We start from the raw sequence: 230,686 nt of genomic DNA on the forward strand, positions 1-230,686 counted from the left end.
CGCCAGCGCCGGGCAGGCCTTTGACCATTTCCAACGAAGTGTCATAGTCTGGGTCGCCCGCCATCACATAGGTGACGAAGGCCTTCTTGCCCGCTGCAGACAGTTCGGCAAACTTGGCGTCGATACGTGTGGTGGGACGGGTCATGTGCGGGCCTTCTGAGATCTCTGTTGCTTGGTTTGATGTGCCGAAACTTCCCGGCAAAATCAATCCCGACGAGACCTCAGGGCGATGTTTAACTTTAAGCCGTCTTGGAAAGCTCAGTTTCTTGCGCGATGTCGCAGGGGGACGTGAAGGCGCAAACTGATGGCGTTGAGGCCTGGATTCTGGTCGCCGATGGAGGCGTTGGAGATATGTGTGAATGCCAGCGTCAGACGACGCCCGCCGCGCAGCTCGCGCCCGATACCAACGAGCGAGCGGATCTCGAAGGTAGATCCGAGATCATTGGCTTTTTCCCCTTCGAAGAACGCGCCCGGCATCACGCTGGCCTCGATAAACCAACGCTGTCCCAGGTCGCGCTGGGCCTGAAGGCCGCCGCCGAGGAAAATGTCACCCGTTTCATGCACCAGTGCGGTGACACCAAGGCCGGCATCAAACCCGAGTAGGCGCCAGTCTCGCGTGCCGAGGTAATCGGCTGAAAGATAGGCGCCATCGTCGGCCTGTTCCGCAAGGAAGTCGGCATGCCCGAAGCCGAAAACAAGCTCCTGAGCCTGTGCTACAGATGTGAAGAGCAGAGACGGGAGAAGGGCAAACGTGGTTGCAAGTCTGCGCATGAGATCCTCGCGAACTGGGGCTGCCGGCGCGTGGCGCATCGGCCTGCGGGTTGCGTGAAATCAGGATAAAGGAATGTGACAGTTATGTGTCAACTGTTATGAGCCGCCTGCTCAGACGCTGTGCGCTTGCGAAAATGGTAGATAGAGCCTAAGTGCTGGCTCCCAAATGGCATCAGGAGGCCGGTATGGGCTTTAAAATGGGAATCGTGGGTCTGCCGAACGTCGGCAAGTCGACCCTGTTCAACGCACTGACCAAGACCGCATCGGCGCAGGCGGCAAATTTTCCGTTCTGCACGATCGAGCCGAACGTGGGCGAGGTGGGGGTTCCCGACGCCCGATTGGAGAAACTGGCCGGGATCGCGCAATCGAAATCGATCATCCCGACGCGGATGACGTTTGTCGATATTGCAGGCCTTGTGAAGGGCGCCTCCAAGGGCGAAGGGCTGGGCAATCAGTTCCTTGCCAATATCCGCGAAGTGGACGCGATCGCCCATGTTTTGCGGTGTTTTGAGGATGGTGACGTCACCCACGTGGATGGTCGCGTCGATCCGGTTGCAGACGCTGACACCATCGAGACCGAGCTGATGCTCTCCGACCTTGAAAGCATCGAAAAACGCCGCGCCAACCTGGTGCGCAAGCTGAAGGGCAACGACAAGGAGGCCCAGCAGCAGGACCGGTTGCTGGCCGCCGCGCAGGCGATGCTGGAAGACGGCAAACCGGCCCGGCTGGTGGAGGTCGACGCGGACGACCAAAAGGCCTGGACGATGCTGCAGCTTCTGACCACCAAACCGGTGCTTTATGTCTGCAATGTCGGTGAGAGCGAGAGCGTTGACGGCAACGCCCATTCCGCCAAAGTGGCAGAGATGGCGGCGGCCCAAGGTAACAGCCATGTGATCATTTCGGCGCAGATCGAAGAGGAAATCAGCCAGCTGGAATCGGAAGAGGCGCAGATGTTCCTCGACGAAATGGGGCTGGAGGAGGCGGGTCTCGACCGTCTGATCCGCGCAGGCTACGAGTTGTTGCACCTCGAGACTTATTTCACCGTAGGCCCCAAGGAAGCCCGTGCCTGGACTATCAAGACCGGCACTGCCGCGCCCCAAGCGGCTGGTGTGATCCACGGCGATTTCGAGAAAGGCTTCATTCGTGCCGAGACCATCGCCTATGATGATTTCATCGCCTGTGGCGGCGAGAGCGGTGCCAAGGAAGCGGGCAAGATGCGCGCAGAGGGCAAAAGCTACATCGTCAAGGATGGCGACGTGCTGCACTTCCTGTTCAACACCTGACCGGCGCGCTCTGAACCGAATGGTCCGCAATGCCCGTCTTTGAAAAAAGGCGGGCATTTTTCTGGTGCTGGTGTTTCGCCTCGCCGAACGCGGCAGGCGCTTGAGTTGCCGCTAACACATTGCTACACCCATCCGATTATTCAGTGGTAGGGATAACAATGACAACAAAACTCATCATCGACACGGATCCCGGCATCGACGATGCCATGGCGATCTTCTATGCCGCCGCCGCCCCGGATATCGAGCTTTTGGGCCTGACGACGATCTTTGGCAATGTGACCACCAAGACCGCCACCCGCAACGCGTTGCGCCTGCTGGAGGCAGCAGAACTGGACCTGCCGGTGGCCCATGGCGCCGAACAGCCGCTGGTGCTGCCGCCGTTCGAGCCCTCTGCTCATGTGCATGGTGATGAGGGCTTTGGAGAAATACCCGCCGCCACGCCCAAGGGCGCCGCTGTGGCCGAAGACGCCGCCGATTTCCTGATCCGCATGGCGCGGGAGCACAAAGGCGAGCTGGTGGTGTGTCCTATCGGCCCCTTGACCAACATCGCCGTCGCCATCCAGCGTGACGCGCAATTCGTCAAGAATTGCAAACGGATCGTCATCATGGGCGGCTCGCTCGAGGCGGGCGGCAACATCACTCCTCACGCCGAAGCCAACATCTACCACGACCCGCATGCGGCGGAAGTGGTGTTCGCCGCGGCTGCGGGCAAGGTGGTCATGGTGGGCTTGGATGTAACGCTGAAGATCCTCTGCACGCCCGAGGATTTCGACGCCATCAAGGAGCGTTCGCCCGATCTAGGCGGCATGCTCAAGGAGATGAGCGTCTTTTACATCAAATTCTATCAGGAGGTTGCGAACCTCAATGGCTGTTCCCTGCACGATCCGGCCGCAGTGATCGCCTGCACCCATGCAGAGCTGTTTGAGACGCGCGCGGTGAAGGTCACGGTGTCGACCGAACAAGTAACATCCGGTGAGACCCGCGTTGCAGAAGATGCTCGCGGCGACACGCATGTGGCGATGGGCGTTGATGCGGAGGCTGTGAAATCCCTCTTTCTCAAGCGCTTGTCACTTCTTCCCTGACATTGCATCTCTTCAGCGGAAGGTGATCCTTTCGCTGAAGAGGCCCGCGAATTTGTCGATTTTATCGACCAAGGGACCTGCAAAGCTTCGCTAATCTACTGCACGAAGCCTGTCGCTTTTTGGCGGAGGCGTATCCTCGCGTTCTTCAGGACTTTTCTGAGTCGGATCGTGTCATAGCCCCCCCCCGAGCATCCATCTGACCTTTGGCAGGCCGCGGCACTAAGTCCGCGTGCCGACGTGATCGCTGACCTGTCCGGCGTTTCTAAGGGCTCCCATGGCTGTTGCAGGTGGCATGCAGTTTCATGTTCATGACGCCCTTCGTTCGGCTGTTGAGGTGCCCACGCCTCACTGTTTCATCGCGAGGCTGGCCGCCGTGCGCTGCGCTTTGCGATATGTTGCTTCGCTCATGATAGTTCTCTTTTCACCATGATCGGCGGGCAAGCTGGCCAGCCTCTGCGCGACGATGCCTCTATCGCTTCAGCACTTCTGCTTCTGTAGGGCATTTCAGGGACCTACGTGGCCCCAATGGAGCCACGGTCCCCTCAACTATGCCGCTCCAGGTGCGCAGATCATCAATGCAGGAGGTGCCGTGGGTCTCCGAAAAGACCAGCCCTCAGACTCTGCAATTGCGCTTCATTCAAAAAGCTGAGGTTGCTCATTGATCAGATCTGCATGAGCAGCCTCAATCATGCCAATTGACAAAAAAACAATGAACTTTGAGTTTGAGAGATTTCTTAATGGGGCAATTGACTGCTGGGGGTTGTGTGAAATATCAATTTTGAGGTGCGTAAGTAATCAACTTGAGATTGTTACTGTTGGTGTGATCTTAAATCGCCGTCTTGGGCAACCTCTTAAATGGAACTGGCAGACATGACGTTCTCGTTTGGATATTTGATTGCGACATTCCTTGGGCTAGGACGCGGCAACGGCCAGACCTGTCAACGCGCTCGCCTGATATCCAGGCTGACGCGAAACTGCCTCCCGACGCTCATTGGCGTGATGCTCTGGTTCACGGCAGCGGTGCCCGCGCAGGCGCAGTACAACGATTGTCCTCCACTCAATAACATCCCGCCCAACGGTGGAGAGGTCTGGTTGGACCTGACTCTTGATCAATGCACCCACGCCGAACCTGCAGCGACCTCGGATGTGATCCAAATCCAGTTTGACGCGATTAATGGCGACTTCAATGTCGGCTACTACGAAGCTGTCCCGGCCAATGCCACATCGTTCGGCGCGGTGGTGTTCGAAGGAATTACGCTCACGGAAGGCGTGCAAATAAACAATATCTCTTGCTCGGGTGCTGGTACCACACCTGACTGTGATCTGTCGGGCACCTTTGACGGGTCTCCCATCAGCGCAACTGCGTCAGACTCCGATGGCTCGGTGGGGTCAACACCGCCCGCCAACGCGGCGCCGACAGCGAATGCGGGTGCGGATCAGTCGGAGGTCTCGGGCACGGCGGTGACGCTGGACGGCAGCGGCAGCAGCGACAGTGACGGCACGATTGCAAGCTACGCCTGGAGCCGCACGGGCGGGACCGGGACAGCGGGCAATGCGGTGCTGTCGGATGCGACGGCGGTCAACCCAAGCTTCACGGACGCCTCACTGACCTCGAACGACGGGGCGGTGACGCATATCTTCGCGCTGGTGGTGACCGATGACGACGGCGCCACCTCCGTGGCGGATAGCGTGACGGTGACGATCACTCCGCCCGCCAACGCGGCGCCGACGGCGAATGCGGGTGCGGATCAGTCGGAGGTCTCGGGCACGGCGGTGACGCTGGACGGCAGCGGCAGCAGCGACAGTGACGGCACGATTGCAAGCTACGCCTGGAGCCGCACGGGCGGAACCGGGACAGCGGGCAATGCGGTGCTGTCGGATGCGACGGCGGTCAACCCAAGCTTCACGGACGCCTCGCTGACCTCGAATGACGCGGCGGTGACGCATATCTTCGCGCTGGTGGTGACCGATGACGACGGCGCCACCTCCGTGGCGGATAGCGTGACGGTGACGATCACACCGCCAGCGAATGCGGCGCCGACAGCGAATGCGGGTGCGGATCAGTCGGAGGTCTCGGGCACGGCGGTGACGCTGGACGGCAGCGGCAGCAGCGACAGCGATGGCACGATTGCAAGCTACGCCTGGAGCCGCACGGGCGGGACCGGCACGGCGGGCAATGCGGTGCTGTCGGATGCGACGGCGGTCAACCCAAGCTTCACGGACGCCTCGCTGACCTCGAATGACGCGGCGGTGACGCATATCTTCGCGCTGGTGGTGACCGATGACGACGGCGCCACCTCCGTGGCGGATAGCGTGACGGTGACGATCACACCGCCTCTCGACACGGAGCCCCCAGTCATTGACGAAATTGCGGATGTCGCGGTGGACACAGATTCCGGGGTCAATACGGCCTCGGTCGCGCTTGTCGCAAATGTCGCCGACAATTCCGGTGAAGTCATAGCCGCCGACTTTTCGATTGATGGCACAGTGATTGCCAGCCCGTATGATTTCTCCGTCGGCACAACGCAGGTGACCGCGACGGCGCAGGACAGCGCGGGCAATGCGGCGACGCCGCAGACCTTCGAGGTGACGGTCACTGACACGACACCGCCCGAAGCTCCGGTTGTCGCAGCCCCGACCACAAGGTCGGACGGCCGAGCAGAGGTGGCCGGCACTGCCGAGCCGCTCAGCACCGTCACCGTTACCTTTCCTGATGCAAGCGTCGAGACTGCCGCGGCGGGCCCCGGTGGTACCTTCGAGGTCGTGTCCGCGACGGCCCAAAGCTCAGGCGAGATCAAGATTGTGGCCGAGGATTCCGCCGCAAACAGATCGGAGACAACGACCATAGCCTATGTTGGTGATGATACACGGCCAACACTCACCATCAGCGCGTTGACCGGGCCGAGCAACGGAACCTTCAGTGCCGCGATCACCCTGTCCGAGGCGAGTACAAATTTCGATGCCAGCGATCTTACACTGACAAATGCCAGCGCAACTATGACTGGATCAGGAACGCAGTACTCCGTCGTCCTGACCCCGGATGCGGATGGCACGGTTGCTGTCTCAGTCGGCACAAACAGGTTCAGCGATGCCGCCGGAAATGGCAATGAGGCGTCAAACACGTCGAGTGTCGAGTACGACGGCACTGCCCCCACGGTCAGCATCACCGGGGCGCCAGAGGTTTTGGCTGGAGCCTCCTTGATAAACGTGAACGTTACATTCTCTGAAAGCGTAACAGGCTTCGCCGCTGGCGATATCACCACCACAAACGCAAATGTGGTCGGCCTAAGCGGCAGTGGTTCGGATTATGTGGCGACCCTTCGCGCATTCGGGACCGGGGCCGTCGGGATCACCGTTCCCGCCAATGTGGCCGTGGACGCGGCTGGCAACGGCAACCTGGAGTCCAATGCGGTTACGATCGAGGATCAAACAGTCGAACAAACACAGCGCCTTATCGCCTCGTTCATGCAAAGCCGGGCCAATCAGTTGATCAGCAATCAACCGGATCTCGTGCCCTTCCTGTCGGGGAGCAAGCAGGCGAGCTTTGGCCTGATGGCAACACGGGGTGTCGGCAATTTCAATGTGGCAACGGGGACGAAGTATCCGGTCTGGGCCCAGGTGAAAGGGGCGTGGTCAAGCAGTGGTGATAGCGATAGCACCTATGTCTTCGGCGCGTTTGGGGTTCATCGGGCGATCAGTAAGAACGTGTTGCTCGGTGCGACGCTGCAATTCGACCATATTGCTCAGGACACCGGAGCCTCCACGGTCAGCGGAACCGGTTGGATGCTTGGGCCTTATTTCGTCGCGAAGAGTTCAAACCATCCGCTGTATTTCGAAGGGCGGCTTCTTTACGGCGAAACGACGAACGACATTTCTCCCTTCGGCACATATGAGGATCGGTTCTACACGACCCGTATGCTTGCCAACCTGAAAGTCGCGGGCGACCTGTCCATGGGCACCACGATCCTCAGCCCGTTTCTGGATGCCTCTTACTCGACGGAGGATCAGCACAGCTATGTAGATACCCTGGGCAACACGATCCCCGGACAAGACTTCAAGCTGGGCCAGGTCGAGGTCGGTCTTGATTTCAGCCAGATGCTTTCGGTGAACACGGGTGAGTTGGAGCTGTGGGGCGGGGTCTCTGGCATCTGGTCCTACAGCAACGGCACGGGATCGGTAACGACCGCGGATCCGGCGTATGAGGGCGGCCGCGCGCGGGTCGAGCTGGGGTTCAATCGCCAGATCACCGCGGGACAAAGCGTCACGGGGGCCGCCTTTTATGACGGTATCGGTGCAGCCGGGTTTGAAAGCTATGGGTTGAGCCTGGGCTACCAGCTGCAGTTCTAGGCATCTCTGCGGAGCGGGGGGCGCCAAGCGCGGCCCCGCCCGTGAACCAGATCGTGGCGGCAAGCACACCCTGGCGTACCCCAAGCACGCAGGCGTCGAACCGGGAGGGCAAAATGGTGGGTAGAACGACGTCGAACCAACGTTCTATGCTGATGAGGCAAAGACCCGAAGCGATTTAAATGCAGCCTTGTACCGAAGCGTATATTAGGGCTCTTCGGATGAGGCGAAACAGACGCAGTCTTACGTCAAACTACGAAAAGAGGATGTCCATGCCAGACCCGACGAATTTGACCGCAGCGGATTTTAGCCCGCTTGAAGGGGACGCTGTAAAGGTTGAGGCCGACGGCATCGGGATTGAAGCGACGCTGTTGGAAATCACGACGGGGGGCAGCGCCTTGCGTGACGGCGGCGGTTTTGCACTGCTGTTTCAGGGGCCTGCCGAACCTGGTCTGCCACAGGCCACCTATCAGGTGTCGCATGCTGCCATTGGGACGCAGCAGCTCTTTCTCGTGCCGGTCGCCAAAACCGAGGCCGGTTATCAATATGAGGCGATTTTTACCTGATCGCTTTGGCGTCCGTTGACCGGCGTAGCAGGTCATAGACACCTTTGTCCTCGACGGTGACAAAGCCCAAGCGGTGGTAAAGCGCCATCGCTGGGTTCGCTTTTTCGACGTGGATGCCGACAGCTTTGTTTGCGGCTGATGCTTCGTCCGTCAGGTCGCGCAGAATAGCGCCGCCGATACCAGCGCCGCGATGGGCGGGCAGTAGGGCGATGTCGATGATGCGGTGCTCGCTTTGCCAACGTTCAAGATAAAGACGGCCTATTGCTTCGCCTGATCGCTGAATGATCAACCAAAGCGCGTCGGGGTAGTGGGCCTGATAATGCTCGTGCTGCGCGCGAAATTGCATTGAAATGAAGGCGTGCTTTTGGTCTTCATTCCACGGGGTAAGCGCCAGTTCCTCTTCGCGGGTCGAACGGTAGACCTGCGCGAGAAACTGCATATCACGCGCGGTCATCTCTCGGAGTGAGATCCCCAAGGATGCCGCGTGTGTCAAAGCCGGTATCGGCGTTGCCGATTTAAGGGTCATGGGTGCTCCCGACTGTATCGCCTTTCCATCGGATGCTGCAGCATTCGGGCCATGATTAGCTACGCGACGGATAGATGCCCTGAAGCGCGATGATGAAGTTCAGCGCAAGATAGGGCTGCATGTTGTCATGCGCCTGATTGCCGCCTGATGCTTGAAGTGTCTCATCTGCAAGCGGCACGAGATTGGAGGTGCCAGCGGAATAGAGGGCGTCGCCGCGTCCACCAGTTGCAGAAAGCGATGTCGCATTCGATGGCACAGCCTCGCCACCCGGAGACAGATTTGCGCGCACCGGGTGATTGTGCGACGGTATCTGACTTTCGCTCAGCGTCACGGTCGAAGACCCTAATTCTTCACCCAGCCTTCGTGCGGTCAAACCGGGACCGCGCCCTTGCTCCATCGGCGCTCGGCCCTTCATATTGGGAAGGGCGGTGGTGTTTCTTCCATCGCCGCCATAGACTGTACCGATCAGCGAAAACAACGCAGTGTTGTTTGCAATGGGCAAAAGTTGCCCGTCGCAGAACGCCCAGCCTCTGGGCGCGAAATCACCTGCAAAAATGCGGATTTCGGCAATAAAAGGTTCTGACATGCCTTATATCTCCTAACTACGGCTGGGGTAGACGCCGAACAGTGCAATAATGAAGCTGACACAGAGCGATGGCATCATGTTGTTGTGGCTACGCGAGCCGCCTGAATTCGTTGTCGCGTTATGGGCGAACGACGTGTCCGGCGATGCATTGCTATAGAATGTCGTGCCAACGCCCTGGGCGACGACCTTGCCTTGCGGCGACTGATCGGTGGCAAGTTCGGTGTTGGCCAAGAAGTCATGAGTGTGGCTTGGCAACTGATTTGTGGTCAGCGTGACATGCTCTGCGCCACTTTTGCTCCCCAAGCGGCGTTCGCTCAGACCGGGTCCGTGCCCCTTGTGAATAGGGATTCTGCCGCGCATATCGGGCAGACCGAATGTGGTGCGACCGTCTCCGCCGTAGATCGTTCCCAAGAGGGAAAAAAGCGCGTCGTTCTGTGAAACCGCAAGCAGTTGCCCGTCGCAAAAGGCCCAGCCGCGTGGGGCGAAATTCCCCGCAAACATGCGAATCTCACCTACATATGGTTCAGACATGGAATAATCTCCGGTATCTTAATTGCGCGAGGGGAATAGGCCGTGCATTGCTATGCAGAAGTTCAGCGTCTGATAGGGCTGCATGTTATTGTGGGCTTGTCCTCCGCCAGACGCGGCCACAGTTGCGGACGTCAGCGGCGTCATGTTGGCGGCCTCAGCGTCGCGATAGGCGGCGTCTGGTAGCACCTCCGCCGCCAGCACATGATCGGTCGGAGACCCGGACTGCGCCTGGCTCGCCGAACTCATCGCCGCGTGGGTATGGGTCGGAATTTCCGTCTTGGACAGCGCTACGCTCTCCTCGCCGGATCTGGCGCCCAGCCGGTAGTCGCTGTCTCTGTGAATCGGTGTGCGGCCCCTCAGATCAGGCAGAGCAAAGGTGGTGCTACCATCCCCGCCGTAGGTCGTGCCAAGCAGTGAGTAAAGCGACTGGTTCTGGTTGATCGGCAGGAGTTGCCCATCCAGAAACGCCCAGCCCCGTGGCGCAAAATCAAAGCCGAACATGCGAACTTCGGCAAGAAAGGGTTCGGACACGAAATTCTCCTTTAATAAACTGTCGGCGCGTTCAATTTATGGCGATAAAACACCGATATCTATTATCAACCATGCGTTGCGTAAAAAATAAAGCAAGGAAAAAAGAAAATTTAGTTGGACTGAACAGTTTAGATTTCGGCTTTTGATGGGGCTTCACTTTTATCGATGACACTATGCCAAGCGCCTAATCTGGGCGGTGCCGAATGCGTTTAAGGAGTTGATGAGGGCGATGCCGACGTTGAATTCTGCGGCCTGCCTGTCTGGGCTTAGCGAGCGATGCGCGCGACAAAGGGCCAAAGGCATCGCATTTTCGCCGCGCGCCTGTTTTGTGAGTGGTGGCCTGAGCCGCGCTTCCAGATCGCGTGACCAAGGTAGCAGGTCGCGCTCATGGAACCCTTGCGGTGGGGCAACGCCTTCTTTTTAGATCGTGAAGGGGGCGCCGCCTTCTCCGTGCAAGGAGGGCGGACGCGCCGCCTCTAAACTGAAAATGCAGCCTTGAATGCCGCAAGGGCGTCTTCCTCAACACCTGAGGCAAACGCCTCCATCGCGACGGGGCCGGTGTAGCCCATCGCGTTCAATGCGCGGGCTATGCCGGGGTAGTTGATTTCCCCGGTTCCGGGTTCAAAGCGGCCCGGTACGTCCGCAACTTGGATCTCGCCGACCCAGGGCAGGCACGCCTGGCAAAGCTCGATCAGGTTCCCTTCGCCGATCTGGGCATGATACAGGTCCAGATTAAGGCGCAGTTCCGGCCGGTTGACTGCAGAGACCAGTGCAAGAGTGTCTTCCGCGCGGGCAAATGGGACGCCTGCATGGTCAGTCGGGAGGTTGAGGTTTTCGAGCGTGAAAACCACCTCCAGCTCTTCTGCAAGGTCACAGATGCGATTGAGCGTATCCAGTGCCTTCACCCATTTGAGCGGCGTTGCGGTCTCAGCTTGTTTGGGGCGTCCGCCGTCGCCAAGCCCGGTGCCGTGCAGGTTCAATCGCTGGACGCCGAGCCGTTTGCCAACAAGGGCGGCCTCTCTTGCCGACGCCAGTAGCGTGTCAGCGCCATCGTCGTCCGCCAAGCGCCCGTCCAGATAGCCGTTCATGATCGAGAACGTCGCGCGCGACTTTGCCAGAGCTGCGATGTCGTGATCGGCCCAGTTCCACAAGCCGACCTCGAACCCCATCTCGTCAAGGCGCGCGCAGCGCCAGTCTATCGGTCTGTCGCGCCAGAGCATTTCGGCGCAGGCGGCAAGGGTAAACGCCATGCCTCACGCCTCCGACAGGAACGGGGCCACCTCAACTGGCCGTCCTTCCGCCAAGGAGCGATTGGCCGCCTCGGCCAGTGCCAGCGCGTTGACGCCGTCTTGGATTGTTGCGGGCACAGCCTTTCCATCCACGACGGCATCTACAAAGGCGGACCATTCGATGGAGAAGGCGCGCATGTAGCGTTCGAGAAAGAAATACACAGGTTTTGCCGAGATGACGCCCGCGCTGGTGGATTTCACGACGGTGTTTTCCAGTTCGTTGTCGGCGGCCAGTGCGCCGTCAGAGCCCAGAACCTCAACCCGCTGATCGTATCCGTAAGGAGCCCGGCGAGAGTTGCGGATCGTGGCGATCCGGCCGTCGGCGTAGGACAGCACGACGACAGCTGTGTCGATGTCCCCAGCTGCGCCGATTTCGGGGTCAACAAGGCAGGAGCCATGTGCTGTCACGGTCGTCGGCATGCCAAACAGAAACGAGCACATGTCGAAGTCATGAATCATCATGTCGCGATACAGCCCGCCGGATACCTTGATGTAGCTGACGGGCGGCGGGGCAGGGTCGTAGGATGTAACCGAGAGCAGCTCACTGTTGCCGATTTCTCCCGCATCGAGTGCTGCCTTGAGTGCTGAGAAATTCGGATCGAACCGACGGTTGAAGCCCATCATCATGGGTTTGTCATGATTGGCGACGGTTGCGGACACTTGCAGCGCGCGCTCCAGCGACAGGTCAATCGGTTTCTCGCAAAAGATCGCCTTGCCAGCCTTCGCGCCGGCTTCGATCAGGTCGGAGTGGGTGTTGGTCGAGGACGCGATCAGAATGGCGTCAATGCTGGTGTCGGCGAGGATGTCGTCGGCGCTGCGGGCCTCAATGCCATGGTCCTGTGCCAGAGCCTCCGCGGCCTCTTGCATGACGTCGGTGACCGCGACCAGCTCAGAGCGCGGATCCATCTTGATCGAAGCTGCGTGGACCTTGCCGATGCGACCGGCCCCGAAAAGAGCGACTTTCATATGCGTATTCCTTTCGTGGAAAAATCAGAGAGTGACGCGGCGGCCTTCGCGGGCCGATATGTCGATAGCGTGAATGATGCGCTCGAACTCCAGAGCGTCGGTGAAGCTGGGTAACGCGTTCGTGCCAGCGGTGATGGCGCGCAGGAATGTGGCCACCTCGATGGTCTTCAGGTCGCCAAATCCCAGCTGATGGCCGGGTGCTGGGCAGAAGCTATCATAGGGTGCATGCTCCGGGCCCGTCAGGATCGTACGAAAGCCCTGCTGCGATTTTGGGCCGTCATTGGTGTAGAGCTGTAGCTCGTTCAGCCGTTCCTGACTGAAGGTGAGCATGCCTTTGGTGCCATGCAGTTCCCAGTCAAGCTTGTTCTTGCGGCCCCAGGCGGAGCGAGACGTGCAAACTGTTCCCTGCGCGCCCGTCTTGTAGCGCAGAATGGCAGAGGCGGTATCTTCATTCTCAACTGTGCCACGGCCTGATCCATCGGGCAGGGGGCGGGTGTCATGGATGATCTGTGTGTCGGCAATCAGGCTCTCGATCTCGCCCATCAGAATATGGGACATGGAGACGAGATGGCACCCGAGATCCCCCAGCGCACCAAGGCCGGCGTCCGCGCGTTTTGCGCGCCAGGTCCAGGGAAGATCGGGGTCAGCCTGGTAATCCTCATCCACCCAGCCACGAAAATGAACCGGCTTGCCGATCACACCTTCACTGATGAGGCGACGCGCATGGGTGATCGCCGGATTATGGATGTAATTGTAGCCCACCATGGTGCGCACACCTGCGGTGCGAGCGGCGGCCTCCATCTCCTCTGCGTCGTTGATCGTCAGGGCGAGGGGTTTTTCGCAATGCACGTGTTTACCCGCGGCGATGGCGGCCAGTGCCATTTCCTTGTGGAGCGCGTTGGGGGTCGTGATGGAGACGATGTCCACGTCAGGCGCGGCGATCAGCGTGCGCCAATCGTCGGTGGCGACATCAAAGCCAAACTGTGTCGCATATCGCCTCGCATTTTCGACAGGCGTGTCACAGAGCCTTGCAAGCCGCACCGGCGGCACATCCCCAAAGACAGCTTCTGCGGCGCGATAGGCCAAGGCATGAGCCTTGCCCATGAAGCCCGTTCCGATCAAACCAAGGCCTAGAGACATGTTTTCCTCCGTTATGGAATTTTAATTCCAATTTCGGTGATGCGGGATTAGAGTGTCTCTGTCAAGCGAGAGGGGTGTAAATGATAGAACGCGAACCGCAACCAGAGACGCCGGAAAATGTGACGCAGACCATCGCACGTCTGGATCATGTCATGGACACATTGCCAAAGCGGCTACGGCAATGTGCGGTCTTTACCCGGCATCACCTGCATCTCATTGCTGTGTCGACGGTCTCTGACATGGCGTCGGCATCTGGTGTGGCGCCGTCTGCTTATATCCGCTTTTGCCAGGCGGTCGGCTTCTCCGGGTATTCCGAAATGCAGACCCTGTTTCGGGCGCAATACACCAGTTTCCGGCCGGACTATGAGCAACGGCTTGCGCAGTTGTCACCTGATGTGTCTCAGGGCAGTGGTGAGCTGTTGGCCGAGTTCGCGGAGTCAGGGCATCAATCATTGATCGGTGTCGGTAATTCGGTTGCAAATGAAGGGCTTGCGAGGGTCGCGTCCGGTATGGCGCAGGCGCGTATTGTTCATCTTGTCGGCCTGCGGCGGGCGTTCGCAGTGGTCAGTAACATGTCCTATCTTCTCGGTAAGTTGGACGTCCCAGCCGTGCTTCACTCCAACATCGGCAATCTGCATGCCGGGCTTGTGGCGGGGAGTGGGGATGTGATGTTTGCCATTACATTTGCGCCGTTCTCTGAGGAGACAATCACGCAGGCGCATGCTGCAGCGGAGCGGGGTGTGACGGTCTATGGGCTGACCGATGCCGACGACTGTCCGCTCTTTGAATTCGCCGCTGAGGTGCTGGTCGTGAAGGAGCACGAAGTGGCAGGGTTCCGGGCGCTCAATGCATCCATCACGCTGACCACTGCGCTGTCGGTTTTGGTTGGCGCGCAGCGCGCGAAAACTTGACACGGAGCCTCTAAAACGGAATGAATGTTCCATAGGTGTGATTCGAGATTGAAGCGCATCGACCGGTGGGAGGCCGGTCTGGAGGAGGCCCGTTTGCGTGAAGGCATCGGATATCGGGCTAAGAGCCGGCTTGACCGGTCAACTGTCTAAGGGAGGATAAATTGAAAACACTTATCAAAACTGCCGTTGCTGCTGCCAGCTTCGCACTGGCTGCCCCAGTTATGGCGCAGGACATCATCGTGGTCGCGCATGGTCAGGCCAACGATCCATTCTGGTCGGTCGTCAAAAATGGTGTCGAAAAAGCTGCTGCCGATACGGGTGCCAGCGTGGATTTCCGTTCGCCGGAGACGTTTGACATGGTGCAGATGAGCCAGCTCATCGATGCTGCTGTGAATCAGGAACCTGACGGCCTGGTGGTTTCGATCCCGGACGCGGATGCGTTGTCGCCGTCGATCCGCCGTGCGGTCGAGGCTGGTATCCCGGTCATTTCCATGAACTCTGGTTCGGATGTGTCCAAGGATCTCGGTGCGCTGCTCCACGTGGGGCAGGACGAATACACGGCGGGCAAGGCCGCCGGCGAGAAACTGGCTTCGATGGGCGGTACCGTTGGCATCTGTGTGAACCAGGAAGTGGGCAACGTCGCGCTCGATCAGCGTTGCCAGGGTTTCTCTGACGGGTTCGGTGGTTCTGTCGAGGTGATCCCGACCCAGAACGACCCGGCCGAAGTCGAAGCGAAGGTGAAGGCGGCGCTGGAATCCAACCCCGACATCGACACCGTGATGGGCCTGGGTGCATCGCTGGTGGGTGAGCCTGCCGTCCGTGCCGTGGCTGCCGTGGGCCGCACCGGCGAGGTGAACGTGGCGACCTTCGACCTGTCGGCCAGCTTCCTGGAAAGCGTGGCCAAGGGCGACGCGGCCTTTGCTATCGACCAGCAGCAGTTCCTGCAGGGCTACCTGCCGGTGTCCTTCCTCGCGCTCAACGCAAAGTTCGGCCTGATCCCGGGTGGCAACGTGCCGTCTGGCCCGAACCTCATCACGCAGGACAAGGCGTCCCAAGTGGTTGAGCTGAGCGCCCAGGGCATCCGCTAACCCACTAAGGCACAACGCTGAATCGCTGAAGGGGCCGTGGCGCAAATGCCGCGCCACGGCCCCTCTTTGTCTCAAGGAGGAGCACGCCATGGCCGACGCGGCCCAAACCGTCGATGACGAACGCCTGAAGAAAGAAGGGCTTGGTGCCCGGTTGATGAAGCGCCCCGAGCTTGGCGCGATCGCCGGTGTCATTCTTGTCACCACTTTCTTTTTGATCACCGCAGACAGCAGCATGTTCACGCTGTCCGGTATCATGAACTTCATGACCCCTGCGGCGCAGCTGGGCATTCTGGCCATCGGTGCGGCGATGCTGATGATCGGCGGCGAGTTCGACCTGTCGATCGGCTCCATGGTGGCCTTTGCGGGTCTGATCTTTGGCGCCTGCGTAGTGACGCTTGGGCTGCCGCTGATCCTGGCGATCCCGCTGACGCTGGCCGTTGCGGCTGGCCTTGGGGCGCTTAACGGGACCATCGTGCTGAAGACCGGCCTGCCGTCCTTCATCGTGACACTGGCCTTCCTGTTCATCCTGCGCGGCGCATCGCTGGTCGGGCTGAAACTGGCCTCCGGCGGCTCCACCCAGCTGCGCGGCGTGCGCGACGCGGTCGAGGGCGACTGGCTGGCGCCGATGTTCTCGGGCGATGCCTTTGGTCCTGTCTTTGCCTGGCTGGCACAAGTCGGGGTGATCGACACCTTCAAGAACGGCACCCCCAAGGTGCCCGGCATCCCGGTCGAGATCCTGTGGTTCGTGGCGCTGGCATTGGTGGCAACCTACGTGCTGCTGCGCACGCCACAGGGCAACTGGGTGTTTGCCTCCGGCGGTGATCGCACTGCGGCCTCCAACTCCGGTGTGCCGGTGCGCAAGGTGAAGATCTCGCTCTTCATGGTGACCGCGATGTGTGGCGCGCTGGTGGCGATCATCACGGTGATGGATGCCGGATCGACCGATGCGCGGCGCGGCTTCATGAAGGAGTTCGAGGCCATCATCGCAGCGGTGATTGGCGGCTGCCTGCTGACCGGCGGCTATGGATCTGCCATCGGGGCATTCTTTGGCGCCATCATCTTTGGCATGGTGACGATCGGGCTGACCTACACCAACTTCGATCAGGACTGGTTCCAGATCTTCCTGGGCGGCATGCTTCTGATCGCGGTGCTCTTCAACAACTATATTCGCAAGCGCGTGACGGGGGAACGCTGAGATGACCCAGGACACGACATTTCACCACGGTGATCCGCAGGCCGCGACCCAGCCGATCATCAAGATGCAGAACATCGAAAAGCACTTTGGCAACATCATCGCGCTGGCGGGCGTCAGTTTCGACGTGAGGCCGGGCGAATGCCACTGCCTGCTGGGCGACAATGGGGCTGGCAAGTCGACCTTCATCAAGACGATGTCAGGTGTACACAAGCCCACAAAGGGCACCATCACCATCGACGACCAGCCGATGAATTTCGACAGTCCGCGCGATGCGATGGAAGCCGGGATTGCCACCGTCTTTCAGGATCTGGCGATGATCCCGCTGATGAGTGTGACGCGGAACTTCTTCATGGGGCGTGAGCCGGTGAAGGGACGCAAACCCTTCCGCCGCATGGATGTCGAGATGATGAACGAGACCGCGGTGGAGGAGATGCGCAAGATGGGCATCAACCTGCGTGGTCCCGATCAGGCGGTCGGCACGTTGTCGGGCGGTGAACGCCAGACGGTGGCGATTGCCCGCGCGGTCTATTTCGGTGCGCGGGTGCTGATCCTGGATGAGCCCACCTCAGCGCTGGGCGTGCGGCAGACCTCGAACGTGCTGGCGACCATTGACCGGGTGCGCAAGCAAGGGGTGGGGGTGGTCTTCATCAGCCACAACGTACGGCACGCGCTGGCGGTCGGGGACCGCTTTACCGTGCTCAATCGCGGCAAGACGCTGGGCACGGCGGAACGGGGCGACATCACGCCCGAGCAACTGCAGGACCTGATGGCGGGTGGCCAGGAAATGGCGCAGCTTGAAGGCTCGCTCGGGGGCACCGTCTGATGGCAAAGGATCTGGACCTCATCACCATCGGGCGCTCGTCGGTTGACCTTTACGGCGCGCAGATCGGTGGCCGTCTTGAAGACATGCGCAGTTTCGAGAAATACGTCGGCGGATCGCCCACCAATATGGCGACGGGCACTGCCCGGCTGGGGCTGCGCTCGGCCCTGCTGACCAAGGTCGGCGACGAGCACATGGGCCGCTTCCTGCGCGAGGAACTGGTGAAGGAGGGCGTCGACGTCACCGGCGTTCTCACCGATCCGGAACGGCTGACGGCGCTGGTGCTGCTGGGCATTCGCGATGAGGACCAGTTCCCGCTGATCTTCTACCGCGAGAATTGCGCCGATATGGCGCTGAGCGCACAAGACGTGGACGAAGGGTTCATCTCCCGGGCGCGGGCGGTTGTGGCCACCGGCACCCACCTCAGTAATCCGCGTACCGAGGCAGCAGTGCTGAAGGCGCTGGAACTTGCCCGCAAACACGGCGCACAGACCGCGCTGGACATTGATTTCCGCCCCAACCTCTGGGGGCTCTCCGGACATGGCGACGGTGAAAACCGCTTTATTGCCTCAGCAGCGGTGACGGAAAAACTGCAATCCACCCTGCATCTGTTTGACCTGATTGTCGGCACCGAAGAAGAATTCCACATCGCAGGCGGCACCACCGACACGGTCGCAGCACTGCGGGCGGTGCGCGCGGTCTCGGGTGCGACGCTGGTGTGCAAGCGCGGTGCCGATGGCGCGGTGGCCTTCACCGGCGCGATCCCGGACAGGCTGGACGAGGGTCAAAGCGGCCCCGGTTTTCCCATCGAGGTTTTTAACGTGCTCGGTGCTGGTGATGGCTTCATGTCCGGTCTTCTGAAGGGCTGGCTCGACGGCGAAGACTGGCCCACCTCGCTCAAATACGCCAATGCCTGCGGGGCCTTTGCCGTCAGCCGTCATGGCTGCACCCCCGCCTATCCCAGCTGGGAAGAGCTGCAATTCTTCCTCCAGCGCGGCGTGGTGGAGAAAGCCTTGCGCAACGACACCGCGCTGGAGCAGATCCACTGGTCCACCACCCGCAAGCGTGACTGGGACGATCTGCGGGTCTTTGCCTTTGATCACCGCATGCAGATGGAAGAGATGGACGGCGCCACGCCCGAGCGCATCGGCGCGTTCAAGGAGCTTTGCCTCAGGGCCGCCGTTGCGCAGGCCGCAGGCCGCCCCGGTCACGGCATCCTCTGCGATGGCCGCCTTGGCGCGCGCGCGCTCTATGCCGCAGCGGGGCAGGGGCTTTGGATCGGCAGGCCGGTCGAATGGCCCGGCTCTCGCCCCTTGCGGCTTGAACCGCAGGTGGGCGAGGATGCAGGCGGGCTGAAGGAATGGCCCGGCGAACATGTGGTCAAATGCCTGTGCTTCCCGCATCCCGACGATGACGACGCGATGTGGGCCGACCAGATCGCCACCATCACCCGCGTGTTCCAATCCTGCCGCCGCAACGGGCTCGAGTTTCTGCTGGAGGTGATCCCCTCCAAGGTCGGCCCCTTTGACGATAAAACTACGCCAGATGTCATTCAGCGCGTGTACGATGCCGGCATCTACCCTGACTGGTGGAAGCTTGAACCCTTCCGCTCCGAGGCCGCATGGTCTGCAAGCTGCGATGCGATCGAGCGCAACGACAAACGCACCCGTGGTATCGTGGTGCTGGGTCTGGACGCCCCGGAGGACGAGCTGCGCGAGAGCTTTGCCCTCGCCGTGCGCTTCCCGCTGGTCAAGGGGTTTGCCGTCGGGCGGACGATCTTTGGCGATGTGGCCCGCGACTGGTTTGCGGGCCGCATTGACGACGACAGCGCCGTGGCGCGCATGACAGAGAATTACGCCCGGCTTTGCGATGTCTGGGCGCAGGCACGCGCACGCACAATGGAGGCGGCACAATGAGCACGATCCGGCTAACCGCAGCGCAGGCGATGGTGAAATACATCGCCGCACAACTGAACGAGGAGGGCGAGCCCTTCCTCGCCGGGATCTGGGCGATCTTTGGCCACGGAAATGTGGCCGGTCTGGGCGAGGCGCTGCATGGCGCGCGCGAAGAATTTCGCACCTATCGCGGCCACAATGAGCAGACCATGGCCCATGCGGCGATTGCCTATGCCAAGCAGTCCGCGCGCAAGCGGGCGATGGCGGTCACCTCCTCCATCGGCCCCGGTGCCACCAATATGGTGACAGCGGCGGCACTGGCGCATGTGAACCGGCTGCCGCTCTTGCTGATCCCCGGCGATGTCTTTGCCAACCGGGGTCCCGACCCTGTGTTGCAGCAGATCGAGGATTTCGGCGATGGCACCACCAGCGCCAATGACTGTTTCAAACCGGTCACGCGCTATTTCGACCGCATCATGCGCCCCGAGCAGCTGCTGACCGCCCTGCCGCGCGCCTTTCGCACCATGACCGATCCGGCAGACTGCGGCCCGGTCTGCCTGTCGTTCTGTCAGGACGTGCAGGCAGAGGCCTACGACTGGCCCGAGGCCTTCTTTGCGCCGCGCATCTGGCAGACCCGCCGTCCCCGCCCGGATGAGGGCGAGCTGGCGCGGGTTGCCGACCTGCTGAAAGCGGCGAAATCTCCGGTGATCGTGGCCGGGGGAGGCGTGCATTACGCGGACGCCTGCGCCGCGCTGCAACGCTTTGCCGAGGCGCATCAGATCCCGGTTGTCGAAAGCCAGGCGGGCAAATCCGCCCTCGCGTGGGATCACCCGCTTAACCTTGGCCCCGTCGGCGTGACCGGTGCGGGCTCCGCCAATGAGGCCTGCGCCGGGGCCGATCTGGTTCTGGGTGTTGGCACAAGGTTTCAGGATTTCACCACCGGCTCGTGGAACCTGTTCCAGAACCCGGCTCGCACGCTCGTCTCGCTCAATGTTGCCGCCTATGACGCAATGAAACATGGCGCAGAGCCGCTCTGCTGCGATGCCCGCGTCGGGCTGGAGCTGCTGGGCGCGGCGCTTGCTGATCTGCAATTCGCTGCCCCCTCCACCGCACTCAAGGAGGCGTGGTTCAGCGCGGTTGACCCGCTCACCGCCGCCCCGCGCGAGGACATCCAACTGCCGACCGACCAGCAGGTGATCGGCGCGGTGCAACGGGCCTCTGGTCCCGACACGGTGGTGATGTGCGCGGCAGGCACCATGCCGGGCGAGCTGCACAAACTCTGGAAAGCCCCGCGCCCCGGGGCCTATCACATGGAGTACGGCTATTCCTGCATGGGCTATGAGATCGCCGGTGCCATGGGCATCAAGATGGCGCAGCCAGACCGCGATGTGGTCTGCATGATCGGCGACGGCAGCTATATGATGGCCAATTCGGAACTGGCGACGGCGGCGATGCTGGGCATCGACATGACCGTGGTGATCACCGACAATCGCGGCTACGGCTGCATCAACCGGCTGCAAATGGGCACCGGCGGGGCAGAGTTCAACAACCTCCTCGACCACTCCCATCACGTGACGCCGTCGAACATCGACTTTGCCGCCCATGCCGCATCTATGGGCGCGGCAGCCGTACATGTCAGCAGCATTGCAGAGCTGGAAGAGGCCCTCAGCCGCGCAAAATCCGCCAAAGGGCCGTTTGTGGTGGTGATCGACACCGACCCCTACCCCTCGACGCCCGATGGTGGCCATTGGTGGGACGTGGCGGTGCCCGAAGTGTCCGAGCGGGCCGAGGTGCGCGCCAAACGCGCCGAATATGAAAAACAGATCAAGGCCCGCGCGCTCAACTGACGCCCGTGGCCTGCCTTTCCGGAGTGCGTCCTCCCGCGCGTCGGAAAGGCCCCAGTTTTGGATCAGGCGCGGACATGCGCCCACAACGAAAGATACCGCCCATGAGCGTCAAGATCGGCATCTCCCCCATCGCATGGCAGAACGACGACCTACCCGACCTCACCGCCGCCTACACGATGGAACAGGCCCTGAGCGAAGCGCGCGAGATCGGCTATACCGGGGTCGAACGTGGCCGCCGCATGCCCCAGGACACCGAAGGGCTGCGCAAGTATCTGAACGAATACGACATTTCGCTCTGTGGCGGCTGGTGCTCGGGCAACCTGTTGGTGAATGACGTCGACACCGAAAAAGCCGCTATCGCAGAGCAGGTCGAACAATTCGCCGCTTTGGGCGCGCCCTGTCTGGTCTATGCGGAATGCTCCAACACCGTGCAGGGCGACCGCACGACCCCGGTGAACAACCGCCCCAAGCTCGCGCGGGACGACGTCCGCGCCTATGCGGCCAAGCTCTCTGAACTGGCCAAGTGGATGACCGACAAGGGCCTGCCTCTGGCCTATCACCACCATATGGGGGCCTTTGTCGAGGATCAGGACGACATCGACTGGCTGATGGAGGCCAGCAGCCCCGAGGTGACGCTGCTTTATGACACCGGCCATCTGGTCTTTGGCGGCGGCGATCTTCTGGGCACGCTCGACAAATGGGGCGACCGCATCCACCACGTCCACTACAAGGATCTGCGCGCCAATATCGCTGCGCAGGCCCGCACTGAGAGCTGGTCCTTTCTGGATGCGGTCATCGCCGGGGCCTTCACCGTGCCGGGGGATGCCGAAGGGTCCATCGATTTTGCCGCAGTGACCGAACGTCTGGCCAAAATGGGCTATCAGGGCTGGATCGTGGTCGAGGCCGAGCAAGACCCCGCCAAGGTCGCGCCCTATGCGGCCTCAAAACTGGGCTATCAGACCATTCGCGACCTCTGCGCGCGCTATGGGCTAGAGGTTGCGGGTTAATCCCCGCGCCCCAACAACAGGAGGCAAGACCCATGAGCGATCTGCTGCGCAAACCCTTTGGCACCCATGGCGAGGTGCATCGCATCACACCCGAAAGTGCAGGCTGGCGCTACGTGGGCTTTGCCCTGCACCATCTGCGCGCGGGCGAGACCGTGGCTGACGTCACCGGCGACCGCGAGGTGATCCTCGTGATGGTGGAAGGCAAAGCCAACCTGACCGGCGCGGGACAGGACTGGGGCGAACTGGGCGAGCGCATGTCGGTGTTTGAGAAAACCCCGCCCCATTGCCTGTATCTGCCCAATGGCAGCGACTGGAGCGCCGAGGCCACCACCGATTGCACCATCGCGGTCTGCTCCGCACCGGGCAAGGGCGGCCATGCGGCACGCCGGATCGGCCCCGAGGGCATCACCCTCACAGAGCGCGGCAAGGGCACCAACACCCGCTACATCAACAATATCGCGATGGAGAACGAGGACTATTGCGACAGCCTGCTGGTCACCGAGGTCTTCACCCCCGCCGGCCATTGGTCGTCGTTCCCGAGCCACCGCCACGATGAGGATGATTTCCCCCGGATCACCTATCTGGAGGAGACCTACTATCACCGCCTGAACCCGGCCAGCGGCTTTGGCGTCCAGCGCGTCTATACCGATGACGGGCAGCTGGATGAAACCATGGCAGTCGCGGATGGCGATGTGGTCCTGGTGCCGCGCGGCCACCACCCCTGCGGCGCGCCCTACGGGTTTGAGATGTATTACCTCAACGTCATGGCCGGCCCCTTGCGCAAATGGCGCTTTGTCGCCGCCCCGGAGGTCGAATGGATCATGGAGCGCGACAGCTGACGGCGCACAGGCTTGGGTGGGACAGAAGCTTCCGCCATGTGAACCTGCGACGCGCGCTGAGCGGGCGCGCGTCGCAGGTCAATCATCGGTCAGAAACCGGAACTGTGTCAGTGACGCGGAGACCACCTGCCTGGCGTCGTCTTGCCGCCCCGGCTGAGGGGGCGGCGGAGCAACGCGCTGCGGCAAAAAAACTCTGCGGATAATCCGGAGTTTGCTTGCCGACCCAACCGAAACGACGCTACCGTCTCGTTTCATCATGAACGCGACACATCACCCTTCATCTGACAACGAACAGCGCGAAGAGGCTTCGATCGGGCCCCGGCTGACCGTTGAACTGTTTGTACAGCCGGGATTCTCCCATTTAGAGCTGTCGTCGATCATCGCTGTCTTGGACGCTGCCAATACCCTTGATGCGGGCACTTGGTTTTCGTGGTGCATCACCTCGGACTCGCCCGGCATCGTTGCAAGCAATTCCGACCTGCTGGTGCGCGCAGATCCTGCGATCGGTGTCCAATATCTCAAGGACGTTCTGTTCGTCGTCGGGGGGCATAACTACGGCGGCGGGAGTTGGTTGGCACGGATCCGCGCCATGCAGAAACTGCGCCGTCCGGCGTTTCTGTTGTCCGAGGCCGCAACCTCTTATATCCGGCGCTCTGCACCACTTTCAGGGCCGGCAACCACACATTGGCTTGATGTGCGCACGTTGCGCGAGGCTGGCGATTATCCGACGGTCAGCAATCGGTTGGTTGAAGACAATGCGGGAATTCTCACCTGTGCCGGTCGCTCACATACCGCTGAACTTGTCATTCGGTTCCTCTCGCAATTCTTGTCCCCGCAGCACTGCGCAGAGTTGGCGAGCATTTTGATGATCGATACGGCGCGGGGTTATTCGGGTGAGCAGCCCAAGGGAGCCGCGCGCAACACCAACCTGTTGGAGGGGCGCCTGGTCAAGGCCATGGCGGTCATGGAAGAGTGTATTGAACACCCGTTGCCGACAGCAGAGATCGCGGAGCGGGCAGGGGTGTCGGTGCGTCACCTTGAAAGGCTGTTCCTTGCACATCTCAACACCACACCCGCAAAGCACTACATGCAGTTGCGGCTGAAGCTCGCAAACAAGCTGATCACCGATACCAACCTTCCGATTGCGGAGATCGCATTTGCCAGCGGCTTTGCGTCTTCGACATCGTTGTCGCGTGCTTATCGGCGTGAATACGGGATGACGCCCTATCAGGTGAGGGCGCGGGATCGTGCGGGGGCCAGCCTGCGCGGCGCATGATCGGAGTTGGCCGCGCGGCGTGAGGCTGAACGGGCGCCAGCTGCCATGCTTCGGGTGGCACACGCTCACACAAGGCTTTGAATTCAGTGCAAGCATTCGTATTGATTGCAAGGAACACAAGTCAGGCGCTGTGTGTATCCACTGAAATAGGCTGGCAAAGGATAGAGACATGAAGGCAAACCCGATCTCCCCGACGATTCCACTGGATCAGGACGGTGTGCACCATGGGTTTCTGAAATTGCCCTACAGCCGCGACGACAGCGCCTGGGGCTCGGTGATGATCCCGATCACGGTGATCCAGAACGGGGCAGGCAAGACCGCGCTATTGACCGGGGCCAACCATGGCGACGAATACGAGGGCCCCGTGGCGCTGCAAGAGCTTGCGGCCACCACGCGCGCTGAGGATGTGACCGGGCGGCTGATCATCGTGCCCTATTTCAACTATCCCGCTTTTCGCGCCAGTGCGCGGACCTCGCCCATCGACCGGGGCAACCTGAACCGCGCGTTTCCGGGCCGCCCCGATGGCACAGTCACGGAAAAGATCGCCGACTATTTTCAACGCACGTTGCTGCCGATGGCAGATGTGGCGGTGGATTTCCACTCTGGCGGAAAAACGTTGGATTTCGTCCCCTTCGCTGCCGCGCACATCCTTGAGGACAAGGGCCTTCAGGAGGCCTGCTACGCTGCGATGCAGGCCTTTAACGCGCCCTATTCAGTGCAACTGTTGGAGATCGACAGCGAAGGCATGTACGACACTGCCGTCGAGGATATGGGCACGGTGCTGGTTACCACGGAACTGGGCGGCGGTGGCATGTCCACGGCGCGCAGCAATGCCATTGCCAAGAAGGGCCTGCGCAATGTGTTGATCCATTTTGGTATTCTGCAGGGCGAGATGGAGATTGATCCCTCCGTGACCCTCGATATGCCGGATGGGGATTGTTTTGTGTTCAGTGAGCACGACGGTCTTTTTGAGATCATGATCGATCTTGGCGATCATGTGGAAAAGGATGATGTGGTCGCGCGCGTCTGGTCGCCGGATCGCACCGGGCAGGCACCGGTAGAGTATCGCGCGCGCCGCGGTGGCGTGCTGATCAGCCGCCATTTTCCGGGCATGATCAAATCCGGCGACTGTGCCGCCGTGATTGGTGTGGTCGAGGGCTGACATGCATCTGGATCAGCGCGACCTCGAAATTCTCCGCATTCTGTCCCGCGATGGCCGCATCACCAAGGCGGCGCTGGCCGATCAAGTGGGCCTGTCGCCCACCCCCTGCTGGGAACGCCTGAAGAAGCTGGAGAAGGCCGGGCTGATCGAAGGCTATAACGCCCGCATCAACCTCAAGAAAATCGCCCCGCACGTCACCGTTTTTGTGGCTGCCGAACTGACCGATCACACCGCTGCCAGTTTTCAGTCCTTTGAGGCGGCGATGCAGCGCTATGATGAGGTCGTGGCTTGCTGGGCGCTGGGCGGTGGCTTCGACTATCTGTTGCAGATCGTCACCTGCGATATCGACGCCTATCAGAGATTGATCGATGCGATGCTGGATGCGCGCATCGGTTTGAGCCGCTATTTCACCTATATCGTGACCAAACCGGTAAAGGGGGCAGGTGTGCCGCCTTTGGAGATACTACTCAACGGCAGTTGAATCCTCTGCCTGCCGGGCAAACTTCAGTCACATCTTCTGAAAGGAACCCTGCACACTCCTTGATAGAATTTCAGGAGGAGCAGACATGTCGTTAACGGCCCTGTCCGCGCGTGCGGAGATCAATGACAAATCGCTGGTGCGCTCATTTTCCTACATAAACGGGAAATGGTGCGCCTCATCCAATGGTGAGGTTGTCGCCGTTCATGACCCCGCCACCGGGGATGTCATAGGTGATGTGACCGCAATGACGGCAGAAGATTCCTCTGCTGCGGTGGATGCGGCGCATGCGGCGTTTGCCAGCTGGGCGCTGATGCTGCCGCAGGACCGTTGCGCCATCCTGCGCCGTTGGTTCGAGCTGATGATCGAACACAAAGAGGACCTTGCCCGGCTGATGGTGCTTGAGCAGGGAAAACCCTTGTCCGAGGCACGCGGCGAGATCGATTACGGCGCGGCCTTCCTTGAATTTTATGCCGAGGAATCCAAACGTCCCAACATCGAGGGCGTCACCAGCCATCTGCCGGATGCGGAGGTTGAGCTGTGGCGCGAACCGGTGGGCGTGGCCGCACTGATCACGCCGTGGAATTTCCCGTCCGCGATGCTGACGCGCAAGGCCGCGGCGGCGCTGGCGGCGGGCTGCACGGTGGTGGCACACCCCTCAGGCGAGACGCCTTTCAGTGCGCTGGCGTTGGCGGAGCTTGCCGAACGGGCAGGCATCCCAAAGGGTGTCTTCAACGTGGTCACAGGAAAAGCCCCGGTGGTGGTGGAACCTTGGACGCGGGATGCGCGGGTGCGGGCTTTGTCCTTCACCGGGTCCACCGAGGTGGGCAAGCTCCTGTACCGTCAGTCCGCCGAGACGGTTAAACGGCTGGTGATGGAACTGGGAGGTCATGCGCCGGTCATCGTCTTCAAGAATTGCGATCTGGATCGCGCGGTTGCCGAGACCATGAAGGCGAAATTCGCCACCTCCGGGCAGGATTGCCTCGGCGCGAACCGCATCTTTGTTGAGCGCGACATTTATGATGAGTTCTGCACCCGCTTTGTGGCCGCCACGCAGGCGCTTACTGTGGGGAAAGGGATTGATGATCCCGACATTGGCCCCTTGATGAATGAAAAAGCGGTGCAAAAGCAGGAACAACATGTGGCCGACGCGCTGGAAAAAGGCGCCACATTGGCCTGCGGAGGCAATCGTCACCCGCTGGGGCCGCTGTTCTATGAACCGACCGTGTTGACTGATGTGCCTGCAGATGCGGCCATCCTGCACGAGGAAACTTTTGGCCCGGTCGCGCCGATCACGCCGTTTGACACCGAGGATGAGGTGATCCAGCGTGCGAACGACAGTGAATATGGCCTTGTCGCCTATGTGCACAGCCACGACCCGCGCCGGATCTATCGCCTGAGCCGCGCGTTGCAGTTCGGCATGGTGGCGGTCAATCGCACCAAGGTCACCGGCGCGCCGATCCCCTTTGGCGGCACTAAACAGTCCGGCATGGGGCGCGAGGGCGCACGGCTGGGCATGGAGGAATTCACCGAGATCAAATACGTTTGTCGCGACTGGGCGTAACCCTCGGACCACGCGAGATTTTCCACCCCGCGGGTGGAGCACGGAAATAGGAAGGACACGAAATGCTGAAGAACGATCAACTGGACCAATGGGACCGCGACAACTTCTTTCACCCCTCGACCCATCTGGCGCAACATGCGCGCGGTGAGAGCGCAAACCGGGTGATCAAGACCGCCTCCGGCGTCTTTATCGAGGACCGGGACGGCAACAAGCTCCTGGATGCCTTTGCCGGGCTTTACTGCGTGAACGTCGGCTATGGCCGTCAGGAGATTGCCGAGGCGATCGCCGATCAGGCGCGCGAGCTGGCCTATTACCACTCCTATGTTGGTCACGGCACCGAGGCGTCGATCACGCTCGCGAAGATGATCCTGGATCGTGCGCCCAAGAATATGTCGAAGGTTTATTTCGGCCTTGGCGGCTCCGACGCTAATGAAACCAACGTCAAACTGATCTGGTACTACAACAACATCCTTGGCCGCCCCGAGAAGAAGAAAATCATCTCGCGTTGGCGCGGCTACCACGGTTCCGGTCTGGTCACCGGCTCCCTGACAGGGCTTGAGCTGTTCCACAAGAAATTCGATCTGCCCGTCGAGCAGGTGATCCACACCGAGGCACCCTATTACTTCCGCCGCGAGGATCTGAACCAGACCGAAGAGCAGTTCGTGGCCCATTGCGTGGCCGAGCTGGAAGCGTTGATCGAGCGTGAAGGCGCAGACACAATTGCGGCCTTCATCGGCGAGCCGATCCTGGGCACCGGGGGTATCGTGCCGCCGCCCGCAGGCTATTGGGAGGCGATCCAGACAGTCCTGAAGAAACACGACATTCTTCTGGTTGCGGATGAGGTTGTCACCGGCTTTGGCCGTCTTGGCACCATGTTCGGCTCTGACCATTACGGCATCGAGCCCGACATCATCACCATCGCCAAGGGTCTGACCTCGGCCTATGCGCCGCTTTCCGGCTCCATCGTGGGTGACAAGGTTTGGAAAGTGTTGGAGCAGGGCACCGATGAGAACGGCCCCATCGGCCACGGCTGGACCTACTCCGCGCATCCCATCGGCGCGGCAGCGGGTGTTGCCAACCTGAAACTCATCGACGAGCTGAACCTCGTGAGCAATGCTGGCGATGTCGGCACATACCTCAATGCCACCATGGCAGAGGCGCTGGGCGAACATGCCAATGTCGGTGATATACGCGGCGATGGCATGCTCTGCGCGGTGGAATTTGTCAAAGATCGCGACAGTCGCACCTTCTTTGACGCGGCTGACAAGATTGGCCCGCAGGTCTCCGCCAAACTGCTGGAGCAAGACAAGATCATCGCGCGTGCCATGCCGCAGGGCGATATCCTGGGCTTTGCGCCGCCCTTCTGTCTCACACGCGCCGAGGCCGATCAGGTGGTCGAGGGCACTGTGCGCGCGGTGAAATCCGTGCTGGGCTGATCTGCGGTTTCGACCCTGGTCTGATGTCAGAAAAACCGTCCACGCCCTTGGCGTGGGCGGTTTAGTCTATGCGACCCATGGGTTGCAGTCGATGTTTGAGAGGCGTGCGGTGTCTTGTTGTTGCGCCTCAAATATTCGGCTTTTGGTTTTTAACCGCTATTAACCGTTCTCCTCTATGGTTCTCCAAGCGGCATTCCGGTCTGCAGTGGCTCTGCCTCCGAGGTGCCGCAGCGAGGTGTGGTTGACCCGGGGCGTGTTGGTGTCCCCTGTCAGGGCTGCCGCCCATTTGGATGTGAGCCCATGCAGTGCAGTGTGAAAGGGGGCGTGCGGAAATAAGATGACAACTTATGTCGTAACAGCCACCAACTACCAGGACCCTGCGTTCTGGTCTGCAATCGTGGAAGCGAGCAGCGGTCACACGCTGGATTTCAGTACCCTGCCTTCGGGGTATGAGCTGAGCATTGATGCTGAGGCCCATACGATCTCGATCTGGAATGGGTCCTCTTGGTATCGTGTCGGCGAAAGTGGGAATGCTGGTACTGATGCAACGCTGGGCAGCCCGACAAGTATTCAACATTTCACCACGATTGTCGGAACCGACGGTGGCGACTATGTCGAGGCGTCAGATAACGACGATAACCTGTTCGGAAACTCCGGCGATGATACCCTTTCGGGCGATCAGGGCGATGACACAATTCATGGCGGGGCGGGCAACGACATCCTTGCAGGAGGTGATGGACGAGACATTATCGTCGCGGGAAGCGGGAATGACTCGATCTATGGGGACAATGCCTGGGCAACCTTGGGATCTGCCGCGTCGGGGCCGGGGACGACCCCGACAACTTTGACGGTTACCAATTCAGCTGATGGCCCGATTGAACTGTGGTGGGTCGATACCAGCGGTCAGCTGCAATACTATGCAACGATCGAGCCTGGCGATACGTGGAACCAGAGCACCTTTGAAGATCACAACTGGGAGCTGCGGCATCCAGATGGCTGGTATCTCGAAATGATCGAGGGTGGCAGCAATCTTACGGTGGATTTTGGTGCTGAGGGTTTGAGCGACACCGTGATGGCTGGCGATGGGGATGATCTGGTCCTCGGAATGTACGGTGACGATATTCTCTATGGTGAAACGGGCCGCGATACCATTCACGGGGACTATGGAAACGATACGATCTGGTCCGGCGCCGATGCTGACAGTGTGACCGGCGGAGAGGGCGATGACTACCTGTCAGGGCAGGAAGGCGACGACACGATATATGGCGGTGCCGGCGCTGATACGCTGGTCGGGGGCGCGGGAAACGATCAACTGAAGGGGGATGCAGACGCTGACACTTTTCAGATCTTCGACAACTCTGGTGACGACACCATTCTGGGTGGCGAAACGGGAACCGATGATGATGCAATCGACCTGTCTGCTCGCAGCAGTAGCATCAATGTTGGCTATACCGGCAATGAGGCGGGCATTATTCAAGGTGGCGGGGATACCGCCTATTTTCAGGAGATTGAGCGACTTCGGCTGACCGATCACGATGACAGCCTCGACGCCAGCGCAGCCTCGTCCGGCGTGAATGTGGACGCCGGCGCCGGCGATGACACGCTGACCGGTAGCGGTGGTGACGATACGCTCACGGGGGGCGATGGGGACGACCGTTTTGTGATGACGACGTCCGGCGGAGCTGACACCGTATCTGACTTTGATGTGACGGACGATGACGCGGATGGCTTCTACAACGATCAGATCGATGTCAGCGGCCTAACCGGCGGCTCCGGATTGGGGGGGCTGGTCACTGCGGCCGACGTCGTGGTGACCGATGACGGGTTTGGCAATGCGACATTGACCTTCCCTGGGGGTGAGCAACTGGTTCTGACCGGGGTTGCCCCGAACCAGATCAATACACAACCTCAGCTCCATGCAGCGGGTATTCCCTGTTTCACACCGGGTATTCGTGTTGCAACGTCACGCGGTGCTGTGCCTGTCGAGGAGGTCCGCGTCGGCGACCTGCTGCAGACGGCAGACAATGGGTTTCAGCCGGTGATCTGGATCGGGCGACGGGACTTGAGCGCGCTGGAATTGGCTGAAAAGCCACATCTCCGCCCACTTCTGATCCGCCCCGGTGGTCTCCTCGCGAACGAACGCCCGCTTCTGGTGTCTCCACAGCATCGGTTTATGCTGAACCGTCGACGGCTTGGCGAACTTGGCTCCATGCATGAGGCCTTCGTGCGGGCCCGATTGCTGGAAGGCCTGACCCCGGCCTCTGTCGCGGTGGCTGAAGGGGGGGCTGGTGTCAGCTATATCCACCTCATGACAGAGCATCATCAGGTCATTTTTGCCGAAGGTGTTGCGACCGAGACGTTTTGGCCGGGACCAGAGGCGTTGCGTGGCATCTCAGCCGAAGGCCGCAGAGAGTTGTTCGACCTGTTCCCCGAACTTTTCTTGGCCAATAACCTCTGCGGAAAGCTCGGTCGACATTACGTGGCCGAGGCCTACTGCCAACTCGCTCGGGTGGATCTTGGACGTGGTGACTTGAAGGCGCTGCATGGTCGCACGGCGGCTTGAAGCGATGTGCCGGCACTACTGCGCAGCGAGGCGCCGCAAGTAGCTGCAGGTGACGCGAATCGCGGCATCCATATCCGCATCGGACGCATATTCTTCCGGACAATGGCTCACGCCATCCTTGCATCGTACAAAAAGCATCGAAATGTCGCACAGGTCGGCCATCGCCGAGGCATCATGGGTCGCCCCCGAAGGCAGGCGTGGGGCATTGATGCCCTCGTCCGTTGCCGCCGCCTCGAGGCAGACCATCAAGTCGGGATTACAGGGCACTGCCGCCTGATCGTATGTGCGTGACATCGCAAAGGACACGCCGCGCGCGTTGGCGATTTCCGTGCCAAGGACCTGAGCGGAGGCGGCAAACTCCGTGCGAACCTGATCCGAAAGAGCGCGCATTTCCAGTGTGAGTTGGGCTTCCCGTGGGATTGCATTCACGACATCTGGCTTCAGGGAGAGGGTGCCAACTGTGGCGCGAAGCCCGTCGATCTGGCGGGCCGCATCATGGACGCGAGTGATGAACTCTGACGCCGCCACCAATGCATCACGTCGGCCATTCATCGGCACAGTGCCTGCGTGGCCTGTCTCGCCGCTGAAGGTCACGGTGTTGCGCTCAATGCCGCAGATCCCGGTGACGATACCGCAGGGGGCGTCGCTTTGCTCCAGAACTGGCCCTTGTTCGATATGGACCTCGAGATATGCGCGCACGGCATCTTGCGCGCGCTGTTGCGTGGTGACTGCTTCCGGGGTGCCGCCAAAATCCGACAACGCGGACTGCAAGCTGACGCTGTTTGCATCCTGCATGTCCAAAACCGACGGGTCGAACCGACCGGACAGCGCGCGTGGACCTATGAGAGCAGTTGGGAAACGAACGCCTTCCTCATCAGCGAAGGCCAGGACCTCGACCGGGAAGGGTAGTTCAACCCCCTCAGAGGCCAGACGTTCCAGCGCAAGGCAGCCGATCAAGACCCCCATGATGCCATCGTAGCGACCGCCCTCACGCACGCTGTCTTGATGTGATCCGATCAGCACGGCCGGTCCATTGGCAGCAGACGCGCTGGACCCAACCAATGTTGCCGCGGCGTCCAGTCGCGGTGTCAGTCCGGCCTGCCGCATCCAGTCACTGATGTGTTCCAATGCGCGCGCATGTTCAGGGGTGTAGGGGAGGCGGGTCACACCGGGGCCTGCCGTGCTGCATTGTGCGATTTTGCTCAAGCGATGCTGCGCTTCTTGTCCCCAGTTCATCTGTGACCTCATAATTTATCGTGATTAATTAGAGGTCTATCCCCGGAACGCTTTCCCGTCTATATTTTTATCATGATAAAAGAGCGCCAAACTATGAGCATAAAAACATCATCCTCAGGTCAGCCAAAACGCTCACGCCCGGTGCGCGTTGCGGATGAAATCAAGACCTGGGTGGTGGAGCGAGATCTCCAGCAGGGCGACAAACTGCCCAACGAAACCGAGATGATCGCGCAATTCGGCGTCTCCAAGGGCACCGTGCGCGAGGCCATGCGCATTCTCGAAGCGCAAGGCCTGATCGTCACCCGTACCGGGCCCGGCGGCGGCAGCTTCGTCGACAAGGTCTCTGCCAAGCGCGCCCGGTCGCTGTTGGCGAATTATTTCTACTTTCAGAACCTGTCGATTGCCGACATCTACCAGATGCGCCGGGCGCTGGAGCCTGAGCTTGCAGCGAGCCTTGCGGGCCAGTTGAGTGATGCGCAACTGACCGAGATGGAGGTCCTTGCGGCGCGCTATCCGGAACCGGCGCAGTCGGCAGAGGAGGAGAAGGAGCAACATGTCTCTTCGCTCGAATTCCATGCGCGGTTGGCGGAGTTTTCAGGCAATGCGTTGTTGGGATTTGTGATTTCCTTCATGGCGCGGGTGCTCACTGATATGACCATCTATCGCAAACTCTACGAGCCACCGAACCCGGAACTCTGGCGGCGCGGGCGCGAGCATCAGATGCAATTGGTGAAAGCCCTGCGCGATGGCGATGCGGGGGCTGCGCGGCAGATCATGGCCTCGCATATGCAGGGCGCCGAGGAGCAAATGCAATCGCAAGAAGCGCAACTGGCGCGGCGTTTTATTGGCGAGCAGCGTTAGCTGGCATCCGGCAGCACCGCGCGGTAGCGATCCTTCAAGACCGGAACCTCTGTAAGCCAGTCGTAATAGGGCGAGCGATGCGCCCGCAGGCACAGGGTACGCAAGGCGGGTAGCGGGTCGTCGCTATAATCGATTCTCAGGTCCAGCGGCGGGCGCTCCGGTGACAGCACCAAAAGGGCTGCGGATTGCAGCCCGCGCGCGTCCCCCCCAACCGTTGCGGCGGCATCCAGAACTGCCAGCATCCGGTCAGATAGCGTAGCATATTCGCCCTGTGCCGCCTCATTCATCGCCGTCAAAACTTGAGGTCCTGCCAGCATATTGCCAGCGATCGCCAGATCGCGATCTGTCATATGGCCTGCGTAGCTTACGCTCTGCATGCCAGTGAACCCGCCAGTGCCGCCGCAACGATCAATCGCCAGCAATTGCCGATGTCCGCGCCCCGGATCCGCATCTGTAACCTGCGCCACCGCCGCTTCTGCCCGGTCTCCGCTATACATCCGCCGCAGCACGTCATCGCGCCAGAATGTACTGGGTGCGGTTCCCTGCGAGGCCACCAGCCCTGATTCGATATCTCCGCGCAAAACCCAGCCCCCGACGCATAGGCTGCCGGTCGCCGCCGCCGCTGCAAAACTGCCTGTCTCACGGTCATACATCAGGATTGAAAAGGTCATTGTGGTCTCCGGACGGGGGTCTTGCAGGTTTAGACTTGTATTTATCATGAAAATTTGCGTGGATACAATTAATCATGAAAAATAAATCTCAGCAGAGAGGATCCAACATGAAATTTCTTGAGATGACGCGGCGCGGCGCGATGGCCGCAATGTTCGCGACGACGGCTCTGGCCGGTGTTTCGATGGGGGTGGCACCCGCGGCGGCGCAGACACCGCCGGGCGTGTTGATCGTCGGCCAGATCGCAGAGCCGAAGGCGCTTGATCCGGCGGCGGTGACGGCGGTGAACGATTTCCGCATCCTGATGAACGTCTATGACGGCCTCGTGCGCTACAAGGACGGCGCGTTGGAGGTGGAGCCCGCACTGGCCACCGACTGGAGCATTTCCGAGGATGGCACCGAATATACATTCACGCTGCGCGAGGGCGTATCCTTTCACGATGGCAGCGCCTTGAATGCCGAGGCGGTGGTGTTCAACTTCGAGCGGATGCTCAATGAAGACCACCCCTTCCACAACACCGGCCCGTTCCCGCTGGCCTTCTTCTTCTCCGCCGTCGAGAGCGTCGAGGCGGTCGATGACCTGACGGTGAAATTCAAGCTGAACGCGCCCTATGCGCCGTTCCTGTCGAACCTTGCCTACCCAACGGGCCTGATTGTATCGCCCGAGGCGGTCAAGACCCATGGCGTGGAGTTTGGCCGCAACCCCTCCGGCACCGGCGCATTCAAATTTGCCGAGTGGCGCTCGAACGAGGCCGTGGTGGTTGAGAAAAACCCCGACTACTGGGACGGCGCGGCAGAGCTGGACGCGGTGGTCTTCCGCCCGATCACCGATGCCAACACCCGCACGGCAGAAATGCTGGCCGGCGGTATTGATCTGATGGTTGAGGTGCCGCCGGTGGCGCTGTCGGAATTTCAGGGCGATGCTTTCACCGTGCATGAACAGGCTGGCCCGCACGTTTGGTTCCTGATCCTCAACGCCAAGGAAGGCCCCTTTGCCGACAAGCGCGTCCGCCAAGCGGCGAACTACGCGATCAACAAATCCGCGATCGTGAACGATGTGCTTGAGGGCACCGCCGAGGTGGCCGCAGGCCCGACCCCGCCCGCCTTTGCCTGGGCGTATAATGAATCTCTGGAACCCTATCCATATGACCCCGACAAGGCGCGCGAACTCCTGGCCGAGGCGGGCGCCGAGGGGGCGGAGCTGACATTCTATGTGACCGAGGGGGGCTCTGGTATGCTTGATCCTATCGCCATGGGCACCGCCATTCAGGCGGATCTGAGCGCGGTGGGTTTGGATGTGAAGATCGAAACCTACGAGTGGAATACCTTCCTGGGCGAGGTCAATCCGGGGCTGGAGGGCAAGGCCGACATGGCCGAGATGGCCTGGATGACCAATGACCCGGACACATTGCCTTTCCTTGCGTTGCGCACAGATGCATGGCCCGACAAGGGCGGCTTCAACTCCGGTTATTATTCCAACCCGAAGGTGGATGAGCTTTTGGAAGCGGCCCGCGTTGCAACCGATCAGGACGAGCGCGCCAAGCTCTATCGGGAGATGCAGACCATCGTGCAGGAAGATGCGCCTTGGGTCTTTGTCGCCAACTGGAAGCAGAACGCGGTGACATCGGAGCGGGTGGGCGATTTTGCCTTGCAGCCTTCGTTCTTCCTGCTGCTCGATGATGTGACCAAGAACTGATGAGAGGTTTCGGATCGGGCTTTGCCCGATCCGACCCGCGCGCGCCCCTGCGGGGCGCGCGCGGGCCCTGTTTCCCCGGAGTGTCGGCTAAAGTCTCCCCGGAAACACGCTCCCCCCAATCGGCAGAGCAGGAAGGCACGCCATGACTGGCTACATTATAAAAAGGCTCATCTCCGCGGTGCCGGTCCTTCTGGGGATCTCGGTCATCGTGTTTCTGATCATGGCAATGATCCCGGGCGACCCGGCTACGGCGATCCTTGGCTCTTATGCGACGCCCGAGAATGTGGAGAAGCTAAATCGCGATCTCGGTCTCGATAAGCCCTTGGTGCAGCGGTACTTTATCTGGCTTGGCAATATGTTGCAGGGCGATTTTGGACGCAGCTTCTCGCTCAATCGCGCGGTTCTGGACGAGGTGCTGGAGCGGTTCAATGCAACGCTGGTGCTGGCGGGCACGTCCTTTGTGATCTGTTCGATCCTTGGCGTTGCTGCAGGTGTGGTCTCGGCGTCGCGCCAATACGGGCTGGCGGATAAGGCGATTACATTTGCGGTGCTTCTGGGCATTTCGATCCCGTCGTTTTTCCTCGGCATGATGATGATCCTGATTTTCGCGGTGAATCTGCGCTGGTTCCCGGTCTCCGGCATGTGGCCGATCTACGGGGCGCGGGATCTCTCGGCCCTTGTTAGCCACCTGACCCTTCCGGCCATTGCGCTGGCGGTGGTGGCCACTGGCGTCATCGCGCGCCTGTCGCGTTCCGCCATGCTGGAGGTCCTGCGACAGGATTTCATCCGCACCGCCCGCGCCAAAGGCGTGCATGAGCGCAGCGTGATCTGGCGCCATGGTCTGCGCGCGGCGATGGTGTCGATCATCCCGGTGCTGGGCATTCAGGCCGGGTTTGTGCTCTCGGGTGCGGTTTATATCGAGATGGTGTTTCAGTGGCCCGGCGTCGGGCGCATGCTGGTCGATGCCATCCTCAAACGCGACATCCTGTTGGTGCAGGGCGGCGTGGTCTTTGTGGCTGCCTGCTATGTGCTCTTTAACATTGCCGTCGATGTCGCCCAAAGCCTTCTGGACCCGAGGATCAAAGCATGAGCTTCCTGCGTCTTTTGTCTCGCAACCGTCTCGCGCTGGCGGGGCTTATAGTGATGTCCGTGGTGGTGCTGCTGGCGGCGCTGACACCCCTCCTGCCGCTGCCCGACCCGGATGTGACCAACACGGCAGAGCGGTTCAAGAAACCCTTCAGCGAAGGGGCCTTGCTTGGCACTGACCACCTTGGTCGGGATCTTGCCAGCCGCCTGATGTGGGGCACGCGACTGTCGCTGGCGGTGGGCTTTGCGGCGGCGGTGGCGGCGGCCACCATCGGTGCGGCCATTGGCGTGATCGCGGGGTTTTACGGCGGGCGCGTGGACAATGTGATCATGCGCGGCGTCGATATGTTGATGGGCTTTCCCTATATCCTGCTGGCGCTGGCGATTGTCGCCGCGCTTGGTCCGGGGCTGATGAACGCGCTGATCGCAGTGGCCGCCGTCAACATCCCCTTCTTCGCGCGCAACATTCGCGGTGTCACCGTGGGTATCGCGCATAAGGAATTTGTTGATGCGGCGCGGCTGTGCGGGATGTCGAATGCGCGCATTATTATCACCGAGGTGGTCCCGAATGTGATCCCGGTGATCGTGATCGCCATGTCCACCACCGTCGGCTGGATGATCCTTGAGACGGCGGGTCTCAGTTTCCTCGGTCTTGGCTCGCAACCGCCGCAGGCGGATCTGGGCTCCATGCTGGGGGAGGCGCGTTCGGCGCTGATTACCAATCCGCATAGCTCCGTGGTGCCCGGTGCGATGATCCTTGTGATCGTGATGGCGATCAATCTTCTGGGCGACGGCGTGCGCGACGCCCTTGATCCGCGTCTGAAATCCGGCGCGCTTAGCCGCCCGATGCCCACCACCATGGTGCGCCGCACAGACCCCGTGCCGCAGCCCGAAGGCGACGGCATCCTGAGCCTGCGCGACCTGCAAACCCAGTTCCACGTCAAGGATCGCATCTACAAGGCCGTGGGCAGAGTGGACCTCTCGGTAAGGCCGGGCGAATTCCTTGGAATCATTGGGGAAAGTGGCTCTGGGAAATCCGTGACGGCGCTGTCGATCATGGGGCTGGTGGCCTCGCCTCCCGGTGTCATCACCGGCGGTGCCGTGCATTACAAGGGCGAAGACCTAATCGGTGCCCCCTATGCGACCCTGCGCCGTCTGCGTGGTGATCGTGTGGCCTATATCTTTCAAGATCCACAGGCGACGCTGCACCCCCTCTATACGGTTGGTGCGCAGCTCATCGAGGCGATCCAGAGCCATCATCGCACCAGTACCTCCGAGGCCCGCGCCCGCGCGATTGAGTTACTGAAATCCGTGCGCATCCCCAATGCCGAGGCGCGCGTGGACAATTACCCGCATGAGATGTCGGGCGGCATGCGCCAACGGGTCGGCATCGCCGTGGCGCTGGCCAATGACCCGGAGGTCATCATCGCGGATGAACCCACAACCGCGCTCGACGTGACGGTGCAGGCGCAGATCCTTGCGCTCCTCGGTGATTTGCGGCGCGAGCGGGGCTTGGCGATCATCTTCATCACCCATGATTTTGGCGTGGTGGCGCAGCTCTGTGATCGGGTGGCGGTGATGTATGCGGGCCGCATTGTCGAGGAAGGCCCCACCGATGCCATCCTCAATGCGCCCGCCCATCCCTATACCGCGCGGCTGATGGCCTGCGTGCCGGAACTGGGTCAGGGCAGACGCCAATTGGCAGCCATTCCCGGTCTGCCGCCGGTGGTGGACAAACTGCCCGCAGGCTGTGCCTTTGCTGATCGCTGTCCCAAGGCCGCAAGTGCCTGTCGCAGTGGGGATATTGCGCTTGGTGCCTTGGGGCCTGCGCGCAAGATCCGCTGCATCGATCCTGAAATCCCAGTGCAGGAGGCCACGGCATGAGCGCGGCACTGAAACTCACCGACCTCAGCAAGACTTTCCCGGTGGGCAAACGCCTGTTCGGCGCACCCAAGGCGGGCGTCAAGGCGGTGCAGCCGCTCTCGCTGACGGTGGAAAAGGGCGAAACCCTCGGCATCGTAGGTGAGTCAGGTTGTGGAAAATCCACATTGGCGCGGATGCTGGTGGGCTTGCTGCCGCCCACCACCGGCCAGATTGAGATCGACGGCGCGCCGCTTGATAACGCGGACCCGGCCACCTTTGGGCAGAAGATCCAATATGTCTTTCAGGACCCGATCAGCAGCCTCAACCCGCGCAAAACCATCCGCCAGATCATGGAATCCCCCCTGCGTTATCTGCACGGCATGGATGCCAAGGCGCGCACCGCCCGCATTGCGGAGATCTTTGCCGCGGTGAACCTGCGCGAAGAGTTTCTTGATCGCTACCCGCATGAATTCTCCGGCGGACAGGCGCAGCGGATCGGCATTGCGCGCGCCTTGGCAGCGGAGGCGCGCATTCTGATTCTGGACGAGCCTGTCTCGGCGCTGGATGTCTCGGTGCAGGCGCAGGTGCTCAATCTGCTCGCTGATTTAAAGAAGAAATTTGGCCTGACCTATATCTTTATCAGCCATGATCTTGCGGTGGTGGAGGCTGTGAGCGATCGGGTTGCGGTGCTGTACTTTGGCTCTGTGGTGGAGGTCGGTCCAGCGGATCAAGTCTTTGCCGCTCCGCGCCATCCGTACACCAAGCTACTCGCTGACAGCGCACCTGTCGTAGGGCGCCCGCTTGCTGTGCCAGAAGCCAAGGAGACCGAACTACCAGATCCGCTCAATCCACCACAGGGCTGTGCCTTCCGTGCGCGATGCCCCCGTGCGACGGAAGTTTGCGGCGTCGCGATGCCGCCCCTGGAAACACATGATGATCGCGTGGCGAGCGCTTGTTTCTATCCCTATTGAACACTGTAAAAGGTTAGAAAACCGCATGTTGGGGCCCAGTCAGACTCGACGAAGACTTCGCAATCTATGTGTTTGGATGAAGAATGCGAGTGCTTAGGCATTTTCGCATAGGATCTTGATCAGTCATTAGCGCTGGCATTCCCGGGCTGAGATCGCTTCCTCTCGTCCACTGACCCGGCTGCATGATCCGGTCTGAATGAATGTGGAACCCGTGCGTAACTCAGGCGTCGCCAAGGGGTGCAGCTCACTGTTGGTCGAGTTTTAGATGGGAATTCCTGTGGAGACGCGGCTGACGCAGGTTCGCCGGGTGTTAGCTTTGGCGACTGACGCACGCAAAGTCTGCCATCTTGTAGGCGAGCATGCGGTTGAGATACGGGCAAGGTGATGCCCCCCGTTGCGAATGTCTTGTGTCGATGTACGCAGACCCCGCCGGATTGCGATGGTTTGTCTGTTTCTGGATCGGAGGTCGCGATTGCTGATCTATATCCGGCTCTTAGGGCGGTGTTTCGTCTCTGCGCGTGGTCAGGCCTCGAATGGCCAGGGACCGGGGAACAGGCCCGTCGGAATGACCTCTGAAACCAGTCCTGCTCCGGGTTGGTCGAGCCATCGATGGACCGTCACGGCGCCCGGTTCGAGCACCAGCTGCGGGGCAGGCCCGGTCCGATGATCGGTCAATACCGCGTGGCAGGTCGCAGGGGCGATCTGGCAGGTTACGCGACCGATTTGGCCGGTCACCGCGCGGTGGACGTGGCCGGACAGCATGCGAACCGGCCCTCGATGCGCCCCAAGTCGCGCGATCATCGCAGCACCGTTGCGCAGATTGTCCGCATCCATGGCGGGAAGCCCTGCATGCATGAAGGGGTGATGCGTGGCCACGATGGCGGGTTGAGCACCGATGGCGGCCAGTGTCGTGTCGAGAAAATCCATGCCCCCCTCGCAGAGCATCCCATGATGAGCGCCTTCCAGCAGCGTGTCGAGGCCGATCACCGAGAAGGCGCCGAAGTCCCGCACCCAATGCACGGGACCTGTGCTGGGCATCCAGGGCGCATCCGAAAGCGCCGCGCGCATCGGTGCGCGCTGATCGTGATTGCCGGGAATGGCAATCCACGGCAGGGCGAGTTCGTCCATGATCGACAGGAAATGCGCGTATTCCTCGGGCGTGCCATGATCGGTCAGATCGCCGGTGACGATGGCACAGTCGATCCCCTCCCACAGTGGCAGCTTCGCGTTGATCGTCTCGACCGCGCGGCGCAGTGCCTGTGCCGTATCCGAATGCCCGCAGACCAGGGTGCCGGGAGCAACGATATGCGTGTCGGTAATCTGAATGAATCCATGTATCATGCGGCCATCTCCATCGGCAGAACCAACAGAGCCTCTGGTGGGATAGACAGGCGCACCTCGTCTCCGGGCTTCGGTGCGCTGAGCCCCGCATGCAGCATAAACAGCGGCCCGGCCATCACGCCGGACAAGGCGATGCGGTAATGCGTGCCAAGAAAGGTCACGGTCTCGACCCGACCAGTGATCGGGCCTTGCGGATCGATGCTGATATCCTCGGCACGGACCAGGACTTGCTGACCGTCGCCGGCCTGAGGCAGCGTCAGGACACCCCCCGGAAGATGCATGTGAGCGCGCTCTATGCGCCCCTCCAGAGGCATCGCATCGCCGACGAAGCGGGCCACAAAGCCGGTCGCGGGATTGCGGTAAAGCGCCTCGGGCGTGCCGATCTGGGCAACCTGGCCCTGGCTCATTACGGCCACGCGGTCCGCGATGGCCATCGCCTCGTCCTGATCGTGGGTCACGAAGATCGCGGTGATCCCGAACTGGCGCAACAGCAGCGCCAACTCGTCGCGCAGATGGTTGCGCAGCGCGGCGTCCAGCGCCGACAGCGGCTCGTCCAGCAGCAAAACTCGAGGACGCGGCGCCATCGCGCGCGCCAGCGCGACGCGCTGCTTCTGACCACCCGAGAGCGCGGTGACTGCCCGGTCGGCATAGGGGGCCAGCTGACACAGGCCAATGACCTCGTCTACCCGCGCGGCAATTTCCGCCTTCGGAAGCTTCTGCATCTTCAGGCCGTAGCCGATATTGCTGCGCACCGACATGTTCGGAAACAGCGCGTAGGACTGGAACACCATGCCGATCTTGCGGCTTTCGACGGATTGATGTGTCACATCGTCGCCGTCAAAGACGATTGAGGCGCCGGGGTCCGGTGTCTCCAACCCCGCGATGATGCGCAGCAAGGTGGATTTGCCGCAACCGGACGGTCCAAGCAGCGACAGGATCTCGCCCTTGGCGATTTCCAGATCAGTGGGCAGCAATGCCTTCGTGCCGCCGGGGAAGGTCTTGGCGATATTGGTGAGTGTCAAAGTCATTGCATGATCCTTTGTGCGCGGGCGCTGGCCCATTGCATGGCCATCAGAAGCGGGACGATCATCACGAAGAAGACCAGCGTGTAGGCCGAGGCCACTTCGAGCCGCATCGAGGCATAGCTGTCGGCAAGACCGACGGGCAGCGTCTTGAGGTAGGGTGTGTGCAGCATCCACGTCAGGTTGAACTCGCCGATGGACAGGGTCACCACGGTCAGCGCACCGGCAAGGATGCCGGGCATGGCGTTGGGCACCACGACGTCGACAAAGCGTCGTGCCGGGCCTGCCCCAAGGCTGGCTGCCCCTTCCTCAAGCGTTCTGAGGTCGATGGCAGCCAGAACCGACAGGACAGAACGGACCATGAAGGGCAGCGTGTAGAGGACATGCCCCACAAGGATGAAGGTCCAGCTGGTGCGGAACCCTTGAACGGTCCCGTACAGCTGCAGTAGCGCCAGCGCCAACGCGAGGCCCGGAATGGCCAGCGGTAGCGAGATGAATTCTTCCAGAACGCGGGTGATCCGGCCAGGGTTGCGCGCCAGCACATAGGCCGCAGGGACCCCGATGACGAGCGTCGCCGCCAGACAGGTCAGTGCCAGCCAGATCGACAGGAATATGCTGTCGGAGTACAGCTCCCAGACTTGAACGATCCATTTCAACGTCAGGCCCGAGGACAGGCCGCGGAAGTAATTGACCGTCAGCCCGGCCAGGATCGACTGGATGATCGGGATCAGAAGGAAGGCGCAGGCCAAAAGCGTGACGGCAAGCGGGACGTGGCGGGTTATAAGTCTCATCATATCAGCCCCCCGCCGCGACGGCGCCGCCAGAGAAGCTGCGCGCGATCAACAGCATCGCCCAGGTCACCAGCCCCAGAACGACCGACAGAGCCGAGGCCATGGCGATGTTCGCCGACAGGGTGAATTCGGTGTAGATCACCATCGGCAGCACGTCGATGTCGGTGGCCAGCGTAAAGGCGGTGCCAAAAGCCCCCATGGCGGTCGCAAAGGCGATGGCCCCGGCAGCGATCAGCGCGGGCGCGAGCGCGGGCAGCAGCACATCCGTCACGATCCGCCAAGGCGACGCCCCAAGCGTGCGCGCGGCCTCTTCCAGCGCGGGGTCGATCTTTTCCGCCGCGGCCATGACAGTCAGCAACACCCGCGGGATCGAGAAATACAGATAGCCCAGGAACAGCCCTATGATCGAATAGGCAAAGACCCAGTACCCGGGCAACAGTTGGTTCACCAGGCCTTGGCGCCCGCCCAGCAGGATGATCATGAAGCCCACCACGACGCCTGGAAAGGCCAGCGGCAAGGTCAGGATCGACAACAGCACGTTGCGCCCAGGAAAGTGGTTGCGCACCAGGTAAAGCCCTGCCGTGGTCGAAATCGCCAGAGCCGCGACCGTAACGGCGAGCGAGACGACGACAGTCTGGCCCAGCGTCGACAGGTAGCGCGGGGTTTGCAGGATTTGCAGGTAGATCCCCCAGCCTGCCTCGCTTTCGCCTGACGCCAGGATCAACCGCCCAAGCGGGATCGCCAGAAAGGCCAGGGTAAAGATCGCCAAGGGCAGCAGGCAAAGCGATATGAAGTGTCGCTGTGTCATGAATGGTCCGATTTGAATGGGGCCGAGCAGGGAAAGACCCCTGCTCGGCTGGCTGAGTGCCGTTACTTGACTTCGTTCAGGTAACGTTCGCCAAAGGCGGCCTGTGCGCGCTCCATTTCGGCGTAATCCACCGCGACGGCGCGTTCGTAGTCGGAGGCCGGCAGGAACTTCTCGGCCACTTCTGCGGGCAGCTCGACCGGGCGAGCAGGCTGAAGATAGGCGTTGGTCCAGATCGCCTGGCCCTCATCCGACAGAATGAAATCCAGAACGCGCTTGCCGGCATCCGGGTTGGGCGCGTCGGCGACGAGGCTCATGACATAAGGCACGCGGACCGAGCCTTCGCAGGGCAGCACGAATTCGAAGTTCCCGTCCTCTTCATACTTTCCGCGATAGGCGTTGAAATCGTAGTCGAACAGGATAGGGATTTCGCCCGACACCACACGTGCATAGGATGTCTGCTTGGGCACGATCGGATCGTTCTCGGCCAGGGTGTTGAAGTACGCGATGGCCGGGTCGAAATTGCCCAGGTCGCCGCCATTGGCGAGGTTCACCGCCACTGCACCGGCATAGCCGACGAAGGCCGATGACGGGTCAAGGTATCCTACCATGCCACGATATTCAGGCTTGGTCAGGTCGGCCCAGCACTGCGGGACGGGCGCACCGGCCAGCGCGTCGACGTTCACGAACATCCCCAGCGTACCGTAGTGAATGGCGAACCAGTTGCCCTCTGGGTCTTTCAGGCCTTCGGGAATGTCTTCGAAGCCTTCGGGCTTGTAGGGCTGAACGACCCCTTCTGTGCCTGCCTTGATGCCGGTCGTGACGCCGTAATAGGCTACGTCGGCCACTGGTGCGGCGCGTTCAGCCAGAAGCTGGCTCAGGGTCTGGCCCGAGTTCTTGTTGTCATGCGGCATCTGGATGTCGAGCTTGTCGTCGATGGCTTCAAGCATCGAGGCCCAGTCGGCCCACTGCGGCGGGCAGTTGTAGCAGATGGCATCCTCGGCCAGCACCGGCGCGGCGATGGCGGTTGCGAAAAGCGCGGTCAATACAGTATGTTTCATGGGTTCATCCTTGTTTGAGATCGGTCTCGAGCGAGTGAACTGACGGCGGCCAGGTGGCACCCTGGTCGTCGTCGCGGAATTCCGGGCGGGGCGGCGCAAGCGTAGCGCCCGCACGGAAATTGAAGGGCAAGGGCGGCTGCTGTGCGCAGTCCTTGCCTTGGATCAGGTCCAGAAGGGTCTGCGCGGCCTGACGGCCAATTGCGTCCGGCGCGGTTTCGATCGTGGCGAGGGGCACATCAAGCAGCCGCCCGATCTCGATCCCGTCGAACCCGACAACCGACAAATCCTGCGGCACCTTCTTGCCTCGCAGGCGCACGGCCTTCTGCACGGCGATGGCCAAGAAGTCGTTCGAGGCAAAGATCGCGGTCAGCCCGTCCAACTTCCCAAGGAGAGTGGCCAGCAGTTCGGGTGTGTTGGCCTCTGCCTCGCTCAGCTCGATCAGCGCGGGGTCTGGCAGACCGCACGCCCGGCAAGCGTCGCAAAACCCCGTATAGCGGTTGCGCGACCGGTCCGAACTGGAGAACCTCAACGCCAGAAAGGCCGTGCGCCTGTGACCCAGATCGGCAAAGCGGCGGGCCACCTCGCGCGCAGCTTCGAAATTGTCGACATGGGCGGTGGGCAGGCCATCAATCGGGTCGTGGAACATCAGCGACAGCGGGATGCCACGCGCACGCGCCCGGTCGAGCGCGGCGCTGCGCTCGGGTGCGACCATAGTCAGCACCAGACCCTCGACGCCTTTGTCCAGAAGGGTCGAAATGGCCGCACAATCTGCCTCACCGTCGTAGTTCGAGCTTGCGATTAAAAGCTGGTAGCCGGTCTTGCTCAGAGCCTCCTGCACGCCCTGGACGGCTTCGGCAAAGACCGGGTTGGCCAACGAAGGCACAAGGCAGCCGATGGTCATGCTGCGACTGCTCTGCAACGCACGCCCGATTGCGCTGAAGGAAAACCCCAGTTCGCGCGCTGCCTCCTCGACCCGTCGGCGTGCCTCGGCGCTGGTGGGCCCGGATCGGTTCAGCACCCGGCTCGCCGTCGCAATGCCGCAGTCGGCCTTCCGCGCGACGTCCTTGATGGTGATCTTCTGCCTTGAGCTCACGTGCGTCATCCGTGTGAAAACGTTTCCACACGTCTGCTAAAGGACATTCGTCACAAGAGTATGACAGCGAAGTTTGGACACCGAACCACCTCACCCAGTGGCCAAGATCGCCGGAAACGTCACCTGCGCGCTGATCAGATTTGGTCGCGAGTAACTTTTTGGTGGAGGATCAGCACCAGCAAAGGGGCGCCGATCAAAGAGGTGTAAATGCCAGCGGGCATTAGGGCGGAGGGGGCGAATATGCGTGTCGCTATATCGGCGAGCGTGACCAATCCAGCACCGCAAGCTGCTGCTGCGACCAAGTTGACCTGTCCCCGCCCTATTTTTCGCGCAAGTGGGCCTGATACAAACGCGACAAAGCTAAAAGTACCGGCCAACGCTACCATAGCCGAAGCGAGAAGAGCCGCGCTCAATAAAAGGAGGGGGCGCAATCGGTGGATTGCAAGACCCCAGCCACGCGCCGGGTCATCACCGAATTCCAAGCGGTCAAGGGAGTGGGACGCGGGCAGTAAGACGAGCGCGCCTACCGCAAGTGAGAGAGCGGCAATCTGAACCTCTTGCCAGCCCATAGCGTTAAGGGACCCTGCGAGCCATGCCATAGCCTGTGCTGCTGCCGCGTCGCCAGCCCGGATCAACAGGATGCTGAGAGCGGCGGAGCAGGTGATACCAACTCCAATCCCGTAGAGGATCAACCGGCGCGGATCGAGGCCGGCCCTACGAGAAAGCGACAGCACAAAAATCAAAGCCGTGGCCAACACACCTCCGCTCAGCGCACCCAGCATTGTGACCACACCGGCAAGTTGGGCTGCCACCCCACCCAGCGCAGCCCCCTGAGAAACCCCGATGATGTCGGGCGAAGCAAGCGAATTGCGCAGCAATGACTGAAACACCGCGCCCGCTAAGCCCAGGCCCGCGCCTATAAAAAGCCCCGCGAGGGCGCGCGGCATTCGCAAATGCCACAGCAACACATCTTCCTCAGGTCCGGCGCGTAGGCTCACCAGAAGCTGATCGGGCGAAAGCCAAAGTCGCCCTGCGGAGAGCGCGAGCATGAACAGGCCAAACAGGGCGGCGATGCCAAGTGCGGTTTTCATGTCCGTTTCCCCAGAATTTTCGAAAGCAGGACCATAAATGCGGGGCCGCCGATCACGGCCAGAACCAGTCCTATCGGAACTTCCGAGGGGCGCGCAGCGACGCGGCCAATTGTGTCACACGCCAGCACAAGTATAGCCCCCATCGGACCGGCAAACGCGAGGGTGGTGCCAAGACTGGCTCCGGAGATTGCGCGCGCGATATGCGGGATGACGAGGCCGACAAAACCGATAGGCCCAGCCAAGGCAACGGCGCCCCCCGACAGAAGCGTTATTGAAATAAGGGCGAGGGTTGCGACCAATGCGGGATGCACCCCAAGACCGGATGCAATATCCCCCCCAAGCGCCATTGCGTTCAGACCTCGGCAGGAGAGAGCTGCCAGTCCAATGCCACACAAAAGGAATGGTAAAACAAAAGTTAGGGTCTCAAAATCAGTTTGCCCAAGCGCTCCCACCATCCAAAACCGATAAAGTTCGCGACTTTCGGTTTGCAGGAGGACAATGGCTGCAACCAGAGACAGACACAGGCTGCTGATTGCAGTACCCGCAAGGGGGAGCCGGATTGAGAGGCCATTACCAACCGTCGATTTTGTGCCACCCGCCAGCAACCATACTGTGAGCGCGGCAATCCCCGCGCCGAAGCTGGCGGTCAGTGTCAGGATTGTTGTGGGTTGCGGTCCAAGGCTCCATGTCAACAATACCACAGAGAGAGCAGCGCCAGCATTGACCCCCATCAGCCCTGGATCTGCCAGTGGATTGCGCGTGAGGCTTTGCATCAGCACACCCGCAATGGCGAGGGCAGCACCACAGGCAGCAGCGGTGAGGGCACGTTGTAGTCGTAGGCCACGCACCAACGCATGCAGTGGATCAGAGGCGTCGAAGTGAATTAGAGCATGCCAGACCACGGCGGCTGGTACATCTCTTGCACCAAAGCTCAGGGATGCGATCATCCCCAGCCCGAGGGCCGTAAGGCAAAGACTGCCTTGAAGAGGGATCGCGATTTTGGAGCGAGAGACTGAGCCGCGCAATACCAGAGAACCTGTCTGACAATTCTTGAGAGGGAAGCTGGCGAAAGCTGGCCGCGCCTGAGTGAACCAAAGGTGTGGTGCGGTCAAGCAAGATGGCAGCGCAGGTTTGGCTGGGCAGGGCTTGACCCGTGCTGTGTCGCCACGTAGCCGTTACCCGTTCCCAGCCAGCGCGAGACTGCGCATCGCCAGGTCTGCTTGATGCTTCATTGGGAACGGCTATGCGGATCTTTATCTTCCTATTTTTATCGCTCGCGGCCTCTGCTCAGGCTGCAGATTTCCCGGTTCGGATCGAACACGCCTATGGCGAGACGGTTGTGCAGGCCGCGCCTCAACGCGTGGTTTCCGTTGGGTATCATGAGCAGGATTTCCTTTATGCACTGGGGGTTGCGCCGGTTGGCGTGCATGAGTGGTTTGGCGGGCACGCTTATGCGACATGGCCTTGGGCAGAGCCTGCCCGGTCTGAGCTCGCCGCTACGCCGGAGGTGCAGAGGGGGTTTGAGATCGACCTTGAGTGGGTCTTGTTGCAGCAACCGGATTTGATTGTCGCAACATTTGCACCACTGGATGAGCGCACCTACGCAATGTTGTCGCGTATTGCGCCAGTGGTGGGGCCGCCCGCAAATTTCCCGATGTGGGGGGCGCCTTGGGAGGAGGAGCTGCGATCGATTGCGGCGGCGACGGGGAAAGTGTCGACCGCAGAAAAGATCATAGCCGATCTGGATCAACGTATATCGGCAATTGCGGCACAACATCCGCAGCTGCAAGGGCTGAGCGGCACGGTTGCCCATTTTGCCGGGGGGCAGATCGTGGGGTATCGATCTGAGGATGGCGGCAATCGTTTGCTGCACCGTCTCGGAGTGGAGACCCCCGCCACCTTTGACCAAATGGCCGGGCCGGGGGGCAATTTTACAGTCAGCCCAGAGCGAATCGATCTCTTTGATCTCGACGTTGTGCTTTGGCTGACGGATGAACCTGCGCGTGCGAAGATTGAGCGCCTGCCGGGTTATGACGCATTAAGGATCACGCGGGAAGGGCGGTCTATTTGGGCAGAGGAAACGCTGACCGGCGCGCTCAGCTTTCAGTCGCCATTGTCGATAGAATGGGCGCTGGATCAACTGGTCCCGGCATTGGTGGCTGCGACAGATGGCAATCCAAACACTGAAGCGACAGAATAGTCCCGTCGACGTCATGAGATGCGTTGACCGCATAGGGATAGTGCAATAGCACCGGCTCAACCGAGGCGTGGAAGCGATATCCCACCAAGGCAGTCCTGAGGGCATGCGTGCCCTGAAATGCAACTGCCACTGGCCCGGTATTCTCCCACTCTTGCGACCTTGTCGTGGAGACACCCAGTCGGCTTGATTGAGACTGGATCGAAATGACCAATAATTCTATCACCCGCGCCCGCCCGCGCGTTTCCAAACTGGTGCTGTTTATGGGCACCACTTTGTTGAGCAGCGCAGCGTTTGCGCAGGACACGACAATTGTACTGGACCCTATCGTGGTGACGCGCGCTGATGAGGCGTCGCCACTGTCGGGTGGTACCGGATATACAGCGGAAGAAACCACCGCAGGTTTCAAGGGTGGGGTGCCACTCGTTGAGGTTCCGCGTTCGGTCTCCGTGGTCACCGCACAGGAAATCGCCGATCGTGCGCCCGTGCAGATTGAGGATGCGCTGGCCTATACACCGGGTGTCAGTGCCTCCAATTGGGGGGTGGATGATCGATACGATCAATTCACCATCCGTGGTTTTGACACCGGGTCGAAGGGGATCTACCGCGACGGGCTGATCCAGAAGAGTATCAACTTTTCTGGTTTCAAAACCGACCCGTGGATGGTGGAACGCATCGATGTGCTGCGTGGTCCGACCGGTGTCATGTATGGCCCGGGCGAGGCTGGCGGGATGGTCAATATCGTCAGCAAACGTCCGCGGTTTGAAACATTCGCTGAAGGGCGCTTGCAATATGGCTCTCATGACACTGCACAGGCAGCGATTGATCTGGGCGATAGCAATGCCGCAAGGACCCTTGCCTGGCGCTTGACGGGGCTCATGCGCAATGGCGGCAATGAGGTGAAGAACGCACAGGATGACCGTTTTCTTGGTGCATTTGGTGTGACGTGGGCGCCGACCGATCGCACCGAAGTGACGTTCCTCGGTCACTATCAGGAAGATAACCTTGCACCAAATATGTTCCTGCCTGTCGCAGGCGAAGACTATGATGCGAGCTTTGGTGCTTTGCCGCAGAGCTTTGCCGACAGTCAGCACGACTTCAATCAGCTTGATACCGAAGGCTGGTCCATCGGCTATCAGGCGCGCCATGAGGTGAACAGCCAACTTACCCTGCGCCAAAACCTGCGCTACAGCGAGCAGGATACAACTTATCGCCACCTCTATTATAGCGGTATGGCCAGCGCCACTCAGATGCAGTTTTACGATTTCACTGTGTTTGAGGACGCATCGACCTTTGCAGTGGACACGCAGGTCGAATATCGCGCGACTTTGGGTGCCGCCGAAAACACTCTGGTCGCGGGGCTCGATTATACCCGTCAGATTGTGGATGGCACCCAAGGTTTCGGCGCTGGCTACCTGATTGATGTGACCAACCCGAGCTATGGTTTTGGTGTCAGTGATCCGGGAAACTACATCGACCGCAAGACCACCGAAGATCAGACCGGGCTCTATGTGCAAAACCACACACGGTTCGAGAATGGCGTTGCCCTGACAGCGGGTCTGCGCAAATCATGGGTCGAAACCGAGACCGAAAACCGCCTCACCAATACCACCAGTACGCAGGATGATGATGCGCTGACCATGTCACTTGGGGCAACCTGGGATCTCGGCAATGGCTATGTGCCGTTTGCCTCTTATGCCGAAGGGTTCACGACAAACATCGGAAGCAGCTTTGACGGGACTGCCTTCAAACCAACCGAGAGTGAACAATTCGAGGTTGGTCTGCGCTATCAGCCGGTGGGGCGTAACCTGATGCTGTCGGCGGCGGTGTTTGACGTGACCAAGACCAATGTTCTGACAGCCGACCCCTTCAATTCGAATTTTCAGGTGCAGACCGGTGAGGTCCGACATAGGGGGGGGGAACTGGAGGCGCGTGGTCAGTTGACTGAGCAATTGGCGGCGATCTTCAGCTATTCGTACATTGATGCGAAGATCACCGAGTCCAACAATGGCGACAGGGACAATACTGCTGCCAAAGTGCCCGAACACCTCGCGTCGCTCTGGCTGGACTATGCTTTTGCCGGAGGGCTCGAAGGGCTGAAATTGGGCGGTGGTGTGCGCTATGTCGGCGAGAGCTGGGGCGACAACGCGAACAGCCGCAAAGTCGATGACTACATCCTCGCGGATGTCGCTGTCAGCTACGCGTGGGATGATTATCGGGTGTCGCTTGGCGTGACCAATCTCTTTGACAAGGATTATGCGGCCACATGTGAAACCGTTTCTTACGGTTGTATCAGTGGCGAAGGGCGTGAGCTGACCCTGGCCCTGAGCCGCAAATTCTAATTCCAGCCCTGCGGAAGCAACGGCCTCCGGTGTAAAGACCGGGGGTCTTTTGCGTTTAACTGTCAAGGATACGTTCAGAGCAAAACGGTAGGTCGGCTTTTTCGCGCTCGGTCATCCGAGCGATGTCCGGGTGCGACAGTGGATCACGATCATACACTGATCTGCTCGGGTATGTTTTTATGTGCGTTTTGCATCTCAACCAGAGGGCCATAAAGCGGAAGAAAGAAACCTGTGTCATGGGTCCACTCTGGCTCAGATGGGCATGGATGGCTATCGACTTCGCGAAGGCAAGTGTTTAGTTTATCTAAATGCATAATCTGAACAGCATTCCCCTCTCTGCGTTACGCACCATTGAGGCAATCGCGCGTCATGGAACTCTACGCGCAGCCGCTGAGGAGCTGGGCGTCACCTCCGGCGCGCTGAGCCAGCGCCTTGGTAAGGCGGAAGAGATTTTGGGGCAGGTGCTGTTTCACCGGACCTCAAAGGGTCTGCACCCAACAGAGATTTGCACGCGGATCGCCCCCCGGCTGTCCGCCGCAATGGCAGAGCTGTCTGCCGTATTGAGCGAGGTGCGAAACCGGCAGGGTGATGCGCTGACGCTGACGGTGGCACCGATCTTTGCCAGCCGATGGTTGATCTGGCGGTTGCGGCGCTTCAATGACACCAATCCGCACATCCGGCTCAGCGTTATACCCACCGCGGATGTGATTGATCTGAATACCTCTGACGTCGATATCGGTATCCGGGTCAGCGAAAGCGGTCCTCTGGGCGCAGAGGCGACGCCGCTGTTGGTGCAGCGGGTGTTTCCGGTTTGCGCGCCTGAGATCGCAGCTCAGATCCGCGCACCAGAAGATCTGTTTCGTTTTCCAGTGATCCGGGAGGATGCGCGGCTCTATGGCTGGGCCTCTTGGCTTGCGCACATTGGATTGGCGGAGCAGGAAATCCCTGCCGGACCAACGTTTGCGGATTCCTCGCTCTGCCTTGATGCGGCGATGACCGGGCAGGGTGTGTTCATGGCATGGGAAACTCTGGCGTGCGACGCGCTGGAGCGGGGGCAGGTTGCCGCTCCTCTTGCGCATCGCGCCGACACAAAGGCCACCTATTGGTTTGCCGTCGCCCCCCATGCGGCGCGCAACCCAGCGGTAAAGGTATTTCGGGTGTGGTTGGAGGCAGAACTCGCATGTTCGATGGCGTTCTGGGGCAAATCTTAATTCAGCGGGCCCAGAGACTAAGGCCCGCTGAATTAGCGACATCACACATCGTATGCTTGATCCAGATCTGTGCGGAATTGTGCGTGGAACATCTGATCGCCAATAATGTGCAGGTGGTTGGTTCCCGGCACTACCGTGGCTGCTGACGCACGCGGGGAGTAGCGCCGCCAGTCTACCAGATTGAGGCCACGGCTCAGACTGTCTCCGGCACTGTAAGAACGCACCGGGACATCCAGGCGCGACACCTGATAGCGCCGAAATACCAACGCGTTGTCGATCAGCACCCAAAAGGTGTGCTCTCGGCTCGACACCTCTGGCCCATCAACGGGTAAAGGGTCCGCCTCATTGCCGATAAAGCGCAGGAATTGCGCATAACACAGCTCATCCATCGCATCGATCAGCGCATCCCACTGAGGGCGCATCCGGGTCTGAGCCAGCCAGCGCCGCAGGTCCACCTCCAGTTGCTCCCGTTCGCCGGGAGCGAACTCTGGCACTGCGCCCGGCGCAAAATCGCGACCCAGATCGCAGACATCCACCATTCCCACCATCTGAATATCGACGTCATCGTGCAACTGCCGGGCCGCTTCCCAAGCAAGAAGGCCACCCCAACTCCAGCCAAGGAAAGCACAAGGATGCCCTTTGCTCTCGCGGCGAATGTGATCAACGTAGTCCGCAACGACCTCCGGTACCGAGACATTGAGGCGCTTTTCCTCGTTGAGCGAATGGCAGAGAAAACCCGTGACAGGCTGATCCGCGTCCAATGCAGCGGTGAGGCGCATGTATTCGCGGGTGGAAACCAAAAGCCCCGGAAAACAATAAAGCATCGGCCGATGGCCGGTGCCGCGCAGTGCAATGGCCTGCCGTCCTGTGGAACGCCCCGTTGCGATCCGCGCGGCCAGTTGCCGCACAGTGGGCGCATCAAACAGATCCGCGATGGTCAACGGCGTTGCCGGCCAGTGCTTGCGCATTTCGGCAATCACCTTGAGCGCAATCAGGGATTTGCCACCACACGCAAAAAAGTCATCGGTGACGCCAAGCGCTGAATTGCCGATCTGCGTGCGCCAGATCCGGAACATTACGGTCTCGGTCTCGCCGTCTGGAGCCACATTTTTGGTGGCGTTCTGGCGCGTTCCGGGTAAGGGCAGGGCAGTGCGGTCGAGTTTGGCATTGGCGTTGGTCGGCATCCGGTCCAGTACCACAATCGCTGCGGGGATCATGTGGCGAGGCAGTCGCGCTTCCAGCGCCCGCATCAGATCTTCTTCCTGCACCTGAGGCGGCGCGACCACATAGCCAACGAGACGTTTGTGCCCGTCATCTTCGCGCAACAGCACCAGAGCCTCCGAGACATCTGTCTGGTCCAATAATGCGGCCTCTATTTCACCGGGCTCAATACGATACCCGTTGAGTTTGACCTGCAGGTCGACGCGGCCCAGAAACTCGATGGTGCCATCCTCACGCCAGCGTCCAAGGTCGCCGGATTTGTAAAGACGCGCAGCTTCCCGTCCATCCAGATCGGGCGCAAAGGGATCGGGAATGAAACGCTCTGCGGTGGTGCCGGGGCGGTTTACATAGCCGCGCGCGACACCTTCGCCACCAAGATGGATCTCACCCACGACACCGATTGGGCAGGGCATCATGTTTGCATCAAGCACATAGGCGCGGCGGTGCCCCACAGCGCGACCCAGAGGGGCGTAGGCGCCCTCGAATTTAGTACCCGCCCGCACCTTCCAGACCATCGGCGTCATAATCGTCTCGGTAGGTCCGTAGCCATTGATCAGAAGGGGCGCGCGCAGTTCATCTGACAGCAGCTCAAAGGTGCTTTGGGCCAGCCCTTCACCCCCAAAGGAGAAAAGCCGCATATCCGGAGCTTCGCCAGTTTCGCGCGCCCATTCGGCCAGTTGCTGCAGGTATGTCGTCGGGATCGAGGCATTATTGCAGCCATGGGTTCGCATCGCGGCCAAGGTTTGCTCAGGCGTCCAAAGCGGGCCATGCGGGATCACCGCTGAACCACCCATCATCAGCGGGTTCATCCAGCGTTCGTGACCACCGTCCGAAGAAAACGGCAAGAAGGGCAGCTCTCGGCTCTCGGCGCTCATCTCGTAGACACGAGCGGTGTCTTGCAGGTGGTCACTCAGAGGGCCGTGTTCCACCGCGACCCCCTTCGGTTTGCCGGTAGAGCCGGAGGTATACATGATGTAAGCGATTTGATCGCGGTGGATGGGGACCTCGGGGTTATACTCTGGCTGGTCCGCGCCGGGTTCATCATCAAGGCACAAGACATGCGCCGCGATCCCCTGCGGGAGGCGGTTCAGATAGCGGCGACGGGTCACCACAACGGCGACACCCGCATCCGTCAAAATATGGTGATTGCGGCTCTCCGGGTGGTCTGGTTCGACTGGAATATAGGCTCCACCCGCCTTCAGCGCGGCAAGGATCGCCATCACAGCGTCGATCCCGCGTTCCACCATAATCGCCACTGGCATTTCTGCGCGCACACCACGCGCGATGAGGTGGTGAGCCAATTGATTGGCGCTGCGGTTCAGGCGATCATGGCTCCAGGACTCGCTATCTGAAATCAGCGCGGTTTTTTCCGGTGTCAGGCGCGCGTGCTCTGCGATTAGGTCATGAACCGGACGGGGATCGTTCTCCGCGTCGTCTGCATAAGGCGCAGAGAGATGGTCAAGCTCATCCTCCATAAGAAGTGGAATGCGCGCCACCGGGAGTTCGGGTTCCTTGAGGCCGGTGCACAAAACCCGCGCCAGATGGGTGAGCAGCCGCTCGATAAGCGCGGGTTCGAATAGGTCACGAGCGTAATTGGCGTGTAGTGTAAGACCGCCGTCTTGGTGCCGTTGCGCAATCAGTAGGCACTCGCCCTGTGTGGCAGGTTGCGGCGGATCAAGGCGTCGCAGCCCCTCTGGCAGGGATTGATAACCCACGACATGCAGCGTGACCGCCCCCATGACATGACGATCTGCCCCATCCCTGCGCAACATGTCCTGTACCAGTTGCGCAGACGAAAGGGGCCGCGCGCGCGCCTCTGATATAGCGCCTGCCGTGTGGCGCAGCGCTGAGGGGAATGATGCATAAGGGGTTAGCGCAAGACAAAGCGGCAGGAGATCCTCGCTGCGGCGCTGGCTGAAGGGGCGGGTCTCACCAAGCGCAAAGCGCAGGCGGCTTTGACCGCTGTAGCGCATCAGCACAATGCCAAGCGCAGTGGCTATCGAGGTTTCCGCCGTGGTGGCGTCAATCCCAAACGGGGAGAGGGTCTCGGCGTCAATCGAAAGCTGTGTATGGCCGCGGAAGGTGCCTTCTTTGCCGTTGTAACGCTGTGGCAAGCGGACATTCAGGATTTCGGGGTCTTGCAGCAGCTTACGCCAGTGTTCGAGGCGCTTGCGTTCTGCCTCGGTTGATACGGGGATCGGTTTCGGCAGATCTTCAGAAGATGTGCTTTCTTGGGTTAAGGCCTGCGCAAAACGGGCAGCAATTTGATTAAGGACACCCTGATCCGCCAGAACCGGATGCAAGGCGACGCCGAGGAGGCTGCCTGTTTCACCACTGCCGACGTAAACGGCGGCCAGCGGCCCCGAGTCGAGAGAGAAACGCGCGTTCGTAAGGGTGGTTTCAAACTCCTCTATTGGGACTTCGCTCACCGCGATCTTATGAGAGGCAATTTCCTTGCGCCGAAAGGCACCCCCGGCCTGGCGGACCAGACGGGTGGCAAAAACCGGATTATTCGCAATCATCTCCGTCGCAGCGCGGCAGATATCGGCGACACTCCACCGAGGATCAATGGCAAGACGCAGGCGCTGGATCACAAAAGGCGCCAGTTGCCCCACTTGATCATGGGCACAAATCTGCGCCTCCGCGTGCGAGAGTGCATCATGCGTGTGGGGGAGGGTGGTATCCGTCGTCATGCCATAGCCTCCTTCAGCGCAGCAGGGCGGGGATCCCGCCAGTTCTGCTCCACCCTCGCAAGGCAATCGGCGTGACATTCGGGTGCGCCTTGTGCCTGCCAACCTGCAGGCACCGGTAGCGCGGCGGGCCAGACCGACCAGCGGTCTTCGGTGTTTTTCACGCAGATCCAGAGTTCGGGGTCAGGGTGCGTCATCGGGCTCTCCCATTAAAAACGTATCGAGTCTGAGACGTCAGCCGCCGCGTGAAATTCACCCTTCGGGAGAGATTTTCTCGGGCCAGAGTGAATTTTCGGGCCGCTCTTGCGTCCTATTGGGACGAAACCCGCTCCGCGCGACCCGATGCCCATATTTATTTGGATTTTGCTCCCATGCCGCACCTGAGCCCTATTGACCTTGGCAGCCCGCGACTGGGGCGCACCTTGTTGCGGATTGCATTGCCAACAGTCGGAGGTCTTACGATCAACGCGACCCATCAGGGGGTGGATGCTTATTTTGTTGGGCAGCTGGGACCCGAAGCTCTGGCAGCTGTCAGTCTGGCACTGCCGCTTGCGGGGGTGACTGCGGCGCTTGGGGTCGGGTTGGGGGTAGGCTGTGCCACCCATGTCGCGCGCGCGCTCGGCGCGGGGACACGCGCCGAAGCCGGGCAGGTGGCCTCTGCGGCAATGGGACTGTGTCTGCTTCTTGCGACGATCCTTGCCGGTGTCCTTTGGAGCGGGCGTGGGGTGCTGCCGGATCTGCTTGGCGCAGCAGAGGGCGTCGCAGCTCCTGCGCAGGCCTACCTTTCGATCATGGCGTTTTCCGCCGCTTTGGGCATGGTGCAAATCCTGTGTGATTTCATAGCGATAGGCGAGGGGAATGCACGGTTTAGCTTACTGACGCTTTGTCTGTGCTTTGGTCTCAATATCCTGCTCGACCCGCTTTTGATCTTTACCGCGGGGCTTGGCGTTTCGGGCGCAGCCCTTGCCACGGTGCTGGCGCAGCTTGCGACGTTGATGCTCTATGTGTGGTATTTCGCGCGCCAGCGCGGCGCATTGCGTCTGCGCCCCAACCTCAACCCTGCGGCGCGGGCATGGCTTTGGCCGGTGCTGCGTGTCGGGTTGCCAGAGGCGGGGTCGGTCCTGCTGACGAGCCTTGCGTTTGTGGTGATGTACCACATGGCAGGTCGGCTTGAGGGGGCAGAAGGGCAGGCGGCGATGGGGATCGCCCTGCGGCTCTGGCTGATGGCGAGCCTTCCGGTTGAGGGTTTTTGCCTCGGAGCGCAGCCGTTGCTGTCACATGCCGCCGGGGCTGGAAACCTGCTCCGGTTGAGCTGCGCGATGTTCTGGATCGTGGGTGTCTCCGTTTCTGGCGGTGTGCTGATGGCGATATCAGGGCTGCTGGCACCTCTACCTCTCGTTCAGCTCTTTACGGGTAACGAGACCGTCACAGCACTTGCCGTGCCCGCTGTCTGCCTGTTGTCGATGTCGCTGCCTGCCGTCGCCCTGCGGCATGCCACGCAAGTGCTGTTGCAGGCCACGCTCAGAGTGCGGCTCGCTGCTGTATTGGCACTGGCTCCACTGGGTTGGTTGCTTTTGCCGCTGCTCATCTGGTTGGTTCCGCGATTTGGCTTTGACGCTCTCGCGCTCAGCCTTGCTGCCGCCACGCTTTTGACCGGCGTCGGTGCGGCGCTGATCCTGTGGCGCATGCCACGCCCCTCAAACTCCGGAGTTCTCGCATGAAAGATCACGAAATCCAGCACTTCAGCGATCTGGATCGCTTGACTGAACCCTTGATTGGACCAGAGACCGCGATGCCCCATGATGCCAGTTCAGTGCCAATCTTCCAGACGTCCTCATTCCTGTTTGATCGCTATGAAGACATGGCCGCAGTCTTTGCAGGTCAATCTGATCGCTACATTTATACCCGAGGTAACAATCCCACTGTAGCAGAACTAGAGGCGCTGATCGCCCGCATGGAAGGGGTCGAGGCCGCGCGTGGTTTCGCCTCTGGCATGGCGGCGATTGCATCTGCGGTGCTGCCCTTTGTAGAGGCGGGCAGCCGGGTGGTGGCTGTCAATAATCTCTATTCTGATGCCTTCCGCCTGTTTGAGTGCGTGCTGAAAAAATTCGGTGTTACCACAGATTACGTGGATGGCACCGATACAGAAGCTGTTCTGGCAGCCTTGCCCGGTGCCAGCCTGATCTATCTGGAAAGCCCCGCCTCATGGAGTTTCACCACGCAGGATCTGCGCGCCATAGGGGCCGAAGCACGTAGGCTTGGGGTGGTCTCGGTGATCGACAACAGCTGGGCGACACCGCTGTTTCAGCGACCGGCAGAGTTTGGCGTCGACCTCATCGTACACGCGGCATCCAAATATCTCGCCGGACATTCCGACACCATTGCTGGGCTGGTGGCAGGGCCAAAGGCCCTGATGGACCGGATCAATCATGAGGCTTATCACTACCTTGGTGGTAAAATGTCTCCCTTTGACGCGTGGTTGGTGCTGCGCGGTATGCGCAGCTTGCACCTGCGGATGGCGCGCCATTGTGCAAACGGTCTGGCGTTGGGGCGCGCTCTGAGTGCCGATGCTGCGGTGACTCATGTGCGTCATCCGGCCTTTGAGGCGAACCCCGGCAACGCGTGCCTGTCAGGCTATGGCGGGCTCTTCGCCTTTGATCTGGATGACAGCGTCGATATCGCGCGATTTACCAACGCCTTGCGGGTGGTGAAAATCGGCGTGAGCTGGGGTGGGCCAGAGAGTTTGGTGATCCCGGCGCAGGCTGCATTAGGGCTATCTGGTGCGGCCAATGTGTTCCAGCGATTTGGCACTCCGGCGGGATCGGTGCGCATCGCAGCGGGGCTTGAACAACAAGAGGCCTTGGTAGAGGACGTGCTGAACGCCATTGAGGAGGGTCGCAGGTGACAGAAATCAAACCGCTAGCCGAGGGCGAAGCATGGGCCGGGGCAAAATGGTACGACCTTGCAGATCGCGAAAGCGGCGCGGTGCGACGTGTCTTCCTCTGGGTGCCGCCTGAGGCCGCAGGACAAGCACCGACCGAGGGTTGGCCTGTTCTCTATATGACCGACGGCAATGCGGTGATCGCGACAGCAATCGATGCAATGCGCGCACAGGCCTGCTACCCGTCGGGAACCAACACCGGCTGGGGTGTTCTGGTGGCGATTGGCTATCCCACCGACGACGCCTATGATCCTTTTCGGCGAAGCTGGGACCTCGGCCCGCCACCGGGGCAAAACTACCCGCCTTTCTGGGATGACGGTGAGGAGGTGCGCACCGGCGGCGGCGGCGAAATGGCGCGGTTCCTGCTGGAGGATGTGCGTTCTTTCGTGGCCGCCAAGGTCCGGGTCAATCCAGAGCATCAGGGGTTATTTGGTCACTCCTTTGGTGGTCTGTTTGCGCTCTGGCTGCTGTTTCAGAACCCCAAGGCCTTTAGCCACTGGATCGCGGCCAGCCCGGCGATCACCTGGGAGGAGAGTTTCCTGCTGGATCATTTGTCTCGCTTTTATGCGGGCGCGGCGCAAGCCTATGTGCATTTGTCGGCGGGCGAATGGGAGGGCGACCATCTGGCCCCCTTTCAGACCCAAGCACCCGAGGCTGCAGAGCGTTTGAAAGAGAAGGCAAAGACCCGCACAATTGCCGCCGCACAAGAGATGGCCGCCACCCTGTCAAAACATCCGGGCCTAACCGCAGACTACGAGACCTATGGCGGGGAAAACCACATGTCGGTGCTTCCCGTGGCTGTGAACCGCGCGATCCAGCGGGTATTTGCCTTGAGTTGACGTCTGCGCAAAAGGTCACGTGTAAATCTGATTTTTTCTGCGAAGTGTGACTGAATTTCTGCCGACTTCCTCCGTCCCTTTAGCAAGCCTGCCCGATTGAGCAGGCGATTGCTAACGGAGGATGATTTGTCACTGGATACACTCACTTCACAGCCCTTGCCGATCCACGCCCGACGACACGGCGATGTGGTTCAGGTTCGTGGCAATGGCAGAGAGATCAACCTGCCGGTTGCCCATCTGGGCGGTGGGCGGCTGGCGCTGAGACCCGCTTCAGAGGGTGTGCCAACCCACAATGAAACGCTTGCGGCCTGTGAAGCTCTGAGCAATCACGCCACCGAAGAGGTGCTGGTGGTTCTGGACCGTGCGCTCTGGAGCGCGCGTGAGGCGCAACTGCTGAAATCCGGCTGTGCTCAGGTTCTGGATGGCGACACTCTTGGCGTTTTTCCCGAGCTCTTGTGGCAATTGCCCGATCTCTGGCTCCCCGAGCCACACACAGTGTTCCCGCAGGTGATGATGCCGGGTCCGCATGGCGCGCATCCGCTGCGCCCGGCAAAGCCTATTGGTACGCTTTATCACCGGTATATCCCTTGGCTCGATCAGGTGTTCAGCCTGCGCGCATTGGAGCGCGAAGCGGATCTTCCACTGTTTCACCGCTGGATGAACGACACCCGCATAGCCGCTTTCTTTGACGAGGCCGGAACGATGGCGGAACACCAAGGCTACTTGGCGCGTATGGCTGATGATCCGCACATGATGCCGGTGTTTGGGTGCCTGAACGGGGTGCCGCTGTTTTACTTTGAGCTCTATTGGGCGCGCGAAAATCGCATTGGTGCCCATTATGAGGCCGGGGCCTGGGATCACGGTTGGCATGTTCTGGTCGGTGAAGAGCACGCCCGTGGCGCTGACTATATCACCGCATGGTTGCCGTCCCTGATGCACTACATGTTCCTTGCAGAGCCTCGGACGCAGGCGCTGGTCGGAGAGCCTGCAGCGAGCCATCACCAGCAGATCCGTAATCTGACGCGGTCGGGCTTTGCCCGCGTGAAAGATTTCGATTTTGCGCATAAGCGCGCGACGCTTGTGCGTCTGGAACGTGACTATTTCTTCAAATCCCGCCTCTGGGCGCGCCCGGATCCAGAAGACCCCGGTCGCCCGTTGCGCCTGTCCTGTTCTGCCCTGTTGACCCGAGGAAATACGAAATGACAGATCTCCACACGCCCTACGACATGATTGGGATTGGGTTTGGCCCGTCGAACCTCGCCCTTGCGATTGCACTGCAGGAATGTGCCGCACCGCTCAACGCCTTGTTCCTTGAGGCCAAGCCTGAGTTTGCTTGGCATCCGGGCATGCTGTTGGATAATTCCGACATGCAGGTATCCTTCATCAAGGACTTGGTGACACTGCGAAACCCGGCAAGCCCGTTCTCTTTCCTCAGCTACCTCCATGCCAAGGGTCGGATTGAGCGGTTCGTGAACCGCAAGACCTTTTTCCCAAGTCGCCATGAGTTCAACGACTACTTCACATGGGCGGCGGACCAGATGCAGGACGTCTGCGTCTATGACCAGCGCGTTGAGGCAGTTGCGCCTGTTCAGGGAAACAGCGGCACTGTTGAGCTGCTGGACGTCGTGACGACGGATGCAAGCGGCAGAGAAAGCCGCCGCCGCACCAAAGATCTGGTTCTGGCCATCGGTGGCGCACCTAATATTCCAGAAGCCTTTGCCAACTTGCGGCGAAACTCAGCGGTTTTGCACAGTTCGTCCTATGTGACCCAAGGCAAACCGAAACTGGCATCTGCAGAACACCCATTGCGTATTGCCGTGATCGGCAGCGGGCAAAGTGGCGCCGAGATTTTCTGGGACTTGGTCAACGATCCAGCGCAACCCAATGTGGACCTGATTTTCCGCGGTCAGGCTCTGAAGCCCTCGGATGACAGCCCCTTTGTAAACGAGATTTTCGATTCTGCGTTTACCAGCGACATGTACAACCGCCCCAAGGCGGTGCGCGAGGCCTTTCTGACGGAATACGCCCACACCAATTATGCCGTGGTCGATGGTGATCTGATCGACCAGATCTATGGCGTGTTTTATGAACAGGAGGTCAGCGGCACCGAGGCGCATAGACTGTGGCGCAATACGCAGGTTCATTCCGCACTGGCGGTGGACGATGGAGTCGAACTCACGCTGAGCCAGCGCGGTGACGTGTCCCGGCAGCGATACGATCTTGTCATTCTGGCCACCGGATACACGCGTCGTCTTGATGACACGATATTGTCGGACTTAGCGCCGTGGCTGACCGCAGAGGAGGCCGAGCGCAGCTATCAGGTGCCGACGCGTGAGGGTTTCCAACCGCGCCTTTTCCTGCAGGGATACTGCGAGGCAACCCATGGGCTGAGCGATACGTTGCTGTCCATTTTGCCCCGACGCGCCGAAGAAATTACGCATCGCCTGATATCTGGCAACGCGCCGATGCAGAAGGCTTTGACAGCGGCGGAGTGATGATAAGACATGGCGATATCTGGCTGACTGCTGTTGATCGCAACAGGAACCATTTGACCGGGAAACCGCGAGCTAGTATCGAACGATATACAACCTAGGGATGATTTCACCTCAGGCAGTTTTCGCCCGTTCTGAAAGCCGGCCGCGTTCTGTTTCGGCCATCTGACCCTAGGATTCGCCATGTCTCTCCCGCACCAAGACCCGGTGTGCGAACTGCTCATTCGTGAGCTGGTTGCGCGCCGAAAACTGCACCTTTGCGAAGCATTGAAGGTCGTCAAACAGAGGGAGGCGGCCGAAGACGTGCTTCAAAATACCGCCCTCAAATGCATGATAAAACCACCGAGCCAAGCTCCGAGCAATCTAAAATGTTACATCGCAAAAATGGTTCGCAACGCCTCTATCGACTACCTGCGCAAACACAAACGAGAGTTGCCAACGGATTTTGATGATGAGGCAGTGACGGGCTGCGCAGAGATAACGTCGATTTGCGGGCGCGTGCATCTGGAGGATAAGCAAACGCTCTGCGAGGTGATAAAGGCGCTCTGCGCTCAATCAGAGCGAAAGCAGGACATATTCCTGCGTTGTCGTCTAAAGGACGAGCGGCAGAAGGATATTGCCGCCGAGCTGGGTTTATCTCCTGCCAGGATCAACGGTGTGGTGAAGCAGGTTGAGGGGGCTTGTAACGCAGCCATTGCGCGTACCGAGATGTAGGGGGAAACAGGTTTCCGATATGCGGCGTGATGATTTGACGGTGTTGCACAGATTGGCGTCTGATCAAAATCAATGCTTCCGATGTGATCTGACATCTGGGCGTTTGGCAGGTCGCGTTTAGTTCGGGAACTTTCCCCAGATTTCACCTCGATCATGGTCTGGGCTGGCGTCTTGCCACAACACATCTTGCCCTGATGACCGGGCATGTGGTGGGTATGCTACAGCCATTCCTCTAGATCGGCCTGCAGCGTGTTGATGCTGTCATAGAGTTTCTTGCGGAACGCCACCTTATCTCACTCCTGCAGGACGGTCTTGTGGAGGGGGCATTTTCGCCAGTACCTTCTTTGGGCTTGCGGCCGAGGAGCCCGAGGTGAAGACGGGGATAGTCGACGCGACCTACCGCAACCCATATCACGGAGATCAGCCTGAGATTGAAGTAAGAAGAGGATGGCGGGCTGGTCGTGCGGAGTTTGAAGGATCAAAATTGGATCCAGTGGGCGTTGTTTCAGAACTTTGACGCCTGAGACTTAACGTCGCGAATTCATGCGGCTACATGGGCCGCACACGCAAACTCCTTCGCACCGGCGGCTATCGCACGACGAACAGGTCTAGCTGCAACGTGTCGGTGCGTAGGCGGGGGGCTTTGCTGAACTGGGTCGACGAGGGCATGATCTGGCGCACGTCGCGTTACGGCTCGGGGCACCCGCCGTTGTTTTCGGCGCTGCTATCCAGTTTTGCCTGTCCATAAATCTGCTGAAAGGGATTCGAAGCGCTTTTGCCGGAAAGGAGATCGACCGAATGGTTTGCAAAGCCGAAGCAGTTGAGTGCCGTTTTCTCGGTGGGGCGCCCATGCAAAAAAATTAGAAGCTGAGGATTTTCGCCTTGTAGTACCTACGTTTTCTTGGCTATACGCGTCAGCGGAGATGTGGCCGAGTGGTCGAAGGCGCTCCCCTGCTAAGGGAGTAGGCCCGGAAGGGTCTCGTGGGTTCGAATCCCATCGTCTCCGCCAGAAACCCTGTTTCTGGTCCCTGATTTTGCGGAATGCCCTAAGTTTTCCGCAGTTTGTCCATCAAATGGGCGCTGTTGCACAAATCAGCTAACAGCCAGAGTTCCCCTTTCCCCGGACACACTTATCCTAGGGCCAAGGTGACAGGGATGCCGAGGACGGTGAAGCGGTTCATGACCGCCGCACGGATCTGAACTTCGGCGACCTGGCGGTCGAAGTCCCGTGACATTAACCTCTGGCCGAGCAGCTTCACGCAGTTCATTTTCGTCTCCACCCTGCTGCGGAGGTGATATCCGCTCCAGTTTCGCCACAGCGCCCGACCCAAGTGCTTCGATGCACGCAGGATCCCGTTTCGCGCCCGGGCTCCGGCCGTGTCCGGCTTCCAAGGCCTCGCAGTCCGCCTCGGCGGAATGACCGCCGCCGCGCCGCGGGCCGCGATGGCATCATGGCAAGCGCGGGTGTCATAGGCGGTGACGGTGGCGATCTCCTCCTCCGCCGGGAGCTGGGCAAGCAGGTCCGGCAGCATCGGCGCGTCGCCGATGTTGCTGGAGGTGACCTCGACCGCCCGGATCTCCAATGTTTCCTCATCGATCCCGAGGTGGATCTTGCGCCAAACCCTGCGTCGCGAGCCACCCATTGCCCGGCAACATATGCTTGCATGTGTGAGAGGGATGCTTGCGCGTGTGCCACTCGCCTTCACCTTCCACCTTGATGCCGGTACTGTCGACGAGCAGGTGAAGCGCGCCCTTGGAGCCCCGATACGGGATGGTGACGTCCAAGGCTTTTTGGCGACGCGACAGGGTGCTGAAGTCAGGCACGGACCAGCCAAGGCCGGACAGTTCCCGCAAGCTCGCAACGAACCCTGTCGCCTGGCGGAGTGGCAGCCCGAGGAGGACCTTCAGGGTCAGGCAGGCCTGGATCGCGGCGTCGCTATAGGACTGCTGGCGTCCGCGCCGCCCGGACGGCACCGCCTCCCACTGCATAGAGGGATCGAACCAGACGGTCAGCGAACCGCGCTGCCTCAGCGCCTGATTGTAGCTCTTCCAGTTGGTCGTCTTGTATGTCGTCTTCGGAGGTCTGCTCATGCTGCACAGCTAGCATGCTGGATTCACAAGATGAATCCCCAGGGTTTTCCGCAACAACGCCGGTCACCGGTAGCAATATCGGAGATGCACCTGTTCTACCGGAGCTGCTCAACCAGATCCCGACCGGCGAAGAGATTGGCTCCGTGACGGCTGGCGACGCCTACGACACTCGGAAGTGTCACGAAGCAATCGCCGCCCGTGGTGGCGCCGCGCTCATCCCATCACGCAAGAACGCGAAACCCTGGAAGCCGACGAGCCCGGGCGCGGTTGCACGAAACGAAGCCCTGCGCGCATCAAAGTATCTGGGCCGCGCAATCTGGAGACGGTGGAGCGGATATCACCGCCGGAGCCGTGTCGAGGCAAAGATGAACTGCATCAAGTGGCTTGGCCAATCACTCATGGCCCGTGACTTCGACCGCCAGGTCGCGGAGTTGCAGGTTCGTATCGCCGTGCTCAACGGGTACACCGCGCTCGGCATTCCGGTCACAGTGGCTGTAGGGTAAATCCGTCCGAGGAAAGGGGAACTGTGGTCAGGCCTCGATTTGTGCAACAACGCCACGCGTCGGTCATCGACGTGAGGTTTGCCGTGAGCCTTTAGAGAGAAAGGTTTCAGCCCTGCCATCTGCGCGTCGGTTAGCCAGAAAAGGTTGCTCATGCCGCCGCTCCATTCTTGAAATCGTGACGCACGTTCTGGCGGGAATTAATGCATCCTGAACCTAGGGGACGGAGCGAAGGGGGGAGCAATTAGATGTTTCAAATCTCGCCGCCTTAGGTCAGTGCGGGCGAGGTCTCCGTAACCGCTTCGCACGATATCACGGCCGTGCGCGCCCCGCAGGGTCAGCGCCGCGTGCAGATCCGGAAACAGGTCGAAGACTTCTCGACGATCAGCGCTGCTCAGGCTGCGGAGCGCTTCCGGGCCGGGCCAGAAGGTTTCGGTGGCACAGCCGTCGGCAAAGATCACTTGATGGGCTTCCGTCATCAGGTGAATGTAGCAGGTCGGTGCGTCGTTTCGGTCAGTCATGACGTGTTCTGGATCCAACTCCTGCAGCAGACGGGCGCGCACGAAGGGCATGGGTTCGGGCAGGCTGCCCTCGCGGATGACAAAACGATGCTGTGGTGACACGCGCATCAGACGTTCATTGCCAGCCCGCCCACCAGGGCGCAGCAAAACAGGCCGCAGGTGAGGGTTGCGACGCAGTTCCGCTCGGGTCAATCGGCGCTTGCCGGCCCAGATGACTGGCACCAACCCATTGTCGGCGGTCTGGAGCATGTCACCGGTGCGGATGTGCTCGACTGGAATCTCGCCGTTTGCAGTCAGGATCCGTGCGCCGGGGGTGAAGCAGGGAATCCCAGCGGCAAAAAGCTGATCGTGGGTGGTCATCTGGTTCGGGGCGACGCCCTGCAGCACCAGTTGTTCGCCGTCCGGAAACGTGAGCAGTGCATTGCCGAAGCCGTCGTCGGACGTGCTGACGTCGGACGTCCGGACCATGCCGCCTTGCCCGGAGCCACCGCTTAGCTCGGAGACGTCGAGCTGATCGTTGTAGAACCCATTCGCGTCATCATCGCTGAGATCGAAATCAGTGATGGCGTCGGTGCCGCCCGAAGCGGAGAGAGTGATTTGATCGTCGCCCAGTCCACCAGTAAAGCTGTCATCGCCGCTGCCCCCCTGCAGCGTATCATTGCCGTCACCCGCGTCGATATTAACGCCTACGCTGTCGTTACGCGCATCCACCACATCGTCTTGATCGGTGAGAACGAGTTCTTCGATCTCGGAAAACTGGATGGTGTCAGTGCCGTCGGTGATGAAGCCTGTCTCGTTGCCCGTATAGGTCACCGTCACAGGGCCAGTCATATAGGATAGGTCGACTATATCCTGATCGTTACCAGCCTCGCCCCCGACGATCGTGTCGTTGCCGAAGTTGTCCTCGATGCGGAAAGTGTCCGCGTCCGCCTCGCCGTACATCTCGTCATCACCGGTGCCGCCGACCAGGAGATCCGCGTCATTGCCACCGTACATGGTGTCATTTCCGGTGCCGCCCTCGAGAGTATCATCACCGTCGGTGGCGATGATACTGTCATGTCCGCTTCCGCCCACAAGGCTGTCGTTGCCGGCGGAGTTGCGCAGCGTATCGTCGCCTTCGCCGCCATAGAGGGTGTCGTTGCCGAGGCCGGTGGTCAGGCTGTCGTTGCCGGCACCGCCATAGATCAGGTCATCGCCGTCACCGCCCGAGATGGTGTCGTCGTTGTCGCCACCATCAATGGTGTCATTGCCGGCGCCGCCTTCCATGTAGTCGAATCCTGCGCCGCCGGACATCGTGTCATGCCCTTCCTCGCCGAACATGCTGTCATCGCCGGTGCCGCCAACCATGCTGTCGTCATCGACGCCAGCATACATTGTGTCATTGCCGTCGTCGCCTTCAAGCGTGTCGTTGCCTTCGGTGGCCACGATGCTGTCATCGCCGACGCCCCCCACGAGACTATCGTCCCCGGCGGAGTTGTGCAGGGTATCGTTGCCCTCGCCGCCCAGAAGCGTGTCGTTGCCGATGCCGGTGGAGAGGCTGTCGTCCCCCTCGCCGCCGTCGATCAGATCATCACCGTCGCCACCGGACATGGTATCGCCACCGCGTCCCCCGATCAGGGTGTCCGCGCCGATGCCACCTGAGAGAACATCGTCTCCGTCGCCACCGTCGATACTGTCGTCGCCTTCGCCGCCATCCAGCAGGTCATTGCCGCCCTGACCAAAGATCACGTCCGAACCCTGTCCGCCCATCAGCGTGTCGTTGCCCCCATCAATGGGGGTGTAGACGGCGTCTTCGATCAGATCGCCAGAGAGAGTGAACCCCGAAGGCGTGTTGCGCGCTTCAAGGGTGAAGTTGATCGAGGAACGGCCCTCGAACTCGGCTGAGAACCAGGCGTCCTGATCGTCGGGGCTGTTCTGTTCTGTGCCTGCCGCCCGAATTGTGGTGCCGTCGTTGCTGACGTTGAGGCTGCTGTCATCGGAGGTCCCAAAAGCACTGTATTGGTCTGTGTCTAGCGAGACCGCCTCGACGTCGTAGTTGTAATAGTTCTGGTCCAGGTCATTGAAGGTGGCGGTAGAGTTGAGCGCGACCGCCTCACCTGTGGTCGGATCAAAAAACTCCAGCCGGAATTCGGCGGTGTCGCCGTATCCGTAGCCGTCAATGAGGAGTTCTGCGCCGCGTTCTCCAGAGAGATCAATTTGCATGTTCGGGTCAGACGCGCCGACCAGTACGACACGCCCCCAGACGGATGTTCCATCGTCGAGAAATGCGACATCGCGGTAAACGGCGGAATCGCCGACCCCAGCGCTGTTTGTGGTGTAGGTCTGGCTCACCAGGTTGTTGATGTCGAGGACCAGTGGCGTGGCATCTGCACCTTCGGAGCCGCTCTCATCGCCCATCAGCGTATCATTGCCGGCGCCACCGGTGACATGGTCGTGGCCGCGCCCCGCAAGGACCGCATCGTCTTCGTTTGTGCCGCTCAGCGTGTCGTCCGAGTCTCCGCCAAAAAGCAGCTTGTAGAGACCGTTGCCGTTGCCGTTCCCATTGCCAAGGCCATAGGCGTTGCTGTTCCCATTGCCGAGGCCAAGGTTCACAAGGACGTTTTCGATAAGCCCGTTGTCCTCGTCTTCTTCCTCTTCTTCCTCTTCTTCCTCTTCTTCCTCTTCTTCCGGTTCGACCAACTCGTCCCACGGGGCAAACGCATCCACCTCGAAGGTTTCAAGCTCCGTCAGCCAAGCCGGGTCTGCATCCTGCAGGGCGTCGCAGTCTGCTGCCAGGGTCTGAATGGGGTCTTCGGAGGCGGGTTTGGTCATCGGGCGTCTCTTGTATGGCAGAGACCACAGCGCCATGGTGGCGCTCCGGTCAGATTGCAGGCAGCTAGATAGGGAACATATTCAGCTTGCAGAAATTTTCGGTTAATTCCGCTGCTCTGGTGTCAGCCCATAAAAAAAGGCCCCGGAAACCGTCCGGGGCCTTTGTGGTTTAAGTGATGCGGCGCAGGTGTGGCGCGGATCAGGTCTCTTCCAGCAGGCAGGCCACCTTGGCGTTTTCCGGGCCTTTCAGCTCCGGACGGATGCTGCGGCAGGCATCGATTCGCTTCGGGCAGCGGGACTGGAACAGGCAGCCCTGCGGCAGGTTCAGCGGGCTGGGCAGGTCGCCGTTCAGCACCTGTGGCGTGGTTTTCACCCGCGGATCCGGCACCGGCACCGCCGACAACAGCGCCTGGCTGTAGGGGTGGCGGGGGGTGTCAACCACCGCGCCTGCCGGGGCTCTTTCCATCACACCGCCCATATACATCACCAGCACGTCGTCCGAGATATGGCGCACCACGCCAAGGTCATGCGCCACAAACACCAGCGTCAGCCCCATCTCATCCTGCAGCTCTTTCAACAGGTTGATGACCTGCGCCTGAATCGACACATCCAGCGCCGAGACCGGTTCGTCACACAGCAATACCTGCGGCGTCGAGACCAGCGCCCGGGCGATGCCGATGCGCTGACACTGGCCGCCGGAGAATTCATGCGGGAACCGGTTGAAGTTGCGCTCCGGGATGCCGACACGATCCAGCATCTCGCGGGTGGCGCGCTTGCGCTCCGCGCCGGACATGTCGGGGCGGAAATAGGTCAGCGGTTCGGCCACGATATCGCGGATGGTCATGCGCGGGTTGAGCGAGGCAATGGGATCCTGAAAGATCATCTGCATCCGGCGACGCAATTCCTGCATGTCGGCGCGGCGGCTGTAGTCCATGGTGCGCCCGTCCAGTTGCACGGTGCCGCCGGAAGGTGTCACCAGCCCGGCGATGGCGCGGATCAGGGTGGATTTGCCGCAGCCGGACTCGCCCACGATGCCCAGCGTCTTGCCCCGGTGCAGGTCAAAGCCGACGCCATTGACGGCATGTAGCGCATTGGCCGGGGACCAGGGCCATTTCTTACCCTGATTGATGGCAAAGGTGACCCTGAGGTCGGAGACGGAAAGGATCGGATCGGTCATGTCAGCTCCTCCACGGGGCGGATGCAGGCGCGTTGCTGGCGGTCTCCGGTTAGCTCCGGCAGGGTCTGGTGGCAGCCGGGGATGGCGTCGACGCAACGCGGTGCAAAGGGGCAGGCGACAGGGGCGCGTGTCTGGTTCGGCGGGCTGCCGGGGATCGCCGCAAGGCTGGCGCTGGCATCGCTGATATTGGGCACCGCGCGCAGCAGGCCACGGGTGTAGGGATGACCCGGCGCGTCGAACAGGTCGAGCGTCGGTGCCGCCTCCATCACCCGGCCCCCATAGAGCACCAGCGTGTCCTCGCAGAACCCCGCCACCACGCCGAGGTCATGGGTGATCAGCATCACGGCGGTGCCAAGCTCGCGCTGGATCTCGTCCAGTAGCGACATGATCTGCGCCTGCACGGTGACGTCGAGCGCGGTTGTCGGCTCATCCGCGAGGATCAGTTTCGGCTTGCAGATCAGTGCCATGGCAATGACGATCCGCTGCCGCATGCCGCCCGAAAACTCGTGCGGATAGGCGGTCAGGCGGTTCTTTGCATCCGGGATTTGCACCGCCTCCATCACCTCCAGCACGCGCTTGCGGGCATCGCTGCGTGACAGCCCCTCGTGCTGTTCCACCACTTCGCCCAGCTGGCGCTCGATCCTCATGTAGGGATTGAGCGAGCTCATCGGGTCCTGAAAAATGATGCCGATATCCTTGGCCCGGATGCGGTTCAGTTTGGCGGAGGGCAGGGTCAGCAGGTTTTGCCCCTCGTAGAGCACTTCGCCCTCGGCCTCGGCGTTGTTGGCCAGAAGCCCCATGATCGACATGGCGATCTGGGACTTGCCGGAGCCGCTCTCGCCCACCACGGCCAGTTTCTGGCCCTTGGCGATGTCGAAGCTGACGTCATTGACCGCATGCACGTAGCCATCGCCGGTGCGGAAGCGGATGTTCAGGTTGTTGACGGAAAGAAGGCTCATGTCTCAGCGGTCCTTCGGGTCGAGGGCGTCACGGAGACCGTCGCCGATGTAGTAGAGGGAGACCTGTGCGATCACGAAAAAGGCAGCCGGGAAGGCCAGTTGCCACAGGGTGCCAAAGGTCATGGTGCGGGCCCCTTCGGAGATCAGCGCCCCCCAGGAGGTATTGGGCTCCTGAATGCCGACGCCGAGGAAGGAGACGAGGCTTTCCATCATGATGACCTCGGGGATGACGATCGAGGTGTAGATCACGATCACCCAGAGGATATTGGGCATCAGGTGTTTGAAGATGATGGCAAAATCGCTCATCCCCAGCATCCGGGCGGCATCCACGAATTCGCGGTTCTTCAGCATCATCACCTGACCGCGCACGATCAACAGGCCAGCGGTCCAGTTCACCAGGATGATCACCAGGATCATCTGCGTCAGCGAGCGGCCAAAGAAGGCCTGCCAGACCACGAAGAAGATGATGTAGGGGATTGAGAGCCAGATGGTATAGGCGCCCATGATGATCTGATCGGTGCGGCCGCCGAAATAGCCCGCCGTGGCACCGAGGACAGAACCGAGGATCACCGAGGCGGTACCGGCGAGGAAGCCCACCAGCAGGGAGGTCTGGCTGCCCTGCACGACGCGGGCATAAAGGTCGCGGCCCAGCTCATCGACGCCGAAGTAATGGCCATTGGCCAGCGTAGGGCCGCCCTCGGTCTTGACCTTTCCGAGGACGTTCCAGTCGATTTCCTCGTAGCTCCACTGCGCAAGGCTGTGGCCGAAGATGGCGAACAGCACCAGCAGCACCAGCATCAGCACCGAGACCACGGCCATGCGGTTCTTCAGAAAGCGCTGCCGGGCATCGGCCCAGAACGAGCGGGAGGTGATCATCTCCTCCGCGGCGGCCTCGGCATAGGCGGGGGCGTTCATCTGTTTCTTGGCAGTACTCACAGCTTGCTCCGCACTTTTGGGTCGATCCAGGCGTAGGCAAGGTCGAGCAACAGGTTCAGGGTGAAAGTCAGCACCGAATAGAGGATCGCAAGCCCCAGCAGCATGGAGTAGTCGCGGCTATAGGCGCCGTCGATGAAGTCCTGCCCGATGCCGCCGGTGGAAAAGAACACGTCGATGAAGACGGAGCCGGTGATCATGTAGACAAAGACCGGCCCCATGTAGGTGAGTGTGGGCAAGAGCGCGGGTTTCAGCGCGTGGCGGATGATGATGGTGCGTTCCGGCAGGCCCTTGGCGCGGGCGGTGCGGATGAAGGGTGAATTCATCACCTCAAGGAAGGAGCCCCGCGTCAGGCGGGCCACCCCGGCCATGTAGGAGGTGCCGAGCGCAACCGCCGGCATGATGATGTATTCCCATTGGCCGCCATTCCAGCCGCCGCCGGGCAGCAGCCCCCAGGACAGGGTGAACAGCAGCACCATGATCGGTGCCAGCACGAAATTCGGGAAGATCTGGCTAAAGATCGCCAGCCCGGTCATCGAGTAGTCCCAGAACGAATTGTGCCGAAGTGCTGCGATGATGCCGAGCGGGATGCCGCAGGCCAGCACGAAGACCGCCGACCAGAACCCGTAGGTGAGCGTCACTGGAAAACCCTGTGCGATCACGTCGTTCACGGTGCGGTCCTTCTGGCTGAAGGAGGGCCCGAAATCGAAATGGAAGACGATGTTCTTGATATAGGTCCAGAGCTGCACATGGAGCGGCTCGTCCATGCCGTAGCGTTCCAGCACATTGGCCATGACCGAGGGCGGCAGGGGTTTTTCGGAGGTGAAGGGCCCGCCGGGGGCGAGACGCATCAGGTAGAACGAGAAGACGATCAGAACCAATAGCGTCGGCACCACCGTGAACAGGCGGCGCAGGGTATAGTTCAACATGTAACTGCCTCATGACGCCCCGGCTGCGCGATGGCGACCGGGGCGATGGGTTGTTGATGTTTCAGAAGGGGTTACTCGGCGACCTTGTAGAGGTCCTTGGAGTACCAGTTCTGCTCGACGTTGTGGATCGGCCAGCCCTGTACTGAGCTGTCGAGCATGATGTTGGTCGAGTAGTGATAGACCGGCACAACAGGCATCTCGTCCGCCAGGATCTTCTCGACCTCGGCATAGAGCGGGGTGGTGTCCTGCGAGGATTTCGCCTCGGTCATCAGGGCGTCGACTTTCTCGTTGGAGTATTTGCCGTCATTGTAGCCGGAGGGCGAAGTCAGCAGATCGAGGAAGGTGGAGGCCTCGTTGTAGTCACCACACCAAGCGCCGCGCGCCATATCGAAGTTCTGGTTGCCGCGGGTTTCCAGGAACACCTTCCATTCCTGGTTCTCCAGCGTCACGTCGACGCCGAGCTTCTGCTTCCACATCTGCGAGGCAACGATGGCCACCTGCTGGTGCGATTCAGAGGTGTTGTAGAGGTAGTTGAAGGCAAGCTTCTCTCCATCGGGACCATAGCCCGCCTCGGCCAGCAGTTCCTTGGCCTTCGCGTCGCGCTCGGCTTGGGTCATAGTGGAATACTCGACCTCGGGCACCTCGAAGTCGGCTGTGGCACCGGGGGTGAAGGTGAAGGCCGGGAACTGGCCGCCCTGCAACACAGCGTCGGTGATCACGCTGCGGTCAACGGCGTAGGAGAGCGCCTGACGCACGCGGGCATCCTTGAACGCCTCGGGGCCGTTCTTGACGTTGAAGGTGAAGTAATAGTTGCACAGGCGGGGCAGGGCATAGGCCTCGTCGGGGAACTCTTCCTTCAGGGTCGGATACTGGCCTGCGGGGATCTCTGTCTTGTCGACCTCACCGGCGCGGTAGCGGGTCAGGCCCTGGGCCTCGTCGCCGATGTTGAGGGTCACGACCTTGTCGATCACGGTCTTGTCGGTGTCCCAGTACATCGGGTTGCGCTCGCGCACGGAGCGTTCCTTCAGCACGTGTTCCGTCAGCATATAGGCGCCGTTGGAGACCATGTTTTCCGGCCGGGTCCATTCGGAGCCATGTTCCTCGATCGCCCATTTCGGCGCCGGGAAGGTGGTGGCGTGGCTGACCATCTTGTCGAAATAGGGCAATGGCTGGCTCAGTTGCACCACCAACGTGTGATCGTCAGGGGCGGAGACGCCCAGATCGGTGATCGGCTTCTCGCCCGCAATGATGGCGGAGGCGTTGTCGATCGACATCAGCTCCATGTACCACGCATAGGGGGAGGCCAGCTCGGGCTCTACCGCGCGCTGCCAGGCGTAGACAAAATCCCCCGCAGTCACCGGCTTGCCGTCGGACCATTTGGCGTCGTCGCGCAGCGTGAACGTGTAGGTCATATTGTCTTCGCTGACCTCATGGCTGAGCGCGACGCCGGGGACGTTGTTGCCGTCCGCATCTTGGTTGTAGAGCCCTTCGAAGAGGTCACGCACCACTTCGGCGCCGACGACACCCTCGACGACCTGCGGGTCGAAGGAGGAGAATTCATCCATGACACGGTAGGTGAAGGTCTGGTCGGCGGCGAGGTTGGCATCTGCAGGCACGTCGGCGGCAAAGGCCGGGCTGAGCATGGTGCCGGACAGCAGGGCGGGTATGAGAAGCGATTTGTAGGACATGGGTCTCCCTCTTTATTGATTGGTTATTGTATCCAATACCCTGCCTGAGGAGCTAGAAACTGAGAAGCGTTAAATTACCGCAATTCTTCGAATGAGGCCGGTAGTGTGCAAGTTATTGCCGAAAAATGCGGTACTTGGGCGCGTAAACGGTTCCGCTACGTCAATTCTACGCACGGCCTTTCCTGTTCCGACAGCGTATTGAACAAGCGCCAGCGGGCCAGATTCCCAGAGGGAATGCAAGCTGACGCGCATATGCGGCAGCGCAAATTGCGATAGATTTATGGAGGCGCGCGACGTCGCGCCTCTCACGGCATGATTGCCCAGCGGATCGCCATGGCCACGACACCAAGCATCGCGACGCTGAGACACCATAGGCCAAGGAACCAGAGCCAGCGGCGCATCAGTGATATCCTTCGCTCGGGTCCATTTTGCCGCGAAACACCCAATAGGCATAGGCGGTATAGGCGAGGATCACCGGGAGCAGGATGGCGGCACCAACCAAGGTGAAGGACAGGCTTTTGTCTGGTGCTGCGGCGTCCCAGATGCTCAGCGATGGGGGGACCATCATCGGGTAGAAGCTGACGCCGAGGCCAATAAAACAGGTGGTGAAAATCCCCAGTGCCGCAAAAAAGGGCTGTTGGTCTTTCCCGCTTTTCAGGCCTGAAAACAACAACCAGATCAGAACCGCCATCAGAGCCGGGACGCAGAAGCTCCAAAGACTGCCGGGCAGGTTGAACCAGCGCGCAAAATAGACCGGGTCCAGAAACGGTGTCCACAGGCTCACGACGCCAATCAGAGCCAAAGTGCCGATTGCCAAGGGCACCGCCAGACGCCGCATGTGGTGATGGATGTCCCCTTCGGTCTTCATGATCAGCCAGCAGGCGCCGAGCAGGGCATAGCCCACGGCCACGGCCAGACCGGTTGTCAAGGAGAAGGGGCTGAGCCAGTCGAACCAGCCACCGGCATAGGCGCGGCCTTCAACCTCGATCCCCTGCACCAGCGCCCCGAGGGCGATGCCCTGACAGATGGCCGCCAAGAGCGACCCGCCGGCGAAGGCTGCGTCCCACACCCATTTGTATCTCTGCGCACGCCAGCGATATTCGAAGGATACGCCGCGAAACACCAGCGCCAGCAGCATCAACATGATCGGAATGTAGAGCGCCGGCATGATAACGGCATAGGCCAATGGGAACATGGCAAACAGTCCACCGCCTCCCATCACCAGCCAGGTTTCGTTGCCGTCCCAGACCGGAGCGACGGAATTCATCATCAGGTCACGTTCCTCGTTCGATTTGGCAAAGGGGAACAGGATTCCAAGGCCAAGGTCGAAGCCATCGAGGATGACGTAGGTCAGAACTGCAAGGGCGATCAGGCCCGCCCAGATGAATGCAAGGTCGAATTCCATGGTGCGGCTCCTCAGTTTTGAGTCTTCGGGGTGAGCGGTTCGATCTCGCGCGGCGCAAGCATACCTGCAGCGCGCACCGGCGCATTGCGCAGGCCGAGGCGCAATGTTGCAGGTCGTTTGTTCATCATGGCGAGGATATATGCAGTGCCCGCGCCAAAGACGAAGAAGTAGACCACGACGAAGGCGATCAACGAGGTGGCAACCGCAGGTGCCTCGACCGGTGCTAGACTGTCCGAGGTGCGCAGCAGCCCATAGACCGTGAAAGGTTGACGTCCAACTTCTGTGGTGATCCAGCCTGCAAGCACCGCCACAAACCCCGACGGCCCCATCACAAGGCAGGCGCGATGCAACCAAGGGCTCTCGTAGAGGCGCCCACGCAGCCTGGCGGCACCGCTCCAGAGCCCAACGGCCAGCATGGCAAAGCCAAGCCCCACCATCACACGGAAGCTGAAGAATACGATGGTGAGCGGCGGTTCGTCCGCGTCCGGCACGGTATCGAGGCCCTCCATCGGCGCGTTCAGATCATGTTTGAGGATCAGGGAGGACAGCTTTGGCACCTCAATGGCATAATCAATGCGCTTCTCCTCCGGGTTCGGGATGCCAAAGAGGATCAGAGGTGCGCCGTCGGGGTGGCTGTCATAATGGCCTTCCATCGCCATGACTTTGACCGGCTGATGCTCCAGCGTGTTGAGGCCGTGGGCGTCCCCCATGAAAATCTGGAGCGGTGTCACGATCAGCGCCATCCACATCGCCATCGAGAACATTCGCCTGGCTTCCTTGTCGGCACGATCGCGCAGCAGATGCAGGGCACCCACCGCACCGACGACAAAGGCGGTGGTGAGGAAGGCCGCCAACACCATGTGCATGAGCCGATAGGGGAAGGAGGGGTTGAACACGATCTGCCACCAGTCTTCGGGCATGAACTGGCCATTCGCGGCTATGGAATAGCCCGCGGGCGTCTGCATCCAACTGTTCGCCGAAAGGATCCAGGTCGCGGATACCAATGTGCCGAAGGCAACCATGGCGGTGGCAAACATGTGCAGCCTGTCGCCGACCCGCTTGCGTCCAAACAGCATGATGCCGAGGAAACCCGCTTCAAGGAAGAAGGCCGAGAGCACTTCATACGCCATCAGAGGTCCAATGATCGGCCCGGCCTTGTCGGAGAATACCGACCAGTTGGTGCCGAACTGATAAGCCATCACGATGCCAGAGACGACGCCCATGCCAAACGCGACGGCGAAGATCTTTTTCCAGTAGTCGAAGAGAGTAAGATAGGTGTCGTTCCGGGTGCGCAGCCAGAGCGCATTCAGTACAGCAAGAAAACTTGCCAGCCCGATCGAGAACGCCGGAAAGATGATGTGAAATGATACGGTGAAAGCGAATTGTATACGCGCCAAAGTTTCGGCTGTGGTGCCGTCCAGCATAGGAATCTCCTGCCGTAGATCTTTGGGCAACTTCTACCCACCCGCCGTTAAAAACAATCTGTCACATGTGCCTTTGCGCGCCCATGTCGCGCGTCAAGCTGTCGCTTGCGGCCGAGCGTCACTCGATCAGTATCTATCTAATGTGATGTTTTGAATGAAAAAATCTCAATTTCAGCTATGCAATCTGTTGGCGAGCTATGCCCTGAAGAACGCGCCATGTGGTGGCCTCGCGCCGCTAGGGGCGTTTTGCAGCGAAGATGCGGAAAAGTTTGTCAGGAAAGTTGAAAAATGTTAGCGCCCACATTTGCGGGCGGCTAAACTGTGCTTGCAAGTTGGCTCTGCGCGGGCCGGTTTCATCGAAAAGAGGGCAGGACCGAAATAATGATCTTATGTTGTGGCGAAGCGCTGATCGACATGATCCCGACGGGGACGGCATCCGGGCAGGACGCCTTTGTGGCCCATTCCGGTGGCGCAGTTTTCAACACGGCGATTGCGCTGGGTCGTCTGCGGCGCAAGGTTGGGCTGCTGAGCGGCGTGTCGAACGACCTTTTTGGAACGCAGTTGGCGACGGCGCTGGGCGACAGTCATGTTGCGGTGGACTACCTCGTCAGATCTGACAGGCCGACAACGCTGGCTTTCGTCAAGCTCGAGAATGGCCACGCAAGCTATGCATTTTATGACGAGAACACGGCTGGTCGGATGATCACGACAGATGTGTTGCCAAAGGTCACGCCTGACGTTGGCGCGTTGTTCTTTGGTGGTATCAGCCTTGCCTGCGAACCCTGCGCCGATACCTATGCCGCGTTCCTTGACCGAGAAGGGGCGGAGCGCGCGGTTGTGCTGGACCCCAACATTCGGCCCGGGTTCGCGCCGGACGAGGGGCGGTATCGGGCGCGGCTGATGGCCATGCTGGCACGGGCGGATATGGTAAAGGTCTCGGATGAGGACCTGGCCTGGATCATGCCGGATCATGCGGGCCTGCAGGCACAGGCCGTGGCGCTGCAGGCCTGTGGTCCGGCGGTGGTTCTGGTCACGCGTGGCGCTGACGGAGCAATCGGCTTGTTGCCAGACGGCGATATGGTTGAGGTCGCGGCTGAGCGTGCGGACGTGATTGATACCGTCGGTGCAGGTGATACCTTCAATGCTGGCGTGATGGCGCGGCTTGATGAGATGGGGCTTATGACAAAGGCAGCCGTGCGTAGGCTGGGGCCAGAGGATCTCAAGCAGGCCTTGTCCTTCGGGGCCAAGGTTGCTGCGATCACGGTGTCGCGGGCGGGGGCAAACCCGCCTTGGCTCGACGAACTCTGACGCAAGCAGTGGGCTGGACCCGAGGCGGTGAGGTCAGCGTCGGGTCTGCATGTTCTGAACCAGCCCGGCACAGGATTGGGTGATGTGAACTCGGGTCAGCTCCGCTGCGCGGTCGGCGTCACCGTCGGCGCAGGCCTGCCAGATCGCCAGATGCTCCGCATTGGATTTTGCCACATTCCCCGACCGGATCAATGCAGCGCGCAAGTAGCGGTCCACACGATCCATCGCTTTGTCGATGGCGTCCTCGTGATAGGGCAGGCGTGCCGCACGGTAGAGGCGTTCATGGAAGCCGCGATTAAGATCCCCCCAGGCGATGGGGTCGCAGGTGGAGTTCAAACCGTGGAAGAAAGACTTGGCCTCTTCTAGCGCCTCACCATCCATGCGGGGGACGGCGCGGCATATGACCTCCGGTTCGATCAGGGCGCGGTATTCAAAGATTTCGCGCAGCTCATCGAGGTCAAGTCCGGCGACGACGGCGCCTTTGAACCGCTGTGAGGCGACCAGTCCCTTTTCTTCCAGCCGAGAGATTGCCTCGCGCACTGGAATGCGGCTGGTATTGAACAATCGGGCGATCTCGTCTTGGCGCAGCGGCGTGCCTTCTTCCAGCTCACCCTCGATAATGGCCTTGCGCAGCGCATCGAACACGATCGACGCGGCAGAGGCTGTTTTCGAAATATCGATGGGCTGCAGTTTCATGACATGTCTCTCCTCGAGCGGTTCATAGCGAGGAAGGCAGGGCAGGGCAAAGCGTTTGGGTCTTGAGCAGGGCGATTTACCGAGGGCTGTTGCTGTCGACCCGGACTTAATTGGCGGAGGTCGCAAAACCCGCGTTCAGTGCCGTCACCGTGGCCTGCGCGCTGCTGCGGTTTGCCATACGCTCAAGGTTTACGATGGTCGAGAGCATGATGCGATCATGGCTCCAATCACCGGGGCGCTGGATCAGGAAAGCCGTGGCCAGAACCGCTCCGGCAATGACAGCGGCGACCGCGCCCCAGACCATCCCTTGGCGTCCTTCGGGACGACGTTCCGTGATCGCGATGATGCGGCGGGCAAGGATCGGTGCCCGAAGGATCTCGCGCCGGTCCAAAAGCGCCACAGAGGGGCTGCGGGAGCTGAGGAAGATCGGCGTCCGGCGGGCCCGTTCAGAGGCGCGGATCAGGCATTCGCAATAGCTGCGCAGGTCAAAGCGCGCGCGGGCGCCCAGGGCCTGATCGCAAGCAAACTCCCGCACCGACCGCATGTCCCGGCGCCACAGGTAATAGGCCGGGTTCCAGAATAGCAGCGGACGCAGACATTCCATCAGGAAGGCGGTTTCAACGTCCTTCTGGCGGAAATGCTGCAACTCATGCGCCAGCGTCAGACGCAGATCCCGCGGATCGTTCAGCAGTGAGGTCGGCAGCACCACGTAAAGACGACGCAGACCCCGAGTGGAATAGGCCACGGCGGTGTGGTCGCTGAGCAGCAAATCGACGCGACCAATCCGTTTCCACAGGTAGGCCGAGGCAAGGGCACTCCGCAGCCGCAGGATGGCATGTCCCAGCAGCACGGCAGAAATGGCGGCTCCGCTGATGAGCAGCACAGCGACGCTGCGGCTCCAGATCGCCTGGCTGGCGGTGAGATCCCGCACCAGATCCTCGCGCATGCCGATCATCGCTTCGAACTGCGTGGCGGACATGTTCACATTGCCCTGCAGGTATTGCGAGACCAGCATGTCCGACAGCGTCGGCGGATGCCCCAGACCGCTGGCGTTCATGATCAACACCAGCACGGGTGTCAGCGCCAGCAGCACCGTCATGCTGTTCAACAGTCGCAGTTGCGGGCCGTAGACGGTGGCAAGGGAGGTCCGTCGCAACCCTGCGCGGGCGGCGAGCCACAGCAGCGCACCGGCACCCACCAGAAGGTTCAGATCTATGTAGGCGTTCAGAAGCGCATCAGATTTCATTGTCCCCCAGCCTTTCATTGAGAAGGGCACGCATTTCTTCGAGCATGTCATCGGTGATGTCCTCATCATCGACCAGCCGGGCCACGAGGGCCGCAGGCGTGCCGTTGAAAAGCTTGCTCGACAGGTTTTTGAGCGACGTCTTTTGATAGTCTGCCTTGGGAATGGCCGGGCGGTAGACGAGGGAACGGTCGACCCGCTCGCTGGTCAGAAACCCTTTCTGTTCCATGATCTTGAGAACAGTGGCCACGGATGTGTAGGCGCGCTCTTGCAGTTTATTCAGCTCGGCAAGGATATCACGCACGGATCCCTGACCCAGATCCCAGACCACGGTCATGAATTCGAGTTCGACCTCGGTCAGAAGGGAATGGTCCTGTTTCTTGCGCATATGTCCAAGCTTTGCTGTTCGGGCCGCGACCGGGGGAGAAGTCACGGTGATCTTCAAGGGATCAGATGTGATGCTAGGGGAATTTGGCTTTGACGAAAACTATTTTTTTAGAAGATGCGTGGGGGACCTGCGCCGGGTTGTAAAATTGTGCGCTTCCGCGCGCCGATTCTACGTCTCAGGAGAGGCGATGGCCGGACCGCCGGCGGCGCGTGTGAGGCGGCGCGGTGACGGTTTGCCGAGATGGTCCTGAGGTGCAGATGAGCCCTCAGGACCGTTCTTAAGTGTGTCTGGAATGGCGCGTTACACCTTCCAGAAGCTGAAGATTCCCCAGGCGATTGCCAGACCCAGTGGAATCCAGAGCGGCATTCCCACCAGCCCCAGCCAGGCCAGGAAGATGTAGGAAGTGCCCAGAAGCGTGATGAACAACCGGTCCCCTCGGGTCGTGGTCAGGCCGAGGATACCTTTGCGGGCATCGCCGCCGGGGGTGCGGATTTCCAACAGGATCAGCACGCCGATGGCAGAGAAGATCCCGATGAACACAAGGGCGGTGGGCCAGGTCCAGGCCATCCAGCTCAGCATATCAAACTCTCCCCATCGCGAAGCCCTTCGCGATGTAGTTGCGGACGAAATAGATCACGATGGCGCCCGGAATGATGGTCAGTGTACCCGCCGCCGCCAGCAGGCCCAACTCGTAGCCTGCAGAGGATGCGGTCTTGGTCATGGTGGCGGCGATCGGTTTTGCCGCGACGGCGGTCAGGGTCTTGGCCAGGAGCAGTTCGACCCAAGAGAACATGAAGCAGAAGAAGGCCGCCACGCCGACGCCGGCCTTGATGGCAGGCAGGAAGATCGACACGAAGAAGCGCGGGAAGGAATAGCCGTCGACATAGGCCGTCTCGTCCAACTCTTTGGGCACGCCGCCCATAAAGCCTTCGAGGATCCAGACCGCCAGCGGAATGTTGAACAAGCAATGCGCCAGCGCCACCGCGAGATGGGTGTCAAAGAGCCCCACAGCGGAATAGAGTTGGAAGAAGGGCAGGGCAAAGACCGCCGCCGGGGCCATCCGGTTGGTGAGCAGCCAGAAGAACAGCTGCTTGTCGCCCAGAAAGCGGTAGCGCGAGAAGGCATAAGCCGCAGGAAGCGCTACGCAGACCGAGATCACCGTGTTGATCGATACGTAGAGGATCGAGTTGATGTACCCCCAGTACCAGGTCGGATCGGTAAAGATCACCTTGTAGTTTTCCAGCGTGAAGGTCTGCGGAAACAGCGAGAAGCCGGAGAGGATTTCATTGGTCGTCTTGAAGCTCATCGCCACCAGCCAGTAGATCGGCAGCATGAGGAACAGGATATAGACGATGGGGACGATGGAACGTTTCTGCATATCTGGTCCCTCCCTTAGTTCTGATCGTCTTTGGTCATCAGCGTGTAGAACAGCCAGCTGACCAGAAGCGTGATTGCAAAGTAGATGAGCGACATCGCCGCGGCGGGACCAAGGTCGAACTGACCAAGGGCGATTTTCACCAGGTCGATCGACAGGAGCGTGGTGGAGTTGCCGGGGCCACCGCCGGTGAGCACAAACGGCTCGGTGTAGATGTTGAAACTGTCCATGAACCGCAACAGGATCGCGATGGTCAGGACGGTCTTCATCTTCGGCAGCTGGATGTAGCGGAACACCGACCAGTTGGACGCGCCGTCGATCTTGGCCGCCTGGTAATAGGCGTCAGGGATCGATACGAGACCAGCATAGGACAGGAGCACCACGAGCGAGGTCCAGTGCCAGACGTCCATGGTGACGATGGTCACCCAGGCGGCGATCGGGTCCTGCGTCATGTCGTAGTTGATGCCCAAGGTATGGTTCAGGAAGTACCCCAGAAGGCCGATGTCGGGCAGGGTGAAGATGTTCCACATCGCGCCAACCACGTTCCACGGGATCAGCATCGGCAGCGCCATCAGGACGAGGCAAACCGGCACCCAGAAGCCCTGGCGCGGCATCGACAGCGCGATGGCGATGCCCAGCGGCACCTCGATGATCAGGATCAGGAAGGTGAACAGGAACTGCCGGCCAAGGGCGGCGTGGAACCGGTCCGAGCGCAGGATCTGTTCGAACCAGTCCAGGCCCTGCCAGAAGAAGACGTTGTCGCCAAAGGTCTCCTGCACGGAGTAGTTGACGACGGTCATCATCGGGATCAAGGCGTTGAAGGCTACCAGCAGCAGGACCGGCAGCACAAAGAACCATGCTTTTTGGTTTTCGGTTTTCATTTGCTGTTACTCCGGGTCAGTGGCGAGCCAGCCGTCGACATAAAGCCTGGTCTGGTCTTGGCGGAAGGCGAGATGGGTGCTGTCGCCCTTTTGCGGCGCAGCGCCTTCCTCGATCACGGCGTTCACCTTGTGGCCGAGGCAGTCGCATTCGACGACGGTGTGGCGGCCCACATCGGAAACCTTTGTGACCGTGGCGGGCAGGCCGGTATCAGAGAGCGAGACGAATTCCGGGCGGATGCCGATTTCGGTCTGGCCGGTGGGGGTGCCGCGCACGGGACCTTCCAAGGTGACGGGCTGGCCCTCGATCTTGGCGCTGCCATCGTAAGAGCAGGGGATGATGTTCATGCCCGGCGAGCCGATGAAGTGGCCGACGAAAGTATGCGCTGGGCGTTCGAACAGCTCCACCGGCGTACCGATTTGAACCACTTCGCCCAGCTGCATCACCACCACCTGATCAGCAAAGGTCAGCGCCTCGGTCTGGTCGTGGGTGACGTAGATCATCGTCGCCTTGACGCGCTGGTGCAGCTCCTTGAGCTTGGAGCGCAGTTTCCATTTCAGATGCGGGTCGATCACGGTGAGCGGTTCGTCGAACATCACCACGTTGACGTCCTCGCGCACCAGACCACGTCCCATGGAGATCTTCTGCTTGTTGTCGGGCGACAGGCCAGCGGCTTTCTGGTCGAGCATCTCGGTGACCTCCAGCATCTCGGCGATCGCCATGACGCGAGTCTTGACCATGGCCTCGTCGCGGCCGCGATTGCGCAGCGGGAAGGCGAGGTTGTCGTAGACGGTCATGGTGTCGTAAATCACCGGGAACTGGAACACCTGCGCGATGTTGCGCTGGTCGGGGGGCAGTTTGGTGACGTCCTTGCCATCAAACAGGATCTGACCCTCGGAGGGCACCAGCAGGCCTGAAATGATGTTCAAGAGGGTGGATTTGCCGCAACCGGAGGGGCCGAGCAGGGCATAGGCGCCGCCGTCGTTCCAGTCGAGGTCGATCTCCTTCAGCGCGTAGTCGCTGTCGGATTTCGGGGTGGACATGTAGCTGTGCCGCAGTTTGGACAGGGTAATCTTGGCCATTTTATCGCCTCATGCCACGCGGGAGCCGTCGGGGGCAAAGACATAGGCCGCCCGGGGATCCATATAGAAATCATGCAGTTCGCCCACCTCGTAAGGGTGCACGCCATGGCTGAGCGAGACCCAGTAGGTCTCCTGGCCGGAGGCGGCGAGGTCGAAATGCGCGGAGCTCTCGGAGCCGGAGAGCTCCGTCACTTGCACCCGGCCGTTGAGCTTGACCAGACCGGCCGCCTCGGCCACCGGAACCACGTGATGCGGGCGGATGGCGATGGTATAGGTGCCGTCCTGCAGGCCAGCCGCTGCGCCTTCGAGCGTCCAGCGGACATCCGCGCCCAGACGGGCCTCAGATCCCTGCTTGGTGATGGTGGCGGTGTTGATCGGCGGATCGGAGAACACCCGCGCCGCCTCGACGTTTTCCGGGTTGCGGTAGATATCGGCGGTGGGGCCGAACTGGGTGACGCGACCATCACGCATCAACGCGGTCTTGCCGCCCAGCAGCAAGGCCTCTTCGGGTTCCGAGGTCGCATAGACCACCACGGCGCCACGACCGGCAAAGAGCTCGGGCAGCTGGTCGCGCAGCTCCTCGCGCAGTTTGTAGTCGAGGTTGGCCAGTGGTTCATCGAGGAACACGGCCCGGCTTTCCTTGGCGATGGCGCGCGCCAGCGCGGTGCGCTGCTGCTGACCACCAGACAGTTCATGCGGGCGACGGTGCAGCATTGGGGTCAGCTGCAGGATCTGTGCCGCTTCCTGCACGCGGTCGTCCAGTTCCGACTTGGCCATGCCCGCGACCTTCAGCGGCGAGGCGATGTTGTCGTAGACTGTCATATGCGGGTAGTTGATGAAGAATTGATGCACGAGGCTGATGTTGCGCTTCTGCGTGCTGAGGCGGGTGACATCCTCGCCGTCCATCAGGACCGCGCCGGAGGCCATCGGGTCAAGCCCGGCCATCATCTTGATAAGAGAGGTCTTTCCCGAGCCGGTTGCGCCCAGCAGGACGTTGAATTGACCGGGTTCGAGCGTCAGGGAGGTCTCCTTGATGTGGAGAACGCCACCCACGCGTTTTGTCACGGATCTGAGTTCGAGTGCCATGTTGGTTGGAACTTTCCGGCCCTGCGTTCACAGGGTTTCCCCCATGCGCGTCGGGCTATCGTGGTGTCGAAGGAAAAGCCCCGGCCGGCGGGCCCGCAATCGCAGGGCACATCAGCCGGGGCAGGTGGAGCCGGGCCCGTTGGTCAGGCCCGGCACGAACGGGGGGTAGACCCCAGGGAGATCAGTTCTCGGCCCAGCGGGCGACCAGCTCGTCGTAGTTCACGGTCTGGCCTTGGGGCTTTTCGTTCTCCAGTTTCGGCTTGGCGCCGCCATTGGCGTACCACCACTCCGCGTCTTTCTCTTCGTTCAGACGCGGGCCGCAGCCACCGTAGATTTCGGCCTGTTCGTCTGCACGCTGCATCCGACCCATGGTGATGTCCATCTCTTCGGCGAGACGGTCCATGGCTTCTTGCGGAGTGAAGGCGCCAGAGTTGACGTCGCCGATTTGCTGCCACCAGATCTGGGCCAGCTTCGGATAGTCAGGCACGTTCACGCCGGTCGGGGACCATGCGGTGCGGTCAGGCGAACGGTAGAATTCCACCAGGCCACCCAGTTTCGGCGCGCGCTCGGTAAAGCTTTCGTGCCGGACAGAGCTGTCGCGGATGAAGGTCAGCCCAACGTGGGATTTCTTCACGTCCACGGTCTTGGAGACGACAAACTGTGCATAGAGCCATGCGGCCTGTGCGCGGTCGATCGGGGTGGAGTTGAGGAAGGTCCAGGAACCCACGTCCTGATAACCGACCTTCTGGCCTTCTTCCCAGTAGGGGCCGTGCGGCGACGGCGCCATGCGCCAGAGCGGCGTGCCGTTGTCGTCGACGGTGTTGTTGCCTTCGGACTTCGGCTTCACCATGTCGGCGGTAAAGGCGCTGTACCAGAAGATCTGCTGGGCAACATTGCCTTGCGCCAATGCAGGCAGAGACTGGTAGAAGTCATAAGACGCCGCACCTGGAGGGGCGTATTTACGCAGCCATTCGTCCCATTTGCGGATCGCGTAGACCGCAGCCGGACCGTTTGCGGCACCACCGCGGGTGACGCTTGCGCCCACCGGGTTACAGGTGCCTTCTTCCATCCGGATGCCCCATTCGTCGATCGGAACACCGTTTGGTTTGCCCTTGGAGCCCGCGCCGGCCATCGAGAGCCACGCATCGGTCATCCGCCAGCCCAGATCCGGCGCACGTTTGCCGTAATCCATGTGGCCGTAGATGGCGGTCCCGTCGATTTCCTTCACGTCTTTGGAAAAGAACTCGGCGATGTCCTCATAGGCGGACCAGTTGACCGGAACACCCAGCTCGTAGCCGTATTTTTCCTTGAAGGCGGCCTGAAGGTCTTCGCGGTCAAACCAGTCCTTGCGGAACCAGTAGAGGTTCACAAACTGCTGGCTCGGCAACTGATAGAGATCGCCATCCGGGCCGGTGGTGAACTGGGTGCCCATGAAGTCGTCAAGGTCGAGATCGGGATTGGTGATATCCTTGAACTCGCCTTCCATCATGTCGCTGAGGTTGTAGGCGAGCTGCAGGCGCGAGTGCGTGCCGATCAGGTCGGAATCGTTGACGTAGGCGTCATAGAGATTCCGCTTGGTCTGCATCTGGGTTTGCACGGCCTGTACGACCTCGCCTTCGCCCAGAATCTGGTGGTTCACCTTGATGCCCGTGATTTCCTCAAATGCCTTGGTCAGCACTTCGGATTCATACGCATGGGTCGGAATGCCTTCGGAGAGCACATTGATCTCCATGCCCGAATAGGGCTCGGCTGCCTTGATGAACCATTGCATCTCGGCCAGCTGTTCGTCCTTGTTCAGAACCGAGGGCTGGAACTCCTCGTCAATCCATTTCTGGGCCGCTGCCTCGTCGGCATACGAACCCGTTGCCGCAATAACAGCCCCGGCTGCAACTGCGGACAAAAGATACTTGCGCATCTTTCTCCTCCCTAAAGTCTGTAAGGTCGGATGATTATCGCTCATCCGACTGGTCCTGAGACTTCACTGCGGTCGGAGTTTTGTCAAACTAATTTTTTAGTAATGATGTAATTTATTGATAGGAAACGATTTTAATTCACGTGCGTGGCGCTGCATGTGACGCAAGGTGAGGCGTGTTTCGTGCCGCAGCGCGTCAAATACGTCTGCTATTCTGACCTATGTTCTGGAACGTTTTGGGATATCGGCAGCGGATGATTCCGGATATGAGAGCGCTCATGAACGCAGAGCACACCTTTGAAATTTTTCTCATCGCCCCACCGGGTTTGGAACACATCCTTCGTAAAGAGGCCCAGGATTTGGGGTTTGCCGCCGCGCGGCAAGTTCCGGGCGGGGTCAGCTTTGAGGGCAACTGGGGGGATGTCCGGCGCGCGAACCTCTATCTGCGCGGTGCCACGCGCGTGCTGGCCAGGATCGGGTCGTTCCGTGCCTTCCACCTTGCGCAGTTGGACAAGCGGGCACGCAAATTCCCATGGGGGGATGTGTTGCGTCCGGATGTGCCGGTGAAGGTTGAGGTGGTCACCAACAAGAAGTCCAAGATTTACCACGCCGGTGCGGCGACACAGCGTATCGAAACAGCGATCAGCGAGGAACTTGGGGCGCCGATCTCAAAATCCGAGGACGAGGCGGACCCGGTGACCGTAAAGGTGCGCATTGACGACAATACCTGCATCTTCAGCGTCGATACCTCTGGCGAGGGGCTGCACAAACGGGGGCACAAAGTCGCGGTCGGCAAAGCTCCGATGCGCGAAACGCTTGCGTCGCTGTTTCTGCAGGCCTGTGAGTTTGATGGGCAGGAGCCTGTCGTGGATCCCATGTGTGGCTCTGGTACATTCGTGATCGAGGCTGCAGAAATCGCGCGGGGGCTGGTCGCAGGGCGCAGCCGGAGTTTTGCGTTCGAGCGACTGTCCAATTTCGACGAGGCGGGCTGGCGCAAACTCCGCTCGGAGATAGCCGAACCGCGTGACGTTGACCTGACGTTTCATGGGTCGGACCGAAACGCCGGTGCGGTGGAGATGGGGACGCAGAACGCTGAGCGCGCTGGTGTGGCAGATCTCTGCCGGTTCAGCCATGCGGCGGTGAGTGATTTGCAACGACCCGACGGCCCGCCGGGCCTCGTGATGGTCAACCCGCCCTATGGTGCGCGGATTGGCAACAAAAAGCAGCTCTTCGCGGTATACGGCTCGCTTGGCGAGGTGCTGAAGTCACGTTTTTCGGGGTGGCGCGTGGGCATCATCACAAGCGACACGCAGCTGGCGCGTGCCACTGGGCTGCCATTTCTGCCGTTGGGGGCGCCGATTGCCCATGGCGGTTTGAAGGTGCGCCTATTCCGGACTGATGCCCTTAAATAACCGCCTTGTCTGTGGAGCGGCGAGGGCACATGATCGTGCCCTCGCCATTCGTGAAGTTACTCAGAACAGTGCAAGTTGATGTCAGGCGACGTCCATCAACGCGTCTTCTTCAGCGTCATCCAAGGTCTCCTCATCCTCCGGGATCTCCTGGTTCATGAGGCTTAGAACGTCGTCCAATGTTGTTGTAACCGTATCGGTCACATCACCTGCGAGGCCGCCCACGATGACCTGAGGGTCGTCGTTGTCGAGGCCGGTGACCAGAGCGATATTGTTCAGGTCCACATCCTCGAGCGAGAGCGGGCCGTTGTCGGACCAGAGGGTGAAGGACAGGTTGTCAACGAAACCGTCGGTGCTGTTTGGCTCTTGTCCGAATTGCAGGCCGATGTCGAAGTTTTCCGACAAGGTTGTGCCATCCTCCAGAGAGTTCACGCCATTGGGCGCAATTTCCTGATTGGTCAGCGGGATGGCGTTTTCATCCGGGTGGATGTTCAGCCCGTTTGCCGTCGCATCGTCGGTCAGGTTCATGAAAATGCCGTCGATGTCGGTTTCTTCGCTGTCCCAAGAGGTTGGAACGACCTTGAAGAACAGGGTGCCTTGTTCGGTCTGACTCACTTCAAAGGTCAATTGCTGGCTGTTGCCGAGGGTGAAATCGATGGTGGTCTTGCCATCTGTTCCGCCATCGTCGCCACCTGTGTCGCCGTCGCCGTCGCCGTCGCCGTTGTCATCGTCGTCGTCACCGCCGTCCGTCGGGGGGAGGGGGGTATCGTCTTCGTCGTCCTCATCCTCGTCGTCATCGTCCTCGTCGCGCCCGCAGCGATCATCATCGTCGCGATCCCACCACCGGTGGCCCCGTCCGCCGCGGTCATCGTCATCGCGGTCTCGGCCCCAACGCCCCCAGCGACCGCCACGCCCGCCGTCATCATCGCAGTCATCGTCGCGGTCGTCCTGATCGTCATCCCGGTCCTCATCCCGGTCACGACCGCGACCGTGACCCCAGCCGAAGTCCCACCCGCTGCGGCCATCATCCTGATCATCGTCGTCATCACGCCAGGATTTTGACTTTCCGCCGCAGCCCGACCAAGCATCGTAGGTCCAGCCGTGATTGCTCCAACTGCTGTAGCCTCCGCCGAAAAGTGATTTTCCGCCAAAGCTGTACGATCCCCCCCACGAGAAACCGCCCCACCCAAAAGAACCCCAAGACATGGTTACTATCCTTCTTACTCTTGTCCCAAACTCCAAAATGCGGCCCGCAGGCATGCTTCCGCGAGAAAACTCGAAGAAGAACACATGCTGGCCGCAAGGATGCAGCTTATGAAGGCCGGCGCCCGCGCCTTAGTTTTTTCTTAAATTCTATTAAAATTAGCCTTTTTTCGGCAGTCCACCTCGAACAGTGAGGCGCTCGTGGCCGCATTGTTTCCGCAGCGTCACAACTGGACATTCACGGTTGCCAAGATTCGGTTGGCTGGCACAGTTTTGACGCATTCATGGGCGTCAGCAATTAGGGGTAAGCGATGCAGCAAGCTGAAGATTTCCGCGAAGAGAGTAGCGTGCTGTTCGCCCTGCTCGCAGAGGCCCCGGCAGACGTGTTCGACTCCGTCACACAGTTCAAGGACTGGACGGTGAATGACGTCTTGGGGCATTTGCATTTCTTTAACGCCGCGGCAGAAGCCGCACTGAAAGGACCGGAGGCGTTCGAGGCCATGATGGCCTCTGCGATGGCCGAGCTTGCGGGGGGTGCCAGCATACTGGAGCTGCAGTATCCCTGGCTTGACGGGTTGCGTGGCCCAGATTTGTTTCGTGCATGGCGGGCCGGCGTAGACAGGCTGGCCGGGGCGTATCTAAAGGCGGACCCAAAGGCGCGCGTGCCTTGGGTGGGGCCGGATATGAGCGCGCTCAGCGCGATCACCGCCCGACAGATGGAAACCTGGGCGCATGGGCAGGAGGTTTTCGACCTACTGGGACAGGCGCGGCCAGAAACCAACCGGATCCGCAATATCGCCCATCTGGGCGTCGCGACATTCGGCTGGAGCTTTCGGGTCCACGGGCATTCGGTTCCAGAGCCTGCGCCGCATGTGGTGCTTACGGCGCCTTCGGGTGAGGTCTGGACCTGGAACACGCCACAGGAGGGCAATCGGGTCGAGGGATCTGCCGTTGAGTTTGCGCAGATCGCCACGCAGGTGCGCCATTGGTCGGATACTCAAGTCAAGGCGACCAATGGCACAGCGCGACAATGGATGATGCAGGCGCAGTGTTTTGCCGGCCCACCAACAGCCCCGCCAGCACCGGGTACGCGATTTCGTCTTCTGCAGGAGGGCTAACGGTGTGGCGCAAGGCGACCGTTATGCATCCGGTGCTGCGCGCAGGCGTTGGTATGCGCTGATGTACCCTGCAAGCGTCATGCGGGCCTCGTCTGTTTCAGTGACGGGCACAAACTGTCCCTCGAGCGCCTTCTTGTAGGGCGCGGCCAGCGGGGCCGGGGCAATCAGCGCCAGGTTCTGCCCAAGCCAATAGGCCCTGGAGGCCGCCAGTTCAGCCCCGAGCGCAGCGCCCCAGATCTGTCCCAGCGCGGCCCCGTCGCTCAGCGTATCTGTTGCCCAGAGTAGCCGGGTTTCGGCGGTGCGCAGGGCAAGGTTTTCAGGCTTTGATGTGACGTCCTGCAAGTGATCCGAAAGCGCGTTTGCATCGGGCATCGTCTGGTGAATGTCTACCGGGCTCAGGGCCTCGACCAATGGTACGGTTGCAAAGGCCAGAACGCTCACCACTTCGTCTGCACTGATCAGCGCCCAGACCGTTGTGTCAAAGCCAGGAAGGCAAATCACGCCATCCCAGTCCTTGTTCAGGCTGAGGAAGCCGGCGATCCGGTTGGCCGCGCCGGCCAGTCGCGCATGGGGGCGCGCCTGAGAGAGGGCTGCGACGGTGTGTACCCTGCCAGACTGAATTATCTTCAGCGTTGAAGGGCTGGCGGGAAGTGCGGTCGCGTCTGTCTTCGCGTCCGCGGCCGTCAGGACAGGGCACTCCGGTGCCAGCGCACAGGCTTGCTCCAACCCATCAACCGCCACGGGGCTGCCGGAGGGGGAAGTCCCTGCCATCTTCCAAGCCCTCGGTGGTCGATGTTCCTCGTCGAAGGCGATCCAGATATCTGTGGGGTCGGTCATGGGGGCCTCGGGGCTGAGTTCCTGTTGCTCCCCGTGATGCCTCGAAAATAAGCAGAACACAATCGCTCCACCCTGCGCCCCTCCGGTTAGCGCCACTATACTTTTGGTTTGGCGAATTAAACCGAAGCAACGCTGAGGTTTTTAGACAACTAGAATATAAAGAAAAGACGTCGAGGGAACGGACACGACGGCCCCTGAGGCCAGCTGCAATGCAATTTCCGTCTGGGATAGCTTTGCCTTATGCGCAACAGTCCGGAAAATTTCCGAGCCTTTCGACGTACGGACTATGTTACTTTTTGAAATCTGTTAGCGCGTATTCACCTTTGAAGTATGCGTATCTGTGAGGTCCAGTAAATGTATAGGCTTGGCGATATAGCAACGACCCGTAGCGTGTGTCTCAAACGGCCAGTTGGCCGCTTCTCCGACCTGCCTGCTCGGCATGCGGAGGGTCAGTTGTGAAAGATGTTTTCGCTCCGAATGGCGGAGCGTTTCTGGTTCGCCTTGCGGAATACGTATCAGGGAAAGGGCACGACTTTTCCAATCTGGTCGCACAGCAGCTCTCGCTTCCCGAGGCGTTTGATGATCCTTCTCAGTCTTTGCCGGTTCATGAGCATTCGCTTGCGTTTGAGGTTGCTGAACGCACCTGCGCGGATCCTCTTATCGGCTATTCGCTTGCGAAACACTGCACCCTCAGAGATGCGGGCCTGGTCGGCTATGCTGTCAGTGCCTCTGCAACGCTGGGCGAGGCCTTGCGGACGCTGACCGAACTCAGCGCGGTTTTTCAGGTTGCCAATGTCGACTCAACGCAAGGTGCGGGAACAGGTCTTGTGGAGCTGCGATGGGACTACGGTTCGCAGGGTAAACTCGACCTGCGTCATTGGAGTGAGTTCACGGCCGCCTTGTTGGTGCGCAGCCTGCACAAGCTGACGCGGGAGGCCGTTGCACCTGTTGCTGTCGAGTTCATGCATACTCCTCCGGCAGAACCAGCCGACGCGATGGCCGTCTTTGGGCTGGCGCCCGGATACCGGGCACGCTGCAACCGTTTGGCCTTTCGCAGACAGGATCTGCAGCAACGGTTGGTAACCGCAGACGCTGGGTTGCTCAGTCTATTGATGGAGCACGCCGCGCTTCTGAAGTTGGGGGGCGCGCACGGTCGAAACGATCTTTCCATCACGGTTGAGCGTCTGATTATGGATGGCATGTCCGATGGAGATGCCAGTCTCGCCAAGGTGGCCAAGTCGCTGGAGATGAGCCAGCGGACCCTGTCCCGTAAGCTGGCCGGAGAAGGCACAAGTTTCTTTGCGATCCTGGAAGGGGTGCGGAAATCTCTTGCGCTGCGCTATTTGCGCCAGAACGAAAAATCCCTGTCGGAAATCTCCTTCCTTCTCGGGTATTCCAGCCTGAGCAGTTTTAACGACGCGTTTCGCCGCTGGCACGACCAAAGCCCCGGTAGCTATCGAACCCAGGCGCTGAAATCATCTTGAAATCTCTTGCGACGCCCCTCGCAGGTGATTCTCATGGTGATGGTGTGAGGTCACAGCGCACCATTTTGTAAACAAACCCCATCTCAGACGTGGACTGTTTCGCCTTTTGCTCTCAGAAAGCGCTTGTAGATAGGCATGATAACCATTTGGTCAGATTTACATCGATTTTTCTGCAAATAAGATATTTTTAGGGACGAAGTTTGGGCGCACCTGGTGCACCCGGCACATTGACATTGATCGTTAAGGCCATCGCCTGGGGGTTGGGCCTTTCCGATAGCACTTGGTTTCAGGGGATTGGAACCTGAGTGTCGCCTCCTTCTAGAGGCCTGCGATGTGTGCGTTTTTTGGGGGTTACAAAATGAAAACATTGGATCAAGGGGCGATCGCAGTTGCTGGGTTGCAAGACTTCCCAGAGCTGGCCTTGGCATCTTCTTTCCGAGAGGCCAACACCGATTATGGGCACGGAGGCTATGCCATTTATGGTAAGCGGCTTCTGGATGTTGCGTTGGTCCTTCTTGCTTTGCCAATCGTTATCCCTCTTATCGCGTTGTGCGCCATTGCATTGTGGATCGAAAGCGGTGCGCCGATTTACCGTCAGAAACGTCTGGGCCAGGATGGTCGCGTTTTCAACATGCTGAAACTCCGCACCATGGTGCTGAACGCAGATGCTTTGCTAGAAGCGCATCTACAGAAAAATCCGGCGCTGCGTCGGGAGTGGGATCAATCCCAGAAGATCAAAAATGACCCGCGGATCACCCGGTTCGGGCGTTTTTTGCGTGCCACGTCGCTCGATGAGCTGCCGCAGCTGTTTAACGTGCTTCTCGGAGATATGAGCTTGGTGGGCGCGCGCCCGATGCTCGTCAATCAGTTGTCGATCTACGGCAAGGCCGATGCCTACTTCGCCTTGCGACCCGGGGTCACTGGTCCATGGCAGGTAGGGGAGCGCAATGAAACCAGCTTTTGCCAACGGGCCGAGATCGACGAACTCTATTGCCGGGATGTGTCTTTGCGGACGGATCTGCGTATTCTGTTCAAGACCGTTTCCGTGATGTTGCGGCGCACGGGCTACTGAGAAGAACGAGAGCGGCGCCTTTGCCAGATGGCACGCCGGACATATAAGCGTAGATTTCTTACAGGTGCGGCGTGAAAGATTATGTTGACCACAATGGCGTAAACATAGCGTCAGTATTATACTTGGATGAGGGCGGTGACGCACCAATGACGGACCAGGGGTTCAGGAAATTCCGGCGGCGACGGAGCAAGCGCGAAGAGACGCCTGCTCAGGACACCGCGCGGCCTGTTCCACAGAAGGCCGCCGCGCCACAGGACAAAGCGGACGACGTTGCGCCCGTTAAACCGGTGCGTCCGGTCCGCCCAGTGCGCCCTGAGACGTCTGTTGTGCAGTCGACAGAGCGTCCCGCCGTGCAAGCCACTGACCGCCCTTCCAAAAACAAACCAAAAGCGGGCGCGCCTGCCCAGCCTGCGACCGCCGCGCCGCGGCACGCTGAGGCCGGTGCCCGGCGGGACGCCGATACGCTGGACGCACTGCAGGACCGCTCGCGCGGGTTTGCAGAAGCCCGTCCTGATCCGTTGGAATGGACCGTGAAACAGACATCGGAGCCGCAGGACATCGTTCAATCATCAGAACCGGAGCAGAAGCTACCGGCGCATCTGCCCGACCCTTGGCATGTCATGCGGCGCGTCGAGGTCACAGGCCTGAGTGAGCACCGCAGTCGCCTGCCGCTGGTCGATTTCTTTCGACAGTCCCCGACGGCGCGCGCTTTTGACCTGCTCCGCACGCGACTGCTGCATACATTGCGGGCGCAAGGCTGGACACGGGTCGCGATCTGCGGGCCGACGCCTGGATGTGGCGCCAGCTTTACCGCGGCGAACCTCGCTCTCAGCCTGGCGCGTGTGCCCGAGAGCCGCACGGTGCTGATGGATCTCAATATGCGCACCCCCGGAGTTGCCGCTGCTTTGGGACTGGAGCGGGCTGCGCTCTATAACGGCGATATGCTCGGGTTCCTGCGCGGAGAGCTGCGGTTGGACGAGCATTTTGTCGCCGCGTCGAACCGGCTGGCGCTTGGTTTGAGTACGTCAGTCTTTCACAACTCGGCAGAGGTGCTTCATGATTCCCGCTGTGCCGCGACCATAGATGAGGTGATCCGGCGCACGCGCGCGAACGTGGCTTTGTTCGATCTGCCGTCGGTGCTTCACAGTGATGACGTGGCAGCGTTCCTGCCACAAGTCGACGGTGTCCTGTTGGTGTCAGACGGCAGCGAGACGACCGCGCGCCACCTGAAGGCCTGCGAAAAGATGTTGGCCGGCCATACGCAGCTTCTGGGAGTGGTGCTGAACCGCGCCCGGAATGATGAAGAGTTCACCAGCGCCTCCTGATTGGGGGCAGCGGAACAAGGAACGGGAACGGCATGGCTTCGATCTACTCAGTTGCAGATTTTCTGGACCTGCTGCGCCGTCGGCTGCGTCTCATTCTCGCGGTGGCCTTTCTGGGTACCGTTGCCTCTGTTTGGTTCGCGCTGCAGCAACAACCGGTTTATTCCAGTACCGCCGTCATCCAGATTACGCGTCCAACGATTGCAGGGGAATTGGCCCCTTCCACGGTCGAAGGATCTTCGGCGCGGCGCATCCAGCTGATCGAACAGCGTCTGATGGCGCGGGGCACCATCCTGGAGATCGTCGACCAGCTGGACCTATTCGCCGATCAACCGGGCCTGCTGGCGTCAGAAATCGTCCCGATGATGCGCAGATCCGTCTCCTTGACCGGCACCGCTGCGGCGCGCGAGGGGGCCTCGGACGATGGGGCGATTTCCGTCCTGTCCATCACGGCGAATATGCCCACCCGCGCGCAAGCTCAGGCGGTGGCAGAGGAATTTTCGCAGCGCACCATCGCATTGAGCCGGTCAACGCGCCTGGACCAAGCGCGGGAAACGCTTTCTTTCTTCAACGAAAAGGAAACTGCGCTGATCCGTGATATCTCAGCGCTGGAGGAAGAGCTTGCCAATTTTCGCTATGAGAACGAGGTGACGTTGCCCGGGATCATCGAGATGCGCGGCACCGAAATCGCGTCCATAAACGAGAGCCTACTGGAACTGGCCCGTCAGGAAATCGAGATCCGCAAAGTCGCGGAAGAAGCTGCCGCAACGCAGCGCACCGCCTATGCGGAGCGAATTCGCAAGGACTATGAAACACAGGTCGAAACTCTGAACGCGCAGCGACAGTTGTTGCTGGACCGTCGCGCAGAGATGGAAGCGTCTCTGGAACTGACGCCGGAAGTGGATCGTCAACTGGCGAGCTATGAGCGTCGGCACCAGCAGATGCAGTCGGAGCTTGAAGTGATCACTGCGCGCCGCGCGGAAGCGGAGGTTGGCTTCCGCCTCGAAACGGCCAGCCAGGGGGAGCGCCTGACCGTGCTCGAACCTGCGCCTTTGCCGGATTATGCCGTCGGCGGGGGAAGGAAATCTCTGGCGCTCAAAGGCGGGCTGGTCAGTCTGGTGCTGGGGGTTATTGCGGCCTTCGCGATGGATCTACGACATCCCGTTTTGCGAACCAGTGCGCAGATGAAACGCGAAACGGGCCTGTCGCCCGTGGTTACAATCCCGGTCCTGAAGACGCAGCCCAAAGGGCTGGCGCATAGGCTGCGGGGCATATGGACTCGCCGCTCCGCCCGTGGTTGACGCGCTCACACCCGTCAGAGCAACCCCAAAGTCGAGCCGATCCCGTCCCAATGATAGGCGATAGCGCTGCCGCAGATCACGCTGCTGATACTCAGGAAAACCAGATCGTGAACCGGGTCTTGTGCGCGGTAGGGGCGCGTCTGGCGCATCAGCATCGGATAGGAGACCACCACCGCAAGCCCCATGGCCGCGATCCCGCCGGCCAGGCCGAATGATGTGACACCTGCCAGAAACAAGGCAGTCTGAACAAAGGCACGGGTGGCCGTGTAGAAAAAGAACCTCTTGGTGTCTCCAGCCGCCAGAGAGGCTCGATCATACGTCAAAACGATGATCGAGGGGGCGAGGCTTGTGGTCAGCATAACGATAACAGGCCCGGCCATTGCATATCGGTCGTCATAGAGCAGATCGACCAGCCAGGGCCCGATCCAGGCCATCGTCCACAACATGCACAGGATAGCCGCAGTCAGGGCGTAGCGCAGCTGTCGTTGCTTCTTGCGGTTCTGATCGCTGTGAAGGGCGGGCTTGTCCCGATAGACCGGGATCATCAAGCGTTGGTTGACCTCCTGTCCCATCTGCATCGGGAAACTGGCCAGGAAAAACGCGATGTTATAGATGCCCATCGCCTCAAGCGTCAGGTGTTTGCCAAGGATCGCCCGGTCGCCTTGTGTGGTGAGGAAGAAACAGGCGGTGGAGAGAAAGATCCATTTTCCCATACCGATCAGCTCATGAGTTGCCGCAGGCTCCCAGCGGGGGCGATTGCGCCGGCCGGGAAGCGCGAGATGCGTCAGGGCCAGTTTTGCAGCTTCTTGCAGGACGCTGCCGATCGCCAGTGCCACCACGGATTGCATCCAGATCGCCAGCGTCACCATGCTGAGGATGCCGCAGATCTGCGCGGCCAGATTGATCGCGGTGACGCGGCCGACAAGGAGGTGACGATAGGCTGTTTCCACCCGCGTGGGCGTGAACCCCTGTAAAGCGAGGCTGAAGCCTGCAATGGGCAGGCAGTAGGCGAGTTCTGGTGCGTTGTAGAACGCGGCCACAGGCACTGCGAGAAGGCCGGTCAGCAACCAGAGAAGGCCGCCTCGGCAGATTTGTACGGTCCAGGCGGAATCCAGAAAATCCGGATCGTCCCCGCGCGGGTTTTGGGCAATCGCGTTGGAAATCCCCATGTCGGAGAACAGCGAAAGGCCGATAATGATGACGGTGACCAATGCCATCAGGCCGAAGGCTTCGGGAAAGAGGAGGCGTGTCAGCAGCAGGTTGGATGCCAGGCGCAAAACCTGCCCCACGCCAAAGCCAAGGAGTATCCAGGATGTGGATCTTACGACGCGTGCCATCAGGCTCTGGCCGTTCAGGGCAAGTTTCATCATAGTCCACAGCGCGATTGCAAGTTGGCTGCACGCTATGGCCGCGCTGCGGCAAGGTCAATTGCAGGACGGTGTCAACAGGCAGACAATATGGCTGTTGGGCCCGATTGTGGCGGAGGCGTTGAAAGTCTGTGCTGTTGATGCTGGGCAAAACCATGCGCGGTGGCTAGGTTGTGAACCGGACGCCCGACAGGAAGGGAAACGCGTGAAAATCGCATATGTGCTGAATACGTATCCGCAACCCTCACAGAGCTTTATCCGACGTGAAATCCAAGCACTGGAGCGGCGTGGCGTTGAAGTGCTGCGCCTGCCGATGCGTCCGTCTGACCAGGGGCTGGTTGATCCGGGCGACCAGGAGGAGAGGAAGCGCTGTCAGTATGTACTGGCGTCGGGGGCGGCGCGTCTGCTGTTGGCCCTTTTGGCATGTGTCGCATGCGCGCCGCGCCGCAGCGGACGCGCTTTGCGGTTGGCGTTGCAAATGGGTGCTGCAAATGGCGCGCGCTTGCGTCATCTGATTTATCTGGTCGAAGCCGCATATGTCGCGCGCCTGACACGGCGGACGCATTGCGATCACCTGCATGCGCATTTCGGCACCAACGCCACCACCGTTGCGCTGCTGGCGGCGCAGCTGGGCGGGGTGGGCTATAGTTTCACCACACATGGGCCAGAAGAATTTGATGCCCCGCATAGTTTGTCTCTGGGGGGAAAAGTGGACCGCGCGCGCTTTGCCGTGGCGATTTCCAGCTTTGGGCGCAGTCAGCTCAGCCGCTGGGCCTCGTTCGGGGCATGGGACAGGATCAAGGTTGTGCACTGCGGTATTGAGCCGGAACGGTTTCCGGAGCCCAAGCCGATGCCCAAGGGCCACCTGCGCCTCGTCGCGATCGGTCGGTTCGTGGAACAGAAGGGGCAGATGGTTTTGATCCGTGCCTTGGCGGATGCTGTGCGGGACGTCCCGGGCATCCACCTAACGCTTGTTGGGGATGGGGAGATGCGCGCTGATTTGGAGGCGGCCATAACGGATCTTGGGCTCGCGCAGCATGTGACGCTTACCGGCTGGTTGTCCGAGGCCGGCGTGCGTGATGAACTGGCAGGCGCGCATGCGCTGGTGATGCCATCCTTCGCCGAAGGACTGCCGATGGTGGTCATGGAAGCAATGGCCGCCGGGCGTCCGGTTCTGGCCACCTATGTGGCAGGCACGCCCGAATTGGTTCTGCAGGGAGAGACCGGCTGGATGGTGCCTGCGGGTGCCAGCCACGCCTTGGCAGATGCGATGGTGCGGTTGGCATCCGTGCCGCATGACAAACTGACGGACATGGGAAAGATCGCGCGCGAGCGGGTCTTTGATCGACATGATATCGATTGCGAGGCCGAGAAGCTGGCAGAACATTTCGCCCAGGCCATAAAGGGTCAGGTGACCTGACCCGAGCGGTGTCAGCGTCCCCGTGCCCAAGCGTCCTTGGTTGCAAACAGGCGGGTTCTGACGGCGAGAGATACCGCGGCATAGACGATGAAACCGATTGGGTGGCGTAAGATGATCCCAAGGAGCTGTGCCTTGGACAGCGGACGCGGGTCATCGTTTGGCAACAGCTCGGGGAAGCGCTGCGCGATTTCCGCAACCCCGTGATCCTGTCGGCGGCGCACGCGGACAAGGTTGCGAAAGCCCTCGACCATGGGCCAATGATATCGTCCGGGCAGCCGAATGCGTTCGTCCGGGGTGAAATTCAGCCGGGCAAATGTATCGTCGGAGATAATGTCAGGCCAGCTTTCCCAACGCGCCCGCCCCGCCGATGTCATCGCAAAGAGACCGAAGCCGGGCGCGCCGGTCGTTACAAAGGGCAATTGCGTCCAGACGGCTGCATAGGCGCGGGTTATCGGACTTTTGGCGCGTTTCACACAGGGGCTGCCACTGGCATAGCGGGGGGCATCGCTGGCAAGTGCCATCGCGATCTGCGCCAGCATCCCCGGCTCAACCTGCACGTCTGCGTCGAGATATACGCGCACCTGGCCACGCGCTTTCGCATCCCCTTCGGTCAGCGCGGCGAGCTTGCCGCCTTCGGCGCGTTCCAGCACCAACAGGCTCAACCCCCGTGGAGGCACCATGCTACGGGCGATTTCAGCAGTCTGGTCCGTGCAGCCATTGGCCAGGACCAGAACCTCGACCTGATGGTTTGGCGGCATGGCGGAAGAGGCATAGAGCGCGGCGAGACAATCGGCAATATAGGCCGCCTCGTTATGTGCAGGAATCAGCACCGAAACGATGCGGTTCTGCGGGGATGTCACCGGGTGGCCTCCAGCATGTCCCAACGCGGATTGTCGTCCGAAAGCGTGCGCAAGGCACCCCAGCTGCCCCACCGACCAGCCACCGACACATCCGAATAGGCGCCAAACAACCGGCCGCCTAGGTCTGGCCAGGCATTCAGCAGCTGCCGGTAGAGGTCCGCCATCTCAGCCGTATAGTTCAAATGGGTGAAAAAGCCGGTCAACGCGTCGTCATCGACCAACGGCCCGTGGCCGACGACATGGCTGCCGCCCTCGTACATGATCAGATCAAGACTGTGCTTTTGAGCAACCTCCGCATGATAAGGTAAAACACGGGTCAGAAGATCGTTCAGTGTCCCTTCTGGATCGCCTGCATTCAGCCCGTCTTGCAGCTCCACCGCAGCTTGCGCGACCGCGACGTCATATCGGTGCTCGGCCACATAAGCCTCTGCTGCGGCACCGCGCAGACCTTTCTCGGCGGCTGCGCTGCGGGCACGCTCCAGACTATCGGCAATCCAGGCACGGACCATGGGGGCGCGCTCCTGCGTGCCGAGGGACGCCCCGAAGTAGCCGGTGATCGCATAGGCATCAAAACTGCGATAGGGCGGTTGTCGCGTGCCATCCGCTGCCGTCCAGAGAGGCGCGGTCAGGACTTGCTCCTCAAGTCCGAGCCAGCCTGTCTGAGATGAAATGACCCGAACCAGCCGGTTGGACAGATCCACCTGTTCCTGCCCTTCGGAGAAGACGTCAGTCCAGATCCCGGCAACCTCTGCCGCGCGGCCCCCGTAGTATTGCAACCAAAGCCCATCGCTTCCCCAGGTCGCGCGCGCTTGTTTGTCGGCCCAATGCGCCTGTTGGAACTGCCAGTTCCAGACCTCGTTCGAGTACTCGACATAGGCTTTCAGATCCTCGTCGAGCCCGTCGCGAACCAGCGTGGCGAAATTGCGCACATAGGTGTCGTCCGCCATGTGGGGCAGGGTGAACCACGGGTCGGCACCGATCCGGTTTGCCAATGTCACCAGCACTTCGGCAGGCACACCGTTTGGTGTCCAGGTGTAGTCGGCAAAGCGCGGGCGATCCTCCCAGCCGACCTGTTTCGAGTTGTTGGTTTCCATCCAATCCATGAAGCGCAGGGAGGCAAAGCCTTCGATCCTGTCCAGCCAATCCGGATTGAACAGCGCCCCGCGTTCGAATGCCTGCAGGTCGGATTCACGCACCACCGTGATATTTCGCACATAATCGCCGGTTTCATCGCGATCACTGCGTTGGATACGGATATCTACCGCGCCCTGGCCAGGGGTGAAATCAAAGGAAACTTCGTTCTTGCCATAGCGCACGTTGGTGGCCCGGCCTCCGGCCTCGACAATACCCTGTCCGTCAAACTGCAAGACGTAGCGTCCCGCAAGGCTGGTTGCGGTCTCCGGCAGGTCGTTCAATAGCACGGTTCCGATTGAGCCCAGTTCCGGTGGAATGGCCAGCGGCCAGCCGTCCGGGTCCAGATATCCGGCAGCTCTCAACTCTTCGTCGGTAACGCCCCCCCAGCGGCCCGGTAGATGTCCGATCCAGGCGCGCGCGGTCTTGAAGTGATCGATAAACGGTGCCTGAGGGCTCCAGTCCCGCACGGCGGCGAGGTTCATCGCGACAGGTTGCCGACGCACCTCAGGTTGCAGATCCGGTTTCGGTGCAAAGGATACATCGGCATTGAGGGCCGCAATGGGCGGGTCTGCGGGTAAATCGAGGGGATCTGGCGGCAGGCTTGTACGCTCCGAGGAGCCAGTGGCGGCACGGGCCGCAATTTCCTGCAGGCGCTGGGCAAGCTCGGGCGAGGGCGTGGAGTAGGGGGTGTCCCATTCGGTTTTCAACACGCGCGGCAATCCTTCGGGGGAGCTGCCCGTCAGAACCGCGTATTGCACAAGCGCGAGATAGTAAAACCCGATGTCATCCGGATGGATGTCGTCCGAAAAGATATCGCGGATGTTGCGCAGACCGGGAACGGTTCCGGCCTTGATCGCATCATCCAGGCGCCCCAGCGCCTGTCCGGTCGGCAGCAGGCGGATATCACCACCGGTCGTTGCCTTCACCTTGTCAACGATTGACTGCCAGTGCTGCAGATCGTTGTCGAGCCGGTCACGCCACGCAACCTCGCCGCCATCGTCGAAGGGGACGTCTTCGCCGGTGCCGCTCAGCAGGCTATGCCAGCCCTCTTGAACATATAGAGTGACGTTTGGGTTGGTGGACGCGGCAAGCGTGTAGAAATTTTCCACCGCGCCCTTGGGGTCGCTCCAGCGCAGATGGTTTGCCAGTGGGACAGCTTCTGTGACGATGACAACATCAGCCGGGCGCTCGGCCAGACGGGTGCGGGCGTTGATGCCTTGCGCCTTATCAGCGTGTTCCCAGTTGTAGCGCAGCGGCGCACCATTGATGACCTGATATTCGACAACGGGCTGGTTGTTCTGACCAGTCGCCAGAAGCTGTTGCACCATGCGCGGGTTTTCCGGACCGATCAGGGAGTGTCCGATCATGACGACAGCGCTGATAAGGTCCGCAGTGCTCATTGTGTCTCCGATATGGCGAAAGAGGATGCGGCCTGAACCCCGGTCCGGGGCAGGCGGGTGACCACGCCCCAGACAATGGCTTGCAGCTGTCGCGCGCCCTCCGCGTCCAGCGCGGTGAAGGAGCTGCCGTCTGCCAGTGTGACCTCGTGCGGCACCCCTTCGGGTGACTGGTGGTAGAGCACCGCATAATGTGTAAGCGCCACGACGTATGCGCCAAGCGGGCTGAGGTGGATCTGGTCCAGGGCGCCGTCCGGCAACCGGTCAAACAGATCGTCCCGGCTGTCTAGACCGGGGATCTCTCCCGCCTCGGCCGCACGTGTGACGGCAGCGAGCGCCTGCCCGCCAGGGATCAGGTACAAGGGGCGCGGGGGCGCGGATTTGCGATCCTTGGCCAACAGACGACCCAGCCAGAGGTCTTGCAGGTCATTGTCGATCCGCGTCAGCCACCCGTCCGGGTCGTCCAACCGATGCCAGGTTTCGTAGATATAAAGCCGTGTGTCCGGATTGCCGCGCCGCGCAAGCTGGGCCCAGCGGTGCAGGTATTCGGCAGCATCAAAATACTTCAGCGCATCGCGCAGTTCGACCATCTCAGTGAAGATGACCGCATCATAATCACCCGCTTGCAACGCGTCTTTTGGGTCGCGCCAAACCGGCGGGGCATTGACCATGTCAAAGTCGAGAATTGGTTCGCTGTCTTCCCAATGCGCCCTGAGGGACGTGCCGGAGCCACGTTGGACGTTAAAGCGATGATAAACGCCGGAGAGCTGTGCCAGCATGACAGGCATATCCGCACCCACCAGCGAATGCCCCAGATGGTAGACCCGCATGGCCCCATCGGGCGGAGCAAGCGCAGGCACGTCGTTCAGGGGGCTCTGGCCTGGCCCCAATAACCAGACGCCAACAGCGCCAATCGGTACCAACGCGCCGAGCGCGATAAGGCCACGTCGGGGCAGGTTCAGCAGGCGACGGATCATGTGCAGGGCTCGTTGTTCAGGATCTCGACCGCAGTGATGATTACCCCGCTCCCGATGGCAAATCGACCCTGAAGATGGTCTCCGACACGAAAAGGTGGTTGGGGGGCGGTAAATCTTGCGGTGAAAGACTGTTCTGCCAGGTTGAAGTGCAGCTCCAACCCATCAAAGCCGAAGTAACACGTCGAGAGTGCGTATTGCGCCTTGTATGCGGCTTCCTTGGCGGAGAACAAAAGCTTGCCAGCTTGTCCCGGGTCGGCATGCGCGGTTATCCAATCGCGTTCTGCGCGGCTGGCAATGCTTGGCCACAGATCCTGCGATAGCGGTGTGTCCTCTTCCACGTCTATGCCGATGCCGGGGTGCGTGGCGCGTCGGGCCACTGCCGCCAGAGCGCAGCTGCGACAATGGGTAATGGTGCCGCTGAGGTCGTCGGGCCAAATGGGCGCGCGTTTCGGGCCGATGCGGATGGGCACCGGTGTTCGGTTCAACGCGCGCATCGCCTGATGTGCGGCGGCGCGACCGGCAGCAAACTCGCGGCGGCGCTTGTCCACTGCGTTCTGCGACAGGCCAGCAGTCTCTTCTGGAAACGGCTCAGGAGGTGTGCCGAGCGGATCTTGTGCGGCAATGGCGACCTGATCGGACAGCAGCGGACGCAGCAGCTGCAACCGGACATCTGTCAGGTCAGGGAGGGCGGATGCCTCAGGGTTCATCCGGTCCGCCCCCTGCGATTGGCCCGCATGGCGCGTCGTTTGGACATTGTCTCTGCCCGCTCGGCGGGAGGCGTTGACGGCTCTGCCCGTTCAGCCTGCGAGGATGTGCCACCGTTTGCAAGCTGCTCGATATGGCCAGCCAACCCGTCCAGCGTCGGGAAGCGGAAGATATCGGTGATCGACAGGCGGTCGACCTTGAGTGCGCTGCGGATGTCACGATGGGCCTGCACTGCCAGCAGCGAATGTCCGCCAAGGGCAAAGAAGTTGTCGCCCTGCTGCACGCCCGGCACCCCGAGGAGCTGTTGCCAGATCTCGGCGATCTGCATTTCGGTGGTGGATCGGGGCATTGTGGTAGCTGCCGCGGTGGGCGAGACGCCCCGCGCAGGCTGCGGGTCGGGCAGGGCCTTGCGGTCGATCTTCTTGTTCGGGGTCAGCGGGAAGGTATCCAGCGTCACGATATGCGCGGGCACCATGACCTCGGAGAGCTGTCGGGACAGCTGCGCCTTGGCGGTTTGTTCCGACACGGGCGTCGTGGCGGTGATATAGCCCACGAGCCGCTCGTCCGCGCCAATCCTGCGCGGGATCACCACGGCGCCGGTGACGCCTTCGAGTGCGGTCAATGCCGCCTCGATCTCGCCCAGCTCGATCCGCTGGCCACGGATCTTGACCTGATGGTCGGTGCGTCCCAGGAACTCCAGCTTGCCGGCGGCGTTCCACCGCACCAGATCGCCGGTGCGATACATCTGCGCGCCCGGGCGGAAGGGATCAGCCGGGAACCGCTCCGCCGTGAGATCAGCGCGTTGCCAATAGCCGGCGGTGACGCCTGCGCCGCCGATGCACAGCTCGCCCGCGGCACCGACGGGGACGGGCTGATCTGCGGCATCCAACACATAGACGGAGGTATTGGCGACCGGGGTGCCAATGGAGGCCACTCCCGCTGGAGTGGCCTCCAGGGTTTCTACGGTGGACCAGATCGTGGTCTCGGTCGGGCCATACATGTTGTGCAGCGTGGCGCGGGTCTGGCTGCGCAGGGCGGCGACCAGATCGCCGGGCAGGGCCTCGCCACCGACCAGCATATGTCGCAGGCGGCCAAGCACCGGGGCGGCATCCGGGTCGCTGGCGATCATGCGGGCCATTGAAGGCGTGCACTGCATATGTGTGACCCCGTGGCGCAGGATTTGCGCGGCCAATGATATGTCATCCGCCGCGAGGGCCTGTACGCGGTTGGCGCGGCGCAGGACCTCAGCCAGCGGCTTCAGCCCTTCCAGCACCACATTGGGCGCGATGCCGTAATCGATCAGGCAGGCGACCTCGCTAACGCCGATGCGCTTGAGATCCTCCACCCGCGCCACCGCGTCCTCGACAGTGCCAAACAGGCCGGATTCCTCAAAATAGCGGTCAAAGGCAAAGTCGAGGATCGCCTCCAACTCTTCGGGGCTGAGACTGCCCAGATCCATCTCGAAGGGATTGTCGACACCTTTGGGTTTCTTGAACGCGGGGAAGGCCCAGGCGTATTGCTTGATCAGCCCGGCAGCCGAGCGCAGATAATCCTTCATCGGTTCGCGCGCCACCTCGCGGGCGGCCTCGCGCGTCTCGGCGAGATAGGTGTGCAGCATCAGCGTGACGGTGAAATCCGACGGGTCATGACCGGCCTCGCGCAGCGCCTGATGATAGAGCGCGATCTTGTCGCCGACCTCGTCGATGCTCTGGCCCAGCAGGTGGGTCAGCACATTGGCACCGACGCGGCCCGCTTCGCGCCAGGTGTCCGGATTGCCAGCCGTCGTGACCCAGACGGCCAGTTCATCGGAGACAGGGCGCGGCTGGGTGATCACGCTGTGGGTGCCACCGTCCTGCCGCGGAAAGGAGACCTCCTCGCCGCGCCACAGCTTGCGGACGGTTTCCAGTGCCTCGAACAGGGCGGGCTTATTGGCGGGTGGCGTGTTCTCGGGCCGCAGGATGAAATCATCCGGTTGCCAGCCGGAGGCAAAGCCGATGCCTGCGCGGCCACCAGTGAGGTTGTCGATCACCGCCCATTCCTCGGCGATGCGGGCGGGGTGATGCAGGGGGGCCACGCAGGACCCGGCACGCACCCCGATGTTGCGGGTGACCGCCGCCACGGCAGCGCCGGTTACCGACGGGTTTGGATAGGGGCCGCCGAAGGCATGGAAATGCCGCTCCGGTGTCCAGACCGCGTTGAACCCATGCGCATCGGCGAATTTCGCGCCCTCAAGCAGCAGTTCGTATTTCTTCTCGCCCGCGCCGTCGTCATTGCCCCAGTAGTAGAGGTTGAAGTCCATCTTGCGGTCGCTGAGCGTGATGGGGCCGTTCGAAAGCTGCAGGCGGCTTTCGTCGCTCGACAGTACCAGTTTGAAGCCGCGTGCCAGGGTCCAGAACAGCTCCAGCACCGAGATGTCGAAGGACAGGCTGGTGACCGCGAGCCAGGCGTCGCCTTCCTTGTGAGGAATGCGCGCATCCATCGCGGTGAAGAAGTTCGCAACGTTGCGATGGCGCACCATCACGCCCTTGGGCAGGCCGGTGGAGCCGGAGGTGTAGATCAGATAGGCCAGATCCTCTGCCGTGGCGCTGTTCGTGATATCGCTCGTCCCGCCCGAGAGGTCGAGCGTGTCCAGAGGCAGGGGCAGGGCGGCGCTGTCGGGTAGATCCGGCGCAAGGTCCGAGAGGGTGACAACCACCGAAGCCTGACTGTCGGTGATGTAATGCGCGATGCGATCCGCCGGGTAAGCCGGGTCCAACGGCACATAGGCAGCGCCTGCCTTCAGAATCCCGAGGGTGGCAATCACTAGGTCCATCGAGCGGCGCAGATAGACACCGATATGGCAGCCGGGGGCGACGCCCTGTGCCTGCAGATGCCGGGCCAAGGCGGTGGCGCGCTGGTTCAGCTCTGCGTAGGTCAGCTGCTGGTCCTCAAAGACCAAGGCAATTGCATCCGGTGTGCGGGCGACTTGCGCCTCGAAGGCGGCGTGAATTGTCTGCTCGCTTGAGGGGGCGGCCTCGGTGGCGTTCCACTCCTCCAGCATTTGTTTGCGTTCGGCGTCGGGCAGCAGAGGGAGTGCGGACAGCGGCGCATCTGACTGGTTTTCGAGGTTGTTGAGCAGGTATTCAAGACGCGCCGCAAGCCGCGAGATTGCCTGCTGTGACAGGTTTTGGGACTGTAGGCGCAGGCTGTCACCGGACTGGATCAGTGCCAGTTTGGCCTCTGCGGGCGGCGTCTGCGTGCCCAGACAAAGCACCACGGTGGGCGGCGCTTGTGTTGCGATTTCCGGCGCGCGGGCCATGATGTCCTCGGCAAAACCGCCCTGACGCTCAGCGCGGTCGATCACCGTCGCCATGCGCGATTGAACCGCGGCGAAACCCTCGTCCAGATGCGCCGTCATCGGTACCCAATCGGCAATCAGCCCAGGACGCGCAGCAGACTCCAGGTTGGGCAGGCCCAGCGCGATAGAGCCAGACGCCTCTCCGGTGCTGCGCAGGAGCCATGCTTGAGTTGAAGCCGCCAGCGCCTCCGGAGTGCAGCTTGCGCGCAGTTCAACCTCTGCCGAGACCTCTTCGGCGGCGTCTGCCGCGCCAAGGGGCAGGGGAAGCGGCTGCATGTCTGCCAAGGCACGACGCCAGAAGGCTTCCGGTTTCTGGGTTGCAAGAAGATCCTGTTCGAGCGTTTCGATCTCTGCCGGAGAAAGCAGCGGCAGCCTGTCACCCTTTTGTACCAGATCGGTGGCACGCAGAGGCGCGCCTGCCGGTGATGTCAGCTGCGACAGACAGATGGCACCATCCGCACAGGCCAGAGTGATGTCAGTGTCCGATACCGCCAGAACCTGACCGGGCGTGCCTTCGCCTGCACTTGTTTGAGCCTGACCAACAAGCACGACGCGATCCCCGCATCGGACCTTGGCCGCGGTCAGCGGGTTCCAGTAGCCGCCCATGTCCAGCCCGCGCACCACGCGCAGCAATTGTGCCACCGGGCGGTCGCATTGCAGGAAGCCGGCGGCCTTGGGGCGATCCGCACGGGCGTGATACCGCCGTTGGCTCAGATCCTGTGGCTGGCGGCGCAGGTCGCCGCTTTCCAGCTGGTCCAGCACTTCGGCAAAACTGTCGAGTGCGGCGCCATAACATTTGGAATTCAGGCTGAAGGCAGTCTCGTCCTCCGCCACCGCAAACCGGCGCTGGGCAAGGATGTCCCCTTCGTCGACACCGCCTTCGATCAGATGCCAGGTGATGCCATGTTCGGTCGCGCCGTCGAGGATAGCCCAGTTTGGGGTATTGAGACCGGCCCGTTCCGGCAGTGGGCCATCGTGGAAATTGACCGCGCCTTTCGTGGCCTTGGCGATCACCGCATCTGACAACAGCCGCAGGTTGGCGATCGACAGGAGCCAGTCGAAGGGGCCCTCGATATCCGTGGCGGAATCATAGCAGTTGAGACCGTGCGAGGACGCCCAATCCCGGATGTCAGTATTGTCACTCAGGACGCCACGGATGTCGTGCCCGCGCGACAGAAGCGCCTCGCAGCAGCCGATCAAAAGGGATTCATTGCCAATGACGACGGTGGAAAATGGCTTCACTTGTGATCCTCCAGCAACGGGGCGTGAACGGGGTCGGTATCAAAGGGTTTGGCCGGGCGTGGGCCTGGCAGGGGCCGCAGCATCCGCGTCAGATGATGACGCAGGAGGTCGCCGTAGAAATGCGGCGCATCGGCGCGCGGCTTGCCAGAGGTCAGGCGGCGCAGCCCATAGACGCTCCCCCCGAGAAGGCGGGCCAGCGTTGCCCCCATCGCATAGACGGCGCCACGGGTCTGGGTGAAATAATGCAGGCGCGAGTCGAGCCAGAATCCTGGTGTACGGGGCCAGGTCTTCATGCCGGTGGAGGCAGATCCCACATGCGCCACGGTGCTTTGCGGCACGTAGTGGGTGCGCCATCCCGCGCGGGCGGCACGATGGCACAGCTCGGTCTCTTCGAAATAGAGAAAGAACGTTTCGTCAAAGCCACCGACAGCCTCGATCACCTCGCGGCGGATCATCAGGCTTGCGCCGGCGGTCCAATCCACCTGACGCGGCTGGTCCGGGATCTCCAGCGGCACGATAGCATGCTGCAACAGGCGCGAGATCACGCCGGTGCGGGCCGCGCCCTCGAATTCGCTGGCGATGGTGGGAAAGCGGAACAGGGTGCAATGGGGCGTGTCGTCTTCGCCATGCACATAGGATCCGGCCAGTCCGGCACCGGGGTGATCCTGCAAGAAGTCCCGCAGGGTGCGAATGCAATCGGTTTCGGGAAAGGCGTCGGAGTTCAGAAGGTAGTAGAAATCCGGCACCGACCCATCCGTCAGCCGTGCCTGAAAGCCGATGTTCATGCCGGCGCCAAACCCGCCATTGACCGGCGAGGCCTCGATCCTCAACCGGCCGCTGTCCAGCCAGCCCCGGGTTTCCGCCCCGGCCTGCAGCGCCTCGAAAGATCCATCACCGGAACCATTGTCGATGATCAGCACCTCGCCCGGCAGATCCTCCATCTCCGCCAGCGCGGCAGCGGCGGAGCGCAGGGTCATCGCCGGGGTGCGGAAATTCAGGATGATGGTCAGGACGGTCTGTGTGCGCATCTCTATTCTGCCGCCTTTGCTGTGTCTGGCTGGCGGGCCGTCTTTGCAAGCTGATCGCGGATTGCCTTGCCCAGCACGCTGACATTTGGCGCAAGCACCATGCCGTCGTGATCGCCGGGCACCTCATGGACCTCAATCGCCGGGGCGTGGCGGGTCCAGTCATTGTCGGGGTAGACATATTCGCGCTCGCGGCTGACCCATTGGCGCCCCGAGACCTGCCAATGACGGTCGAGCACCGGACGATAAAGCGTCACCGGCCCGGTCCAGGGCTGCACCTCATAAGCGGCAACAGCGCGAAGGAAAGCCAGCTCGATCTTGCGATTGTTGAAGCCCGCCGCCGCGCCGGTCTCGGCCGGGCGGTCCTGACGTTTGCGGATCTCCCAGGCGATGCGGTTGCGCAGCCATTCGCCTAGGAAGCCGGGTCCTTTTGCGCGGAGTTCGGCAAACTTGATCAGCGCCTTGTCCAGCGGCTTGAGGGCAGGGCGCACGGGCAACGGCGTATCCAGCAGAACCAGCGCGTCCACCGCTTCGCCCGAGGTCTTGAGCTGTTGCGCGATCTCATAGGCGGTGATGCCGCCACCGGAGAAGCCGCCGACCAGATAAGGGCCTTCGGGCTGTACCTGCCTCATCTCCGCGATGTAGGCACGGGCGGCGTCTTCAATGCGCTCATGCGGCTCGTCACTGCCGATCAGACCACGCGCCTGCAGGCCGTAGACGGGGCGGTCCTCGCCGAGGATCTGCGCCAGATGCCGCAGGTTCAGCACGTTGCCGAACATGCCTGCAACAATGAACATCGGCGCGGCCTGTGGATCCTTGCCCGGTGCGAGACGCACAAGATGCGTGAAGCTTTGCGGGGAGTCCGTCTCTGCCGCGTTGGTGGGCTGTTCCGCAGCAGGGCCGGTTTCCGCCTCGATCCGGACCGCAAGTGCGGCCACGGTGGGGGCATCGAACAGCACCGACATCGGGAATTCGACGCCGAAACTGCGCTTGATCTGGGCAAACAACCGCACCGCGATCAGGGAATGGCCGCCGAGGTCGAAGAAGCTGTCCTCGACTCCCACTTGCGCCAGTCCCAGCAGGTTGGCGAACTGTGCGGCAAGCGCCTCTTCGGTGGGGGTGCGCGGCGCGATATAGTCTGTGTCGAGGTCGGGACGGTCAAAACTCTGCCCGTCTGCTTCGGGCGCGGTCAGGCCGCTTACCGCTGCCTGCTGACGCAAAGCCACGAGATCGAGCGAGGAGACCACCACCTGCGACAGGCCACTGGCGAGCGCACGCTCCAAGGCGGGGCCACCTTCTTCGGCACGGATGCCGTTGTCGAGATTGGCCAGCAGGCGGCGCTCGTCCGGCGACAGGGGCTGCGTCTGCGGCTCCGCAGTCAGGCCGAGTGCGGTGGCTGTGGTGTCGGTGCGGACGGGCAAAAGGTTGAAGCCGCCGCTCAGCTGCTGCATGCGGAAATGTGTGATCTCCACCAGCACGTTGCCGTCTGTGTCGCACAGGGTGATGTCGAACAGGACAGAACTGCGATCCCCTTTGCCATCTGCCAGACGCACATGGCTGAAGATTTCTTGCGTCAGCGGGGCCAGCACCCGGATGGCGCCATAGGACACCGGCACCCAGAGTGTGCTTGGCTCATAGCCCGGCGCCAGCTCGATGGCCCAGCCAGTAGCCAGATCCAGCAGCCCGGGATGCAACAGCGTGCCATCCCCGGTGGCGATTTCGGGCATCTCCAGCCGCGCCAGCCCCTCGTCCCGACCCAGAGCCATCGACTGCAAGACATGCCAGCGCGGACCAAAGCGCAGGTTGGCCTCCTGCGGAGAGCGCAGCCGGGTGCCATCCCGAGGCGCCTCCTGAGGCGTGCAGCGCGCAGAAATCGCGTCGAGGGGCACCAGCCCGCTGACATGCGACGGCTCCAGCGTCACCACCTGCGCCTGGGCGGTGCGGGCAAAGCCATCGTCTGTGGCGCCGTGGATCTGAACCTCATAGCCGTCGGTGCTGGGCGTCAAATGCATCACCGCCTCGCGCGGGCTGTCATTGTCGACCACGAAAGGCTGCAGGAAGTAGAGGTCGCGGATCTCGAACGGGGCGGTGGTGCCAAGCTGGTCCAGCCCCTCGGCGATCAGTTCGATATTGCCGGTGCCGGGGATCAGCGCGGTGCCATCATGGGTGCGGTGATCGTTCAGCAGCCAGTCGCGGCGCGCGTCAAAGCTGCTGCGGAACACCGGCGCGCCGCTGCGATCAAACCCCTGCGTCTGCCAGAGCGCGGCGGCGCAGGGCAGCGGCTCCGACGGGGCAGCGCTGTCGCGCCGGGCGGCCATTGCCTCTGCCGCCATGCCGGTATCGGCCCAGATGCCCCAGTCGATGGCGACCACGCGGGTCTGCCCGCCTCGGCGCGACTTGGCCCAGGCGTTGAGGTATTCATTGGCGGCGATGTAGTCCACCTGGCCCGCAGGACGCGTTACGGTGGAGGAGGAGGAGAACAGCGCCATCACCTCCAGCGTGCCATCGGGGAACACCTGATCCAGCACCCGCAGGCCACTGACCTTGGGGGCCAGCACGTCCGAGATCTGGCTGTCGGTCTTGGCGAGCAGGGGCGCATCGGCGATGCGGCCGGCGCCGTGGAACAGGCCGGTGACGGGACCAAAGGCGGCGCAGGCGGCCTCGGCAGCCGCGCGCATGTCCTGCAGGTTGCAGACATCACCGGCGAGGACTAGAACCTCGCCACGTCCCGTTGCCTCAAGGTCCTGCACCGCGCGGATGCGGCTGGCGATCCGCTCGGTGGGGCTGTGACGGCGCAGGTAGCTGTCCCATTCGGCGCGGGGCGGCAGGGCCTCGCGCGATAGCAGCGTGATGCGGGCATCGTAATTGTGCATGAGATGTTTGGCGACAGTCAGCCCGATGCCACCGTAGCCGCCGGTGATCAGGTAGTGGCCGCCATTGCGCAGCGGCACATCCTCGGCCTGCGGCGTGGCGAGCGGCACCGGGCGGTAGTCCAGTTCCATGCGTTTCGCGCCACGCCATGCGGCGGAGTGGTTGCTTGGCTCTGCCAGCAGTTCTTCGAGCAAGCGCGGGGTGAGCACCTCGGGCTTGGCTCCGGACAAGAGCGCCGCAATCCCTTTCGGGGCTGCTGGCAGTTCGATGTCGCAGGTGGCGACGGTCACGTCCGGCACCTCGCGTGGGATCACCCCGGCGGGACCGGAAATCATCGCCTTTTCCGGATTGGGCAGGGGCTCGTCGCGCAGCTGCACAGCGCCGGTGGTCAAAACGCTGAGATGCACGGGATGCGGTAGTTCCGCCTGCGCCAGGGCCTGACCGAGGGCGGTTAGCGACATCAGCCCCATCTCTATATTGCGATCAAAGAAGGAGGAGCCGGGACGGAAGTCCTCGGCATCGGTCACCAGCCAGAAATGCGCTATCCGCTGTGGCAGCAGATCGGCCTCCGCCAGATCTGTCAGTAGGGCCTCGGTGCCAAACCGCCCCTCTTCGGGGGCCAGCTGATAGAGGTCGGGTGCCAATTGCGCGTAGGTGTCACCAGCACGGACGCGCGCCACTCGGTGACCGGCGGCACTGAGCGCCTCGGCGCAGGCGGCGGCCTGTCCGGTGGTGTCCTCGAAGATCAGCCAGGTCTGCGGCGCAAGGCCCAGCTCGCGCGTCACATCCAGCGCGCAGTCAGCCAAGCGCGGCCGCCAGACTGGGCGATATCCCCAATCGCGCAGGTCATCATGGCGCGTGGGCAGGGCGATCTCGGGCGCTTGCACCGATTTGCCCGGTTCGATGAAATAGCGACTACGCTGGAAAGCATAGGTGGGCAGGCTGAGGCGGTTGCGGCGGGCATCGCCCCAGACCTGCGGCCAGTCGGCTTCCACGCCACAGGCCCAGAGCCGACCGATCACGCCAAAGAAATAGGCATCATCCGCCACCTGTTGATCCGGGTGGCGCAGCGAGCTGAGAACCTGACCCGCGGCAACCTGCGGTGCCATTTGTGCCAATGCGCTCAGGGCCTTGCCCGGACCGACCTCCAGATAGACGCGGTTCTTCGTGGCGGCGAGCGTGTCGATGCAATCGGCAAAGCGCACGGTGTTGCGCAGCTGGGCGACCCAGTAATCGGCGCTAGTGGCCTGCTCTGCGGTCAGCGGCAGGCCGGTGCGGTTGGACATCACCGGCAGGTTTGGCGCCTGCAGGTCCAGACGGCGCAGGAAGTCGCCATAGGCCGCGAGGATCGGCTCCAGCATGCGGCTATGGGCGGCGATGTCGATGGGAATGCGTTGGAATTCCACATCGCGCGCGCGCAGGGTTTCGGCCAGCGCGTCGAGGCGGTCATTGGGGCCGGATACCGCGGTCAGCTCTGGCGCATTGACGCTGGCGATGTCCAGATCGGTGCCGACCAACGCTTCGACCTCGGTCAGCGGCAGCGAGATCGACAGCATGCCGCCAGGGTTCACCGTGTCGAACAGCCGTCCGCGCAGCTGCACCAGATCTATGCACTCCTCAAAGCGCATCACACCGGCAAGGCAGGCGGCAGTGTTTTCGCCCATCGAATGGCCGACCATGGCCGCAGGCTTGACGCCCCAGCTCATCCAGAGCTGCGCCAGCGCGTATTCCACGATCATGATCAGCGGCAGTTGCACCGATGGTTTCAGCAGCGCGGCATCGGCGGTAGCCTCTTCGCCCGGTTCCGGTAGCCATAGCGCGCGCAGGTCGAAATCGAGGCTCTTTTCCAGATGGTCAAGCCCCTGATCCATCCAGTCGGCAAAGACCGGCTCGGTTTCGTAGAGATCGCGCGCCATGCCGGCATATTGCGCGCCGCCACCGGGGAACATGAAGACCACCTCCGGGTTCGGCCCAAGGTGGTCGTGGGTGAAGACCTGACGCGGGTTTGCAGCCTCCAGCAGGTCGGCGGCCTCGGTCGCGGTCTCGGCTACCACCACGCGCCGCTTGGCAAAACCGCGGCGGCCTTCCTTCAGCGTATAGGCCACATCGGCCAGCTCCACCTCCGGGTTGGCGCGCAGATAGGCCACGAGATTCTGCGTGTTCGCCTCCAGCGCCGATTTGGACTGACCGGAGAGGCACAGCACCTGGAACGGGAAGTCGCTCTCCTCGGAGGCCGCGCGTAGGGGGGCCTCTTCCAGAATGACATGGGCGTTGGTGCCGCCGACCCCAAGGGCGTTAATCGCGGCCCGGCGCGGTCCCTTGTGCGAGACCCAAGGGGACAGTTGGTCGTTCACCCTGAAGGGCGAAGTTGCGAAATCTATGGTCGGGTTCGGCTTCTCATACCCCAGCGACGGTGGCAGGGATTTGCTGTCCAGCGATAGGGCGGTTTTGACAAAACCTGCCACCCCGGCTGCTGTATCGAGGTGACCTATGTTGGTCTTGACCGAGCCGATGCGACAATAACCGGTGGCGTCAGTGCCATCGCGGTAGGCCTCTGTCAGCGCGGCTACCTCGATCGGATCGCCGATATAGGTGCCGGTGCCGTGGCATTCCACATAGTCGATGGTCTCCGGGTTGATCCGCGCCGCGGTCAGCGCCTTGCGCACCGCTGCCGATTGTCCATCCACCGAAGGCGCAAGATAACCAGCCTTGGCCGCGCCATCATTATTGATCGCGGAGCCTTTGATGACCGCCCAGATGTGATCGCCATCCGCCAGCGCATCGCCAAGGCGGCGCAGCGCCACGGCCCCGGCGCCGGAGCCGAACACGGTGCCCTGTGCGCGATGGTCGAAGGCGTGGCAATGGCCGTCGGGCGACAGGATCTCGTTCTCCTTGTAGAGGTAGCCGCGCCCCTGTGGCAGCTCGATGGTCACGCCGCCGGCCAGTGCCATGTCGCATTCTCCCTGGCGCAGCGCCTCGGCGGCATAGTGGATCGCCACCAGAGAGGTGGAGCAGGCGGTCTGCACGTTCACCGACGGCCCCTTGAGGTCGAACACATGGCTGACACGGGTGGTCAGGAAATCCTTGTCGTTGCCGGTGTGACGCAACAGGAACATGCCGACATCATCCACCAGGTCCGGGTTGGAGCAGATGTTGAAATAGAAATAGCTGCCCATGCCGCAGCCCGCGTAGACACCGACCTGACCCTTCAGGCTTTCGGGCGTATGACCGGCATCCTCCATCGCACCCCAAGCGACCTCGAGGAACTTGCGGTGTTGGGGATCGAGGATGGAGGCTTCCTTGGGGGAGAAGCCGAAGAACTCCGCGTCGAACGTGTCAAACCCCTGTAGCGGAGCCGCAGAGGGCACGTAGTTTGGATCGCGCAGCACCTCGGCCCGTTCGCCCGCGGCCAACAGGCTGTCCTCATCCTGGATCTCGATGGATTCGATGCCGTCGCGTAGATTGGTCCAGAAGGCACGGATGCTGTCGGCACCGGGCAGGGTGACGGACATGCCGACCACGGCGATATCATCAGCGCTGTAACGGTCCCGCTGTTCCGGATCAAACTTCGTCATATTGTCCATCGTTCCCCAAGTTCGGCCTTATGCCTAACCCATTCTTTCGTACCGGCCGGACGAACGCTCCCCACGTCCTGACGGTGTATCCCATGTGGATCGTATTATACACGTCGCACTCTGTGGCGAGTATTGCGCAACATCTTTGGCAGCGTCGGGGTTTGAATATGGCCAAATTGAGATCCTTCGCCGCGCGCCCCTGACGACCCTAGTCCATCACCGGCCTCAGTCGTTCTTGCCGTGGCGGTGTGTCTATCTCTTGGCGGCCGTCAAAGAGCGCCTTTCTGGGGGCGAAGAGACCGGGGTAAAGCTGGCGCTCCGCATAGCCCAAGAGGGCGCCAGCGCACATCCAGGTCACTGGCACCAACGTATCATTCAGCAACATGTCCATCAGGGTCGCGCCCAGAATGAGCGCGATGCAGGACACGGTTGGCGAAATTTCCCGCTCTGGCATCTTGCGCAGCGCTAGGTAGAGCAATGCGAGCGCACCGGTCAGCAGGCCCATTTCGGCGAGATAGCCGACCCAGCCGAAGCTGCCAAAGGCAATGATCCAGTGACCATCGGGGATCGACAGGATACGACCGGTTTCGCCATCTCGGATCAGGTTTCTGCCCCATCCGCCCCAACCGAACATGGGCTTTTCGGCTGCGCGTTCTAGTAGAATTTCTTCATTGTCGAACCTGTACCCCAAAGATTGCGCCCGTTCGGGGCTGATCGCTTCTACCTGCGCCAGGATTGTATCAAGCGGGATCACATGAGCGTTTCGCAACATCGGGTAAATGCAGCCGATCAAGGCGATGATCAGCGCCAGCCGGACCTGGAACCGATGAGACGCCAGTGCGATAACGGGGGTAAAGGCCAGACCATAAGCAAGTGATGCCATGCTCTTGCACAGGATCAACATGCCGAACAGGTAGACCGCTGCGAAAGTAAACCGCACTTTGTTGGGGTTGGTGGCCGTGCGGGCCAGCGCTACTGCCGCCACCATTGCGCTGAACATGAACAACGCAAGCCAAAGCGCATGGGGCAGGAAGACGATGGGGCGATACCCGCCCTGACGCACCATCTGAGCAAAGTCATGCTGGAAAAAGCCGTAGATCCAGACGTTCATCTGCGGGCTGAACCTGATTTCGATCAGCGACGGAACGGTGTAAATGAGGCCGGCAATGACGAATGCCAACAAAATTTCGCGATGCGCCTCAGGGGTGGAAAGATATCGACGCGCGATGAAGAAGGGGATCAGCACGATGATCTGGCTACTGATGACAGATGCGAGATCCCGCAGGCGAAGGCCTGGCAGCTCCGAATGAAAGAACACGATCGGAGCTGAGTGCGGCACCGCCTCAAATACAATACGGTCGGAGTTGGTCAGTACCGTCGGAACGGCGGAGAGGACAAAGACCGCGGTTAAGACACGAAGTACCCAGGATCGCGGCATCATCGGTACTGGCTGCTTTGCGACAAACACACAGCCCGCCAGCGCCATGAGCGAGCTGATCGAGAATTTGTCCAGGTCGGGAACAAGAGGCAGGTCGAAGGCTGCAACCGGCGGCAGTAAAAGGTATCCGCCGATCAGGCATAGCAGGATGGCACGGTGCAGGGGCAGGCGCTGAAAGAACACCAACGCCGCGACTGGCCACACCAGCAACATCATCGTCGCAATCGCGTTAGGCACCTAATCTCGCCTCACTTAGACCTAAATCCGAGGGTAGCAGTATACGACAGCTCTGCCATATGTACCCTGCAAGAAACAATATTTACTAACCAGCCGATGAAAAATGATCTGATGCGCCATGCACTTTCTGTTTAACAATCAGCGTATTGTGGTCAATGTCCCAGATGCGCGCAAGTTCTCCGTTGAAATAACGAATAGATTTCAGTGCGCTGAAGGGTTTGCGCTGGCGACCGTCAACCTCGATCACCTGGTCAAGCTGTCACGCGATGAGGTGTTTCTGCGCGCCTATCAGGCGCAGGATTTCATCGTCGCGGATGGTCGCCCGATTGTCTGGCTTTCGCGGATTGCGAACCGGCCTGTTGAGCTGATGCCCGGATCTGATCTGGTCACGCCCCTATGCAAAATGGCAGCGCAGAGCGGCGTCAAGGTGGCATTGGTGGGGTCAACGGAGCCAGTTCTTGAAGAGGCGCGCACCGCCTTGATGCACTGGGTGCCGGGACTGGAGATCACCTATGTGCAGGCGCCCAGCAGGAATTTTGATCCCGAGGGGGACGAATCTCGGCGGATCTTGACCGAATTGGCAGAGCAGAAGGTGGGCATGTGCTTTATCGCGCTTGGTGCTCCGAAGCAGGAACGCTTTGCCGCGCTTGGACGGCAATTGGCACCGCAGGTCGGGTTTGCATCAATCGGCGCGGGGCTCGATTTCGTGACCGGGGCTCAGCGCCGTGCGCCGCTGTGGATGCGTAAACTCGCGTTGGAGTGGTTGTGGCGCATGTTGAGCAGCCCGGCCCGCCTCGTGCCGCGTTATGCGCAGTGTTTCGCGATCCTGCCGAGACAGGTCACGCAAGCCCTGCGGATCCGGCGACAGAGGGATGATGTGCGCGCTCAGGACAGCTGACGTGGGCTCTACTTGTACTCGATCAGGGCGCGATGCCTGCCGCGCAAGCGGTTGAGGTGAAACTCCACGACGCCCTGTGCCTCGGCAAACTTGCCCAGCATGCTATACCACGCCCGCCGTGGGCCATCGCGTCGGGACAGGCGCAGAAACTGCAGCGGGTAGATCAAGCTGAGCACGCTACCAAGAAGGGGAAGCAGGGACCATGTCAGTGCAATGAGGCCCGGCAAGACCGCCCCCCAGACCATGGCCCGCCTCGTTTCGGCGACCCAATGACACTCGGGCGGCGCACCATGCAAGTGGGCGCCCTCCGCAAAGGCATGACCTGCCCGTCGCGCCCGTTTCCACCATTGCGAAAACTGTGTCATCTGAGCATCGTGACGGGTCATTTCCTCATCTAGTCGCCAGATTTTCCACCCCGCCTTGCGCAACCGCACACAAAGCTCAGGCTCTTCGCCCGCGATCAAGGTGTCGCGGTACCCGCCAACCTGACGGATCGCATCGCGGCGCATCAAAGCATCGCCGCCGCAGGCCTTGGCCTCACCGATGGGCGTATCCCACTCCAGGTCACACAGCCAATTGTAGATGCTGCCGCTTGGGTTTTGTTCCCGTCGCCGCCCGCAAGCGACCGCGACATCTGGATGCTGTGCTAAAAAATCCGCGCCTTGCCGCAACCAGCCAGGGTCAAGACTACAGTCGCCATCCAGAAATTGGACCAACCCGTCGCTGGTATTTGCAGACAGCCGATCCAGTCCCGCGTTGCGGGCGCGCGCCGCGGTGAACGGGCGCGACATATCAAGCTGGACGACCTCCGCCCCGCGGGCTTTTGCGGCTGCAACAGATCCGTCGCTGGAGCCACTGTCGACATAGATGATACGCCTGACCTGTCCTGCAAGGCTGTCGAGGCAGGCCAGCAGGCGCTCGCCTTCATTGCGACCGATCACAACCGCGTCGATCTGCGGCTGCGGCGCGTCAGGGGGCGGGGGGACGGTGCTCATGACATGCGGCCTCTGTGGTGCCTTTCGGCCACCCGGACTGTAGTCAGCCTATATGGACGAAATCGCAGCTCAATAATCCCGCTTGAAGAAAACACCAAGCCCGGTTTCGCCCTCGCTATCGGCTTTGCCTGTGACGGTCAGGGATTTCGTAAGATCCAAGTTGATGGTCAGCTCGCTATCGCCTTCGGACGTGATGTTGAGGTCGGTGTAGACGTTGTCTGCGAGATAGCCGCCCAGCCCGAGTTGCCCAATCCCGAGGTTATCGGCCCCGATGTCCACGTTGTCGGCGCCGGTACTGTCCCGCAGGGCCTTCTGCGCGCCTCCTCCGCGACCGCTGAGCGTCAGGGCGGAGCTTGCCAGTCGGGCCAGAGCGAGCGGCGAGATATCCTGAATATTGTCCCCGAACAAAAGCAGGGCCAATGCTTCTTCGCTGGGGCGCGGAGGGTCGGATGTGACCTTGATTTGTGGGCTGTCCACCTGACCGGAAATCGACAGGGTCGCGGTGCCCTGTTCCGTGTTCGCGGTGGATGTGAATTCCAGGTAGGGCTTCAGGTCTCCAAGCAGAGTGATGCGCCCTTCGTCGAGGTTCAGCCTACGGCCAAGGATGTCGAAGGTGCCGCGGATCAGGCCAATCTGTCCCGAGGGCGCCAGATTTGAAGTTGTGCCCCGCACCGTGATTGCACCGCCAAGCTCTGCATTGAGGCCGCGGCCTCGGGCAAAGATACGGTTGGGGGCGCTGATCAGCACATTGAGCGCGATATTGGTCTTGCTGCCACCGCCACCGGACCCGGTCTCGATCAGCCCGGCACGTGCTCTGGTGGTGATCTGTGCCCTTGATTGGCCGCGATGTCGGATGGGTGGGATCGGGGCAGCAGAAACGGCACCACCTGCGGTGTTGAGGTTGATATTTGTCTCACCGACATCGATGCGCCCACCAAGGCTGCTGTTGCCGGCCAGCGCACCTGATAGACGCAAATCGCCGCCCAACGAGGTCTTGTAGGAGAGATTGTCGGTCAAGACGACCTCTGCCAGGGAGATCTGCAAATTGCCGTTGTAAGGCGCATTGAGCGAGACCGGCCCGCTGACTTGAATTTGTCCGCCATCGCGCGGGCGCGCGCTGAGCGACAGCGTGGCAGAGCCATTGCTGAGCGAGACGCGGGTGGTGATACCATCTATCGCTTGGGCTGCTTGCGGCAGGACCAGCTGCGCGTCTGCGGTCGTCACGGTTCCGCTGACGGAGCTGAGTTGTGCCGGTCCGCGCAGGGCCAGATCGAACCGTGCCAGCCCCTTCAGCAGGTTCGGCTTCAGAAAGGCGTTTGCGCCTTCAAGGCGCAGCGAGCCTTTGGCGGTGATATCCGCAACCGCCTGTGCTTCGTCCCATGTGCCCGCAATGCGAGAGTCGATCCCAAGTGGGCCATCCGCTGTGGTTTCGACGCTCCAGACGCCATTCTCTCGGCTGGCGTCGCCCTTTGCGGTGAGGACACCATCGAGGCCGGGTATCACCTGCTGCAGTTGCCGCACCATGGCATCGAAATTGATACGGGCTGATCCATCATTCTCATTGAACTGCCCGTCCAGCGTTGCAGAAGCCCCTGCTGGCCCCGTGACATCGCCGCCGCCGTTCCATTCTCCAGCGCGGCGGGAGGCCGTGATATCTGCGGAGGCGGAACCTCCGAGGCTGTCGGTGAAAGCGCGTACATTTGCGACCTCGGCTTTCAGGTTCATATCGACATCGCCGGAAGCTTCGATAAATGAACCATCAAAGCGCGCCGTGCTGTCGCCGGGAGCGGTCAGATCACCTTCGGCCTGCCATTCACCGTTGCGGCGTGTAGCTGTCAGCTTGGTGGTGGCCTGCCCTTTGATAGAGGGGGCAAATTGTTCGATGCGCGCAATCAAGGCTGAGAGATCCAGATCCACAGCGCCCTGTGCTTCGTCAAACGCGCCCTTGATGCGGGCCTGTGCGCCGCCGGTTGCACTGAGATCGGTCTGTGCGGTCCAGCGCCCGTCGCGGCGGGTGGCGGTGCCCTTTGCAACCAGCGGGGCTCCGGCCAGTTGCGGGGCAAAGGCCTCTGGTGCGGCGACGAAGGCGTCAAACGCAAAATCCGCCGCGCCTTCGAGGGTGAAGCTACCGTCCAGATCCATCGACGTCTCGCGCGGGCCGCGTAACTCCGCTGTCCCATCCAGCCGGTCACCTGTGCGGTCGAAATTCGCAGATAGGGTCAGGGGGCCGGGCAGTTCCGGGACGAAGCGATCAAGCCGCGCGAGCCGGGCGTCAAGGCGCAAGGCGCCTTCGCCACTGTCGAGGGTGCCCTGGCCGGTGGCGCTGATCTCGGTCGCCTGCAGGTCAAACTGGTCGATCCGCACACCGGATGTGTCGCGCGCGGCCACCAGTTTCAACGTGCTCTCGCCGGTCAACAATGGGTCGACATCGGCGATCCCGGTGCCCAGGTCCTGTCCGGTCAATGCCAGATCCACACCAAAGGCGCCGCTCAACGGTTGGAAATGGCCTGTTACATCGGCGATTGCTGACCCGGACAGCGACAGCCCAGCAATCTCGGAAAAACGTTTCAGGTCGTCGGCGGTCAGCGCAAGCTCGGTTGCAATGCGAAGGTCGTTCTCGACGCCGTTGAAGCGCACATCGCCGCGCGCCGCGTAGCTCTCTCCCTGCACGTCCAGATCGCGGATCAGGAAATCGGCACCTTCTTTGGTGGTCAGGCGAGCGCTCAGCGTAAGGTCGCTGCCAGTGGCGGCGGCAAGGGCTGGATCTGCCAGAACAAACCCGTTCAACCGCGCGTCAATGGCCCCGTCAAGCGCAAAGCCTGCGCTTTGATCCAATGCGCCAGCCGCGTTGATGACGGCGCGGGAAATGGCCATGTCGGGTGTTCGTAGTTGGTCCAGCTCACCGTTGATTTGCCAGTTCTCGTCCGCCGGTTTCTGCAGGGTCAGGGAGACACCGGCAACAGTCGTGTCTGCACCGGGCACCGGCAATATGACAGCGGCCTGACCGTCAGGTGGCGTGATCGCAGCCTTCAGGTTTGCGGTCTGCAGGTTCCCCGCCTCCAGGGAGAGGGCTCCGGTCAGTTGCAAGGCGCGGGTGCGTAGCGCGAGGCTTTCCAGCTCTACGCCGCCGCTTGGCAAGGTGCGCCCTTTCAGATTGGCCCGCAGGCCCGGACCGAAGAACGGACGATAGGTCGGCCGTAAAAGCGGATCGATATTGCCACCCAGATCGGCGGCAAATGCCAGACCTGCATCCGCCCCGCCGGCAACATCGGCAAGCCCGGTAAGGCTGACAGTTCCGCTGATCCGGTCGTTGCCATTGGTTGCAAATCCAATGTCTGCGCTGAAATCCTCAAGCGGGCCCGCGCCTTTGATCGCAAGGCTCAGATCCGGACGTCCGGGAATGTCCATCACATCGGACAGCAAGCCACCGGAGGCCTCTTGCAAGGCAAGATCCAGTGACAATTGCTCTGTCGAGTTTGAGAACGATGCCGCCAGAGAGAGTGCGTCGCCGCGCCGGTCGAGACGGGCCACACGCAGAGTGGTGTCCAGCGCACCGTCCGCAAGAGACAGGGCGCCGGTCACGGAGAGGGAGGCTTCCTGCCCTGCAAGCTCCTCTCCTAGAAGGATTTCATTTGCGGCGATTTCGCCGATCTCTAGCGCAACGGGCAGGTCCGGCAGCGAGAAGGGCGTCGCCTCAGGTGTTGGCAGGTCCGGATCGGCAGGCAGGGATTTGGGGCTGCGTTCGACGATGATACGATCTGCTTTGAGGCGGTTGACCGAAAACCGCCCTCGTACCAGCGCCAACCGGTTCCAGTCGAGTTCAGCGCCTTCGACGGTCAGCCAGACGCCGTCCTCGTCCGACACTGTCAGACGGGCAATCTTGGCCTGTGAGGAGAATGCCCCTTCGAGCCCCTGCACGTTTATGGAGCGGCTGTCGCCTGATAGCGTGTCTTCCAGAAAAGAAACCAGCAACCCGCCGGATTCCGAGGCGTCTTGCTGCGCAACTGCAGACAAAGGCGTCAGGGCGGTGCAGGTGGTTAGGCCGGTGACGGTGACGAGGGTGCGAACGGTATGTTTCAAAACGCCTGTCCTATGCCGATGTAAAACTGCAGCCCGTCCTCGGTATCACCTGAAACAGGCATCGCCAGATCAAGCCGGATCGGACCGATCCCGGTTACATTATACCGCAGGCCGAGGCCCGCGCCTGCGTGGAATTCGCTGTCACCGCTGACAAAGCTGTCCTGGTCAACAAAGCCTGCGTCGTAGAACCCGACGAGCGAAATCGTGTCGGTGATCCGGCCACGCACCTCGCCCGACAGCGCGAGGTATCCGCGCCCGCCTGCTGTCTTGCCGCCGACGTCGATGCCGAGGGACTGGAACTCCTGCCCGCGCACGGATCCTGCCCCGCCAGAGAAATAGAGCAATGTTGGTGAGACGTTATTCTGGTCGGGCCCGATCAGGGAGCCCAGCTGAACACGCCCGGCCAATACGATGCGACCAGAACTGCCGAGCGATTTATATCCACGGGCGTCGATGTTGATCTGCACGCCGGGGTCGCCGCCACCCAGACCGACGAAGGGCACGATCTCGCCATCAAGATAGTAGCCGGCGGACGGATCGGTCTTGACGTTTCGTTTGTCCTTTTCGCCCCTCAGACGCCCGGCAAAATACTTGAATTCCCGGTTGTCGCCAAAGGCATCATCGGCTTTGACATAGCGCAGTCCCAAAGCGCCCTCGACAAATGTGGTGTCAGAGACGATGCGCCGAACCCCGATGGCAGCCGTTGCGCTTCTGGCGGTGTAGTGCTCTTCCTGCAATTGCTCCAGCGCGGCGAGGTAGAACAGCGTTCTGTCCGTGCCAAGGGCCGCAGGGCGGTCCAGACGCGCCGAGACGCTTCCGTCGAGTTCGCTGGTGCCAAGGCCACTGACAGACAGGTCGATCTTCAACCGCTCTGCCGCGCCGAAGAGATTGCGGTGCATCCAGCTGCTGCTGAGTTTTACCGCTTCGGACGAAGACACCTCAACGCCGAAGGTAAAACGGCGCTTGGGCTGGTCTTCCACCTCGGCGATGAAATCAAGCGTGCCGTCCGGGTTTGGTGTCTCTGCCTGCTTTACCGTCACGGTTGAAAAAGCGCCGGTGCGGCGCAGGCGGGTGGCGGATTTCGACACTAGATCCGGGTGATAGGTTTGCCCCGTTGCAAACCCTGCAATGCGCTGTATCGCTTCGCGCCGCACGTCAGACTGTCCGGTGATCCGCAGATTGCCCAGCTGCAGCCGGGGCCCCGGCGCGATCTGTAGGTCCGCATCGAGGCGCTGTTTGACCGCATCGGCGGTGATGGACTGATTTGACAGTTCTGCCTTGGCGTGGCCCGCGCGGTCCCATGCGCCCAGTCCTGCAGTTGCCGCCTGTTGAATGACACCCGTGCTTGCAGGGCGTCCGGATGCAAAATCCGCTGGCAGATTGGCAGGTTCGTTGGCTGGCAGTGGTCTGACTACGGCGCGACCGAAGGTGAAGGAGGGGCCGGGATCAACCGAGATGTCGATCTTGTCCACTGATCTCGGCGGGTTCAGCAAATTGATTGCCGCGGCTTCGCGCCCATCGAGACGAATGTTCACGACCGGTGCAAAATATCCGGCGTCATAGAGCACCTGCACCAAAGTACGGTAGTCGGACAGCGCGGCGGCAATGATTTCCTGCAGTTCTGCACCGTCGCCGAGGATCAGCGCGGCGCTGGCGCCCTCCAGCTTGTCGGTGAGCTCCTCCGGTGCTTTGGGTGCGGAGAGGTTTGCCTCAAGCGCATGAAGCGCGGCCCCCGGAAGCGCCACGCCAAAGCCGATAGCCAGAGACAGGGGCCGCAGGGCGCGAAGAAGGCGGCGCGCGGTCGGGCGCGGGTGGCGAAAGCTGGTCATTGGGTCTCCGGCAGCGAGCAATCGGTTTTCTTGTTGTCCGAGCCAGGTAGGCCGGCGGAACATTATGTCGACGCTACACGCTTGGCGAATGTCAGAAAACCTTCGCGCAAGATACAGCTCTACGTGGAGTTGCAGTTGTGGCGCAAGGCGGCGGAAATCTGCCGACTACTCAGGCGCTGTCATGGCCCGTGCAACATCGAGCATCCGAGCCGAAAATCCCCATTCATTGTCATACCAGCCAAAGACCCGCAGTTGCTGACCCTCCACCATGCGGGTCTCAGGGGCCGCCAAAATCAGCGATTCCGGGCGCGCACGCAAATCGGAGGACACCAGTGGTTGATCGGTCCAGCCAAGAATGGGCGACTGCGAAGCCGCCGCTTTCAGTGCCGCGAGGAGATCGCCTTCATCCCACGTGCTGCTGAGGCGCGCGACCAGATCCACGGCAGAAACGCTGGCGGTCGGGACGCGGACGGCGGCGCCGGAAATCCGGCCTTTGAGATGCGGCATGACGACATCTATCAGATGCATCGCCGATGTGGTGGTCGGCACCATCGACTGCGCCCCGCCACGTGACCGGGCAAAGTCACCGCGGGGGGTGTCCACCATCGGTTGCGAATTTGTGTAGCAATGAATGGTGGTCATGTGACCACTCTCAATGCCTGCCACTTGATCCACCAGCTGCACCAGGCCCGCAACGGCGTTGGTCGTGCAGGAGGCATTGGACACGATTTTCGCACCTGCCAGATCGGCCTGATTGACGCCATAGACGACGGTGACTTCAGCCGCAGGGGACGGGCCAGAGATCAGCACTTTGCTCGCACCGGCACTCAGGCCGCGTTCTGCCAGGTCGGTGGTGCGCGCGATCCCCGTGCAATCCAGCAGGATATAGACCTCTGACAAATCGAGATTGGTGATATTTGCCTGTTGATGAAGCGGGATGCAGCGGTTGTCGACGCACAAGGTGCCGTCACCCAGCGAGACCGAGCCGGGGTAGGGGCCGAAGGTGCTGTCATACTGAAACAGATAGGCACACATCTCCGGATCGGCGATGTCGTTGATGCAGGCGATCTCGATCTCCGAACCGCGAGGGCTGCTCAGGATCTGACGCAAAATCGTGCGGCCAATGCGGCCGAATCCATTGATTGCTATCTTCATGGGCAAAGCTATGGCAGCGGTTCTCGGCTCCGGCAATCCACCCGCACAATAATGGACGGCCTTGATACAATCGCAGTCCAGCGCGAATTCATCACCATTTGCGACAGGATAGGTACGGATTCCGTCTTGCGCCAGCCCATTGGCGCTGGTAGCTTCCGCCGCAGCACATGGGAGAACCGATCCGGGCGAAAGCGCGTGAACTCGGTGCCGAAGGAGCAACCGCCCCGGAAACTCTCAGGCCAAACGGACCGTGTGCGCGAGACTACTCTGGAGAGAGCCCGGCCAGACCGGGACGCCGAAGGGATAACGATCTCAGGCGAACGGGACAGAGGGGGCATCAAAGCGTGCAGGCGGGGCCTGCGCATAACCTTGGATGCCGGATGCCAATCGACGCGTTGACATGTTGTGAATTGACCGCACCGGCCGCAGACGCGGAAGGCAGGCCGAAATGTCGGATCTGAAGACCACCCCCCTTACGGAATTGCACGAGAGCCTCGGGGCCAAGATGGTGCCCTTTGCAGGCTATGCTATGCCCGTGCAGTACCCGCTGGGGATCATGAAAGAGCATATCCACACGCGCGAAAAGGCCGGGCTGTTCGATGTCAGCCATATGGGTCAGGTGATCTTGCGCGGCGACAGCTTTGAGGCCGTCGCAAAAGCCTTTGAAAAACTGGTGCCGATGGATGTGCTGGGCCTCTCTGAGGGGCGCCAACGCTACGGTCTGTTCACCAACGACGCCGGCGGCATTGAGGATGACCTGATGTTCGCCAATCGCGGCGACCATCTGTTTGTCGTCGTGAACGCGGCCTGCAAGGAGGCCGATATTGCCCGCATGACAGCCGCGCTGGAACCCGAAATCAAGGTCGAGCCGGTCACCGACCGCGCGCTGGTGGCCCTTCAGGGGCCGGCCGCCGAGGCGGCGCTGGAGGCACTGGTGCCCGGCGTTGCTGCCATGAAATTCATGGATGTGGCGACGTTTGAATATGCGGGGGCCGAGCTGTGGATCTCCCGCTCTGGCTATACCGGCGAGGACGGCTACGAGATATCCGTGCCCAACGCTGTGGCCGAAAATCTTGCCAAATCGCTGCTGGAGCACCCGGATGTCGAGGCCATCGGCCTTGGTGCGCGGGATTCGCTGCGGCTTGAGGGCGGATTGTGCCTTTATGGGCATGATATCGATACGGAAACACGCCCGTTTGAGGCCACACTTGGCTGGGCCATCCAGAAGGTGCGTCGCCCTGATGGCGCGCGCGGGGGCGGCTTTCCCGGTGCGGATGCGATCTTTGCCGATCTTGGCGGGAATGCCCCGCGCAAGCGTGTGGGCCTGAAGCCCGAAGGTCGCGCGCCCATGCGCGAAGGCGTGGTGCTTTATGCCAGCTCCGAAGGCGGCGCGCCCATCGGCACCATCACCTCCGGCGGCTTTGGCCCCACGGTGGGCGGGCCGGTTGCCATGGGCTATGTCACGGCAGAACACGCCGCCATCGACACCCAGATCTTTGGCGAGCTGCGCGGTAAGCGCGTGCCCGTCACAGTTGCAAAGCTGCCCTTCGTGGCGGCAAACTTCAAACGCTGAACACCCGTCCCCGAAAGAACGGTCAACACAGGAAGAGTACCCATGAAATACACCGAAGAACACGAATGGCTGCAGGTCGAAGGCGAAATCGTGACGGTCGGCATCACCGCGCACGCCGCCGAGCAACTGGGCGATGTGGTCTTTGTCGAACTGCCCGAGGTGGGCAGCGAAGTGACCAAGGATGACGAGATCGTGGTGATCGAATCCGTCAAGGCTGCCTCTGACATCCTGGCGCCGCTGGATGGTGAAGTTGTCGAGGTCAACGAAGCCATCGTGGACGAGCCCAACAAGGTCAACGACGACCCGGAAGGCGAGGCGTGGTTCTTCAAGCTGAAGGTCTCTGACATGTCGCCGATGGACGATTACATGGATGCGGCCGGTTACAAGGACTTCATCGGCTGATGCACTTCTGGCCCGCTGCCCCATGGCGCGGGCCATTTCGTATGGACACTGGCACCAACGGGTTTGCCCGACCCATTGTGCTGTGCCTCTTGGACCTGAATCTGACTGACCTTAAGGAGGCAAGCGATGCCTTTCGAACCGACAGATTACCTTCCTTATGACTTTGCCAACCGACGCCACATTGGCCCCTCGCCGGATGAAATGGCCGAGATGCTCAAGGTGATCGGCGCCGACAGCCTTGATGCGCTGATCGACGAGACCATGCCGAAATCCATCCGCCAGAAAGAGGCCCTGGACTTTGGTCGCCCGATGTCCGAACGCGAGCTGCTGTTTCACATGCGCGAGGTGGCGGGTAAGAACAAGGTGATGACCTCGCTGATCGGTCAGGGCTACCACGGCACCGTGACGCCGCCCGCGATCCAGCGTAACATTCTGGAAAACCCTGCCTGGTACACGGCCTATACGCCCTACCAGCCCGAGATCTCGCAGGGCCGTCTTGAGGCGCTTCTGAACTTCCAGACGATGATCTCCGACCTCACCGGCCTGGAAATCGCCAACGCATCGCTGCTGGACGAGGCCACCGCCTGCGCCGAGGCGATGACCATGGCGGGGCGGGTGTCGAAATCGAAGGCCAAGGCGTTCTTTGTCGACCGCGACTGCCATCCGCAGAACATTGCCGTGGTGAAAACCCGCGCCGAACCGCTGGGCATCGAGGTGATCGTCGGCAACCCGGACAAGATGGACCCCGAAGCGGTCTTTGGCGCGCTGTTCCAATATCCGGGCACCTATGGGCATGTGCGTGATTTCACCGATCACATCGCCAAGCTGCACGAACACAAGGGCATCGCCATCGTGTCCGCCGACCCGCTGTCCCTGACCCTGCTGAAGGAACCGGGCGCGATGGGGGCGGATATTGCCGTCGGCTCCACCCAGCGATTTGGCGTGCCTGTCGGGGCAGGTGGTCCGCATGCGGCCTATATGGCCACGAGGGATGCCTTCAAGCGCAACATGCCGGGACGCATTGTCGGGGTGTCGATCGATGCCCATGGCAACAAAGCGTATCGTCTGTCGCTGCAGACCCGCGAGCAGCACATCCGCCGCGAAAAGGCGACGTCCAACGTCTGCACCGCGCAGGCGCTGTTGGCGGTGATGGCGTCGATGTATGCGGTCTTCCACGGCCCCAAAGGGTTGCAGGCCATCGCGCAGCGCATCCACCGCAAGGCCGTGCGTCTGGCAAAAGGGCTGGAAGAGGCCGGCTTCAAGGTCGACCCGCAGGCGTTCTTTGACACCATCACCGTGGATGTCGGCCCGCTGCAGGCGGCGGTAATGAAATCTGCCGTGGACGAAGGGATCAACCTGCGCCGTGTTGGCGAGACCCGCGTCGGCATCTCGGTGGATGAAACAACGCGTCCCGAAACCATCGAGGCGGTCTGGCGTGCCTTTGGCATCGTGCGGGCGGATGATGACTTCGCGCCCGAATATCGGGTTCCAGCGGACATGCACCGCAAGTCGGACTACCTGAGTCACCCGATCTTCCACATGAACCGGGCCGAGACCGAGATGATGCGCTATATGCGCCGTCTCGCGGACCGCGACCTGGCGCTTGATCGGGCGATGATCCCGCTGGGCTCCTGCACCATGAAGCTGAACGCAGCTGCGGAAATGATGCCGCTGAGCTGGCCGGAGTTCTCAACCATCCATCCCTTTGCGCCCGCCGACCAGCAGGCCGGATATGGTGAAATGATCACGGATCTGTCGGCAAAGCTCTGCGACATCACTGGCTATGACGCGATTTCCATGCAGCCGAATTCCGGCGCGCAGGGTGAATACGCGGGTCTGCTGAGCATCGCCGCCTATCACAAGGCGCAGGGCGAGGGGCATCGCAACATTTGCCTCATTCCGATGAGCGCCCATGGCACCAACCCCGCCTCCGCGCAGATGGTCGGCTGGAAAGTGGTCGTCGTGAAATCGGCGGAGAACGGTGATATCGACTTGGAGGATTTCCGCGCCAAGGCGGAAAAGCACGCCGAGAACCTCGCGGGTTGCATGATCACCTATCCTTCGACGCACGGGGTGTTCGAGCAGACTGTGCATGAGGTCTGCAAGATCACCCATGACTTTGGCGGTCAGGTCTATATCGACGGCGCCAATATGAACGCCATGGTGGGCCTCAGCCGTCCGGGTGATCTGGGCGGTGATGTGAGCCACCTGAACCTGCACAAGACCTTTGCCATTCCCCATGGCGGCGGTGGCCCCGGCATGGGCCCGATCGGTGTGAAGTCGCATCTGGTTGACCATCTTCCGGGGCATCCGGAAACTGGCGGCAGTGAAGGGCCCGTTTCGGCGGCTCCGCTGGGGTCGGCCTCGATTCTGACCATCTCTTGGGCCTATTGCCTGATGATGGGCGGCGCAGGTCTGACGCAGGCGACCAAAGTGGCGATCCTGTCGGCGAACTACCTCGCCAAGCGCCTCGAAGGGGCCTACGACGTGCTCTATAAGGGGCCGACGGGTCGGGTCGCGCATGAGTGCATTCTGGACACCCGCCCCTTTGCTGACAGCGCGGACGTGACGGTTGATGATGTGGCCAAGCGCCTGATGGACAGCGGCTTTCACGCGCCGACCATGAGCTGGCCTGTCGCGGGCACGCTTATGGTGGAGCCCACGGAATCGGAGACCAAGGCAGAGCTGGACCGTTTTGTCGGAGCGATGCTGTCGATCCGCTCCGAGATCAAGGCGATCGAGGACGGCGACATGGCGCGAGAAAACAACGCGCTGAAGAACGCACCGCACACGATGGAAGATCTGGTGAAGGACTGGGACCGTCCCTACACGCGCGAGGAGGGCTGTTTCCCGACGGGGGCGTTCCGGGTCGATAAATACTGGCCACCGGTGAATCGTGTCGACAATGTCTATGGTGACCGTCATCTGATCTGCACCTGCCCGCCGATGGAGGAGTACGCCGAGGCGGCGGAATAGATCACAGTTACATGGACGCGCCCCCGGTGCCCGGGGGCGCGACAGGTCTCAGCAGGGCCCTTCCCATGCGGGGAGGGCCCTGCGCGTTTGGCGCTGGCGTGATGGTCACTGCAGGGGTTCGGTTCGATCTTCCGCGGGTGTCGTCAGCGATATGCGAAGCGCTGTGCGCTGGCCCCTTTACTCAGGAGAGGTGGCGCCAACTAGAAATCCGGCACGCGAGGCTGTAAGCTGTTGGCCCCCACAATCACGCGCAGCTGCACCACCGGCCAAAATCACGCTGCCATTGCATTCAATAGCCGCGGCTGCGGTCGACCTCGTGCAACAAAGGCTCGCCCGCTGTCAGCCGCCGCAGGTTTTCGACGACATCACCGAGTGCATCGCCGAGGTGCCAGCCCGAAACATGTGGGGTAATGGTGACGTGAGGGTGCCTCCACAGCGGGTTGTCGCTTGGCAAGGGTTCGGTGCGCAGCACATCGAGCACCGCGTGGCCAGGGCGCCGCTGGTCGAGGGCGGATGCAAGGGCGGTTTCATCGATCAGGCTACCGCGCCCGGCGTTGATGACAGTGGCGCCTTCCTTCATCAGTGCGAGGCGCTTCGCATTCAGCAGGTCACGGGTTGCCTCGGTGGCGGGCAGGATGGCGCAAAGATAGTCGCAACTGGACAGGAGGCTGTTCAGCCCTTGGTCGCCGGTGAGGCAGGTGACGCCTTCGATGTCCTTCTGCGAGCGGCTCCAGCCCATGGTGTTGAACCCCATGTCGCGCATAAGCTCTGCCGTGAGGCCACCGATATGGCCGAGGCCGAGAACACCGACGGTGACCTCTTGCGGACGGTGCGGGGCTATTGGGTCCCAAGCAGCACGGCTCTGCGCCTTTTCATGATAGTTCATGTTGCGAGTGCCACGCAGCACATATGCGAGGCAATACTGCGCAATCTCGCGCGCTGGCTCCTGCGGCTTCAGTCGCGCCACGCGGACCTGTGGCGCGAGGGATGGGTGGTTCACGATGGTCTCCACCCCGGCCCCCAGTTTCTGCACCAGTTGCAGGTTTGGCAGCCGCGTCGGCAAATCGGATTTCAGCGATGATACGGCCAGCATGGTGATGTCCGACAAATCGCCTGGCGCGTCTGCTGTCCGGATGTCGGCTGTCGGGGACAGTTTGCGGAACTCCGCGGCCAGAGCCTCTTCACTGTACCAACCGCGGTGTCCGATTTCGATCAACAGTGCCATCTTTCACTCCAGTGTCTCTTCTTATGACGTGCCGTCACTGTGCTGGACAGGACGCAGATTGCCAAGCCATGCTGCGCAAGCAAATCGGGAGGTGCGCCATGGAAATGAATCTGGGACTACGGTCGGAGGTGCAGCTGCTTCTGGATCGGGTGGTTGCTATGGTGCGTGACGATATCATGCCGGTAGAGGCCGAGTATCATTCTGAGATCGGCAAGGGGGACCGCTGGGCCTACACCCCGCGGCAGGCGGAAATTCTCGAAGGCTTAAAAGCCAAGGCGAAGGCGGCAGGGCTTTGGAACTTCTGGTTGACCGACTCGGATCGGGGGCTTGGCCTCAGCACGGTGGAGTATGCCTATTTCGCCGAGGCAATGGGCAAGACCCCCTTGGGGCCAGAGGTGTTCAACTGCGGCGCGCCGGATACCGGCAATATGGAGGTGTTTGAGCGCTACGGCACAGATGCAATGAAGGAGCGCTGGTTGAAGCCCTTGCTTGCCGGGGAAATTCGCTCTGCCTACCTGATGACAGAACCGGATGTGGCCAGTTCGGATGCGACCAATGTCGCCATGTCCTGTGTGCGGGATGGCGATGACTATGTGTTGAATGGTGAGAAATGGTGGATCTCGGGGGCCGGTGATCCGCGCTGCCGCGTCTACATCACCATGGTGCGGACCGGTGGGGACGACACGCCTAAACATCAGCGTCATTCGATGATCGTGGTCCCGGCAGAGGCATCTGGCATCGAGGTCTTACGACCTATGCAGGTCTACGGGCAAGATGATGCACCGCATGGTCACATGCACATGCGCTTTACCGACGTGCGGGTGCCGGCGGAGAATACGCTGCTGGGGGAAGGGCGCGGGTTCGAGATCGCACAGGGACGGCTGGGGCCGGGACGTATTCACCACTGCATGCGGGCGATCGGTCAGGCAGAGGCGGCGCTGGAGCTGATGTGCCGGCGGTCTTTGCAACGCGAGGCCTTTGGCAAGCCATTGGCACAGCTTGGAGCCAACTATGATATCATCGCGGAGTGCCGGATGGAGATCGAGATGGCGCGGCTGCTGTGCCTCAAGGCCGCTTGGTACATGGATCAGGGCGACGCCAAAGCTGCGGCGCCCTGGATCAGTCAGATCAAGGTGATTGCCCCTCGTGTGGCGCTCAAGGTCATAGATGAGGCGGTGCAGATGCACGGCGGCGAGGGGATCAGTCAGGACACGCCGTTGGCGCGCGCCTGGACCCATGTGCGCACGTTGCGCATGGCTGATGGTCCGGATGCGGTGCACCGGCGACAGGTCGCGCGGGCGGAACTCAAACAGTACACACAGGAAAAGATGTGACCGAAGCAGACGCGTTTTTTCACCAGCGCGCTGATGGCGTGTTTGTCGGCAATGATCCGGCGCGCGGCGCATGGTCGGTGGATCATTGCCACGCTGGACCCGTGGCGGGGTTGGTGGCCCGGGCGGCGGAGGTCGAGGTCGGCGCGGAGAAGCAACTCACCCGGCTGACCATGGATGTGCTGCGCCCGGTGCCGCTCGCCGGAATTCGTGTGGCTGCGGAAACCACCCGTCATACCCGGACCCTCGCAACCACGCGGGTGACAGTGCACGACCTGGATGACGCGCTGTTGGTTCAGGCGACAACAATGCATCTGGCAGAACGCGACATCGGCCCGGTGCCGACGCCACAGATCGCCACCCCTCGTATCGAAGAGGCCGAGGCTGGTCCCTTTGCGATCGGGGCAGGGCGGCACGACCTGCCGAATTTCGCGCACCTGCTGGAGACGAAATACCCGCCCGGCCATGAGTTTGGTCCGGGGCCCAAGATGATCTGGTTGCGAACACCGGATTTGGTGGCGGGAGAGCCGACCTCCCCGGTGCAGGGCATCTGTGCGCTTGCGGATTGCGGCAACGGGATCTCCTGGAACCTGCCAGCGACCAAGATGGGCTTTATGAACACGGACCTGACCCTGCAGATCCACCGCGCGCCGGAACCGGGGTGGCACGCGGCTGACGCGATTTCGCATTGGCACGGGAACGGGATTGGCATGTCACAGGCCGTGCTGTTCGACGCCAAGGGGCCGGTGGGCACAGCCCTGCAGACATTGACCCTGTTCCCGGCCAGTTAGGGCGGCTTGCAGGCAGACAGGCGGTCTTGCAGGGAAGGGCCGGCTGGTCAGGCGTGATCGCTGGGGAAAACGGGATCTGGATAGCCTACCCGTGCCAGATAGAGCCCGTGCCCCGGACAGACCGGCCCACAGGCGGCGCGATCCTGTGCTGCCAGCGCGTCGCGCACGTCTTCGGGGGCCCATGCACCTGTGCCGACACGTTCCAGCGTGCCCACAAAGCTACGCACCTGATTGTGCAGGAAGCTTCGCGCGCGGACGTGAAAGTGGATCTCCGGGCCGGAAAGGCCTTGGACCTGCTCGACCCGCAACTCATCCAATGTCTTGACCGGGCTGGCCGCCTGGCAGATCGACGAGCGGAACGTCGTGAAGTCATGGTTGCCGAGCAGGTGGTTCGCACCCGCCTGCATCGCATCCACGTCCAGCCGGTGATTGATCTGCCAGACCTGATCGGCATCATGTGTCGCCGGCGCGCGTCGCATCAGGATCCGGAACAGGTACTGTCGTTCGATGGCGCTGAACCGGGCATGCCAGTCGTCGTCCACACGAGCGGCATCGACGATGGCAACCGGCGCAGGCTTCAGGTGGTAGTTCAACGCTTCACTCAGCCGGAAGGGATCCCAGTCTTTCTGCAGGTCGCAATGTGCCACCTGACCCAGACCATGCACGCCCGTATCGGTGCGACCGGCAGCGGCGATCGTGTGCGCTCCCGGTTCGAGTTTCGCCAGGGCAGCCTCGATCGCTCCCTGCACCGAGGGTTGATCCTTCTGCCTTTGCCAGCCGGCAAATGGCTTTCCATGATATTCGACTTTGAGAGCAATACGCGGCATGACGCGCGGCGTAGCGTGCTGGGGCGAAGCTGGCAAGCCCCTGCTCTGCGGGTGCGCAGGATGCAGACTGGCAACCGGTCGTCAGGATGCCTATGTTCATAGGCGCAGGCCAAGGGCAGAGCGTTGAAACACAAGCAAAGACACGGGGCAGCAGGTGGTGCGAGGATCAGGAGTGACAGGGCTGGCTGCGGATGTGGCCGATGGGGTGTTGCGCGGCGCGGGAACTCTGGGCGGCGTGGTGTCCAGCCCGTTTGCGGAGCCGACTCTGCGCTTAGGGGTTACCGGTCTGGCGCGTGCGGGCAAGACGGTCTTCATCACCTCTCTGGTGGCCAACCTGATGAATCGGGGCCGCATGGCGCAATTGTCGGCAGAGCGGGACGGCCGTATCGAGGCGGCCTATCTGCAGCCGCAGCCCGACGACACGGTGCCGAGATTTGATTTTGAAAACCATCTTGGCGCGCTGACCGGACCAGAGCCCCATTGGCCCGACAGTACCCGCGCGGTGTCCGAATTGCGCCTCAGTTTACGGTTGCGTCCGTCCGGCCTGTTCGGGGGGCTGACCGGGCCGAAGGTGCTGCATTTGGACATCATTGATTACCCCGGTGAGTGGCTGCTGGATCTGTCCCTTCTCGACAAGGACTATGCTGGCTGGTCTGCCGATGTCCTACGCCGGATCGAGACGCGCGACGAAGCAAAGGCGTTCCGGGCGGCTGTGCGGGCGGCTGATCCGGATGCGGCGCATGATGAACCCCTCGCGCAGGGGCTTGCATCGGCCTTTGCCGACTATCTGCAAGCGGCACGTGCGGGGGGGTATTATGACTGCACCCCGGGGCGGTTCCTGTTGCCCGGCGATCTTGCGGGTTCTCCGGTGTTGACCTTTGCCCCCTTGCCCGAGGGGACCGCGCCGCGCGGCAGCCTCGCCCGCGAGATGGCGCGCCGGTTCGAGGCTTACAAGGCCCAGGTCGTGCGCCCGTTTTTTCGCGATCACTTTGCGCGGATTGATCGGCAGGTTGTGTTGGTGGACGCGCTCGGCGCGCTGCATTCCGGCCCACCTGCGATGGAAGATCTACGCCGCGCAATGACGGATATCCTGGGGAGTTTCCGCCCCGGCTCCAACGGTTTTCTGAGCCAGATTTTGCGCGGCAAGCGGGTGGAAAAGATCCTCTTTGCAGCCACCAAGGCGGATCACTTGCACCATCAGCAGCACCCGCAATTGACGGCAATCATTGAGGCATTGACCCAGGATGCCCGTGACAGGGCGCAATTCGCCGGGGCTGAAACTGCCGCGCTGTCGCTGGCGGCATTGCGTGCCACGACCGAAGAATTACGCACACATGAGGGAGCAGAATTGCCCTGTGTGCGCGGGCTCTTGGCGGACACGGGCAAGCCCGCGGCGCTTTATCCGGGGCGTTTGCCCGAGGATCCGCGTCAATTGCTGACGCCTGCGCGACAGGGGGCAGAGTGCTGGCTTGATGGGAGCTACGCATCTATGCGATTTGCGCCACAGCCGTTGGTGTTGAAGCCGGGCGACGGGCCACCTCACATCCGGTTGGACCGCGCGGCAGAATTTCTGTTCGGAGATCGTTTGTGACGCTGCGACTGCGCCCTGCAACACCTCTGGATGCGAGCCGGATCGGTGTCATCCTGCACCGGTTTGAACAGGACACTCTGTGGATGCCCAAGGAGCATTCGCTGGCAGAGGCCATTTCCTTTTGCGACCGTATGATCGCCCGAGGCTGGGTGACGGTGGCAGAGACCGCGCATGCCGGAGAGATCGAGGGCTTTCTGGCGCGGGATGGGGCCGAGGTCTGTTCGCTTTATATCGCCCCCGCCTCCTGTGGACGTGGGATTGGTAAGGCGCTCCTTGATCGTGCAAAGCAGCAGGTCTCGCACCTAGCGCTCTGGACCTTTCAGGCCAACACGGGGGCACAGCGTTTCTATCTGCGCGAAGGGTTTGCAGAGGTGCGTCGCAGTAACGGGCAGCGCAATACCGAGGGGCTGCCCGACATCGAATACCATTGGCAGGCCGACCAGATGGAGACCACGACATGAGCCGTAAACCCGTCGTTTTTGACCTGCAGCCCGAAGATGAGCCAAAGCAGAGCGTCAGCGATGCGCCGCCGGTGCCCGATCTCGACGAACCAACGGCGCTGCAAGCAACGGTTGAGGCGATGGGAGAGGGGCGGCGCTCTGGCTGGGGGGGCTGGATCTGGGCCGGTGTCGCCGGTTTGATCACAACAATCGTCTCTGTTGCCGCTTGGGATTACGCTACCAGCCTTCTGGACCGCATCCCGGTCCTTGGTCTGATCGTTTCGGCGGCATTGATCGGGCTGGCGCTGGCGGCGCTGCTGTTTTGTCTGCGCGAACTGGCGGCGGTGGCGCGGGTGCGTCGCGTTGACGATCTGCGACAGGCCTGTGCCAAGGCGCGCACGGGCACTTTGAAAGAGGCCCAAACACAGGTCGCGGCGCTGCAGCGTTTCTATGCAGGCCGCGCGGATCTGGAATGGGCGCAGCGTAACTTGTCTGATCGCAAAGCGGAGCTCCTTGATGCGGATGCGCTGATTGACCTGGCAGAAGCCGAATTGATGCGCCCGCTTGATGCGCGCGCCGTGGTCGAGGTGGAGGCCGCAGCCCGGCAGGTGGCCGGGGTTACCGCCTTGGTGCCGCTGGCGCTTGCGGATGTGCTCACCGCGTTGGTGTCGAGCCTGCGCATGATCCGCCGTATCGCCGAGATCTACGGGGGGCGCTCCGGGTTCTTCAGCTCCTGGCGGTTGACGCGTGCGGTCCTGTCCCACCTGGTGGCAACCGGCGCTGTCGCGGTGGGGGACGACCTGTTGGAGCCTGTGCTCGGCGCGTCTGTTCTGTCCAAGCTTTCGCGCCGATTTGGCGAGGGGTTGGTGAACGGCGCGTTGACCGCGCGAGTGGGGCTCGCCGCGATAGAGGTGTGTCGGCCCATGGGGTTTGAGGGCGCGCCGAAACCACGCTTGGGCAAAGTACTGCAACGCGCGCTCCGGGGCTTCGTGAAGTGAAGATCCAGCAAGACGGCTACCGGCCTTCTGCCGACACTTCAGTGTCTCTGGATCAAATCAAACGTGGCGGCGCGTCTTTAGGTTGACGCATGGCGACAATCCCGGTTCGAAACCCCTCTCCGATACGATCTGCCAGATGACCCCATTGCAGGGCCTGTTCGGGAGTGAGCTCGCGGGCCAGAACATCGTGAAACAGGCCCAGCCAGAGCGGGAAATGCTCTGCTTTGACATCAGGGCGCGACAGGTGCTCGCGCATCGGAGATCCATTGTAGCCCTTTTCACGCAGGATGGCGTTGCGCCAGAAGGCGGCGATCTTGTCTTCATGGGCGGGCCAGTCCTCGACATGGGCCGCAAAGACCGGGGCAAGCTCTGAATGCTGACGGACGTGCGCGTAAAAGACACGCACCACGCGGGCGATCTGCTCCGCAGTGATCTCGAACCGCGCCAGAGGGTGGGCGGCGCTCTCGCTCTGCATGATGGCCTCCGAATATTTAAGATCTGCTACAACCCTAAGTCTGCGCGAGGGCGACGGGAAGGGGGAGAGGTGAATTGCCGCAATCGCCGAGGCTCAGGTGCCATAAGGCTCCGGATGCGATTTGCCGCATGCGCTGAAACGCTTGATATCTGTGAGGGGCGGTTTTGTCAGGGCTGACGCTTTACCCGCGCCCAGCAAGAGCCTATAAGCGCCCCTATGACCCCGACTGCAACACGACGCGTGGCCATCATTATTCGAATTACGACCCCGGCGCTCTGACAGACGAGACGCCGGGCAAAGGTGCTTGAGTGATCGCACCGAACCGAATATCCCCAATCCGACCCGTTGATGCAAAAGGACGCCACCGATATGTGCGCCGATAAGACCGAAGTCACGCCCGACTACAAAGACACGCTGAACCTCCCCAAAACCGATTTCCCCATGCGCGCAGGCCTGCCCAAGCGCGAGCCCGCATGGCTGGAACGTTGGGAGCAGATCGGCGTCTATGACCGCCTGCGCGCCAAGGAAGGCCGCCAGCCTTTCGTGCTGCATGACGGCCCGCCCTACGCCAACGGCCACCTGCACATCGGCCACGCGCTGAACAAGACCATCAAGGACATGATCGTCCGCTCGCATCAGATGATGGGTTTTGACAGCCGCTACGTGCCCGGTTGGGATTGCCACGGTCTGCCGATCGAATGGAAAATCGAAGAGCAGTACCGCAAGAAGGGCAAAAACAAGGACGCGGTGCCGGTCATCGAGTTCCGTCAGGAGTGCCGCAAGTTCGCCGAGGGCTGGATCGACATCCAGCGCGAAGAGTTCAAGCGTCTTGGCATCACCGGCAATTGGCCGAACCCCTATATCACCATGGATTTCCACGCCGAGGCGGTGATCGCCGAGGAATTCATGAAGTTCCTGATGAACGGCACGCTCTATCAGGGCTCCAAGCCCGTGATGTGGTCGCCGGTGGAAAAAACCGCTCTGGCCGAGGCTGAGGTCGAGTATCACGACAAGGAAAGCTTCACCATCTGGGTGAAGTTCAAGGTAGAGATTGATCCCGACGCTGTTGTTTGGACATCTGGTGCGTCGAGCGAAGAGCAAAGCCGTAAAACGGGCATTTCTGACTTACTCGACGCGCATGTGGTCATCTGGACTACAACTCCTTGGACCATTCCCTCCAACAAGGCTGTGGTTTATGGTGAGGATATCTCCTATGGTCTTTATGAGGTCACCGGCACTCCCGAGGAATGCTGGGTCAAGGCTGGAGACAAATACTTGTTGGCCGATAAGCTGGCAGTAGATGTGTTTAACCGAGCCAGATTGAGTTCAGAGCAGTACCGTCGCGTCCGTGGAATTGATAACAGTGAGCTATCGTTTGTGAGGCTCGCCCACCCGCTCGCTGGGGCCGAAGGCTCCGAAGGCGAATGGGACGGCATCCGTGACTTCCGCGCGGCGCCCTTCGTGACCGACACCGAAGGCACCGGCTTTGTACATTGCGCGCCGAGCCACGGGATGGAAGAATTTGAACTCTACCGCGACCTTGGCATGCTGGAACAGGTCATCACCTACAACGTGATGGACGACGGCGGCTTCCGCGCCGATCTGCCGTTCTTTGGCGGCAAATACATCCTTAACCGCAAGGGCGGCGAGGGCGACGCCAACACCGCGATCATCAACAAGCTGGTTGAGGTCGGGGGCCTGATGGCGCGCGGCAAGATCAAGCACAGCTACCCGCATTCCTGGCGTTCCAAGGCGCCGATCATCTACCGCAACACGCCGCAATGGTTTGCCGGTGTGGACCGCAAGCTGGATGACGGCATGGGCGAGCATGGCGATACCATCCGCGAACGCGCCCTGCGTTCGATCGACGAGCTGGTGAAATGGACGCCGCGGACCGGTCGCAACCGCCTGCATTCGATGATCGAGAACCGTCCCGACTGGGTGTTGTCGCGCCAGCGCGCCTGGGGCGTTCCGCTGACCTGTTTCACCAAGAAGGGCGCGCTGCCGACCGATGCGGACTACCTGCTGCGCAACGATGAGGTGAACGCCCGCATCACCGCCGCCTTTGAGGAAAACGGCGCCGATGTCTGGTATGAGGAGGGCTTCAAGGCCAAGGTTCTCGACGGCATCGTTGCCCCGGACGATTACGAGCAGGTGTTCGACGTGCTTGATGTGTGGTTTGACTCTGGCTCCACCCATGCCTTTGTGCTGCGTGACCGCGAGGATGGCACCGAGGATGGCATCGCCGACGTCTACATGGAAGGCACCGACCAGCACCGTGGCTGGTTCCATTCCTCGCTGCTGCAGGCCTCCGCCACCAAGGGCCGCGCGCCGTATCGCAACGTGGTGACGCACGGGTTCACGCTGGACGAGAAGGGCATGAAGATGTCCAAATCGCTCGGCAATACCATCGTTCCAGAAGCGGTGATCAAACAGTACGGTGCCGATATCCTGCGTCTCTGGGTGGCGCAGACCGACTACACCGCCGACCAGCGCATCGGGCCGGAGATCCTGAAGGGCACCGCCGACAGCTATCGCCGTCTGCGCAATACCATGCGTTTCATGTTGGGCAGCCTTGGCGATTTCAGCGAGGATCAGCGGGTCGACCCCTCCGAGATGCCGGAGCTGGAGCAATGGGTGCTGCACCGTCTGGCAGAGCTCGATCACACGGTTAAAGCGGGCTACAAAGCGTTTGATTTTAACGGTGTCTGGCAGGCGATCTTCAACTTTGCCACCGTGGATCTGTCAGCCTTCTACTTCGATATCCGCAAGGACACGCTCTATTGTGATGGGGATACGCTGAACGCCCGCGCGGCGCGCACCGTGCTCGACATCCTGTTCCACCGTTTGACCACATGGCTGGCGCCGATCCTGGTGTTCACCATGGAAGAGGTCTGGCTGGAGCGGTTCCCGGGCGACGACAGCTCGGTGCATCTCATCGACATGCCGGACACGCCGCGCGACTGGATCAACGAACCGCTGGCGGCCAAATGGGCCAAGGTGCGTCAGGCCCGTCGTGTTGTGACTGCCGCACTGGAGGTGCAGCGCACCGACAAGGTTATCGGCGCCTCGCTGGAGGCGGCACCCGTGGTGCATGTGCGCGAGGCCGAAGTGCTGGCGGCGCTGGAGACGGTGAACTTCGCGGATGTCTGTATCACTTCTGACGTGCAGCTCACTGGCGATCCGAGCCCTGCCGAAGCCTATCGCCTGCCGGAAATAGAAGGCGTTTCGGTCGTGTTTGAAAAAGCCGAGGGCGAAAAATGTCAGCGGTGCTGGAAGATCCTGCCGGATGTCGGTGGCCATAGCCATCCGGGTACGTGTGCACGGTGCAGCAGCGCACTGGACAGCTGACCTGTCGGGTTTCTGACAAGACGCTCAAAATCAAGACGCCCGGAGACATTCCCCGGGCGTCTTTTTTCATCCATTGTCGTCAATCGGCTGAGATCAGGAGGCAATCCGGGACAGCACGTCCTGCGTATTGGTGTACATTTCCTGGGCGAAGCTTCCTGAGGACATGCCACGGAACATGGTATCCTGTGTCAGCGCCTCTGCTTGTTCCATCTGGATGTTCAGCAGGTTTTCAAGAGGGGGCAGGCTGATGGGTTCGGCAGTTTCAATCGGCTGAGCGGGCACAACTTCGGCCCGGCTGGTGTTTTCAGTGACCTGTTCGTCCGGACCTTTGTCATACAGGGCCAGATTGTCGCTGCTCATCAACGTGTCGAGATCCCGATCACGCGGCGCGGCGTCATCACTCAGGAAATTGGCGAGCCGACTGTTGGCAAACTCGGACCCGGTCGCGCCACCAGTGCCGGACGGACTCGCAACCGTGTCGGTAACAGTAAATACTGTGACGGCGGGGACATTCGCGGGAATGTCTGAGTAGGGGCGTAACGCTGGTAACATTCACTCTTCCTTTCCACATAAGTGTCGGGCCGCACGCCGACCCATAGGAAATTACATCTTCAATATAACGCAATGAGAGGCGTTTGACGCGTGAACACTTTGGTAATGGTTAACGCCCCGGGCGTCGCTCGTCGGACAGTCGACTTCACGGGGGCGGCGAATATCAAAGTCGCGTCCTTTGTGGCGTTGATGCACTTTCGGGAATATTTCGCCGTGAGTGCTTCGGCCAAGCCTGATAGGGGGGGCGCCGTTCCGAACTCACCAAGTCCCCACTGGGGGCGTCGTTGATGCTTGGCCGGTTGTTGCTTACAGCCTGACACCGTGACCTGCGCAGGCATACCGGCGCCGTCAGATAATGGTCTTGGCACCTGCGTAGCGGCGGCTGGCCTCGCGTTCCGACGTCTGCTGCAGCTTGTGGCGCGCGAGCAGGGCGTATTCGACGTTGTCCCCACCCTGCCGTCGCCCTGCAGTCGAGGGCAGCACAACCGGGGTATCCTTCTTGGTCGCTTCGCGCGGGAAAACCGCACCAGCTGCAGATTTCTGCAATTGTGCCATGGCCTTTGCCAGTTGCTGCGTCGTGGCCGGGGTCACGGCAGCCTTGTATCGCGCTGCGACTTCGGGCAGCTCCGAGCGCCCGGACGGGTCTGCCTCTTGATAGGGCATCAGAGTCTCCTGAACCTTGGGATCGAGAAAAGGAACAAATTCAATTTGATTTTCAGCAATTGTGCTTAAGAATCTGTGTATGCTGACCGACCGCTTGCTGCCTAAATCGAAAATTTGCAGTAAAAAGTATGACGCTGGCGCCAGAAAACACGCGCCCTTGGCGCTTTTTCCGCAGGAGGAGAGCGGCGTTAGCTGCGTTCGGGAACGATCTGTTGTGCGATCCCGACAAGCAACAGATAGACCGAAGTCGCAAACAAGGCGATGGTCACGACCGGGCCAGGAGCAAAGTCGACCCATGCGGTCCACCCGGCAAGGGCGGTCCAGATCAGCGCAATGGGAAGCGACACAAGCCGCCAGCGTTCGGTGCGAACCGGATGGATGAACTTCAATGGCAGGAATTGCGTTGCAGACAGCAGAGTAACGAGGCCAAGGCTGACCCAGTGATTGGGCTCGAGTGCAAAAATGACCAAGATCAACATGTTCCAGCAGCCGGGGAACCCGGAGAAAGAGTTGTCCTTGGTCTTCATCCGCGTGTCGGCAAAATACATTGCGCTGCTGAAGGTGATGACGATGACCGCGGCCCAGCCGGTCCAGCCGGACATCAGGCCGGACTTGAACAACGCAAAGGCAGGGATGAACACGTAGGTCAGATAGTCGATGATCAGGTCCAGCATAACGCCGTCAAACTGCGGCGCATTGCGTTTTACGTTGTAGTGACGGGCAAGCGGACCATCGACTCCGTCGACTGCAAACGCCACGACCAGCCACAGATACATCAGATCCCACCGTGCATCTACGGCGGCGAGCATGGCGAGCATGGCAAAAACGGCGCCAGTCGCGGTCAATAAATGTACGGTCAATGCACGGAGTTCAGACGTCATTTAAGTGTGATGACGAATTTCGCCACAGCCCGCAACCCAGAAGCGTGGGTGACGGGCTGTGTTTCGTGAATTTTGTACGGCTTCGACCTGACAAATATTGATCAAGCCTAAGGTATCGTGAGGCCAGCACGAATGACATCAAACGGGGTGTGGCCATTGCCGCTTGCACAGATCGCGCAAATCAAAGCGCAACATTGCGAGACGTCACGTAGGCACAGCCTCTCGGTCGTGTGCGGATGGTCAGGCTTTGGGGTGCGCGCGGGTGTAGACGTCCATCAGATGCGCCGTATCCACCGCCGTATAGGCCTGGGTCGTGGACAGCGAGGCGTGACCCAGCAGCTCCTGTATGGCGCGCAGATCTCCGCCCGCCTCCAGCAGATGGGTGGCGAAACTGTGGCGCATGGCATGCGGGGTCGCGGAGGCGGGCAGACCAAGCTGGCGCCGCGCATCGGCCACCACGCCCTGGATCATCCGTGCATGCAGGGCACCGCCGCGCACGCCGCGAAACAGCGGTTGGTCGCGCTCCTGCGGATGCGGGCAAAGCTGCAGGTAGCGATCCACGGCCTGGCGTGCAGCGGGCAGAACCGGCACCACGCGCTCCTTGCCGCCCTTGCCGGTGATCCGAAGCGTTGCGGGCAGGGGGGCGTCCTTGCCCATCAGGCCGAGCGCTTCGGAAATTCGCAATCCACAGCCATAGAGCAGCGTGACCACAGCCACATCGCGGGCGGCGACCCAATCCTTGAGCGATTGCAGCTCCACCGTGTCGATCATGGCACGGGCGGCGTCCTTGTCGAGCGGGCGGGGCAGCTTCTTCTGGAACTTCGGCGCCCGGGTCGAGAGCACCGCGGTCGGCTCAAACCCTTCGCGCTTGGCCAGCCAACCGTAGAATTTCTTCACAGCGGAGAGTTTGCGCGCCAGTGACCGCGCGCCGGTGCCTGATGTGCGAGCCGAGGCCATCCATGCGCGCATGTCGGCGGTGGTGATGCGACTGAGCGCCCCCAGCCCCTGCGGGCCGCCGAAATGTAGGCTCATGAAGGCAAGAAACTCGCTCACATCGCCGCGATAGGCGGTCAGGGTATTTGACGCCGCGCCCTCCAGTGCACCAAGGCCGTCGAGCCAGATTTGCAGCGCATCTCGCGCTGCCGGAGAAATGAGGGTGGGGTCGCCGGCGCTCAAGACAGCCAGCGGCGCATGCAGCGCTCGAATACCCCGCCAAAGAAGGTCAGGAGGTCGGTGCCGTGTTGCGGGGTGAATTGATGCGGATCCTCGGCGCCAAAGACCAGCAGGCCCGGCAGGCGCCCGGCGCCAAGATCAAGCCGTAAGCAGGCCTCTGAGCGCAGATCGGCACCACGATCCCCATAGATGCGTGACGGACCAGCCTGGATCTGGCGCAGAATCACCGGACGGTCGCCGCCGTAAGAGCGCCCCTGCGCCACATAGGAATCGACAAAACCGGCCTCGGTGAATTTCAGCACATCACCGACGCGCTCCACCGCGGCGCCAGCCTCTTCCTGCGTGGTTTCCAGAATCAGCGCCAGTGCGTCCACCCGCAGGATGTCGCGCAGATCACCGCGCAGGATCTCCATGAAGACGGCAAAGCTCTCAGGATCCAGCAGGCGCAGCACGGCGCGGTGGATCTGGTTGGTGCCGGCGAGGTTTTCATAGGCGGCCGCAATCACCGAGCGATGGGTGTCTTCCAGACGGTCGAGCCGGGTTTCCAGCCGCTCCATCGCGATGCCGCGCAGGTCAACGATATTGGTGCCCATGGCGCGCTCGTTGGCGGCCACCAGCGCACGCATCACGTTGGGGTCGTCCAGCACCATGTCGGGCTTTTCAATGATTTTCTTGCGCAGGCTGTCGTCCAGCTCGGCGGTTGTGCTGCTCATCGTCTCGTTCGAACCTCTGATCGGGTTTTGTTTACTATAACATGAGCCATGCGTGGGCGCGCGGGAAAAATCGCCAATTCGCGCCCGGCGGGGGGCAAAATACGCCTCTCGGCAGCAACATGCTGATGCGCAAATAAAAATGGCGCCCCCGTTGAGGGGCGCCATGGCTGGGTCTCGCAATTGATTGGGGCGCGATCAGAGGATCTTGATGCCGGCTGCCTTGATATCGGCGAGGAAGGCCGACAGGCCCTTGTCGGTCAGCGGGTGGTTGACCAGCGACTTGATCACGGCCGGCGGCGCGGTGATCACGTCCGCGCCCACCAGGGCACAGTCGGAGATATGGTTCACGCTGCGGATGGAGGCGGCGAGGATCTCGGTGGTGAAACCGTAGTTGTCATAGATGGTGCGGATATCCTCGATCAGGTCCATCCCGTCGAGGTGGATATCGTCCAGGCGACCGATGAAGGGCGAGATGAACGAGGCACCTGCCTTGGCGGCCAGCAGCGCCTGATTGGCAGAGAAGCACAGGGTCACATTGACCTTGTGGCCCTCGTCGGTCAGGGTTTTGCAGGCCTTCAGCCCGTCCCAGGTCAGCGGCACCTTCACGGTGATGTTCTCGGCGATTTCCAGCAGCTTGCGGCCCTCGGCGATCATGGTTTCGGCATCGGTCGCAGTGACTTCGGCGGAAACCGGGCCGTCGACCAGATCGCAGATCTCCTTGGTGACTTCGATGATGTCACGGCCGGATTTCTTGATCAGGGAGGGGTTTGTGGTGACGCCGTCGACCATGCCAAGATCGTTCAGCTCGGCAATGGCGTCGATTTCGGCGGTGTCTACGAAGAATTTCATGGGCTTTGGTCCTCTGGATGGCTTGGCCTCGGTGCGCCTTGGCTTTACCTGATAGGAGGTCTTGCGAAAAGTCCGAAAGACACAAGGGTGGTCAGGGCGCGTCCGGGCGCATGTTAGCGGAAACACTTGCCCGCGCCTACCGTTGGGGCAACAAAAAGAACAGGGTCACGACAGGAATGACGCAGCAGAGCGAGAGTCCGGAGTTTTTTGCCCAGGGCGAGCGAGTCGGAGTACTGACAGCGCAGCCGCTGGACCGGCTGCTGGACTATCGCGCACCCGAGGGCGGCTGCTTTCTTGGCGCCTTTGTCGAGGTGCCGCTGGGGCCGCGCAAGGTCATCGGCGTGGTCTGGGGGCCGGGCGCGGGCGGATTTGATGCCGCCAAGCTGCGCTCGGTGATCCGGGTGCTGGATCTGGCCCCGATGCGCACGGAGATGCGCGGCTTTCTGGAGCGCGCGGCGCAATATACGCTGACGCCGATGTCGATGATGCTGCGGCTGGCGACCCGCGCGCCGGGGCTGGCGGATCCGCCCTCGATGCGCAAGATCCTGCGAAGAGGCGATCAGGAGCCGGATCGCCTGACGGATGCCCGTGCCAAGGTGCTCGACGTGATGGACGAATATGAGGGCGCGGCCTTCACCGCGTCGGAACTGTCCGGGCTGGCGGGGGTGACCAGTTCGGTGATCAAGGGGCTGGTGAAGCAGGGCGCCATCCGCGAGGAGGAAGCCCCCCGCGACCTGCCGTTTCCGCCGCTGGATCCGGACCTGCCGGGCAAGACCCTCTCGGACGATCAGGCCGCCGCCGCCGCCGCTCTGGAGGCCGGTGTGAACGGGGGGCGCTACGGCACCACATTGCTGAAAGGTGTGACCGGTTCGGGTAAGACCGAAGTCTATCTCGAGGCCGTGGCCGCTTGCCTGCGCAAGGGGCGGCAGGCGCTGGTGCTGCTGCCGGAAATCGCGCTGACGGCAGAGTTTCTCAAACGGGTCGAGGCGCGTTTTGGCGCGGTGCCGGCGGAATGGCATTCCGGCGTCACCATGACCGAACGCCGCCGGGTGTGGCGCATGGTCGGGCAGGGGGCGGCGCAACTGGTGATCGGCGCGCGCTCTTCGCTCTACCTGCCGTTTCGCGACCTTGGCCTGATCATTGTCGACGAGGAACACGACACCTCCTACAAGCAGGAGGAGGGCGTCCTGTATAACGCGCGTGATCTTGCGGTCTGGCGCGCGGCGCTCTGTCAGGCGCAGGTGGTGCTGGCGTCGGCAACGCCGAGCCTGGAGACCTGGGCCAATGCCGAAGCGGGCAAATACACCCGTCTCGATCTCACGTCGCGTTTTGGCGAGGCGGTGCTGCCGGAAATGCGCGCCGTCGACATGCGCAACGAAGACCTGCTGCCCTCGACCTGGATCTCACCCACCCTGAAGCAGGCCATGAAACTGCGGCTGGAGCGCGGCGAGCAGTCGCTCCTGTTCCTCAACCGCCGTGGTTTTGCGCCGGTGACGATCTGCCGGGCGTGCGGCACCCAGGTGGCCTGCGACAATTGCGATGCGCGCATGGTCGAACACCGCTTCATGAAGCGGTTGATGTGCCATCAGTGCGGCGAGACCAAACCCGTGCCCACCGAATGCCCCTCCTGCAAGGTAGAGGGCAAGATGGCTCCCGTCGGCCCCGGAATCGAGCGGCTGGGTGAAGAAGCGGCGGCGCTGTTTCCCGAGGCACGCATTGCAGTTCTGAGTTCGGATCTGTTTGGCTCGGCCCGGGCGCTGAAGCAGCGGATCGAAGAGATCGCGGCGGGTGAGGCGGATATCATCCTCGGCACCCAGCTGGTGGCCAAGGGACACAACTTTCCGCTGCTGACGCTGGTGGGGGTGATCGACGCCGATCTCGGGTTGCAGGGATCGGACCTGCGCGCCGCAGAGAGGACGTTCCAGCTGATGCGGCAGGTGGCGGGTCGTGCGGGCCGGGCCGAGCGCCGGGGCGAGGCCCTAATGCAGAGTTTTCAGCCCGAACATCCGGTGATCCGCGCGATCCTCTCTGGTGACGAAGAGAGCTTTTGGAAGGCGGAGGCCGCGCAGCGGCAGGCGGCGGGGGTGCCGCCATACGGGCGCATGGCGGGGATCATCCTGTCGGGCACCGATCTGGCGCAGGTCTTTGACCTTGGCGGTGCGCTGGCCCGCAATGATGGCCCGCTCCGGCAGGTGGGCGCGCAGCTCTTTGGCCCGGCCCCGGCTCCCATCGCCCGGGTGCGCGGGCGCCACCGGGTGCGCTTGCTGGTCAAGGCCGACAAGGGCGTCCCGCTTCAGGACGCCATCAGCCGCTGGATCGCACCGTTCAAGCTGAAGGGCGATCTGCGTCTGAATGTCGATATTGACCCGCAGAATTTCTTTTGACCACCCCTGCAGCCTCATAAGACACGGCCTGTTGCCCCTGCAGGAGCGCAGATAGACCTGTGCATGCAGCGGCGTGAGTTGGTACAATTCTTGACTAGCTCTGTCAGGCAAAGCGCTCTAAAGCCGGGGCATGTTTACGCCCATGACCCTCGATCAAGCCCGGTCCCTGCCGTTCTGGCGCCGTCCGATCACGCTGCTGTTTCTCATGGCGATCGCCATGCCCATCGCCTTCAACACTTGGTCGGCGCTGCTGAACAACTTTGTTATTGAGGTGGCGAATTTCGACGGGGCGGACATCGGCCTGCTGCACACCGTGCGCGAGATTCCGGGCTTTCTGGCCTTTCTGGTGATCTTTCTGATCATCTTCATCCGCGAGCAGGTGCTGGGCCTGCTGTCGCTGGCGTTGCTTGGCGTGGCCACGGCGGTCACTGCCTGGTTTCCGACCCTGCAGGGCATCTTGATCATCACCGTGCTCAGCTCCGTCGGCTTTCATTATTTCGAGACCGTGGCCCAGTCGTTGCAGCTGCAATGGCTCACCAAGGAACGCGCGCCGCAGATGCTGGGCTGGCTGGTGGCGACCGGCTCTGCCGCAACCCTGGTGGTCTACGGCATCATCGTGCTGCTGTGGGAACCTCTGAACCTGTCCTACAACGCGGTCTATATGGCGGCTGGCGGCTTCTGCGCCGTGGTGGCGATCTTCTGCCTGTTCGCGGTGCCCCAGTTCGACGGTCCGACGCCGCAGAACAAGAAGATGGTGCTGCGCCGCCGCTACTGGCTCTACTACGCACTGCAGTTCATGGCCGGCGCGCGGCGGCAGATCTTTGTGGTCTTTGCGGGCTTCATGATGGTGGAGCGCTTCGGCTTTGAGGTGCATCACCTCACGAGCCTCTATCTCATCAATCTGCTGGTAAATATGGTGGCCGCGCCATTGCTGGGCCGGGTCGTGTCGCGGTTTGGCGAACGTCGCACGTTGATTTGTGAGTATGTCGGTCTGACGGTGGTGTTCGCGCTCTATGGTGGCATCTACTGGTTTGGCTGGGGGGTGGTGCTGGCGGCTACGCTCTACGTCGTGGATCATATCCTCTTTGCGCTTGCACTGGCTCTGAAAACCTACTTCCAGAAGATCGCCGATCCGGCTGATATTGCACCCACCGCAGCAGTTGCGTTTACGATCAACCATATCGCGGCGGTGTTCCTGCCGGTGCTGTTGGGCCTGCTCTGGATCGTATCTCCGTTTGCGGTGTTCGGATTGGCGGCCTGCATGGCACTGATCTCGCTGGCGCTATCCCTGATGATCCCGCGCCATCCTGAGCCGGGGAATGAGACCATTTTCGCCCGTCTGACAGCGCCCGCGCCTGCGGAATAAGTCTACCAACCAAGGGGCCGCGGGCGTGCTGCCCTCTTGACCATATATGCAAGGCTCGCGTAGGCGCTGGACAACCGCGCGCCCGACGCGCCCTTTGTTCCACTGCGGAGATCCCAACATGCCCACATTCACCGCGCTCACCACGCTGACCGGAAAAGCTCAGGCCGAGGCATTGGGCGATGCGATGGAGCGTTTGACGCCAGAACCAACCGGCGTTGGTGTGTTCGAGGTCGAGGATGGGTCCGGTCTCTGGGAAGTGGGTGGGTATTTCACCGAAGCTCCCGATGAGGCAGGGCTGGCGCTGTTGGCCACATTGCATGAGGCAAAGCCCTTTGCGGTTTCCGAGTTGCCGGAGACGGATTGGGTTGCGCATGTGCGGCGCGAGCTGGCCCCTGTCGAGGCCGGGCGTTTCTTTGTCTATGGCAGCCATGATGCCGACAAGCTACCAGGGGACAAAATTCCGCTGTTGATCGAGGCCGCCATGGCCTTTGGTACTGGACACCATGGGACGACGCTCGGGTGCCTGAAGGCACTGGACCAGCTGCTGGATCAGGGCTTCACCGCGTCCAAAGTGGCCGATATCGGCTGTGGCACCGCGGTATTGGCGATGGCCGCGGCGCGAGTCTGGGCGGATGCGGACATTCTGGCCAGCGATATCGACCAGGTTGCGGTGGATGTTGCAGAGGCCAATATGGAGGCCAACGGCATGAAGGGCGCCGTGCAGTGCCTTGAGGCCGCAGGGTTCGACGCGCCGCCGCTCAAGGACGCGGCCCCTTATGATCTGATCTTTGCAAACATCCTCAAAGGGCCGCTGGTGGCGCTTAGCCCCGATATGGCAGCACATCTGCGCGATGGCGGATATGCGATTCTGTCTGGCATCCTGAACGAGCAGGCCGATGATGTGATCGCGGTTTATGCACAGAACGGCGTCAATCTGGTTAATAGGGATGAGATTGGTGAATGGACAACGCTGATTTTGCGCAAGTAAGCTGAGATCGCGGGCAGTTTAATCGACTTTTAGCTATTTGCCCCGTTCTTGCCTCAATTCGCGCGTAGCTTCGAGCAACCCGCTAGTGGGGGCTAGTTCGGAGTGTTCGCTATGAGCGATCAATATGCAGAATTTCAAAGCCGGCTGCGCCGTTTGGACAGGAAAACCCTGAACAAAGGTCATGGCTACACGGCAAAGATCAGGACCGATGGTCTGATCGTTGTTGAGCCGAGAAAAGTCGTGCGCTCACGGATCTCACTGCGCTCACTGTTGCTCTTCTTGGCTGCCGGGCTTTTGTTCAAGGGCTTCTTGATGGCGTCCCTCGGTTTCGCAAGCTACGATCAAAGAGTGTCGCAACTCGCCGAGGGCTCATTCGTCGAGCGAAGTGGCGCTTTTGTCATGCAAAGCGATCCGCTGTCGACAAAAATTGCAGGGCAACTGTTGCCGCTCCTGCGCTGATCCACCTGATGATGTGACAGCGGCCTTCCGTCAGATGCCGCGTGTTGCATAGTGCTCAGCATCCGTTCCAAGCTCATCAACGAGAAACGCCGCGCTTGGGATATCCCAGGCGCGGCGTTCTAATTTGGTCAATGCGTAAGGCGACCGTCCAAATCCGTGCGTGTCAGACCAGCGGCGAGTTGGCGTCGATGCTGTCGACATCGCCACGGATCAAGCCGATATCGGCCAGTTCACGGTCGGTCAGAGCGCCAAGTGCCTTGCGGGTCGAGCGGGCGTCGTTCCAGGCCATGACATTGGCGGTGATCGTATGAGCAAGAGCGCCGATACGGCCGATCAGGCCGGTGGTGCCTTGGGCGGTGCGGGTGGTGTCGAATGCAGCCATATCCACGTTCTCTCTGATTGAAGTTCAGGTCTTTCGCGTGATGCGATGAGCGGCAAATAGAGATGACATTTCCATCTCACAAGTGCATTTTTTGCATGCGTCCCATGCGCTTTTTGCATGTCTGAAGCCTATATGAATAAGGGAATTATCAAGGTTTTCGACTTTCGTCCCAAAGGTGTCGCACGTGTATTTCGGTCAGTCGTTTTTGTGCGCAAAATGGTGCAATTTCCGTCTCGCTGGGCAAATGGCGCTGGTGCAGGTAGAACCCGGCGCGCTACCCGGGTTCGGGAAAGCGTTTGGCTGTGTTCGCGTTTTGTGCTAGCTCACTTGAAACAATGACCAAACAATCAGGCGTAGATCGGGCAAGCAGATGCGAATACTGGGAATCGATCCGGGGCTCAGAACCCTTGGGTGGGGCGTGATCGAATCAAATGGCGCACGCCTCAGCCATGTCGCCAATGGTCTGTGCCACTCTGACGGTGATGATCTGGGCGAGCGGCTTTTGTCGCTGCACAATCAGATCACCGAGGTGATCGTGGAATATGCGCCGGATCAGGCGGCGATCGAGCAGACGTTTGTCAACAAGGACGGTGCTGGGACGCTGAAACTGGGTCAGGCGCGGGGGGTGGCACTGCTCACGCTCGCAAAGGCGGGATTGCCGACGGGTGAATATGCGCCCAACCGTGTGAAAAAGACGGTGGTTGGCGTCGGCCATGCGGAAAAGCAGCAGGTCATGCATATGGTGAAGCTGCAACTGCCCGGCTGTGCCCCCAAAGGCGAGGATGCCGCCGATGCGCTGGCCATCGCCATCTGTCACGCCTACTACGGCGGTACCAACCAGCGGCAATTGAAAGAGGTGCGCGCATGATCGGCAAGTTGACCGGGCGGCTCGATTACAAGGCGCTTGATCATGTGATGATCGACGTCCGTGGCGTGGGCTACATCGTGTATTGCTCTGACCGCACCATGGCGACGCTGCCCGCAGTCGGGGAGGCCGTGCAGCTATATACCGAGCTTCTGGTGCGTGAGGACCTGATGCAGCTGTTCGGGTTCACCTCCTTGGTTGAGAAGGAATGGCATCGTCTTCTGACCTCCGTTCAGGGCGTTGGCGCCAAGGTGTCGTTGGCTATCCTGAGCGCCTTGGGCCCCGATGGCGTGAGCCGCGCCATTGCACTTGGCGATTGGGCCACGGTGAAGGCGGCAAAGGGCGTTGGCCCTAAAACTGCGCAACGCATCGTTCTGGATCTGAAAGACAAGGCTCCATCGGTGATGGCCATGGGGGGAACGGTGACCGACGCATTGAACGGTCCGGAGCTTGACGGGGTGGTCGAGCCATTGGAGAAGGCGCCTGCGAAACCGGCGCGCACTTCAAAGGCAAAGGCGCCCTCGGGGGCAGCAGCGGCCTCAGCTGGCGCATTGTCGGCGTTGGGAAATCTGGGCTATGGGCCATCCGACGCGGCTGCGGCCGTGGCTGAAGCTGCCGCTGCCAATCCCGATGCGGGCGAGGCCGAGCTGATCCGTGCCGCCCTGCGCCTGTTGGCGCCCAAAGGATGATCGGGCGTGTGAGCCGGTTTGGCCTGCCCAAGGTGCGCTCCGCGTGCAAAGGCGTGCAAGGTACGGGCAGGCTGGGCGGGACCGATTTCCAGACGGCCAACTGCATTTGCATGCATGATACATGGATACAGAGATGACCGACGCCGATCCCACCCTGCGGCCTGATCCGCTTCCCGAGGACAATGACCGCGCTTTGCGCCCGCAAGGTTTGGGTGAATTCATTGGTCAGGCGGAGGCGCGCGCCAACCTGCGCATCTTCATCGAGAGTGCGCGCCGTCGTGGCGAGGCAATGGACCACACGCTGTTTCACGGCCCTCCCGGCCTGGGCAAGACCACGCTGGCGCAGATCGTCGCGCGCGAGCTTGGGGTGAATTTTCGCATGACGTCTGGCCCGGTGCTGGCAAAGGCCGGGGATCTGGCCGCGATCCTCACCAATCTGGAGGCGCGCGACGTGCTCTTTATTGATGAAATCCACCGGCTGAACGCGACAGTGGAAGAGGTGCTCTACCCTGCGCTGGAGGATTTTGAACTGGATCTGGTGATCGGCGAAGGGCCCGCCGCGCGCACTGTGCGTATCGAGTTGCAGCCCTTCACGCTGATTGGGGCAACCACCCGGATGGGCTTGTTGACGACACCGCTGCGGGACCGGTTCGGCATCCCGACCCGGCTGCAATTTTACACAGTTGATGAGTTGTTCGAAATCGTCAGCCGCAATGCGCGCAAACTTGGCGCGCCCGCAGATGACGAAGGCGCACGCGAGATCGCGCGGCGCGCAAGGGGGACGCCCAGGATCGCGGGGCGGCTCTTGCGCCGCGTCGTGGACTTCGCGGTTGTCGAGGGCGACGGCACCATCACCCGGGAACTGGCGGACAACGCCCTGACGCGGCTGGGGGTGGATCAGCTGGGGCTGGATGGTGCGGACCGCCGTTACTTGCGGCTGGTGGCGGAAAACTACGGCGGTGGTCCCGTGGGGATCGAGACAATGTCGGCAGCCCTGAGCGAAAGCCGGGATGCGCTGGAGGAGGTGATCGAGCCCTACCTGTTGCAGCAGGGGCTGATCCAGCGCACACCCCGCGGGCGGATGCTGGCGCAGAAGGCCTGGCAGCATATCGGTCTGACACCGCCGAAGTCGTCCAGCGATCTGTTCGGTTGAGGCCACGCGCGCCACGTTGGATCAGGTGCAACCGGAGCGCCACGCGATTGAGCGCCCCGAGGCAGAGATGTGCAGGGCGCAAAGCTGTCTGGCAAATTCGACGCTTGTCTGAAGTCATTGCCGAAACTTGGACGGCGATGACTTCCCACTTGCTGCTCAAACGGCGCGCCCGTACAAAACACGCGACGACATTTGATAAAGACGAGGCCGTGCATGTCCGCACTTCTGTTGCCAGAGGAAATCGAGGCGCTTTTCACCCGCGAGGATGGGTCTTACACCTTTTCCCGCTGGGGTCGCCCAATCACACCCATCGTCTTTGGTGTCACGGATGAAGCATTGGCCACCGTGAAGGGCGCGGTCGAGGCCGTGGTCACGCTTGCCGGCCACAAGATGGCAGAAACCGATCCTGAACTGGGCGCGAACCTCATGTTCTTCTTCTTTCGGGACTGGAACGAACTGCTGGAGGTGCCGGACCTTGATCGCATGATCCCCGGTCTCGCACCGCTGGTGAGCCGTCTCTCGGAAGAAGATGCCAGCCAGTATCGCGCGTTCCGGTTCGACGAGGATGGCGGCATTCGGGCGGCCTTCGTGTTCTTGCGGATGCAGGGTGGGATGGCGGAGATGCCGGCCGAGGCGCTGGCGCTGACCCAAGCGGTGCAGGTGATGCTCTTGTGGGGGGATCGCGCCTTTGCCGAGGTCTCACCGCTGGCGGTGCTGCCGGAGAACGGCAATACCATCCTGCGGCCCGAAGTTGCAGGGGTGATTGCCGCCGCATATGACCGGATGCTGCCCGTTTCGGCTCAGGATGCCAGCCATGCGCTGCGGCTATACGCTCGACTGCAGGCGCTGCCCGCGGAGGGCAGCACGACGTGACCCATCGCTTTCCGATCACGGTATATTACGAAGACACCGACATGGGCGGTGTGGTGTATCATGCTAACTTCCTGCGTTTTATCGAGCGCGCTCGCAGTGACTATGTGCGCGCGCTTGGCGTCGATCAGAACGCCATGCGCGATACCGGTATCGTCTGGGTGGTGACCCGAATCGAAGCGGATTACCTGTCACCAGCGCGGTTCGAAGATGAGCTGACTGTCGAGACCCATGTCGAGAAATCGACCTCTGCGCGTCTCACGATGGCGCAGGTGGTGCGACGCGACGGGCGGGAGCTGTTCCGCGCGGTCGTGACGGCCGTGTGTATGGACATGCACAGCGGCAAGCCAGTGCGGCTTCCGGCAGAACTTCGCGCATCTCTGTAACAAACGCCGCTGAGGCCCCTGTTTCCTTGGTAATGCCGCTTGTTTTCCGTTAGCGTCGCCTCAAATTAGGCCGCGCGCCACAAACGACGCGGCAACTGGCGATAGAGCAGGCAGATGGAAGCAGAAACTCTGGCACTGGCACAGGAGATTGATTTCTCCATGTGGGGGCTGTTCGCACGTGCGACGCTCACCGTTAAATTCGTGATGATCATGCTGATCGGGGCCTCGATCTGGTCTTGGGCGATCATCTTGCAGAAATTGATCACCTACCGCGTCGCGCGTCGCGAGGCGCAGATCTTCGAGCGGGCATTCTGGTCGGGCAATCCGCTCGACGAGCTCTATGAGGAGATCGGTCCGGACCCCTCAGGGCATTCGGAGCGCATCTTTGCCTCTGGCATGACGGAATGGCGCCGCAGTCATCGTACCGATGGCGCGTTGATCCCCGGCGCACAGGCGCGCATCGACAGGTCCATGGATGTGGCGATCTCCAAAGAGAGCGAAGGGCTGCAGAGTGGGTTGCAAATTCTGGCAACCATCGGCTCCACGGCGCCATTCATTGGTCTGTTCGGGACAGTCTGGGGCATCATGAACGCCTTCATCGAGATTGCAGAGCAGCAGAATACCAACCTTGCCGTGGTGGCACCCGGGATCGCCGAGGCGCTGCTGGCAACGGGCCTCGGCCTTCTTGCGGCGATCCCCGCCGTCATCTTCTATAACAAGCTTTCGGCGGACTCGGACCGGATCATTGGTGGCTATGAGGCCTTTGCCGATGAATTCGCGACCATCTTTTCACGTCAAATGGACAGCTGACCCATGGGAGCAGCCATTCAACAAAAGGACGGCGGCGGGCGTCGGCGGGGACGCAGGCGTTCTCGCGCACGGCCGATGGCAGAGATCAACGTCACGCCCTTTGTGGACGTGATGCTGGTGCTGCTGATCATCTTCATGGTGGCTGCGCCGTTGATGACGGTTGGCGTACCAGTGGAGCTGCCCAAAACTGCCGCAGGCGCGCTGCCGGGGGAAGAAGAGGAACCGCTGACGGTGACCATGACCGCTGCCGGTGAAATTCAGATCCAGACCACGCCTGTGGCGCGGGAGGATTTGGTCGCGCGGCTGCGTGCCATTGCATCCGAACGGACGTCGGATCGTGTCTATCTGCGTGCTGACGGCGCTATCGCCTATAGCGATGTGATGCAGGTGATGGGGGCGCTCAATGCGGGTGGCTTTGCCAATGTCGGGTTGGTGACGGATACCGGCGGGCCTGCGCTCGATGGTCGTCCGGCCTCTGCGACCGTCCCGCAGGGCGAGTGATACGGGGGCCAATGTGCAAACCGGCACAAAAATCTCCGTAGCAGGACATGGGATCCTGATAACCTGGGCGCTCGTGGGGGGGTGGTTCAATGCTGAGCCGTTGCCGTTCCAGAGCCAGGATGTTTCGATCATTTCCGCTGAGGAATTTGCGCGGCTGAGCGAACAGCAGGCCGCGCCCGAGGTGGCAGAGGATCCGGTGGCGCCGCAGGTGCCGCCTGAGCCCGAGACGACGCCTGCCATTCCTGAACGCCCGACGCCAGTGCCGGAGACACCTCCAGCGACGCCAGTGCCGATTGAAACACCTGTCGAGGAGGCCGAGCCTGAACCGCCCGCGCCAGAACCGACGCCGGAGGTGCCAAGCATCGTGCCGGATGCGCCCGACGTTCCCGAAATCGTGACCGATCTGCCGCAAACTGCGGAGCCCGAGACTGCGCAGCAGACGGATCGGGTTGCGCCGGAACCTGTCCAGGCGCCGGAACCGGATACGCAAGTCGATGATGTGGCACAGGAAGAGGTTGCGCCGGATGAGGGGGCTGATGCCAACCAGCCGGTGCAGGAGGCCACGGCCCCGGAAGCGGCAAGCGACCGGATCGTGACCGAAGCAGAGGCGGACGACGCAGAGCCGACCGCACCGTTGGCGAGCGTTCGGCCTCTCACACGCCCGGCGCGCCCGAGCCCGGAACCAGAGCAACCGCCGGAAACCCAAACGGCAACAGCCGAAGAAAATTCCGACCCCGCGCCGGAACCAAACCCCGAGGTGGAGAGTTCTGCTGTGGACGACGCTCTTGCAGAAGCCTTGGCCGGGAGCGGAGAAGTCGAAGCACCGGAACCATCTGGCCCGCCGATGACACGGGGAGAAAAAGATGCGCTGCGGATCGCAGTCTCGCAATGCTGGAACGTCGGATCGCTGTCCAGCGAAGCGCTTCGTACCTCAGTCGTTGTGGGCGTCACACTTTCACGCGAGGGAGTTCCAGACATTGGCTCTATTCGCATGCTGTCCAGCTCCGGTGGGTCCGACAGTTCCGCCAAACAGGCCTATGAGGCCGCGCGCCGCGCAATCATCCGCTGCGGATCAAGAGGATTTGATCTTCCGGCTGACAAATTTGCGCAATGGCGTGATATTGAGATGACATTTAATCCCGAAGGAATGCGGATCAGATGAGAAACGCGATTGCAACAGTACTCCTTGGCCTTGCGATGCTGCTGCCCGTCGGGGCGGTTCAGGCGCAGGATGGGCCGCTCAGGATCGAAATTACAGATGGCGTGATCGAACCGCTCCCCTTTGCGGCGCCGGATTTCATCGCTGACACGCCAGCCGCGTCACAATATGCGGCGGATATCGCCCGGGTGATTGCAGATGACCTAAGAGGCTCCGGCCTGTTCAGAGAGATTCCCAAATCCGCCTATATCTCGCCCTACAGCGATTTTGATGCGGCGGTGAATTTTACCGATTGGAAGGCGATCAACGCGCAGGCGCTGATTACCGGCGCGGTCAGCCTGTCCGGTGATCGGATCACTGTACGTTTCCGCGCCTACGATGTGTTTGCGGGACAAGAGCTGGGGTCCGGACTGCAATTGTCGGGCACCACGGACGGCTGGCGACGCATCGGCCATAAGGTCGCCGATACCATTTACGCGCGTCTGACAGGTGAGGGGGGCTATTTCGACAGTCGCGTCGTGTTTGTCTCGGAGACTGGCCCGAAGGATAACCGCAAGAAGCGGCTGGCGATCATGGATTACGACGGCGCCAACGTGCAGTATCTGACCAATTCCGAATCCATTGTTCTTGCACCGCGTTTCTCTCCCACGGGCGACAGAGTGCTTTATACCAGCTATGAGAGCGGCTTTCCGCAGATCCATGTGCTTGATGTCGGCAAAGTGCAGCGCCGCATCCTGTCGGCGGGAAATGGCACCATGAGCTTCGCACCGCGATTTGCGCCCGACGGTCAGACCATCGTCTATTCCCAGTCCGCTGGCGGCAATACCGATCTGTTCTCGATGGATATCAACTCTGGCAACACGCAGCGTCTCAGCAGCGCACCTTCGATCGAAACGGCACCGTCCTTTTCGCCGGACGGCAGCCAAATCGTCTTCGAAAGTGATCGCTCCGGCACATCGCAGCTTTATGTGATGCCGGCCTCGGGCGGCGAGGCGAAGCGGATCAGCTTCGGGCAGGGGCGTTACGGCACGCCGGTCTGGTCTCCGCGCGGCGATTATGTTGCCTTCACGAAGCAGAATGCCGGGCGTTTCCATATTGGCGTCATGCGCACGGATGGCAGCGAAGAGCGGTTGTTGACCGCGTCCTTCCTCGACGAGGGGCCAACCTGGTCTCCGAACGGGCGGGTGATCATGTTCACCCGCGAAACCCAAGGCGCGAGTGGCCAGGCGCGGCTTTACTCTGTCGATATTTCCGGGCGGAACCTGAAACCCGTACAAACCCCAGACGGCGCGTCGGACCCTTCCTGGTCGCCGTTGCAGAAATGAGAAACCGTCTGATCGGGCGCGGGGGCTTCAAGCCCGTGGCGCGGTCAGGCAGAACATGCTAACACTTCGGCAAGAAATGTCCGATCACACGAGGCGATTTCAGATGAGCGGTATCAACAAAGCTATTCTCTTGGTTGCGGGCCTGGCCCTTGCAGCCTGTTCCGATGCACGTTGGGATGACACCAGCGCAGGCAGTGGCGGCACCGGCCTCGGCGCCGTTGGCAGCACGGCAGACCCGTCCAGCCCCGCCTACTTCCGCGAGGCGATCGGGGATCGCGTGCTGTTCCTGGTGGACCAGTCCAGCATTTCGCCCGAGGGTCGCACCGTGCTGGACGGTCAGGCGCGCTGGCTCAATGCAAACCCTTCATATGTTGTGACCATCGAGGGCCACGCGGACGAGCGCGGCACCCGTGAGTACAACCTTGCACTTGGTGCGCGCCGTGCCAACTCTGCACGCGAATACCTGATTTCTCAGGGCGTCGCGGCCAATCGCATCCAGACCGTATCCTTCGGCAAAGAACGTCCCATCGAGATCTGTTCGGCACAGAGCTGCTACAATCAGAACCGTCGCGCGGTGACCGTGCTGGCGGGCGGCGCAGTGAGCTGACGCGCATGAAGGGCTTGCGGCAGTTTTTCCTCGCAACGGCGCTGATTGCGGTCAGCGTCGTTCCCGGCGTCACACAGGAGCGGGAGCAGACCTTGGCGGATATCCGTCAGGAGCTTACGGTCCTGCATGTGGAAGTACAGCGCCTCAACCGAGAGCTGTCCACCACAGGCGCACCTTCGGCATCTCTGGCGGGGACCTCGGTGCTGGATCGCGTGACCGCGATCGAGGCGGAGTTGCAGCGCCTGACCTCCAAGACCGAAGAGCTGCAGTATCGTGTGCAACGCATCGTCGAAGATGGCACCAACCGGATCGGTGATCTTGAGTTCCGCCTTGTTGAGCTGGAAGGCGGGGACCTCTCCACGCTGGGTGAGACAACGACATTGGGCGGTGAGATCGCCGGCGAAGCAGCGGTCGGGCTGGGCCAGACGCCGGTGCCCGCTGACGGCGATGCCGTCATCGAAGGCGCTGGTGAGCTCGCCATTGGCGAAGAGGCCGACTACAAGGCCGCGATGGGAGATCTGGAGGGGCAGAATTATCAAGCGGCCGCCGACAAGTTCGCCAGATTCAAGGAGGCCTATCCGGGCAGCCCGCTGACGGCCAAGGTTGATTTTGGTCAGGGCAAGGCGCTGGACGGGCTAGGGGACACCCGAGAGGCCGCGCGCGCCTATCTTGCCGCCTTTACCGGCGATACCTCTGGCACGATCGCGCCTGAAGCGCTGTTCGAACTCGGGGCCGCGCTCGGGCGTCTGGGGCAGGTCGATCAGGCCTGCATCACCCTTGCGGAGGTTGCAGTTCGCTTTCCAAATGATCCCGCAGTGACCGCTGCAGAGGCGGAGCGGTCCACGCTGGCGTGCTCCTGATCCCAACAGAAGAGGCCTTGATCACAGAGATCAGGGCCCGCCTCGGAACCCTACCAGAGAAATTGGGCGTTGCCGTCTCAGGCGGCAGCGATTCAATGGCGCTCCTGCATTTGCTCAACGCAATGTCTCGGACCAGTGAGACGGAGGTGTACGTGGCCACCGTCGACCACGGTTTGCGCCGCGAATCACGCCAGGAAGCCGAATGCGTGGCAGCCCGCGCGGCCGAACTTGGTCTTCAGCATGACATATTGACATGGCACTCCCCTGCCGAGAGCGGAAATCTGCAAGGTGAAGCCCGTGCGGCAAGATACCGTCTGCTTGCGCAGTGGGCCAAAGCGCGCGGTCTTCAGGCCGTGGCGGTCGGGCATACGGCGGATGATCAGGCTGAAACCCTGGTGATGCGCCTGCGCCGAGCGTCGGGGGTGACCGGCCTGTCGGGTATGTCGGTCCGGCACCTGCGCGACGGTATCGAGCTGCTTCGTCCTTTGCTGCGCGTGCACCGAAAGGACTTGCGCAGCTATCTGACGGATCGAAACATTCCCTGGATCGACGACCCTTCAAACAACGATACGCGGTTCGAACGGGTGCGGGTGCGAGAGGCGCTGACAGCGTTGGAGCCGCTCGGCCTGACCATTGATGCGCTGACCGCCGTCGCGGACAATATGCGGATGGCGGACGCGGCGCTGGATCACGCCATGCGAGTCGCGGCGGCACAGCTGGGACAGGTTCGATTGGGGGCGGTAGTGCTTGATCGTGCAGGGTTTCATGATCTTCAGGACGAGATCGCACGGCGACTGCTCGTCGCAGCGATCACTTACGTCAGTGGTGCTGACTACCCGCCGCGGCGGGCGCCCTTGTTGGATGCGTGCCATGCGCTTCGAGAGGGGCGTGGTCTCACGCTGCAGGGGTGTCAGCTCGTGGTGAAATCCAACCGAATCTGGGTGTGTCGGGAATATGAGGCCGTGCGCGAGACATGCATCGAACCTGTCTCTGAGCAGCGCAGCGACGTGGTGTGGGACAATGCCTGGAAAATGAGCGTGCCCCCCAACATTCCTCACGACACAAAACTGCGCGCACTTGGTGACGATGGGCTTCGTTTGATGGAAGATTGGCGCCGTCATGCGGTGCCCAGAGAGGTCTTAAAACCTTTGCCTGCCGTCTGGCAGGGAGGCGAATTGATCGCTGTTCCGCCCTTAGAGCAATCGTCCGTCTGGTCAACTGCGGCAATGCGACTGTCGGAGACTTGGGCGACGCGGTCGTTATCGCATTGAACCTCACCAAATCATCCTTATTTTAGGTGCAACTGATGGTCGTCGCGTGCTAGAGCCGTGGCGTCCTTGGAATTCTTGGGAGAGCCATTTTGGGCAACGCACGCAATATCGCCTTCTGGGTAGTTCTGTTCCTGCTCGTCGTGACCCTGTTCAATCTGTTCAGCGGGTCCGGCAGCACACTTCAGAGCCGCGAGAAGACTTATTCGGAATTTGTGACCGCCGTTGACAACGGTCAGGTCAGTACCGTGACGCTGGATGGCGAGCAGGTCCGCTACACCACCTCTGACGGTCAGAGCTATACGACGATCAAACCGGGCGATGCCGAAGTCACCCAAATGCTGATCGCCAAAGACATCCCCATCCGCGCGGAAAAGCAGCAGCAGTCGACATTCCAGTCCTTCCTGCTGACCCTTCTGCCGTTCCTGCTGTTGATCGGTGTCTGGATCTATTTCATGAACCGCATGCAGGGCGGTGGCAAAGGCGGCGCCATGGGCTTTGGCAAGTCCAAGGCCAAGATGCTGACCGAGAAGCATGGCCGCGTGACCTTTGACGACGTTGCGGGCATCGACGAGGCCAAGGAAGAGCTGGAAGAGATCGTGGAATTCCTGCGCAACCCGCAGAAGTTCTCTCGTCTTGGTGGCAAAATCCCCAAGGGTGCGTTGCTGGTGGGCCCTCCGGGCACGGGTAAAACGCTTCTGGCGCGCGCCATCGCGGGCGAGGCGGGTGTGCCCTTCTTCACCATTTCCGGGTCCGACTTTGTCGAGATGTTCGTGGGCGTTGGTGCAAGCCGCGTGCGCGACATGTTCGAACAGGCGAAGAAGAACGCGCCCTGTATCGTCTTTATCGACGAGATCGACGCCGTGGGCCGTCATCGTGGTGCCGGTTACGGCGGTGGCAACGATGAGCGCGAACAGACCCTCAACCAGCTTCTGGTGGAAATGGACGGCTTTGAGGCCAACGAGGGCGTGATCATTCTGGCGGCGACAAACCGCAAGGACGTGCTTGACCCGGCGCTGCTGCGTCCTGGCCGCTTTGACCGTAACGTGACCGTCAGCAACCCTGACATCAAAGGCCGCGAGAAGATCCTCGGCGTGCACGCCCGCAAGACTCCGCTGGGCGCTGACGTGGATCTGCGCATCATCGCGCGTGGTACGCCCGGGTTCTCCGGTGCCGATCTGGCGAACCTTGTGAACGAGGCGGCGTTGATGGCCGCGCGTGTGGGACGCCGCTTTGTCACCATGGAAGATTTCGAGAACGCGAAAGACAAGGTGATGATGGGGGCGGAGCGCCGCTCCATGGTGCTGACCGCCGATCAGAAAGAGAAAACAGCCTATCACGAGGCGGGCCACGCTGTGGTCGGTCTGATGCTGCCCGAATGTGACCCGGTCTATAAGGCCACGATCATTCCCCGTGGCGGCGCGCTCGGCATGGTTGTTTCACTGCCAGAGATGGACCGGCTGAACTGGCACAAGGATGAATGCCAACAAAAGCTGACAATGACCATGGCTGGTAAGGCCGCAGAGATCATCAAATACGGCGAGGGCCACGTGTCCAACGGTCCGGCAGGTGATATCCAACAGGCCAGCCAGCTCGCGCGTGCGATGGTGCTGCGCTGGGGCATGTCGGACAAGGTCGGCAATATCGACTACGCCGAAGCGCATGAGGGTTATTCCGGCAATACCGGTGGGTTCTCCGTCTCTGCCAACACCAAAGAGCTGATCGAAGAGGAAGTGCGCACCTTCATCGAAAACGCCTATCAGCAGGCCTATCAGATCCTGCAGGACAAAAAGGTAGAGTGGGAGCGTCTTGCGGAAGGTCTTCTGGAGTACGAGACCCTGACAGGCGAAGAGATCAAGCGCGTCATGAACGGCGAGCCGCCGCAGGTCGACGATGATGCAGACGACGACGCGGATTCCGGCGCGACCTCGATCACTGCGATCCCGAAAGCAAAGTCGAAGAAATCGCCGCCGGACGGCGATATGGAACCCGAACCTTCGGCCTGATAGGGCCCCGGCGTTCCGCCACGTTCTTACAGTCGAAAAAAAAGCCGCAGCATCTCGCTGCGGCTTTTTTCATTTATGTATCAAAGGATTGGGCGACGCCCCGGCCGTGTCATAAAAATGACATGTCCCCCTTGATCGCACTTGCCCGCGTTCAGATATAGGCAGCATCTGTCACCGCCCCGGGAGCCGTCGTGCGTATTCCTTTCACTGATCTGTCGCCCGCTCCCCTCATGCCTGAAGCGGGTATATTCGCGCCGCGCATTCCGGCGCCGCTGGTTTTTGCGGCTCTGGCGACCCTCTGCGGGGCCTTTGCGGTCTGGGTTGCGCAGGTCTACTACAGCCCTCTCAGCGCCGCTCTGCACGAGGGGGGACCGGTCGAGGTGGCCTCCGCCGTGCTTTGGGGCCTATGCGCGATCATGGTGATCTATTTCGCGCCGGGACGCGTGTTTGGATCGCAATGGCAGATACTCGCGCTGTTCCTGTTGCTGTTCAGCCGGGAGATGGATTTCGACAAACGCTTTCTCGACGACGGTATCCTGCAACTGCGGCTGTACTCTGGCGACGCGCCGTATTGGCAAAAGATCGTGGGACTTGTGGTTATCCTGATGGTGCTGACCGTAGCCTGGCGCCTGTGCAGGCGCAATCTGCCGGTGCTCTGGGCTGAGGTGCGGCGCGGGGCGGCCTGGGCCTGGTGTAGCTGCGGCGCGCTGGGGCTTTTGGTCGTCGCCAAGAGCCTGGATGGCATTGGTCGCAAACTGGCTGATTTTGGTCTGACACTGGATCCGCAAACGGTGGCTACCGCCATGATATATGAAGAGCTGTTCGAATTGTTTGCCGTGGTCGTGATCGTCTGGGCGATCAGTTTGCTGGAGGCGCGTGTGCGCCGGGATCATCTGGGCGGATCGCACTTGTGACCGAGGTGTGATCGGCTAGACTGCGCGCTCCCTTCCAGCGCAGAAAGTCGATGACATGCCTGTCCTTACAGAAACCGAATTCAGTAGCGAAATCACTTGGCTTGGCATGGTGCCGGCCGACAGCGGCATCCAGGCCGAGGCGCGTGAGGCGCTTGAATTGGGGTTTCACGGGATCACCGGCGCACGGCATGAGGGCACAGAGCGCGCCTCCTGTGTGCGGGTAAAGAACCTCTACGAGACGGGCACCCAAATTCGCAACGTGCGTCAGATGACCATCCTGTCGGAAGAAGAGCTAGCGCTTATCGCGGCTGATATGGGGCTGGATCGGGTTGATCCACGCCATCTTGGTGCGACCATGGTGGTCCGTGGCATTCCCGATTTTACATTCGTTCCCCCATCTGCGCGCCTGCAGGGGGCGGAAGGGGTGACCCTGACCGTCGATATGGAGAATCGCCCCTGCATCTTGCCGGGACGCGAGATCGAGAAGGATCACGCGGGCTATGGTCCAAAGTTCAAGACGGCGGCGGCCAACAGACGGGGAATCACCGCCTGGGTGGAACGTCCGGGGCAGGTCAGGCTGGGCGACATTTTGCGCCTCTATGTGCCTGCTCAACGCGGCTGGGGTGGTGCGCGCTGAGCTATGCCTGGAAGAATATTCTGCCTCAGGGCCTGATCGCGGGCCTTCGAATGCCGCTGACGACGTTCTGAAGCGCAATTATGTCGGAAACTAGGGGCGCGTGTTTTTCATGACGGGATAAGCGTAGGGGAGTACCGGTGCCCGTTGCCGGCCCCTGCCAACTCGACACTTAGGAACCAGGCCATGAGCTACAAGAGTGACATTGAAATCGCCCGCGAGGCGAACAAGCTCCCGATCCAGGAGGTCGGCGCCAAACTGGGCATGAAGAACGAAGATCTGCTGCCTTACGGCCACGACAAGGCCAAGGTGAGCCAGGAGTTCATCAACTCCGTGCAGGGCCGCGAAGACGGCAAGCTGGTCCTGGTGACCGCGATCAACCCGACACCGGCGGGCGAAGGCAAGACCACCACCACAGTGGGTCTGGGCGATGGCCTGAACCGTATCGGCAAGAACGCGATGGTCTGCATCCGCGAAGCTTCCCTCGGCCCGAACTTCGGTATGAAGGGTGGCGCTGCAGGCGGTGGTCACGCACAGGTCGTGCCGATGGAGGAGATGAACCTCCACTTCACCGGCGACTTCCACGCCATCACCTCTGCCCACTCGCTGCTGTCTGCCATGATCGACAACCACATCTACTGGGGCAACGAGCTGGACATCGACATTCGCCGCGTCGCATGGCGTCGTGTGGTCGACATGAACGACCGTGCCCTGCGTCAGATCACGGCTTCCCTCGGTGGCGTGTCCAACGGCTTCCCGCGCGAGACCGGCTTTGACATCACCGTGGCGTCTGAAGTCATGGCGATCCTCTGCCTTGCGGACGATCTCAAGGATCTGGAAAAGCGTCTCGGCGACATCATCGTGGCCTATCGCCGCGACAAGACCGCCGTCTACTGCCGCGACATCAAGGCCGAAGGCGCGATGACCGTGCTGCTGAAGGATGCGATGCAGCCGAACCTCGTGCAGACGCTGGAAAACAACCCGGCCTTCGTGCACGGCGGCCCGTTTGCCAACATCGCTCACGGCTGTAACTCGGTGATCGCGACCAAGACTGCGTTGAAAGTCGCCGACTTTGTTGTCACCGAAGCGGGTTTTGGTGCTGACCTTGGCGCCGAGAAGTTCATGAACATCAAATGCCGCAAGGCTGGTCTTGCGCCCTCCGCTGTGGTGATCGTGGCCACGGTGCGCGCGATGAAGATGAACGGCGGCGTTGCCAAGGCCGACCTTGGTGCGGAAAATGTCGAGGCGGTGCAGAACGGCTGCGCCAACCTCGGCCGTCACATCGAGAACGTGAAATCCTTCGGCGTGCCGGCGGTTGTGGCAATCAACCACTTCGTCACCGACACCGAGGCAGAAATCAACGCGGTCAAGGAATATGTCGCCACCCACGGTGTTGACGCGGTCCTGTCGCGCCATTGGGAACTGGGCTCCGAAGGCTCCGCACCGCTGGCGGAGAAAGTGGTTGAACTGGTTGAAGGTGGCTCCGCGAACTTCGGTCCGCTCTACCCCGACGAGATGCCGCTGTTCGAGAAGATCGAAACCATCGCAAAGCGCATCTACCGCGCCGACGAAGTTCTGGCCGACCAAAAGATCCGCAACCAGCTGAAAGAATGGGAAGATGCGGGATACGGTCATCTGCCGGTCTGCATGGCGAAGACCCAGTACTCCTTCTCCACCGACCCCAACCTGCGCGGCGCGCCAACCGGCCACTCCGTGCCGGTACGCGAAGTGCGCCTCTCGGCGGGTGCCGGTTTCATCGTGGTTGTCTGCGGTGAGATCATGACCATGCCGGGTCTGCCGCGCACGCCTGCGTCGGAAAGCATCCGCCTGAACGAAGAAGGTCTGATCGAAGGCTTGTTCTAAGGCCCGAAATAGGCAATCTGCGGCCCGGGGAGGTTCCCCGGGCCGTAGGAGTTTGAAACAGATGACCGACCGCAAACCGCCGCAAGACTGTGCCGACATGTCCGAACTGCGTCAGGCGATCGATGCGATCGACGTGGAACTGGTGAAGCTGCTTCGGGATCGCGTGGCCTATATCGACCGCGCCGTGACCTTGAAGCAGGCCAACGGATGGCCGGCACGGATCGAGTCCCGGGTGGAGGAGGTCATCGCCAATGCGTGCCGGACGGCCGAGGCCGAGGGGCTGGACCCCAAGCTGGTCGAAGGCATTTGGCGCGATATGGTGGATTGGTCGATTTCGCGCGAGGCGCGAGACATCCCGGAGACTTGAGCCGCGCCCCTACCGGGGTGTGCACCGAGACAAGGAATAAAGCGATGGCAGCAGAAATCATTGACGGCAAGGCCTTTGCGGCCCGGGTCCGTGGCCAGGTGGCCGAACATGTGGCGCGTCTGAAGGCAGAGCACGACATCACCCCCGGTCTGGCGGTGGTTCTGGTGGGTGAAGACCCCGCGTCCCAGGTCTATGTGCGCTCCAAGGGCAAGCAGACCACCGAGGTTGGTATGAATTCCTACGAGCACAAGCTCGACGTGGACACCTCCGAGGCGGATCTGCTGGCTCTGATCGACAATTTGAACAATGATCCCGCCGTGCACGGCATCTTGGTGCAGCTGCCGCTGCCGAAGCATCTGGACGAGGATCTGGTGATCAACTCGATCGCGCCGGCCAAGGATGTGGACGGGTTTCACATCTCCAACGTAGGCCTGCTGGGAACGGGACAGAAATCCATGGTGCCCTGCACGCCGCTGGGCTGCCTGATGATGCTGCGTGACCATCACGGCTCGATCTCTGGCATGGATGCGGTGGTGATCGGTCGCTCCAACATCGTCGGCAAGCCGATGGCGCAGCTTTTGCTGGGCGACAGCTGCACCGTGACCATTGCCCATTCGCGCACCAAGGACCTGCCGGATGTGGTGCGCCGCGCCGATATCGTTGTGGCCGCCGTGGGGCGCCCCGAAATGGTGCCGGGCGACTGGATCAAGGAAGGTGCCACCGTAATCGACGTCGGCATCAACCGGATCGACGCGCCCGAGAAGGGCGAGGGTAAGACCCGTCTTGTTGGTGATGTGCACTACGAGAGTGCGGCCGCGCGTGCCGGTGCGATCACGCCGGTGCCCGGCGGGGTGGGGCCGATGACCATCGCCTGCCTGCTGGCCAATACCGTGACCGCCTGCTGCCGGGCCAACAACCTGGCCGAGCCCGAGGGGCTGACCGCCTGAAGCGACGCTGCTGCGTCGCGGCCTCCGGCGGAGGTATTTTTGAAAAGATGAAGGAACGGCGTGCCCGATCAGGCGCGCCGTTCTTGCGTTAGCGGGGCATCGGGCAGGGCAGGGCCCGCGCGCCGGTCAGAATGGCCAGGGCCCGCTTGTCCATCAGAGCGGTGAGCGCCGCGTCGGTGCTGCGCAGCCCGCCGGTATAGGTGCCGAAGGCCGGCATGATCAGCCGGCTCTTGTCCAGCAGGAAGGCCGGGCGTGACTGACCGCGCAGACGGACCTTGGGGTGGTAGTGGCCACTGATTTCGCCGACCGCATCTGGTGACGCGATATGGCGGAAGGCCAGCGCTCCGAGTCGGAGCTCCGCCACGGGGTCGCCCCCCAGCGCGGGGGGCGCGGGATCGTGGTTGCCTTCGACCCAGATCCAGTGCCGCCCCTGCATCAGGGCCTGCAGCCGTGCTCTGTCGGATGTGGTCAGGCTGCTGGCGGCAAGATCATCGTCGAATGTGTCGCCGAGGCAGATGACTCGCGTGGGGGACAGGGCCGCAATCAGCGTTTCCAACCGGTCCAGCGTATCGTGGGTCTCGTAGGGCGGCAGTGAGACGCCGGTGCGGCGCGCGACACGTTCGGATTTTCCCAGATGCAGGTCGGAGACCACCAATGTCGTATCAGCCCCCCACCAGAGCGCGCGAGCGGCCAGTGCGGTCAAGCGGGCGCCGTGAAAGGTGACATCAAAGCCGGCAGAGATGTTGTTCAGCATGACAGCAGTGGATGACGTCATTGCGCCAGATCCGCAAGACCGGATGTCTGCATCAGTGCCTCGGCCTCTTGCGCCATCAGGCGTTCAATCCCTGTGCCCTTGATCGGAATCTTACCGACTTCCAGCAGCAGCGGGGCCGCCAGTGGGGATATCCGCGACAGCCGCACCAGATCGATGCGGTCACCGACGCGGAACATCATCTCCTCGATACGGCCAAAGTCGACGAGGCCACGCAGCGCCTCTTCGCGGGTGATGTCCAGCAGAAGGTGATCGGGGTCATATTTGCGCAACGTGTCATACAGGATATCGGAGGAAAACGTCGCCTGACGGCCCGATTTGCGCTGCCCCGGCGTGTTGCGCTCAATCAGCCCGGCTATGGTTGCGGCGGCCCGAAAGGCGCGTTTCATCACCGCATTCTCGGCCAGCCAGCCCTCTAACCCGTCACGCAGGGCGTCAAGGTCGAACAGCGCATGCGGATCAGTGACCCGCTCCAGCCCCCAGATCAGGGTCGCATAGTCGGTCGCAACAAAACCCAGCGGATCGAGCCCCAGCTCCTCCATCCGCTTTGTCAGCAATAGGCCCAGCGTCTGCTGCGCATTGCGGCCCGCAAACCCATAGGCGCAGATGTGTTCGCGCCCGTCGTGGGGGAAGCTCTCGACCAGCAGGCGACCGGCGCGCGGCATGTGCGAGACCTGGCGTTGAAGCGCCAGCCAGTCGGCGGTGTGGTCGGGCAGCCCGAGCCAGTGCTCCTGGTTCAGAATGCGCAGTATCCGGTCCGAGAGCTGGGTGGAGGTGGCGAATTTAGTGCCGTTGAACGTGGCGACCTTGGGCTTTTTCGCCGCATTCCGGGTGACCTCCACGGTCATGTCGCGCAGGCCTTCGTAACGCACGATCTGGCCGGCGATCAGGAAGGTATCTCCAGCGGTGAGCGTGGCGGCAAATCCCTCTTCGATCTCGCCCAGCGGCTTGCCGCCGCGGCTGCGACGCAGGCGCACCTTGAGCGTGTCGGTGTCCTGAATGGTGCCGAGATTCATGCGGATGCGCGCCGTCGCGCGGGGATCGCGCAATTGCCACAGCCCATCAGGGCGTTGCAACAATCGCTGCCATTGGTCGTAGGCGCGCAAGGCATAGCCACCGGTGGCGCAAAATTCGAGACAGACGTCGAAAGCGGTGCGAGAGAGTGCAGCATAGGCGCCTGCGCCGGTAACTTCGGCATAAAGGTCATCGGCGGAAAACGGTCCGGCGCAGGCGGCGATCAGGATGTGTTGGCACAGCACATCTCGCGGACCGGGGGGCAGGGGATCTCCGTCGAGATCGCCCGCACGTGCGGCCTCCAGTGCCGCGCGGCATTCGACCACCTCGAACCGGTTTGCGGGCACCAGCAAGGCCTTCGAGGGGGCGTTGTAGCGGTGATTTGCGCGGCCTATTCGCTGTACCAGCCGCTTGACGTTCTTGGGGGCACCGATCTGTATCACCAGATCCACATCGCCCCAGTCGATGCCGAGGTCGAGCGACCCTGTACAGACCACCGCACGCAATTCTCCGCGCACCATGGCACCCTCGACCCGTTCGCGCTGCACCCGGTCGAGCGAGCCGTGGTGAATGCCGATGGGCAGTCCCTCGTCATTGGCAAGCCACAGGTTGTGAAAGAAGATTTCTGCCTGTGCACGAGTGTTGTGAAAGATCAGCGTGGTGGTGTGTTGGCGGATCTGGTCGAGCACGGCGGGAATGGAATACGCCGCACCGCCGCCCGCCCAGGGCGGCGCGTCGGAGACCTCCAGCATGCGAATGTTCGGCGCTGGGCCGGGATCCGCCATCAGGATCGGGCAGGGGTCTGGATGGCGCGCCAGACGGTTTGCGATCGCCGCCGGGTCATCCACCGTGGCCGACAGTCCGACGCGGCGCAGATCGGGGCAGAGCGCCTGCAGGCGGCTCAGCGCCAGCATCAGCTGATCGCCGCGCTTGCTTTCGGCCAGCGCATGTACCTCGTCCACGATGACCCGCTGCAATCCTTTGAAGGTGCGCGCGGCATCCTCATAGGATACCATCAGCGCGAGGCTTTCCGGCGTGGTCAGCAGGATATGTGGCGGGTCGGCCCGCTGGCGCCGCTTGCGTGAGGAGGGCGTGTCGCCGGTGCGGTCCTCGATGCGGATCGGCAGGCCCATTTCCGCGACCGGACCGGTGAGGTTGCGCTTGATGTCAGCCGCCAGCGCTTTGAGAGGGGAAACATATAGCGTGTGCAGCCCCGCGTGACTGCCATCGGCCAGCTCTGCCAGCGTGGGCAGGAACCCGGCCATGGTCTTGCCGCCACCGGTCGGGGCAATGAGCAGGGTGGCGGGCGCGTCCTTGCGCGCCAGCATGTCCTTCTGGTGCGGGTGGAGCGACCAGCTTCGGGTCGCGAACCAGGACAGAATCTGTTGTGGTAGATCGTGCATGTTCCCCATTTAGTCCAATCATGCGGTGCAGCAACAGAGTAAATGGAGAAAGGAGGCACTACCGTCCTTTGACGGACCGGCTGGCGCTTCGCTCCGGCAGCTGTTTCCCGCCGTCGCGGCGTGCTCCGGAACCGTGCCGTTGCACGGTGCCCGGCCCAACGGGAGCGGATCAGATATGATCCGGCGACGGGCGGGAGAGCCCCCTTGCGACTGGTGCGGACGGAAACAGACGCGCGCTGCGGGCGGGCCTATTTCACGATGGTTTCGTCTTTCACAAACATGTTGGCCCAAGCGCGATCAATCAGTTCCGGTGACATCTGATAGGGCATGCCCTCGAATTCACAAATGGAGATCATCTGATCGATCAGGAACACTGGCTGGTAGTTGGCATAGACATTGTTGATGGTCGGGTACTTCGTCTTCAACAGATGCACCAGCGCGGCCTCATCAAGGGGCACGCCCTTCTTGCGGGCAACGAGGGCAAAGATCTTCAGGAAGTTCTCCTGATCCGGCCCGTCGATCTTGATCTTGAAGAAGATCCGCCGCAACGCCGCCTGGTCGAAGATCTCGTTGGGATGGAAGTTGGTGGAAAAGATCACCAGCGTGTCAAAGGGCACCTCGAATTTCTCGCCCGACTGCAGGGCGAGGATATCCTTGCTCTCTTCCAGCGGGACGATCCAGCGGTTGACCAGCGCCTGCGGGCTTTCGGCCTGACGTCCAAGGTCGTCGACGATGAAGATGCCGCCGGTGGATTTCAGCTGCAGCGGCGCCTGATAGGTGCGTGCGGTTGGGTTGTAGACCAGATCCAGCATCGACAAGGACAATTCACCGCCGGTGACGACGGTGGGCCGCTCGCAGCAGACATAGCGTTCGTCAAAGCGACGGTGCTTGCGCAGGGCATTGGGGTCTTCGACCTCTGGCGCGATGGCGGTGTGGACGATGGGATCGTAGACCGTGATCACCTGACCGGCGTATTCGATGGCGCGGGGCACATAGACCCGGTCGCCAAGGGCGTCGCGGATACCGTTGGAGATCGAGGACTTGCCGTTGCCCGGTGGACCATACATCAGGATCGAGCGCCCGGCACTGACAGCGGGCCCAAGATGGTCGAGCAGGCTATCGGGCAGGATCAGATGCCCCATGGCGGCCGTAAGCTGTTGACGTGAGACCCGAATGTTGCGGATGGACTGCCGTTTCACCTGCTCGCGGTAGACATCCAGCGGCACCGGCATGGCGCCAAAATATTCTGACTGTGATAGCGCATCCAGTGCCCGCGCCCGGCCCGCATCGGTCAGCTGATAGCCCATCTCGTTGCCAGAATTGGCATTGAGCGTGCCGGTTGCTTCAAGCAACTTCTGATCTCGGGCGAGGTCGACCAGCTCCTGTGTGACGGACCCGGGCAGGCAGATCGCCTCCGACAGATCTGTCACCGTGTCGAGCGTCTTGCGGAACATCGTCTTCAGGAGGATGTCCCGCATCATCACCAGCGGTAGCTTCATCTCTCCCAGGCCTTTGGGGGGCGGGGGCGCGGTGACAGTCGGGGTCTGCATGTTCATGTCGCAAGCGGCCTTTTCGCAAGGTGCGGACGGAGTTTCGCCCGCACGTATCTTTGCAAAGAGACTATTCAATACTGTGGCAAGACCACGGCAGGCTTGCATCAATTCCGCGAAAACCCGGACAGAGTTTCAACGACACCCGAATGGGGCCGGAGCGGTCAGGGCGCGAAAAATGCCGCGAGGCCGAGATACACCGCCAATGTCGTGCCGAGGCAAAGACCCATCGGGAACTTGCTGCCGACATCCCAGCTCTTCCAGGTCGGCGCAAGGCGGCGCAGCGCAGTGTGGCGGGCGACGCGATGGGAGAGGAAACCGGCCAGCAAGATGGCAGCAAAGAGCATAATCACCAGCGAGAGATCTGCAAAGGCAACATAGGGTGCGGCGGCGCCTGCGAACTTGGCGTCTCCTGCGCCAATCAGGCCGCCGGCATAGAAGAGAAACCCGATGCCGATACCGACGGGCAGATGCAGCAGTTGCCAGCCGTAGTCCGCCCAGGTTGGCATGACCAGAAGCCCCAGCACGATGTAGACACCTCCCAGAGTGTCCACCGCCCAGTTCGGAATGCGCATGCCGCGCAGGTCAGTCAGGGCAACGGCATAGCACAGCGGCAGAACGAAGGGCAGGAACCAGAGGGCAGCCTGAGAGGGGAAGTGCATCACAAAGGCTCCCGATCAGCCGTTTTCGAGCGCTTCCAATGCGCGGGCGGCTGCGTCAAAGTGCTGTGGATGGGTGTCTATCGCTTCGCGCAGCAGACCTTCGCCGGTGCTGACGTCGCCCTGTTTGACCGCAGACAGCGCCATCGTATGCAGCAGCTTTGCGCGCTCGGTCTGGGTCATGGTGATCACGGGCAGGCTGTAGTTGCGCTGCGCCCCTCGCGACAGAACCAGATTGTTCTTGGCAGTGAACAGGTTGGGATCCTGCCGGAGTGCTTCGCCGAACAGACGTTCTGCGCCGGTGTAGTCACCGCGCGTTAGCTTGGAATAGCCCCAGTTGTTGAACACGCCAGCGGGTTTGGTGGTCAGGCCAACCGCCGTTTCGTAAAAACTGTCGGCCGCTTTCCAATCCTGCTCGGAGTCGGCGATCATCGCTTCCAAACGGTACCGTTTGAAGGTCTCATGTGTCGGCGGCACCGTGTCCAGCACTTCGCGCGCCTTGTCCCAGTCATTGTTTCGGATCAACGCATCCGCAAACGCCACATGATCATCGCTGTTCGCATCCGGAAGGTCCACCACACGCTGCCATGCGACAGCGGCCTCGGTGTAGCGCTTGGCGCGGATCAAGGAACTGGCAAGCCCGCGATTGAGGTCGATCCGATCAGGAGATTGCTGCACGCTGCGCTGGAAGTAGGTGACAGCCTCATTGGGGTCTGAGCTGCTCAGAACGACGCTGTTGAGGTTGCTTTCATCGATGACGTTGACGTCCTGAAGCGCACGTTCGACGGCATCTTTGTCGATTTCCTTGGCGCAGGAGGCCAGGATCAGCGCCCCGAACAGCCCTGCGGACAATAGTCCCAAATGGCGCATTTTTTGCGTCCTTCTCTGCTCTGCCTCTGGCGCTATGGTGTCGTTTCGATGCGGTACAGACCGCCACCTTGTCGCACCAATTTATCTTGCGCGCCGTTGGCGCCACTATGCCCTGTGTTGTCAAGATTTTCGATAGCGAGCCGCAAATTATCGCGGATTGCGTCACTTTGGCCATTGTCCAATGCGTAGGCGCGTCGCAGGATCTGTTCCGCTTCGGCGTATTTTCCCTGTTCTATCAGGACGGTGCCGAGGTTGTTCAGCGTCTGTGGCCATTGGGGCTCTTCCTTGATGGCGCGGCGCAGCAGGGCCTCGGCCTGGCCAAGGCGACCAAGGCCAAGATTGGCGGACCCCAATCCGGACAGAACCTGTGGCGTAAGCCCGTCTTCCAATGCCGCCCTGTTGAAAGCGTCGATGGCCAGCTCGTATTGCCCTGCGGCCATCAGCCGGTGGCCGACATCCAGTCCGCTTACGCCTTCAGCGCGGGTGTCCACGCCCGGCGCCCAGGTGCCATCCGCTGCGATGGGAGCGAGCCCGTTGCCTGGTCCCGACACGCAAGACGCCGCCAGAGCAAGAGCACTGGCGGCGACCGCGGGTGAGACCAGGCGGAAAAGATGGGTGCGCCTGATCCGAAATATCATGATGGCTTGGCCTATTTTCCCAAGTTTGCAATGCCCTGTGCCGAAGGACCGACCAGAATGATCAGCAGAGGCGGCACGGTGAGCCCCATTGTGGCAAGGGTCATTTTGGTTGGCAACTTGTTTGCAGCCTCTTCCGCGCGCATCACGCGTTTGTCACGCATCTCGCCCGCATAGACCCGCAGCGCCTCGGCGATCGAGGTACCAAAGGCCGCGGATTGGATCATCACCGTCACGAAGGATGACACATCCTGTACGCCGCAGCGGGTGCCCATGTCGCGCAGGACCCTGTCCTTTTCCTTGCCGGCTTTCATCTCATAGGCGACCACGTCGAACTCTTCGGCAAGCTCGGGGTAGGACGAACGCAGCTCCTGTCCGACACGCACGATCGCCTGATCCAGTGATTGCCCGGCTTCCACGCAGACCAGCATCATGTCCAATGCGTCCGGGAAAGCGCGGGTTATGGCCTGTTTGCGCTCTTCGACCCGTCGTGTGATCCAGTAGCGGGGCAGGAAATAGGCGGCACCCCCCATCCCGATGATGCGCAACGCCATATCCTGCGAGCTATATTCCACGTCGGCATTCATCACATGGACGTAAAATAGGCCCAGACCGAGGCCAATGAGACCCAAGGCAAACTGCGCGAAGTGGAACAGGCGCACCGCGTCCTTCGACTGGTAACCGGCCTGTTGGAGCTTTAATTCCATGGCCGAAAGTTCTTCGGCGTCCTGGGGTTCCAGAAAGTTCGCAAATTTCTGCAGTTGTTCGTTGCGATTTGCCTGCCGCAGACGTTGGTTCTGCGGCTTTGTCTTTTCCTGTTCGGTCAGATTGCGCTGTAATTTCTTCAGCGGATCCTCGGGTTGGTTGAGGATCAACCCAACAGCCACGGCGACCAGCACCAGGCCGAGGAAGCCGACCGCCAGAAGCGGACCGAACTCCCCGAACTGCGCGATCAACAGGTCTTGAGCGAATGTCAGCGGGTTCATGGAAGTCTCCTCAGACCTTGATATTGGTCAGCACGCGCATCACGAACAGATTGGCCGTGAGCATGCCACCCACGACGAAACAGGCCGGTATGAACCAGGGGTGGTCGATGACGCTGTCGTAATAGCCCGGATCCGATATCAGCGTTGAGACGAGGCAGACCAGCGGAAAACCCGATAGGAATTTGCCGGACCATTGCGCCTCGGCGGTGATCGCCTTCACGCGGCGAAACAGGCGGAATCGGGCACGGATCACCTTGGCCAGTCCGGCCAGCACTTCGGCGAGATTGCCCCCGGATTGCTGCTGGATGGTCACCGCCACCGCAAGAAAGCGCAGATCCTGCATGTCCAGACGTTCGGCCATCTCCTTCAGCGCTTCACCAACATCACGCCCATAGGCGCATTCGTCCGCGATGATGCCAAACTCCGTCGCCAGCGGGTCTTCGACTTCCTTGGCGACAATTTGCACGGCTGACGAAAACGGATGCCCGACGCGGAGCGATCGAACCATCAGCTCCACCCCGTCGGGCAATTGCTCTTCGAGCATGGCCATCCGTTTTTTGGCCTTGGAGTTGACCCAGAAAAACACCGCGCCCACGCCGATGATAACAGACGCCAAGGCGCGCACTGGTGGCTCGGCTTGGGTCCCGACGCTCAGACCGACATAGGCCAGCGCCGCCAGCCCGCACATCACCAGGATCAGTTGCACTGGGGTAAACGCGATGGCGGCTTTCTGCGCCCGTTCAGCCAGCAGCGAGTACAGCGGGATGGATTGGGACTTCAGGTGCTGCTGCATCTCCTTGCGAAGTTGATCCAGCACCTGCTCACGGTTGGCGCCCTTCTCCATCATCTCGAGACGTCGATTGACGCGGCTGTTGAGGCTGATCGATTTGCCAAAGGTGACCAGATAGATGCCTTCGACCAGCACCAGAACCCCGACAAAGATCAGCCCGTAGATGAGCGGTTCAATTCCGATTTGCATCAGCGGGCCTCCATGACAGTGGGTTCGTAGATTGACGCAGGCAGGTCATAGCCCCACAGACGGAACCGTTCCGAGTAGTGGCTGCGCACGCCGGTTGCGGTGAAATGGCCAAGGATCTTGTTGTCCGGCGTCAGACCGACGCGCTGGAAGCGAAAGATCTCCTGCATGGAAATCACATCACCCTCCATGCCGGTGATCTCGGTGATCGAGGTCATCCGGCGTGAGCCGTCCTGCAGGCGCGAGGCCTGTACGATCAGGTTCACAGCCGAGGCGATCTGACTGCGCACGGCCTTGATCGGCATCTCGATGCCCGCCATCGCGATCATGTTTTCGAGGCGCGAAATTCCGTCTCGGGCAGAGTTGGCGTGGATCGTGGTCATCGACCCATCGTGACCGGTGTTCATCGCCTGCAGCATGTCGATCACCTCGGCGCCGCGGGTCTCGCCCACGATGATACGATCCGGACGCATCCGCAGGGCGTTCTTCAGACAGTCACGCGGGCTGACCTCACCCTTGCCCTCGACGTTGGGCGGGCGGCTTTCCATCCGACCGACATGGGTCTGCTGCAGCTGCAATTCTGCGGTATCCTCGATCGTCAGGATCCGTTCCGCATTGTCGATGAAACTCGACAGCGCGTTGAGGGTGGTTGTTTTCCCCGAGCCGGTGCCGCCAGAGACGATTATGTTCAACCGGGTGGAAACCGCGGCTTGCAGATATGCAGCCATCTCTTCGGTGAATGCGCCAAAATTCACCAAGTCATCGATCTGAAGCTTGTCTTTTTTGAACTTTCGAATGGAGACCAGCGAGCCGTCCACCGCGACCGGTGGCACCATGGCGTTGAAGCGTGAGCCATCCTGAAGGCGGGCATCCACATAGGGGTTGGATTCATCGACACGCCGGCCCACCGCGGAGACGATCTTGTCGATGATCCGCATCAGATGCCGCTCATCCTTGAACGTCACATCGCTGAGTTCCAGCTTGCCTCCACGTTCGATAAAGATCTGCTGCGGACCGTTCACCAGAATGTCGGATACGCTGTCGTCCTTGAGCAGGGTTTCCAGCGGGCCGAGGCCTGTCACCTCGTCGTAGAGCTCCTTGTTGAGCTGCTGGCGATCCTCACGGTTCAGAACGATGTTCTTTTCCTGCAGGACTTCGCTGGCGATCGCGGCGATCTCGTTGCGTAGATCGGATTCTGTAGCTTTTTCAAGCGCGGCAAGGTTCAGGTTTTCCAACAGCTCGCGGTGCAGCTCGATCTTGATTTCGCTCAGGCGTTCCTTGCGCTTGCGGTCCCGGTCCTGCTGCGGGGCAGCGCTGGCGGCAGCGCGTTGCTCGGGACGCCTCAGGATGGCCTTGACCCCCTGTGCGGGGGGCGCTCCGGCAACGGATGCGGGGGCCGCAGGTTTCGGCGCCGCTGGCGCGGCTGCTTGTTTCTTATACTTGGAAAACATGTTGATACCCCCAGGTGTTCACGCGCTCGATCAAGCCGCTTCTGCTTCAGCGCGTCCCAACTCGTGCAGGTTCTTCGCCAGTTTGGCGATTTCCTTGCGCAACGCGTTCTTCGGCGCGGAAATCGCCAATGGTTGACCATGATCGCAACTTTGCAGAACGCTTTTGCCGCCATCGGGCAGTTGGATGTCGATGGAAATCCCCAAGCTCTCTGCCAAGCGTTTGACGCGGCTCTTGCCGTTGAGATCGGTGAACTTCGGGGCGCGGTTCAGCAGGAAACGCAGCTTGTCAAAGGGCAGATCCTCCGACTGCAGCGCCCGTTTCACGCGCAGCGCGTTCTGAGCGGAGCGCATATCCAATTCGATCATCGCGAAATAGACATGCGCCAGGTTCAGGACCGTTTCGGTCCATTGCACCATCGTATGGGGCATGTCGATGACCACGAAGTCAAAGTGGCTTCGTGCCATTTCCACCACCCGCAATATGTCCTCCGGAGTGATGAACTCCAGGGGCACCATGTCGGCAGGGGCGGTCAGGACCTGCATCTTGTCCTGGAACGAAATCAGCGACTGGCCAAAGATGTCCTCGTCCATGGCCTCTGTTTCACTCAGCATCTCCATCACAGCTTCGCGGCGCGGAAGGTCGAGGTAGGTCGACACGGAGCCGGTTTGCAGATCGAGGTCCAGCAGACAGACCGATGGGCGCTCGGAGGCATTCAGCTCTGCCAGCTCCCAGGCCAGATTGACCGCAAACGTCGAAGAGCCGGATCCGCCTGCCAGGCCCTGAGTGACGATGACCGCGCCTTCGCGCTGGCTGTCCGCCTGAAGCTTGTGAGCCCGCGGCGGCGTTGCTGCCGGGGCCTCGGGCGCTGCGGGCTCGCGCAGGCGATCAACAGCAGCAGCCAGTTCTTGTTCAGGAAGCGGGTAGGGGATGAACTCGTCGGCCCCTTGGCGTAGCAGCTTGTGCAGGGCCGCGGGGGTCACGTCTTCGGCCACGAGAATGACCTTGATGCCGCGTGATTTGGCTTGCGTGATGATCTCGCCCATCAGGGGCAGGTTGTCTTCGTCCTCGGCATCCATAGCCAATGCCACGAATTCAACCATTGCAGATTCAGGCTGATAGAAAAACGCCAGCGCTTCGGTAAAGCCCAGGTCGCCCCAGGCCTCGCCCATTACCGCCTCCATGTCTTCGATCAACAGATCGAAGAGTTGCACGTCTCGGCTTATTGTACAGGCTGCGATCGGCGCAGCCTCGGTTTGCGAAATCCCACTCGTCATCGCCAGTATCCCCACATTGTTCGGCCCCGGCGCAAAGCCGATGCTGGACCGACGCCGCCCCCACCACAAGGTACACGGCGCTTATGGGAACAGTGTCGTTCTCAATATAGGCGAGATTGGGGCCAAAAAACTCCGATTGTAGGGAATGTTAAACATACCTAACAAATCGTTACCCTTGCGGCAGGGATAAGGAGCCGTGCCGCAGGTGGAGACGGCGCTAGCTCTTGAGGGTGCTTACTCGTCCAGGCCCGAATCGGTCGACAAGGTGCTGACGGCAGCCGCGCTGGTGATGTAGTCGCGATAGATGACAGCGGCGTATTTGCCGTCCAGCTCATTGACACGCGCGGCCACGAAGCCGCTGACCTCTGTCACTGTGCGACGATTGCGGCGTTCGCGCTGCGCCGTGAGGACGAGAGGTTGGGTTTCACCAAACGAGGCCACCGCCTCCAGGCGTTTTCGTGAAATGCCTCGGGTGACCAGGTAGTTCACGGCCGCGCGTGCGCGCCGCAGACCCAACCGTTTGTTGTAGGATTGGCTGCCGACCGCATCGGTATGGCCGTACACGCGGAACCGAACCTCTGGAAACTGTCGGATCCACTCAGCCTGCGCATCCAGAATCTGACGTGCATTGCCATCAAGGCGTGCGCTGTCAAAATCAAATGTGATCGTGCTGGGCACTTCGTTGGCAAACCGTGTTGCCAGTTGCACACGGTAGCTTCGGTCGCCAGACAGGACGGCGGTGTTGTTGTTGGTCGCCACACCGAAGTATTTCGGATCCAGCGGTTCGCCAGCTTCTTTGTAGGCGCAGGCCCCCGTCAGGAGGGCAAGCCCGAAAATTGCTGCGTGTTTCAACATCTGCGCCACCGTTTTGTCATGGTTAGTCAAGGAGATAGCCGTAGGAGCCGTTGAAGTCCTGATTGGCCACTTCACCCGCTGCCCCCCCTTGGGCACGCTCTGTGCGACCAAATAGGAACAGGTTCTTTTCGCTTGGTGGCCTGATCCGGTCCGTGGGCAGCGACAAGGCTTCGCCACGTGTCGGGGTCACCAGATGCGCGGAGACGATGATCACCAGCTCGCTCTGGCTGCGTTCGTAGTCCGCGCTGCGGAACAGGGCCCCCAGCACAGGCACATCACCCAGCCATGGGATCTGGGCGGCGCCGTCACGGAATTCATCCTCAATCAGCCCTGCGATGGCAAAGCTCTCCCCGTCACGCAATTCCACTGTGGTCGCGGTTTCACGACGCGTGAAGGCGTTGATCGAAAACCCGTTCAAGGTCAGGGAGTTGGCAGTGTCGATCGCGGAGACGGCGGCCATCAATTCAAGATTGATCAGATCGCCGTCCACGACGCGGGGGGTAAAGTTCAGCTCGATGCCGAAGGGTTTGAATTCGACGGTTGTCGTCCCTTCGTCCTGTGCGACCGGCACCGGATACTCGCCACCCGCAAGGAAGCTGGCTTCCTGACCGGAGAGGGCGGACAGGTTGGGCTCTGCCAACGTGCGAACAAGGCCCTTTTGCTCCAGAGCTTCGAGAAGGATGCCGAACTCAACAGAACCGATGTCAAATCCGACAAACATTGCGCCCAAGGACTCGCCCTGAGGGGTGATCGTCGGTTGGCCGAGCCCATTATTGCCTTGTAGCCAAGTTCCGGTCTCACCAGTGGTGCGACTGGAGCGGAAGGCAACAGAAGAGCCAAGTGACTTGCTGACCGAGCGCTGCATTTCGGCAAAGCGTACCTTGAGCATGACCTGCTGAACGCCGCCGACTGTCATCAGGTTGCTGACGCGATCCGGTGCATAGCGCTCGGCGAGATCAAGCGCGCGCTGCAGTCGTTGCGAACTGGAGACGTTGCCGGACAGGACGATCCCGTCATTGGCGGTACGCACCTCGATTTTCTCGGTGGGCAGGATCTGCTGCAGGCGTTTCTTGAATTCGCTCACATCTGCCGCAACGCGTACGTCGACATTGGTGATCAGACGGCCGGAGGCGTCCAGCAGTGTCAGCGTGGTCATGCCCGGAGACTTGCCCAGCACATAGATCGTTCGATCTGACAGGGACGAGATATCTGCGATCCCTGGGTTGGCGATGCTCAGCTCTGCAAACGGAACATCAGCCTCCACCACCACGGCCCGATTCATCGGGACATCCAGAATCGCATTGGTGCCCTTTTTCAGAACGCTGATCCCCTGCGCCAGAGTGGCGTGGGGCTGCGCAACAAACAGAAGGGTCAGCCCAGTGAGGGCTGCCGCACAATAACGTCGAATTGACATGTGACCTGCCTTTCGGATCACGCCTCAGAGTGTGGGGTCTTTGCGCCCCGAATTTGCGGTCAATGTGCGCGACTTCTTGTTTCAATGCAAGAATCAATGACTTCGGAGCGTGTATTCACGCGCCGCGTGGTGATCCCGCGCCACAAGAACAAGGCCCGCGCCTCTGAGGTGAGATACGGGCCTTGCGTCCTTAGATCAGGAAATATTCAAAAAATTCAATCACTACAGGGGATCGGGATGTCGACGACATCTGCACCGCGGCGGGTGCGGATCGTACAAACTCTTTTCTCTTCGGCCTGCACTGGCGCGTCCAGTTCTCCCAGTCCGAAGAGTGCACGTTGATCTACCTCGACCAGCGACGCGATCGTATCATCTTCGGCACCGACAAGGGACAGCGTCAGGCGACCTGTCGATTGAGCCTGAGCAAGGGTCGCAACCTGTTCTGGCAGGGCTTTGACCGTCACCGTGCGTGCGATGACCGCGTCCCGAAAGTCGCTGCCTGCGATCTGATCGACAGCGATCAGTTCAATATTTGTCTGGATCAGACGAGTGACTTCACCGTTGTGATCCTGGCCGCGGCGGGCAGGTGGCTGGCCACTCCAGTAGACATCAACCCGGTCGCCGGGTCGCAGGAACCCCGACACGCCGCTGGCGACATCAACACGAATGGCAAAAGCCCGCATGCCTTTTTCAAGGCGGGAGGTAATGCCAGCGTCTTCGCCGGGGGCGGTTACTTTTACGGCCATCAGGGGCTCGTTGCGTTCCATGGTACGCAGGACATAGCGAGCGTCTGTTGCCTTTTCGGACGGGAACAGCGTTGCCTCGTCGCTGAAGACACCCTCTGGCAGGGCATTCTTTGGCCATGCGACGGCCCGCACAGACTCCTTGGTCAGGCGTTGCCCGTACGAGAGCGTTTCATTCGCGACGAATACCGCAACGGTTGGCACGGATGTGGTCCGGTTGGCTTGCTCTTGCGCCAGCGCCGTCTGGTATCTCTCGATGTAGTTCTTTGCCATCATGACGGCGCCGCCAGCCAGGGCGACGCCCACGACGAGCACAAGTCCGAAAACTGCTCTCATGGTAGTCCCTTTCAGTGAAACTCAGGGCGGTGCTGCGCCTACGGCGGACGGTTCTGTGGCATCATCGGGTACCAGCCGCGCCGCTGGGCAATACAACTTGCTGGTCCATCTCTGACTTGAGGTCTCTCAGCCGGTCAGAATGTCAGATTTCTCATGTATTCGACGATGGAGTTGAGATGAGCGAAAGTCTCATCGCTCATGAACTTTGCGGTCAAAGCACATAGGGCGGCCATTGCAGCGGTCAGGACGACCCAATCAACTGATATTGCGCCGTCTTCGCTTGCTCTGAAGGCTTTTAGCGTCTTCATGGCCGTACTCCGCAAACTACATATATTGCTTATCCTGGGCCGATGCGTGTGATGGGCCCAGGATAGTTTTGCAATTCAGCTATCCGCAACGGGTGCGAATTACTCGGTCGGAGTCGGCGCTGTGTAGGAGTCGGCGTCGTTCGTGGTGAGGAAGGTTGATGTGTCAGCGGTCATATCAACCACACCCTGCGAAATCTGGCTGTAAACGAGGGTGCCCAGAACGGCGACAGCTGCGGTCAGTACAACCCAGTCAACTGTTACGGCGCCGTCTTCGTCTTTGCGGAAGTTCTTGAAGAATTTGATCATGGTTCGTCCCTCCTGAGGATCGGTAGAATGTTGGCATCCTGTTGGGCGCTTAGTGTCATCTGCTCTCTCACCTTCAGATGACGTCCCGCTTTGGATGTCCCTGTTATCCGCATGCAGCGTGGCAGGAATTGGGCCGAAATCCGGAAACGCTTCATTAAGATTAAAAAAATGTTAGCAAATTCGGTAAGGTTCTATTCACAAAGGGAATTTGCCGTTTCTGTCTGACGTAGACGCCCCCCGGGTAGCCGGATTGAGGAGCAAATATGGCAAAATGGCCCAATTCCCGACTGTCAGACTGGATTTTTGGTCGGCTTTGGCTCAGGATTCTCTCAAATCAGAGCAGAAAACGAACGGGCGTAATATGAAAAGGGTGCTGGCCGCATGCTGTGGTCTCTTGGTCGCGAGTGCCGTGTGTGCGCAGGAGGCTGCGCAGCCCGTGCCATTCGCGGATTTTGAGGCAAAGCGGGTCCGGCCACCAACTGCGGGCACACAGAAGCGGATCACCGTGCAGATCGACCCTGAAGCAGAGCCCGCGGCCGATGTGTCCGTTGCAGCTGCGCCGGACGGCTCGCTTGCTCCGGCGGCGAAGGCCGCGCGGTTCGCCTGGTTCTGGGATGAGGTGGGCACCGATTTGGCAGGCGCGTCTCCGGGGCGGTTGCAGGACGGGCTTGGGGTGCTTGAGGGCCGCGTCGAAGTTCCCGCGCCGCGCCTGCAGGATTTGCAGGACATGATTGCCGACTATGGCGTGACCCTGCTGACGTCGACCATTGGCACTGATGTCTCTCCCGCGCTGGTGCTTGCGGTCATGGCGGTCGAATCCGGTGGAAAAGCGGATGCTGTCAGCCGGGTCGGGGCTCAGGGGCTGATGCAGTTGATGCCTGACACTGCGACGCAATTTGGCGTTTCGGATGCGTTTGATGCGCAGCAGAACATTCTTGGTGGGGTGAAGTTCCTGGATGTGCTCATGCAGGAATTCTCCGGCGATCCGGTTCTGGTTCTGGCCGGGTATAATGCGGGCGCAGGAGCGGTGCGTGAGCACGGAGGCGTCCCCCCTTATGCGGAAACCCGTGACTATGTACCAAAGGTGCTCGCGGCCTATCGGGTCACGCGCAACCTGTGCACAACGCCTCCGATCATGGTGTCGGACGGGTGCGTTTTCCAATCCATGAACTGAACGTCGAGGGTCTGGGGGGCGTGCAAAAAAGGCGCGGCGATCTCTCGATCACCGCGCCACGCGTGTCATTTACGACGGAAAAATCCGTCGACTAGTTGACGATGGTTGCCTCGGTGGCGGCGCGCAGCTCGTCCTCGGTGACGCCCTCAGCGACCTCGACGATCTTCAAGCCACCTTCAACCACGTCCAGCACGCCAAAGTTGGTGATGATGCGATCCACCACGCCCTTGCCGGTCAGCGGCAGGGTGCATTCCTTCAGCAGCTTGGACTCGCCGTGCTTGTTGGCGTGATCCATTACCACGATGACGCGGCCCACGCCCGCCACCAGGTCCATTGCGCCGCCCATGCCTTTGATCAGCTTGCCGGGGATCATCCAGTTCGCCAGATCGCCGTTCTCCGCCACTTCCATCGCGCCGAGGATCGCGGCGGCGATCTTGCCGCCCCGGATCATGCCGAAGGAGGTTGCGCTGTCGAAATAGGCAGTTCGGTTCAGCTCGGTGATGGTCTGCTTGCCGGCGTTGATCAGGTCCGGATCCTCCTCGCCCTCAAAGGGGAAGGGGCCCATGCCCAGCATACCATTCTCGGATTGCAGGGTGATGTCCTTGTCGCCGACATAGTTAGCCACCAGCGTCGGGATGCCGATGCCTAGGTTCACATACATGCCGTCTTCGAGTTCCTGTGCCGCCCGTGCGGCCATCTGGTTGCGGTCCCATGCCATGGATCAGGCCTCCTCACGCGGACGGGTGGTCACTTTTTCGATGCGTTTTTCGTGCTCGCCTTGGATCAGGCGGTGCACATAGACGCCGGGCAGGTGGATGTGATCGGGATCCAGGCTGCCGGTGGGCACGATCTCTTCCACCTCGACCACGCAGACCTTGCCGCACATGGCGGCGGGCGGGTTGAAGTTGCGGGCAGTCTTGCGGAACACGAGGTTGCCGGTCTCGTCAGCTTTCCACGCTTTCACGATCGACAGATCCGCAAAGATACCGCGTTCGAGGATGTACTCCTCGCCGTCGAATTCCTTGACTTCCTTGCCCTCGGCAATCTGGGTGCCGACGCCGGTCTTTGTGTAGAATCCCGGAATGCCGCAGCCGCCGGCGCGCATGCGTTCGGCCAGTGTGCCTTGCGGGTTGAACTCCAGCTCCAATTCGCCGGACAGATACTGACGCATGAATTCTGCGTTCTCGCCCACGTAGGACGACATCATCTTCTTGACCTGCTTGGTCTGCAGCAGGATGCCGATGCCAAAATCATCGACGCCCGCATTGTTGGACGCAAAGGTCAGATCCTTGGTGCCCGCCTGTTTGATCGCCTCAAGCAGCAGTTCGGGGATGCCGCAGAGGCCAAAGCCGCCGGCCGCGATGGTCATGCCGTCGAACAGCACCCCGTCCAGGGCCTCGGCGGCAGAGCCGTATACCTTTTTCATGGAACTCTCCCTTCCATTTCCTCTGGATCAAGCTAATCGCCTTAGCTGCGCTGTCGAGTCAACGAATACGGAAAGCTCTGCGTATTTCTACCGATGGTGCGACGGGGCCAATTGGCCCCGTGCCTCCGGCGGAGGTATTTTTGAAAAGATGAAAGGCTCAGCCGGGCAGCGCTTCGGCATTGTATTGAGCGGCAAAGGCCGGGCTGGGGGCGATGGGCGTGATGACGTCGATCAGCACGCCATTGGGGTCTTTCAGGATGAAATGGCGCTGGCCGAAGTCCTCGTCGCAGAGCGGCTTAACCACTTCCAGCCCCAGCGCGCTGAGGCGGTCATACTCGGCCCGGGCGTCCTCCACCTCGAAGTTCAGCAATATATGGCAGGTCGTGCCCCGCGCGCCCTCGGGGATGGTTTCGTGGCTGCCGTCGAGGATGGCGAGGTTCACGCCGGGGTCCGCATCGCTTTGCAGGTGAATGTACCAATCCGAGGTGAAGACGGGCGAGAAGCCAAAATTCGTTTGGTAGAAGCGCGCCGTTGCGCCCACGTCGGGGGTCTGGATCACGGGGTAGAATTGAGTGGGTTTCATCTGTCTCTCTCCAAGAGTAACATACAGTCAGTATGTTTTTGTAAACAAACAGGCTGCATGTATGCAAGAAGAAAACAAACCCACCCCCAATCCAGAGCGTCGGGCGCAGATGCGCGCCCGGCTGATCGCGGCGGCGCGCGCGCTCTTTGTGGAAAAAGGCTATGCCGAGGCCAGCACCCCGGAGATCGTGCGTGCGGCAGGAGCCACGCGGGGGGCGCTATATCATCACTTCGACGACAAGCGGGCGCTGTTTCACGCCGTTGTGCAGCAGGAGGCTGAGGCGGTCACGCAGGCCATCCAGGCCGCAGGGCAGGGGGCGGTCGGTGAGGGCGCGTTGACCGCGGGCAGCCGCGCGTTCTTTGCGGCGATGCAGATCGACGGGCGGGCGCAATTGCTGCTGGTTGATGGCCCATCTGTCCTCGGTGCGCAGGAGATGGATCGCATCGACGCCGGCGGGGGCAGGGCGGCCCTGCGTCTCGGTCTGGCCGCAGCGCAGCCAGATCTACCCGCCGGAGAGCTGGACGCGCGCGCCACGGTACTGTCGGCGGCGTTTGACCGGGCAGCCTTGGCGATCACGCAGGGGGACGGCGCTCCTGAGGATTTCGAGGCTGCGATGGCCGCCCTTCTGGGCACTGGCTTCGGGTGAAACGCGAGGCGCCGCGCGTCAGCGCGGCGCCGGGCCCAACGGGCGCGTCTGCATTTTCAATGCTGATGAGACGGGCGGGAGCCGCCAGCCAGCGCGGTTATTCGCCAGAGGTTTTGGTCTTGGCGGCGGCCTTCTTGGCGGGTGCTTTCTTCTTGCCCGTCTTACCAGCCTTCTCGTTGATCAGCTCGACCGCCATCTCCATGGTCACATCCTTGGCCTCAGTGTCCTTGGGCAGGGTCGCATTGACCTTGCCCCATTTGACATATGGCCCATAGCGCCCGTCCATGATGTTGACCGGCCCGCCTTCGCCGGGGTGTTCACCCAGCTCGCGCAGCGCCTTGGCCGCGGCAGAGCGGCCCCGGCCCGGATTGGCCCGCTTCTCCGCCAGCATCTCCACCGCCCGGTTCATGCCGATCTCGAAGACGTCCAGCGTCTCCTTGAGGTTCACATAGACCGGTTTTTCCTCATCCGGGCGCTGATGCATAATGTAGGGTCCGAAGCGACCAAGGTTCGAGGACACCACGCCGCCATCCGGATGCGCGCCGATTTCGCGCGGCAGGGTCAGCAGGGTCACCCCTTGTTCCAGCGTGATGTCGTTCGGCCCCCAACCGGGCAGGTAGTCCTTGCCCTGTTTCGGCAGCGAGGACCGTGGTGGCTTCTTGTTCTCGGGCGTGACTTCGCCGCGTTGCACATAGGGTCCAAAGCGACCGGATTTCAGGTGGATCTCGTCACCATCATCCTCGCCCAGCACCCGTTCGTAGCCTTCGGCACCCTCGCCGGATATCGGACGGGTGTAGTTGCACTCCGGGTAGTTGCCGCAGCCGACAAACCCGCCGGTGCGCGAGGTCTTCAGATGCAGCTGGCCTGCGCCGCATTTCGGGCATTGGCGCGGGTCGCCGCCATCTTCGCGCGGTGGATAGAGCTGCGGTGCCAGCGCTTCGTCCAGCACATCCAGCACCTCGGAGATCCGCAGATCCGAGGTCTCGGAGATCGCCGCCGAGAAATCGCGCCAGAAGCTGTCCAGCAGTTCCTTGTAGTCCTTGCCCCCGGCACTCACGTCATCCAACTGGTTTTCCAGTGCGGCGGTAAAGTCATACTCCACGTAGCGCTTGAAGAAGTTCAGCAGGAAGATGGTCACGATCCGCCCCTTGTCCTCGGGGAACAGGCGGTTCTTGTCCTTGCGAACGTATTCGCGGTCCTGGATCGTGGTGATGACACTGGCATAGGTGGACGGGCGACCGATGCCCAGCTCTTCCATGCGTTTGACCAGCGTCGCCTCGGTGTAGCGCGGCGGCGGTTGGGTATGGTGCTGCAGCGCCAGCGTGGCGCCATCCTCGGACAGGCGGGAGCCGTCCTTGCCGGGCTTTTCAGCCTGCGCGGCGAGGGAGGAGCCAAATTTCAGGCTCTCGCCCTGCATGATCTGGGGCAGGCGCTTGTCGTCCTCGTCCACAACATCATCGCGGCCTTCTTCATAGACCCGCATGAACCCGTCGAACAGCACCACCTGACCGGTGGCGCGCAGCACCACCTGCTTGTCGTCGGAGCCGATGTCGACCGTGGTGCGTTCCATTCGGGCACCGGCCATCTGACAGGCCAGTGTCCGCTTCCAGATCAGATCATAGAGCTTGCGCTGGTCGTCCTCAGAAACCTTGAGGCTCTTGGCGTCACGGCTCATGTCCGTGGGGCGAATACACTCGTGGGCTTCCTGCGCGTTCTTGGCCTTGTTCTTGTAGATGCGCGGCTCGCCCGGCACATAATCCTTGCCATAGCGGGTCGCGATTTCCTCGCGTGCGGCGGTGACTGCCTCGGGCGCCATGTCGATGCCGTCGGTCCGCATATAGGTGATGAGACCGGCCTCATAGAGGCGCTGCGCGGTGTTCATGCACTGTTTGGCGCCCATGCCGAACTTGCGGCTGGCTTCCTGTTGCAGGGTCGAGGTCATGAAGGGCGCCGACGGGTTGCGCGCGGCAGGTTTGGCTTCGACCGACAGCACCGACATCTTGCGGCTGGCCACGGCCTGCACCGCCAGTTCGGCGGCGGTGGAATTTGCCAGGCTGAACTTGTCGAGCTTTTCGCCGCCCAGAACCGTCAGCCGTGCCTCGAAGGACTGGCCGCGCGGGGTCGCCAGATGGGCGCGCACCGACCAATATTCTTGCGGGTTGAAGGCTTCGATCTCCATCTCGCGCTCGACGATCAGACGCAGGCAGACCGATTGCACGCGACCGGCCGACCGGGCACCGGGCAGTTTGCGCCACAGTACCGGAGAGAGGTTGAACCCGACGAGATAGTCCAGTGCGCGGCGGGCCAGATAGGCCTCCACCAGCGGCAGGTCGACTTCACGCGGGTTGCGCATGGCTTCTGTGACAGCTTCCTTGGTGATCGCATTGAAGGTCACCCGCTTGACGTCGGTGTCCTTCTTGATCGAACGGCGCTTGGTCAGCGCCTCCTGCAGGTGCCAGCTGATCGCCTCGCCTTCGCGATCAGGGTCAGTCGCGAGGATCAGGGCATTGTCGGTCTTCAGCGCTTCGGCGATGGCGCGCACATGTTTCTTGGAGTCGTTGCCGACCTCCCAGGTCATGGCAAAATCATCGTCCGGCTGTACCGATCCGTTCTTGGCGGGCAGGTCCCGTACGTGACCATAGGATGCCAGAACGGTGTAGTCGGAGCCCAGATACTTGTTGATCGTTTTAGCTTTGGCCGGTGATTCGACGACGACGACTGGCATAAAAATAGGCACCTTTCCATACGGGTTTAATCGCGCTCTATGGCGGGGCAACATGTGTCGCGCAAGGGGAGAATGTCAATCCGGGCGAAGAAAGCCAGCCCGGATATCCTGCAGGGCCGGGCGCATTTGGAGCCCGGAAATCAGCGTTTCTTGATGATCACCCCGCCGGGCCCGCGGCCAATTTCGCCCGCAAGTTCAAGGTCGGTCAGCACCGTGCGCACCCTGCGGGCGGTGCTGTCCAGATCGTCGATCAACTGGCCTTCGGGGGTGGGCGCCATGGCCAGTCGATCAAGTATTTGCTGATGCAGCGCGGCGGTCTGCCGCAGGCTGCGCCGCTCCGGCGGAGGAGGAGGGAGGTCTGCGGGATCTATGGGTCTCACGGGGGCAGGCGGATGGTCGAGCGGCGGCAGCGCGTCGATCACATCTTGGGCGTCGCGCACTAGAACAGCGCCGTCCCGGATCAGCAGGTTGCCACCACTGGCGCGGGCATCAAACGGATGTCCGGGCACTGCCATCACGTCGCGCCCCAGATCGAGCGCATCGCGGGCGGTGATCAGGCTGCCGGATTTCACCGCCGCCTCGACAACGATGGTAGCAAGCCCAATGCCTGCGATAATGCGGTTGCGCGGTGGGAAGTGGCGGGCCTGGGGTTGCAGTCCCATGGGCTGCTCCGACAGGCGCAGGCCCTGCTTTGCAATGGACTGCGCCAGCCGGGTGTTCTCGGACGGGTATATGATATCGACGCCGCCGCCCTGCACCGCGATAGTGCCGGAGCCAAGCGCGCCCTCATGCGCGCTGGCGTCAATGCCGCGCGCCAGACCCGAGACCACCGCATAGCCTGCAGCGCCGAGATCGCGGGCCAGCGCATAGGCCATGCGCCGCCCCAGCGACGAGGCGTTGCGCGCGCCGACGATGGCGATCGCTGGGCGTGACAGCAACGACAAATCGCCCATCGCCCAGAGCACAGGCGGCGGGTTGGGGATGGCCGCAAGAGGAGCGGGATATTCAGGATCGCCAAAGCACAAAAGCCGCGCATTGGCGGCTTTTGCTGTGTCAAGCTCGGCGTCTAATTGGTCTTTTGAGTACGTTCTGTACCCTTTTACGCTCGCAGCCGCTGCCACTTCGGGCAGCTTATCCAGCACATTCTGCGCTGATCCATACTCGGCCAGAAGCCGGTAGAAGGTCACTGTCCCAATTCCTCGGGAACGCAACAGACGAAGCCAGGAATACCTTTGATCTTCCGTGGTGGGTGGGAGTGGGGGGTGAGTGGAAGAATTTGCTTCTCCGGTCATGCCCTCGCCTCGCCTTGTTGCAAGACTAGGTTTACGACTTTCGCGGTTAACAGGTGGTGAACGCCGCGCGGATTTATCGAGATTTTTCGGTACTTTTCGCTATGTCACTGAAAAAGAACGATATTGGTGTCGCACATGCATTTGACTGACGCCGCGATCACAGGTTTTGCGGGCGATACTTGGTAAATATGTGTCCGTTTCGGGCTGAATCGGGCTCGATTTTGCTCGCTTCGTTAAACAACCGTAAGCGCGCACCCATGGCGGCATGACTGCAGCTGATGGGCTGGAACAGGCGATTCATCACAAGGAATGAATCGCCTGAATGTTTGCGTGTCGACTGTGTCTCAGGTGGCAGAGCCGCCAACCGTCAGGCCACCCATGAGCACGCTGGGTTGGCCAACACCGACGGGCACCCACTGGCCCTGCTTGCCGCAGTTCCCCATACCCGGATCGAGTGCCATGTCATTGCCAAGGCCGCGGATCTTCTGAAGGGCGGTGGCGCCATCACCGATCAGAGTGGCGCCCTTCACCGGTGCACCGATCTTGCCATCCTTCACCCGATAGGCCTCGGTGCAAGAGAAGACGAACTTGCCGTTGGTAATGTCCACCTGACCGCCGCCAAAGCCGACGGCCCAGATGCCATCCTTCATGTCCTTGACCAGATCTTCGGGGGCCGCGTCACCGCCCAACATATATGTGTTGGTCATTCGCGGCATCGGCGCATGCGCAAAGCTCTGGCGTCGACCGTTGCCGGTGGGTTCGACTCCCATCAGGCGGGCGTTTTGGCGATCCTGCATGTAGCCGACCAGAATACCGTCTTCGATCAGCGTGGTTTTCTGGCTGGGCGTGCCCTCGTCATCAATGGTGATGGAACCGCGGCGGTCAGGGATCGTGCCATCGTCCAGCACGGTGACACCGGGGGAGGCGATGCGGCTCCCCAACAGCCCGGCAAAGGCAGACGACCCTTTGCGGTTGAAGTCACCTTCAAGCCCATGGCCGATGGCCTCATGCAGCAGGATGCCGGGCCAGCCGGGCCCAAGCACCACATCAAATTCCCCGGCCGGAGCGGGTTCGGCTTCGAGATTGACCAGCGCGATCCGCAGCGCCTCACGGGCCTTGGCCTGCCAGTCCTGCGGCAGGATCAGCCCATCAAGGCCCACACGCCCGCCGCCACCCGCGGTGCCGCTTTCGCGTCGCCCGCCGTCCTCGACAATGACCGAGACGTTGACACGGGTCATCGGTCGCACGTCGCGCACCCGGGTGCCATCTGCGCGCAGGATCTCAATCTCCTGCAACGATGCGGCCAGAGTAGCCGAGACCTGAACCACGCGCGGATCCAGCTCGCGGGAAAAATTGTCGATCTCCCGCAGGGTCTCCACCTTGACGGGGAAGGCCTGCGCGGCAATCGGGTCGAGGTCACCATAGAGTTTCTGGTTGGTGGCCTGCGGGGCAGGGGCCATGGTGCCGCCGCCGGCGCCGACAGCCAGCCGCGCGGTTTCGGCAGCGCGTTTCAGGGCCGAGACGGACATCGTGGTGGAGTGAGCGTAGCCCGCCACCTCGCAGCGGACGGCTCGCAGCCCAAAGCCCTCGGCCGCGTCGTAGCTCGCGGTGCGCAGGCGACCATCATCAAAGACCAGAGCCTCCGATTTGGTGCGCTCGGCAAAAATCTCGCCGTCGTCGGCTCCGGCGAGCGCGTCGCGCAGAACCGGCAGCGCCTCATCCTCGGGGAGAGTGGTCTCAAAGGGGCGAAATGCGGGTGTATCCATCAAATGGGCCTCGATTTTTTTGATCTAAGTCAAGAAAGCGACGCTATGACGCGAGCTACCCTCTTTATAACCTCTCCAGAATATGATTTTTAACAGCCTCAAAGACAACGGGCGCTGCAGAGTTTTTCGGAACGATTCCGCGACCCGTCCCATGCAACGATCAAGCGATCAGGAAACGACATGAAGAATGCTTTGACGCTTTCGGGCTTTATCGCCGCTCTTTCGAGCCTTCCAGCAATGGCGCAAGAAGGTCTGGAATCCATTGGTAAGCCGACAGACGGTAACCTTGGCTTCCAGCCGGCGGCCTCCGAACTGGCGAAAGGTATTCACGAGCTGGACCACATGATTCTCATCATCATCACTGCGGTTTGTATCTTTGTCGCCGGTTTGATGCTCTACGCCATTGTGCGCTTCAACCGCCGCGCCAACCCGGAAGCGTCCAGCTTCACCCACAACACACCGATCGAGATCGCATGGACCGTTGTGCCGATCTTTATTCTGATCGTCATCGGCTCCTTCTCGCTGCCGGAATTGTTCCGTCAGCAGGAAATCCCCGAAGGCGACGTGACCATCAAGGTCACCGGCTACCAGTGGTACTGGGGCTACGAATACGTCGATCACGACTTTGCCTTCGACAGCTACCTGATTGGTCACCCGGCCACGCTCAACGAAAGTGAGCGCCCGGCTGACGCCGATGTGACACCCTTCGTTTATAACGAAGCGATGGAGCTGAAGCTCAAAGACGCAGGCTACGCGGGCGACGAATTCCTCCTGGCTACAGACACCGCGGTTGTTGTTCCGGTGCACAAGACCATCGTTATGCAGGTGACCGGTGCCGATGTGATCCACTCCTGGGCGATGCCAGCCTTCGGCGTGAAACAGGATGCGGTTCCGGGCCGTCTGGCAGAGCTGTGGTTCAAGCCGACGCAGGAAGGCGTGTATTTCGGTCAGTGTTCCGAACTGTGCGGCAAGGACCATGCCTACATGCCGATTACGGTCAAGGTTGTGAGCCAAGAAGCCTATGACGAATGGCTGAATGGCGCGATCGATGAATACGCCGGCCTGCCGCAAAGCTTCCAGGTCGCCTCCAACTGAGGACGATTCTGCTTCTGCGCCTTGCTTGCCAAAGCAGGTGCGGAGGCGCCCATGCCTGTTTCCTGAAAAACGGCCACGCTTTGAATGCGTGGCCGTCACAGACCCGAAAAGAGCTTGAGACATGAGCGACGCCAGCATCAACGCAAGCATGATCCGTGAAGATGACGCCTCCTTGGGCGATTACTTTGCGTTGCTCAAACCGCGTGTCATGTCGCTGGTTGTGTTCACCGCACTCGTCGGCTTGCTCGCAGCGCCCGTTGGGGTGCATCCGGTTGTCGGTTTTTGCGCGATTTTGTTCATCGCCATTGGCGGTGGGGCGTCCGGTGCGCTCAACATGTGGTGGGACTCCGATATCGACCAGGTGATGAAACGCACCAAGTCGCGCCCAATTCCCGCAGGCAAAGTCGACAAAGGCGAAGCGCTGAGCCTCGGTCTGGCACTGTCTGGCCTGTCGGTGATCATGCTGGCGCTGGCGACCAACGTCTTTGCGGGGGCTTTTCTGGCCTTCACCATTTTCTTCTATGTGGTGGTCTACACCATGTGGCTGAAGCGTGCGACGCCGCAGAACATCGTCATCGGTGGTGCGGCAGGGGCCTTCCCGCCGGTCATCGGCTGGATCGCGGCAACCGGGTCGATGACCATTGAACCCTGGTTGATGTTCGCGCTGACCTTTTTGTGGACCCCGCCGCATTTCTGGGCGCTGGCGCTCTTCATGCGCAACGACTACGACATCGCGGATGTGCCGATGCTGACCGTGACACATGGTCGTCGATCCACCCGCAAGCATATCCTCGTTTATACCATCATTCTCGCGACCTTCGCTCTCGCCACCGCCTTTACCGGCGTCGGTGGTCCGATCTATCTGACCGTCGCGCTGGTGCTGAATGCGCTGTTCCTCAAAGGGGCCGTGCAGATCTGGCGCCGTGACGAGGCGATCTGCGAGGATGACAACTTCAAAGTGGAGCGCTCTTTCTTCAAGCTGTCGTTGCTCTATCTGTTTCTGCACTTTGGAGCGATCCTCGCAGAGGCGCTGCTGAAACCATACGGTCTGGGAGGCTGGTAACTGAGATGAGCTTGCGCAAGGAACATGAGCTGCACAACCGACGCAAAGGCCGCAACTTTGGCGTTGGCCTGCTGCTGGCCGGATTTGTCGTTCTGGTATTGGCGCTGACCATGGTCAAAGTGACGTCAGCCGGCTTTACGTTCCCCGAAATCGAAGGCGGAGAGTAAACCTGATGGCGATGAGCGGTCCTAAGAAGACAGTGATACAGCTGGTCGGCGTGGTGACCCTGATGGGCGGGCTGGCCTGGGCGTCTGTCCCGTTCTATGACTGGTTTTGCCGTGTCACCGGCTTTGGTGGCGTGACCCAGGTCGCTGATGCCGGGTCTGATCAGGTACTGAACAAAACGATCAAGGTCCGCTTCGACGCGTCGAAGGACCGCGATATGCCGTGGGAATTCAAACCCGTCGAACGGATCATGGAGCTGAAGATCGGTGAGACCGGGCTGGCCTTCTACGAGGCCTATAACCCGACGGATCGTCCCGTCGCAGGGCAAGCCTCCTACAACGTGGCACCCTATTCGGCTGGCTACTACTTTGAGAAAATTCAGTGTTTCTGCTTTAATGAGCAGGTGCTGCAACCTGGGGAGCGGGTGATGATGCCTGTGACCTTCTTCGTGGACCCCGAGATTGTCGAGGACGCGGAGGCAAAATTTGTGCATACGATCACCTTGTCGTACACATTTCACGAGATCGATCTGCCCGAGGGCTATGCCGCCCTCGACACCGGAGATACATCCGGGGCAGAGACGGAACTGAACTAGGCCGCTTTGGTGAGGGACACTTAAAATGGCGCATGCTAAAAATCACGACTTCCACATTCTGCCGCCGTCGATCTGGCCGTTGATCAGCAGCATTGGCGCCTTCGTCATGCTCTTTGGCGCCGTGCTCTGGATGCACGACGTTACAGCTTGGCTGTTCTGGGCGGGCCTCGTCGCCGTGCTCTACTCCGCCTTCTGCTGGTGGTCCGAGACCATCGCCGAGAACAAGGCCGGCGATCACACCCCCGTGGTGCTGATCGGCCTGCGGTATGGCTTCATCCTGTTCGTCATGTCCGAGGTGATGTTCTTCTTCGCTTGGTTCTGGTCATTCTTCAAACACGCCATGTACCCGATGGAGCGTTATGTCGGCACCGAATATGTGGCGCCGGAGATCTATCCCGTGGACGCGTTCCACCTGCCGTTGATCAACACGCTGGTGCTGTTGCTTTCGGGCTGTGCCGTGACTTGGGCGCACCATGCGCTGGTGCATGAAAATGACCGCAAGGGCCTGATCAACGGTCTGGCCATTGGTATCGTGCTCGGTGTGTTCTTCACTGTCCTGCAGGGCTACGAATATGTGCACCTGCTGCACGAAGGATGGGAGTTCGGTGGCGACGAGTTCTACTCCAACTTCTTCATGGCGACCGGCTTTCATGGCTTCCACGTGGTGCTCGGCACGATCTTCCTTATCGTCTGCCTGATCCGTGCGATGAAGGGTGACTTCACCCCGAAACAGCACGCCGGTTTCGAGATGGCCGCCTGGTACTGGCACTTCGTCGATGTGGTCTGGCTGTTCCTCTTTGTTGCGGTCTACATCTGGGGCACCGCCGGACTGGCGCACTGATCTCAATGTAGCGGATACATGATTGCGGTTTTCCTTTTGGCAAACAGCACGTATCTAACGGGGCGCGCGGGATCATCCCGCGCGCCCCTTGCGGTTTCAGGGGGACACCTATGACCACCGGATCAGGAGCACGCGCGCGATGCGACGGATGATCTTTCTCGGCCTTGTGGGCGGGCTCGGCCTCACGGCGCTGCTGGCGCTTGGGGTCTGGCAGCTGCAGCGACTGGCGTGGAAAAAAGATATCCTCGCCACCATCGAGACCCGCATCGCCGCCGCACCAGTGTCCTTGCCGGCGAATCCCGACCCGCAGACCGACCGATATCTTGCCGTGGCCACCGCAGGCGAAATCGCCCGGCAAGAGCTGCATGTGTTTTGGGTGACCGAAGCGCAGGGCGCTGGCTACCGGGTGATCTCCCCCTTTGTGACCGCGTCGGGCCGCCGGATCCTGCTGGACCGGGGCTATATTCGCGACGCAGAGAAGGACAGTGCCCGCACTGGCGGTCCGGTCGAAATCACCGGCAACCTGCTGTGGCCGGACGAGGGCGATTGGACCACGCCGCCGCCGGAAGAAGACACCAATATTCTCTACGCCCGCGACATCGCCTATATGGCAGAGCGGCTGAACACCGAGCCGCTGCTGGTGGTGCTGCGCGACGGGGCCGATACGCCCCGCCCGCTGCCGGTCTCCACCACGGGCATCCCGAACAACCATCTGCAATATGCCATCACGTGGTTTTCGCTCGCCCTGATCTGGGCTGCCATGACTGCCGCCTTTCTTTTGCGTACGCGCGCCAAAACCTGACAGGAACTGACGCCATGAAATACATCTCCACCCGCGGCCAAGCGCCGGAACTTACGTTTGAAGAGGCCATGCTCACAGGGCTTGCGCGTGATGGCGGGCTGTATGTCCCTGCCGAAATTCCGACGCTGTCCGCCGAGGATATCGCGGAGTTTGCGGGGCAGCCTTATGAAGAGGTTGCGTTCCGGGTGATGTGGCCCTTTGTCTCCGGCTCCTTCAGCGAAAGCGAGTTTCGGGAAATTATCGCCCGCGCCTATGCGGGGTTTGACCATGCCGCTCTTGCACCTCTGAAACAGCTTGGTGCCAATCACTTCCTGCTGGAATTGTTCCATGGGCCCACGCTGGCGTTCAAGGATTTCGCCATGCAGCTCATCGGCCAGCTGTTCCAGACGGCGTTGAAGCGCCGCGGCGACAGCGTGACCATCGTCGGGGCAACCTCCGGCGATACCGGCTCTGCGGCGATCGAGGCCTTTCGCGGGCTGGATGCGGTCAATGTGTTTATCATGTACCCGCATGGTCGCGTCTCCGAGGTGCAGCGCCGCCAGATGACCACGCCGACAGAGCCGAACGTTCATGCGCTTGCCGTGGATGGCGATTTTGACGACTGTCAGGCCGCTGTGAAGGACATGTTCAACGACTTCGATTTTCGCGATTCGGTGCAGCTGGCCGGGGTGAACTCGATCAACTTCGCCCGTGTGCTGGCGCAAGTGGTCTATTACTTCACCGCCGCCACCGCCCTCGGTGCGCCGCACCGCAAGGTTTCCTTCACCGTGCCCACCGGCAACTTCGGCGATATCTTTGCCGGCTTTATCGCCCGCCAGATGGGTTTGCCGATCGAACAGCTGGTGGTCGCCACCAACCAGAACGACATCCTGCACCGCTGCCTGTCCGGCGAAGGCTACTTCAAGGGCGAGACCATCCCCTCGATCTCGCCGTCGATGGACATCCAGGTCTCGTCGAACTTCGAACGCGCGCTGTTTTACGCCTATGGTCAGGACGGTAAGGCAGTGGCGCAGCTGATGGACGAGCTGAAATCGGGCGGCGGCTTCAAGGTGTCCCAGGGCGCCATGCAGGCGCTGAGCGAGATTTACACCTCTGGTCGTGCCTCCGAAGAGGAGACGATGGCGACGATAAAATCCGAGGTGGCCTCCTCGGGGGAGCTTCTGTGCCCCCACGGTGCGGTCGGCGTGAAGGTTGCCAACGAGCATCTGAAAGACGGCGTGCCGATGGTGACGCTGGCCACCGCGCATCCGGCCAAGTTCCCGGCGGCGGTGGAAGACGCCTGCGGGGTGCATCCGCCTCTTCCCCCGCGCATGGCAGATCTGTATGAAAGATCGGAACGTGTGACCCGGATCGCCAATGATCTCGGCACAATCGAAGAACACATCAGAAAGCACATCGCCAATTGACCGTTAAACAAGACACCCTGCCGAACGGGTTTCGTATCGTCACTGAGTACATGCCGGGGCTGCAGTCTGCTGCTATCGGCATCTGGGTTTCGGCGGGCGCTCGTCACGAGCGGCTCGAACAGAATGGCATCGCCCATTTCCTGGAACACATGGCCTTCAAGGGGACCAAGCGGCGCAGCGCGTTGCAGATCGCCGAGGCCATCGAGGACGTGGGCGGCTATATCAACGCCTATACCAGCCGCGAGGTCACGGCCTATTACGCGCGGGTGCTCAAGGAAGATGTGGACCTTGCCTTTGATGTGATCTCCGACATCGTGCTGAACTCCATCTTCGATGACCGTGAGATCGAGGTGGAGCGCGGCGTGATCCTGCAGGAGATCGGCCAGACGCTGGACACACCCGACGACATCATCTTCGACTGGCTGCAGGAAGAAAGCTACCGTGATCAGGCCATTGGTCGCTCCATCCTCGGCCCGGCCGAGCGGGTGCGCAGCTTTTCCAAGGAAGACCTGCGCCGCTTTGTTGCCGAACACTATGGCCCCGGTCAAATGGTCCTGTCCGCCGCCGGTGCGGTGGATCATGACAAGCTGGTGAAAGCGGCGGAAGCGCTGTTTGGCGACCTGGAGCCAAAGCAGCAGGAAGGGGTTGAGACGGCGAGTTTTGTTGGTGGCGAGATGCGCCGCGACAAGGTGCTGGAGCAGGCCCATGTGGCACTGGCCTTCGAGAGCCCGAGCTACCGCGCAGATGACATCTACACCGCGCAGATCTATGCGGCAGCACTTGGCGGCGGCATGTCCTCGCGCCTGTTCCAGGAGGTGCGCGAGAAACGCGGCCTCTGCTACACGATCTTCTCGCAGGCGGGCGCTTATGAAGACACCGGCATGATGACCGTCTATGCGGGCACCTCCGGCGATCAGGTTTCCGATCTGGTGGGGATCACCGTGGACGAGCTGAAACGCGCCGCCGACGACATGTCGGATGCCGAGGTCGAACGCGCGCGCGCGCAGATGAAGGCGGGCATGCTGATGGGGCTGGAAAGCCCCTCCAACCGCGCCGAACGTCTGGCCCGTCTGGTGCAGATCTGGGATCGTGTGCCGACGCTGGAGGCGACGGTGGCAAAGATCGACGCGGTCACCACCGCCGATGTGCGCGCCATGGCGGCACAAATCTCGCGCGAGGCTCCGGCTGCGCTTGCCCTCTACGGACCGGTGGCTGACGCCCCGAGCCTGGAGGAGATTGCCCGGAGGCGTGCGGCCTGATGCTTCTGTCCCGTCGGACGCTTAAACTGGAGACGGAGCGCTTGACGCTCCGGCTGCCGGTGCATGCAGATTTCCGGCGATGGGCCTCACTGCGTCAGCAAAGCCAGGCCGCGCTGGTGCCCTGGGAACCCGCGTGGTCCCCGGATCATCTGAGCCGAAAGTCCTTCACCAACCGGGTCTATTGGGCCAAACGCTCTACTGCGCAGGGCTCTGCCATGCCGCTGTTCCTGTTCCGTCGCGAGGATGATGCGCTGGTCGGGGCCATCACGCTCGACAATATTCGCCGGGGACCGGCCATGGCGGGGACGATTGGCTATTGGACCGGCACCCGTTTTGCGCGCAGAGGCTACATGCGCGAGGCAATCGGCGCCGTGGTCCACCACGCCTTCACCCGGCTTGATCTGAGCCGCATCGAAGCCGCCTGCCTGCCGGAAAATGCCGCCTCGCGCGGGCTGTTGGAGCGGTCCGGCTTCAAATACGAGGGCGTCGCGCAATCCTACCTGCAAATCAACGGGCGCTGGCGCACTCATGTGCTTTATTCTGCGCTGCGTAGCGACCGGCGGGGCAAGACCATGGTTGGTCAGGCCTGAGCCTGCCGCCATAGTTCCACTGCGCAACTCACGTAAAGATCACGGTGCGTTCACGAAAATGGGAATGGCGCAGCGCAGTTTTTACGTGATGATCCCGGTTCAGCAGATAAACTCTACCTGTGCGAGTGATGTGGTGAACTGTATCCTTGGCTGACAAAGCCAAACGGCTGGTGCGGTCTCCAGACAGGAGCCCCGCGCCAGTCTACTTGTTCCAACCGTCATGATTTCCTGAGATCAGAGCAAACCGGTATCGCGCCTCTGGCGTTCAGTTGCGCGTGGTGCGACCTCGCGGCCCGACTGTGGGCTTGCCTTTGCTGTGCAGATTGCCGATGCAGTGTTCATGAGCCTCAAACCCGCAGATCCCGCCTTTCTCGATGCGCTCTCGGCCCGCCTTCCGGCGGACACGCTGCGCACGCCCGAAACCCGCTATCTGGAAGAGCCCCGCGGGCGCTATAAGGGGCAAGCCGCTGCCGTGGCGCTGCCCCGAAATGTCGACGAGGTCGCCGAAATTATCCGCGCGGCCCACGCGGCGCATATCGGGGTGATCCCTTACGGCGGTGGCACCGGGCTGGTCGGCGGGCAGGTGATGCCTGACGGACCTGCGCCGATACTGATGTCTACCGAGCGCATGCGCCAGATCCGTGCCAGCTATCCGGCGGAGAACGTGATCATCGCCGAGGCGGGCGCGGTGCTGGCCGATGTGCAAGCTGCCGCAACTGAGGTGGGGCGTCTGTTCCCGCTGTCCCTCGCTGCCGAAGGTACGGCCCGGATAGGGGGGAACCTTGCGACCAACGCGGGCGGTGTGAATGTCCTGCGCTATGGCAACGCCCGCGATCTTTGCCTCGGTCTGGAGGCCGTCCTGCCGACAGGAGAGATCTGGCACGGGCTGTCGCGCCTGCGAAAGGACAACACCGGGTATGACCTGCGGAACCTGTTGATCGGGGCCGAAGGAACCCTCGGTATCATCACCGCTGCGGCGCTGAAGCTCTCGCCAATCCCTGCAAGCCCGGGCACGGCCATTTTCACCATTCGCGATCCCGCAGCTGCGATAGAGCTGCTGAGCCTTGCCCGCGATGCCGTGGGGGAGGGTGTGAGTGCCTTTGAGCTTATCCACCGTCAGGGTCTGGAGTTTCTCGCCGAGACATTGCCGGATCTGCGGCAGCCGTTCGAGACACATCCCGAGTGGTGCGTGCTGATCGAACTTGGCCTCGGCAAGGGGCAGGATGCAGAGGAGGCGCTGGCAGACCTGTTCGGGGCGGCCATGGAGGCTGGTCTGTCCGACGATGGTGTCATCGCTCAGTCCGAGGCACAGCGGCTGTCGCTCTGGTCTCTGCGAGAGCACATCCCGGAGGCCAATCGGCGCATCGGGTCGATCTCCAGTCATGATATCTCCGTGCCGATCTCCCGTATTCCGGAGTTCATTCCGGCAGGCTGGGCGGCGATCGCCGACCTTGAGCCAAGTCTGCGGATCAACTGCTTCGGCCACCTTGGCGACGGCAACCTGCACTACAACGTCTTCCCCGGCGCCGGCGAGACGCGTGCTGACTTTGAGCATCTGCGCGGCGAGGTGAAGCGGATCATTCATGATCTGGTGTTCGAGTTCGGTGGGTCCGTGAGTGCAGAGCACGGCATTGGCCGACTGAAGGTCAGTGATCTTGACCGCTATGGCGATCCGACCAAACTGGCGGCCATGCGCGCGATCAAGAACGCCCTTGATCCACACGGCATCATGAACCCGGGCGCGGTGGTTCCGGGTCTCTGATCCGACAGGCGCAAACCGCAAAAAAAAGGGGAGCCCGGAGGCTCCCCTGTCGTACATATCGCTAGATCCGTGAGTGTGGCCGGGTCTTAGCTTCCCGGCATGATGACCTTGTCGATCACATGGATGACGCCATTCGACGCCTCGATGTCGGCCTGGATCACAGAAGCCTCATCGACCATTGCACCACCTTCAATCTTCACGGTGACCTCTTGGCCTTGAACCGTTGCGGCCATCATGCCGTCGGTCAGATCGGAGGACATCACCTTGCCGGGCACCACGTGGTAGGTGAGGATGGACACCAGCTGGTCCTTGTTTTCCGGCTTCAGCAGCGTTTCCACGGTGCCGTCGGGCAGCGCCTCAAACGCAGCATCGGTCGGGGCGAAGACAGTGAACGGCCCGTCGCCTTTCAGCGTGTCCACCAGATCAGCCGCGGTTACGGCGGCGACCAGAGTTTCGAAGTCGTCGTTGCCTGCGGCAATGTCGACGATATCCTTGGAATGACCATCAGCAAAGGCAGCGGTGGCGAGGGCGAAGCTTGCAACGGTACCAAAAGCGATCTTGCGGAACATGAAAACTCTCCTGTCATTTGTATCACTGAGGACGCCGCAACCGCGACATCTGTGGGGTACAACGAGACAGGCGCCGTTTTGGATGTGGCGGATGTTTGCCGGTTGAGATTTGACCCATGAAAAAAGCCCCCTAAGCAGGGAGCTTTTTGAATTTCCAGTCACAGATGCGTGTGCACCTGTGATCCTGTGTGAGAATTCGCTGCTGATCCAGCGGCTTTTATGCGGCGTTCAGAGACCGTCGAATTCGCACAGGACATGCACATCCATCCCAAGCTCTTCGAGATGTTTGCGGCCGCCCAGCTCGGGCAGATCAATGATGAAGGCGCAGGAGATGATCTCGCCACCGAGCTTTTCGATCAGTTTGATCCCGGCGCCGGCGGTGCCACCGGTTGCCAGAAGGTCATCGACCACGAGGATTTTCTCACCTGCCTGGATCGCGTCCTTGTGCAGTTCGACCACGGCCTCGCCATACTCCAGCTTGTATTCCTGGCTGATGGTTGCGCCGGGCAGTTTGCCCTTTTTGCGGATCGGGACAAAGCCGGTGCCCAGCTGGTGGGCGATCGCCCCGCCGAGGATGAAGCCGCGCGCCTCAAGCCCGACCACCTTGTCGATGCGCTGGCCCGCGTAGGGGTGCAACATCTGGTCCACCGCCATTCGAAATCCGCGCGGGTCGGCGAATAATGTGGTGACATCCCGGAACATGATCCCTTCATGCGGGAAATCGACAATAGTGCGGATGTAGTCCTTGACGGTCTTCGTCTTGTTCATGGGCGTGTAATCCCTGGCTTTGCTTCGTGATCGGCGCGCCCGACACTCTAGGTCATTCCGAGGGCGCCGCGCCGGTGCGGTTTGACCGAAGCACGTCCGCCATGCAAGCGTCAACGCCTGGCGGGCGCCCCAATATCCCTTTACAAAAGGCTCAGGCGCCTGACGTGGGTTGCGCGCGCGGGCGCCCGGCCCCTTTGCTCACGGCCTGTGCTCAGATCAGCCAAGCACCCGGCCTGCAACCGCATCCAGCTTGGCCACAAGCGCCGGGTCGCGCTTCTCCGGCGCGGTCATGATGGCATACTCCAGCGCCCGGTCACATTGATGAGGGCAGGGCGCGCGTTCGGCGCCAAGAAGCGCTGGGAGCCCCTTCACCAAGGCGCGCCCTTTGTCGGAGTTGCCCTGCAGCGTGCCGATGATCTCGGTGATATCCACTGCGCCGTGATCGGGGTGCCAGCTGTCAAAATCGGTGACCATGGCGATGGAGGCATAGCACAGCTCCGCTTCGCGGGCGAGTTTGGCCTCCGGCATGTTGGTCATGCCGATCACATCCGCGCCCCAGACCTCGCGGTACATCTTTGATTCCGCCATCGAGGAGAACTGCGGCCCCTCCATCGCCAGATAGGTGCCGCCGCGGTGGGTCTTGATGCCAGCGGCGCGGGCGGCCTCTGAGCAGGCATCGCTCAGACGCGGGCAGGTGGGATGCGCCACCGAGACATGGGCAACGCAGCCGGAGGCAAAAAAGCTCTTTTCGCGGGCAAAGGTCCGGTCGATGAACTGGTCGACAATGACAAAATCCCCCGGCGCCATCTCCTCGCGGAAGGAGCCGCAGGCGGAGACCGAGATCACGTCTGTTGCGCCCAGTCGTTTCAGCGCGTCGATATTGGCGCGGTAGGGCACATCGGTGGGGCTATGCACATGGCCGCGCCCGTGGCGGGGCAGAAAGGCCATCTTCACGCCATCAAAGCGTCCGGTCAGGATCTGGTCGGAGGGTGTGCCCCAGGGGCTGTCGACCGTGGTCCATTCCGCGCCCTCCAGCCCGTCGATGTCGTAAATTCCAGAGCCGCCGATCACGGCAATCATGGTCTCGGTCATATGGATCTCTCCTGCGGGTGTTTGCCGAGCTATGGCCGAGGGCGGCGCTGTTTGGCAAGCGTGGGATGCCTCCGGCGGAGGTATTTGGGAAAAGATGAAGGCTCAGTCGCGGCGGATGATGCCGGTGAGGGCAGCAGCCCCCAGCGCGGTGACTATCCAGCCCAGAGTGGTGAAGATCCACCGCCAGTACCATAGGCGATAGCCCCAAGTGCCGCGTTCGGTGGAGGGGGCCCAGGCGTCGGTCTGACCGAATTCGACGATGGGGATCACGACGTCGGCGGCATAGGCGAGGGGGTGGAAGGTCTCCCAATCCTTGCCGGGGATGGCGTAGCGGTTTGTCCATTCGGCGGCGGGGTTTTGGATGCTGTCATCGCGCGCCAGAGCTTGCCAGCTTTCGGAGAGAAGAATGGGGGCGGAGTTGGGAGCGAAGCTGCCCGCGTCCCAGGCCCGTTGGGCTGGAAAGGTTGCGGCGGCAATGAGCAAGATCAGCGCATAGAGGCTGCGTTGAGGTTTATAGCCATGGGCGGTTAGGAGCAGAGAGATGCTGTCTTTTGCGCCGAGGGTGAGGCGGCAGATGTCATGCCAGATGCTGTGAAGCCCGGTGCCGAGGTCACCATCGGGCGTGATGTGCAGTTTGGCGCGGGCATCCTGGCGTAGCTTGCATGCGAGCGTGATGCGGACTTGCTGGGCGTCGCTCTCATGGCCCATGTCGTGCAGGGTCTTGGCGAGCTGTTTGTAAGGCTGCGGGAAGAATTCCCCGTTCCAGCGGTCGCCTTTGGCGAGCCAGTCTAGCCGGGTCTTGGCGTCGGTGGGGCCGATGATGCGGTCATAGGTGAAGCCATCGAGGATCAACTCGCCCGTCGGCGGGTAACTGTGGAGGTCATCGACCAGAGTGGAGGTTTTGGCGGCGTGCAAATCAAGGGCGCCCCGGATCTGTGCAATGTTGCGTAGAAAAAGGCCGCCGGTGATTTCGGCAGCTTGCAAGTTGATGGCCTCACCCTTTGGTGTGTTGAACTTTGCGCCCTCGCAGTCCAACTGCCCACCGATTTTGATGCCATTGAAGTCGGCAGATCCGTTGAATGTTGCGGAGCGGAGGAAGAGGTCTTCCTTGACCTTGGCTCCTTGCAGGTTGATGGCCTCACCCTTTGGCGAATTGAAATTTGCGCCCTCGCAGGTCAACTGGCCACGAAGCTCGGCAGTCATGGCACTCAAGGCGGGGAGGGCGCAGGTACGCAGTCGTAGGTTGCTGGCCCATTTTGATCTGGGGGCGAACACTTGACCTTGGAAGCGACAGCCGCCCAGCAGCAAGTTGCCGGGGATGGTGCAATTGGTCAGATCAAGAACGCCGCTGATATATGCGCCGTTCATCATGACGCCTTCTTCAGTCGTATCGCAGCTGTCGCTGTTCAGCAGGATCAGTCGCAGCACCTCGGCGCGGATGTGGCGGGCCTCTTGCGCCTCGGTGAGATTTTGCCAGTCTTCAGGATCCTCGGGGATTTGATCGTGGGGGCCTAGTTTGCAAAAGTATCCTGCCTCGGCGGCGGCTTTGAGTTTCTGCTCTGCCGCGTTTGGGGGCGGGGCGATGTCGTCCCAGGTTTTGAAGTGCATGTGGCTGCTCAAAGTCTCTTGCTGCAATACCCGCAGTCTGCGGAGGTCCGCGCAGGCGAGCAAGGGCTAAGGTGAGGTTCACGGCAGACAGCGCTGCTGACCTATTGTTTCGCGCGCGAAATATTGCGGCAGAATGGCTGACCTATTGCGCGGGGGCTGCCCTTGGATGTGGCAGCGGAGGCGCTCCGGGGCCTTGTTTTCCTGCCTTCCCTTGTGTCGCGGGGGCATTGACGCTAACAGGCGGTCAAATCTTCCCTCCCGACTTCACAGGTTTTGGTGTCATGACACGCGGCGTTTTCGGCCTTTTGGCAAAGAATATCTCTCCTCCCAATCTCTCCATCATGCAGGATGAGGGCTTTACCGTTGGTCGCGTCCGCACCGAGTTGCTGTCCGGCCTCACGGTGGCGCTGGCGCTGGTGCCAGAGGCGGTGGCCTTTGCCTTTGTGGCCGGGGTGCATCCGTTGGTAGGGCTTTATGCGGCCTTCATGGTGGGGCTGATCACCGCCGTGTTCGGGGGGCGTCCGGGGATGATCTCTGGCGCGACCGGCGCGCTGGCCGTGGTCATGGTGGCGCTGGTGGCGGATCATGGGGTGGAATATCTCTTTGCCACCGTGGTGCTGATGGGTCTGTTGCAGGTGATTGCCGGTGTGATGCATTGGGGCAAGTTCATCCGGCTGGTGCCGCATCCGGTGATGCTGGGCTTTGTGAACGGGCTGGCGATCGTGATTTTCCTCGCGCAGCTGACCCAGTTCAAGAAGCCGGGCACGGTGGAGAACACCGGCCATGGCGCCGGTGGTGGTGAGTGGCTGGCCGGCGGTCAGCTGGCGGTGATGCTGGGGCTGGTGGTGCTGACCATGGCGATCATCTGGGTGATGCCGCGCCTGACCAAGATCATTCCCGCACCATTGGCCGGGATCGGGATTACTGCGGTGATCGTGATTGCCTTTGGCCTCGACGTGCCGCGCGTGGGCGACCTGGCCTCCATCCAGGGCGGTCTGCCGATGTTCCACATCCCGATGGTGCCGCTGAATTTCGAGACCCTGGAGATCATCCTGCCCTATGCAGTGATCCTGGCGGCGATCGGGCTGATCGAAAGCCTGCTAACCCTGAACCTTGTGGGTGAAATCACCGGCAAGCGCGGCGGTGCGAGCCAGGAATGCATCGCGCAGGGGGCCTCCAACATTGCTACCGGTTTCTTTGGTGGCATGGGCGGTTGCGCGATGATCGGCCAGTCGATGATCAACGTGAATTCCGGTGGCCGCACCCGGATCGCGGGCATCGCGGCGGCCTTGTTCCTGTTGCTGTTCATCGTCGCAGCCTCGCCGCTGATCGAGCAGATCCCGCTGGCGGCTCTGGTGGGCGTGATGTTCATGGTGGTGATCGGCACCTTTGCCTGGAACAGCTTCAAGATCATGACCAAGGTGCCCTTGATGGATGCCTTCGTGATCGTGCTGGTGACCGTGGTGACGGTGATGACTGACCTGGCGATCGCCGTTGTGGTGGGGGTGATCGTCTCGGCGCTGGCCTATGCCTGGAACAACGCGCGCCGCATTCATGCGATCACCCGGGATAGCGCCAGCGAGGAGGGCGCCAAGGTCTATGAGATCCAGGGACCGCTGTTCTTTGGCTCCACCGACGGGTTCATCGAACTGTTCGAGATCGAGAACGACCCGGATGTGGTTATCGTGGACTTTGCCGCCTCGCGCGTGGTGGATCAGTCGGCGCTGCAGGCGATCGAGGCGGTCGCAGGGCGATATGCGGCGGCAGGCAAGACCATCCAGTTGCGTCATCTGAGCCGGGATTGCCACGAACTGCTGTCCAAGGCCGGGCATTTGGTAATCGATAGCGATGACGATCCGGAATACGGCGTGGCGGTGGATTACTCGGTGCGTACGGGGATCCTCGGCGGTCACTGAGACCTGCCTTTGCTGTTATAAAACGGTCGCGGCCCCCGGAGGGGACCGCGGCTTTTTTGTTTTTGGGACAGGGGCTCGGGTTCACCAAAGCAGCAACCTGCAGAGCCAGCCTCGCCTGTGCCCTGCCTGATGGAACACGTCCCGTCGCGACAAGGAAAATGGCCGTATCCCCGCCCATGCGGGCGCGGAGCCTCGGCAATTTGCCTTGCACGCCGCGTCGTGGCCCATCCATTTGGGATCAGGCGAGGGTGACTCCGAAGCAGCAGCGGTCAGTCGGGGGCGAGCGCCTCCAGCATGTCGAGGTCGCCGGAGGTGATTGCCGGTTCCGCGCGCAGGATCAGTTCTGCCGGCCAGTCCCACCATTTGAGGGTGAGGAGGCGGGCGATCTGCGGCTTGGGAAACCGGTGGCGGGCCACCGTCGCCGGGTTGCCTGTCATGATCGCGTAAGGAGGAACCGTGCCGCGCACCACCGCGCCTGCACCGATGATGGCGCCGTCGCCGATACGGGCGCCGGGCAGGATCATCGCGCCGTAGCCGATCCAGACGTCATGGCCGATCACCGTGTCGCGGGTGTCGGGCTGGAACCCGGCCATCTGGGCGGGATCGAACACCGGGAAGGGAAAGCAGCTGAGCCCCTCCTGCGCGTGGTTGGCCGAGGCGGTGATGAACCTGACCCCATGGGCGATCTGGCAAAACCGTCCGATCCGCAGCCGTTCGCGCGCGCCGGCAAAGAGATAGGGCGCCAGGTGACTGCTCCAGTCCCGCGGCGGGTCGAAATCAGAGGCGTAGGTGTAGTCGCCAACGCTGAAATTCGGGTTCTCCACCACGCGCGACAGCATCACCGTGCCGGTATGGGGCTGGCCATCCGGCAGGATGATCGGGTGGCGCAGATTTGGATCGGGCAGGGGCATCTCAGTCGTCCGGGCGGGTCAGGGAGAACAGATCGCTCACCTTGGCATAATCGCGATAGCCGAGGCGCGACAGCGGCTGGTAGCGGGTGACGTCAAAGATGCCGTCCACCAGGCAATCATCGCGCAAATGCACGCCGACCACCTCGCCAAAGGCGACCTTGTTGGCCTCGCCCGGCAGGTCGATGATCTGCGTGAGTTTGCATTCCAGCGCCGCCGGAACACCGGCGACCCGGGCGCAATTGATGGTTTCGCAGTCGATGGCCTCCAGCCCGGCATGGGCGAATTCATCCGTGCCCTTGTCCAGCGCAGCGGAGGATTTGTTCATCGCGTCGCGCATGGCGTATTCCACGATGTTGACGCAAAAGATCCCGGTCTCGCGAATATTGGCAATGGAATCCTTGGTGCCGTCCTGATCCGCCTTGGTGGAGGTGGAGGCAAACATCACCTGCGGCGGCACATAAGCCACGGCATTGAAGAAGGAATAAGGTGCCAGATTGTTGACGCCGTCGCCCGAACGGGTGGAGATCCAGCCGATGGGACGGGGGGTGACAACGGCGTTGAATGGGTTGTGGGGCAGGCCGTGGCCGTCCTCGGGGCGGTAGAACATTGCATGTCTCCAAGTGTTTGCCCCAGACTTACGCGCGTGCTAGGGCGAAATCCACCCCCGCGTCGAACCGGCCCCGTGCCTGCGCGACACAGCTGACGGAGCCAGAGAGACGTGATCACCATCGCGGCGGAGATGCCGGAGGATTCCTGGGAGGTCGAAGCCCTCTATGACCTGTGCTTCGCGCCGGGGCGCACGGCGCTGTCGTCCTATCGGCTGCGTGATGACGTGGCGCCGGTGCGCGCATTGAGCCAGGTGGCACGCGACAGCGACGGGATCCTTGCCGGTGCGATCCGCTTCTGGCCGGTGCATGTGGGGGCTGCCGAGGCGCTGCTGCTGGGGCCGGTGGCGGTGCACCCGACGCGGCAGGGCGAGGGCATCGGTGCGGCGCTCATCCGCGACAGCCTGTGGAAGGCGGAGCACAGCCATTGGGACCGGGTGATCCTGGTGGGCGATGCGCCCTATTACAAACGCTTCGGGTTTCAGAAGCTGAGCGGCGTCGAGATGCCGCCGCCAACCAACCCGGATCGCATTCTTGGCCTGAACCTCAATCCCGATGCCTGGACGGGCGTGTCGGGGCTGGTGCGACGTTGGAGCGGTGCGGCGCAAGGGTGACAGACCCGGACGTCGCGTGAGCAAGGGCCTTGAAACGCGTGTCCAAACTGCTGATCTGTAAGAACAGAGCGGCAGGGAAGAGGGCCACGGATGGGCGAAATACTGATACAGGACGCGCGGAACCTCACGGCAACGGATGTCGAGGCGGAGCTGGATGCGATAGCCGCCCGCTACCGCGCCGCCGGGAGTTTTGGCATGCGATTGCTGAACACGCTTGGTGGTGGTGCCGAGGACTTGCTGCAGCGTTTGCCCAAACCGTTGCGCGGGACCGTGGATGTCGCCGTGCAGCAGGCGCTGCATCTGGCGGTCCGAGGTGCCGCCCAGAGCAGGAGGCTGGTGCCCGATCAATCCTCCCAGACCAATCGTTGGGTCAGTACCACCATGGGCATGGTTGGTGGCGCCGCGGGATTGCCGGGCGCGTTGGTGGAGCTGCCGGCCACAACGACCTTCCTGCTGCGCAGCATTCAGGGCGTGGCGGTGGAATACGGGTTTGATCCGGATGCGGAGAATGTGCGCTTCGACGCGATAGAGGTTTTTGCCGCGGCAGGCCCGCTGGCCCATGATGACGGTGCCGATACCGGCTTTCTGACCATGCGCCTGGGACTGTCGGGGGCTGGCTTGTCACAGCTGATTGCCGCTGTGGCGCCCCGGCTGGCGGTGGCGCTGGGACCAAAGCTGGCAGCGCAGATGGTGCCGGTTCTGGGGGCAGTGGCTGGCGGCAGCGTGAACTACGTTTATGCCGGTTACTATCAGGAAATGGCGCATGTGCATTTTGCCCTGCGCCGCCTTTCACTGGATGCGGATGCGCCCTATCCGCAGATGGTGGAGCGGTTGCAACAGCGGCTGCTGGCCTGATCAGATACCTGCTGCGCCTTGCGCGCTGTCATCCCCCTGACATGGGGCGCTGCCACATGTTTGAGGAGGCCGCGTGCAATCGGGGCGAGAGCATGTATGGGCAGGGGCAGGCTTGCGGTGGTCGCTCAGGAGCGAGGGTGCGTGCTGCCGTCTCACCGGTTCCGCAATCCAGTGACTGCCTGCGCGTTGAAGGGGAGCAAGGCTGATGACGCGACCCCTGAATGGGCAATCATTTCACGGTCATTCCGAAGATGGTCGGCCGCTGCACCAGCAGGTGGGCGCGCTGTGCTATCGGATGTCGAGCAAAGGGCGCGTCAAGGTTTTGATGGTGACGTCCCGCGGCACCGGGCGTTGGATCCTCCCCAAAGGCTGGCCGATCAATGGTCTGACTGCGGCGCAGGCTGCGGCGACCGAAGCCTGGGAAGAAGCTGGCGTGTCGGGGCAGGTGTTGGATTGGGTGGTTGGACAGTTCACCTACGACAAGGCCCGCGACGGTGCGCCGCCGCTTGCGTGCCGGGTCGATGTGTTCCCGTTGCGCGTCGATGCTCTATCGGCGGATTTTCCTGAATGCACAGAGCGAAAACGCGAGTGGATGTCGCTTGAACGCGCAGCTTTGCAGGTCGATGCGGCGGATGTTTCGGCATTGCTCAGAGCCTTTTCGCCTGACGATCTTGTGTGAACGGGTTACATAGGAAGGATGCTGCCCTTGCAAACACCGCTGAGCCGGTTTTAATCGGCGCTTCCGAGTACGGGACATGAGATGATACGATATGCACTGAAATGCGCTGAGGGACATGGGTTCGAGAGCTGGTTCCAGTCAGCTGCGGCCTACGACAAGCTCGTGGAGGCCAATATGGTTGCCTGTACGCAGTGCGGGTCCACACAAGTGGAGAAAGCGCTGATGGCACCGCGCGTAAGTCCGGGCCGCAAGGCGGCGATCCCGGCGGAGGCGGAGCCTTCTCCCTCTGACAGGCCCGCGGTTACGCCAGCTGTGCCAGTGCCGCAAGCGCCGCAACAGGCCGCACCGCTCAGCGCGCCCGCGTCGGATCTGGAAAAGGCAATCACCGAGCTGAAGAAACAGGTCGAGGCCAACTCCGATTATGTGGGCAAGGATTTCGTCAAACAGGCGCGCGACATGCACCTTGGGGACGCGCCCGCCCGCTCCATCCACGGCGAGGCAAAGATTGAAGATGCCAAGGCGTTGATCGACGACGGGGTGCCGGTTCTGCCGCTCCCCTTCACACCGAACCGAAAGATGAACTGAGGCGCTCGACCGGGCATCAGTCATGAATCCACTGAGCAGGAAAAGGAGACCGCCAATGCATGTGGTCGTGACAGGCAGCAGCCGCGGTATAGGGCGTGAGCTGAAAACAAGGCTGGCTGCACGCGGTGATCGTGTGACGGGAACCTCGCGGGATCATTCGTCGGGCACCCGGCTCGATGTGAGCGAACCAGGGCAGCAGGCGCGCTTTGCCGCGCAAATCAAGGGCGACCCGGTGGATCTGTTGATCTGCAACGCGGGCGTCTACCTCGACAAGACGATGAGTATCAGTGACTACACCGCAGAGGTCTGGGCAAAATCACTTGCCGTCAATGTGACCGGCGTATTCCTGAGCGTGCAGGCAATGCTGCCGAACCTGAAGCTCGCCAGTGCTCCGAAAATTGCGATTATTTCCTCTCAGATGGCCAGTCACGCACGTGCACCGGGGGGATCCTACGCCTATCGCGCCTCCAAGGCCGCGGCGCTCAACATCGGACGCAATCTCGCCACGGATCTGAAACCGGAGGGGATTGCCGTTGGCATCTACCATCCCGGCTGGGTTCGCACCGACATGGGGGGCGATGAGGGGGATATCTCGGTTGAGGAAAGTGCCGAGGGTCTGATGCAGCAATTCGATGAGCTTACCCTGGAAACCTCGGGCTGTTTTCACACCTGGGACGGGCGAGTTCACGCATATTGATCGTGGCGGGCAAGCATGCGCACCACGCGAGGTCTAGGCCTTGCGTGCAAAACCGGGTAAGGCACGCCCGAACCCTCCTAGATCCACCACGGCCGGGCCGCAGCAGGCCCCAGGCAAACGGGACGACTTCAACATGACTGCCAGCAAACGTATCGTACTCTCCAGTGATCACGCCGCCATCGCGCTGCGCCAGACCCTTGCCGAACATATCGCGGCCAAAGGCTGGGAGGTCACCGACCTTGGCCCGACCTCACCCGAAAGCACGCATTACCCGAAACATGGTGAAGCGGCGGCGCGTCATGTGGCGGCTGGCGACAGCGATGTCGGCATCGTGCTGTGCGGCACGGGTCAGGGCATCATGATGGCGGCCAACAAGGTCAAGGGGATCCGCTGCGGCGTCTGCGCGGATGCGTTTTCGGCCCGGATGATCCGCGAGCACAACAACGCCAACATGTTGTCGATCGGCGCGCGTGTGGTCGGCGAAGGGCTGGCACTCGAGATTGTGGATGCTTTCCTGGATGCTGAGTTCGAAGGCGGTCGCCACGCCACCCGTGTCGAGATGATCGACGCGCTGGAGGCCTGACGCCTGCTGTCGGGCGGCATGCCCGGCTCAGTCAGCTGAACAACCGGACAAGAAAAAAGGCTCCCGAAGTGATCTTCGGGAGCCTTTGTCATGTCAGGGATGCGGACGGAGCCTTATCACTCCCAGCAGCTGACCAGCGTGGTGAGGCCTGTGGCCTCTCGCTGAAGCAACGACAGGGGCAGCTCGCCGGTGGCCGCAGCTTCGGTCGCGGGCAGGCCAACACCGGCCTTGTCCAATGCCATGCGGATCACTTCGCCTTTCAGCGCGAAACGCACACCCTCTGGCAGCACCGGACCATCTGAGGCTTCCGGCAGCAACATGCCATGCACGGTGCCTTCCTTGTCCAGAAGGGGGCCGCCTGCATCGCCGGGCTGAGCTGTCAGCTCCAGACGGGCCAGATAGCTTTCGCCCTGCAGCCCCTGAAGGTCGCTCAGCGATCCCCAGGTGAGGCTTGGAGCACCAAGCACGCCGCTGTAGGAGTAGCCCGAAACCGCCAGCGCGCTGCGCAGACGGGGTGTGTTTGCCGCAAGCGGTGCGGTGGCCATCGGGGACAGCGCCTCTGTCGGCTTCAGCACGGCAATGCCGGCCTCGCCATCGGCCAGCAGCACATCTGCACTGACGTCACGGTCAATGGTCACGCGACCGCAGCCGTTGACCACATCTGCCGTGGTCACGACAACACCATCTCCGGTCACGAAGAAGCCGCTGTGCGACAGGCGCGGTTTGCGGATTTCCAGACCGGAGACCAGATCGATGGACTGCGCGTCCTCCATGCCCTCTGCCGGGTCAAGCACGCCGTCGAGCCGGGTAAAGCTTTGTTGCATGGCGGAGAGGATACGCCCGCGACGGGCCTCGTCACCAGCCGGCCAGACAAGGGTAAAGCCTTTGATCTCGCCATTGTCCAATCGCGCTTCGGTGTAGGAGACGATCTCACTGTTGCGCCCCTCAAGCGTGAAGCGGTCACCGGAGCGTTCGCGCGGCCCTTCCAGCGGCACGATTTCCAGTGTCTGCATGATGTCATACAGACCATAAAGAGTGCGACGGTCGCCGGGTTGCGAAATCAGCAGGACCCGGGCGCCAAGGTCCCCGGCGGGGTCAAAATGCGCGAAGGGCGGTTCGTAGCGGCTGAAGGCGACCTCGTTCAACGGCAGATCCAGCGTGATGCCTGCTGCTTCGTCAGTATATGACGCCATGCCAGTGGAAATCAGCGGTGCGTTGTATTCATCCAGCAACGCCTTGCGCTGCAGGGTGGTCAGGACGCCGGTGGGTTCAAAACCGCGCGCGAGCTGCCAGTCGGACATCGAGGCACGGGTGCCGCGCCCGAATGCGCCGTCAATGCCGGAGGCATAGAACCCTGCGGCCTTCAATGCGACCTGAAGGTCCATGCGCTCTTCACGCGACAGGGCGCGTTCGCTGCGGCGGGCCTCGGCCGGTGTTTCATCTGCAACAGCGATTTCCGGCTCCGGGGCCAGTGGGGGCTCCGTCACCGTGTCGTCGTCAGATGTCGACGAAATGACTGGCGCAGTGGAGGGTGCGTCGGTCTCGGCGCCAACCGGATAGAAACGGGTGCGGAAGTTGCTGGAGAAGGTGATGAAGCTGTCACGCGGGATTTGCCCTTCGGCGCGGTAGACACGCAGCACCTGTTCGGCGTCGGGACGGGCATAGGGGCCGACCACGATGCCGTACCAGCCGCCGCCCAGGGCATAGCCGGAGACGTCCGGCAGGCGGGCGGCAAAGTCGCGGGCCTCGTCCTGCGCCTCGCGAAGTGAGGGACGGGCCGCCACCTGGATCCAGACGCCACCCGCGTCGGATTGCTGTGCCTGCACGAGGCCCGGAAGCGCCGCGAGGCAGACGGTCAATGCCCACAAAAGCGAGGCAAATAGGTTCTTCATTGTTTAACCTCTGTACGAAGAGACGGAATTAGTTCGCGGCGCAGGTAACCATCTTGCGCCCGAAAAGGAAACGGCGAGAAACCGCACATATGCAGGTAAAGTGCGTTTGTTTCTCATCTTCGACACATCAGGACGAATTTTCCCCCTGCCGTGAGGCTTCGGGTGGCCTGCTGCGCACGGGGCCGTTGACCCCGCCGGGGGGCTTGCATAGGAAGACGGTCGAACATTGCACCGTCTGTGCTGGCCCTGCGTGGCTTGATGGAGGCGGGCGCGCCGATGCCGCCGAAGGGAAAAGACATGACCCAGACCACCGCCCCGCGTTCGTTTCAGGAGATCATCCTGCGTCTGCAGACCTATTGGGCCTCCAAGGGCTGCGCCATCCTGCAGCCCTACGACATGGAAGTCGGCGCGGGCACCTTCCATCCGGCGACCACCCTGCGGTCCCTGGGCAGCAAGCCCTGGGCGGCGGCCTATGTGCAGCCCTCGCGCCGCCCCACCGACGGGCGCTATGGCGAGAACCCGAACCGCTTGCAGCATTACTACCAGTATCAGGTGCTGATCAAACCCAGCCCGCCGGAGCTGCAGGAGCTGTACCTAGGCTCCCTGCAGGCGATCGGCGTCGACATGGAGTTGCACGACATCCGCTTTGTCGAGGACGACTGGGAAAGCCCGACTCTGGGCGCCTGGGGGCTGGGCTGGGAGGTCTGGTGCGACGGTATGGAAGTCAGCCAGTTCACCTATTTCCAGCAGGTTGGCGGCCATGACTGCCACCCGGTATCGGGCGAGCTGACCTATGGTCTGGAGCGTCTGGCGATGTATATCCTTGGCGTCGATCACGTGATGGACATGCCGTTCAACGATCCGCAGTCACCGCAGCCGTTGAGCTATGGTGACATCTTCAAGCAGACCGAGGAAGAATACGCCCGCTGGAACTTCGACGTGGCCAACACCGAGGTTCTGCTGCGTCACTTCGAGGAGGCCGAGGCCGAATGCGCCTCTATCCTGTCGCAGGAGCATATCGACCCGAAGACCAACAAGCGCATCATCATGGCGCATCCCGCCTATGACCAATGCATCAAGGCCAGCCATATCTTCAACCTGCTGGATGCGCGCGGTGTGATCTCCGTCACCGAGCGTCAGGCCTATATCGGCCGGGTGCGCACATTGGCCAAGCAATGCGCCGATGCCTTTGTGCAGACCGAAGCGGGTGGGTTCACCAACGAGAGCGCGGCCTGAATGGCCCGGGGGGGAAAGCTGATATGACTGGCAAGATCCTGTCACTCATCCTCGTTGTCTCCGGCCTCGCGGCGGGGATCGCGATGTATTACCTGCAGGTCTACGGCTACTATGATGATGTGGCCGCGCGACCGGGCGAGGACGTGCTGCTGCTGCCGATCGGCGGCGAGACGCCCGAGCCCATCGCCTATGGGGATTTTGAGGCAATCGATGCGGACAGCTCTCCGATCCGCTACCGGGCCTGCTTCACCACGCCGCTGAAACCGGCAGAGGTGGCGCAGCTCTACGAGATTTCCGAGGCGCGCGATCCGCGCAACGCCCCCGGCTGGTTCGACTGTTTCGATGCCACTGCCATCGGCCAGGCGCTGCGCGACGGGCGTGCGACGGCGTTTATCTCTGAAAAGAACATCGACTTTGGCGTCGACCGGGTTGTGGCCATCACCGAAGATGGCCGGGGCTATGTCTGGCACGAACTGAACAACTGTGGCGAGAAGGCTTATGACGGCACCATCGTGGGCGAGGAATGCCCCAAGCGGCCGTAAGCCGACCGATGGGCGCAGCCGCGCCCGTCGCCACATCTTTTTTCGCCGTGAACGCACGGCAGATCCGAACCGTTGAGGACACGTAATGGCTGATCTTCTGATCGAACTTTTCTCCGAGGAAATCCCGGCCCGCATGCAAGCGCGCGCGGGTGAAGACCTGAAGAAACGGATGACCGACGGTCTGGTCGAGGCGGGTCTGACCTATGCGGGCGCCCATGCGCTGACCACGCCGCGCCGCCTGACGCTGGCGATCGAGGATCTGCTGGAGCATTCCCCCACCGTGCGCGAAGAGCGCAAGGGCCCCAAGGTGGGCGCACCCGACAAGGCCATCGAGGGCTTCCTGCGGGGCGCAGGCGTGAGCCGCGATCAGCTGAAAGAGCGCGACACCCCCAAGGGCGCGGTCTATTTCGCAACCATCGAAAAACCGGGACGCCCTGCGGCGGAGATCATTGCCGAGGTGCTGGAAGACACCATTCGCAACTTCCCCTGGCCCAAGTCCATGCGCTGGGGTGCGGGGTCCTTGCGCTGGGTGCGTCCGCTGCATTCGATCCTCTGCCTGCTGACGCGCGAAGACGGCAGCGAGGTGGTGGCGCTCAATATCGACGGTATCAAGTCGGGCGACAGCACGGCCGGGCATCGTTTTATGGCTCCGGCGCGATTCTCCGTCACCGGATTTGAGGACTACGCTGCCAAGCTGAAACGCGCCTTTGTGGAACTGGAGCCCAAGGAGCGCGAGGCGGCGATCTGGCAGGATGCCACCAATCAGGCCTTCGCGTCCGGCCTTGAGGTGGTGGACGACAAGGGGCTCCTGGCAGAGGTCGCCGGTCTGGTGGAATGGCCGGTGGTCCTGATGGGGTCCATCGACGCGGAATTCCTCGACCTGCCGCCGGAGGTGCTGCAAACCTCGATGAAAGAACACCAGAAGTTCTTTTCCGTGAAGAACCCCAAGACCGGGCGGATCGAGAAGTTCATCACCGTCGCGAACCGCGAGACGGCGGATGATGGCGCGACCATTCTGGCGGGCAACCAAAAGGTGCTGAGCGCCCGTCTGGCGGATGCGAAGTTCTTTTGGGAGAACGATCTGCGCATCGCGAAATCCGAGGTCGGCATGGAAGGCTGGCTGGAGAGCCTTGGCAATGTGACGTTCCACAACAAGCTGGGCACTCAGGCCGCACGGATTGACCGCATCGCCGCATTGGCGCGCGAAATCGCCCCCATTGTGGGCGCGGATGCGGATCTGGCGGAACAGGCGGCGAAGGTCGCCAAGGCGGATCTGTCTTCCGAGATGGTCTATGAGTTCCCCGAATTGCAGGGCCTGATGGGGCGCTACTACGCGGAGGCCGCAGGGCTGCCGCAAGACGTCGCCAATGCCTGCCAGCAGCATTATTCGCCGCTGGGCCCCAGCGATGAGGTGCCGGCAGAGCCGGTATCGGTGGCCGTGGCGCTGGCAGACAAGATCGACACGCTGACCGGCTTCTGGGCGATTGATGAAAAGCCCACTGGGTCCAAAGACCCCTATGCGCTGCGCCGTGCCGCACTGGGTGTGATCCGGCTGGTGCTGGAGAATGGACTGAAGCTCTGTTTGAGCATATTGCTCACTGAGCATGGCGCAAAAGTTGCATACAAGGCGCTGACACTAGAGCATCAAAACCTCGCGACCGAGAGATCGCAGTTGCTGAAGCAGATCACGAAAGCACAAGAGGCATTAGCGGATAAGGATCGAGAGAGAGTAGACGCTCAACTTAGTGTAATTTCTAACAGAATGGTTCACATTGAAGAAAACTATTTTGAACAAAAAGGCTTCATTCACCTTGGTAGAAAGCTTGCCCCGAATCTCCTCTCCTTCTTCCACGACCGCCTGAAGGTCTTCCTGCGCGATCAGGGCATTCGTCATGATGTGATCGACGCCTGTATCGCCATGGAGGGCAATGACGACCTGACGCTCCTAGTGAAACGCGCCCGGGCGCTGGAGGAGTTCATGTCTTCCGAGGATGGCGGAAACCTGCTGCAGGGGTTCAAGCGCGCCAACAACATCCTGTCTCAGGCCGAGGAAAAGGACGGGGTTGAGTACTCCTACGGGGCCGACAAGAAATTCATCGAGGATGCGGCGGAAGCAGCCCTGTTTGATGCGCTTGCAGCGGGCGAGGGGGCGATCTCCTCGGCCATCGAGGCCGAGGATTTCGCGGCCGCCATGGGCGGCATGGCCGCATTGCGCGCGCCGGTGGATGCGTTTTTCGAGGCAGTTCAGGTGAACTCCGACAATTCCGTGGTGCGCCGCAACCGGCTGAACCTGTTGAGCCAGATCCGCAAGGTCTGCGGTCAGGTGGCTGACCTGAGCCGTATCGAAGGCTGACACCCGTCTGCCATGTGCTGAAGCCGCGGCCCTCGCCCAATCCGGCGGGGGCCTTTTTGTTGCAGTTGCGGCATGGTTCCCCTTGCAGGGGCGTTTGCCATCATTATGCTCGACCCCACGGAGGATTGCTGCATTGCAGAAACAGGCAGGGGACGCGCGCATGGACGATATCTCGAAGGCCACGCTGATCACGTCCACGGCGCCGATTGCCAACCATAGTCACGGCGGGCGGGCGAAATGCCTGCAGCGGCTGGTGCGGCTGAAGCTGCCGGTGCCGCAGACCGTGGCGCTGTCGTTTGATGCGGTGCATGCGATCGCTGAAGGGTATATGGTCGACGTCAAGGCGATCCTGTCGGAACTGCGCCCGGATGCGCTGTTGTGCGTGCGGCCCTCCTCGGAAGATCCGGATTGGGGTGGCCCCGGCGCGGTGCTGAACATCGGTATGAATGACGCGCGCTACGTGGATCTGAGCGACACGCTGGGCGCGGATGCGGCGGCGGCGCTTTATCTGCGGTTTGTGCAATCCTATGCGGTGCATGTGGCGCGGCTTGACCCGGATGTGTTCGAGGATGTCGAGGACGGCGGCCCGGATGCGCTGAGCGAGATGCTGCAGGCCTATGAGGCCGAGGCCGAAGAGCCGTTTCCGCAGGATCCGGGCGAGCAGCTGGCGGCGGTGTTGCGGACCATGGCGCGGGCCTGGGAAGGCACTTCGGCGCGTCTGTTGCGGGCGGCCAAGGGCGCGCCGGAGGATGCGGGCCTTGGTCTCGTGGTGCAGGAGATGGTGCCGGGGCTTGGGCAGGGGGAGTGCGGCTCGGGCGTGCTTCAGCTGGTGAACTCGCAGACCGGCTTGCCGCAGATTACCGGGCGTTACCTGAGCCAGAGCCAGGGACGCGATGCGCTGGGCAGCGACGCGGAGTCGATCTATCTGGAGCAGGATGATCGCGGTCCGTCACTGGAAGAACTCGCCCCCGAAGCCTTTGCCGAGCTGAAGGTGCACGCGGCCCTGATGCGCGAGAGGCTGCGTGCCGAAATGCAGGTGGAATTCGTCATTGAAAACGGGCGCGTGCATATCCTCGACGGGATGCGGGTGACACGGTCTGCGCGGGCGGCTGTGCGGATCGCGGTGCGCCTGGCCGAGGACGGGATTATCTCGGCTGAAGAAGCGGTGATGCGAGTGAATGCGCATTCCCTCAATGAACTGTTGCACCGACAGGTGGATCCGGACGCCAAGCGCGATGTGATCGGCAGCGGCATTGCCGCAAGCCCCGGCGCGGCAACCGGGCGGTTGGTGTTCACGGCGGCAGAGGCGCAGGCCAGCAAATCCCGTGGGGAACCGTGCATTCTGGCGCGGCGCGAGACCTCGCCCGAGGATGTGCGCGGCATGCATGCGGCGGCGGGGGTGCTCACTGAAAAAGGCGGTATGACAAGCCATGCGGCGGTGATCGGGCGCGGGCTGGGTCTGCCCTGCATCGTGGGCGCATCAAGCCTGCGGTTTGACAGCCGTCGCAAGCAGTTGACCGCACCGGATGGGCGCATCTTCAAGGCGGGCGAGACGATAACGGTAGACGGAACCTCCGGCCAGCTGCTGGTGGGGGAGCCTGCGATGACCGAGGCGGCAGAAGACGATGCTTTGCTGACGCTGATGGGCTGGGCGGATGCGGCGCGCGACATCGATATCCGTGCCAATGCCGACACGCCCGCAGATGCCCAGACCGCGCGCAACTTCAATGCGCAGGGGATCGGGTTGTGTCGCACCGAGCATATGTTCTTTGATCCCGGTCGCCTGACGGTGATGCGGGAGATGATCTTTGCCGAGACCTCCTCGGGGCGGGCAGCGGTGCTGGCGCGCCTTCTGCCGATGCAGCGCAATGATTTCCGCGAGCTGTTTCGCATCATGGAGGGGCTTCCGGTTTGCATTCGTCTGTTCGACCCGCCCCTGCACGAGTTCCTGCCCACCACAACCGCCGGTCAGCGCGAGCTCTCCGAGGCGCTGGGCCTGCCGGTCAGCGATGTGACGCGCCGGGTGGAGGAGATGGGCGAATATAACCCGATGCTGGGTTTGCGCGGCGTGCGCCTTGGGGTCACGGTGCCCGAAATTTATGACATGCAGGCGCGGGCGATTTTCGAGGCCACGTTGGACGCATCGCGCGACGGCGACCCGGTGGTGCCGGAGATCATGATCCCGCTGGTGTCGGCCAAACGCGAAGTGGAGCTGGTCAAGACCCGCATTGATGCGGTGGCCGCTGCGGTGAAATCCGAGCGTGGCGTCGATTTCACCTATCGCCTCGGGGTGATGGTCGAGACACCGAGGGCCGCGTTACGGGCCGATGAGATCGCGGTGCACACCGCCTTCATGAGCTTCGGCACCAATGACCTCACTCAAATGACCTATGGTCTGTCTCGCGACGATGCGGGGCGGTTCATGTCGGATTATGTGCAGCAGGGCGTGTTCCCCGAGGATCCGTTCCATGTGCTGGATGTGGATGGTGTCGGCGAGTTGCTGCAGCTGGGCGCACAGCGCGGGCGGTCGGCGAAGCCTGACATCACGCTGTCGATCTGCGGTGAACACGGTGGCAACCCCGAATCGATTGCGTTTTGTCGCGCCGCGGGGTTCGATTACGTCTCCTGCTCGCCGTTCCGTGTCCCTGTCGCACGTCTGGCGGCAGCGCAGTTGGCGATCGCGGACAAGACAGGCCAAAATGTGCCTACATACTTAAAAAGGTAATGAATTCAGGATCATCCTATCGCGCCCTCCGCATCGGCGTTGTGCTCTAAGCCTTCGAGCATAGCAGCTATACGTCCGGTCGGCTGGACGTTTTGAAGCATTTCCGTTACCCGGTGCCGTCGCTGGCGGTCGGAATGCCGCTGCGTGCAGTTGGACCGGGGGTACCCTGAATGAAACGGAATCTGATGTGGGCCGCAGTGATCGCGGCAACACTAGGCGGTAGCATGGCCTCTGCTGACATGGGGCTGGATGCGCTTTTCAAACAGGAGCAGTCGACGCTTCAGGCCGCGCCGAAGGAACGCATGTTGCGCTTTCTCGGGGGCAAGCGACAGACGCGCACCAAGAATGTCACCAAGGTTCAGTACACGCGTGCCTTCCTTGATACGCGCCCGGAGGCGACCGGCGGCAGTGAATTTGCCTGCCTTGCGGAAGCGCTCTATTTCGAGGCCCGGGGCGAGACCGTGCAAGGTCAATTCGCCGTGGCCGAGGTGATCCTGAACCGGGTGAAAAGCGCGCAGTTCCCGAATACCATCTGCGGTGTGATCAACCAGGGCACAGGGCGCAAGTACCAGTGCCAGTTCACCTACACCTGCGACGGTATCAAAGAGGTCATCGCCGAGCCGCGTGCGTTTGAGCGTGTGGCCAAGGTGGCGCGCCTGATGCTGGACGGTGTGAAGCCAAAGCTGACCGAAGGCGCCACCTACTACCACACCACGGCAGTGAAACCGCGCTGGTCACGCAGCTTCACCAAGACCGCGCGTATCGGCGTGCATCTTTTCTACCGCGACGAGCGTTACCGCACCGCATCGAACTAAGACCCCGCATTTTGCGTGCCAGTGTTGGAAAAGCGCCGCTTTCCGTCTCTGGCACGGCGGGTCTGGGCCTGTTATCTGCTTTGAACGGACATAAACCTGTGACTCCTGACACAGTCGCCCGTTACGTTCAAAGCCAGACAAAGGCCACGCCATGAGTTCCGATATACATCTCGCCTTCGCGCATCCATCCGAGCGATCTGCCGCGACTGCGCGCCCCGGTCCGTTGGACCGGATCTCTTTGCGTGACCATATCGTCGAGGTGGAGATCGGCGCATTCCAGCAGGAACGCGGCACCACCCAGCGGGTGTGTTTCAATGTGGTGGTGGAGATCGCGCCATTGCCGGCGGATCTGGACGACGACGTGGACCGGATCCTGTCTTATGACAAGGTGACCGAGGCGATCGCCCATGAGCTGGCGCGGGAACGTCTGGCGCTGCTTGAAACTCTGGCCGAACGGGTGGCAGAGCGCATCCTGTGGGAGCCGCAAGCCGTGCGTGCCTTCGTGCGTATCGAAAAGCTGGATCGCGGACCCGGGGCGTTGGGTGTTGAGGTGGTGCGGTCCTCGGATCAGGTGACCCATGAGGTTGAGGAGGATGTGAAGCCACATCCCCGGCTGATGTTCCTGTCCAATGCGGCGATCAACAGCGCTCATCTGACCGATTGGATTGACCAGATGGAGTGCCGCGAGCGCCCGCTGATCCTCTGCGTGGGCGCACACGAACTTGCCGTGCCGCAGACCGGGCACAAATGGACCCAGCGTCGCATTGATCTGCTGGCGATCGAGCAGAATGCTTGGCGTCTGGCGGCAAAAGATCCCCGTTGCGTCGTGGTCGAGACCCGCACCGAGTTGGACTGGGCAATGAAGAACGGGCAGATCTGTGTCTGGGCGCCGTCCAAGATCGTGCTTGATGCGGTCGAAGGACCGAGCGAGCCGCCGTCGAATGCGGTTGCACTTGCGGCCTGGTTCGCTTCTACTTTTGAAGCTGAAGAAATGATCGTGATTGGCGCCGAACTGCCGGACAACCCCGGTGTTCCCCTGCGCGCCCATGCTGAGGAGCACAAGACCCTGTGAGTTATTACCGTCCTTTGGTTCGTCATGGTGATGCGCGTCCTGAGGGCGCCATTCACCTCGCCGGTAGCGCGCTCTGGTTTACCGAGGTCGAAGTTCTGGATCGCAGTGCCCCGCCGCGCATCGTGCCGGCGGGATTGCTGCCGGAAGAGATCCGGCTCCGTCTGATGAGCCGTCGTGCCACAATCGCCGGCTTGGATATGACCCAGCCGCAGATCATGGGCATTCTGAACGTCACACCCGACAGTTTCTCCGATGGTGGCAAGCATGACGAGCTGTCAGCGGCCCGCGATGCGGCGCTGCAGATGGTGGCTGATGGTGCCTCGATCATCGACATCGGCGGTGAAAGCACCCGCCCCGGCGCGATCGAAGTTGAGGAAATGGAAGAGATCACCCGCACCGCGCCGGTGATCGCCGCCCTGCGCGACGCCAGCGCCGTGCCGATCTCGATCGACACCCGCAAGGCCACAGTGGCGATGGAGGCGCTGGAAGCGGGCGCTTCGCTGGTCAATGATGTCTCAGGCTTCACCTTCGATGCGGCCCTGGCCCCCCTGGCGGCACAGGCCGGCGTACCGGTCTGTGTGATGCATGCGCAGGGCGACCCGCAAACGATGCAGAAAGATCCGCACTACGACAATGTGGTGCTGGACGTCTATGACTTCCTGTCCGCGCAGGTGGATCAGCTGGAGGCCATCGGCGTGCTGCGCGAGCAGATCGTGATCGACCCGGGCATCGGCTTTGGCAAGAGCGAGGCGCATAATCTGGCGCTGCTGCGCAATCTCAGCGTTTTTCACGGCATAGGCTGTCCGATCCTGCTGGGCGTCTCTCGCAAGGGTTTCATCGGAACCATCGGCAAAGCTTCGCAGGCCGAGGCCCGCGCGCCGGGTTCTATCGCGGTGGGTCTTGCGGGCGTTGCCCAAGGCGTGCAATTGCTAAGGGTGCATGATGTTGCCGAAACCGCCCAAGCGTTGCGCCTGTGGCAGGCGACACGATAACAGACTTTGGCGGCTGTCGGCGTGTCTAGCCCGGCAGCGCACCGGGCATAGGAGCGGCAGAAATGCGCAAACTCTTTGGAACCGACGGCGTGCGGGGCAAGGCCAACCTGCACCCCATGACCGCGGACATGGCGCTGCGTATTGGCGCAGCGGTTGGACGCTATTTTCGGCGTGAAAATGACAATGTACACCGTGTGGTAATCGGCAAGGATACGCGATTGTCGGGCTATATGTTCGAGAATGCGTTGACGGCGGGGCTGACCTCCACCGGCATGAACGTGCTGCTGCTCGGTCCCGTGCCGACACCGGCGGTGGGTTTGATGACGCGTTCAATGCGCGCGGACCTTGGCGTGATGATCTCCGCCAGCCACAATCCGGCTGAAGACAATGGCATCAAGTTCTTCGGTCCCGATGGTTACAAGCTTTCAGATGAAGTGGAACTTGAGCTGGAGGCGCTGATTGAGAGCGGGGTCGAACTTGCCCAGGCGCATAATATCGGCCGCGCCAAGCGGATTGATGATGCGCGGTTTCGCTATGGCGAACGGATCAAGAGCTCATTGCCACGCGGCATGCGTCTCGACGGACTGCGTGTTGTG

At 61.4% G+C, this 230,686-nt stretch carries 191 protein-coding genes, 1 tRNA gene, 5 pseudogenes and 1 riboswitch (2 of these 198 cut by a window edge); of the genes and pseudogenes, 102 read left to right on the forward strand and 95 right to left on the reverse strand.

From position 1 onward, the window contains the following. Positions 1-145: the 5' end (the start) of a tryptophan synthase subunit alpha gene (gene trpA, locus CLV89_RS01930; protein WP_106161939.1), read on the reverse strand. The gene continues 659 nt to the left of window position 1, outside the view; 145 of the gene's 804 nt are visible here — the first part of the coding sequence; it begins with the start codon at positions 143-145; its stop codon lies off the left edge, out of view. A gap of 113 nt (positions 146-258) precedes the next feature. Continuing rightward, positions 259-771: an acyloxyacyl hydrolase gene (locus tag CLV89_RS01935; RefSeq protein ID WP_106161940.1), complete on the reverse strand. Its 513-nt coding sequence runs from the start codon at positions 769-771 to the stop codon at positions 259-261. A gap of 185 nt (positions 772-956) precedes the next feature. On the opposite strand from CLV89_RS01935, the gene ychF reads away from it, so the two are divergent. From ychF to CLV89_RS01955, 4 genes are all read left to right on the forward strand, one after another. Further along, entirely contained in the window at positions 957-2,054 is a 1,098-nt protein-coding gene (gene ychF / locus CLV89_RS01940) for a redox-regulated ATPase YchF (RefSeq protein WP_106161941.1), read from the forward strand. A 158-nt stretch (positions 2,055-2,212) separates the two neighbouring features. Beyond that, on the forward strand, positions 2,213-3,136 hold the full coding sequence (locus CLV89_RS01945; RefSeq protein WP_106161942.1) for a nucleoside hydrolase: 924 nt from the start codon (positions 2,213-2,215) through the stop codon (positions 3,134-3,136). An 870-nt stretch (positions 3,137-4,006) separates the two neighbouring features. Further along, a complete protein-coding gene (locus tag CLV89_RS01950) occupies positions 4,007-7,483 on the forward strand; it encodes a PKD domain-containing protein (protein ID WP_207796869.1) in 3,477 nt (1,158 codons plus the stop codon). A 269-nt stretch (positions 7,484-7,752) separates the two neighbouring features. Further along, a complete protein-coding gene (locus CLV89_RS01955; RefSeq protein WP_106161944.1) occupies positions 7,753-8,046 on the forward strand; it encodes a DUF6916 family protein in 294 nt (97 codons plus the stop codon). Here the strand turns inward: CLV89_RS01955 and CLV89_RS01960 are convergent. From CLV89_RS01960 to CLV89_RS01990, 7 genes are all read right to left on the reverse strand, one after another. Further along, on the reverse strand, positions 8,039-8,500 hold the full coding sequence (locus tag CLV89_RS01960) for a GNAT family N-acetyltransferase (RefSeq protein WP_243394907.1): 462 nt from the start codon (positions 8,498-8,500) through the stop codon (positions 8,039-8,041). The genes CLV89_RS01955 and CLV89_RS01960 overlap by 8 nt on opposite strands. Positions 8,501-8,627: 127 nt before the next feature. Further along, entirely contained in the window at positions 8,628-9,158 is a 531-nt protein-coding gene (locus CLV89_RS01965; protein ID WP_106161946.1) for a phage tail protein, read from the reverse strand. 12 nt (positions 9,159-9,170) lie between these two features. Further along, positions 9,171-9,689, reverse strand: coding sequence for a phage tail protein (locus CLV89_RS01970; protein ID WP_106161947.1), 519 nt, complete (start codon positions 9,687-9,689; stop codon positions 9,171-9,173). 18 nt (positions 9,690-9,707) lie between these two features. Further along, the gene (locus tag CLV89_RS01975; RefSeq protein WP_106161948.1) at positions 9,708-10,220 is read right to left on the reverse strand and encodes a phage tail protein; all 513 of its coding nucleotides are present in this window, start codon (positions 10,218-10,220) and stop codon (positions 9,708-9,710) included. Positions 10,221-10,696: 476 nt separating this feature from the next. Then, positions 10,697-11,470, reverse strand: a complete 774-nt coding sequence (locus CLV89_RS01980) for a TIM barrel protein (protein WP_106161949.1) — start codon at positions 11,468-11,470, stop codon at positions 10,697-10,699. Positions 11,471-11,473: 3 nt separating this feature from the next. After that, positions 11,474-12,475, reverse strand: a complete 1,002-nt coding sequence (gene iolG / locus CLV89_RS01985) for an inositol 2-dehydrogenase (protein ID WP_106161950.1) — start codon at positions 12,473-12,475, stop codon at positions 11,474-11,476. 24 nt (positions 12,476-12,499) lie between these two features. Next, positions 12,500-13,615, reverse strand: coding sequence for a Gfo/Idh/MocA family protein (locus CLV89_RS01990; protein WP_106161951.1), 1,116 nt, complete (start codon positions 13,613-13,615; stop codon positions 12,500-12,502). A gap of 80 nt (positions 13,616-13,695) precedes the next feature. Here CLV89_RS01990 and CLV89_RS01995 point away from each other — a divergent pair, with 80 nt between their 5' ends. The 14 genes from CLV89_RS01995 (at position 13,696) to CLV89_RS02060 (ending at position 31,696) form a co-directional block, all read left to right on the forward strand. Further along, a complete protein-coding gene (locus CLV89_RS01995; RefSeq protein ID WP_106161952.1) occupies positions 13,696-14,526 on the forward strand; it encodes a MurR/RpiR family transcriptional regulator in 831 nt (276 codons plus the stop codon). 161 nt (positions 14,527-14,687) lie between these two features. Next, a complete protein-coding gene (locus tag CLV89_RS02000) occupies positions 14,688-15,614 on the forward strand; it encodes a sugar ABC transporter substrate-binding protein (protein WP_106161953.1) in 927 nt (308 codons plus the stop codon). 88 nt (positions 15,615-15,702) lie between these two features. Next, positions 15,703-16,809 (forward strand): ABC transporter permease, encoded by a 1,107-nt coding sequence (locus tag CLV89_RS02005; RefSeq protein WP_106161954.1) that lies wholly within the window; start codon positions 15,703-15,705, stop codon positions 16,807-16,809. A 1-nt stretch (position 16,810) separates the two neighbouring features. Beyond that, positions 16,811-17,632 carry an ATP-binding cassette domain-containing protein gene (locus tag CLV89_RS02010; protein ID WP_106161955.1) on the forward strand — a complete coding sequence of 274 codons (822 nt, stop codon included), beginning with the start codon at positions 16,811-16,813 and terminating at the stop codon, positions 17,630-17,632. Continuing rightward, entirely contained in the window at positions 17,632-19,545 is a 1,914-nt protein-coding gene (locus tag CLV89_RS02015; protein WP_106161956.1) for a bifunctional 5-dehydro-2-deoxygluconokinase/5-dehydro-2-deoxyphosphogluconate aldolase, read from the forward strand. Before CLV89_RS02010 ends, CLV89_RS02015 begins: the two co-directional genes overlap by 1 nt. Beyond that, positions 19,542-21,371, forward strand: a complete 1,830-nt coding sequence (gene iolD / locus CLV89_RS02020; RefSeq protein ID WP_106161957.1) for a 3D-(3,5/4)-trihydroxycyclohexane-1,2-dione acylhydrolase (decyclizing) — start codon at positions 19,542-19,544, stop codon at positions 21,369-21,371. The genes CLV89_RS02015 and iolD overlap by 4 nt, the downstream gene beginning before the upstream one ends. Before the next feature lie 101 nt (positions 21,372-21,472). After that, positions 21,473-22,378: a myo-inosose-2 dehydratase gene (iolE, locus tag CLV89_RS02025; RefSeq protein ID WP_106161958.1), complete on the forward strand. Its 906-nt coding sequence runs from the start codon at positions 21,473-21,475 to the stop codon at positions 22,376-22,378. Between the two features lie 32 nt (positions 22,379-22,410). Further along, positions 22,411-23,217: a 5-deoxy-glucuronate isomerase gene (gene iolB, locus CLV89_RS02030; protein ID WP_106161959.1), complete on the forward strand. Its 807-nt coding sequence runs from the start codon at positions 22,411-22,413 to the stop codon at positions 23,215-23,217. A 256-nt stretch (positions 23,218-23,473) separates the two neighbouring features. After that, positions 23,474-24,493, forward strand: a complete 1,020-nt coding sequence (locus tag CLV89_RS02035) for a GlxA family transcriptional regulator (protein WP_106162309.1) — start codon at positions 23,474-23,476, stop codon at positions 24,491-24,493. 169 nt (positions 24,494-24,662) lie between these two features. Further along, on the forward strand, positions 24,663-25,655 hold the full coding sequence (gene doeB, locus CLV89_RS02040) for a N(2)-acetyl-L-2,4-diaminobutanoate deacetylase DoeB (RefSeq protein ID WP_106161960.1): 993 nt from the start codon (positions 24,663-24,665) through the stop codon (positions 25,653-25,655). A gap of 1 nt (position 25,656) precedes the next feature. Then, entirely contained in the window at positions 25,657-26,136 is a 480-nt protein-coding gene (locus CLV89_RS02045; protein WP_106161961.1) for an Lrp/AsnC family transcriptional regulator, read from the forward strand. An 85-nt stretch (positions 26,137-26,221) separates the two neighbouring features. Beyond that, entirely contained in the window at positions 26,222-27,697 is a 1,476-nt protein-coding gene (locus CLV89_RS02050; RefSeq protein WP_106161962.1) for an NAD-dependent succinate-semialdehyde dehydrogenase, read from the forward strand. 62 nt (positions 27,698-27,759) lie between these two features. Next, a complete protein-coding gene (locus CLV89_RS02055) occupies positions 27,760-29,133 on the forward strand; it encodes an aspartate aminotransferase family protein (protein WP_106161963.1) in 1,374 nt (457 codons plus the stop codon). A 337-nt stretch (positions 29,134-29,470) separates the two neighbouring features. Then, positions 29,471-31,696 (forward strand): Hint domain-containing protein, encoded by a 2,226-nt coding sequence (locus CLV89_RS02060; protein WP_106161964.1) that lies wholly within the window; start codon positions 29,471-29,473, stop codon positions 31,694-31,696. A 15-nt stretch (positions 31,697-31,711) separates the two neighbouring features. On the opposite strand, the gene CLV89_RS02065 is transcribed toward CLV89_RS02060, so the two are convergent. Then, entirely contained in the window at positions 31,712-32,932 is a 1,221-nt protein-coding gene (locus CLV89_RS02065) for a M20 family metallo-hydrolase (protein WP_106161965.1), read from the reverse strand. Between the two features lie 93 nt (positions 32,933-33,025). Between CLV89_RS02065 and CLV89_RS02070 the strand changes: the two genes are divergently transcribed. After that, positions 33,026-33,793, forward strand: coding sequence for a FadR/GntR family transcriptional regulator (locus tag CLV89_RS02070; protein ID WP_243394908.1), 768 nt, complete (start codon positions 33,026-33,028; stop codon positions 33,791-33,793). Here the strand turns inward: CLV89_RS02070 and CLV89_RS02075 are convergent. Then, the gene (locus CLV89_RS02075; protein WP_106161967.1) at positions 33,790-34,464 is read right to left on the reverse strand and encodes a DUF1028 domain-containing protein; all 675 of its coding nucleotides are present in this window, start codon (positions 34,462-34,464) and stop codon (positions 33,790-33,792) included. The two genes, CLV89_RS02070 and CLV89_RS02075, sit on opposite strands and share 4 nt — an antisense overlap. Positions 34,465-34,571: 107 nt before the next feature. Between CLV89_RS02075 and CLV89_RS02080 the strand changes: the two genes are divergently transcribed. The 4 genes from CLV89_RS02080 to CLV89_RS02095 all read left to right on the forward strand — a co-directional run bounded on the left by CLV89_RS02080 (position 34,572) and on the right by CLV89_RS02095 (position 40,078). Beyond that, entirely contained in the window at positions 34,572-36,158 is a 1,587-nt protein-coding gene (locus CLV89_RS02080; protein ID WP_106161968.1) for an ABC transporter substrate-binding protein, read from the forward strand. Positions 36,159-36,300: 142 nt separating this feature from the next. Next, a complete protein-coding gene (locus CLV89_RS02085) occupies positions 36,301-37,248 on the forward strand; it encodes an ABC transporter permease (protein WP_106161969.1) in 948 nt (315 codons plus the stop codon). Beyond that, on the forward strand, positions 37,245-39,128 hold the full coding sequence (locus CLV89_RS02090) for a dipeptide/oligopeptide/nickel ABC transporter permease/ATP-binding protein (RefSeq protein WP_106161970.1): 1,884 nt from the start codon (positions 37,245-37,247) through the stop codon (positions 39,126-39,128). Before CLV89_RS02085 ends, CLV89_RS02090 begins: the two co-directional genes overlap by 4 nt. Next, a complete protein-coding gene (locus tag CLV89_RS02095; protein WP_106161971.1) occupies positions 39,125-40,078 on the forward strand; it encodes an ABC transporter ATP-binding protein in 954 nt (317 codons plus the stop codon). The genes CLV89_RS02090 and CLV89_RS02095 overlap by 4 nt, the downstream gene beginning before the upstream one ends. A gap of 522 nt (positions 40,079-40,600) precedes the next feature. Here the strand turns inward: CLV89_RS02095 and CLV89_RS02100 are convergent. From CLV89_RS02100 to CLV89_RS02135, 8 genes are all read right to left on the reverse strand, one after another. Continuing rightward, a complete protein-coding gene (locus tag CLV89_RS02100) occupies positions 40,601-41,419 on the reverse strand; it encodes a phosphodiesterase (protein ID WP_243394909.1) in 819 nt (272 codons plus the stop codon). Further along, positions 41,416-42,447: an ABC transporter ATP-binding protein gene (locus CLV89_RS02105; RefSeq protein WP_106161972.1), complete on the reverse strand. Its 1,032-nt coding sequence runs from the start codon at positions 42,445-42,447 to the stop codon at positions 41,416-41,418. The genes CLV89_RS02100 and CLV89_RS02105 overlap by 4 nt, the downstream gene beginning before the upstream one ends. Beyond that, positions 42,444-43,235: an ABC transporter permease gene (locus tag CLV89_RS02110; RefSeq protein ID WP_106161973.1), complete on the reverse strand. Its 792-nt coding sequence runs from the start codon at positions 43,233-43,235 to the stop codon at positions 42,444-42,446. Before CLV89_RS02110 ends, CLV89_RS02105 begins: the two co-directional genes overlap by 4 nt. 1 nt (position 43,236) lies before the next feature. Further along, positions 43,237-44,040 carry an ABC transporter permease gene (locus tag CLV89_RS02115; protein WP_106161974.1) on the reverse strand — a complete coding sequence of 268 codons (804 nt, stop codon included), beginning with the start codon at positions 44,038-44,040 and terminating at the stop codon, positions 43,237-43,239. Between the two features lie 62 nt (positions 44,041-44,102). Continuing rightward, the gene (locus CLV89_RS02120; RefSeq protein WP_106161975.1) at positions 44,103-45,098 is read right to left on the reverse strand and encodes an ABC transporter substrate-binding protein; all 996 of its coding nucleotides are present in this window, start codon (positions 45,096-45,098) and stop codon (positions 44,103-44,105) included. A gap of 4 nt (positions 45,099-45,102) precedes the next feature. Next, positions 45,103-46,200, reverse strand: a complete 1,098-nt coding sequence (locus CLV89_RS02125) for a LacI family DNA-binding transcriptional regulator (RefSeq protein WP_243394910.1) — start codon at positions 46,198-46,200, stop codon at positions 45,103-45,105. Between the two features lie 125 nt (positions 46,201-46,325). Then, positions 46,326-47,282 (reverse strand): FecCD family ABC transporter permease, encoded by a 957-nt coding sequence (locus tag CLV89_RS02130; RefSeq protein WP_106161976.1) that lies wholly within the window; start codon positions 47,280-47,282, stop codon positions 46,326-46,328. Then, on the reverse strand, positions 47,279-48,229 hold the full coding sequence (locus CLV89_RS02135) for a FecCD family ABC transporter permease (RefSeq protein WP_106161977.1): 951 nt from the start codon (positions 48,227-48,229) through the stop codon (positions 47,279-47,281). Before CLV89_RS02135 ends, CLV89_RS02130 begins: the two co-directional genes overlap by 4 nt. Before the next feature lie 296 nt (positions 48,230-48,525). On the opposite strand from CLV89_RS02135, the gene CLV89_RS02140 reads away from it, so the two are divergent. The 3 genes from CLV89_RS02140 to CLV89_RS02155 all read left to right on the forward strand — a co-directional run bounded on the left by CLV89_RS02140 (position 48,526) and on the right by CLV89_RS02155 (position 53,032). Next, complete coding sequence (locus CLV89_RS02140; RefSeq protein WP_106161978.1) at positions 48,526-49,482, forward strand: ABC transporter substrate-binding protein; 957 nt, start codon at positions 48,526-48,528, stop codon at positions 49,480-49,482. Between the two features lie 203 nt (positions 49,483-49,685). After that, complete coding sequence (locus CLV89_RS02145) at positions 49,686-51,821, forward strand: TonB-dependent siderophore receptor (protein ID WP_106161979.1); 2,136 nt, start codon at positions 49,686-49,688, stop codon at positions 51,819-51,821. A gap of 308 nt (positions 51,822-52,129) precedes the next feature. Continuing rightward, positions 52,130-53,032: a LysR substrate-binding domain-containing protein gene (locus CLV89_RS02155; protein WP_106161981.1), complete on the forward strand. Its 903-nt coding sequence runs from the start codon at positions 52,130-52,132 to the stop codon at positions 53,030-53,032. A gap of 41 nt (positions 53,033-53,073) precedes the next feature. Here the strand turns inward: CLV89_RS02155 and CLV89_RS02160 are convergent, their stop codons facing one another. Beyond that, positions 53,074-56,946: a non-ribosomal peptide synthetase gene (locus tag CLV89_RS02160; protein ID WP_165798077.1), complete on the reverse strand. Its 3,873-nt coding sequence runs from the start codon at positions 56,944-56,946 to the stop codon at positions 53,074-53,076. After that, the gene (locus CLV89_RS02165; protein ID WP_065334610.1) at positions 56,943-57,140 is read right to left on the reverse strand and encodes an MbtH family NRPS accessory protein; all 198 of its coding nucleotides are present in this window, start codon (positions 57,138-57,140) and stop codon (positions 56,943-56,945) included. Before CLV89_RS02165 ends, CLV89_RS02160 begins: the two co-directional genes overlap by 4 nt. 174 nt (positions 57,141-57,314) lie before the next feature. Between CLV89_RS02165 and CLV89_RS02170 the strand changes: the two genes are divergently transcribed. The 6 genes from CLV89_RS02170 to CLV89_RS02195 all read left to right on the forward strand — a co-directional run bounded on the left by CLV89_RS02170 (position 57,315) and on the right by CLV89_RS02195 (position 63,929). Beyond that, positions 57,315-58,664 carry an MATE family efflux transporter gene (locus CLV89_RS02170; protein WP_133166693.1) on the forward strand — a complete coding sequence of 450 codons (1,350 nt, stop codon included), beginning with the start codon at positions 57,315-57,317 and terminating at the stop codon, positions 58,662-58,664. Next, entirely contained in the window at positions 58,661-59,848 is a 1,188-nt protein-coding gene (locus tag CLV89_RS02175) for a PLP-dependent transferase (protein WP_106161984.1), read from the forward strand. Before CLV89_RS02170 ends, CLV89_RS02175 begins: the two co-directional genes overlap by 4 nt. Then, on the forward strand, positions 59,845-60,723 hold the full coding sequence (locus tag CLV89_RS02180) for an alpha/beta hydrolase (protein WP_106161985.1): 879 nt from the start codon (positions 59,845-59,847) through the stop codon (positions 60,721-60,723). The genes CLV89_RS02175 and CLV89_RS02180 overlap by 4 nt, the downstream gene beginning before the upstream one ends. A gap of 126 nt (positions 60,724-60,849) precedes the next feature. Further along, positions 60,850-61,926: a GNAT family N-acetyltransferase gene (locus CLV89_RS02185; RefSeq protein WP_133166694.1), complete on the forward strand. Its 1,077-nt coding sequence runs from the start codon at positions 60,850-60,852 to the stop codon at positions 61,924-61,926. Continuing rightward, positions 61,923-63,218: a lysine N(6)-hydroxylase/L-ornithine N(5)-oxygenase family protein gene (locus tag CLV89_RS02190; protein ID WP_106161987.1), complete on the forward strand. Its 1,296-nt coding sequence runs from the start codon at positions 61,923-61,925 to the stop codon at positions 63,216-63,218. The genes CLV89_RS02185 and CLV89_RS02190 overlap by 4 nt, the downstream gene beginning before the upstream one ends. Positions 63,219-63,398: 180 nt before the next feature. Next, positions 63,399-63,929, forward strand: a complete 531-nt coding sequence (locus tag CLV89_RS02195) for an RNA polymerase sigma factor (protein WP_106161988.1) — start codon at positions 63,399-63,401, stop codon at positions 63,927-63,929. Between the two features lie 140 nt (positions 63,930-64,069). On the opposite strand, the pseudogene CLV89_RS23200 reads toward CLV89_RS02195, so the two are convergent. After that, positions 64,070-64,246 (reverse strand): annotated as a pseudogene (locus CLV89_RS23200) (IS481 family transposase); the annotation flags it as partial. 236 nt (positions 64,247-64,482) lie between these two features. Here CLV89_RS23200 and CLV89_RS22840 point away from each other — a divergent pair. Continuing rightward, positions 64,483-64,685: pseudogene (locus tag CLV89_RS22840) on the forward strand (transposase); the annotation flags it as partial. Between the two features lie 163 nt (positions 64,686-64,848). Beyond that, positions 64,849-64,938 (forward strand) — tRNA-Ser (locus CLV89_RS02205). A gap of 121 nt (positions 64,939-65,059) precedes the next feature. On the opposite strand, the pseudogene CLV89_RS02210 reads toward CLV89_RS02205, so the two are convergent. Continuing rightward, a pseudogene (locus CLV89_RS02210) lies at positions 65,060-66,020 on the reverse strand (IS5 family transposase). Between the two features lie 62 nt (positions 66,021-66,082). Here CLV89_RS02210 and CLV89_RS02215 point away from each other — a divergent pair. Next, a pseudogene (locus CLV89_RS02215) lies at positions 66,083-66,523 on the forward strand (IS5 family transposase); the annotation flags it as partial. A 53-nt stretch (positions 66,524-66,576) separates the two neighbouring features. Here the strand turns inward: CLV89_RS02215 and CLV89_RS02220 are convergent. The 10 genes and pseudogenes from CLV89_RS02220 to CLV89_RS02265 all read right to left on the reverse strand — a co-directional run. Then, positions 66,577-66,675 (reverse strand): annotated as a pseudogene (locus tag CLV89_RS02220) (IS5/IS1182 family transposase); the annotation flags it as partial. 45 nt (positions 66,676-66,720) lie between these two features. Further along, positions 66,721-69,852 carry a Hint domain-containing protein gene (locus CLV89_RS02225; protein WP_106161989.1) on the reverse strand — a complete coding sequence of 1,044 codons (3,132 nt, stop codon included), beginning with the start codon at positions 69,850-69,852 and terminating at the stop codon, positions 66,721-66,723. Positions 69,853-70,051: 199 nt separating this feature from the next. Next, positions 70,052-71,029 (reverse strand): ABC transporter ATP-binding protein, encoded by a 978-nt coding sequence (locus CLV89_RS02230; protein ID WP_106161990.1) that lies wholly within the window; start codon positions 71,027-71,029, stop codon positions 70,052-70,054. After that, entirely contained in the window at positions 71,026-71,988 is a 963-nt protein-coding gene (locus CLV89_RS02235) for an ABC transporter ATP-binding protein (RefSeq protein ID WP_106161991.1), read from the reverse strand. Before CLV89_RS02235 ends, CLV89_RS02230 begins: the two co-directional genes overlap by 4 nt. A 3-nt stretch (positions 71,989-71,991) precedes the next feature. Further along, complete coding sequence (locus tag CLV89_RS02240; RefSeq protein ID WP_243394911.1) at positions 71,992-72,924, reverse strand: ABC transporter permease; 933 nt, start codon at positions 72,922-72,924, stop codon at positions 71,992-71,994. Then, positions 72,921-73,850, reverse strand: coding sequence for an ABC transporter permease subunit (locus CLV89_RS02245; protein ID WP_106161992.1), 930 nt, complete (start codon positions 73,848-73,850; stop codon positions 72,921-72,923). The genes CLV89_RS02240 and CLV89_RS02245 overlap by 4 nt, the downstream gene beginning before the upstream one ends. A gap of 71 nt (positions 73,851-73,921) precedes the next feature. Further along, positions 73,922-75,538: a peptide ABC transporter substrate-binding protein gene (locus tag CLV89_RS02250; protein WP_106161993.1), complete on the reverse strand. Its 1,617-nt coding sequence runs from the start codon at positions 75,536-75,538 to the stop codon at positions 73,922-73,924. A 305-nt stretch (positions 75,539-75,843) separates the two neighbouring features. Next, on the reverse strand, positions 75,844-75,939 hold the full coding sequence (locus CLV89_RS02255; protein ID WP_106161994.1) for a DUF2474 domain-containing protein: 96 nt from the start codon (positions 75,937-75,939) through the stop codon (positions 75,844-75,846). Next, on the reverse strand, positions 75,939-76,943 hold the full coding sequence (gene cydB / locus CLV89_RS02260) for a cytochrome d ubiquinol oxidase subunit II (protein WP_106161995.1): 1,005 nt from the start codon (positions 76,941-76,943) through the stop codon (positions 75,939-75,941). Before cydB ends, CLV89_RS02255 begins: the two co-directional genes overlap by 1 nt. A gap of 11 nt (positions 76,944-76,954) precedes the next feature. Further along, positions 76,955-78,367, reverse strand: a complete 1,413-nt coding sequence (locus CLV89_RS02265) for a cytochrome ubiquinol oxidase subunit I (protein ID WP_106161996.1) — start codon at positions 78,365-78,367, stop codon at positions 76,955-76,957. A gap of 381 nt (positions 78,368-78,748) precedes the next feature. On the opposite strand from CLV89_RS02265, the gene CLV89_RS02270 reads away from it, so the two are divergent. Continuing rightward, the gene (locus CLV89_RS02270; protein WP_106161997.1) at positions 78,749-79,675 is read left to right on the forward strand and encodes a carbohydrate kinase family protein; all 927 of its coding nucleotides are present in this window, start codon (positions 78,749-78,751) and stop codon (positions 79,673-79,675) included. A 33-nt stretch (positions 79,676-79,708) separates the two neighbouring features. Here CLV89_RS02270 and CLV89_RS02275 read toward each other — a convergent pair whose 3' ends face one another. The 9 genes from CLV89_RS02275 to CLV89_RS02315 all read right to left on the reverse strand — a co-directional run bounded on the left by CLV89_RS02275 (position 79,709) and on the right by CLV89_RS02315 (position 88,339). Then, entirely contained in the window at positions 79,709-80,371 is a 663-nt protein-coding gene (locus CLV89_RS02275; RefSeq protein WP_106161998.1) for a GntR family transcriptional regulator, read from the reverse strand. Positions 80,372-80,477: 106 nt separating this feature from the next. Beyond that, complete coding sequence (locus CLV89_RS02280) at positions 80,478-81,617, reverse strand: M56 family metallopeptidase (protein WP_106161999.1); 1,140 nt, start codon at positions 81,615-81,617, stop codon at positions 80,478-80,480. Next, a complete protein-coding gene (locus CLV89_RS02285; RefSeq protein ID WP_106162000.1) occupies positions 81,607-82,002 on the reverse strand; it encodes a BlaI/MecI/CopY family transcriptional regulator in 396 nt (131 codons plus the stop codon). The genes CLV89_RS02280 and CLV89_RS02285 overlap by 11 nt, the downstream gene beginning before the upstream one ends. A 300-nt stretch (positions 82,003-82,302) precedes the next feature. Then, on the reverse strand, positions 82,303-82,581 hold the full coding sequence (locus CLV89_RS02290) for a DUF2160 domain-containing protein (protein ID WP_106162001.1): 279 nt from the start codon (positions 82,579-82,581) through the stop codon (positions 82,303-82,305). Position 82,582: 1 nt separating this feature from the next. Beyond that, positions 82,583-83,380 (reverse strand): carbohydrate ABC transporter permease, encoded by a 798-nt coding sequence (locus CLV89_RS02295; protein WP_106162002.1) that lies wholly within the window; start codon positions 83,378-83,380, stop codon positions 82,583-82,585. Positions 83,381-83,394: 14 nt separating this feature from the next. Then, positions 83,395-84,258: a carbohydrate ABC transporter permease gene (locus tag CLV89_RS02300; RefSeq protein ID WP_106162003.1), complete on the reverse strand. Its 864-nt coding sequence runs from the start codon at positions 84,256-84,258 to the stop codon at positions 83,395-83,397. 6 nt (positions 84,259-84,264) lie between these two features. After that, entirely contained in the window at positions 84,265-85,338 is a 1,074-nt protein-coding gene (locus tag CLV89_RS02305; protein ID WP_106162004.1) for an ABC transporter ATP-binding protein, read from the reverse strand. A 9-nt stretch (positions 85,339-85,347) separates the two neighbouring features. Further along, positions 85,348-86,424, reverse strand: coding sequence for an ABC transporter ATP-binding protein (locus CLV89_RS02310; protein WP_106162005.1), 1,077 nt, complete (start codon positions 86,422-86,424; stop codon positions 85,348-85,350). 181 nt (positions 86,425-86,605) lie between these two features. Further along, positions 86,606-88,339, reverse strand: a complete 1,734-nt coding sequence (locus CLV89_RS02315; protein ID WP_106162006.1) for an ABC transporter substrate-binding protein — start codon at positions 88,337-88,339, stop codon at positions 86,606-86,608. 275 nt (positions 88,340-88,614) lie between these two features. Between CLV89_RS02315 and CLV89_RS02320 the strand changes: the two genes are divergently transcribed. Then, positions 88,615-89,748: a THUMP domain-containing class I SAM-dependent RNA methyltransferase gene (locus tag CLV89_RS02320; RefSeq protein ID WP_106162007.1), complete on the forward strand. Its 1,134-nt coding sequence runs from the start codon at positions 88,615-88,617 to the stop codon at positions 89,746-89,748. 81 nt (positions 89,749-89,829) lie between these two features. On the opposite strand, the gene CLV89_RS22760 is transcribed toward CLV89_RS02320, so the two are convergent. Beyond that, positions 89,830-90,951, reverse strand: coding sequence for a hypothetical protein (locus CLV89_RS22760; RefSeq protein ID WP_207796870.1), 1,122 nt, complete (start codon positions 90,949-90,951; stop codon positions 89,830-89,832). A 308-nt stretch (positions 90,952-91,259) separates the two neighbouring features. Between CLV89_RS22760 and CLV89_RS02330 the strand changes: the two genes are divergently transcribed. Beyond that, positions 91,260-92,066 (forward strand): TIGR03084 family metal-binding protein, encoded by an 807-nt coding sequence (locus CLV89_RS02330; protein WP_106162008.1) that lies wholly within the window; start codon positions 91,260-91,262, stop codon positions 92,064-92,066. A gap of 21 nt (positions 92,067-92,087) precedes the next feature. Here CLV89_RS02330 and CLV89_RS02335 read toward each other — a convergent pair whose 3' ends face one another. Further along, positions 92,088-92,903 (reverse strand): 2-dehydro-3-deoxygalactonokinase, encoded by an 816-nt coding sequence (locus CLV89_RS02335; protein WP_106162009.1) that lies wholly within the window; start codon positions 92,901-92,903, stop codon positions 92,088-92,090. Positions 92,904-93,358: 455 nt separating this feature from the next. Between CLV89_RS02335 and CLV89_RS02340 the strand changes: the two genes are divergently transcribed. The 4 genes from CLV89_RS02340 to CLV89_RS02355 all read left to right on the forward strand — a co-directional run bounded on the left by CLV89_RS02340 (position 93,359) and on the right by CLV89_RS02355 (position 98,082). Then, complete coding sequence (locus CLV89_RS02340; RefSeq protein ID WP_106162010.1) at positions 93,359-94,387, forward strand: AraC family transcriptional regulator; 1,029 nt, start codon at positions 93,359-93,361, stop codon at positions 94,385-94,387. A 358-nt stretch (positions 94,388-94,745) separates the two neighbouring features. Beyond that, positions 94,746-95,459: a sugar transferase gene (locus CLV89_RS02345; protein ID WP_106162313.1), complete on the forward strand. Its 714-nt coding sequence runs from the start codon at positions 94,746-94,748 to the stop codon at positions 95,457-95,459. A 350-nt stretch (positions 95,460-95,809) separates the two neighbouring features. After that, entirely contained in the window at positions 95,810-96,784 is a 975-nt protein-coding gene (locus CLV89_RS02350; RefSeq protein WP_243394912.1) for a CpsD/CapB family tyrosine-protein kinase, read from the forward strand. 32 nt (positions 96,785-96,816) lie between these two features. Next, the gene (locus tag CLV89_RS02355; protein ID WP_106162012.1) at positions 96,817-98,082 is read left to right on the forward strand and encodes a Wzz/FepE/Etk N-terminal domain-containing protein; all 1,266 of its coding nucleotides are present in this window, start codon (positions 96,817-96,819) and stop codon (positions 98,080-98,082) included. 14 nt (positions 98,083-98,096) lie between these two features. Here CLV89_RS02355 and CLV89_RS02360 read toward each other — a convergent pair whose 3' ends face one another. Continuing rightward, positions 98,097-99,449, reverse strand: a complete 1,353-nt coding sequence (locus CLV89_RS02360) for an oligosaccharide flippase family protein (RefSeq protein ID WP_106162314.1) — start codon at positions 99,447-99,449, stop codon at positions 98,097-98,099. A 205-nt stretch (positions 99,450-99,654) separates the two neighbouring features. Between CLV89_RS02360 and CLV89_RS02365 the strand changes: the two genes are divergently transcribed. Next, positions 99,655-100,869, forward strand: a complete 1,215-nt coding sequence (locus CLV89_RS02365) for a glycosyltransferase family 4 protein (RefSeq protein WP_106162315.1) — start codon at positions 99,655-99,657, stop codon at positions 100,867-100,869. Between the two features lie 11 nt (positions 100,870-100,880). On the opposite strand, the gene CLV89_RS02370 is transcribed toward CLV89_RS02365, so the two are convergent. The 8 genes from CLV89_RS02370 to CLV89_RS02405 all read right to left on the reverse strand — a co-directional run bounded on the left by CLV89_RS02370 (position 100,881) and on the right by CLV89_RS02405 (position 119,667). Then, positions 100,881-101,729, reverse strand: a complete 849-nt coding sequence (locus CLV89_RS02370) for a glycosyltransferase family 2 protein (protein ID WP_106162013.1) — start codon at positions 101,727-101,729, stop codon at positions 100,881-100,883. Then, positions 101,726-104,263, reverse strand: a complete 2,538-nt coding sequence (locus CLV89_RS02375) for a hypothetical protein (protein WP_106162014.1) — start codon at positions 104,261-104,263, stop codon at positions 101,726-101,728. Before CLV89_RS02375 ends, CLV89_RS02370 begins: the two co-directional genes overlap by 4 nt. After that, positions 104,260-105,237: a hypothetical protein gene (locus tag CLV89_RS02380; RefSeq protein WP_106162015.1), complete on the reverse strand. Its 978-nt coding sequence runs from the start codon at positions 105,235-105,237 to the stop codon at positions 104,260-104,262. Before CLV89_RS02380 ends, CLV89_RS02375 begins: the two co-directional genes overlap by 4 nt. Next, positions 105,234-105,944 (reverse strand): 4'-phosphopantetheinyl transferase family protein, encoded by a 711-nt coding sequence (locus tag CLV89_RS02385; RefSeq protein WP_106162016.1) that lies wholly within the window; start codon positions 105,942-105,944, stop codon positions 105,234-105,236. The genes CLV89_RS02380 and CLV89_RS02385 overlap by 4 nt, the downstream gene beginning before the upstream one ends. Next, entirely contained in the window at positions 105,941-110,521 is a 4,581-nt protein-coding gene (locus CLV89_RS02390; protein ID WP_106162017.1) for a MupA/Atu3671 family FMN-dependent luciferase-like monooxygenase, read from the reverse strand. Before CLV89_RS02390 ends, CLV89_RS02385 begins: the two co-directional genes overlap by 4 nt. Continuing rightward, complete coding sequence (locus CLV89_RS02395; protein ID WP_106162018.1) at positions 110,518-111,549, reverse strand: glycosyltransferase family 2 protein; 1,032 nt, start codon at positions 111,547-111,549, stop codon at positions 110,518-110,520. The genes CLV89_RS02390 and CLV89_RS02395 overlap by 4 nt, the downstream gene beginning before the upstream one ends. A gap of 2 nt (positions 111,550-111,551) precedes the next feature. After that, positions 111,552-118,001 (reverse strand): type I polyketide synthase, encoded by a 6,450-nt coding sequence (locus CLV89_RS02400; RefSeq protein WP_106162019.1) that lies wholly within the window; start codon positions 117,999-118,001, stop codon positions 111,552-111,554. 199 nt (positions 118,002-118,200) lie between these two features. Further along, the gene (locus CLV89_RS02405; RefSeq protein ID WP_106162020.1) at positions 118,201-119,667 is read right to left on the reverse strand and encodes a hypothetical protein; all 1,467 of its coding nucleotides are present in this window, start codon (positions 119,665-119,667) and stop codon (positions 118,201-118,203) included. A 118-nt stretch (positions 119,668-119,785) separates the two neighbouring features. Here CLV89_RS02405 and CLV89_RS02410 point away from each other — a divergent pair, with 118 nt between their 5' ends. Continuing rightward, a complete protein-coding gene (locus CLV89_RS02410; RefSeq protein ID WP_106162021.1) occupies positions 119,786-120,565 on the forward strand; it encodes a WecB/TagA/CpsF family glycosyltransferase in 780 nt (259 codons plus the stop codon). Between the two features lie 8 nt (positions 120,566-120,573). On the opposite strand, the gene CLV89_RS02415 is transcribed toward CLV89_RS02410, so the two are convergent. The 4 genes from CLV89_RS02415 to CLV89_RS02430 all read right to left on the reverse strand — a co-directional run bounded on the left by CLV89_RS02415 (position 120,574) and on the right by CLV89_RS02430 (position 128,624). Continuing rightward, entirely contained in the window at positions 120,574-121,560 is a 987-nt protein-coding gene (locus tag CLV89_RS02415; RefSeq protein WP_106162022.1) for a glycosyltransferase family 2 protein, read from the reverse strand. Between the two features lie 69 nt (positions 121,561-121,629). Continuing rightward, entirely contained in the window at positions 121,630-125,640 is a 4,011-nt protein-coding gene (locus CLV89_RS02420; protein WP_106162023.1) for a translocation/assembly module TamB domain-containing protein, read from the reverse strand. After that, positions 125,637-127,469, reverse strand: a complete 1,833-nt coding sequence (locus CLV89_RS02425) for an autotransporter assembly complex protein TamA (protein WP_106162024.1) — start codon at positions 127,467-127,469, stop codon at positions 125,637-125,639. The genes CLV89_RS02420 and CLV89_RS02425 overlap by 4 nt, the downstream gene beginning before the upstream one ends. Before the next feature lie 165 nt (positions 127,470-127,634). Further along, positions 127,635-128,624 carry a type I glyceraldehyde-3-phosphate dehydrogenase gene (locus tag CLV89_RS02430; RefSeq protein ID WP_106162025.1) on the reverse strand — a complete coding sequence of 330 codons (990 nt, stop codon included), beginning with the start codon at positions 128,622-128,624 and terminating at the stop codon, positions 127,635-127,637. Between the two features lie 158 nt (positions 128,625-128,782). Beyond that, a riboswitch (glycine riboswitch) is annotated at positions 128,783-128,885 on the forward strand. A 187-nt stretch (positions 128,886-129,072) separates the two neighbouring features. Between CLV89_RS02430 and gcvT the strand changes: the two genes are divergently transcribed. The 3 genes from gcvT to gcvP all read left to right on the forward strand — a co-directional run bounded on the left by gcvT (position 129,073) and on the right by gcvP (position 133,575). Beyond that, entirely contained in the window at positions 129,073-130,197 is a 1,125-nt protein-coding gene (gcvT, locus tag CLV89_RS02435; RefSeq protein WP_106162026.1) for a glycine cleavage system aminomethyltransferase GcvT, read from the forward strand. Positions 130,198-130,239: 42 nt separating this feature from the next. Then, a complete protein-coding gene (gene gcvH, locus CLV89_RS02440; protein ID WP_106162027.1) occupies positions 130,240-130,599 on the forward strand; it encodes a glycine cleavage system protein GcvH in 360 nt (119 codons plus the stop codon). A 126-nt stretch (positions 130,600-130,725) separates the two neighbouring features. Continuing rightward, positions 130,726-133,575, forward strand: a complete 2,850-nt coding sequence (gene gcvP / locus CLV89_RS02445) for an aminomethyl-transferring glycine dehydrogenase (RefSeq protein ID WP_106162028.1) — start codon at positions 130,726-130,728, stop codon at positions 133,573-133,575. 289 nt (positions 133,576-133,864) lie between these two features. On the opposite strand, the gene CLV89_RS02450 is transcribed toward gcvP, so the two are convergent. After that, positions 133,865-134,800 carry a 2-hydroxyacid dehydrogenase gene (locus CLV89_RS02450; RefSeq protein WP_106162029.1) on the reverse strand — a complete coding sequence of 312 codons (936 nt, stop codon included), beginning with the start codon at positions 134,798-134,800 and terminating at the stop codon, positions 133,865-133,867. Between the two features lie 98 nt (positions 134,801-134,898). On the opposite strand from CLV89_RS02450, the gene CLV89_RS02455 reads away from it, so the two are divergent. After that, positions 134,899-136,134 (forward strand): acyl-CoA dehydrogenase family protein, encoded by a 1,236-nt coding sequence (locus CLV89_RS02455; protein WP_106162030.1) that lies wholly within the window; start codon positions 134,899-134,901, stop codon positions 136,132-136,134. Beyond that, on the forward strand, positions 136,131-136,922 hold the full coding sequence (locus tag CLV89_RS02460; RefSeq protein WP_106162031.1) for a thioesterase family protein: 792 nt from the start codon (positions 136,131-136,133) through the stop codon (positions 136,920-136,922). Before CLV89_RS02455 ends, CLV89_RS02460 begins: the two co-directional genes overlap by 4 nt. A 47-nt stretch (positions 136,923-136,969) precedes the next feature. On the opposite strand, the gene truA is transcribed toward CLV89_RS02460, so the two are convergent. Further along, entirely contained in the window at positions 136,970-137,749 is a 780-nt protein-coding gene (gene truA, locus CLV89_RS02465; protein ID WP_106162032.1) for a tRNA pseudouridine(38-40) synthase TruA, read from the reverse strand. A gap of 172 nt (positions 137,750-137,921) precedes the next feature. On the opposite strand from truA, the gene CLV89_RS02470 reads away from it, so the two are divergent. From CLV89_RS02470 to CLV89_RS02480, 3 genes are read left to right on the forward strand one after another with little or no spacing between them, the layout of a single operon-like run. Next, positions 137,922-139,340: a YcjX family GTP-binding protein gene (locus CLV89_RS02470; protein WP_165798078.1), complete on the forward strand. Its 1,419-nt coding sequence runs from the start codon at positions 137,922-137,924 to the stop codon at positions 139,338-139,340. Next, positions 139,337-139,801 (forward strand): GNAT family N-acetyltransferase, encoded by a 465-nt coding sequence (locus CLV89_RS02475; RefSeq protein WP_106162033.1) that lies wholly within the window; start codon positions 139,337-139,339, stop codon positions 139,799-139,801. Before CLV89_RS02470 ends, CLV89_RS02475 begins: the two co-directional genes overlap by 4 nt. Then, complete coding sequence (locus CLV89_RS02480) at positions 139,798-140,778, forward strand: YcjF family protein (RefSeq protein WP_106162034.1); 981 nt, start codon at positions 139,798-139,800, stop codon at positions 140,776-140,778. The genes CLV89_RS02475 and CLV89_RS02480 overlap by 4 nt, the downstream gene beginning before the upstream one ends. A gap of 52 nt (positions 140,779-140,830) precedes the next feature. Here CLV89_RS02480 and CLV89_RS02485 read toward each other — a convergent pair whose 3' ends face one another. Continuing rightward, positions 140,831-141,253, reverse strand: a complete 423-nt coding sequence (locus CLV89_RS02485) for a group III truncated hemoglobin (RefSeq protein ID WP_106162035.1) — start codon at positions 141,251-141,253, stop codon at positions 140,831-140,833. A gap of 369 nt (positions 141,254-141,622) precedes the next feature. On the opposite strand from CLV89_RS02485, the gene ileS reads away from it, so the two are divergent. After that, positions 141,623-144,604, forward strand: a complete 2,982-nt coding sequence (ileS, locus tag CLV89_RS02490; RefSeq protein WP_106162317.1) for an isoleucine--tRNA ligase — start codon at positions 141,623-141,625, stop codon at positions 144,602-144,604. 93 nt (positions 144,605-144,697) lie between these two features. Here ileS and CLV89_RS02495 read toward each other — a convergent pair whose 3' ends face one another. From CLV89_RS02495 to fsa, 6 genes are all read right to left on the reverse strand, one after another. Further along, on the reverse strand, positions 144,698-145,156 hold the full coding sequence (locus tag CLV89_RS02495; protein ID WP_106162036.1) for a hypothetical protein: 459 nt from the start codon (positions 145,154-145,156) through the stop codon (positions 144,698-144,700). A 348-nt stretch (positions 145,157-145,504) separates the two neighbouring features. Next, entirely contained in the window at positions 145,505-145,819 is a 315-nt protein-coding gene (locus CLV89_RS02500) for a hypothetical protein (protein ID WP_106162037.1), read from the reverse strand. Between the two features lie 188 nt (positions 145,820-146,007). Further along, complete coding sequence (locus tag CLV89_RS02505) at positions 146,008-146,700, reverse strand: CDP-alcohol phosphatidyltransferase family protein (RefSeq protein ID WP_106162038.1); 693 nt, start codon at positions 146,698-146,700, stop codon at positions 146,008-146,010. 240 nt (positions 146,701-146,940) lie between these two features. Next, complete coding sequence (locus CLV89_RS02510) at positions 146,941-147,876, reverse strand: tyrosine recombinase XerC (RefSeq protein ID WP_106162039.1); 936 nt, start codon at positions 147,874-147,876, stop codon at positions 146,941-146,943. After that, complete coding sequence (locus tag CLV89_RS02515) at positions 147,873-148,586, reverse strand: DUF484 family protein (protein WP_106162040.1); 714 nt, start codon at positions 148,584-148,586, stop codon at positions 147,873-147,875. The genes CLV89_RS02510 and CLV89_RS02515 overlap by 4 nt, the downstream gene beginning before the upstream one ends. 195 nt (positions 148,587-148,781) lie before the next feature. Beyond that, the gene (gene fsa / locus CLV89_RS02520; protein ID WP_106162041.1) at positions 148,782-149,435 is read right to left on the reverse strand and encodes a fructose-6-phosphate aldolase; all 654 of its coding nucleotides are present in this window, start codon (positions 149,433-149,435) and stop codon (positions 148,782-148,784) included. 176 nt (positions 149,436-149,611) lie between these two features. On the opposite strand from fsa, the gene CLV89_RS02525 reads away from it, so the two are divergent. From CLV89_RS02525 to CLV89_RS02540, 4 genes are all read left to right on the forward strand, one after another. Next, the gene (locus tag CLV89_RS02525) at positions 149,612-151,819 is read left to right on the forward strand and encodes a primosomal protein N' (RefSeq protein WP_106162042.1); all 2,208 of its coding nucleotides are present in this window, start codon (positions 149,612-149,614) and stop codon (positions 151,817-151,819) included. A 130-nt stretch (positions 151,820-151,949) separates the two neighbouring features. Then, positions 151,950-153,185, forward strand: a complete 1,236-nt coding sequence (locus tag CLV89_RS02530; protein ID WP_106162043.1) for an MFS transporter — start codon at positions 151,950-151,952, stop codon at positions 153,183-153,185. A 118-nt stretch (positions 153,186-153,303) separates the two neighbouring features. Further along, a complete protein-coding gene (locus tag CLV89_RS02535; protein ID WP_106162044.1) occupies positions 153,304-154,173 on the forward strand; it encodes a 50S ribosomal protein L11 methyltransferase in 870 nt (289 codons plus the stop codon). Positions 154,174-154,284: 111 nt separating this feature from the next. Next, positions 154,285-154,632, forward strand: coding sequence for a hypothetical protein (locus tag CLV89_RS02540; RefSeq protein WP_207796871.1), 348 nt, complete (start codon positions 154,285-154,287; stop codon positions 154,630-154,632). Between the two features lie 163 nt (positions 154,633-154,795). Here the strand turns inward: CLV89_RS02540 and CLV89_RS02545 are convergent, their stop codons facing one another. Next, the gene (locus CLV89_RS02545; protein ID WP_106162045.1) at positions 154,796-155,014 is read right to left on the reverse strand and encodes a DUF1127 domain-containing protein; all 219 of its coding nucleotides are present in this window, start codon (positions 155,012-155,014) and stop codon (positions 154,796-154,798) included. Between the two features lie 370 nt (positions 155,015-155,384). On the opposite strand from CLV89_RS02545, the gene ruvC reads away from it, so the two are divergent. From ruvC to folD, 18 genes are all read left to right on the forward strand, one after another. Then, complete coding sequence (gene ruvC, locus CLV89_RS02550) at positions 155,385-155,882, forward strand: crossover junction endodeoxyribonuclease RuvC (RefSeq protein ID WP_106162046.1); 498 nt, start codon at positions 155,385-155,387, stop codon at positions 155,880-155,882. Further along, positions 155,879-156,568, forward strand: a complete 690-nt coding sequence (gene ruvA / locus CLV89_RS02555; RefSeq protein WP_106162047.1) for a Holliday junction branch migration protein RuvA — start codon at positions 155,879-155,881, stop codon at positions 156,566-156,568. The genes ruvC and ruvA overlap by 4 nt, the downstream gene beginning before the upstream one ends. A 133-nt stretch (positions 156,569-156,701) precedes the next feature. Further along, a complete protein-coding gene (gene ruvB, locus CLV89_RS02560) occupies positions 156,702-157,721 on the forward strand; it encodes a Holliday junction branch migration DNA helicase RuvB (RefSeq protein WP_106162319.1) in 1,020 nt (339 codons plus the stop codon). 213 nt (positions 157,722-157,934) lie between these two features. Beyond that, complete coding sequence (locus CLV89_RS02565) at positions 157,935-158,594, forward strand: hypothetical protein (RefSeq protein WP_106162048.1); 660 nt, start codon at positions 157,935-157,937, stop codon at positions 158,592-158,594. Beyond that, entirely contained in the window at positions 158,591-158,977 is a 387-nt protein-coding gene (gene ybgC / locus CLV89_RS02570; protein WP_106162049.1) for a tol-pal system-associated acyl-CoA thioesterase, read from the forward strand. Before CLV89_RS02565 ends, ybgC begins: the two co-directional genes overlap by 4 nt. Before the next feature lie 114 nt (positions 158,978-159,091). Then, positions 159,092-159,787 carry a protein TolQ gene (tolQ, locus tag CLV89_RS02575; protein WP_106162050.1) on the forward strand — a complete coding sequence of 232 codons (696 nt, stop codon included), beginning with the start codon at positions 159,092-159,094 and terminating at the stop codon, positions 159,785-159,787. Positions 159,788-159,790: 3 nt separating this feature from the next. Further along, entirely contained in the window at positions 159,791-160,288 is a 498-nt protein-coding gene (gene tolR, locus CLV89_RS02580) for a protein TolR (RefSeq protein WP_106162051.1), read from the forward strand. A 13-nt stretch (positions 160,289-160,301) separates the two neighbouring features. Then, positions 160,302-161,450 carry an energy transducer TonB gene (locus tag CLV89_RS02585; RefSeq protein WP_106162052.1) on the forward strand — a complete coding sequence of 383 codons (1,149 nt, stop codon included), beginning with the start codon at positions 160,302-160,304 and terminating at the stop codon, positions 161,448-161,450. Beyond that, the gene (gene tolB, locus CLV89_RS02590) at positions 161,447-162,772 is read left to right on the forward strand and encodes a Tol-Pal system beta propeller repeat protein TolB (protein WP_106162053.1); all 1,326 of its coding nucleotides are present in this window, start codon (positions 161,447-161,449) and stop codon (positions 162,770-162,772) included. Before CLV89_RS02585 ends, tolB begins: the two co-directional genes overlap by 4 nt. 103 nt (positions 162,773-162,875) lie before the next feature. Next, positions 162,876-163,379 (forward strand): peptidoglycan-associated lipoprotein Pal, encoded by a 504-nt coding sequence (gene pal / locus CLV89_RS02595; protein ID WP_106162054.1) that lies wholly within the window; start codon positions 162,876-162,878, stop codon positions 163,377-163,379. A gap of 5 nt (positions 163,380-163,384) precedes the next feature. Beyond that, on the forward strand, positions 163,385-164,239 hold the full coding sequence (locus CLV89_RS02600; RefSeq protein WP_106162055.1) for a tetratricopeptide repeat protein: 855 nt from the start codon (positions 163,385-163,387) through the stop codon (positions 164,237-164,239). After that, positions 164,230-165,510 (forward strand): tRNA lysidine(34) synthetase TilS, encoded by a 1,281-nt coding sequence (gene tilS / locus CLV89_RS02605; RefSeq protein WP_106162056.1) that lies wholly within the window; start codon positions 164,230-164,232, stop codon positions 165,508-165,510. The genes CLV89_RS02600 and tilS overlap by 10 nt, the downstream gene beginning before the upstream one ends. A gap of 89 nt (positions 165,511-165,599) precedes the next feature. Next, on the forward strand, positions 165,600-167,513 hold the full coding sequence (ftsH, locus tag CLV89_RS02610) for an ATP-dependent zinc metalloprotease FtsH (RefSeq protein WP_106162057.1): 1,914 nt from the start codon (positions 165,600-165,602) through the stop codon (positions 167,511-167,513). A 191-nt stretch (positions 167,514-167,704) separates the two neighbouring features. After that, on the forward strand, positions 167,705-168,427 hold the full coding sequence (locus CLV89_RS02615) for a hypothetical protein (protein WP_133166695.1): 723 nt from the start codon (positions 167,705-167,707) through the stop codon (positions 168,425-168,427). Positions 168,428-168,482: 55 nt separating this feature from the next. Continuing rightward, the gene (locus CLV89_RS02620) at positions 168,483-169,064 is read left to right on the forward strand and encodes an MOSC domain-containing protein (RefSeq protein ID WP_106162059.1); all 582 of its coding nucleotides are present in this window, start codon (positions 168,483-168,485) and stop codon (positions 169,062-169,064) included. Positions 169,065-169,247: 183 nt separating this feature from the next. Next, entirely contained in the window at positions 169,248-170,924 is a 1,677-nt protein-coding gene (locus CLV89_RS02625) for a formate--tetrahydrofolate ligase (RefSeq protein ID WP_106162060.1), read from the forward strand. A gap of 61 nt (positions 170,925-170,985) precedes the next feature. Beyond that, the gene (locus tag CLV89_RS02630; protein ID WP_106162061.1) at positions 170,986-171,291 is read left to right on the forward strand and encodes a chorismate mutase; all 306 of its coding nucleotides are present in this window, start codon (positions 170,986-170,988) and stop codon (positions 171,289-171,291) included. Positions 171,292-171,335: 44 nt separating this feature from the next. Then, on the forward strand, positions 171,336-172,238 hold the full coding sequence (folD, locus tag CLV89_RS02635; protein WP_106162062.1) for a bifunctional methylenetetrahydrofolate dehydrogenase/methenyltetrahydrofolate cyclohydrolase FolD: 903 nt from the start codon (positions 171,336-171,338) through the stop codon (positions 172,236-172,238). Between the two features lie 88 nt (positions 172,239-172,326). On the opposite strand, the gene pdeM is transcribed toward folD, so the two are convergent. The 15 genes from pdeM to CLV89_RS02705 all read right to left on the reverse strand — a co-directional run bounded on the left by pdeM (position 172,327) and on the right by CLV89_RS02705 (position 187,791). Next, positions 172,327-173,013 carry a ligase-associated DNA damage response endonuclease PdeM gene (pdeM, locus tag CLV89_RS02640; protein ID WP_243394913.1) on the reverse strand — a complete coding sequence of 229 codons (687 nt, stop codon included), beginning with the start codon at positions 173,011-173,013 and terminating at the stop codon, positions 172,327-172,329. Next, entirely contained in the window at positions 173,010-175,427 is a 2,418-nt protein-coding gene (locus tag CLV89_RS02645) for a ligase-associated DNA damage response DEXH box helicase (protein ID WP_106162320.1), read from the reverse strand. The genes pdeM and CLV89_RS02645 overlap by 4 nt, the downstream gene beginning before the upstream one ends. A 248-nt stretch (positions 175,428-175,675) precedes the next feature. Beyond that, positions 175,676-176,983 carry a P-loop NTPase family protein gene (locus CLV89_RS02650; RefSeq protein ID WP_106162064.1) on the reverse strand — a complete coding sequence of 436 codons (1,308 nt, stop codon included), beginning with the start codon at positions 176,981-176,983 and terminating at the stop codon, positions 175,676-175,678. Between the two features lie 158 nt (positions 176,984-177,141). After that, positions 177,142-177,639, reverse strand: a complete 498-nt coding sequence (locus tag CLV89_RS02655) for a prepilin peptidase (protein WP_106162065.1) — start codon at positions 177,637-177,639, stop codon at positions 177,142-177,144. 15 nt (positions 177,640-177,654) lie between these two features. Further along, positions 177,655-178,506: a tetratricopeptide repeat protein gene (locus CLV89_RS02660; protein ID WP_106162066.1), complete on the reverse strand. Its 852-nt coding sequence runs from the start codon at positions 178,504-178,506 to the stop codon at positions 177,655-177,657. Positions 178,507-178,538: 32 nt separating this feature from the next. Then, complete coding sequence (locus CLV89_RS02665) at positions 178,539-179,144, reverse strand: tetratricopeptide repeat protein (RefSeq protein WP_106162067.1); 606 nt, start codon at positions 179,142-179,144, stop codon at positions 178,539-178,541. Between the two features lie 11 nt (positions 179,145-179,155). Beyond that, the gene (locus tag CLV89_RS02670; RefSeq protein WP_106162068.1) at positions 179,156-180,127 is read right to left on the reverse strand and encodes a type II secretion system F family protein; all 972 of its coding nucleotides are present in this window, start codon (positions 180,125-180,127) and stop codon (positions 179,156-179,158) included. Between the two features lie 10 nt (positions 180,128-180,137). Next, entirely contained in the window at positions 180,138-181,106 is a 969-nt protein-coding gene (locus CLV89_RS02675) for a type II secretion system F family protein (protein ID WP_106162069.1), read from the reverse strand. Further along, positions 181,106-182,554 carry a TadA family conjugal transfer-associated ATPase gene (locus tag CLV89_RS02680; protein ID WP_106162070.1) on the reverse strand — a complete coding sequence of 483 codons (1,449 nt, stop codon included), beginning with the start codon at positions 182,552-182,554 and terminating at the stop codon, positions 181,106-181,108. Before CLV89_RS02680 ends, CLV89_RS02675 begins: the two co-directional genes overlap by 1 nt. 30 nt (positions 182,555-182,584) lie before the next feature. Further along, on the reverse strand, positions 182,585-183,829 hold the full coding sequence (locus CLV89_RS02685) for a CpaE/TadZ family protein (protein WP_106162321.1): 1,245 nt from the start codon (positions 183,827-183,829) through the stop codon (positions 182,585-182,587). A gap of 234 nt (positions 183,830-184,063) precedes the next feature. Further along, on the reverse strand, positions 184,064-184,684 hold the full coding sequence (locus tag CLV89_RS02690) for an OmpA family protein (RefSeq protein WP_106162322.1): 621 nt from the start codon (positions 184,682-184,684) through the stop codon (positions 184,064-184,066). Positions 184,685-184,706: 22 nt separating this feature from the next. Further along, positions 184,707-186,098 (reverse strand): type II and III secretion system protein family protein, encoded by a 1,392-nt coding sequence (locus tag CLV89_RS02695; RefSeq protein ID WP_106162071.1) that lies wholly within the window; start codon positions 186,096-186,098, stop codon positions 184,707-184,709. Between the two features lie 215 nt (positions 186,099-186,313). Further along, positions 186,314-187,177: a Flp pilus assembly protein CpaB gene (gene cpaB / locus CLV89_RS02700; protein WP_106162072.1), complete on the reverse strand. Its 864-nt coding sequence runs from the start codon at positions 187,175-187,177 to the stop codon at positions 186,314-186,316. Positions 187,178-187,311: 134 nt separating this feature from the next. Then, a complete protein-coding gene (locus CLV89_RS22555; protein WP_165798079.1) occupies positions 187,312-187,485 on the reverse strand; it encodes a hypothetical protein in 174 nt (57 codons plus the stop codon). Positions 187,486-187,584: 99 nt separating this feature from the next. Then, positions 187,585-187,791, reverse strand: a complete 207-nt coding sequence (locus tag CLV89_RS02705) for a Flp family type IVb pilin (RefSeq protein ID WP_106162073.1) — start codon at positions 187,789-187,791, stop codon at positions 187,585-187,587. Positions 187,792-188,152: 361 nt separating this feature from the next. On the opposite strand from CLV89_RS02705, the gene CLV89_RS02710 reads away from it, so the two are divergent. Further along, entirely contained in the window at positions 188,153-188,965 is an 813-nt protein-coding gene (locus CLV89_RS02710; RefSeq protein ID WP_106162074.1) for a lytic transglycosylase domain-containing protein, read from the forward strand. 91 nt (positions 188,966-189,056) lie between these two features. Here CLV89_RS02710 and CLV89_RS02715 read toward each other — a convergent pair whose 3' ends face one another. The 3 genes from CLV89_RS02715 to CLV89_RS02725 all read right to left on the reverse strand — a co-directional run bounded on the left by CLV89_RS02715 (position 189,057) and on the right by CLV89_RS02725 (position 190,974). After that, positions 189,057-189,683, reverse strand: coding sequence for a 3-oxoacid CoA-transferase subunit B (locus CLV89_RS02715; protein ID WP_106162075.1), 627 nt, complete (start codon positions 189,681-189,683; stop codon positions 189,057-189,059). Positions 189,684-189,686: 3 nt separating this feature from the next. After that, positions 189,687-190,391 carry a CoA transferase subunit A gene (locus CLV89_RS02720; RefSeq protein ID WP_106162076.1) on the reverse strand — a complete coding sequence of 235 codons (705 nt, stop codon included), beginning with the start codon at positions 190,389-190,391 and terminating at the stop codon, positions 189,687-189,689. 157 nt (positions 190,392-190,548) lie between these two features. Then, a complete protein-coding gene (locus CLV89_RS02725) occupies positions 190,549-190,974 on the reverse strand; it encodes a VOC family protein (RefSeq protein WP_106162077.1) in 426 nt (141 codons plus the stop codon). A 61-nt stretch (positions 190,975-191,035) separates the two neighbouring features. Here CLV89_RS02725 and CLV89_RS02730 point away from each other — a divergent pair, with 61 nt between their 5' ends. Then, on the forward strand, positions 191,036-191,620 hold the full coding sequence (locus CLV89_RS02730; protein ID WP_106162078.1) for a TetR/AcrR family transcriptional regulator: 585 nt from the start codon (positions 191,036-191,038) through the stop codon (positions 191,618-191,620). A gap of 97 nt (positions 191,621-191,717) precedes the next feature. Here the strand turns inward: CLV89_RS02730 and topA are convergent, their stop codons facing one another. From topA to tldD, 3 genes are all read right to left on the reverse strand, one after another. Beyond that, positions 191,718-194,345, reverse strand: a complete 2,628-nt coding sequence (gene topA / locus CLV89_RS02735) for a type I DNA topoisomerase (protein ID WP_106162079.1) — start codon at positions 194,343-194,345, stop codon at positions 191,718-191,720. Positions 194,346-194,485: 140 nt separating this feature from the next. Continuing rightward, positions 194,486-195,637: a DNA-processing protein DprA gene (gene dprA, locus CLV89_RS02740; protein WP_106162080.1), complete on the reverse strand. Its 1,152-nt coding sequence runs from the start codon at positions 195,635-195,637 to the stop codon at positions 194,486-194,488. Positions 195,638-195,981: 344 nt separating this feature from the next. Then, positions 195,982-197,403 (reverse strand): metalloprotease TldD, encoded by a 1,422-nt coding sequence (tldD, locus tag CLV89_RS02745; protein WP_106162081.1) that lies wholly within the window; start codon positions 197,401-197,403, stop codon positions 195,982-195,984. A 180-nt stretch (positions 197,404-197,583) separates the two neighbouring features. Between tldD and coxB the strand changes: the two genes are divergently transcribed. From coxB to CLV89_RS02795, 10 genes are all read left to right on the forward strand, one after another. Further along, entirely contained in the window at positions 197,584-198,498 is a 915-nt protein-coding gene (coxB, locus tag CLV89_RS02750; RefSeq protein ID WP_106162082.1) for a cytochrome c oxidase subunit II, read from the forward strand. 121 nt (positions 198,499-198,619) lie between these two features. Then, a complete protein-coding gene (gene cyoE, locus CLV89_RS02755; RefSeq protein WP_106162083.1) occupies positions 198,620-199,561 on the forward strand; it encodes a heme o synthase in 942 nt (313 codons plus the stop codon). A 5-nt stretch (positions 199,562-199,566) separates the two neighbouring features. After that, a complete protein-coding gene (locus CLV89_RS02760; RefSeq protein ID WP_106162084.1) occupies positions 199,567-199,728 on the forward strand; it encodes a cytochrome C oxidase assembly protein in 162 nt (53 codons plus the stop codon). 5 nt (positions 199,729-199,733) lie between these two features. Next, positions 199,734-200,321 carry a cytochrome c oxidase assembly protein gene (locus CLV89_RS02765; RefSeq protein ID WP_106162085.1) on the forward strand — a complete coding sequence of 196 codons (588 nt, stop codon included), beginning with the start codon at positions 199,734-199,736 and terminating at the stop codon, positions 200,319-200,321. Positions 200,322-200,346: 25 nt separating this feature from the next. Continuing rightward, positions 200,347-201,162 (forward strand): cytochrome c oxidase subunit 3, encoded by an 816-nt coding sequence (locus CLV89_RS02770; protein WP_106162086.1) that lies wholly within the window; start codon positions 200,347-200,349, stop codon positions 201,160-201,162. 139 nt (positions 201,163-201,301) lie between these two features. Further along, positions 201,302-201,964: an SURF1 family protein gene (locus tag CLV89_RS02775; RefSeq protein WP_106162087.1), complete on the forward strand. Its 663-nt coding sequence runs from the start codon at positions 201,302-201,304 to the stop codon at positions 201,962-201,964. Positions 201,965-201,978: 14 nt separating this feature from the next. Beyond that, positions 201,979-203,370 carry a threonine synthase gene (gene thrC / locus CLV89_RS02780; RefSeq protein WP_106162088.1) on the forward strand — a complete coding sequence of 464 codons (1,392 nt, stop codon included), beginning with the start codon at positions 201,979-201,981 and terminating at the stop codon, positions 203,368-203,370. After that, the gene (locus CLV89_RS02785; protein WP_106162089.1) at positions 203,367-204,629 is read left to right on the forward strand and encodes a M16 family metallopeptidase; all 1,263 of its coding nucleotides are present in this window, start codon (positions 203,367-203,369) and stop codon (positions 204,627-204,629) included. The genes thrC and CLV89_RS02785 overlap by 4 nt, the downstream gene beginning before the upstream one ends. Next, positions 204,629-205,219 carry a GNAT family N-acetyltransferase gene (locus tag CLV89_RS02790; RefSeq protein WP_106162090.1) on the forward strand — a complete coding sequence of 197 codons (591 nt, stop codon included), beginning with the start codon at positions 204,629-204,631 and terminating at the stop codon, positions 205,217-205,219. The genes CLV89_RS02785 and CLV89_RS02790 overlap by 1 nt, the downstream gene beginning before the upstream one ends. A 340-nt stretch (positions 205,220-205,559) precedes the next feature. Beyond that, the gene (locus CLV89_RS02795) at positions 205,560-206,981 is read left to right on the forward strand and encodes an FAD-binding oxidoreductase (protein WP_106162323.1); all 1,422 of its coding nucleotides are present in this window, start codon (positions 205,560-205,562) and stop codon (positions 206,979-206,981) included. An 86-nt stretch (positions 206,982-207,067) separates the two neighbouring features. Here the strand turns inward: CLV89_RS02795 and CLV89_RS02800 are convergent, their stop codons facing one another. The 4 genes from CLV89_RS02800 to CLV89_RS02815 form a co-directional block, all read right to left on the reverse strand. Continuing rightward, entirely contained in the window at positions 207,068-207,550 is a 483-nt protein-coding gene (locus CLV89_RS02800; RefSeq protein ID WP_106162091.1) for a fasciclin domain-containing protein, read from the reverse strand. 228 nt (positions 207,551-207,778) lie between these two features. Next, positions 207,779-208,318 (reverse strand): adenine phosphoribosyltransferase, encoded by a 540-nt coding sequence (locus CLV89_RS02805; protein ID WP_106162092.1) that lies wholly within the window; start codon positions 208,316-208,318, stop codon positions 207,779-207,781. Positions 208,319-208,534: 216 nt separating this feature from the next. Continuing rightward, positions 208,535-209,410: an S-methyl-5'-thioadenosine phosphorylase gene (locus CLV89_RS02810; protein ID WP_106162093.1), complete on the reverse strand. Its 876-nt coding sequence runs from the start codon at positions 209,408-209,410 to the stop codon at positions 208,535-208,537. A 102-nt stretch (positions 209,411-209,512) separates the two neighbouring features. Further along, positions 209,513-211,018, reverse strand: coding sequence for a hypothetical protein (locus tag CLV89_RS02815; protein ID WP_106162094.1), 1,506 nt, complete (start codon positions 211,016-211,018; stop codon positions 209,513-209,515). A gap of 281 nt (positions 211,019-211,299) precedes the next feature. On the opposite strand from CLV89_RS02815, the gene CLV89_RS02820 reads away from it, so the two are divergent. Next, on the forward strand, positions 211,300-212,934 hold the full coding sequence (locus CLV89_RS02820) for a SulP family inorganic anion transporter (RefSeq protein WP_106162095.1): 1,635 nt from the start codon (positions 211,300-211,302) through the stop codon (positions 212,932-212,934). Between the two features lie 269 nt (positions 212,935-213,203). Here the strand turns inward: CLV89_RS02820 and CLV89_RS02825 are convergent, their stop codons facing one another. Further along, positions 213,204-213,845, reverse strand: coding sequence for a CatB-related O-acetyltransferase (locus CLV89_RS02825; protein ID WP_106162096.1), 642 nt, complete (start codon positions 213,843-213,845; stop codon positions 213,204-213,206). Between the two features lies 1 nt (position 213,846). Then, positions 213,847-214,452 (reverse strand): flavin reductase family protein, encoded by a 606-nt coding sequence (locus CLV89_RS02830; protein ID WP_106162097.1) that lies wholly within the window; start codon positions 214,450-214,452, stop codon positions 213,847-213,849. Between the two features lie 111 nt (positions 214,453-214,563). Between CLV89_RS02830 and CLV89_RS02835 the strand changes: the two genes are divergently transcribed. From CLV89_RS02835 to rpiB, 6 genes are all read left to right on the forward strand, one after another. Next, positions 214,564-215,064: a GNAT family N-acetyltransferase gene (locus CLV89_RS02835; protein ID WP_106162098.1), complete on the forward strand. Its 501-nt coding sequence runs from the start codon at positions 214,564-214,566 to the stop codon at positions 215,062-215,064. Positions 215,065-215,154: 90 nt separating this feature from the next. Then, positions 215,155-215,919 carry an EcsC family protein gene (locus CLV89_RS02840; RefSeq protein WP_106162099.1) on the forward strand — a complete coding sequence of 255 codons (765 nt, stop codon included), beginning with the start codon at positions 215,155-215,157 and terminating at the stop codon, positions 215,917-215,919. A gap of 205 nt (positions 215,920-216,124) precedes the next feature. Then, complete coding sequence (locus tag CLV89_RS02845; RefSeq protein WP_106162100.1) at positions 216,125-216,598, forward strand: NUDIX hydrolase; 474 nt, start codon at positions 216,125-216,127, stop codon at positions 216,596-216,598. 81 nt (positions 216,599-216,679) lie between these two features. Beyond that, entirely contained in the window at positions 216,680-217,183 is a 504-nt protein-coding gene (locus CLV89_RS02850; RefSeq protein WP_106162101.1) for a DUF1178 family protein, read from the forward strand. A gap of 55 nt (positions 217,184-217,238) precedes the next feature. Then, positions 217,239-217,880 carry an SDR family oxidoreductase gene (locus CLV89_RS02855; RefSeq protein WP_106162102.1) on the forward strand — a complete coding sequence of 214 codons (642 nt, stop codon included), beginning with the start codon at positions 217,239-217,241 and terminating at the stop codon, positions 217,878-217,880. Between the two features lie 133 nt (positions 217,881-218,013). After that, a complete protein-coding gene (rpiB, locus tag CLV89_RS02860; RefSeq protein WP_106162103.1) occupies positions 218,014-218,463 on the forward strand; it encodes a ribose 5-phosphate isomerase B in 450 nt (149 codons plus the stop codon). A gap of 116 nt (positions 218,464-218,579) precedes the next feature. Here rpiB and CLV89_RS02865 read toward each other — a convergent pair whose 3' ends face one another. Further along, positions 218,580-220,355: a trypsin-like peptidase domain-containing protein gene (locus CLV89_RS02865; protein WP_106162104.1), complete on the reverse strand. Its 1,776-nt coding sequence runs from the start codon at positions 220,353-220,355 to the stop codon at positions 218,580-218,582. 297 nt (positions 220,356-220,652) lie between these two features. On the opposite strand from CLV89_RS02865, the gene CLV89_RS02870 reads away from it, so the two are divergent. From CLV89_RS02870 to glmM, 8 genes are all read left to right on the forward strand, one after another. Further along, positions 220,653-221,591 (forward strand): glycine--tRNA ligase subunit alpha, encoded by a 939-nt coding sequence (locus CLV89_RS02870; RefSeq protein ID WP_106162324.1) that lies wholly within the window; start codon positions 220,653-220,655, stop codon positions 221,589-221,591. A 23-nt stretch (positions 221,592-221,614) separates the two neighbouring features. Next, positions 221,615-222,133: a DUF6446 family protein gene (locus CLV89_RS02875; protein ID WP_106162105.1), complete on the forward strand. Its 519-nt coding sequence runs from the start codon at positions 221,615-221,617 to the stop codon at positions 222,131-222,133. A gap of 85 nt (positions 222,134-222,218) precedes the next feature. Then, positions 222,219-224,486, forward strand: coding sequence for a glycine--tRNA ligase subunit beta (glyS, locus tag CLV89_RS02880; RefSeq protein WP_106162106.1), 2,268 nt, complete (start codon positions 222,219-222,221; stop codon positions 224,484-224,486). A 160-nt stretch (positions 224,487-224,646) separates the two neighbouring features. Then, positions 224,647-227,211, forward strand: coding sequence for a putative PEP-binding protein (locus tag CLV89_RS02885; RefSeq protein ID WP_106162325.1), 2,565 nt, complete (start codon positions 224,647-224,649; stop codon positions 227,209-227,211). Positions 227,212-227,381: 170 nt separating this feature from the next. Further along, positions 227,382-228,026 (forward strand): cell wall hydrolase, encoded by a 645-nt coding sequence (locus tag CLV89_RS02890; protein WP_243394914.1) that lies wholly within the window; start codon positions 227,382-227,384, stop codon positions 228,024-228,026. A 151-nt stretch (positions 228,027-228,177) separates the two neighbouring features. Continuing rightward, positions 228,178-229,098 (forward strand): dihydroneopterin aldolase, encoded by a 921-nt coding sequence (locus CLV89_RS02895; RefSeq protein WP_106162107.1) that lies wholly within the window; start codon positions 228,178-228,180, stop codon positions 229,096-229,098. Then, positions 229,095-230,090 carry a dihydropteroate synthase gene (folP, locus tag CLV89_RS02900; protein WP_106162108.1) on the forward strand — a complete coding sequence of 332 codons (996 nt, stop codon included), beginning with the start codon at positions 229,095-229,097 and terminating at the stop codon, positions 230,088-230,090. The genes CLV89_RS02895 and folP overlap by 4 nt, the downstream gene beginning before the upstream one ends. A gap of 62 nt (positions 230,091-230,152) precedes the next feature. Continuing rightward, a protein-coding gene (glmM, locus tag CLV89_RS02905) for a phosphoglucosamine mutase (RefSeq protein ID WP_106162109.1) crosses the window boundary here: on the forward strand, positions 230,153-230,686 show its 5' portion. 810 nt of this gene lie beyond the right edge of the window; only the first 534 of its 1,344 coding nucleotides appear in the window; its start codon is at positions 230,153-230,155; its stop codon lies beyond the right edge, outside the window.

It is taken from the genome of Tritonibacter scottomollicae (assembly GCF_003003215.1).
Taxonomy (GTDB): domain Bacteria; phylum Pseudomonadota; class Alphaproteobacteria; order Rhodobacterales; family Rhodobacteraceae; genus Epibacterium; species Epibacterium scottomollicae.

Excerpts from the sequence above, each read along its gene's own strand:
- CLV89_RS01935 (WP_106161940.1), bottom strand. The coding sequence starts at position 771 with ATGCGCAGACTTGCAACCACGTTTGCCCTTCTCCCGTCTCTGCTCTTC.
- ychF (WP_106161941.1), top strand. The coding sequence starts at position 957 with ATGGGCTTTAAAATGGGAATCGTGGGTCTGCCGAACGTCGGCAAGTCG.
- CLV89_RS01945 (WP_106161942.1), top strand. The coding sequence starts at position 2,213 with ATGACAACAAAACTCATCATCGACACGGATCCCGGCATCGACGATGCC.
- CLV89_RS01950 (WP_207796869.1), top strand. The coding sequence starts at position 4,007 with ATGACGTTCTCGTTTGGATATTTGATTGCGACATTCCTTGGGCTAGGA.
- CLV89_RS01955 (WP_106161944.1), top strand. The coding sequence starts at position 7,753 with ATGCCAGACCCGACGAATTTGACCGCAGCGGATTTTAGCCCGCTTGAA.
- CLV89_RS01960 (WP_243394907.1), bottom strand. The coding sequence starts at position 8,500 with ATGACCGCGCGTGATATGCAGTTTCTCGCGCAGGTCTACCGTTCGACC.
- CLV89_RS01965 (WP_106161946.1), bottom strand. The coding sequence starts at position 9,158 with ATGTCAGAACCTTTTATTGCCGAAATCCGCATTTTTGCAGGTGATTTC.
- CLV89_RS01970 (WP_106161947.1), bottom strand. The coding sequence starts at position 9,689 with ATGTCTGAACCATATGTAGGTGAGATTCGCATGTTTGCGGGGAATTTC.
- CLV89_RS01980 (WP_106161949.1), bottom strand. The coding sequence starts at position 11,470 with ATGGCGTTTACCCTTGCCGCCTGCGCCGAAATGCTCTGGCGCGACAGA.
- iolG (WP_106161950.1), bottom strand. The coding sequence starts at position 12,475 with ATGAAAGTCGCTCTTTTCGGGGCCGGTCGCATCGGCAAGGTCCACGCA.
- CLV89_RS01990 (WP_106161951.1), bottom strand. The coding sequence starts at position 13,615 with ATGTCTCTAGGCCTTGGTTTGATCGGAACGGGCTTCATGGGCAAGGCT.
- CLV89_RS01995 (WP_106161952.1), top strand. The coding sequence starts at position 13,696 with ATGATAGAACGCGAACCGCAACCAGAGACGCCGGAAAATGTGACGCAG.
- CLV89_RS02005 (WP_106161954.1), top strand. The coding sequence starts at position 15,703 with ATGGCCGACGCGGCCCAAACCGTCGATGACGAACGCCTGAAGAAAGAA.
- CLV89_RS02010 (WP_106161955.1), top strand. The coding sequence starts at position 16,811 with ATGACCCAGGACACGACATTTCACCACGGTGATCCGCAGGCCGCGACC.
- CLV89_RS02015 (WP_106161956.1), top strand. The coding sequence starts at position 17,632 with ATGGCAAAGGATCTGGACCTCATCACCATCGGGCGCTCGTCGGTTGAC.
- iolD (WP_106161957.1), top strand. The coding sequence starts at position 19,542 with ATGAGCACGATCCGGCTAACCGCAGCGCAGGCGATGGTGAAATACATC.
- iolE (WP_106161958.1), top strand. The coding sequence starts at position 21,473 with ATGAGCGTCAAGATCGGCATCTCCCCCATCGCATGGCAGAACGACGAC.
- iolB (WP_106161959.1), top strand. The coding sequence starts at position 22,411 with ATGAGCGATCTGCTGCGCAAACCCTTTGGCACCCATGGCGAGGTGCAT.
- CLV89_RS02035 (WP_106162309.1), top strand. The coding sequence starts at position 23,474 with ATGAACGCGACACATCACCCTTCATCTGACAACGAACAGCGCGAAGAG.
- doeB (WP_106161960.1), top strand. The coding sequence starts at position 24,663 with ATGAAGGCAAACCCGATCTCCCCGACGATTCCACTGGATCAGGACGGT.
- CLV89_RS02045 (WP_106161961.1), top strand. The coding sequence starts at position 25,657 with ATGCATCTGGATCAGCGCGACCTCGAAATTCTCCGCATTCTGTCCCGC.
- CLV89_RS02050 (WP_106161962.1), top strand. The coding sequence starts at position 26,222 with ATGTCGTTAACGGCCCTGTCCGCGCGTGCGGAGATCAATGACAAATCG.
- CLV89_RS02055 (WP_106161963.1), top strand. The coding sequence starts at position 27,760 with ATGCTGAAGAACGATCAACTGGACCAATGGGACCGCGACAACTTCTTT.
- CLV89_RS02060 (WP_106161964.1), top strand. The coding sequence starts at position 29,471 with ATGACAACTTATGTCGTAACAGCCACCAACTACCAGGACCCTGCGTTC.
- CLV89_RS02065 (WP_106161965.1), bottom strand. The coding sequence starts at position 32,932 with ATGAACTGGGGACAAGAAGCGCAGCATCGCTTGAGCAAAATCGCACAA.
- CLV89_RS02070 (WP_243394908.1), top strand. The coding sequence starts at position 33,026 with ATGAGCATAAAAACATCATCCTCAGGTCAGCCAAAACGCTCACGCCCG.
- CLV89_RS02075 (WP_106161967.1), bottom strand. The coding sequence starts at position 34,464 with ATGACCTTTTCAATCCTGATGTATGACCGTGAGACAGGCAGTTTTGCA.
- CLV89_RS02080 (WP_106161968.1), top strand. The coding sequence starts at position 34,572 with ATGAAATTTCTTGAGATGACGCGGCGCGGCGCGATGGCCGCAATGTTC.
- CLV89_RS02085 (WP_106161969.1), top strand. The coding sequence starts at position 36,301 with ATGACTGGCTACATTATAAAAAGGCTCATCTCCGCGGTGCCGGTCCTT.
- CLV89_RS02090 (WP_106161970.1), top strand. The coding sequence starts at position 37,245 with ATGAGCTTCCTGCGTCTTTTGTCTCGCAACCGTCTCGCGCTGGCGGGG.
- CLV89_RS02095 (WP_106161971.1), top strand. The coding sequence starts at position 39,125 with ATGAGCGCGGCACTGAAACTCACCGACCTCAGCAAGACTTTCCCGGTG.
- CLV89_RS02100 (WP_243394909.1), bottom strand. The coding sequence starts at position 41,419 with ATGATACATGGATTCATTCAGATTACCGACACGCATATCGTTGCTCCC.
- CLV89_RS02105 (WP_106161972.1), bottom strand. The coding sequence starts at position 42,447 with ATGACTTTGACACTCACCAATATCGCCAAGACCTTCCCCGGCGGCACG.
- CLV89_RS02110 (WP_106161973.1), bottom strand. The coding sequence starts at position 43,235 with ATGATGAGACTTATAACCCGCCACGTCCCGCTTGCCGTCACGCTTTTG.
- CLV89_RS02115 (WP_106161974.1), bottom strand. The coding sequence starts at position 44,040 with ATGACACAGCGACACTTCATATCGCTTTGCCTGCTGCCCTTGGCGATC.
- CLV89_RS02120 (WP_106161975.1), bottom strand. The coding sequence starts at position 45,098 with ATGAAACATACTGTATTGACCGCGCTTTTCGCAACCGCCATCGCCGCG.
- CLV89_RS02125 (WP_243394910.1), bottom strand. The coding sequence starts at position 46,200 with ATGACGCACGTGAGCTCAAGGCAGAAGATCACCATCAAGGACGTCGCG.
- CLV89_RS02130 (WP_106161976.1), bottom strand. The coding sequence starts at position 47,282 with ATGAAAACCGCACTTGGCATCGCCGCCCTGTTTGGCCTGTTCATGCTC.
- CLV89_RS02135 (WP_106161977.1), bottom strand. The coding sequence starts at position 48,229 with ATGATCGCATCCCTGAGCTTTGGTGCAAGAGATGTACCAGCCGCCGTG.
- CLV89_RS02140 (WP_106161978.1), top strand. The coding sequence starts at position 48,526 with ATGCGGATCTTTATCTTCCTATTTTTATCGCTCGCGGCCTCTGCTCAG.
- CLV89_RS02145 (WP_106161979.1), top strand. The coding sequence starts at position 49,686 with ATGACCAATAATTCTATCACCCGCGCCCGCCCGCGCGTTTCCAAACTG.
- CLV89_RS02155 (WP_106161981.1), top strand. The coding sequence starts at position 52,130 with ATGCATAATCTGAACAGCATTCCCCTCTCTGCGTTACGCACCATTGAG.
- CLV89_RS02160 (WP_165798077.1), bottom strand. The coding sequence starts at position 56,946 with ATGACGACGGATACCACCCTCCCCCACACGCATGATGCACTCTCGCAC.
- CLV89_RS02165 (WP_065334610.1), bottom strand. The coding sequence starts at position 57,140 with ATGACGCACCCTGACCCCGAACTCTGGATCTGCGTGAAAAACACCGAA.
- CLV89_RS02170 (WP_133166693.1), top strand. The coding sequence starts at position 57,315 with ATGCCGCACCTGAGCCCTATTGACCTTGGCAGCCCGCGACTGGGGCGC.
- CLV89_RS02175 (WP_106161984.1), top strand. The coding sequence starts at position 58,661 with ATGAAAGATCACGAAATCCAGCACTTCAGCGATCTGGATCGCTTGACT.
- CLV89_RS02190 (WP_106161987.1), top strand. The coding sequence starts at position 61,923 with ATGACAGATCTCCACACGCCCTACGACATGATTGGGATTGGGTTTGGC.
- CLV89_RS02195 (WP_106161988.1), top strand. The coding sequence starts at position 63,399 with ATGTCTCTCCCGCACCAAGACCCGGTGTGCGAACTGCTCATTCGTGAG.
- CLV89_RS02225 (WP_106161989.1), bottom strand. The coding sequence starts at position 69,852 with ATGACCAAACCCGCCTCCGAAGACCCCATTCAGACCCTGGCAGCAGAC.
- CLV89_RS02230 (WP_106161990.1), bottom strand. The coding sequence starts at position 71,029 with ATGACCGATCCGATCCTTTCCGTCTCCGACCTCAGGGTCACCTTTGCC.
- CLV89_RS02235 (WP_106161991.1), bottom strand. The coding sequence starts at position 71,988 with ATGAGCCTTCTTTCCGTCAACAACCTGAACATCCGCTTCCGCACCGGC.
- CLV89_RS02245 (WP_106161992.1), bottom strand. The coding sequence starts at position 73,850 with ATGTTGAACTATACCCTGCGCCGCCTGTTCACGGTGGTGCCGACGCTA.
- CLV89_RS02250 (WP_106161993.1), bottom strand. The coding sequence starts at position 75,538 with ATGTCCTACAAATCGCTTCTCATACCCGCCCTGCTGTCCGGCACCATG.
- CLV89_RS02255 (WP_106161994.1), bottom strand. The coding sequence starts at position 75,939 with ATGCGCCGCTGGCTCTGGTTCCTTGGCCTATGGTGTCTCAGCGTCGCG.
- cydB (WP_106161995.1), bottom strand. The coding sequence starts at position 76,943 with ATGGAATTCGACCTTGCATTCATCTGGGCGGGCCTGATCGCCCTTGCA.
- CLV89_RS02265 (WP_106161996.1), bottom strand. The coding sequence starts at position 78,367 with ATGCTGGACGGCACCACAGCCGAAACTTTGGCGCGTATACAATTCGCT.
- CLV89_RS02270 (WP_106161997.1), top strand. The coding sequence starts at position 78,749 with ATGATCTTATGTTGTGGCGAAGCGCTGATCGACATGATCCCGACGGGG.
- CLV89_RS02275 (WP_106161998.1), bottom strand. The coding sequence starts at position 80,371 with ATGAAACTGCAGCCCATCGATATTTCGAAAACAGCCTCTGCCGCGTCG.
- CLV89_RS02280 (WP_106161999.1), bottom strand. The coding sequence starts at position 81,617 with ATGAAATCTGATGCGCTTCTGAACGCCTACATAGATCTGAACCTTCTG.
- CLV89_RS02285 (WP_106162000.1), bottom strand. The coding sequence starts at position 82,002 with ATGCGCAAGAAACAGGACCATTCCCTTCTGACCGAGGTCGAACTCGAA.
- CLV89_RS02290 (WP_106162001.1), bottom strand. The coding sequence starts at position 82,581 with ATGCTGAGCTGGATGGCCTGGACCTGGCCCACCGCCCTTGTGTTCATC.
- CLV89_RS02295 (WP_106162002.1), bottom strand. The coding sequence starts at position 83,380 with ATGCAGAAACGTTCCATCGTCCCCATCGTCTATATCCTGTTCCTCATG.
- CLV89_RS02300 (WP_106162003.1), bottom strand. The coding sequence starts at position 84,258 with ATGAAAACCGAAAACCAAAAAGCATGGTTCTTTGTGCTGCCGGTCCTG.
- CLV89_RS02305 (WP_106162004.1), bottom strand. The coding sequence starts at position 85,338 with ATGGCCAAGATTACCCTGTCCAAACTGCGGCACAGCTACATGTCCACC.
- CLV89_RS02310 (WP_106162005.1), bottom strand. The coding sequence starts at position 86,424 with ATGGCACTCGAACTCAGATCCGTGACAAAACGCGTGGGTGGCGTTCTC.
- CLV89_RS02315 (WP_106162006.1), bottom strand. The coding sequence starts at position 88,339 with ATGCGCAAGTATCTTTTGTCCGCAGTTGCAGCCGGGGCTGTTATTGCG.
- CLV89_RS02320 (WP_106162007.1), top strand. The coding sequence starts at position 88,615 with ATGAACGCAGAGCACACCTTTGAAATTTTTCTCATCGCCCCACCGGGT.
- CLV89_RS22760 (WP_207796870.1), bottom strand. The coding sequence starts at position 90,951 with ATGTCTTGGGGTTCTTTTGGGTGGGGCGGTTTCTCGTGGGGGGGATCG.
- CLV89_RS02330 (WP_106162008.1), top strand. The coding sequence starts at position 91,260 with ATGCAGCAAGCTGAAGATTTCCGCGAAGAGAGTAGCGTGCTGTTCGCC.
- CLV89_RS02335 (WP_106162009.1), bottom strand. The coding sequence starts at position 92,903 with ATGACCGACCCCACAGATATCTGGATCGCCTTCGACGAGGAACATCGA.
- CLV89_RS02345 (WP_106162313.1), top strand. The coding sequence starts at position 94,746 with ATGAAAACATTGGATCAAGGGGCGATCGCAGTTGCTGGGTTGCAAGAC.
- CLV89_RS02355 (WP_106162012.1), top strand. The coding sequence starts at position 96,817 with ATGGCTTCGATCTACTCAGTTGCAGATTTTCTGGACCTGCTGCGCCGT.
- CLV89_RS02360 (WP_106162314.1), bottom strand. The coding sequence starts at position 99,449 with ATGAAACTTGCCCTGAACGGCCAGAGCCTGATGGCACGCGTCGTAAGA.
- CLV89_RS02375 (WP_106162014.1), bottom strand. The coding sequence starts at position 104,263 with ATGAGCACTGCGGACCTTATCAGCGCTGTCGTCATGATCGGACACTCC.
- CLV89_RS02380 (WP_106162015.1), bottom strand. The coding sequence starts at position 105,237 with ATGATCCGTCGCCTGCTGAACCTGCCCCGACGTGGCCTTATCGCGCTC.
- CLV89_RS02385 (WP_106162016.1), bottom strand. The coding sequence starts at position 105,944 with ATGAACCCTGAGGCATCCGCCCTCCCTGACCTGACAGATGTCCGGTTG.
- CLV89_RS02395 (WP_106162018.1), bottom strand. The coding sequence starts at position 111,549 with ATGCGCACACAGACCGTCCTGACCATCATCCTGAATTTCCGCACCCCG.
- CLV89_RS02400 (WP_106162019.1), bottom strand. The coding sequence starts at position 118,001 with ATGGACAATATGACGAAGTTTGATCCGGAACAGCGGGACCGTTACAGC.
- CLV89_RS02410 (WP_106162021.1), top strand. The coding sequence starts at position 119,786 with ATGCACTTTCTGTTTAACAATCAGCGTATTGTGGTCAATGTCCCAGAT.
- CLV89_RS02415 (WP_106162022.1), bottom strand. The coding sequence starts at position 121,560 with ATGAGCACCGTCCCCCCGCCCCCTGACGCGCCGCAGCCGCAGATCGAC.
- CLV89_RS02425 (WP_106162024.1), bottom strand. The coding sequence starts at position 127,469 with ATGACCAGCTTTCGCCACCCGCGCCCGACCGCGCGCCGCCTTCTTCGC.
- CLV89_RS02430 (WP_106162025.1), bottom strand. The coding sequence starts at position 128,624 with ATGAAGATAGCAATCAATGGATTCGGCCGCATTGGCCGCACGATTTTG.
- gcvT (WP_106162026.1), top strand. The coding sequence starts at position 129,073 with ATGTCGGATCTGAAGACCACCCCCCTTACGGAATTGCACGAGAGCCTC.
- gcvH (WP_106162027.1), top strand. The coding sequence starts at position 130,240 with ATGAAATACACCGAAGAACACGAATGGCTGCAGGTCGAAGGCGAAATC.
- gcvP (WP_106162028.1), top strand. The coding sequence starts at position 130,726 with ATGCCTTTCGAACCGACAGATTACCTTCCTTATGACTTTGCCAACCGA.
- CLV89_RS02450 (WP_106162029.1), bottom strand. The coding sequence starts at position 134,800 with ATGGCACTGTTGATCGAAATCGGACACCGCGGTTGGTACAGTGAAGAG.
- CLV89_RS02455 (WP_106162030.1), top strand. The coding sequence starts at position 134,899 with ATGGAAATGAATCTGGGACTACGGTCGGAGGTGCAGCTGCTTCTGGAT.
- truA (WP_106162032.1), bottom strand. The coding sequence starts at position 137,749 with ATGCCGCGTATTGCTCTCAAAGTCGAATATCATGGAAAGCCATTTGCC.
- CLV89_RS02480 (WP_106162034.1), top strand. The coding sequence starts at position 139,798 with ATGAGCCGTAAACCCGTCGTTTTTGACCTGCAGCCCGAAGATGAGCCA.
- CLV89_RS02485 (WP_106162035.1), bottom strand. The coding sequence starts at position 141,253 with ATGCAGAGCGAGAGCGCCGCCCACCCTCTGGCGCGGTTCGAGATCACT.
- ileS (WP_106162317.1), top strand. The coding sequence starts at position 141,623 with ATGTGCGCCGATAAGACCGAAGTCACGCCCGACTACAAAGACACGCTG.
- CLV89_RS02495 (WP_106162036.1), bottom strand. The coding sequence starts at position 145,156 with ATGTTACCAGCGTTACGCCCCTACTCAGACATTCCCGCGAATGTCCCC.
- CLV89_RS02500 (WP_106162037.1), bottom strand. The coding sequence starts at position 145,819 with ATGCCCTATCAAGAGGCAGACCCGTCCGGGCGCTCGGAGCTGCCCGAA.
- CLV89_RS02505 (WP_106162038.1), bottom strand. The coding sequence starts at position 146,700 with ATGACGTCTGAACTCCGTGCATTGACCGTACATTTATTGACCGCGACT.
- CLV89_RS02515 (WP_106162040.1), bottom strand. The coding sequence starts at position 148,586 with ATGAGCAGCACAACCGCCGAGCTGGACGACAGCCTGCGCAAGAAAATC.
- fsa (WP_106162041.1), bottom strand. The coding sequence starts at position 149,435 with ATGAAATTCTTCGTAGACACCGCCGAAATCGACGCCATTGCCGAGCTG.
- CLV89_RS02525 (WP_106162042.1), top strand. The coding sequence starts at position 149,612 with ATGACGCAGCAGAGCGAGAGTCCGGAGTTTTTTGCCCAGGGCGAGCGA.
- CLV89_RS02530 (WP_106162043.1), top strand. The coding sequence starts at position 151,950 with ATGTTTACGCCCATGACCCTCGATCAAGCCCGGTCCCTGCCGTTCTGG.
- CLV89_RS02535 (WP_106162044.1), top strand. The coding sequence starts at position 153,304 with ATGCCCACATTCACCGCGCTCACCACGCTGACCGGAAAAGCTCAGGCC.
- CLV89_RS02540 (WP_207796871.1), top strand. The coding sequence starts at position 154,285 with ATGAGCGATCAATATGCAGAATTTCAAAGCCGGCTGCGCCGTTTGGAC.
- CLV89_RS02545 (WP_106162045.1), bottom strand. The coding sequence starts at position 155,014 with ATGGCTGCATTCGACACCACCCGCACCGCCCAAGGCACCACCGGCCTG.
- ruvC (WP_106162046.1), top strand. The coding sequence starts at position 155,385 with ATGCGAATACTGGGAATCGATCCGGGGCTCAGAACCCTTGGGTGGGGC.
- ruvA (WP_106162047.1), top strand. The coding sequence starts at position 155,879 with ATGATCGGCAAGTTGACCGGGCGGCTCGATTACAAGGCGCTTGATCAT.
- ruvB (WP_106162319.1), top strand. The coding sequence starts at position 156,702 with ATGACCGACGCCGATCCCACCCTGCGGCCTGATCCGCTTCCCGAGGAC.
- CLV89_RS02565 (WP_106162048.1), top strand. The coding sequence starts at position 157,935 with ATGTCCGCACTTCTGTTGCCAGAGGAAATCGAGGCGCTTTTCACCCGC.
- tolQ (WP_106162050.1), top strand. The coding sequence starts at position 159,092 with ATGGAAGCAGAAACTCTGGCACTGGCACAGGAGATTGATTTCTCCATG.
- tolR (WP_106162051.1), top strand. The coding sequence starts at position 159,791 with ATGGGAGCAGCCATTCAACAAAAGGACGGCGGCGGGCGTCGGCGGGGA.
- tolB (WP_106162053.1), top strand. The coding sequence starts at position 161,447 with ATGAGAAACGCGATTGCAACAGTACTCCTTGGCCTTGCGATGCTGCTG.
- pal (WP_106162054.1), top strand. The coding sequence starts at position 162,876 with ATGAGCGGTATCAACAAAGCTATTCTCTTGGTTGCGGGCCTGGCCCTT.
- CLV89_RS02600 (WP_106162055.1), top strand. The coding sequence starts at position 163,385 with ATGAAGGGCTTGCGGCAGTTTTTCCTCGCAACGGCGCTGATTGCGGTC.
- CLV89_RS02620 (WP_106162059.1), top strand. The coding sequence starts at position 168,483 with ATGCCTGTCCTTACAGAAACCGAATTCAGTAGCGAAATCACTTGGCTT.
- CLV89_RS02625 (WP_106162060.1), top strand. The coding sequence starts at position 169,248 with ATGAGCTACAAGAGTGACATTGAAATCGCCCGCGAGGCGAACAAGCTC.
- CLV89_RS02630 (WP_106162061.1), top strand. The coding sequence starts at position 170,986 with ATGACCGACCGCAAACCGCCGCAAGACTGTGCCGACATGTCCGAACTG.
- folD (WP_106162062.1), top strand. The coding sequence starts at position 171,336 with ATGGCAGCAGAAATCATTGACGGCAAGGCCTTTGCGGCCCGGGTCCGT.
- pdeM (WP_243394913.1), bottom strand. The coding sequence starts at position 173,013 with ATGACGTCATCCACTGCTGTCATGCTGAACAACATCTCTGCCGGCTTT.
- CLV89_RS02645 (WP_106162320.1), bottom strand. The coding sequence starts at position 175,427 with ATGCACGATCTACCACAACAGATTCTGTCCTGGTTCGCGACCCGAAGC.
- CLV89_RS02650 (WP_106162064.1), bottom strand. The coding sequence starts at position 176,983 with ATGAACATGCAGACCCCGACTGTCACCGCGCCCCCGCCCCCCAAAGGC.
- CLV89_RS02655 (WP_106162065.1), bottom strand. The coding sequence starts at position 177,639 with ATGCACTTCCCCTCTCAGGCTGCCCTCTGGTTCCTGCCCTTCGTTCTG.
- CLV89_RS02660 (WP_106162066.1), bottom strand. The coding sequence starts at position 178,506 with ATGCGCCATTTGGGACTATTGTCCGCAGGGCTGTTCGGGGCGCTGATC.
- CLV89_RS02665 (WP_106162067.1), bottom strand. The coding sequence starts at position 179,144 with ATGATATTTCGGATCAGGCGCACCCATCTTTTCCGCCTGGTCTCACCC.
- CLV89_RS02670 (WP_106162068.1), bottom strand. The coding sequence starts at position 180,127 with ATGAACCCGCTGACATTCGCTCAAGACCTGTTGATCGCGCAGTTCGGG.
- CLV89_RS02675 (WP_106162069.1), bottom strand. The coding sequence starts at position 181,106 with ATGCAAATCGGAATTGAACCGCTCATCTACGGGCTGATCTTTGTCGGG.
- CLV89_RS02680 (WP_106162070.1), bottom strand. The coding sequence starts at position 182,554 with ATGTTTTCCAAGTATAAGAAACAAGCAGCCGCGCCAGCGGCGCCGAAA.
- CLV89_RS02685 (WP_106162321.1), bottom strand. The coding sequence starts at position 183,829 with ATGACGAGTGGGATTTCGCAAACCGAGGCTGCGCCGATCGCAGCCTGT.
- CLV89_RS02690 (WP_106162322.1), bottom strand. The coding sequence starts at position 184,684 with ATGTTGAAACACGCAGCAATTTTCGGGCTTGCCCTCCTGACGGGGGCC.
- CLV89_RS02695 (WP_106162071.1), bottom strand. The coding sequence starts at position 186,098 with ATGTCAATTCGACGTTATTGTGCGGCAGCCCTCACTGGGCTGACCCTT.
- cpaB (WP_106162072.1), bottom strand. The coding sequence starts at position 187,177 with ATGAGAGCAGTTTTCGGACTTGTGCTCGTCGTGGGCGTCGCCCTGGCT.
- CLV89_RS22555 (WP_165798079.1), bottom strand. The coding sequence starts at position 187,485 with ATGAAGACGCTAAAAGCCTTCAGAGCAAGCGAAGACGGCGCAATATCA.
- CLV89_RS02705 (WP_106162073.1), bottom strand. The coding sequence starts at position 187,791 with ATGATCAAATTCTTCAAGAACTTCCGCAAAGACGAAGACGGCGCCGTA.
- CLV89_RS02710 (WP_106162074.1), top strand. The coding sequence starts at position 188,153 with ATGAAAAGGGTGCTGGCCGCATGCTGTGGTCTCTTGGTCGCGAGTGCC.
- CLV89_RS02715 (WP_106162075.1), bottom strand. The coding sequence starts at position 189,683 with ATGGCATGGGACCGCAACCAGATGGCCGCACGGGCGGCACAGGAACTC.
- CLV89_RS02720 (WP_106162076.1), bottom strand. The coding sequence starts at position 190,391 with ATGAAAAAGGTATACGGCTCTGCCGCCGAGGCCCTGGACGGGGTGCTG.
- CLV89_RS02725 (WP_106162077.1), bottom strand. The coding sequence starts at position 190,974 with ATGAAACCCACTCAATTCTACCCCGTGATCCAGACCCCCGACGTGGGC.
- CLV89_RS02730 (WP_106162078.1), top strand. The coding sequence starts at position 191,036 with ATGCAAGAAGAAAACAAACCCACCCCCAATCCAGAGCGTCGGGCGCAG.
- topA (WP_106162079.1), bottom strand. The coding sequence starts at position 194,345 with ATGCCAGTCGTCGTCGTCGAATCACCGGCCAAAGCTAAAACGATCAAC.
- dprA (WP_106162080.1), bottom strand. The coding sequence starts at position 195,637 with ATGACCGGAGAAGCAAATTCTTCCACTCACCCCCCACTCCCACCCACC.
- tldD (WP_106162081.1), bottom strand. The coding sequence starts at position 197,403 with ATGGATACACCCGCATTTCGCCCCTTTGAGACCACTCTCCCCGAGGAT.
- coxB (WP_106162082.1), top strand. The coding sequence starts at position 197,584 with ATGAAGAATGCTTTGACGCTTTCGGGCTTTATCGCCGCTCTTTCGAGC.
- cyoE (WP_106162083.1), top strand. The coding sequence starts at position 198,620 with ATGAGCGACGCCAGCATCAACGCAAGCATGATCCGTGAAGATGACGCC.
- CLV89_RS02760 (WP_106162084.1), top strand. The coding sequence starts at position 199,567 with ATGAGCTTGCGCAAGGAACATGAGCTGCACAACCGACGCAAAGGCCGC.
- CLV89_RS02765 (WP_106162085.1), top strand. The coding sequence starts at position 199,734 with ATGGCGATGAGCGGTCCTAAGAAGACAGTGATACAGCTGGTCGGCGTG.
- CLV89_RS02770 (WP_106162086.1), top strand. The coding sequence starts at position 200,347 with ATGGCGCATGCTAAAAATCACGACTTCCACATTCTGCCGCCGTCGATC.
- CLV89_RS02775 (WP_106162087.1), top strand. The coding sequence starts at position 201,302 with ATGCGACGGATGATCTTTCTCGGCCTTGTGGGCGGGCTCGGCCTCACG.
- thrC (WP_106162088.1), top strand. The coding sequence starts at position 201,979 with ATGAAATACATCTCCACCCGCGGCCAAGCGCCGGAACTTACGTTTGAA.
- CLV89_RS02790 (WP_106162090.1), top strand. The coding sequence starts at position 204,629 with ATGCTTCTGTCCCGTCGGACGCTTAAACTGGAGACGGAGCGCTTGACG.
- CLV89_RS02795 (WP_106162323.1), top strand. The coding sequence starts at position 205,560 with ATGAGCCTCAAACCCGCAGATCCCGCCTTTCTCGATGCGCTCTCGGCC.
- CLV89_RS02800 (WP_106162091.1), bottom strand. The coding sequence starts at position 207,550 with ATGTTCCGCAAGATCGCTTTTGGTACCGTTGCAAGCTTCGCCCTCGCC.
- CLV89_RS02805 (WP_106162092.1), bottom strand. The coding sequence starts at position 208,318 with ATGAACAAGACGAAGACCGTCAAGGACTACATCCGCACTATTGTCGAT.
- CLV89_RS02810 (WP_106162093.1), bottom strand. The coding sequence starts at position 209,410 with ATGACCGAGACCATGATTGCCGTGATCGGCGGCTCTGGAATTTACGAC.
- CLV89_RS02815 (WP_106162094.1), bottom strand. The coding sequence starts at position 211,018 with ATGCACTTCAAAACCTGGGACGACATCGCCCCGCCCCCAAACGCGGCA.
- CLV89_RS02820 (WP_106162095.1), top strand. The coding sequence starts at position 211,300 with ATGACACGCGGCGTTTTCGGCCTTTTGGCAAAGAATATCTCTCCTCCC.
- CLV89_RS02825 (WP_106162096.1), bottom strand. The coding sequence starts at position 213,845 with ATGCCCCTGCCCGATCCAAATCTGCGCCACCCGATCATCCTGCCGGAT.
- CLV89_RS02830 (WP_106162097.1), bottom strand. The coding sequence starts at position 214,452 with ATGTTCTACCGCCCCGAGGACGGCCACGGCCTGCCCCACAACCCATTC.
- CLV89_RS02840 (WP_106162099.1), top strand. The coding sequence starts at position 215,155 with ATGGGCGAAATACTGATACAGGACGCGCGGAACCTCACGGCAACGGAT.
- CLV89_RS02845 (WP_106162100.1), top strand. The coding sequence starts at position 216,125 with ATGACGCGACCCCTGAATGGGCAATCATTTCACGGTCATTCCGAAGAT.
- CLV89_RS02850 (WP_106162101.1), top strand. The coding sequence starts at position 216,680 with ATGATACGATATGCACTGAAATGCGCTGAGGGACATGGGTTCGAGAGC.
- CLV89_RS02855 (WP_106162102.1), top strand. The coding sequence starts at position 217,239 with ATGCATGTGGTCGTGACAGGCAGCAGCCGCGGTATAGGGCGTGAGCTG.
- rpiB (WP_106162103.1), top strand. The coding sequence starts at position 218,014 with ATGACTGCCAGCAAACGTATCGTACTCTCCAGTGATCACGCCGCCATC.
- CLV89_RS02865 (WP_106162104.1), bottom strand. The coding sequence starts at position 220,355 with ATGAAGAACCTATTTGCCTCGCTTTTGTGGGCATTGACCGTCTGCCTC.
- CLV89_RS02870 (WP_106162324.1), top strand. The coding sequence starts at position 220,653 with ATGACCCAGACCACCGCCCCGCGTTCGTTTCAGGAGATCATCCTGCGT.
- CLV89_RS02875 (WP_106162105.1), top strand. The coding sequence starts at position 221,615 with ATGACTGGCAAGATCCTGTCACTCATCCTCGTTGTCTCCGGCCTCGCG.
- glyS (WP_106162106.1), top strand. The coding sequence starts at position 222,219 with ATGGCTGATCTTCTGATCGAACTTTTCTCCGAGGAAATCCCGGCCCGC.
- CLV89_RS02885 (WP_106162325.1), top strand. The coding sequence starts at position 224,647 with ATGGACGATATCTCGAAGGCCACGCTGATCACGTCCACGGCGCCGATT.
- CLV89_RS02890 (WP_243394914.1), top strand. The coding sequence starts at position 227,382 with ATGAAACGGAATCTGATGTGGGCCGCAGTGATCGCGGCAACACTAGGC.
- CLV89_RS02895 (WP_106162107.1), top strand. The coding sequence starts at position 228,178 with ATGAGTTCCGATATACATCTCGCCTTCGCGCATCCATCCGAGCGATCT.